201 protein-coding genes, 13 tRNA genes, 3 rRNA genes and 9 pseudogenes (2 of these 226 running past the window's edge) are annotated in these 230,686 nt (G+C 56.8%); 102 read left to right on the plus strand and 124 right to left on the minus strand.

All coding sequences use genetic code 11. The annotated features are described in order from the left end of the window. The 9 genes from RHM68_RS14950 to RHM68_RS14990 all read left to right on the plus strand — a co-directional run. Window positions 1-178: the 3' portion of a lipopolysaccharide biosynthesis protein gene (locus tag RHM68_RS14950; RefSeq protein ID WP_322216016.1), read on the plus strand. The gene continues 1,127 nt to the left of window position 1, outside the view; only the last 178 of its 1,305 coding nucleotides appear in the window; its start codon lies off the left edge, out of view; it ends in the stop codon at window positions 176-178. Next, a complete protein-coding gene (locus RHM68_RS14955; RefSeq protein ID WP_322216017.1) occupies window positions 175-2,094 on the plus strand; it encodes a hypothetical protein in 1,920 nt (639 codons plus the stop codon). The genes RHM68_RS14950 and RHM68_RS14955 overlap by 4 nt, the downstream gene beginning before the upstream one ends. A 70-nt stretch (window positions 2,095-2,164) precedes the next feature. Further along, on the plus strand, window positions 2,165-2,854 hold the full coding sequence (locus RHM68_RS14960) for an N-acetyltransferase (RefSeq protein WP_322216019.1): 690 nt from the start codon (window positions 2,165-2,167) through the stop codon (window positions 2,852-2,854). A gap of 4 nt (window positions 2,855-2,858) precedes the next feature. Further along, the gene (locus tag RHM68_RS14965) at window positions 2,859-4,067 is read left to right on the plus strand and encodes a GNAT family N-acetyltransferase (RefSeq protein WP_322216022.1); all 1,209 of its coding nucleotides are present in this window, start codon (window positions 2,859-2,861) and stop codon (window positions 4,065-4,067) included. Next, window positions 4,039-4,830: a ChbG/HpnK family deacetylase gene (locus RHM68_RS14970; protein ID WP_322216024.1), complete on the plus strand. Its 792-nt coding sequence runs from the start codon at window positions 4,039-4,041 to the stop codon at window positions 4,828-4,830. Before RHM68_RS14965 ends, RHM68_RS14970 begins: the two co-directional genes overlap by 29 nt. Before the next feature lie 78 nt (window positions 4,831-4,908). Next, entirely contained in the window at window positions 4,909-5,604 is a 696-nt protein-coding gene (locus RHM68_RS14975; RefSeq protein WP_322216027.1) for an N-acetyltransferase, read from the plus strand. Between the two features lie 108 nt (window positions 5,605-5,712). Next, the gene (locus RHM68_RS14980; protein WP_322216029.1) at window positions 5,713-6,711 is read left to right on the plus strand and encodes an NAD(P)H-quinone oxidoreductase; all 999 of its coding nucleotides are present in this window, start codon (window positions 5,713-5,715) and stop codon (window positions 6,709-6,711) included. Between the two features lie 291 nt (window positions 6,712-7,002). Continuing rightward, window positions 7,003-8,868, plus strand: a complete 1,866-nt coding sequence (locus RHM68_RS14985) for a sensor domain-containing phosphodiesterase (protein ID WP_322216031.1) — start codon at window positions 7,003-7,005, stop codon at window positions 8,866-8,868. Between the two features lie 89 nt (window positions 8,869-8,957). Next, window positions 8,958-9,917: an alpha/beta hydrolase gene (locus tag RHM68_RS14990; protein ID WP_322216033.1), complete on the plus strand. Its 960-nt coding sequence runs from the start codon at window positions 8,958-8,960 to the stop codon at window positions 9,915-9,917. A 4-nt stretch (window positions 9,918-9,921) separates the two neighbouring features. On the opposite strand, the gene RHM68_RS14995 is transcribed toward RHM68_RS14990, so the two are convergent. Then, window positions 9,922-11,736: an ABC transporter ATP-binding protein gene (locus RHM68_RS14995; protein WP_322216035.1), complete on the minus strand. Its 1,815-nt coding sequence runs from the start codon at window positions 11,734-11,736 to the stop codon at window positions 9,922-9,924. Window positions 11,737-12,180: 444 nt separating this feature from the next. Between RHM68_RS14995 and RHM68_RS15000 the strand changes: the two genes are divergently transcribed. Then, complete coding sequence (locus RHM68_RS15000) at window positions 12,181-12,576, plus strand: hypothetical protein (protein WP_322216037.1); 396 nt, start codon at window positions 12,181-12,183, stop codon at window positions 12,574-12,576. On the opposite strand, the gene RHM68_RS15005 is transcribed toward RHM68_RS15000, so the two are convergent. Continuing rightward, window positions 12,548-13,764, minus strand: a protein-coding gene (locus RHM68_RS15005) for an IS3 family transposase (protein WP_322216042.1) whose coding sequence is annotated in 2 segments (ribosomal slippage) — window positions 12,548-13,419 and window positions 13,419-13,764 — 1,218 coding nt in all. Because the reading frame shifts where the segments join, the coding sequence is not laid out codon by codon here. The genes RHM68_RS15000 and RHM68_RS15005 overlap by 29 nt on opposite strands. 72 nt (window positions 13,765-13,836) lie before the next feature. Between RHM68_RS15005 and RHM68_RS15010 the strand changes: the two genes are divergently transcribed. Beyond that, on the plus strand, window positions 13,837-14,271 hold the full coding sequence (locus tag RHM68_RS15010; RefSeq protein ID WP_322216044.1) for a hypothetical protein: 435 nt from the start codon (window positions 13,837-13,839) through the stop codon (window positions 14,269-14,271). A gap of 101 nt (window positions 14,272-14,372) precedes the next feature. On the opposite strand, the gene rrf is transcribed toward RHM68_RS15010, so the two are convergent. The 5 genes from rrf to RHM68_RS15035 all read right to left on the minus strand — a co-directional run bounded on the left by rrf (window position 14,373) and on the right by RHM68_RS15035 (window position 19,589). Continuing rightward, window positions 14,373-14,488 (minus strand): 5S ribosomal RNA (rrf, locus tag RHM68_RS15015). A gap of 168 nt (window positions 14,489-14,656) precedes the next feature. After that, window positions 14,657-17,548: ribosomal RNA gene (locus RHM68_RS15020) — 23S ribosomal RNA — on the minus strand. 236 nt (window positions 17,549-17,784) lie between these two features. Beyond that, window positions 17,785-17,860: transfer RNA gene (locus tag RHM68_RS15025), tRNA-Ala, on the minus strand. 30 nt (window positions 17,861-17,890) lie between these two features. After that, window positions 17,891-17,967, minus strand: a tRNA-Ile gene (locus RHM68_RS15030). Window positions 17,968-18,050: 83 nt separating this feature from the next. Further along, window positions 18,051-19,589: ribosomal RNA gene (locus RHM68_RS15035) — 16S ribosomal RNA — on the minus strand. Together the 16S, 23S and 5S rRNA genes with 2 tRNA genes alongside form the textbook arrangement of a ribosomal RNA operon. Before the next feature lie 754 nt (window positions 19,590-20,343). Here RHM68_RS15035 and RHM68_RS15040 point away from each other — a divergent pair. The 14 genes from RHM68_RS15040 (at window position 20,344) to RHM68_RS15105 (ending at window position 33,772) form a co-directional block, all read left to right on the plus strand. Then, window positions 20,344-21,015, plus strand: a complete 672-nt coding sequence (locus RHM68_RS15040) for a GntR family transcriptional regulator (protein ID WP_322216047.1) — start codon at window positions 20,344-20,346, stop codon at window positions 21,013-21,015. 121 nt (window positions 21,016-21,136) lie between these two features. After that, window positions 21,137-22,069 carry a 4-hydroxyproline epimerase gene (locus RHM68_RS15045; protein ID WP_322216049.1) on the plus strand — a complete coding sequence of 311 codons (933 nt, stop codon included), beginning with the start codon at window positions 21,137-21,139 and terminating at the stop codon, window positions 22,067-22,069. Next, a complete protein-coding gene (locus RHM68_RS15050) occupies window positions 22,066-23,181 on the plus strand; it encodes an FAD-dependent oxidoreductase (RefSeq protein WP_322223809.1) in 1,116 nt (371 codons plus the stop codon). Before RHM68_RS15045 ends, RHM68_RS15050 begins: the two co-directional genes overlap by 4 nt. Continuing rightward, window positions 23,174-23,410: a 2Fe-2S iron-sulfur cluster-binding protein gene (locus tag RHM68_RS15055; RefSeq protein ID WP_322216051.1), complete on the plus strand. Its 237-nt coding sequence runs from the start codon at window positions 23,174-23,176 to the stop codon at window positions 23,408-23,410. The genes RHM68_RS15050 and RHM68_RS15055 overlap by 8 nt, the downstream gene beginning before the upstream one ends. Further along, window positions 23,407-24,666, plus strand: coding sequence for an FAD/NAD(P)-binding oxidoreductase (locus RHM68_RS15060; protein ID WP_322216053.1), 1,260 nt, complete (start codon window positions 23,407-23,409; stop codon window positions 24,664-24,666). The genes RHM68_RS15055 and RHM68_RS15060 overlap by 4 nt, the downstream gene beginning before the upstream one ends. A 70-nt stretch (window positions 24,667-24,736) precedes the next feature. Next, window positions 24,737-25,486 carry an AraC family transcriptional regulator gene (locus RHM68_RS15065; RefSeq protein ID WP_322216055.1) on the plus strand — a complete coding sequence of 250 codons (750 nt, stop codon included), beginning with the start codon at window positions 24,737-24,739 and terminating at the stop codon, window positions 25,484-25,486. Between the two features lie 254 nt (window positions 25,487-25,740). Further along, window positions 25,741-26,559 carry a transporter substrate-binding domain-containing protein gene (locus tag RHM68_RS15070; protein WP_322216056.1) on the plus strand — a complete coding sequence of 273 codons (819 nt, stop codon included), beginning with the start codon at window positions 25,741-25,743 and terminating at the stop codon, window positions 26,557-26,559. Window positions 26,560-26,569: 10 nt separating this feature from the next. Then, window positions 26,570-28,348, plus strand: a complete 1,779-nt coding sequence (locus RHM68_RS15075) for an aconitase family protein (protein ID WP_322216058.1) — start codon at window positions 26,570-26,572, stop codon at window positions 28,346-28,348. Beyond that, window positions 28,341-29,006 carry an amino acid ABC transporter permease gene (locus tag RHM68_RS15080; protein ID WP_322216060.1) on the plus strand — a complete coding sequence of 222 codons (666 nt, stop codon included), beginning with the start codon at window positions 28,341-28,343 and terminating at the stop codon, window positions 29,004-29,006. Before RHM68_RS15075 ends, RHM68_RS15080 begins: the two co-directional genes overlap by 8 nt. Window positions 29,007-29,016: 10 nt before the next feature. Beyond that, the gene (locus RHM68_RS15085) at window positions 29,017-29,667 is read left to right on the plus strand and encodes an amino acid ABC transporter permease (protein ID WP_322216064.1); all 651 of its coding nucleotides are present in this window, start codon (window positions 29,017-29,019) and stop codon (window positions 29,665-29,667) included. After that, window positions 29,660-30,382 (plus strand): amino acid ABC transporter ATP-binding protein, encoded by a 723-nt coding sequence (locus RHM68_RS15090; RefSeq protein ID WP_322216066.1) that lies wholly within the window; start codon window positions 29,660-29,662, stop codon window positions 30,380-30,382. The genes RHM68_RS15085 and RHM68_RS15090 overlap by 8 nt, the downstream gene beginning before the upstream one ends. A 9-nt stretch (window positions 30,383-30,391) precedes the next feature. Beyond that, on the plus strand, window positions 30,392-31,420 hold the full coding sequence (locus RHM68_RS15095) for a trans-3-hydroxy-L-proline dehydratase (protein WP_322216068.1): 1,029 nt from the start codon (window positions 30,392-30,394) through the stop codon (window positions 31,418-31,420). 116 nt (window positions 31,421-31,536) lie between these two features. Further along, window positions 31,537-32,454 carry a dihydrodipicolinate synthase family protein gene (locus RHM68_RS15100; RefSeq protein WP_322216069.1) on the plus strand — a complete coding sequence of 306 codons (918 nt, stop codon included), beginning with the start codon at window positions 31,537-31,539 and terminating at the stop codon, window positions 32,452-32,454. A 124-nt stretch (window positions 32,455-32,578) separates the two neighbouring features. After that, a complete protein-coding gene (locus RHM68_RS15105; protein WP_322216071.1) occupies window positions 32,579-33,772 on the plus strand; it encodes a DUF2252 domain-containing protein in 1,194 nt (397 codons plus the stop codon). 40 nt (window positions 33,773-33,812) lie between these two features. On the opposite strand, the gene RHM68_RS15110 is transcribed toward RHM68_RS15105, so the two are convergent. The 5 genes from RHM68_RS15110 to RHM68_RS15130 all read right to left on the minus strand — a co-directional run bounded on the left by RHM68_RS15110 (window position 33,813) and on the right by RHM68_RS15130 (window position 41,558). Beyond that, window positions 33,813-35,084, minus strand: a complete 1,272-nt coding sequence (locus RHM68_RS15110; RefSeq protein ID WP_322216073.1) for a HAMP domain-containing sensor histidine kinase — start codon at window positions 35,082-35,084, stop codon at window positions 33,813-33,815. A 26-nt stretch (window positions 35,085-35,110) separates the two neighbouring features. Further along, window positions 35,111-38,188 carry an efflux RND transporter permease subunit gene (locus RHM68_RS15115; RefSeq protein WP_322216075.1) on the minus strand — a complete coding sequence of 1,026 codons (3,078 nt, stop codon included), beginning with the start codon at window positions 38,186-38,188 and terminating at the stop codon, window positions 35,111-35,113. Continuing rightward, entirely contained in the window at window positions 38,185-39,351 is a 1,167-nt protein-coding gene (locus tag RHM68_RS15120) for an efflux RND transporter periplasmic adaptor subunit (protein WP_322216077.1), read from the minus strand. Before RHM68_RS15120 ends, RHM68_RS15115 begins: the two co-directional genes overlap by 4 nt. After that, entirely contained in the window at window positions 39,348-40,766 is a 1,419-nt protein-coding gene (locus RHM68_RS15125; RefSeq protein ID WP_322216080.1) for an efflux transporter outer membrane subunit, read from the minus strand. Before RHM68_RS15125 ends, RHM68_RS15120 begins: the two co-directional genes overlap by 4 nt. A gap of 102 nt (window positions 40,767-40,868) precedes the next feature. Then, entirely contained in the window at window positions 40,869-41,558 is a 690-nt protein-coding gene (locus tag RHM68_RS15130) for a response regulator transcription factor (RefSeq protein ID WP_322216082.1), read from the minus strand. A 119-nt stretch (window positions 41,559-41,677) separates the two neighbouring features. Here RHM68_RS15130 and RHM68_RS15135 point away from each other — a divergent pair, with 119 nt between their 5' ends. Next, the gene (locus RHM68_RS15135; protein WP_322216085.1) at window positions 41,678-42,370 is read left to right on the plus strand and encodes a response regulator transcription factor; all 693 of its coding nucleotides are present in this window, start codon (window positions 41,678-41,680) and stop codon (window positions 42,368-42,370) included. Continuing rightward, window positions 42,348-43,721, plus strand: coding sequence for a sensor histidine kinase (locus RHM68_RS15140; RefSeq protein ID WP_322216088.1), 1,374 nt, complete (start codon window positions 42,348-42,350; stop codon window positions 43,719-43,721). Before RHM68_RS15135 ends, RHM68_RS15140 begins: the two co-directional genes overlap by 23 nt. 17 nt (window positions 43,722-43,738) lie before the next feature. On the opposite strand, the gene RHM68_RS15145 is transcribed toward RHM68_RS15140, so the two are convergent. From RHM68_RS15145 to RHM68_RS15190, 10 genes are all read right to left on the minus strand, one after another. Then, complete coding sequence (locus RHM68_RS15145; protein WP_322216090.1) at window positions 43,739-44,878, minus strand: nickel/cobalt efflux transporter; 1,140 nt, start codon at window positions 44,876-44,878, stop codon at window positions 43,739-43,741. Window positions 44,879-44,886: 8 nt separating this feature from the next. Then, window positions 44,887-45,162, minus strand: coding sequence for a metal/formaldehyde-sensitive transcriptional repressor (locus RHM68_RS15150; RefSeq protein WP_322216092.1), 276 nt, complete (start codon window positions 45,160-45,162; stop codon window positions 44,887-44,889). A gap of 126 nt (window positions 45,163-45,288) precedes the next feature. After that, a complete protein-coding gene (locus RHM68_RS15155) occupies window positions 45,289-46,062 on the minus strand; it encodes a 1,6-dihydroxycyclohexa-2,4-diene-1-carboxylate dehydrogenase (protein ID WP_322216096.1) in 774 nt (257 codons plus the stop codon). Window positions 46,063-46,069: 7 nt separating this feature from the next. Then, entirely contained in the window at window positions 46,070-47,083 is a 1,014-nt protein-coding gene (gene benC / locus RHM68_RS15160; protein WP_322216097.1) for a benzoate 1,2-dioxygenase electron transfer component BenC, read from the minus strand. Window positions 47,084-47,093: 10 nt separating this feature from the next. Further along, window positions 47,094-47,582, minus strand: coding sequence for a benzoate 1,2-dioxygenase small subunit (benB, locus tag RHM68_RS15165; RefSeq protein WP_322216101.1), 489 nt, complete (start codon window positions 47,580-47,582; stop codon window positions 47,094-47,096). Continuing rightward, complete coding sequence (benA, locus tag RHM68_RS15170) at window positions 47,579-48,943, minus strand: benzoate 1,2-dioxygenase large subunit (protein WP_322216104.1); 1,365 nt, start codon at window positions 48,941-48,943, stop codon at window positions 47,579-47,581. The genes benB and benA overlap by 4 nt, the downstream gene beginning before the upstream one ends. Before the next feature lie 103 nt (window positions 48,944-49,046). Next, window positions 49,047-50,009, minus strand: a complete 963-nt coding sequence (locus tag RHM68_RS15175; protein ID WP_322216106.1) for an AraC family transcriptional regulator — start codon at window positions 50,007-50,009, stop codon at window positions 49,047-49,049. Between the two features lie 120 nt (window positions 50,010-50,129). Further along, window positions 50,130-51,059 (minus strand): catechol 1,2-dioxygenase, encoded by a 930-nt coding sequence (catA, locus tag RHM68_RS15180; RefSeq protein ID WP_322216107.1) that lies wholly within the window; start codon window positions 51,057-51,059, stop codon window positions 50,130-50,132. A 51-nt stretch (window positions 51,060-51,110) separates the two neighbouring features. Next, window positions 51,111-51,401: a muconolactone Delta-isomerase gene (gene catC / locus RHM68_RS15185; RefSeq protein WP_322216109.1), complete on the minus strand. Its 291-nt coding sequence runs from the start codon at window positions 51,399-51,401 to the stop codon at window positions 51,111-51,113. A 10-nt stretch (window positions 51,402-51,411) separates the two neighbouring features. After that, window positions 51,412-52,560 carry a muconate cycloisomerase family protein gene (locus RHM68_RS15190; RefSeq protein WP_322216111.1) on the minus strand — a complete coding sequence of 383 codons (1,149 nt, stop codon included), beginning with the start codon at window positions 52,558-52,560 and terminating at the stop codon, window positions 51,412-51,414. Between the two features lie 123 nt (window positions 52,561-52,683). Between RHM68_RS15190 and RHM68_RS15195 the strand changes: the two genes are divergently transcribed. Further along, complete coding sequence (locus RHM68_RS15195; protein WP_322216114.1) at window positions 52,684-53,568, plus strand: LysR family transcriptional regulator; 885 nt, start codon at window positions 52,684-52,686, stop codon at window positions 53,566-53,568. A gap of 197 nt (window positions 53,569-53,765) precedes the next feature. Here RHM68_RS15195 and RHM68_RS15200 read toward each other — a convergent pair whose 3' ends face one another. Genes RHM68_RS15200 through RHM68_RS15210 form a run of 3 tightly spaced genes read right to left on the minus strand, consistent with a single transcriptional unit; the run spans window position 53,766 to window position 57,997 of the window. Beyond that, window positions 53,766-55,883: an EAL domain-containing protein gene (locus tag RHM68_RS15200; protein WP_322216116.1), complete on the minus strand. Its 2,118-nt coding sequence runs from the start codon at window positions 55,881-55,883 to the stop codon at window positions 53,766-53,768. A 9-nt stretch (window positions 55,884-55,892) separates the two neighbouring features. After that, window positions 55,893-56,282, minus strand: coding sequence for a response regulator (locus RHM68_RS15205; protein WP_322216118.1), 390 nt, complete (start codon window positions 56,280-56,282; stop codon window positions 55,893-55,895). Next, complete coding sequence (locus RHM68_RS15210; RefSeq protein WP_322216120.1) at window positions 56,267-57,997, minus strand: PAS domain-containing sensor histidine kinase; 1,731 nt, start codon at window positions 57,995-57,997, stop codon at window positions 56,267-56,269. The genes RHM68_RS15205 and RHM68_RS15210 overlap by 16 nt, the downstream gene beginning before the upstream one ends. 624 nt (window positions 57,998-58,621) lie before the next feature. On the opposite strand from RHM68_RS15210, the gene arcD reads away from it, so the two are divergent. Beyond that, the gene (arcD, locus tag RHM68_RS15215) at window positions 58,622-60,115 is read left to right on the plus strand and encodes an arginine-ornithine antiporter (protein ID WP_322216122.1); all 1,494 of its coding nucleotides are present in this window, start codon (window positions 58,622-58,624) and stop codon (window positions 60,113-60,115) included. A gap of 120 nt (window positions 60,116-60,235) precedes the next feature. Here the strand turns inward: arcD and RHM68_RS15220 are convergent, their stop codons facing one another. Further along, a complete protein-coding gene (locus RHM68_RS15220) occupies window positions 60,236-61,147 on the minus strand; it encodes a universal stress protein (protein ID WP_322223811.1) in 912 nt (303 codons plus the stop codon). A 206-nt stretch (window positions 61,148-61,353) separates the two neighbouring features. Between RHM68_RS15220 and fnr the strand changes: the two genes are divergently transcribed. Then, a complete protein-coding gene (fnr, locus tag RHM68_RS15225; RefSeq protein ID WP_322216124.1) occupies window positions 61,354-62,097 on the plus strand; it encodes a fumarate/nitrate reduction transcriptional regulator Fnr in 744 nt (247 codons plus the stop codon). Window positions 62,098-62,227: 130 nt separating this feature from the next. Further along, window positions 62,228-62,791 carry a GNAT family N-acetyltransferase gene (locus tag RHM68_RS15230; protein ID WP_322216126.1) on the plus strand — a complete coding sequence of 188 codons (564 nt, stop codon included), beginning with the start codon at window positions 62,228-62,230 and terminating at the stop codon, window positions 62,789-62,791. Window positions 62,792-62,847: 56 nt separating this feature from the next. On the opposite strand, the gene RHM68_RS15235 is transcribed toward RHM68_RS15230, so the two are convergent. Then, entirely contained in the window at window positions 62,848-63,771 is a 924-nt protein-coding gene (locus RHM68_RS15235) for a universal stress protein (RefSeq protein WP_322216128.1), read from the minus strand. A 186-nt stretch (window positions 63,772-63,957) separates the two neighbouring features. Here RHM68_RS15235 and RHM68_RS15240 point away from each other — a divergent pair. Further along, window positions 63,958-64,968: pseudogene (locus RHM68_RS15240) on the plus strand (tyrosine-type recombinase/integrase); the annotation flags it as partial. A gap of 687 nt (window positions 64,969-65,655) precedes the next feature. Here the strand turns inward: RHM68_RS15240 and RHM68_RS15250 are convergent. The 4 genes from RHM68_RS15250 to RHM68_RS15265 form a co-directional block, all read right to left on the minus strand. Further along, window positions 65,656-66,087 carry an organic hydroperoxide resistance protein gene (locus RHM68_RS15250; protein WP_322216131.1) on the minus strand — a complete coding sequence of 144 codons (432 nt, stop codon included), beginning with the start codon at window positions 66,085-66,087 and terminating at the stop codon, window positions 65,656-65,658. Between the two features lie 88 nt (window positions 66,088-66,175). Continuing rightward, on the minus strand, window positions 66,176-66,802 hold the full coding sequence (locus RHM68_RS15255; RefSeq protein ID WP_322216134.1) for a glutathione S-transferase: 627 nt from the start codon (window positions 66,800-66,802) through the stop codon (window positions 66,176-66,178). A gap of 71 nt (window positions 66,803-66,873) precedes the next feature. Next, window positions 66,874-67,551, minus strand: a complete 678-nt coding sequence (locus RHM68_RS15260) for a type 1 glutamine amidotransferase domain-containing protein (protein WP_322216136.1) — start codon at window positions 67,549-67,551, stop codon at window positions 66,874-66,876. 94 nt (window positions 67,552-67,645) lie between these two features. Next, the gene (locus tag RHM68_RS15265) at window positions 67,646-69,064 is read right to left on the minus strand and encodes a coniferyl aldehyde dehydrogenase (protein ID WP_322216138.1); all 1,419 of its coding nucleotides are present in this window, start codon (window positions 69,062-69,064) and stop codon (window positions 67,646-67,648) included. Window positions 69,065-69,231: 167 nt separating this feature from the next. Between RHM68_RS15265 and RHM68_RS15270 the strand changes: the two genes are divergently transcribed. Together RHM68_RS15270 and RHM68_RS15275 are read left to right on the plus strand one after the other, a co-directional pair. Beyond that, window positions 69,232-70,131, plus strand: a complete 900-nt coding sequence (locus RHM68_RS15270) for a LysR family transcriptional regulator (protein ID WP_322216140.1) — start codon at window positions 69,232-69,234, stop codon at window positions 70,129-70,131. A gap of 23 nt (window positions 70,132-70,154) precedes the next feature. After that, window positions 70,155-71,374 (plus strand): IS3 family transposase gene (locus tag RHM68_RS15275; RefSeq protein WP_416195199.1). Its coding sequence is split into 2 segments (ribosomal slippage): window positions 70,155-70,494 and window positions 70,494-71,374, totalling 1,221 coding nucleotides; the frame shifts between segments, so codons are not numbered across the junction. Here RHM68_RS15275 and RHM68_RS15280 read toward each other — a convergent pair. Then, window positions 71,346-71,546, minus strand: a pseudogene (locus RHM68_RS15280) (transposase); the annotation flags it as partial. The gene RHM68_RS15275 and the pseudogene RHM68_RS15280 overlap by 29 nt on opposite strands. A gap of 598 nt (window positions 71,547-72,144) precedes the next feature. On the opposite strand from RHM68_RS15280, the gene RHM68_RS15285 reads away from it, so the two are divergent. After that, the gene (locus RHM68_RS15285; protein WP_322216143.1) at window positions 72,145-72,867 is read left to right on the plus strand and encodes a hypothetical protein; all 723 of its coding nucleotides are present in this window, start codon (window positions 72,145-72,147) and stop codon (window positions 72,865-72,867) included. Window positions 72,868-73,276: 409 nt separating this feature from the next. Here the strand turns inward: RHM68_RS15285 and RHM68_RS15290 are convergent. From RHM68_RS15290 to thrS (RHM68_RS15330), 9 genes are all read right to left on the minus strand, one after another. Beyond that, window positions 73,277-73,353: transfer RNA gene (locus tag RHM68_RS15290), tRNA-Pro, on the minus strand. Between the two features lie 89 nt (window positions 73,354-73,442). Then, window positions 73,443-73,799 carry a MerR family transcriptional regulator gene (locus RHM68_RS15295; protein ID WP_093218077.1) on the minus strand — a complete coding sequence of 119 codons (357 nt, stop codon included), beginning with the start codon at window positions 73,797-73,799 and terminating at the stop codon, window positions 73,443-73,445. Next, window positions 73,780-74,082, minus strand: a complete 303-nt coding sequence (gene ihfA, locus RHM68_RS15300; RefSeq protein WP_002553164.1) for an integration host factor subunit alpha — start codon at window positions 74,080-74,082, stop codon at window positions 73,780-73,782. Before ihfA ends, RHM68_RS15295 begins: the two co-directional genes overlap by 20 nt. 3 nt (window positions 74,083-74,085) lie before the next feature. Continuing rightward, window positions 74,086-76,467 (minus strand): phenylalanine--tRNA ligase subunit beta, encoded by a 2,382-nt coding sequence (gene pheT / locus RHM68_RS15305; RefSeq protein WP_322216147.1) that lies wholly within the window; start codon window positions 76,465-76,467, stop codon window positions 74,086-74,088. A gap of 35 nt (window positions 76,468-76,502) precedes the next feature. Then, complete coding sequence (pheS, locus tag RHM68_RS15310; RefSeq protein ID WP_322216150.1) at window positions 76,503-77,519, minus strand: phenylalanine--tRNA ligase subunit alpha; 1,017 nt, start codon at window positions 77,517-77,519, stop codon at window positions 76,503-76,505. A 109-nt stretch (window positions 77,520-77,628) separates the two neighbouring features. Next, window positions 77,629-77,985 carry a 50S ribosomal protein L20 gene (gene rplT / locus RHM68_RS15315; RefSeq protein ID WP_007905879.1) on the minus strand — a complete coding sequence of 119 codons (357 nt, stop codon included), beginning with the start codon at window positions 77,983-77,985 and terminating at the stop codon, window positions 77,629-77,631. A 27-nt stretch (window positions 77,986-78,012) separates the two neighbouring features. Next, window positions 78,013-78,207, minus strand: a complete 195-nt coding sequence (gene rpmI / locus RHM68_RS15320; RefSeq protein WP_008145659.1) for a 50S ribosomal protein L35 — start codon at window positions 78,205-78,207, stop codon at window positions 78,013-78,015. 60 nt (window positions 78,208-78,267) lie between these two features. Continuing rightward, window positions 78,268-78,819, minus strand: a complete 552-nt coding sequence (gene infC / locus RHM68_RS15325; RefSeq protein ID WP_176469887.1) for a translation initiation factor IF-3 — start codon at window positions 78,817-78,819, stop codon at window positions 78,268-78,270. Beyond that, window positions 78,819-80,741, minus strand: coding sequence for a threonine--tRNA ligase (thrS, locus tag RHM68_RS15330; RefSeq protein ID WP_322216154.1), 1,923 nt, complete (start codon window positions 80,739-80,741; stop codon window positions 78,819-78,821). Before thrS (RHM68_RS15330) ends, infC begins: the two co-directional genes overlap by 1 nt. Window positions 80,742-81,123: 382 nt before the next feature. Between thrS (RHM68_RS15330) and RHM68_RS15335 the strand changes: the two genes are divergently transcribed. Together RHM68_RS15335 and RHM68_RS15340 are read left to right on the plus strand one after the other, a co-directional pair. Further along, window positions 81,124-81,426: a hypothetical protein gene (locus RHM68_RS15335; RefSeq protein WP_322216156.1), complete on the plus strand. Its 303-nt coding sequence runs from the start codon at window positions 81,124-81,126 to the stop codon at window positions 81,424-81,426. A gap of 293 nt (window positions 81,427-81,719) precedes the next feature. Beyond that, window positions 81,720-81,932 (plus strand): cold-shock protein, encoded by a 213-nt coding sequence (locus RHM68_RS15340; protein ID WP_007905882.1) that lies wholly within the window; start codon window positions 81,720-81,722, stop codon window positions 81,930-81,932. 71 nt (window positions 81,933-82,003) lie between these two features. Here RHM68_RS15340 and RHM68_RS15345 read toward each other — a convergent pair whose 3' ends face one another. Both RHM68_RS15345 and RHM68_RS15350 read right to left on the minus strand, forming a co-directional pair. Further along, window positions 82,004-82,321 (minus strand): I78 family peptidase inhibitor, encoded by a 318-nt coding sequence (locus tag RHM68_RS15345; RefSeq protein ID WP_322216159.1) that lies wholly within the window; start codon window positions 82,319-82,321, stop codon window positions 82,004-82,006. 162 nt (window positions 82,322-82,483) lie between these two features. Continuing rightward, a complete protein-coding gene (locus RHM68_RS15350; RefSeq protein WP_322216161.1) occupies window positions 82,484-82,789 on the minus strand; it encodes a hypothetical protein in 306 nt (101 codons plus the stop codon). A 133-nt stretch (window positions 82,790-82,922) separates the two neighbouring features. On the opposite strand from RHM68_RS15350, the gene RHM68_RS15355 reads away from it, so the two are divergent. Then, a complete protein-coding gene (locus RHM68_RS15355; RefSeq protein WP_322216162.1) occupies window positions 82,923-83,135 on the plus strand; it encodes a hypothetical protein in 213 nt (70 codons plus the stop codon). A 31-nt stretch (window positions 83,136-83,166) separates the two neighbouring features. Here RHM68_RS15355 and RHM68_RS15360 read toward each other — a convergent pair whose 3' ends face one another. From RHM68_RS15360 to RHM68_RS15395, 8 genes are all read right to left on the minus strand, one after another. Then, window positions 83,167-84,195, minus strand: coding sequence for a nucleoside hydrolase (locus RHM68_RS15360; RefSeq protein WP_322216165.1), 1,029 nt, complete (start codon window positions 84,193-84,195; stop codon window positions 83,167-83,169). Between the two features lie 45 nt (window positions 84,196-84,240). Next, a complete protein-coding gene (rbsD, locus tag RHM68_RS15365) occupies window positions 84,241-84,645 on the minus strand; it encodes a D-ribose pyranase (RefSeq protein ID WP_322216168.1) in 405 nt (134 codons plus the stop codon). Continuing rightward, window positions 84,642-85,559, minus strand: a complete 918-nt coding sequence (gene rbsK / locus RHM68_RS15370; RefSeq protein WP_322216171.1) for a ribokinase — start codon at window positions 85,557-85,559, stop codon at window positions 84,642-84,644. Before rbsK ends, rbsD begins: the two co-directional genes overlap by 4 nt. 24 nt (window positions 85,560-85,583) lie before the next feature. Next, complete coding sequence (locus RHM68_RS15375; RefSeq protein WP_322216174.1) at window positions 85,584-86,603, minus strand: LacI family DNA-binding transcriptional regulator; 1,020 nt, start codon at window positions 86,601-86,603, stop codon at window positions 85,584-85,586. Between the two features lie 3 nt (window positions 86,604-86,606). Beyond that, entirely contained in the window at window positions 86,607-87,584 is a 978-nt protein-coding gene (locus RHM68_RS15380) for an ABC transporter permease (protein ID WP_322216177.1), read from the minus strand. Then, entirely contained in the window at window positions 87,581-89,134 is a 1,554-nt protein-coding gene (locus RHM68_RS15385) for a sugar ABC transporter ATP-binding protein (protein ID WP_322216179.1), read from the minus strand. Before RHM68_RS15385 ends, RHM68_RS15380 begins: the two co-directional genes overlap by 4 nt. A gap of 57 nt (window positions 89,135-89,191) precedes the next feature. Further along, window positions 89,192-90,148 (minus strand): sugar ABC transporter substrate-binding protein, encoded by a 957-nt coding sequence (locus RHM68_RS15390; RefSeq protein ID WP_322216182.1) that lies wholly within the window; start codon window positions 90,146-90,148, stop codon window positions 89,192-89,194. Between the two features lie 166 nt (window positions 90,149-90,314). Further along, window positions 90,315-90,782: a hypothetical protein gene (locus RHM68_RS15395; protein ID WP_322216184.1), complete on the minus strand. Its 468-nt coding sequence runs from the start codon at window positions 90,780-90,782 to the stop codon at window positions 90,315-90,317. Between the two features lie 98 nt (window positions 90,783-90,880). On the opposite strand from RHM68_RS15395, the gene RHM68_RS15400 reads away from it, so the two are divergent. The 4 genes from RHM68_RS15400 (at window position 90,881) to RHM68_RS15415 (ending at window position 94,558) form a co-directional block, all read left to right on the plus strand. Beyond that, window positions 90,881-91,858: an IS5 family transposase gene (locus RHM68_RS15400; protein WP_322216185.1), complete on the plus strand. Its 978-nt coding sequence runs from the start codon at window positions 90,881-90,883 to the stop codon at window positions 91,856-91,858. A gap of 465 nt (window positions 91,859-92,323) precedes the next feature. Next, a complete protein-coding gene (locus tag RHM68_RS15405; RefSeq protein ID WP_322216187.1) occupies window positions 92,324-93,418 on the plus strand; it encodes an asparaginase in 1,095 nt (364 codons plus the stop codon). A gap of 176 nt (window positions 93,419-93,594) precedes the next feature. Then, entirely contained in the window at window positions 93,595-93,864 is a 270-nt protein-coding gene (locus tag RHM68_RS15410; protein WP_416195200.1) for a DUF1654 domain-containing protein, read from the plus strand. 4 nt (window positions 93,865-93,868) lie between these two features. Beyond that, window positions 93,869-94,558: an endonuclease I family protein gene (locus tag RHM68_RS15415; protein WP_322216193.1), complete on the plus strand. Its 690-nt coding sequence runs from the start codon at window positions 93,869-93,871 to the stop codon at window positions 94,556-94,558. A 119-nt stretch (window positions 94,559-94,677) separates the two neighbouring features. On the opposite strand, the gene RHM68_RS15420 is transcribed toward RHM68_RS15415, so the two are convergent. Continuing rightward, window positions 94,678-95,055, minus strand: coding sequence for an SPOR domain-containing protein (locus RHM68_RS15420; protein WP_322216195.1), 378 nt, complete (start codon window positions 95,053-95,055; stop codon window positions 94,678-94,680). A gap of 250 nt (window positions 95,056-95,305) precedes the next feature. Here RHM68_RS15420 and csrA point away from each other — a divergent pair, with 250 nt between their 5' ends. The 5 genes from csrA to RHM68_RS15445 all read left to right on the plus strand — a co-directional run bounded on the left by csrA (window position 95,306) and on the right by RHM68_RS15445 (window position 103,507). Next, a complete protein-coding gene (csrA, locus tag RHM68_RS15425; RefSeq protein ID WP_007938114.1) occupies window positions 95,306-95,500 on the plus strand; it encodes a carbon storage regulator CsrA in 195 nt (64 codons plus the stop codon). A gap of 518 nt (window positions 95,501-96,018) precedes the next feature. Then, window positions 96,019-96,267, plus strand: coding sequence for a DUF2790 domain-containing protein (locus tag RHM68_RS15430; protein WP_322216210.1), 249 nt, complete (start codon window positions 96,019-96,021; stop codon window positions 96,265-96,267). Window positions 96,268-96,390: 123 nt separating this feature from the next. Next, window positions 96,391-97,062 (plus strand): heavy metal response regulator transcription factor, encoded by a 672-nt coding sequence (locus tag RHM68_RS15435; RefSeq protein WP_322216212.1) that lies wholly within the window; start codon window positions 96,391-96,393, stop codon window positions 97,060-97,062. After that, entirely contained in the window at window positions 97,059-98,504 is a 1,446-nt protein-coding gene (locus RHM68_RS15440) for a heavy metal sensor histidine kinase (RefSeq protein ID WP_322216214.1), read from the plus strand. Before RHM68_RS15435 ends, RHM68_RS15440 begins: the two co-directional genes overlap by 4 nt. 164 nt (window positions 98,505-98,668) lie before the next feature. Beyond that, window positions 98,669-103,507 carry a dermonecrotic toxin domain-containing protein gene (locus RHM68_RS15445; protein ID WP_322216216.1) on the plus strand — a complete coding sequence of 1,613 codons (4,839 nt, stop codon included), beginning with the start codon at window positions 98,669-98,671 and terminating at the stop codon, window positions 103,505-103,507. 317 nt (window positions 103,508-103,824) lie between these two features. Here the strand turns inward: RHM68_RS15445 and RHM68_RS15450 are convergent, their stop codons facing one another. The 8 genes and pseudogenes from RHM68_RS15450 to RHM68_RS15485 all read right to left on the minus strand — a co-directional run bounded on the left by RHM68_RS15450 (window position 103,825) and on the right by RHM68_RS15485 (window position 107,365). Next, complete coding sequence (locus RHM68_RS15450) at window positions 103,825-104,085, minus strand: hypothetical protein (RefSeq protein ID WP_322216218.1); 261 nt, start codon at window positions 104,083-104,085, stop codon at window positions 103,825-103,827. 108 nt (window positions 104,086-104,193) lie between these two features. Continuing rightward, window positions 104,194-104,826 carry a hypothetical protein gene (locus RHM68_RS15455; protein ID WP_322216220.1) on the minus strand — a complete coding sequence of 211 codons (633 nt, stop codon included), beginning with the start codon at window positions 104,824-104,826 and terminating at the stop codon, window positions 104,194-104,196. A gap of 128 nt (window positions 104,827-104,954) precedes the next feature. After that, window positions 104,955-105,019 (minus strand) — tRNA-OTHER (locus tag RHM68_RS15460). Window positions 105,020-105,183: 164 nt separating this feature from the next. Beyond that, on the minus strand, window positions 105,184-105,555 hold the full coding sequence (locus RHM68_RS15465) for a hypothetical protein (protein ID WP_322216222.1): 372 nt from the start codon (window positions 105,553-105,555) through the stop codon (window positions 105,184-105,186). A gap of 82 nt (window positions 105,556-105,637) precedes the next feature. After that, a pseudogene (locus RHM68_RS15470) lies at window positions 105,638-105,937 on the minus strand (putative metallopeptidase); the annotation flags it as partial. Between the two features lie 67 nt (window positions 105,938-106,004). Continuing rightward, entirely contained in the window at window positions 106,005-106,394 is a 390-nt protein-coding gene (locus RHM68_RS15475) for a hypothetical protein (protein ID WP_322216224.1), read from the minus strand. Window positions 106,395-106,682: 288 nt separating this feature from the next. Next, window positions 106,683-107,030 carry a hypothetical protein gene (locus tag RHM68_RS15480; RefSeq protein WP_322216226.1) on the minus strand — a complete coding sequence of 116 codons (348 nt, stop codon included), beginning with the start codon at window positions 107,028-107,030 and terminating at the stop codon, window positions 106,683-106,685. Continuing rightward, entirely contained in the window at window positions 107,027-107,365 is a 339-nt protein-coding gene (locus tag RHM68_RS15485; protein WP_322216228.1) for an MFS transporter, read from the minus strand. The genes RHM68_RS15480 and RHM68_RS15485 overlap by 4 nt, the downstream gene beginning before the upstream one ends. A gap of 199 nt (window positions 107,366-107,564) precedes the next feature. Between RHM68_RS15485 and RHM68_RS15490 the strand changes: the two genes are divergently transcribed. Beyond that, entirely contained in the window at window positions 107,565-108,326 is a 762-nt protein-coding gene (locus RHM68_RS15490; RefSeq protein ID WP_322216230.1) for a hypothetical protein, read from the plus strand. Window positions 108,327-108,493: 167 nt separating this feature from the next. Here RHM68_RS15490 and RHM68_RS15495 read toward each other — a convergent pair whose 3' ends face one another. Next, window positions 108,494-108,862: a hypothetical protein gene (locus tag RHM68_RS15495; RefSeq protein WP_322216232.1), complete on the minus strand. Its 369-nt coding sequence runs from the start codon at window positions 108,860-108,862 to the stop codon at window positions 108,494-108,496. A 99-nt stretch (window positions 108,863-108,961) separates the two neighbouring features. On the opposite strand from RHM68_RS15495, the gene RHM68_RS15500 reads away from it, so the two are divergent. Continuing rightward, a complete protein-coding gene (locus RHM68_RS15500; RefSeq protein WP_322216235.1) occupies window positions 108,962-109,339 on the plus strand; it encodes a hypothetical protein in 378 nt (125 codons plus the stop codon). Between the two features lie 1,317 nt (window positions 109,340-110,656). Here the strand turns inward: RHM68_RS15500 and RHM68_RS15505 are convergent. After that, a pseudogene (locus RHM68_RS15505) lies at window positions 110,657-110,953 on the minus strand (phage tail tip fiber protein); the annotation flags it as partial. On the opposite strand from RHM68_RS15505, the gene RHM68_RS15510 reads away from it, so the two are divergent. Continuing rightward, window positions 110,915-111,196 (plus strand): tyrosine-type recombinase/integrase, encoded by a 282-nt coding sequence (locus tag RHM68_RS15510; RefSeq protein WP_322216237.1) that lies wholly within the window; start codon window positions 110,915-110,917, stop codon window positions 111,194-111,196. The pseudogene RHM68_RS15505 and the gene RHM68_RS15510 overlap by 39 nt on opposite strands. Window positions 111,197-111,204: 8 nt before the next feature. Here the strand turns inward: RHM68_RS15510 and RHM68_RS15515 are convergent, their stop codons facing one another. Further along, a complete protein-coding gene (locus RHM68_RS15515; RefSeq protein ID WP_322216239.1) occupies window positions 111,205-111,594 on the minus strand; it encodes a Rap1a/Tai family immunity protein in 390 nt (129 codons plus the stop codon). A 182-nt stretch (window positions 111,595-111,776) separates the two neighbouring features. Further along, window positions 111,777-111,853, minus strand: a tRNA-Val gene (locus RHM68_RS15520). Window positions 111,854-112,036: 183 nt separating this feature from the next. Here RHM68_RS15520 and RHM68_RS15525 point away from each other — a divergent pair. Continuing rightward, complete coding sequence (locus RHM68_RS15525; protein WP_322216242.1) at window positions 112,037-113,320, plus strand: FAD-binding oxidoreductase; 1,284 nt, start codon at window positions 112,037-112,039, stop codon at window positions 113,318-113,320. A 44-nt stretch (window positions 113,321-113,364) separates the two neighbouring features. Here the strand turns inward: RHM68_RS15525 and RHM68_RS15530 are convergent, their stop codons facing one another. Further along, on the minus strand, window positions 113,365-114,213 hold the full coding sequence (locus tag RHM68_RS15530; RefSeq protein WP_322216244.1) for an oxidoreductase: 849 nt from the start codon (window positions 114,211-114,213) through the stop codon (window positions 113,365-113,367). Window positions 114,214-114,329: 116 nt separating this feature from the next. Between RHM68_RS15530 and RHM68_RS15535 the strand changes: the two genes are divergently transcribed. Next, complete coding sequence (locus RHM68_RS15535) at window positions 114,330-115,229, plus strand: LysR family transcriptional regulator (protein ID WP_322216246.1); 900 nt, start codon at window positions 114,330-114,332, stop codon at window positions 115,227-115,229. A gap of 24 nt (window positions 115,230-115,253) precedes the next feature. Here RHM68_RS15535 and RHM68_RS15540 read toward each other — a convergent pair. The 16 genes and pseudogenes from RHM68_RS15540 to truA all read right to left on the minus strand — a co-directional run. Then, window positions 115,254-115,475 (minus strand): annotated as a pseudogene (locus RHM68_RS15540) (XdhC family protein); the annotation flags it as partial. Between the two features lie 71 nt (window positions 115,476-115,546). After that, window positions 115,547-116,782: a c-type cytochrome gene (locus RHM68_RS15545; RefSeq protein WP_322216249.1), complete on the minus strand. Its 1,236-nt coding sequence runs from the start codon at window positions 116,780-116,782 to the stop codon at window positions 115,547-115,549. A gap of 2 nt (window positions 116,783-116,784) precedes the next feature. After that, complete coding sequence (locus RHM68_RS15550) at window positions 116,785-117,324, minus strand: (2Fe-2S)-binding protein (protein ID WP_322216252.1); 540 nt, start codon at window positions 117,322-117,324, stop codon at window positions 116,785-116,787. Next, the gene (locus RHM68_RS15555; RefSeq protein WP_322216254.1) at window positions 117,317-120,148 is read right to left on the minus strand and encodes a xanthine dehydrogenase family protein molybdopterin-binding subunit; all 2,832 of its coding nucleotides are present in this window, start codon (window positions 120,146-120,148) and stop codon (window positions 117,317-117,319) included. Before RHM68_RS15555 ends, RHM68_RS15550 begins: the two co-directional genes overlap by 8 nt. A gap of 416 nt (window positions 120,149-120,564) precedes the next feature. Next, a tRNA-Asp gene (locus RHM68_RS15560) sits at window positions 120,565-120,641 on the minus strand. Between the two features lie 90 nt (window positions 120,642-120,731). Beyond that, window positions 120,732-120,808, minus strand: a tRNA-Asp gene (locus tag RHM68_RS15565). 56 nt (window positions 120,809-120,864) lie between these two features. Beyond that, a tRNA-Val gene (locus RHM68_RS15570) sits at window positions 120,865-120,940 on the minus strand. A 257-nt stretch (window positions 120,941-121,197) separates the two neighbouring features. Further along, entirely contained in the window at window positions 121,198-121,974 is a 777-nt protein-coding gene (locus tag RHM68_RS15575) for an SDR family oxidoreductase (protein WP_322216257.1), read from the minus strand. Further along, window positions 121,971-123,182 carry an O-succinylhomoserine sulfhydrylase gene (locus RHM68_RS15580; RefSeq protein ID WP_322216260.1) on the minus strand — a complete coding sequence of 404 codons (1,212 nt, stop codon included), beginning with the start codon at window positions 123,180-123,182 and terminating at the stop codon, window positions 121,971-121,973. Before RHM68_RS15580 ends, RHM68_RS15575 begins: the two co-directional genes overlap by 4 nt. Before the next feature lie 78 nt (window positions 123,183-123,260). After that, window positions 123,261-124,766, minus strand: a complete 1,506-nt coding sequence (purF, locus tag RHM68_RS15585; protein ID WP_322216262.1) for an amidophosphoribosyltransferase — start codon at window positions 124,764-124,766, stop codon at window positions 123,261-123,263. 41 nt (window positions 124,767-124,807) lie between these two features. Next, on the minus strand, window positions 124,808-125,368 hold the full coding sequence (locus RHM68_RS15590; RefSeq protein ID WP_322216264.1) for a CvpA family protein: 561 nt from the start codon (window positions 125,366-125,368) through the stop codon (window positions 124,808-124,810). A gap of 98 nt (window positions 125,369-125,466) precedes the next feature. After that, entirely contained in the window at window positions 125,467-126,108 is a 642-nt protein-coding gene (locus RHM68_RS15595; RefSeq protein WP_322216266.1) for an SPOR domain-containing protein, read from the minus strand. Next, window positions 126,092-127,399: a bifunctional tetrahydrofolate synthase/dihydrofolate synthase gene (gene folC / locus RHM68_RS15600; protein ID WP_322216268.1), complete on the minus strand. Its 1,308-nt coding sequence runs from the start codon at window positions 127,397-127,399 to the stop codon at window positions 126,092-126,094. Before folC ends, RHM68_RS15595 begins: the two co-directional genes overlap by 17 nt. Next, window positions 127,396-128,316, minus strand: a complete 921-nt coding sequence (gene accD, locus RHM68_RS15605; protein ID WP_322216271.1) for an acetyl-CoA carboxylase, carboxyltransferase subunit beta — start codon at window positions 128,314-128,316, stop codon at window positions 127,396-127,398. The genes folC and accD overlap by 4 nt, the downstream gene beginning before the upstream one ends. A 220-nt stretch (window positions 128,317-128,536) precedes the next feature. Further along, window positions 128,537-129,160 carry a phosphoribosylanthranilate isomerase gene (locus tag RHM68_RS15610; RefSeq protein WP_322216273.1) on the minus strand — a complete coding sequence of 208 codons (624 nt, stop codon included), beginning with the start codon at window positions 129,158-129,160 and terminating at the stop codon, window positions 128,537-128,539. Window positions 129,161-129,223: 63 nt separating this feature from the next. Continuing rightward, window positions 129,224-130,048: a tRNA pseudouridine(38-40) synthase TruA gene (gene truA / locus RHM68_RS15615; RefSeq protein WP_322223813.1), complete on the minus strand. Its 825-nt coding sequence runs from the start codon at window positions 130,046-130,048 to the stop codon at window positions 129,224-129,226. A gap of 204 nt (window positions 130,049-130,252) precedes the next feature. On the opposite strand from truA, the gene RHM68_RS15620 reads away from it, so the two are divergent. Continuing rightward, window positions 130,253-130,912, plus strand: a complete 660-nt coding sequence (locus tag RHM68_RS15620) for a M24 family metallopeptidase (RefSeq protein WP_322223814.1) — start codon at window positions 130,253-130,255, stop codon at window positions 130,910-130,912. A 95-nt stretch (window positions 130,913-131,007) separates the two neighbouring features. Here RHM68_RS15620 and RHM68_RS15625 read toward each other — a convergent pair whose 3' ends face one another. The 7 genes from RHM68_RS15625 to leuC form a co-directional block, all read right to left on the minus strand. Further along, a complete protein-coding gene (locus RHM68_RS15625; RefSeq protein ID WP_322216275.1) occupies window positions 131,008-133,611 on the minus strand; it encodes a FimV/HubP family polar landmark protein in 2,604 nt (867 codons plus the stop codon). Window positions 133,612-133,820: 209 nt separating this feature from the next. Continuing rightward, complete coding sequence (locus RHM68_RS15630) at window positions 133,821-134,831, minus strand: aspartate-semialdehyde dehydrogenase (RefSeq protein WP_322216277.1); 1,011 nt, start codon at window positions 134,829-134,831, stop codon at window positions 133,821-133,823. Window positions 134,832-135,028: 197 nt separating this feature from the next. Continuing rightward, a complete protein-coding gene (gene asd, locus RHM68_RS15635) occupies window positions 135,029-136,141 on the minus strand; it encodes an aspartate-semialdehyde dehydrogenase (RefSeq protein ID WP_322216280.1) in 1,113 nt (370 codons plus the stop codon). 69 nt (window positions 136,142-136,210) lie between these two features. After that, the gene (gene leuB, locus RHM68_RS15640) at window positions 136,211-137,293 is read right to left on the minus strand and encodes a 3-isopropylmalate dehydrogenase (RefSeq protein WP_322216283.1); all 1,083 of its coding nucleotides are present in this window, start codon (window positions 137,291-137,293) and stop codon (window positions 136,211-136,213) included. A gap of 65 nt (window positions 137,294-137,358) precedes the next feature. Beyond that, the gene (locus RHM68_RS15645; protein WP_322216285.1) at window positions 137,359-138,117 is read right to left on the minus strand and encodes a class I SAM-dependent methyltransferase; all 759 of its coding nucleotides are present in this window, start codon (window positions 138,115-138,117) and stop codon (window positions 137,359-137,361) included. Window positions 138,118-138,202: 85 nt separating this feature from the next. Further along, window positions 138,203-138,847 (minus strand): 3-isopropylmalate dehydratase small subunit, encoded by a 645-nt coding sequence (gene leuD / locus RHM68_RS15650; RefSeq protein WP_322216288.1) that lies wholly within the window; start codon window positions 138,845-138,847, stop codon window positions 138,203-138,205. Between the two features lie 10 nt (window positions 138,848-138,857). Continuing rightward, window positions 138,858-140,276: a 3-isopropylmalate dehydratase large subunit gene (gene leuC, locus RHM68_RS15655; protein ID WP_322216291.1), complete on the minus strand. Its 1,419-nt coding sequence runs from the start codon at window positions 140,274-140,276 to the stop codon at window positions 138,858-138,860. Between the two features lie 146 nt (window positions 140,277-140,422). Between leuC and RHM68_RS15660 the strand changes: the two genes are divergently transcribed. Both RHM68_RS15660 and RHM68_RS15665 read left to right on the plus strand, forming a co-directional pair. Continuing rightward, window positions 140,423-141,313 (plus strand): LysR family transcriptional regulator, encoded by an 891-nt coding sequence (locus tag RHM68_RS15660; RefSeq protein WP_322216294.1) that lies wholly within the window; start codon window positions 140,423-140,425, stop codon window positions 141,311-141,313. A gap of 69 nt (window positions 141,314-141,382) precedes the next feature. Further along, window positions 141,383-144,661 carry a PAS domain S-box protein gene (locus RHM68_RS15665; RefSeq protein ID WP_322216297.1) on the plus strand — a complete coding sequence of 1,093 codons (3,279 nt, stop codon included), beginning with the start codon at window positions 141,383-141,385 and terminating at the stop codon, window positions 144,659-144,661. A gap of 46 nt (window positions 144,662-144,707) precedes the next feature. Here RHM68_RS15665 and RHM68_RS15670 read toward each other — a convergent pair whose 3' ends face one another. The 10 genes from RHM68_RS15670 to gltX all read right to left on the minus strand — a co-directional run bounded on the left by RHM68_RS15670 (window position 144,708) and on the right by gltX (window position 150,648). Continuing rightward, window positions 144,708-145,154, minus strand: coding sequence for an Hsp20 family protein (locus RHM68_RS15670; RefSeq protein WP_322216300.1), 447 nt, complete (start codon window positions 145,152-145,154; stop codon window positions 144,708-144,710). Window positions 145,155-145,275: 121 nt separating this feature from the next. Next, window positions 145,276-146,235, minus strand: a complete 960-nt coding sequence (locus RHM68_RS15675; protein WP_322216303.1) for a tRNA dihydrouridine synthase — start codon at window positions 146,233-146,235, stop codon at window positions 145,276-145,278. 145 nt (window positions 146,236-146,380) lie between these two features. After that, entirely contained in the window at window positions 146,381-146,830 is a 450-nt protein-coding gene (locus RHM68_RS15680) for a thioesterase family protein (protein ID WP_322216307.1), read from the minus strand. Window positions 146,831-146,878: 48 nt separating this feature from the next. Beyond that, on the minus strand, window positions 146,879-147,712 hold the full coding sequence (locus RHM68_RS15685; protein ID WP_322216310.1) for an alpha/beta fold hydrolase: 834 nt from the start codon (window positions 147,710-147,712) through the stop codon (window positions 146,879-146,881). Window positions 147,713-147,742: 30 nt separating this feature from the next. After that, window positions 147,743-148,282: a TetR/AcrR family transcriptional regulator gene (locus RHM68_RS15690; RefSeq protein WP_322216314.1), complete on the minus strand. Its 540-nt coding sequence runs from the start codon at window positions 148,280-148,282 to the stop codon at window positions 147,743-147,745. A 181-nt stretch (window positions 148,283-148,463) separates the two neighbouring features. After that, window positions 148,464-148,539, minus strand: a tRNA-Glu gene (locus tag RHM68_RS15695). A 78-nt stretch (window positions 148,540-148,617) separates the two neighbouring features. After that, window positions 148,618-148,693: transfer RNA gene (locus RHM68_RS15700), tRNA-Ala, on the minus strand. 52 nt (window positions 148,694-148,745) lie between these two features. Then, window positions 148,746-148,821, minus strand: a tRNA-Glu gene (locus RHM68_RS15705). A gap of 79 nt (window positions 148,822-148,900) precedes the next feature. After that, a tRNA-Ala gene (locus tag RHM68_RS15710) sits at window positions 148,901-148,976 on the minus strand. Between the two features lie 190 nt (window positions 148,977-149,166). Then, window positions 149,167-150,648 (minus strand): glutamate--tRNA ligase, encoded by a 1,482-nt coding sequence (gltX, locus tag RHM68_RS15715; RefSeq protein WP_322216317.1) that lies wholly within the window; start codon window positions 150,646-150,648, stop codon window positions 149,167-149,169. Window positions 150,649-150,867: 219 nt separating this feature from the next. Between gltX and RHM68_RS15720 the strand changes: the two genes are divergently transcribed. After that, window positions 150,868-151,917: an HlyD family secretion protein gene (locus RHM68_RS15720; protein ID WP_322216320.1), complete on the plus strand. Its 1,050-nt coding sequence runs from the start codon at window positions 150,868-150,870 to the stop codon at window positions 151,915-151,917. Then, complete coding sequence (locus tag RHM68_RS15725; protein WP_322216323.1) at window positions 151,907-153,457, plus strand: MDR family MFS transporter; 1,551 nt, start codon at window positions 151,907-151,909, stop codon at window positions 153,455-153,457. Before RHM68_RS15720 ends, RHM68_RS15725 begins: the two co-directional genes overlap by 11 nt. Window positions 153,458-153,531: 74 nt before the next feature. Here RHM68_RS15725 and uvrB read toward each other — a convergent pair whose 3' ends face one another. Then, window positions 153,532-155,547, minus strand: a complete 2,016-nt coding sequence (uvrB, locus tag RHM68_RS15730; RefSeq protein ID WP_322216325.1) for an excinuclease ABC subunit UvrB — start codon at window positions 155,545-155,547, stop codon at window positions 153,532-153,534. A 339-nt stretch (window positions 155,548-155,886) separates the two neighbouring features. Between uvrB and RHM68_RS15735 the strand changes: the two genes are divergently transcribed. Both RHM68_RS15735 and RHM68_RS15740 read left to right on the plus strand, forming a co-directional pair. Then, complete coding sequence (locus RHM68_RS15735; protein WP_322216328.1) at window positions 155,887-157,083, plus strand: amino acid aminotransferase; 1,197 nt, start codon at window positions 155,887-155,889, stop codon at window positions 157,081-157,083. 149 nt (window positions 157,084-157,232) lie between these two features. Beyond that, window positions 157,233-157,433: a hypothetical protein gene (locus RHM68_RS15740; protein ID WP_322216331.1), complete on the plus strand. Its 201-nt coding sequence runs from the start codon at window positions 157,233-157,235 to the stop codon at window positions 157,431-157,433. Here the strand turns inward: RHM68_RS15740 and RHM68_RS15745 are convergent. Continuing rightward, window positions 157,430-157,660: a hypothetical protein gene (locus RHM68_RS15745; RefSeq protein ID WP_322216334.1), complete on the minus strand. Its 231-nt coding sequence runs from the start codon at window positions 157,658-157,660 to the stop codon at window positions 157,430-157,432. The two genes, RHM68_RS15740 and RHM68_RS15745, sit on opposite strands and share 4 nt — an antisense overlap. A gap of 233 nt (window positions 157,661-157,893) precedes the next feature. On the opposite strand from RHM68_RS15745, the gene RHM68_RS15750 reads away from it, so the two are divergent. The 19 genes and pseudogenes from RHM68_RS15750 to RHM68_RS15840 form a co-directional block, all read left to right on the plus strand. Continuing rightward, window positions 157,894-157,969, plus strand: a tRNA-Asn gene (locus RHM68_RS15750). Between the two features lie 162 nt (window positions 157,970-158,131). Then, window positions 158,132-159,454 carry a tyrosine-type recombinase/integrase gene (locus tag RHM68_RS15755; RefSeq protein WP_322216337.1) on the plus strand — a complete coding sequence of 441 codons (1,323 nt, stop codon included), beginning with the start codon at window positions 158,132-158,134 and terminating at the stop codon, window positions 159,452-159,454. A 911-nt stretch (window positions 159,455-160,365) separates the two neighbouring features. Continuing rightward, window positions 160,366-161,031 (plus strand): annotated as a pseudogene (locus RHM68_RS15760) (integrase domain-containing protein); the annotation flags it as partial. Window positions 161,032-161,351: 320 nt separating this feature from the next. After that, window positions 161,352-162,065: an autoinducer binding domain-containing protein gene (locus RHM68_RS15765; protein ID WP_322216340.1), complete on the plus strand. Its 714-nt coding sequence runs from the start codon at window positions 161,352-161,354 to the stop codon at window positions 162,063-162,065. 226 nt (window positions 162,066-162,291) lie between these two features. Next, window positions 162,292-162,846, plus strand: coding sequence for an acyl-homoserine-lactone synthase (locus RHM68_RS15770; RefSeq protein WP_322216342.1), 555 nt, complete (start codon window positions 162,292-162,294; stop codon window positions 162,844-162,846). A 93-nt stretch (window positions 162,847-162,939) separates the two neighbouring features. After that, window positions 162,940-163,890: a diiron oxygenase gene (locus RHM68_RS15775; protein WP_322216345.1), complete on the plus strand. Its 951-nt coding sequence runs from the start codon at window positions 162,940-162,942 to the stop codon at window positions 163,888-163,890. Window positions 163,891-163,915: 25 nt separating this feature from the next. Next, complete coding sequence (locus tag RHM68_RS15780) at window positions 163,916-164,515, plus strand: aminodeoxychorismate/anthranilate synthase component II (RefSeq protein WP_322216348.1); 600 nt, start codon at window positions 163,916-163,918, stop codon at window positions 164,513-164,515. Between the two features lie 40 nt (window positions 164,516-164,555). After that, entirely contained in the window at window positions 164,556-166,016 is a 1,461-nt protein-coding gene (gene pabB / locus RHM68_RS15785; protein ID WP_322216350.1) for an aminodeoxychorismate synthase component I, read from the plus strand. After that, entirely contained in the window at window positions 166,013-167,287 is a 1,275-nt protein-coding gene (locus RHM68_RS15790; protein WP_322216353.1) for a prephenate dehydrogenase/arogenate dehydrogenase family protein, read from the plus strand. The genes pabB and RHM68_RS15790 overlap by 4 nt, the downstream gene beginning before the upstream one ends. Further along, a complete protein-coding gene (locus tag RHM68_RS15795) occupies window positions 167,284-168,606 on the plus strand; it encodes a hypothetical protein (RefSeq protein ID WP_322216355.1) in 1,323 nt (440 codons plus the stop codon). Before RHM68_RS15790 ends, RHM68_RS15795 begins: the two co-directional genes overlap by 4 nt. Further along, window positions 168,603-170,306 (plus strand): thiamine pyrophosphate-binding protein, encoded by a 1,704-nt coding sequence (locus RHM68_RS15800; RefSeq protein WP_322216357.1) that lies wholly within the window; start codon window positions 168,603-168,605, stop codon window positions 170,304-170,306. Before RHM68_RS15795 ends, RHM68_RS15800 begins: the two co-directional genes overlap by 4 nt. A gap of 42 nt (window positions 170,307-170,348) precedes the next feature. Then, on the plus strand, window positions 170,349-176,099 hold the full coding sequence (locus tag RHM68_RS15805; RefSeq protein WP_322216360.1) for a non-ribosomal peptide synthetase: 5,751 nt from the start codon (window positions 170,349-170,351) through the stop codon (window positions 176,097-176,099). A gap of 43 nt (window positions 176,100-176,142) precedes the next feature. Continuing rightward, window positions 176,143-176,787 carry an isochorismatase family protein gene (locus RHM68_RS15810; RefSeq protein ID WP_322216362.1) on the plus strand — a complete coding sequence of 215 codons (645 nt, stop codon included), beginning with the start codon at window positions 176,143-176,145 and terminating at the stop codon, window positions 176,785-176,787. Beyond that, entirely contained in the window at window positions 176,784-177,050 is a 267-nt protein-coding gene (locus tag RHM68_RS15815) for a hypothetical protein (protein ID WP_322216365.1), read from the plus strand. Before RHM68_RS15810 ends, RHM68_RS15815 begins: the two co-directional genes overlap by 4 nt. Then, entirely contained in the window at window positions 177,047-177,817 is a 771-nt protein-coding gene (locus tag RHM68_RS15820) for an SDR family oxidoreductase (RefSeq protein WP_322216367.1), read from the plus strand. Before RHM68_RS15815 ends, RHM68_RS15820 begins: the two co-directional genes overlap by 4 nt. Window positions 177,818-177,859: 42 nt before the next feature. Beyond that, the gene (locus tag RHM68_RS15825; protein WP_322216369.1) at window positions 177,860-179,008 is read left to right on the plus strand and encodes a 3-deoxy-7-phosphoheptulonate synthase; all 1,149 of its coding nucleotides are present in this window, start codon (window positions 177,860-177,862) and stop codon (window positions 179,006-179,008) included. After that, entirely contained in the window at window positions 179,005-180,423 is a 1,419-nt protein-coding gene (locus tag RHM68_RS15830; protein WP_322216371.1) for a chorismate-binding protein, read from the plus strand. The genes RHM68_RS15825 and RHM68_RS15830 overlap by 4 nt, the downstream gene beginning before the upstream one ends. 124 nt (window positions 180,424-180,547) lie before the next feature. Then, window positions 180,548-182,461, plus strand: coding sequence for a threonine--tRNA ligase (gene thrS, locus RHM68_RS15835; RefSeq protein WP_322216374.1), 1,914 nt, complete (start codon window positions 180,548-180,550; stop codon window positions 182,459-182,461). A 117-nt stretch (window positions 182,462-182,578) separates the two neighbouring features. Further along, window positions 182,579-183,510 (plus strand): annotated as a pseudogene (locus RHM68_RS15840) (IS3 family transposase); the annotation flags it as partial. A 357-nt stretch (window positions 183,511-183,867) separates the two neighbouring features. Here the strand turns inward: RHM68_RS15840 and RHM68_RS15845 are convergent. Then, entirely contained in the window at window positions 183,868-185,385 is a 1,518-nt protein-coding gene (locus RHM68_RS15845; RefSeq protein ID WP_322216376.1) for a nucleobase:cation symporter-2 family protein, read from the minus strand. A 255-nt stretch (window positions 185,386-185,640) separates the two neighbouring features. On the opposite strand from RHM68_RS15845, the pseudogene RHM68_RS15850 reads away from it, so the two are divergent. After that, window positions 185,641-185,830, plus strand: a pseudogene (locus RHM68_RS15850) (BrnT family toxin); the annotation flags it as partial. Window positions 185,831-186,063: 233 nt separating this feature from the next. On the opposite strand, the gene RHM68_RS15855 reads toward RHM68_RS15850, so the two are convergent. The 3 genes from RHM68_RS15855 to RHM68_RS15865 form a co-directional block, all read right to left on the minus strand. Then, on the minus strand, window positions 186,064-186,723 hold the full coding sequence (locus tag RHM68_RS15855; protein WP_322216378.1) for a DUF2931 family protein: 660 nt from the start codon (window positions 186,721-186,723) through the stop codon (window positions 186,064-186,066). Continuing rightward, the gene (locus RHM68_RS15860) at window positions 186,723-188,285 is read right to left on the minus strand and encodes a phospholipase effector Tle1 domain-containing protein (protein WP_322216380.1); all 1,563 of its coding nucleotides are present in this window, start codon (window positions 188,283-188,285) and stop codon (window positions 186,723-186,725) included. The genes RHM68_RS15855 and RHM68_RS15860 overlap by 1 nt, the downstream gene beginning before the upstream one ends. Before the next feature lie 233 nt (window positions 188,286-188,518). After that, the gene (locus RHM68_RS15865) at window positions 188,519-188,950 is read right to left on the minus strand and encodes a phage virion morphogenesis protein (RefSeq protein ID WP_322216383.1); all 432 of its coding nucleotides are present in this window, start codon (window positions 188,948-188,950) and stop codon (window positions 188,519-188,521) included. Between RHM68_RS15865 and RHM68_RS15870 the strand changes: the two genes are divergently transcribed. From RHM68_RS15870 to RHM68_RS15885, 4 genes are read left to right on the plus strand one after another with little or no spacing between them, the layout of a single operon-like run. Then, window positions 188,945-189,175, plus strand: a complete 231-nt coding sequence (locus RHM68_RS15870) for a hypothetical protein (protein ID WP_322216385.1) — start codon at window positions 188,945-188,947, stop codon at window positions 189,173-189,175. The two genes, RHM68_RS15865 and RHM68_RS15870, sit on opposite strands and share 6 nt — an antisense overlap. 1 nt (window position 189,176) lies before the next feature. Further along, window positions 189,177-189,434, plus strand: a complete 258-nt coding sequence (locus RHM68_RS15875) for a hypothetical protein (RefSeq protein WP_322216389.1) — start codon at window positions 189,177-189,179, stop codon at window positions 189,432-189,434. After that, window positions 189,431-189,898: a regulatory protein GemA gene (locus tag RHM68_RS15880; protein WP_322216391.1), complete on the plus strand. Its 468-nt coding sequence runs from the start codon at window positions 189,431-189,433 to the stop codon at window positions 189,896-189,898. The genes RHM68_RS15875 and RHM68_RS15880 overlap by 4 nt, the downstream gene beginning before the upstream one ends. Continuing rightward, complete coding sequence (locus RHM68_RS15885) at window positions 189,895-190,041, plus strand: Mor transcription activator family protein (RefSeq protein ID WP_322216393.1); 147 nt, start codon at window positions 189,895-189,897, stop codon at window positions 190,039-190,041. Before RHM68_RS15880 ends, RHM68_RS15885 begins: the two co-directional genes overlap by 4 nt. Before the next feature lie 76 nt (window positions 190,042-190,117). Here the strand turns inward: RHM68_RS15885 and RHM68_RS15890 are convergent, their stop codons facing one another. Continuing rightward, window positions 190,118-191,689 (minus strand): diguanylate cyclase, encoded by a 1,572-nt coding sequence (locus RHM68_RS15890; RefSeq protein ID WP_322216395.1) that lies wholly within the window; start codon window positions 191,687-191,689, stop codon window positions 190,118-190,120. A 161-nt stretch (window positions 191,690-191,850) separates the two neighbouring features. On the opposite strand from RHM68_RS15890, the gene RHM68_RS15895 reads away from it, so the two are divergent. Further along, window positions 191,851-192,492 (plus strand): HAD family phosphatase, encoded by a 642-nt coding sequence (locus RHM68_RS15895; protein WP_322216398.1) that lies wholly within the window; start codon window positions 191,851-191,853, stop codon window positions 192,490-192,492. A gap of 54 nt (window positions 192,493-192,546) precedes the next feature. On the opposite strand, the gene RHM68_RS15900 is transcribed toward RHM68_RS15895, so the two are convergent. Then, window positions 192,547-193,212, minus strand: coding sequence for a ribonuclease T2 (locus RHM68_RS15900; RefSeq protein WP_322216400.1), 666 nt, complete (start codon window positions 193,210-193,212; stop codon window positions 192,547-192,549). A 149-nt stretch (window positions 193,213-193,361) separates the two neighbouring features. Between RHM68_RS15900 and RHM68_RS15905 the strand changes: the two genes are divergently transcribed. Continuing rightward, the gene (locus tag RHM68_RS15905; protein ID WP_322216402.1) at window positions 193,362-193,847 is read left to right on the plus strand and encodes a hypothetical protein; all 486 of its coding nucleotides are present in this window, start codon (window positions 193,362-193,364) and stop codon (window positions 193,845-193,847) included. 89 nt (window positions 193,848-193,936) lie between these two features. On the opposite strand, the gene RHM68_RS15910 is transcribed toward RHM68_RS15905, so the two are convergent. Both RHM68_RS15910 and RHM68_RS15915 read right to left on the minus strand, forming a co-directional pair. Further along, complete coding sequence (locus tag RHM68_RS15910) at window positions 193,937-194,245, minus strand: plastocyanin/azurin family copper-binding protein (protein ID WP_322216404.1); 309 nt, start codon at window positions 194,243-194,245, stop codon at window positions 193,937-193,939. Window positions 194,246-194,259: 14 nt separating this feature from the next. Then, window positions 194,260-195,228, minus strand: a complete 969-nt coding sequence (locus RHM68_RS15915; RefSeq protein ID WP_322216407.1) for a metallophosphoesterase family protein — start codon at window positions 195,226-195,228, stop codon at window positions 194,260-194,262. Between the two features lie 153 nt (window positions 195,229-195,381). On the opposite strand from RHM68_RS15915, the gene RHM68_RS15920 reads away from it, so the two are divergent. Both RHM68_RS15920 and RHM68_RS15925 read left to right on the plus strand, forming a co-directional pair. Continuing rightward, window positions 195,382-195,894 (plus strand): sigma-70 family RNA polymerase sigma factor, encoded by a 513-nt coding sequence (locus tag RHM68_RS15920; protein ID WP_322216410.1) that lies wholly within the window; start codon window positions 195,382-195,384, stop codon window positions 195,892-195,894. Beyond that, window positions 195,887-196,630, plus strand: coding sequence for an anti-sigma factor (locus tag RHM68_RS15925; RefSeq protein WP_322216413.1), 744 nt, complete (start codon window positions 195,887-195,889; stop codon window positions 196,628-196,630). Before RHM68_RS15920 ends, RHM68_RS15925 begins: the two co-directional genes overlap by 8 nt. Window positions 196,631-196,642: 12 nt before the next feature. Here RHM68_RS15925 and RHM68_RS15930 read toward each other — a convergent pair whose 3' ends face one another. Further along, on the minus strand, window positions 196,643-197,497 hold the full coding sequence (locus tag RHM68_RS15930) for a LysR substrate-binding domain-containing protein (protein WP_322223816.1): 855 nt from the start codon (window positions 197,495-197,497) through the stop codon (window positions 196,643-196,645). Window positions 197,498-197,594: 97 nt separating this feature from the next. On the opposite strand from RHM68_RS15930, the gene RHM68_RS15935 reads away from it, so the two are divergent. Next, window positions 197,595-198,248 (plus strand): FMN-dependent NADH-azoreductase, encoded by a 654-nt coding sequence (locus RHM68_RS15935; RefSeq protein ID WP_322216415.1) that lies wholly within the window; start codon window positions 197,595-197,597, stop codon window positions 198,246-198,248. A gap of 20 nt (window positions 198,249-198,268) precedes the next feature. On the opposite strand, the gene RHM68_RS15940 is transcribed toward RHM68_RS15935, so the two are convergent. After that, window positions 198,269-200,017: a L,D-transpeptidase family protein gene (locus RHM68_RS15940; protein ID WP_322216417.1), complete on the minus strand. Its 1,749-nt coding sequence runs from the start codon at window positions 200,015-200,017 to the stop codon at window positions 198,269-198,271. A gap of 80 nt (window positions 200,018-200,097) precedes the next feature. On the opposite strand from RHM68_RS15940, the gene RHM68_RS15945 reads away from it, so the two are divergent. The 5 genes from RHM68_RS15945 to RHM68_RS15965 all read left to right on the plus strand — a co-directional run bounded on the left by RHM68_RS15945 (window position 200,098) and on the right by RHM68_RS15965 (window position 206,069). Continuing rightward, on the plus strand, window positions 200,098-200,805 hold the full coding sequence (locus RHM68_RS15945; protein ID WP_322216419.1) for a murein L,D-transpeptidase catalytic domain family protein: 708 nt from the start codon (window positions 200,098-200,100) through the stop codon (window positions 200,803-200,805). Window positions 200,806-200,962: 157 nt separating this feature from the next. Beyond that, window positions 200,963-201,751 (plus strand): transporter substrate-binding domain-containing protein, encoded by a 789-nt coding sequence (locus RHM68_RS15950; protein WP_322216422.1) that lies wholly within the window; start codon window positions 200,963-200,965, stop codon window positions 201,749-201,751. A gap of 293 nt (window positions 201,752-202,044) precedes the next feature. Then, window positions 202,045-202,713, plus strand: coding sequence for a hypothetical protein (locus RHM68_RS15955; RefSeq protein WP_322216424.1), 669 nt, complete (start codon window positions 202,045-202,047; stop codon window positions 202,711-202,713). Between the two features lie 655 nt (window positions 202,714-203,368). Continuing rightward, a complete protein-coding gene (locus RHM68_RS15960) occupies window positions 203,369-204,166 on the plus strand; it encodes a hypothetical protein (RefSeq protein ID WP_322216426.1) in 798 nt (265 codons plus the stop codon). 1 nt (window position 204,167) lies between these two features. Beyond that, window positions 204,168-206,069 carry a putative Ig domain-containing protein gene (locus tag RHM68_RS15965; protein WP_322216428.1) on the plus strand — a complete coding sequence of 634 codons (1,902 nt, stop codon included), beginning with the start codon at window positions 204,168-204,170 and terminating at the stop codon, window positions 206,067-206,069. A gap of 253 nt (window positions 206,070-206,322) precedes the next feature. On the opposite strand, the pseudogene RHM68_RS15970 reads toward RHM68_RS15965, so the two are convergent. The 5 genes and pseudogenes from RHM68_RS15970 to RHM68_RS15990 form a co-directional block, all read right to left on the minus strand. Beyond that, a pseudogene (locus RHM68_RS15970) lies at window positions 206,323-206,793 on the minus strand (IS66 family transposase); the annotation flags it as partial. Between the two features lie 2,317 nt (window positions 206,794-209,110). Continuing rightward, the gene (locus RHM68_RS15975; RefSeq protein WP_322216430.1) at window positions 209,111-210,190 is read right to left on the minus strand and encodes a PP_RS20740 family protein; all 1,080 of its coding nucleotides are present in this window, start codon (window positions 210,188-210,190) and stop codon (window positions 209,111-209,113) included. After that, the gene (locus RHM68_RS15980) at window positions 210,187-212,163 is read right to left on the minus strand and encodes an ATP-binding protein (protein ID WP_322216433.1); all 1,977 of its coding nucleotides are present in this window, start codon (window positions 212,161-212,163) and stop codon (window positions 210,187-210,189) included. Before RHM68_RS15980 ends, RHM68_RS15975 begins: the two co-directional genes overlap by 4 nt. A 12-nt stretch (window positions 212,164-212,175) precedes the next feature. Continuing rightward, a complete protein-coding gene (locus RHM68_RS15985; protein ID WP_322216435.1) occupies window positions 212,176-213,228 on the minus strand; it encodes a DNA cytosine methyltransferase in 1,053 nt (350 codons plus the stop codon). Between the two features lie 86 nt (window positions 213,229-213,314). Continuing rightward, the gene (locus RHM68_RS15990) at window positions 213,315-214,409 is read right to left on the minus strand and encodes a site-specific integrase (protein ID WP_322216438.1); all 1,095 of its coding nucleotides are present in this window, start codon (window positions 214,407-214,409) and stop codon (window positions 213,315-213,317) included. A gap of 102 nt (window positions 214,410-214,511) precedes the next feature. Between RHM68_RS15990 and dusA the strand changes: the two genes are divergently transcribed. Together dusA and tal are read left to right on the plus strand one after the other, a co-directional pair. Continuing rightward, window positions 214,512-215,531 (plus strand): tRNA dihydrouridine(20/20a) synthase DusA, encoded by a 1,020-nt coding sequence (gene dusA, locus RHM68_RS15995; RefSeq protein ID WP_322216442.1) that lies wholly within the window; start codon window positions 214,512-214,514, stop codon window positions 215,529-215,531. A 460-nt stretch (window positions 215,532-215,991) separates the two neighbouring features. Continuing rightward, window positions 215,992-216,918: a transaldolase gene (gene tal, locus RHM68_RS16000; protein WP_322216445.1), complete on the plus strand. Its 927-nt coding sequence runs from the start codon at window positions 215,992-215,994 to the stop codon at window positions 216,916-216,918. Between the two features lie 186 nt (window positions 216,919-217,104). Here the strand turns inward: tal and rssC are convergent, their stop codons facing one another. Next, entirely contained in the window at window positions 217,105-217,587 is a 483-nt protein-coding gene (rssC, locus tag RHM68_RS16005; protein ID WP_007935262.1) for an anti-sigma factor antagonist RssC, read from the minus strand. Further along, a complete protein-coding gene (gene rssB, locus RHM68_RS16010; RefSeq protein WP_322216455.1) occupies window positions 217,587-218,768 on the minus strand; it encodes a two-component system response regulator RssB in 1,182 nt (393 codons plus the stop codon). Before rssB ends, rssC begins: the two co-directional genes overlap by 1 nt. 276 nt (window positions 218,769-219,044) lie before the next feature. On the opposite strand from rssB, the gene RHM68_RS16015 reads away from it, so the two are divergent. Then, complete coding sequence (locus RHM68_RS16015; RefSeq protein ID WP_322216458.1) at window positions 219,045-219,344, plus strand: PilZ domain-containing protein; 300 nt, start codon at window positions 219,045-219,047, stop codon at window positions 219,342-219,344. 61 nt (window positions 219,345-219,405) lie between these two features. Here RHM68_RS16015 and RHM68_RS16020 read toward each other — a convergent pair whose 3' ends face one another. Next, window positions 219,406-220,095: a VacJ family lipoprotein gene (locus RHM68_RS16020; RefSeq protein ID WP_322216460.1), complete on the minus strand. Its 690-nt coding sequence runs from the start codon at window positions 220,093-220,095 to the stop codon at window positions 219,406-219,408. 196 nt (window positions 220,096-220,291) lie between these two features. On the opposite strand from RHM68_RS16020, the gene RHM68_RS16025 reads away from it, so the two are divergent. Together RHM68_RS16025 and RHM68_RS16030 are read left to right on the plus strand one after the other, a co-directional pair. Further along, a complete protein-coding gene (locus tag RHM68_RS16025; RefSeq protein ID WP_322216462.1) occupies window positions 220,292-220,912 on the plus strand; it encodes an HAD family phosphatase in 621 nt (206 codons plus the stop codon). Window positions 220,913-221,021: 109 nt separating this feature from the next. Continuing rightward, complete coding sequence (locus tag RHM68_RS16030; RefSeq protein ID WP_322216465.1) at window positions 221,022-221,285, plus strand: DUF4404 family protein; 264 nt, start codon at window positions 221,022-221,024, stop codon at window positions 221,283-221,285. A 97-nt stretch (window positions 221,286-221,382) separates the two neighbouring features. Here the strand turns inward: RHM68_RS16030 and queF are convergent, their stop codons facing one another. Next, entirely contained in the window at window positions 221,383-222,213 is an 831-nt protein-coding gene (gene queF / locus RHM68_RS16035) for an NADPH-dependent 7-cyano-7-deazaguanine reductase QueF (RefSeq protein WP_322216467.1), read from the minus strand. 61 nt (window positions 222,214-222,274) lie between these two features. After that, on the minus strand, window positions 222,275-222,811 hold the full coding sequence (locus RHM68_RS16040; RefSeq protein ID WP_322216470.1) for a cupredoxin family protein: 537 nt from the start codon (window positions 222,809-222,811) through the stop codon (window positions 222,275-222,277). 154 nt (window positions 222,812-222,965) lie between these two features. Here RHM68_RS16040 and RHM68_RS16045 point away from each other — a divergent pair, with 154 nt between their 5' ends. Both RHM68_RS16045 and RHM68_RS16050 read left to right on the plus strand, forming a co-directional pair. After that, window positions 222,966-223,646, plus strand: coding sequence for a heavy metal response regulator transcription factor (locus tag RHM68_RS16045; RefSeq protein ID WP_322216473.1), 681 nt, complete (start codon window positions 222,966-222,968; stop codon window positions 223,644-223,646). Further along, window positions 223,646-224,995 carry a heavy metal sensor histidine kinase gene (locus RHM68_RS16050; protein ID WP_322216475.1) on the plus strand — a complete coding sequence of 450 codons (1,350 nt, stop codon included), beginning with the start codon at window positions 223,646-223,648 and terminating at the stop codon, window positions 224,993-224,995. Before RHM68_RS16045 ends, RHM68_RS16050 begins: the two co-directional genes overlap by 1 nt. Window positions 224,996-225,121: 126 nt before the next feature. On the opposite strand, the gene RHM68_RS16055 is transcribed toward RHM68_RS16050, so the two are convergent. The 3 genes from RHM68_RS16055 to RHM68_RS16065 form a co-directional block, all read right to left on the minus strand. Beyond that, complete coding sequence (locus RHM68_RS16055) at window positions 225,122-226,366, minus strand: lipoprotein-releasing ABC transporter permease subunit (protein WP_322216477.1); 1,245 nt, start codon at window positions 226,364-226,366, stop codon at window positions 225,122-225,124. Between the two features lie 65 nt (window positions 226,367-226,431). After that, entirely contained in the window at window positions 226,432-227,115 is a 684-nt protein-coding gene (lolD, locus tag RHM68_RS16060; protein WP_322216479.1) for a lipoprotein-releasing ABC transporter ATP-binding protein LolD, read from the minus strand. A gap of 7 nt (window positions 227,116-227,122) precedes the next feature. Continuing rightward, window positions 227,123-228,373, minus strand: a complete 1,251-nt coding sequence (locus RHM68_RS16065) for a lipoprotein-releasing ABC transporter permease subunit (protein WP_322216481.1) — start codon at window positions 228,371-228,373, stop codon at window positions 227,123-227,125. 94 nt (window positions 228,374-228,467) lie between these two features. Between RHM68_RS16065 and RHM68_RS16070 the strand changes: the two genes are divergently transcribed. Further along, window positions 228,468-229,049 (plus strand): PilZ domain-containing protein, encoded by a 582-nt coding sequence (locus RHM68_RS16070; protein WP_322216483.1) that lies wholly within the window; start codon window positions 228,468-228,470, stop codon window positions 229,047-229,049. A gap of 14 nt (window positions 229,050-229,063) precedes the next feature. Beyond that, window positions 229,064-229,786, plus strand: coding sequence for a glycerophosphodiester phosphodiesterase (locus RHM68_RS16075; RefSeq protein ID WP_322216485.1), 723 nt, complete (start codon window positions 229,064-229,066; stop codon window positions 229,784-229,786). Between the two features lie 42 nt (window positions 229,787-229,828). Here RHM68_RS16075 and sthA read toward each other — a convergent pair whose 3' ends face one another. Then, a protein-coding gene (gene sthA, locus RHM68_RS16080; protein ID WP_322216487.1) for a Si-specific NAD(P)(+) transhydrogenase crosses the window boundary here: on the minus strand, window positions 229,829-230,686 show its 3' portion. It continues 537 nt past the right edge of the window; the window shows 858 of its 1,395 coding nt (coding positions 538-1,395); its start codon lies off the right edge, out of view — the gene reads right to left on this strand; it ends in the stop codon at window positions 229,829-229,831.

Consider the following 230,686-nt stretch of genomic DNA (forward strand, 5'->3'; position numbering starts at 1 on the left):
TCCGGCTTACGGCATCGTCGGCGCCGCTGCCGCTTCATCCATCGCCTACCTGGCCGTGACCGTTGCGCTGCTGCTGATGTATTGCCGCTTGAGCGGCGTACCGGTCTGGCAAACCCTGATTATTCTGCCCAGCGACGTCGCACCGATGTTGCAGATGCTGCACCGGAAGTCGGCATGAAACGCCTGGCGCTGCTGTTGAGCCTGGGCTTTGCCCTCGATGCTCACGCGGCGTCCATGCGCTGGGCCGATATCCGCGATGGCAGCCTGTATTTGCAAACGGATCGCCCCGATACCCTGAGCATCCGTTGGGTCCCGGCGTGGCAAGCGCAGGCCAACGAAGAACACCTCTATCTGCTCGATGGCCAAGGCAAACTCCAGGGCGAGCGTTTGATTGAGGCCAACGAAACCCAAGGCAGTCAGCGCTGGCCTTTAGCGCCAGGGGCCGCCAGTGTCCAGTTGGACATTCCCGGCTACAGCTTCCGCCGCTACACCGTCGAACACGACGAACAGACCGTGGCGTTGTTCGCTCCGGCCAAAGTACATTTCAGCGCCGAAACCCGAGACGGCGATACGCTGTTTTTTAAGGTGGCGCCGGGAGAACACGCGGTACTCGCCGGTAAATTCCACGGCGGCGTCAGTGCCCTGCAAGCGGAGCGAGTGGGCGACGGTCAACAAGTGTCTCTGAACCTCAATCCTTACCGTGCCTATTGGCAGTTCGATCAGCTCGCGTTGCCCGTTAGTCAGGGCGAACAAGTGTGGCGCCTACGCCTGCAAGGCAACGGCAAAGTGGCGTTTTGGCTCGACGGCACGGCCAACCTGTTCGCACAGAATCAGCAACAACTTAAACCGCTACGCAAAGACGACGGCCAGACCCAGTTGATTCTGCACCAGGATGTCCTCGGCAGAACGCCGAACCTGGGCGTAGCGTTGCCCTACGTCATGCCACCGCCCACCAGTTTCGCCGTGCTCGATGCGCTCAACCCAAGGGCGGCCAGCTATTACAGTTTCGTCGACGTCACTGCGAAGAACCCGCACTTCGAAGACGCGTTCCGCCAGGTGTATCAAGACCGCTTCGGCATCAATCAGGACATCACCTTGTTGGCGGGCAGTCAGCGTCAGGCCGATCTAAGGGCCGACACGATGAGCACTGCCGGACTCGACGCCTGGCTCGCCGCGACCCGAAAACTGGGCGGTAAAGGCACGCACTACATCGGTTTTGCTGACGAGCCGAACCTCAATTACCCCAGCTATGCCGACTATCAGGCGATTTTCAACAGCATGGCCCGGCAGGTGCGCAGCAATCCGGCTAACGCCAAAGCGGGCATTCGCATCGCCATGCCCGCCAGTTCACGGCTGGTCAACGGCCCGTTCGCCGACAATGCCGCCGACAAGCGCGGCATCGACTGGGCCCGGCGCTTGCTGGCGGAATCTGGCGATCAGGTGGATGCGCTAGCCTGGCACGAGTGGATGATCCGCGACCTGCTGGCGACTCGGGTCTACCGCGACAGCGTGCGGCGCGCGGCAGAACTGGTGGGCCTCGACGCCCGAGGTCGGCCGCGCAAAGCGTTGCTATTGGACCAAACTAACCTGTCCAGTGGTTCGAGCCTGAGCCCTTACGACCAGGACACTCACTATGCCTCGCTGTGGTGGGCCTCGGTCGCAATCAACTCGGCTCAGGACGGTCTGCTGGAGATGCTCAACTGGTTCCAGGCCGCCGATGAACCGAACTACCCTAAAGGTATGATTCAGGTGCTGGCGGGGGATCGCTTTGAACTCAAACCCGTGGGCCTGGCCCAGCAATTTATTCAACAGCATTGGCTGGGCAATGTACTGCGGCTAGACAACGACGCCTTTGAAGTCGACGTGCTGGCGATGGCTACCGATCTGCAACGCAGTCTGCTGGGTGTCAACAAAGGTACGCGGTTGCAGCACGTGGAGCTGACCGGGGCGGCGTGCCCACTGACCCAAGGTTCTTTGCGCTATTTCGGCGCCGACAACCGCAGTCGCGACGCGCCCTATCACTGCCAGAACGGGCGAATACATTTCGAGTTACCGGGGGAAACCCTGTTCGCCCTGAGCTGGAACGCTTCATAAATGGCCATCAAATACTTGGCCTCGCGTTATGTCACTCCATCCACGGCCAGCGCCGTCAGGAGAAAACGTCATGAATGGGTTACTGAAACTTCGCGATCACATCAGACAAAAAGGCCTGCGCGCCACTGTTCATAACCTGTGGAAGCACTATGTGTTTTATCACTGGGAGCTGTTATGGATGGAGCGCGACCTGGTCAGCCCGGTGCCGCCGCACAACCTTAAGCCCTACCCCCCGTTGCGCCGGCAAACCATCACCGAGCAAAACGCCGGGGCGTTCGCTCGCTACTTCGGCGACCGCGTCGAAACCATGGCCGAGTTAGCCCGCGAGGGTTACACCGGGCACATGCACCTGGACGATCAGGGCGATGCCGTCGCCTTCATCTGGGGCGCCGCCCGCAACTACCACGACAAGCACTACTACGGCTGCTGGTTCCCGGTGAAAGTCGGCGAGTTCTTCGAGTTCGGCGGCGAACTGACCCGGGCCTACTGGGGCACCACGCTCTCGGTGGACCTGCAACTGGAACTGTGGAAAGCCATGCAAGCCCAAGGCTGCAACAAAGTGGTGGACGTCTGCGAGTTCCACAATGTCCCGGCGCTCAAACTGCACCTGCGCATGGGGTATACCGAACAGGGAAGGATCATGAATGTGTACGGGTTGTTCGGACGCTGGCGTTTCTACCGTGAAACCCGTTACAGCGGCTCGCGTCTGGATGCTTTGCGCAAACCGTCGCGGCCAGCCGTGCCAGCATCGGCGACCTGACTTAATGGTGACCCGATTCGAATGGCGCACCTCGCTGTGCGCCCCGGACTTTGCGGCGCAGGCCTATGAAACCCTGCGCCTGCGGGTGACGGATGCTACGCCGTTCAACACCCTGGCCTGGCTACGCGCCAGCGAACAGGCGCTGACACCCGAGCAACACTTGCACGTGCTACTCGGTTGGCAAGGCGACGAACTGGTGCTATGCCTGCCGCTGGTAACGGCAGTGGAGCGCTTCGCCAAATGGCCATTTCGGGTCGTGCGTCACCTCGGTTATCCCTTGGCCGATCGCTTGGCCTTGCTTGCGCGTCTCGACCCCGGCGAGGTCCGCAAAGCACTGGGGTTGATCCGTCATCGACTGCCCCACGCGTTGCTCCAACTCAACGAACTGTGCGAGCCGGCTGGCGAAAAAAGTGCCCTGAGCGCATGGATGAGCCACAGTTCTACCGGCGAACGGCGCCTGAGTTGTAAGGTGCCGGTACACCTGATCAGCGACGCCGATCGTCAGGAAGTCTCGGGTGACCCACGCTATAAGCTGCGCCGCGCACGCAAACGGATCGACGCCTGTGGGGCACGGATTCGGCGGATCACGCCGGACGCCACCACCATGGGCCCATTGTTAAAAATCCTTGGCGACGTTGAGGCCGTCAGTTGGAAAGGTGATGAAGGCGTCGGAATTTTCGCCGACGAGCGCCACCGAGAATGGATGGATCACGCCTTCACCGCCCTCGCCGCTCAAGGGTGGGTGCGCGCAGTGGTATTGGAACTCGACGGTCGCTGCATCAGCTATCGTCTGGGACTGCTGGAACAGGGCCGGCTGTACGACTACAACCTGGCGTTCCTCCCGCAATACGCCGATCTGGGCAGCGGTCGGGTGCTGCTCGACGAGTGGATTCGCTGGGGCCTGGATGACAACTGGCGCTGGATCGATGCGTCGCGTGTCAGCCTGAAAAACTCCAGCCATCAACTCAACGAGCGCATGACCGGGCAGTTGGAGCACTGGCGCTGGAGTTTCTATTCCTGGCGATTCAGTGGCTTGGTGCTGGGGTTGGCGCTGCGTCTCTGGCAAACGCTCAAACCCACGCTGCAAAAACACAGGGACCAGCGTGCAGCGGCGACCATCGCTACTGCGCGCGAGCCTGGGGTCAAGGCCACTGCGCACATCGAAAAAACCATGGAGGGCAAACATGCCTCACCACGTCATAGTCAACGCTGACGATTTTGGTCTCAGTGCCAATGAAAACGCCGTGATCTTTGGCGCATTTCAGGCCGGGGTCATCAGTTCCGCCACTGCCATGGCTAACATGCCCGCGTTCGAAGCGGCCTGCGTGATGGCCCGGCACCCGCTGCTCGAAGGACGTATCGGCCTGCATTTCAACCTCACGTATGGACGGCCGTTGAGTCAGGGCATTCTCGGGCGCGCGACGTTTTGCGACAGCCTCGGCGAATTTGACCTCAACCTGCCGCGATACAGTCTTTGGCTCAACCGCCTCGATCGGGAGGCGGTGCTGGACGAACTCCAAGCGCAATGGCAACGCTGTCTGAACCATGGCGTGCGCCCCAGCCACATTGATTCCCACCAGCACGTACACAATATCTGGCCCATCGGCGAAATCGTTGCGCGCTTCGCCGCGCGCCAAGGGGTGGCGGTGCGATTGGCACGTAACCTGGGGCATAACCTGAACCTGCCCAAGCGCGTATTCAAGGGCTTACTCAATCATCGCTTGCATCAGTTGGCCGGGGCCTCGGCGGACTATGTTTGCACACCGGTGGATCTTCGTAGCGTGTCAATACCGACCGATGGCCTGCTGGAAATCGTCGCCCACCCCTATCAGCTTGGCGCCGATTTCGGCGACGCCTATCTCAACCCCGGCGAGTCCCTCACGCAGTTGCTTGCGCAACGTCTTGAAGGCGTAGCGCGCGTGTCTTACACCGTGGTGAGCAGGGGTGCGCCGACGGGTGCCACCGCACGCCAATAAGTGACCCGCGTCGCAAACTTAATGCTTATTTCCCAACAGCAGCACTCACCACACCCTGGCGTTGGCTAAGGAGGTTTCATGAGCGTCATCGGTAAACTGCGCGAGCGAATCAGGCAAAGGGGCGTGAGCAGCCTGTTCAAGGCGTTCTGGAAGCGTTATGTGTTCTTCCACTGGGAACTGTTGTGGATGGAGCGCGACCTCGTCAGCCCGGTGCCACCGCACAAGCTTCGGCCTTACAGCGGCGTTCGTCAGGTGACCATCACCGCGGACAACGCCGGCGCTTTCGGCAAACACTTCGGTGATCGCGTCGCCACCATGGCCGAACTCGCCGCCGAGGGTCACACCGGGCACATGTACCTGAACGCAGAAGGCCACGCCGTCGCGTTCATCTGGGGCAGCGTGCGTGACTACCACGACCGGCACTATTTCGGTTGTTGGTTCCCGGTCAAGCCGGGGCAGTTTTTCGAGTTCGGTGGCGAAATGGCCCGGCCCTACTTTGGCACCAGCCTGTCGGTAGACGTGCAGGTTAATCTCTGGCAAGCCATGCAGGCACAGGGTTGCAACACCGTAGTGGACGTGTGCGATACCCGTAACATCCCGGCAATGAAACTGCACATTCGCATGGGGTACCACGAGCAGGGGCGCGTGACTCACGTCTATGGCCTGCTTGGGCGCTGGCGCTTCTACCGCGACACCCATTACCAAGGGTCGCGCTTGGACGCCCTGCGAAAACCAGGGAGAACGGTGCCCGCTTCGGCGGCGGCAGAGGCCTAGGCATCAAGTTGGCTATCAGGCGCATGTGGCTCGAGGCAGCATCGAACTGAATCATTCCTACATTGATGCGATCCTACTGACTGATCCCCTTCATAACAGGTAGCCGAAATGAATCTGCCCCACACCATGACACTGATCGAAATCACCGAACCCGGTGGCCCGGAGGTACTAAAACCGCGTCAGGTGCCAGTGCCCACCCCAGGCCCCGGTGAAGTGTTGATTCGCGTGCAGGCGGCCGGGGTCAACCGTCCGGACGTAATACAACGCGCCGGCAACTACCCAATGAAACCCGGCATGAGTCCCATCCCTGGGCTTGAAGTCGCGGGTGAAGTGGTAGCGGTGGGAGCTGGACCCTGCGACTTTGCCGTGGGCGACAAGGTTTGTGCGCTGACCAACGGCGGCGGATACGCGCAATATTGCGTTGCACCCGCCGGCCAGACACTGTCGATTCCCGAGGGCATGGATTACGTGCAGGCGGCGGCGGTTCCGGAAACTTTCTTCACCGTCTGGGCCAACCTGTTCGACATCGGAGGCGCCAGCAAGGGCCAGCGGGCGTTAATCCATGGCGGAACCAGCGGCATCGGCACCACCGCACTGATGTTGTGCCGCGAGTTCGGCATCAAGGCGTTCGCGACGGCGGGCAGCGAGGAAAAGTGCGCGGCGATCCGCAACCTCGGCGCGGAAGCGATCAACTACCGCGATCAGGACTTCGCACAGGTCATCCAGGAAAAAACCGCTGGCAAAGGTGTCAATGTCATTCTTGACATCATGGGCGGTTCGTACCTGAACCCGAACATCGCAGCCCTTGGCATGGAAGGTCGGCTGGTCATGCTGGGGTTTCTGGGCGGCGCTCACGCCAAAGACGTTGACTTGTTGGCGATCCTGGGCAAACGCGCGACGATTACCGGCTCACTGATGCGTTCGCGTACTGCCGCTGAAAAAACCGCGATCGCTGAGCAGTTGCACGAATACGTGTGGCCGGTGCTCGCCGCGGGGCGCTGCCTGCCGATAATCGACAAGGTTTACCCATTCACCGATGCGTCGCAGGCTCATGCCCGAATGGAAGGCGGCGACCATATCGGCAAAATCGTGCTGCGCATGGACTGAGAGTCATCACCGCGCCGTTGATCGGGTTTTCAAGACGAGAACCCGACCATTTCCTCAGTGGAGGCTGGTGCAAACCGTCCCCAATAGAAATAAATTTTCTTGTACATAGAATTTTTTATGTATAGGAACACTCATAGCACGTAACATCATCTATATCATTACGCCATCATCCAGCCCAACTGTATTACCTGGATCTGAACGGACACGCCAGGCCAATTCGGCGCAGCACATTGAACATCCAGCCCGTGCGTCTCAGGCTATGAACTGCCGCATCCGCTCCAGGAGAACACCATGCAAAGCCATCCTTCAGAAAAACATCGTCTGGACGCGGTACAAGCCCTGGAATGGCTCAAAACAGCAGAGTCAGAGAACTTTGATCGCATCTGCCGGTTGGCGGCTGCCTATTTTAAAGTACCGACGGTGCTGATTTCGCTGGTGGAGCGTGACCGACAGTGGTTCAAGGTAAAAATTGGCTTCGACAAGGATGAAACGCCTATCGATCAGTCTTTCTGCGCTTACACCATCTGCAATAAGGGTGTCTTCCAGGTCTATGACGCTTCTCTGGACTTGCGTTTTTTTGCCAACCCCCTGGTGACAGCGCAGGACGGCATTCGCTTTTACGCAGGCGCGCCACTTCGAACCCGGGCCGGACACGCCATCGGTAGCTTGTGCATCATCGACAAGGAACCCAAGCAACTGAGCGAAGATCAACGCCTGGTGTTGCTGGACCTGGCAGAGATGGTGATGGCACAAATCGAACAACGGCAACTCACCGATTGCCATGATGCCGTCAGTGGCCTGCCTAACCAGCGACAGTTTTTTGCCGACCTCAATGACTTGGGTATTCAAACCGACACCGAGCAACGGGTGCTGGTATTAATCGATGCGCTCGACTCTCATCGCGGGCATGACCTGACCCTGGCGGTAGGCACTGGCGCGACGCAATCGATCATCCTCGACATCGCCAAGCTCTTAAAAAAAAGCCTCTCAGGGATCAGCCGCGCCTACCACGTCAACGAACGACAGTTCTGTTTCATGCTGCCCGCCGCCATGCCTGACTACGAGCTGTTCGTTCATCAGCTCATCGATCGACTGCGACGCACGACTCAATCGGACGGCACCTCGACCAGCCCTTCTCCACGGGCCGGCATGGTGATTTTTGAACACGACCCACTGTCACATGCCGACCTGCTGCGTAAAGCCATGCACGCCGTTGAATCAGCCTGCGAAGCCAATACGCATTGGGCACTGTACGACGCCGCCCGGGATTTCGCCTGGCGTCGTGCGTTCACTTTGGCCCAAGACGTCGACCGCGCATTGGCGACGGGGCAGATGTACCTGGTGTTTCAACCGCGCTTTAACCTGCTCGATGGTCGCCAAGTCAGCGCCGAAGCGTTGCTGCGCTGGAATCATCCGGAACTGGGTCAGGTGTCACCCGCGGAGTTCATTCCCGTGTTGGAGCGCAACGGGCTGATCCAACGCGTGACGCACTGGGTGATTGACCAGACCCTGAGCGCGATGGCGCTCTGGGAAGAAATCGATTGCCGGGTTTCGCTCAACCTGTCACCCAAGGATTTCAACGATCAGGACATTGGCGAAATCCTCAAACTGGCCTGCAAGCGTTTTGGTGTAGCGCCAGAGCGCCTGGAAATCGAGATTACCGAAGGCGAATGGATACGCGCTAATCCTCAAGTGATCAAGCAACTCAAAGGGTTGCGGGATCTGGGTATGGACGTGGCCATCGATGATTTCGGAACCGGTTACAGCAACTTTGCCTACCTGCACGAAATTCCTGCAAACGTGATCAAACTCGATAAATCGATCGTTACCGACCTGCCACGCAGCCCGCGCAACCAGATCATCGCGCGGTCTATTCTGCAATTGGCCAAGGACTTGGGTTATCGAACAGTGGCTGAGGGCATCGAGGACTATCAGTGCTTGGCGCTGATTACCCAATATGGAAGTCACGAAGCACAAGGCTACTTTTTCGCTAAGCCGATGACGCAGGCCGAATTCGCGGCACGAGGTAGGAACGGACGCTTTCTACTGCCTGGTATGTCCGACACGAAGCCGGTGGAGGCTGAGTCGTTGGCTCTCATTCTGGCAGAGTCGTCAACAGCCTTGCTGGGAGACGAGCGGCACCGAGTGGCCGGGTGAGCCAACACCGCACTCCGTCGAAATAATCACCAAGCACGGGACGTATCTGTTAAAACCCGTGCTTTATCGCTGACTGTCTGGACCGCCGCATGTTGCCTATTTTGCTGAACCGCGTGGGCCGACGCTGGGTGGCGTTGCTGTGCATGGCGGCGCTATTGATCGGCTTACCGGTGGGTTGTGCAGAGCTCAAATACAAAGAGCGCCAATTGCTGTTTCGTATCGAACCGGGCACAGCGGGCTGGTATCACGGTTTACCTCAGGACGTTGAAGAGTTCGACATCAAACCTGCCGGCTTCAAGGCCGGGCAAACCCTGCATGCCTGGTGGTGGCCGGCCACACGCGTGGATGCCCCGTCAATCCTCTACCTCCACGGTGTGCGTTGGAACCTGACCGGCCAAGCATTCCGCATCGAACAATTGCGGGCCATGGGCTATTCGGTGCTGGCCATCGACTACCGGGGGTTTGGCCAAAGCAAAGGGGAGCTGCCATCGGAAGCCAGTGTCTACGAAGATGCCCGAGCCGCCTGGGAGCGTTTCACGGTCATGCAACCGAATGCCAACAAACGTCTCATCTATGGACACTCCCTTGGTGGCGCCGTAGCCATCGACCTCGCGGCAGACCTGGCCACGCAGGCGAAAAAGGAACACACCGCGATACCCGTTCGCGGTCTGATCATCGAGTCTACGTTTACCTCGTTGGCCGATGCCGTAGCGGCTGTGGCCGACGACAACCTTCCGGTGAACGGGCTGCCGGTTCGCTGGCTGCTGTCGCAGAAATTCGACTCCATCGACAAGATCATCGACATCGACATGCCGCTGCTGGTGGTCCACGGTCTGGCTGATACGTTCATGCCTGCGCGTTTCAGCGAGCAGTTATTCAATGCCGCCAGCGAACCCAAACGTCTGCTATTGGTGCCCGGCGGCACACACAACAACAGCATGAGCCTAGGGGGCACGCAGTATCGTCAAGCGCTGGAGGCGTTGATGAGGTCCAAACCGCCCGCGCGGATTGCCGGTCCTACCTTGGTTCACGGGGCTCAGGACTCATAACACTTTAGCGATAACCGCGAGCCTGTAAATCGAACAACTGCGCATAACGCCCGCCTGCTGCCACCAAACTGTCGTGACTTCCCCGCTCCAGAATCGAACCCTGGTCCAGCACAATGATGTGATCAGCATTGCGCACGCTGGAAAAACGATGGGAAATCAGCAACGTCATGCGTCCTTGTGTGTGCTGACTGAAGTGTTCGAACACCGCAGCTTCCGCAGCAGGGTCAAGGGCCGAAGTCGGCTCGTCCAGAATCAGGATATCGGCGTTACGGCGCATGTAGGCGCGCGATAAAGCGATCTTCTGCCATTGCCCACCCGACAGCTCTTGGCCACCGGCAAACCATCGTCCCAACTGCGTGGCATAACCACGGTCGAGTCCTTCGATGAACGACGCAGCCATGCCTTCTGCAGCAGCTTCCTTCCAGCGCTGTTCATCGTCGAAAGCCAAGGTATCGCCGACGCCTATGTTCTCGCCGACCGAGAATTGGTAACGGATGTAATCCTGAAAAATCACGCCAATACGCCGTCTCAGCGCATCGTCTTCCCACGCTTGCAGATCGCTGCCATCTAGTAAAATGCGCCCGTGATCGGGACGGTAAAGTCGTGTCAATAATTTGATCAACGTCGTTTTGCCCGAACCATTCTCACCCACCAGCGCGACACTCTGGCCGGGCACCAGGTGCAGGTCGATGCCCTGCAGCGCGGCGCGACTTGCCCCCGGATAACGAAAACCGACGTTCTCGAAACGCAGACCATCACCTGGCAGCACGCCCACTGTCAGGTGGCCGGTGTCGGTCACCACAGGTTCGGCCAGGTATTCATAGAGACTCGACAGGTAAAGGCCATCCTCGTAAAGACCGCTGATCGCGCTAAGGCTACTGCTCACGGCGGTCTGGCCCTGTTTGAACAGCACCAGGTACATGGTCATCTGCCCCAAGCTAATGCTGCCGTGAACGGTATCAACTACCACCCAAGCGTATGCCAGATAAAACGCACCGGTGCCCAGCAGGCCTAGCAGGAACCCCCAACCATCGCGGCGTAACGTCAGTCGGCGATCTTCGGCGTAGAGACGGGCAAATGTCTCGCGGTAACGCCTCAACAGCAACGGTGCGAAGCCGAACAGTTTGACCTCCTTGATATAGCCCTCATGCGACAGCAGCGTCTCAATGTAACTTTGCTGTCGACTCTCCGGAGCCCGGCGGGTAAACAGTCGGAAAGCATCCCCGGAAAAATGCGCTTCGGCGAAAAATACCGGCAAGGCTCCGACCACCAACAGCAACAGTGCCCATGGCGAAAAATGCACCAGCAGCACGCCGAAACTGATCAATACGATCAGGTTCTGGATCAGTCCGAGTGACTTCATCACCAACGCCAGCGGGCGGGTCGAGGCTTCGCGTCGCACTCGTACCAGTTTGTCGTAAAATTCGGAGTTTTCGAACTGCACCAGCGACAACGTCTGGGCCTTCTCCAGAATCATCGTGTTTACTTTCTGCCCCAGTTGCACCCGCAACAACGACTGCTGGACCGACAACGCCCGCTGAGTCCCCGACAGCAAGGCAAGTACGCCAGCCTCAAACAAAACGTAACGTACAACCGGCCACAAGGGCGCACTGCCCTGCTGAGCGTGGAGTTGCATGGCAGCGACAACTGCATCGACAATCCGCTGTCCCAGCCATGCCGCCAGCGCCGGCAGTACCCCGGCAATCAGCGTCGCCAGCACCAACCCCAGAAATAGCCCACGGGACGTTCCCCAAACCAATAGCAGGGCGCGTCGAGCCTGGTCGAGCAACGAGGCGAAACGATTTAGTGCCGGACTCATTCAACACGCTCTTTGCAGTAGGCAATCGCTGAACCCATTTCCCGCATATGAACGTGTCTCCTCATCGTTCGAATAGTAAAAAACAACAATGCCATTACCCGTTGCGGCAGAGGAAAAAGGCCCGGCCGGCTGCAGACTCGCGGCCAATAGTACGCTTTCGACCAGCACGGCGACCACGGTATCCACGTTCGTTAGTAGATTAAGATCAGCATCATCGACACACCGAGATCGGGCTCAAAAGTCCAAGCGATCTGGCAACTCTCGGACCCTCTGCTACTGTCAACAAACACACTACAGTCGCCTGTTTTTTCGGAGGAAATTACGATGCTCGCACAAGACATTTGGACCCACGACATACACACCATCGACGGCTGAACCCCTAAAGGCATCGTCATCAAGTGCCCGTAAAGGTCGTCCCCCGAAGACAGCGTCAACGGAGGTTGAATGAATCACTTGGTGATCGCACTGATCGTATTTCTCTGTCTTTCCGGCAGCGCGCTACTGGGCTCCTATGTACGTCAGCGTTTACCTTCGCAACACTTGAGCGATGAGTCTGTCGCCGTCCTGAAGCTCGCCACCGGCCTGATAGCAACGTTGTCAGCTCTGGTCCTGGGGCTTCTTGTGTCTTCAGCCAAAGGTACATTCGACACGACCAATGCCGAGGTACAGGGAGCCGCCGCCAAGGTAGTCGAGTTCGACCGTCTGCTGGCGCGCTACGGCATGGAAACACAAGAAATTCGCACACAGCTCAAACACAATTACGCTGAAGTCGTGTGGACTGGCCCCTATCAAACCGGACACCTGCACCCCGTTAAATTGATGCCGCTGCCAAACGCCTAAACTCCCGTGGTGAACGGTATTTCAGCGCGCTGTGCGGATGCTCCTCGTTGTAATGCTCAAAGGCAATCGTCAGGTTACGCAAGGCTGTTTCCCGGTCAGGTTTGGGCATGTGCGCGACGTAGTCGCGTTTCATCGTTTTGACGAAGCTCTCGGCCATGCCGTTGCTCTGCGGGCTACGCACCGGTGTGGTCACCGGTTGCAAACCGATCTGTCGGGCAAACTGGCGTGTCTGTTCAGCGATGTAGGCCGAGCCATTGTCGCTCAGCCATTGCACCGGGGTGGCAGGCGCCTCTTCACCGAAGCGTTTTTCCACCGCCTCCAGCATCAGATCACGGATATCGTCGCCGCTGTACCCGGTCGGGCTGGCCACCCAACCGATGGCTTCGCGGTCGCAGCAGTCCAGGGCAAAGGTCACGCTCAGCTTGGCGTTATCATCACAGCGAAACTCAAACCCGTCCGAGCACCACCGGGTATCGCTGGTGGCCACGGCAATTCGGCCTTCGTGACGGCGTGCCACACCCGGTTGTTTAATCCGTCGCTCCAGCAGCAACTGATGATCGCGCATGACGCGATAAACCCGCTTGACGTTGATCGGCGCCTGACTCTGCTTTTCACGCCGACGACGCAGCAACCCCCACACACGGCGGTACCCGTAGCTGGGCAGTTCACTCACTTCAGCCTGAATTTCTTCGACCAGTGCGGCATCGTCCAGCGCAGGGCGACGCCGCTCGACCTGAGCATTTGGGTTGAGTCGAACCGTCAATTGCGAGCGCGCTACACCGAGACTTTCACTGATCAGCTTCACTGGTCGTCCCCCGGCAACAAGGGTGAGTGCGCAATCCATTTTCGCGACCGAGCAATCTCCACAGCTTCCTGAAGGATCTCGACCTGCATGGTTTTCTTGCCAAGCATGCGCTGTAGCTCGCGGATCTGCTTGAGCGCATCGGCCAGCTCGGAAGCGGGCACCACGCTCTCCCCAGCACTGACAGCCGAGAGACTGCCGCTCTGATAGAGCTTGCGCCACTGAAACAACTGGTTGGCATTCACGCCATTCTGTCGAGCCACCACCGAGACGCTTTGCCCCGGTTGCAGGCTCTCGCGAACCATGGCCAGTTTTTGCTCCGGGCTCCAGCGGCGACGCCGCTCCTGACCCAAAAGCTCCCCACCCTTATCGTTTCTATTAGTCATATACACAGTCGTTTGCCTATCCCTTATGTTAAGGGGGAAACGGTGTCCTGTCTTTCAGGGGGCTCGTCCATCGTGCAACTACTTGCCTCTCACGATGAAAGCAGATTGCAAACGCTTGATAGCCCAGAGGCAATCGGTCGTTCTGAAGCGCTGCAACATCAGGTGTCAGCGCTGGTCCCCACTACGGATAGCCAAAGTGTACTCAAAGCTTCTGCGTTACAGATGATGGACACTGTATTCGCTGCACGCTGGTTGACACTACTGCAGGCCAACCAGTCGATACCACCCGTGATGCTGGTGATTGTGGTGAGCTGGTTGGCAATTATCTTTGGATCGTTTGGTTTGTTCGCACCCCGCAACGGCACGATTGTGGTGGTATTAATGATGTGTGCGTTATCGACAGCCGCGACAATTCTGTTGGTTGAGGAGCTAAATCGGCCGCTGGATGGGTTTATCAGCGTGTCGCTTGAGCCAATGCGACATACGTTGATGCGACTTGGGCAGTAAATCGCGTATCGGGACTTTAACAACAGCCTGCCATTGGAACTTTCCTGGGCGCAAAAACAAAACCCCTACCTGCATAAGCAGATAGGGGTTTCGGAATTTAATCTTGACGATGACCTACTCTCACATGGGGAAACCCCACACTACCATCGGCGATGCATCGTTTCACTACTGAGTTCGGGATGGGATCAGGTGGTTCCAATGCTCTATGGTCGTCAAGAAATTCGGTAGCCAGTGCGTCAGCCCTTACGGGTAACACGCCAGCGAATGGGTATGTAATAGATTTGTGTGTTTGATCGCAAACTTTCGACTTGTGTCGTCTTCACACACCGCAATCTGGTGCTCTTTCGCCCTTGGGCTCAAAGCCTGCAAATTGCTTGGGTGTTATATGGTCAAGCCTCACGGGCAATTAGTATTGGTTAGCTCAACGCCTCACAGCGCTTACACACCCAACCTATCAACGTCGTAGTCTTCGACGGCCCTTCAGGGGACTCAAGGTCCCAGTGAGATCTCATCTTGAGGCTAGTTTCCCGCTTAGATGCTTTCAGCGGTTATCTATTCCGAACATAGCTACCCGGCAATGCCACTGGCGTGACAACCGGAACACCAGAGGTTCGTCCACTCCGGTCCTCTCGTACTAGGAGCAGCCCCTCTCAAATCTCAAACGTCCACGGCAGATAGGGACCGAACTGTCTCACGACGTTCTAAACCCAGCTCGCGTACCACTTTAAATGGCGAACAGCCATACCCTTGGGACCGGCTTCAGCCCCAGGATGTGATGAGCCGACATCGAGGTGCCAAACACCGCCGTCGATATGAACTCTTGGGCGGTATCAGCCTGTTATCCCCGGAGTACCTTTTATCCGTTGAGCGATGGCCCTTCCATACAGAACCACCGGATCACTAAGACCTACTTTCGTACCTGCTCGACGTGTCTGTCTCGCAGTCAAGCGCGCTTTTGCCTTTATACTCTACGACCGATTTCCGACCGGTCTGAGCGCACCTTCGTACTCCTCCGTTACTCTTTAGGAGGAGACCGCCCCAGTCAAACTACCCACCATACACTGTCCTCGATCCGGATAACGGACCTGAGTTAGAACCTCAAAGTTGCCAGGGTGGTATTTCAAGGTTGGCTCCACGCGAACTGGCGTCCACGCTTCAAAGCCTCCCACCTATCCTACACAAGCAAATTCAAAGTCCAGTGCAAAGCTATAGTAAAGGTTCACGGGGTCTTTCCGTCTAGCCGCGGATACACTGCATCTTCACAGCGATTTCAATTTCACTGAGTCTCGGGTGGAGACAGCGCCGCCATCGTTACGCCATTCGTGCAGGTCGGAACTTACCCGACAAGGAATTTCGCTACCTTAGGACCGTTATAGTTACGGCCGCCGTTTACCGGGGCTTCGATCAAGAGCTTCGCGTTAGCTAACCCCATCAATTAACCTTCCGGCACCGGGCAGGCGTCACACCCTATACGTCCACTTTCGTGTTTGCAGAGTGCTGTGTTTTTAATAAACAGTCGCAGCGGCCTGGTATCTTCGACCGGCATGGGCTTACGCAGTAAATGCTTCACCCTCACCGGCGCACCTTCTCCCGAAGTTACGGTGCCATTTTGCCTAGTTCCTTCACCCGAGTTCTCTCAAGCGCCTTGGTATTCTCTACCCAACCACCTGTGTCGGTTTGGGGTACGGTTCCTGGTTACCTGAAGCTTAGAAGCTTTTCTTGGAAGCATGGCATCAACCACTTCGTCGTCTAAAAGACAACTCGTCATCAGCTCTCGGCCTTAGAATCCCGGATTTACCTAAGATTCCAGCCTACCACCTTAAACTTGGACAACCAACGCCAAGCTGGCCTAGCCTTCTCCGTCCCTCCATCGCAATAACCAGAAGTACAGGAATATTAACCTGTTTTCCATCGACTACGCTTTTCAGCCTCGCCTTAGGGACCGACTAACCCTGCGTCGATTAACGTTGCGCAGGAAACCTTGGTCTTTCGGCGTGGGTGTTTTTCACACCCATTGTCGTTACTCATGTCAGCATTCGCACTTCTGATACCTCCAGCAAGCTTCTCAACTCACCTTCACAGGCTTACAGAACGCTCCTCTACCGCATCACCTAAGTGATACCCGTAGCTTCGGTGTATGGTTTGAGCCCCGTTACATCTTCCGCGCAGGCCGACTCGACTAGTGAGCTATTACGCTTTCTTTAAAGGGTGGCTGCTTCTAAGCCAACCTCCTAGCTGTCTAAGCCTTCCCACATCGTTTCCCACTTAACCATAACTTTGGGACCTTAGCTGACGGTCTGGGTTGTTTCCCTTTTCACGACGGACGTTAGCACCCGCCGTGTGTCTCCCATGCTCGGCACTTGTAGGTATTCGGAGTTTGCATCGGTTTGGTAAGTCGGGATGACCCCCTAGCCGAAACAGTGCTCTACCCCCTACAGTGATACATGAGGCGCTACCTAAATAGCTTTCGAGGAGAACCAGCTATCTCCGAGCTTGATTAGCCTTTCACTCCGATCCACAGGTCATCCGCTAACTTTTCAACGGTAGTCGGTTCGGTCCTCCAGTTAGTGTTACCCAACCTTCAACCTGCCCATGGATAGATCGCCCGGTTTCGGGTCTATTCCCAGCGACTAGACGCCCTATTAAGACTCGCTTTCGCTACGCCTCCCCTATTCGGTTAAGCTCGCCACTGAAAATAAGTCGCTGACCCATTATACAAAAGGTACGCAGTCACCCAACAAAGTGGGCTCCCACTGCTTGTACGCATACGGTTTCAGGATCTATTTCACTCCCCTCTCCGGGGTTCTTTTCGCCTTTCCCTCACGGTACTAGTTCACTATCGGTCAGTCAGTAGTATTTAGCCTTGGAGGATGGTCCCCCCATATTCAGACAAAGTTTCTCGTGCTCCGTCCTACTCGATTTCATGACTAAGAGATTTTCGCGTACAGGGCTATCACCCACTATGGCCGTACTTTCCAGAACGTTCCGCTAATCTCAAAGCCACTTAAGGGCTAGTGCCCGTTCGCTCGCCACTACTAAGGGAATCTCGGTTGATTTCTTTTCCTCAGGGTACTTAGATGTTTCAGTTCCCCTGGTTCGCCTCTTAAGCCTATGTATTCAGCTTAAGATAACCATCTTATGATGGCTGGGTTCCCCCATTCAGACATCTCCGGATCAAAGTCTGTTTGCCGACTCCCCGAAGCTTTTCGCAGGCTACCACGTCTTTCATCGCCTCTGACTGCCAAGGCATCCACCGTATGCGCTTCTTCACTTGACCATATAACCCCAAGCAATCTGGTTATACTGTGAAGACGACATTCGCCGAAAATTCGCAATTTAACTCACAAATTTTACCTTAGCCTGATCCGTTACCAGTGAAAGTAACGTCCAGTCTATCTTTCTATCACATACCCAAATTTTTAAAGAACGATCTAATCAAAGACTAGAAATCAACATTCACCATCTTAACAATGGAATGCTCATTTCTAAGCTTTACAATACAGAAGCAGTAAGTGGTGGAGCCAAACGGGATCGAACCGTTGACCTCCTGCGTGCAAGGCAGGCGCTCTCCCAGCTGAGCTATGGCCCCGTATCTCTACAGGCGTTTCCCACACAAAATTGGTGGGTCTGGGCAGATTCGAACTGCCGACCTCACCCTTATCAGGGGTGCGCTCTAACCAACTGAGCTACAGACCCAATTTCGGGCTGCTTCTAAATCGTCTTCTTCAATGAATCAAGCAATTCGTGTGGGAACTTATGGAGCAGCTGATGTCGTCGATTAAGGAGGTGATCCAGCCGCAGGTTCCCCTACGGCTACCTTGTTACGACTTCACCCCAGTCATGAATCACACCGTGGTAACCGTCCTCCCGAAGGTTAGACTAGCTACTTCTGGTGCAACCCACTCCCATGGTGTGACGGGCGGTGTGTACAAGGCCCGGGAACGTATTCACCGCGACATTCTGATTCGCGATTACTAGCGATTCCGACTTCACGCAGTCGAGTTGCAGACTGCGATCCGGACTACGATCGGTTTTCTGGGATTAGCTCCACCTCGCGGCTTGGCAACCCTCTGTACCGACCATTGTAGCACGTGTGTAGCCCAGGCCGTAAGGGCCATGATGACTTGACGTCATCCCCACCTTCCTCCGGTTTGTCACCGGCAGTCTCCTTAGAGTGCCCACCATTACGTGCTGGTAACTAAGGACAAGGGTTGCGCTCGTTACGGGACTTAACCCAACATCTCACGACACGAGCTGACGACAGCCATGCAGCACCTGTCTCAATGTTCCCGAAGGCACCAATCTATCTCTAGAAAGTTCATTGGATGTCAAGGCCTGGTAAGGTTCTTCGCGTTGCTTCGAATTAAACCACATGCTCCACCGCTTGTGCGGGCCCCCGTCAATTCATTTGAGTTTTAACCTTGCGGCCGTACTCCCCAGGCGGTCAACTTAATGCGTTAGCTGCGCCACTAAGAGCTCAAGGCTCCCAACGGCTAGTTGACATCGTTTACGGCGTGGACTACCAGGGTATCTAATCCTGTTTGCTCCCCACGCTTTCGCACCTCAGTGTCAGTATTAGTCCAGGTGGTCGCCTTCGCCACTGGTGTTCCTTCCTATATCTACGCATTTCACCGCTACACAGGAAATTCCACCACCCTCTACCATACTCTAGCTCGACAGTTTTGAATGCAGTTCCCAGGTTGAGCCCGGGGATTTCACATCCAACTTAACGAACCACCTACGCGCGCTTTACGCCCAGTAATTCCGATTAACGCTTGCACCCTCTGTATTACCGCGGCTGCTGGCACAGAGTTAGCCGGTGCTTATTCTGTCGGTAACGTCAAAACACTAACGTATTAGGTTAATGCCCTTCCTCCCAACTTAAAGTGCTTTACAATCCGAAGACCTTCTTCACACACGCGGCATGGCTGGATCAGGCTTTCGCCCATTGTCCAATATTCCCCACTGCTGCCTCCCGTAGGAGTCTGGACCGTGTCTCAGTTCCAGTGTGACTGATCATCCTCTCAGACCAGTTACGGATCGTCGCCTTGGTGAGCCGTTACCTCACCAACTAGCTAATCCGACCTAGGCTCATCTGATAGCGCAAGGCCCGAAGGTCCCCTGCTTTCTCCCGTAGGACGTATGCGGTATTAGCGTCCGTTTCCGAGCGTTATCCCCCACTACCAGGCAGATTCCTAGGCATTACTCACCCGTCCGCCGCTCGCCACCAGGTACAAGTACCCGTGCTGCCGCTCGACTTGCATGTGTTAGGCCTGCCGCCAGCGTTCAATCTGAGCCATGATCAAACTCTTCAGTTCAAACATCTTTGGGTTTTTAAGAAACCCTAAACTTGGCTCAGCAATCGTTGGTTACATCTTTGATTTCTCGCGGAGTAACTTGTGATGCTGATAATCTTGTTGACTATCAGTCTGACTCCACAAGCACCCACACGAATTGCTTGATTCAGTTGTTAAAGAGCGGGTGGTTAAGATCTTTCGTCTCAACCGAGGCGCGCATTCTACAGCAGCCCCTGTTACTGTCAAGCGGTTATTTTAAGAAGTTTCAAAGTTTCCTCTGCAACTTCAACCACTTGCGCTTTCGATCTCTCGTTAGCGGGAGGCGAATTCTACAGCGTTACTCGCTGCTGTCAACACCTCTTTTTCTCCGCTTTCGATCGAGAAGATCGAATCGTTTATAAGGCTAAAACACACTGCCTTATCAACTCCTTCTGGGCTTCGATAATCTGAAGCAGCTCGCTGTCGAAACCTACATAACTCTTTGTTTACCAAGGAGTTTTCCGTTTCGACTGCGCCGGAAGTGGGGCGAATTATAGACTTCCAGAATCTGCCGTCAACACCTAATTACGCTTTTCTATCAATAACGTGCAGAAGGCCGGAAAACGGCCTCACTGGCTCTATATATAAGAACAAAACCGTGTCTTCTATTATAGAAGGCATCGCAACGGCATATTCACAGCGGCTCCTATCGTAGAGTGACCGCAATTTATAGCCGAAGGAACACCAAGGCAAAATCGTATACCATCTCCCCAACTCATTCCGAACGACTGCCATCGTGACTCAACGAAAACTCAACGCCCCAGATTTAGGCAATACACCTTCGACTTCGGAAATCATCACTCGCCATCTACGCGACGCTATCGTCGCCGGACATTTCGCAGAGGATGAACCGATTCGACAGGACGACATCGCTCGCCAATTCAACGTCAGCAAGATTCCAGTGCGCGAAGCCCTCAAGCGTCTGGAGGCTGAGGGGCTGGTGATGTTCCAGCGTAATCGCGGAGCGATGGTCACACGCGTGTCCGATGCCGAACTGGCACAGATGTTTGAAGTTCGGATGCTGCTCGAAGATAAAGTGTTGCGCTTGGCCATTCCCAACATGACCGAAGAAACCTTCGCTCGCGCTGAGCGCATCTGCCAGGAATTTATTGGCGAAGATGACGTGGGTCGCTGGGCCGAGCTCAACTGGGAACTGCACGCCTGTCTCTACGAGCCGGCACAACGGCCGTTTTTAGTCAGCCTGATCCGTTCGGTCAACGACAAGCTGGAGCGTTACTTGCGTATGCAGATGAGCCTCTCGGCTGGCAAAGAGCGCGCAGATCACGAACACAGAGAGATTCTGGCTGCGTGTCGTACCGGTGACGTTGACGTTGCCGTGAAGTTGCTCGACTCCCATATCGCCGGCGTCTGCAAGACTTTGTTCGAACACCTTCCCCACAGCCACTGAAGATTGACGGAATGACACGCTGTGCTGATTTCGTCATCAGCGCTGGATAAAACCCTCAAGCCGGAACGTCCTTGCGCGGTCCACTCTTTCGTTTACTCATCTGAACGGACGTGGCCCTTCCATGAAACGCATCACCGTGATTGATTCCCACACTGGCGGCGAACCCACCCGCCTCGTCACTGCCGGATTTCCCGATCTGGGCATAGGCAACATGGCCGAACGTCGACAGCAACTGGCCGAGCATCATGACCAATGGCGCGCCACCTGTGTGCTCGAACCACGCGGCAGTGATGTGCTGGTCGGTGCGCTACTGTGCGAGCCAGTTGACCCCAGTGCCTGTGCTGGCGTCATTTTCTTCAACAATAGCGGTTACCTCGGCATGTGCGGCCACGGCACCATCGGCTTGGTCGCGTCGCTGGCCCATCTGGGCAGGATTGGCCCCGGCGTGCATAACATCGAAACGCCGGTAGGCACGGTGCAGGCTACTTTGCACGAAGACCATTCGGTCAGCGTGCGCAACGTGCCGGCTTACCGTTACCGCAAGGCGCTAAAGCTGCAAGTACACAACGTCGGGCAAGTGGTCGGTGATATCGCTTGGGGGGGTAACTGGTTCTTCCTGGTCGCCGACCACGGCCTGCAAATTAACAACGACAATCTCGAAGCATTGACTGCCTATGCCTACGCGGTGCAGCAGGCTCTGGACACCCAAGGTGTTCGCGGTGAAGACGGCGGGCTGATCGATCATGTCGAATTGTTCGCCGATGACGAACACGCTGACAGCCGCAACTTTGTCCTCTGCCCCGGCAAAGCCTACGACCGCTCCCCCTGCGGCACGGGCACCAGTGCCAAGCTGGCCTGCCTGGCGGCCGACGATAAATTGCAGCCGGGACAGATCTGGCGTCAAGCCAGTGTCATCGGCAGCGAGTTCGAGGGCTCTTATGAGGTACAGGGCGAGCGCATCGTGCCGACAATTCGCGGCCGAGCCTTTATCAGCGCGGAAGCCACGCTGATCATCGAACAGGACGATCCCTTCGCTTGGGGCATTCGACCTTGACCGAAGGCCTGGCAGCCGATGTGATCGTCATTGGCGCCGGCATCATCGGGGCTGCCTGTGCCCGGTCGCTGGCCCGGCGCGGCATGCGCGTTCTCGTCCTGGACGCCGGCCTGCCCGGCGCGACGGCCGCCGGCATGGGTCACCTGTTGGTTCTCGACGACAACCCGGCAGAACTGGCCCTGAGTCAATACTCTCTGCAGCGCTGGCGCGAACTGGCACCGGCCTTGCCCGAGGGTTGCGCCTACCGCAGCAACGGTACGCTGTGGCTAGCGGCTAACGCCGAAGAAATGGCCGTCGCCCACCATAAATATATAAATTTGCAAGCCCAAGGCGTGGCCTGCGAGTTGATAGCCAGCCGCGCGCTACGTGAACGTGAACCCGAGCTGCGCGAGGGTCTGGAGGGCGGGCTCTTGATCAATGGCGACGGCATTCTCTATGCGCCGGCAACGGCCCGCTGGATGCTCGACATACCCAACATCCACCAGCGTCGTGCGCGGGTCAGTGAGGTCGATGGTCACCGCGTGCGGCTAGACGACGGTCAATGGTTGAACGCCGAAGCGGTGGTGCTGGCCAACGGAATTCAGGCCAACGAGCTGTGCCCTGAATTGCCGATAGAACCCAAAAAGGGCCACTTGCTGATCACCGACCGTTATCCGGGGAAAGTCACCCACACGCTCGTGGAACTCGGGTACGTCACCAGCGCCCACAACGCGAGCGGCCCTTCGACGGCGTGCAACATCCAGCCTCGGCCGACCGGGCAACTGTTCATCGGCGCCTCACGGCAATTCGGCACCCTCGACCCGCAAGTCGAAGGCTGGATGCTTGCCAAAATGCTCAGGCGCGCGACGTCCTATATGCCGGGCCTGGCGCAGCTCAATGGTATCCGCGCCTGGACCGGTTTTCGCGCCGCGAGCCCCGATGGGCTACCGCTGGTGGGTCAGCACCCACAGTGCAAAGGCTTATGGCTTGCGGTCGGACACGAGGGACTGGGGGTCACCACCGCCACCGGCACCGCCGACCTGTTGGTCGCGCAACTGTTCAACGAAACGCCACCGCTAGCCCCCCAACCTTATCTGCCACAACGCTTTTTGGGAGCGCCTGCTTATGCCTGAATTGATGCTGGACGGCCGCTCTTTGAGTGTTATCGAAGGTACCAGTGTCGCGGCGGCACTGGCATTGGCCGGTGACGGTTGCAGTCGGACCTCGGTCAGCGGCCAGCGTCGGGCGCCGCTGTGCGGAATGGGCATTTGCCAGGAGTGCCGGGTGACCATCAACGGCCAGCGACGCTTGGCCTGCCAAACCCTGTGCCGTGATGGCATGCAGGTGGAGACCCACACATGAGTGAATATGCCGACCTGCTGATCATCGGTGCCGGCCCCGCCGGCATGGCCGCGGCACTTGCCGCAGCACCAAGCGGTGCCCGTATCATCCTGCTCGACGATAACCCGTTGCCGGGTGGACAAATCTGGCGCGCCGGGCCACGGGCCAGCCTGCCGCATCAGGCCCATCATCTGCGAGAGCGACTGGCGGCCTGCCGCAACGTCCAGCACCATGCCGTCACACGAGTGATCGCCTGCGCCGGACCGAAACAACTGCTGGTCGAAGACACTGATCGTGGCTGGGTGATCGGTTACGAGAAACTGATTCTATGCACCGGAGCCCGTGAGTTGCTGCTGCCCTTTCCCGGCTGGACGCTGCCCGGAGTGACCGGCGTCGGCGGCCTGCAAGCGCTGATCAAAGGTGGTGTGCCGGTGCAGAACGAACGAGTGGTGATCGCCGGCAGCGGGCCGTTGCTCCTGGCCAGCGCCGCTACTGCGAAACACAACGGCGCACGTGTGCTGCGCATTGCCGAACAGGCGCCAGCCACCGCCGTCGCCAAATTCGCCGCGAACCTGCTGCGCTGGCCCGACAAGCTGAGGCAGTCTTTCACGCTATTCGACCGCCAGTATCGAACCGGCAGCCACGTAGTGGCCGCGCTGGGTAATAAACACCTGGAGGGCGTGCGCCTGCAACAGCAGGGAAAAATTGTCGAACTGGCTTGTGATCGCCTGGCTTGCGGCTTCGGTCTGATACCCAACACAGAGTTGGGCCAGGCCTTGGGCTACGATCTCGATGGCTTGGCACTGGCGGTCGACGCCTGGCAGGCCAGCAGCATTGCCGATCACTACGCGGCAGGCGAATGTACCGGCTTCGGTGGCAGTGAACTGGCGCTGATCGAAGGGGAGATTGCCGGGCATGCCGCCATCGGTAAAACTCAAGCCGCACGCGCGCTGTGGTCTCGACGAGAACGTTGGCAGCGTTTCGCCAAAGCATTGAATCAGGCGTTCATCCTCGATCCGCGACTAAAGCGCCTGGCTCAGGCCGACACCCTCGTGTGCCGTTGCGAAGACGTACCCTATGCGGCACTGGCCAGCCAAACCGACTGGCGTGAGGCCAAACTGGCCAGTCGCTGCGGCATGGGAGCCTGTCAGGGACGGGTGTGCGGCGGAGCCTTGCAACATTTATTCGGCTGGCAACCGTCGGCCCCCCGTCCGCCCTTCAGCCCGGCACGCATCGAGACCTTGTTGTGCCTGGAGGAGACCCATCAGGCTGAATGATTGCCAGGGGCTTCCGGGGCCGCCACCGAGTCTTTATGATCCTGGAGATCACCTCCAGAGTCCCAGCGCCATGTATGCCTCGCTGACTCATTTCAAACCCTGTGACCTGCCGACGCTGCTGAACAGCCTGCAACCGATCGCAGCGCTGCTCGATACCTTGTCGGACGTGGTGTTTTTCATTAAAGACAGCGAGGCGCGCTACGCCTTCGTCAACCAGACTCTGGCCCGGCGCTGTGGCTGCAAGCACAGTGACGAGCTGTTGGGACGCACCGCAGAAATGGTTTTTCCGCAACGTTTCGGCCCGCTGTACACCGAACAGGATCGCCGTGTGCTGTCCAGCGGTCGCGAGTTGGCTGACCAGCTTGAGTTGCACCTTTATTACGGTAATCAGCCCATCTGGTGCCTGACCCACAAACTCGCGCTACAGGACCAACAGGGTCATATCGTCGGCCTCGCCGGTATCTCGCGCGATCTGCAATTACCTCAGTCAAGCCATCCCGCGTTCCCGAAACTCGCCGCGGTGGATGCGCATATCCGCATTCACTTCGGGCGCCCCATCAGCCTTGCCGAGTTAACAGCGATTGCCGGGGTTTCCGTCGCGCAACTGGAGCGTCACTGCAAACGCGTATTCCAGCTCACCCCCCGCCAAATGATTCACAAAGCACGCCTGGAAGAATCTTCAAGATTGCTGTTGCACACAGACCTGCCAATCACCGAGATTGCCCTGCGCTGCGGTTACACCGACCACAGCGCCTTTAGCCGGCAGTTTCGCGCCTTGACCAGCCTGGCACCCAGCCAGTACCGCGACAGCCGCCGCTGATCCCGCGGGTGCGAATGTTCCTTTAGGGGGCGCCTCGCTCAATCTTGCTCCCTTCTGTAACACCCAACTGATACGCGTCGCGCAAGATTAGGCGCCACCTGCGTGCGCCCTTCGCCATTGCAGCCCCCACGCTCAACGGCTCAGAAGTGATTCTGGCTGTCACTGAAGAACAGGCACGCTCATTGCTAATAAAATATCGTATACGAAATTCTTAATACGCTAGCCAACAGCTGTTCATCGACAACGAGGCCTCTATGAAAAACCCTGCATTTGCCGTAGCCCTCAGCGCTGTTCTCAGTACGTCCTTCATCGCCACCGCCCAGGCCGACAAGCTCGACGACATCATCGGCTCGGGCAAGCTGCGCTGCGCCGTCACCCTGGATTTCCCGCCCATGGGGTTTCGCGATGAAAGCAACAACCCGGCAGGTTTTGACGTGGACTATTGCCACGATCTGGCAAAAATCCTGGGTGTCGATGCCGAAGTGGTTGAAACGCCCTTCCCTGATCGCATTCCGGCACTGGTTTCAGGGCGCGCTGACGTGATTGTCGCGTCCACCTCCGACACCCTAGAACGCGCTAAAACCGTCGGCCTCACCGTGCCGTACTTCGCCTTCCAGATGGTGGTGCTGACCCGCGACAACACCGGCATCAACAGTTACGACGATATGAAGGGCAAAGCTCTGGGCAACACCAGCGGCACTTATGAAGCCATTGCCCTGGAGAAAGACGTGAAAAGTTGGGGCACCGGCAGTTTCCGCGCCTACCAGTCGCAGAACGACACGCTTCTGGCAGTCGCCCAGGGTCACATCGATGCCACCGTGGTCACCAATACCGTCGCCGCCGCCACCCTCAAATCAGGCAAATACAAGAACCTGAAAATCGCCGGTAACGCGCCCTACGTGATCGACTACGTTTCGCTGGGCGCCAAACGCAGCGAATATGGCCTGCTCAACTACCTCAACCTGTTCGTCAATCAACAGGTACGCACCGGCCGCTATAAAGAGTTGTTCGTCAAATGGGTCGGCACCGAGATCCCGCCAGCCAACCTGACCGTGCCACAGGTCTACTACTGAGGTGTCCGGCATGCCTAGGCCCACTGCTCTGATCGGTCGTAGCCTGGTCGCCGGCGCCGCCCAGGGCGAACTGTTGTTTGCCGATGTCGGGCTGAGTTTCTGGGGCGGGGTTGACCCCGTCAGTGGCGAGGTCATCGACCGCCACCACCCGCTCAGCGGCCAACATCTGGGCGGTCGGGTGCTGGCCATTCCCAGCGGACGCGGCTCGTGTACCGGCAGCAGCGTGTTGATGGAACTGATCAGCAACGGTCACGCACCGGCGGCTCTGGTGCTGGCTGAACCCGATGAGATCCTGACCCTGGGCGTGCTCGTGGCACAGACTATTTTCGAGCGTTCCCTGCCGGTGCTGTGCATCGGGCGGGAGCGCTTCGACACCGTGCGCGCAAAGGTCTTCGCCCGGCTCGAAGGAACCTCGCTGACCCTCTTCGATTACGTGCCCGAAGATACGTGGCGGGCACCGCCTGACCCATTGACGACAGCCGACACCCACCCTTCGATTGAACTCACGGAACACGATCAGGCGCTGCTTGCCGGCCACCATGGCAAAGCCGCTCAAGTGGCCATGCAGATCGTTCTGCGCATGGCTCAATTGCAAGGTGCGCGCTGCTTGCTGGACGTCACCCAGGCACACATCGATGGCTGCATTTATACCGGTCCGGCGAGCCTGCGTTTCGCCGAACAATTAGTGCAGTGGGGGGCGACAGTGCGGGTGCCGACCACCCTTAATTCAATTTCCGTCGACCAGCGTCGCTGGCGCGAGTTGGGCATCGATCCAGCCCTGGGCATCCCCGCCAGTGCCTTGGGCGATGCCTATATGGCGATGGGTGCGCAACTCAGCTTCACCTGTGCGCCCTACCTTCTCGACAGCGCGCCCAAAGCCGGCGATCAAATTGTCTGGGCTGAATCCAACGCGGTGGTCTACGCCAATAGCGTGCTCGGTGCCCGCACCTTGAAATACCCGGACTACCTGGACATTTGCATCGCTTTGACTGGACGAGCGCCGCAGGTTGGCTGTCATTTGGAGGCTCATCGCAAAGCCCAGCTGTCCATCGCGTTGCCGCCGTTGCACGTGTTGGACGACGCCTTCTACCCGCTGCTCGGATACCACGTTGGGACACTGTCCGGGAGCCGGATTCCACTGGTGCTGGGGCTGGAACAGCACACGCCAAGCCTGGACGATCTGAAAGCTTTCGGTGCCGCTTTCGCGACGACCTCCGCCGCGCCGCTGTTCCATATTGCCGGGGTGACACCGGAAGCGGTCGATCGGGCTCGGGTGCTGGAAGCAGGCAGCACCGTGCCAATGGAAACCATTAGCCTGGAAGACCTGCTGCGCAGTTGGCGTGAACTCAATAGTGCCCGCGACAGCCGAGTGGATGTGGTCTCGCTGGGCAATCCGCATTTTTCCCTCAGCGAATTCGCCCATTTGGCGCGGCTGTGCAAGGGCCGGTACAAGCACCCCGACGTTGTCATTGCCATCACCTGCGGCCGTGCGGTGTTGGAGCAGGCGCGCGAAGCCGGGCACATCGCGGTGATCGAAGCCTTCGGCGCGACGCTGGTCACCGACACATGCTGGTGCATGCTCGGCGAGCCGGTGATACCGCCGACCGCGACCACCTTGATGACCAATTCGGGCAAGTACGCCCATTACGCACCCGGCCTTGTGGGACGCAAGGTGCATTTTTCCAGCCTTGCCGACTGCGTCGATAGCGCTTGCAGCGCCACAGCCAGCGGTCGCCTGCCGGTGTGGCTGCAACCCGCCGCGGTGCTGGAGGGCCGCGCGCATGTTTGATTACACGTTCCAGTGGCACTCGGCCCTGCGCGCGTTGCCGGACATGCTGGCAGGTGCCGTGGTCACGTTCGAGACCGCGGCGCTATCGATGATCTTCGGTGTGTTGATCGCCCTGGCCCTGACGGTTATGCGCGAAACCAAACAACCGTGGCTGCGCGGCGTCGGCAACGGCTGGGTGTCGATTGCCCGTAACACCCCATCGCTGTTCCAGATCTACATCCTCTACTTCGGCCTCGGCTCGCTCGGCTTACATGTCAGTTCGTGGTTCGCGCTATTAGCCGGCATCACCTTCAACAATGCCGGCTACCTGGCGGAAAACTTTCGTGGCGGGCTTAAGGCAGTGCCCGACACACAAGTTCGGGCCGCGCGCTCGCTGGGCATGAGTGCCTTTCAGGCTTATCGAATGATCATCGTCCCGCAGTTACTGCGCATCGTCTTCTATCCCTTGAGCAATCAGATGGTATGGGCCGTGTTGATGACGTCGCTGGGAGTGATCGTCGGACTGAATAATGACCTCACCGGCGTGACTCAGGATTACAACGTCAAGACGTTCCGCACGTTCGAATATTTCGCCATCGCAGCGGTGCTCTATTACTTGATTGCCAAAGCGATCGTCGCAACGGCCCGGCTGCTGGCCTGGCGGCTGTTTCGCTATTGAGGAGGTGCCCATGTTGACCACTGGCTTTTCCTGGAATGACCTGCTGTTCCTGCTCAATGGTGCCTGGGTCACGCTGCAACTGACCTGTTGGGCAATCCTCCTCGGCACCTTCGCGGGACTGTTGTTTGGCCTGTTGCGGGCGCTGTTGCCACGCGCCAGCCTGCCACTGGCCTGGGTGCTGGACGTGTTTCGGAGCGTGCCACTGCTGATCCAGTTCGTATTGTTCAACTCGCTAAAAAGCATCATCGGTCTGAACATCAGTGCCTTCAGCGTCGGCTGCATCGTGCTGGGGGTATACGCCGCCGCGTACTTCACCGAGATCGTGCGCGGTGGCGTGCTCTCGGTCCCCTTGACCGTGCGCCGCGCCAGCCGCTCGTTGGGACTCGGCTATTTGCAGGACCTGCGCTGGATCGTTCTGCCGATGGCCACACGAGTGGCGTTCCCCGGCTGGCTGAACCTGGTGCTCGGCGTGATGAAAGACTCTGCACTGGTGATGTGGATCGGCATTGTCGAACTACTGCGCGCCTCGCAAATCATCGTGACCCGCATTCAGGAGCCGCTACTGGTGCTGTGCATCGCGGGCCTCATCTACTACGTCATGAGCCTGGTGGTTGCTCGCCTGGGCGCTCGTCTGGAAAGAAGGTGGCAAGACAATGATTGAGATCGACAACGTGCATAAATCCTTCGGCAACCTCGAAGTGGTCAAAGGCGTCAACCTGACCGTGAACAAAGGCGAGGTGGTGTCGATCATCGGCGGCTCCGGCTCCGGAAAATCGACGCTGCTGATGTGTATCAACGGTCTGGAGCCGATCCAGAAAGGCAACATCCGCGTCGATGGCGTCGAGGTTCATCACCGCGCCACCAACCTCAACCATCTGCGGCAGAAGATCGGTATCGTCTTTCAGCAATGGAACGCTTTTCCGCACCTGACCGTGCTCGAAAACGTCATGCTCGCGCCGCGCAAAGTGCTCGGTAAAAGCAAGGCTGAAGCCGAAGCGCTGGCGGTCGAGCAACTGACTCATGTCGGTCTGAGCGACAAGCTCAAGGCATTCCCCGGCAAGCTGTCTGGCGGCCAACAACAGCGTATGGCTATCGCCCGGGCGCTGGCCATGTCACCGGACTACATGCTGTTCGACGAAGCCACTTCGGCCCTCGACCCGCAGTTGGTCGGTGAGGTGCTGGACACCATGCGCATGCTGGCCGAAGACGGCATGACCATGGTCCTGGTAACGCATGAGATCCGCTTCGCCCGTGACGTATCCGACCGCGTGGCATTTTTTCGCAACGGCCTGGTACACGAGATAGGCACGCCCGACCAGGTGATCGGCAGCCCGCTGCACGCGGAGACGGCGGCCTTTCTGAAATCGGTCAAGTAGGAGCAAGTCATGCGCTCATCGAAAGTGATTCATGTGGTCAGCTGTCATGCCGAAGGCGAAGTCGGCGACGTGATTGTCGGGGGCGTCGCCCCACCGCCCGGCGCCACGGTGTGGGAGCAGTCGCGCTGGATCGCTCGAGACCAGAACCTGCGCAACTTCGTGCTCAACGAACCTCGGGGCGGCGTGTTCCGCCACGTCAACCTGCTGGTGCCCGCCAAGGATCCGCGGGCGCAAATGGCCTGGATCATCATGGAGCCGGCCGACACCCCGCCGATGTCCGGGTCCAACTCGCTGTGCGTCGCCACCGTCTTACTCGACACCGGCATCCTGCCAATGACCGAACCGCAAACCCGACTGGTGCTCGAAGCGCCTGGCGGGCTGATCGAGGTGGTGGCTGATTGCTGCGATGGCAAAGTCCAACGGGTGGAAATCAAGAACGTGCCCTCCTTCGCTGATCGCCTCGATGCCTGGATCGAAGTCGAAGGCCTCGGCTCGTTGCAGGTTGATACCGCTTATGGCGGCGACAGTTTCGTCATCGTCGATGCCCAGCGTCTGGGCTTTTCCATCAGCCCCGACGAGGCCGCCGAACTGGTCGAGGTCGGTCTGAAGATCACCCGTGCGGCCAACGAACAATTGGGCTTCGTGCATCCGCTTAATCCAGAGTGGTCACACATTTCGTTCTGTCAGATCGCCGCGCCAATCGTTCACGAGAATGGCATCGCCGTAGGCGCCAACGCGGTGGTGATTCAACCCGGCAAGATCGACCGCTCCCCCACCGGTACAGGCTGTTCGGCGCGAATGGCCGTGCTGCAAGCCAAGGGATTGATGCAGGTGGGCGAGCGTTTTATCGGCCGCTCGATCATCGGCTCCGAGTTTCATTGCAGGATTGATTCGCTGACAGATGTGGGGGGACACCCAGCCATCTATCCGTGCATTTCCGGCAGGGCCTGGATCACCGGCACCCACCAATTGCTGCTCGACCCCAGCGATCCCTGGCCACAAGGGTATCGACTGTCAGACACCTGGCCGGGGGCGTAAACGCCGACGCACTGACCCATTACTAAAAAACGCCCCGTCATTTGAAAAAGCAGTAGCCGAACACATGCACTTACAATATCGTATACGAAATACAATCAGCACAACCGGAGGCAACAATGAGCAAGCGCATTAACTGGAGTGGTGTCTTTCCCGCAGTGACCACTCAATTCAACGATGACTTCTCGATCAATCTGGAAAAAACCCATCAGGTGATTTCCAACGTGATCCGTGATGGCGTATCGGGCCTGGTGGTATGCGGTTCGGTGGGAGAAAACACTTCGCTGAGCGCCGAAGAAAAAATCGCCGTGACAGAAGTGGCTGTCGACGCCTCGCGCGGCCGCGTACCGGTGATCTGCGGCGTGGCCGAGTTCACCAGCGTGCAAGCGGCCAAGGTCGCCAACGCCGTGCGCAGAGTCGGTGTCGATGGGGTCATGCTGATGCCTGCTTTGGTTTACGGCTCCAAGCCCTTCGAAACCGCCGAGCACTTTCGTTACGTGGCGAAAAATGCGGACGTACCACTGATGGTCTACAACAACCCGCCGATCTATAAAAACGACGTCACCCCCGACATCCTGATTTCCCTGGCCGATTGCGACAACGTGGTGTGCTTCAAGGATTCCTCCGGCGACACCCGGCGTTTTATCGACGTGCGCAACGAAGTCGGCGACCGCTTCGTGCTATTCGCAGGTCTTGATGACGTGGTCTTGGAAAGCATCGCGGTGGGTGCCGAAGGTTGGGTCTCCGGAATGTCCAACGTGTTCCCCAAAGAAGGCGAAACCATTTTCCGCCTGGCCAAGGCCGGTCGCTTCGCCGAGGCCATGCCGATCTACGAATGGTTGATGCCGATCCTGCACCTTGATGCACGTGCCGACCTCGTGCAGTGCATCAAACTGTGCGAAGCCATCGCCGGCCGCGGCAGTGCCCTGACCCGTCCGCCGCGCCTCGCGTTGCCAGACGCCGACCGGGAATACGTTGAGCAGATCATGGCCAAAGCCCTGGCCAACCGCCCGCTGCTGCCAGACGTGGGTCTGTGAATAATTGCCGGACCGGGCCTCGCGACAATGGCCCGGCTGGCGTACCGACCACGATTAATACAGAATCATTTTGAAACATTCGGCTCGACCAGGCGTCAACCGTAGCCCCTTCCGAGCGATTGCTATGACCCCTCCTCGCCCATCGGCGCGCCTCCCGCATTTGACGCGTCTACGCAATCTCAAGATGGCGCGCTCGGCCCACGCCTATGTTCGGGGCAGTACGGTGCAGTTTTACGAATGGCTGCACAGTCAACCGGGCCGTCGCTTGCCGCAAGGTCCCGCGATCTGGATATGCGGTGATTGCCATGCCGGTAATCTTGGGCCTACCGCGAGCGCCAAAGGCCAGATTGATATGCATATTCGCGACCTGGATCAAGCCGTCATCGGCAACCCTGCGCATGACCTGGTCCGCTTGGCCTTGTCGTTAGCGACAGCCGCCAGAGGTTCCGATTTACCCGGCGTGACAACCGCCCGAATGCTTGAAGAAATGATGCGCGGTTACGAACAAGCGTTCGACGATCAACCCGATGCGGCGCCGCCGCGGCCGGCCCAGGTCAAGTCGGGCATGCGCAGTGCGGTCAAAAGGACGTGGAAAAACCTGGCGCGCGAACGTATCGAAAATGCACGCCCCACCATTCCGTTGGGCAAACATTTTTGGCCCTTGTCCCGACAAGAAAAAACCGCTATCCGAACAGTGTGCGCGTCCGCTGAAATCCAGCAGCTCGTCACCTCCCTCAAAGGACGCTCGAAAGACGCCGAGGTAGAGCTTTTGGATGCGGCTTACTGGGTCAAAGGTTGCAGTTCGCTCGGACTGTTGCGCTACGCCGTGCTTCTGGGCGTGGGTGACAAGTCTGACCAGGAGTATTGCTTGATCGATATTAAAGAAGCCGTCGGTGCCGCCGCGCCCCGGGCTGCTCGCGCTCATATGCCTCGCGATAACGGTAAAAGAGTGCTGGAGGGTGCCCGTCAACTTTCACCGGCGCTCGGTGAGCGCATGATCTCGACGCGTTTTCTGGATCACGGCTTCTTTATCCGCGAACTGCTGCCGCAAGACATGAAGCTGGAGCTGGATGAACTCAGCGAAACGGACGCTATGCACGCAGCGGGCTACCTCGCTCGCGTCGTCGGCATCGCCCATGCGCGGCAAATGGATCGTGCTACACGAAAACAATGGATCGCTGATCTGCACGTTAATCGATCAAAAGAGCTGGAAGCGCCGTCCTGGCTATGGACCAGCGTCGTGCAACTGGTAGGCAAACACGAAGAGGGATACCTCAATCACTGCCGACGCTACGCCTTGGAAAACTCAAAGAGTTAAGCCGTCACGCTGCACCGTGCCGGCCTGAAACGCCGCGCCATCAAGCGTCCGTCAGCTCAACGGTGAAACAGCAGCCGTTAGGCTGAAGGCTGTTGAGTTCTACCCGCCACTGCTGTTTGTCACAGATCCGTTGCACCAGTGACAGGCCCAACCCCAGGCCTTCTCCGCGGCTTTCGTCACCCCGCACGAATGGCTGAAACATCGCATGACGCTTTTCTTCGGAAATGCCAATGCCGCTGTCTTCGACACAGAAACCATGCTCACGCAAGGTCAAACGAACGTAGCCACGATCGGTGTAGTGCCAAGCGTTGCGCAGCAAATTGCCCATGACCGATTGCAGAAACGTCAGATTGTAGCGAGTCGGCGAGGTGTGCTCGACGTCATAGATGAACTCGATCCCCTTCTCACGGATCAACCGACCCCAGACCTCGGCCAGCGCATCAGCCACTTCTTTCAAGGTGGCACTCGCACCTGAACCCGAGTCCTCTCGGGCACGAGCCAACATCAAAAAGGTTTCAACCAACTGCCGCATTTCGTCACTGGCCCGCGCAATACGGCTGACCTGAGCCGACGAGCGCGGGTCTAACGAAGCATTGCTGAGCAGCAGCTCACAGGAACTGGCCAGCACCATCAACGGTGTGCGCAGTTCGTGGCTGACGTCGCTGGTGAACAGCTTTTCCCGGATCAGCGCGGCACGTAACCGCCCCAGGGTTTGATCGAAGGACAACGCCAGTTCCCCAACTTCGTCCACGGCATAGTCGCGATGCAGTGGCGGTGCCAGTTCCAGCAGTTGATCGCGATGCCGGACTTGGTGCGCCAGACGAATCACCGGCGCCATCACCCGCCGCGCCAGCAGCCAGCCCAGAAGAATCGCTAGCAGAATGCTCAAGACAAAACCGACAATCACGACGGCGAACAGCACGTGCTCGCGTTGTTCGAGACTGAGCTGGTTACGCAACAACACATACCGGCGCCCATCCACCGTCTCGGCCATGGCGTAAAAATCTTCTCCCTGATATTGAATCTCCTGAAAACCCGGGGCCAGTGCCTCCAGCTCGGGGTCCATGGCCAACGCACCTTGCCCACCCTCGACAAAAAACAGCTCATCTTTTTCTGGTTGATGGTGCCACTCGCTGGTGTCGTCCATCTGTAGCAAACGGTTCAGTCCGCCGCCCAGGCTGGTCGTCGTGAGCTTGCGCTCAACCACGTGTACGGTGGCAATAATCCCCACGGCAAAAACACCCGCGACCAAGGCGCTCATGAGCGCAAATACAATGACAATCCGTTTCGTCAGGCTCTGTCTGAAATCCATTCCCATCTTTGGCTCCACGGCCGGTTTCAAACTGCGCTACCTGCGGCGTCGGGCTGCGTTTTGCGGCGCCGACGTTCGAACCAAAGATAGACCACCGGCGTGGTGTAGAGCGTCAGAATTTGCGACACCGCCAAACCACCGACAATCGCGATCCCCAAAGGCTGACGCAACTCGGAGCCGGCGCCATGACCGAACGCCAGCGGAACAGCCCCGAGCAATGCCGCCAGCGAAGTCATCAGGATGGGTCGCAAACGCAACAGGCACCCTTCGCGCACGGCGTCATGGGGTGACATACCGCGCTGCTGAGCCTGCAAAGTGAAGTCGACGATCATGATCGCGTTTTTCTTGACGATACCAATCAGCAAAATGATGCCGATCATTCCCAGCACTGACAGGTCCTGGCCGCAAATGATCAACGCCAGCAGCGCACCAAAACCGGCAGAGGGCAAAGTCGAGATGATCGTCAGCGGGTGTATCGCGTTTTCGTACAACACCCCAAGCACGATATAGACCGTAAGAATTGCCGCCAGAATCAGCCACGGTTGCGATTTCAGCGAATCCTGAAACGCCTGCGCAGTGCCCTGGAAACTGCCGACCACCGTGTCGGGCATCGCCACGGCCAGTGAGGCCTGGTTAATAGCATCGACCGCCGCGCTCAACGCCTGGCCGGGCGCCAGGTCGAATGACAGGGTAATGGCCGGGAACACGCCCTGATGGTTGATGATGATGGGTACTTGTTCGGTCTTGATGTTCGCCAACAGGCTCAGCGGCACCAGGCCGCCGGAGCTGGCGCGAACGAACAAATGTTCCAGGGTCGCGGTGGACGTTTGCCAGCGGGGGTCGAGTTCCAGAATCACGTGATTCTGGTCCAGTTGGGTGAACATCGTCGCGATCTGCCGCTGGCCAAACGCATCGTAAAGCACGTCGTCGATAGCCTGCACCGTCACCCCGAGGCGAGCGGCCGTAGGACGGTCGATAACCAGAGTCGATTGGGCAATGGCCTGCTGCTGATCAGATGTCACATGCTGCAACTGCGGCAACGTCTTGAGTTTTTCCAGCAACACGCCGGCCCAGTGGTCCAGCTCGACGCTGTCGGGGTCCTGCAAGGTGTACTGATACTGGGTTTTACTGGCTCGGCCGCCAATCTGGATATCCTGGTTTGCCTGCATGTACACCTTAATCCCGGACAACGCGTCGAGCGACGGTTGCAGGCGACGGATCACCTCTGCCGCACTGGCAGTGCGCTCGCTGAAGGGTTTGAGGTTGATCATCACCTTGCCTTGGCTGACGGTCGGGTTGGGGCCAATCCAGAAATACACCCGGGCCACTGCCGGGTCCTGGCCGATCACTTCAGCGACGCGGTTGACCTGCGCACGCATGGCAATCGGCGAGATGTCCGCAGACGCCTCGGCCACGCCCTGGATCAGGCCGTTGTCCTGCTGCGGAAAAAACCCCTTGGGGATGGCCACATACAGGACTGCGGTCGCCGCCAAGGTGGCAACCGCCACAGCCAGCGTCACGCGTTGGTGATCGAGCACCCAATCCAGACTGCGTCGATAACTGTTATGCAAACCAGTGAACGCGCGCTCGCAAGCCTGGGCAAAACGCCCATCCTCACTGTCAACATGAGGTTTGAGTAGCCAGGCACAGAGCATCGGCGTGATGGTCAGCGACACAATGCAGGACATGATGATCGCCACGCTCACGGTCACCGCAAACTCGCGCATCAGTCGGCCGACAATGCCGGACATCAACAGAATCGGCAGGAACACCGCGATCAGCGACACCGTCATCGAGACAATGGTGAACGCCACCTCCCGCAAGCCATCGACCGCCGATTGCAGGCGCGTCTTGCCCATCTCCAGGTGGCGCACGATGTTCTCCATGACCACGATGGCGTCATCCACCACAAAACCGACCGCAATCGCCAGGCCCATGATCGATAGGTTATCGAGGCTATACCCCAGCAAGTACATCACCCCGAATGTCGCCACCAGAGACAACGGAATGGTCAGGCTGGGAATCAGCGTCGCCGTGGCTTTGCGCAAGAACACGAAGATCACCACAACCACCAGCGCAATGGACAGCAGCAAGGTGAATTGCATGTCATTGACCGAGGCTTCGATGGTCTGGGTACGGTCGCCCACTACCTGAACCTGCACATCTCGCGGCAACGATGCGGTCAGCTCGGGCAGTTTTGCCTTGATCGCGGCAATCGTCGACAACAGGTTAAAGCCGGGCTGCTTATGGATGTCGACAATCACCGTCGGCTCGCTGCCCAACTGCGCGGCTTGCTGGGTGTCTTCAGCCCCGGCGATGACCCGGCCCAAATCACCGAGTTTGATCGGCATTCCGTTTTTGTAGGCAATGACCTGGTCGCGGTAATGCTGCGGGTCAAGGAGCTGGTCGGTGGCGCCGAGGGTAATCGAACGACTGGGCCCGTCGAGGGTGCCCTTGGGCTGGTCCAGAGTGCTGACGCCAATCACGCTGCGTACATCTTCCAGCGTCAGGCCACGTGCGGCCAGCGCGTCGGGATCAATTTGCACTCGCACGGCAGGTTTTTGCTCGCCGTGAAAATCCACCAGGCCCACACCGGGCATCTGTGACAGACGTTGCGCAATGTAGTTGTCGGCATAACGATCAAGCTCTGGCAGCGTGCGGATCGGCGAGGTCACCGCCAAGGACAGCACGGTGCCTTCGGCCGGGTTGACCTTGTTGAAGGTCGGCGCGCTGGACATGGTCTTGGGCAAGTTTGGAGTGGCGGTGTTGATGGCCGTTTGCACATCCTGAGCCGCGCCGTCGATGTCCCGCGACAGATCGAATTGAAGAACAATCTGGGTTTTACCCGCCGCACTCGACGAGGTCATCGAGGTGACCTGCGGTACAGCGGCAAAGGCGCGTTCCAGCGGCGTGGCCACCGAGGATGCCATGGTTTCGGCACTCGCACCGGAGAGTTTGGCGGTCACCTGAATGGTCGGAAAATCCACGGTGGGAAGCGGCGCCACCGGCAGTTGGAAGTACGCGAAGGTTCCCAGCAACATAACCCCGAGGGCCAACAGACTCAGGCCGACGCGTCGTTGAATCAAACCGGCCAGGGCATTCATTGAGCAGCCTCCACCAGATCGGCGGCGGTGTCGGTTTTCACCGGCGTGACTTTCAACCCAGGCGCGATGCGGGACTGACCCTGCACCACCACGGTTTCGCCCGCCTTCAGCCCTTGGCGAATCCACTGCTTGCCATCAACGACTGTCGCGGCATCGACCAGCCGCGGTTGCACGTGCTGATCGGCATCGACGACATACACGAAATTACCCTGACGCCCCAATTGCACGGCATCGCTCGGCACAACGGCCACGGCGCGGCGCGTCTGTACCAACAGTCGCGCACTCACCAATTGGCCCGGCCAGAGTTTTGCGGCGCCGTTGTCGAACTGCGCTTTGAGCTGGATCTGCCCGCTCGCGGCGGTCACCTGACTGTCGATAAAACTCAGTTGGCCGCGAGCAATTTCCTGACGGCCATCGCGAGTCATCGCCACGACCTGTAACGCGCCTTTGGCGTTCTCTTCGAGAATTTGCGCCAGATCGTCCTGCGAAACCGCGAACGCCACGGAAATAGGGTTCATCTGAGTAATCGTCACCAGGCCAGTGGCCTCGGCGCCATGGACAATAGAACCGACGTCCAGCAGGCGTTGGCCAGTGCGACCGGTCAACGGCGCCTTGACCTGGGTGAACTCCAGTTGCAACCGCGCCGTATCCAGTGCCGCCTGATCCGCTTGCACAGTGGCTTGCTGCGCGGCCAGTTGCGCGCGGAAGGTATCGACGTCCTGAGTGGGGCCAGCCTTGGCGGCGGCCAGTTTACTGGCGCGGTCCAAATTGACCCGCAGATTGGCCAACTGCGCCTGATCCTTGCTGACCAGCGCTTGAGCCTGAGCAACCTGGGCCTGATAGACCCGCGGATCAATCACCGCCAGCAAACTGCCTGCGGTGACGGTTTGCCCCTCGTTGAACAGGACTTTTTGCAACTCGCCATCGACCCGTACCCGCACATTGACGCTGTTGAGGGCCTGTACGTTACCGATGGCACTGATCCAGATCGGCAAGTCCTGAAGACTGACTTGCGTCATCTGCACCGGCACCGCACTCGCTTCAGCTTTGACCGGCACGGCCTGAGCGCGCTTGATCCATTGAAAACCGCTGACGGCAGCGGCGAGCGAGAGCATCACCAGAACCCAGAAAACAACGCGACGACGAGGGTGAGAAACATTCATGGCTGGGCCACCTGGGCGGAAGAATTAGAAGCGATGGCGGCGGCTGAAAAGTCACCGCCCAGAGCACGAAACAGACCGACCGCGGCTTGCAGGTGTTGCAGGCGCACCTGCAACAGCGTGTCCTCGGCCTGGTATTGGGTGCGTTCGACGATCAACAACGTTTGGAAATCAGTCGAACCCAGGCGGTAACGGACCTGTGCCAAACGCGCGGCTTCACGGGCCGAATCCACCGCCGACTGGTTCAGCGTGTAGCTCTTGTCCAGCTCGCGGGCGGCACTGAGTTGGGTTTCAACGTCTTGCAGCGCCTCGATGATTGACTCGCGATAACTGGCCGTCAGTTCCTGGACATGCGCTTGATCGAAGTGCAACTGCCCCTTGAGTTGACCGCCGGCGAAGACCGGCTGGCTGAGCGTACCGATAGCGCTCCAGATGTTGCCGCCGGCCAGAGTATCGACACCACCAATCAGGTCCAGCGACAGATTGGGCAGGAACGCTGCGCGCGCGACACCGACGTCGAAATTGGCCGACATCAACCGCGCTTCAGCCGCCTGGATGTCCGGGCGTTGACGCAATAGGCCAATTGGCAGGCCAGTCGCCGGTTGCGGTACTTTCAGGGTGTCGAGTCCAGTGCCTTGCAGGTGGAAACCTTGGGGTGGCACGCCGACCAGCACGGCCAATTGGTACAGCGCCAGATCACGCTGCTGACGCAAGGGTGGCATCGCCGCTTCGAAAGTCTGCATTGCATTACGCTGCTGGGCGACTTCAAGGTTGGACACGGCCCCCTGACTCGCCTGAATTTCCACAAGGTCGAGCACTTGCCGGGCGTCATCGGCAATCGACTGGGCCAGGCGCAGACGCTCCTCCAACGACAGCACCTGGAAGTAACTGTCGGCGATGCTCGCACCCAGGCTCATGCGTAGCGTATGGGCGTCAAACACACTGGCATTGGCCAGCGCGTCAGCGGAATCGGCAGCCGCGCGCTGTTTGCCCCAGAAATCCACCTCGTAGGTGGCCTCAGCAAACACGCTGCGCTTTGGCGTCGTCCCATAATTATTCTGACGCTGGAAATTACCGCCCACATTCAGCGCCGGGTATTGCGCGGCGCCTACTACCTGAGCCGAAGAGCGCGCCTCATCAATCCGGCTGACCGCTGCTTTGAGGGTGTAATTGGACGCCAGTCCACGGGCGATCAGTTGATCCAGTTCAGCGCTATGAAACTCGCGCCACCACTGTCCACCGCCCGCTGCCTGGCTGTTTTGCGTGCCATTCCAATGGTCTGCCAACGGCAATTCGGGCTGCCGGTAATCAGGCACCATCGAGCAACCGCCGAGCATCAGCACGCCGAGCAATATCAAAGACACAGGTGAATGACACGTAGAACGCAGCGTGCGCGCCGCCAAAGTTGCAACTGACATGGGCAAGCTATCCCCGCTTAAGCCACCGTGGACCAGTCCACGAATGAGGCGAGGATAGCGAGTGGTGCCTGCCAGAGCGTTCGCCGGCAGATAAACTTTTATTTAATCTGTGTGCGTGGTGACCTGGAAGCTATAACCAACCCCGGCAACAGTCTTGATCAGCGAGTGCTCAAACCCTTCATCGAGTTTGCGCCGCAAGCGATGGATGTGTTTGTCGATCACATTGTCGTTAGGGTCAAACGCGTAATCCCAGGCGCTGTCGAGCAGCATGTCGCGGGTCACTACCTGACCACTGTGTCGCATGAGCTTTTCCAGCAACAACGTTTCGCGATGCTGCAAGGCAATGACTCGGCCCTGGCGCACGGCGGTACGGGTTGCGCAATCGAGTTGCAATTCACCGACCTCGATCTGACGCGTCGGCCCGCTCGGTTGATCGCATCCGCGCAACAGAGCGTCGAGCCGGGCGAGGACTTCAGCGAATGCGTAAGGTTTGGCCAGGTAGTCATCGCAACCGGCCTGTAGCCCTTCGACCTTTTGCGCCGTGGACGCCTGAGCGCTGAGCATCAGGATCGGAACCCGCAGTTTCTGCGCCCGAACAGCCTTGATCAGACCGATGCCGTCGAGCCCAGGCAAACGGCGATCGACAATTAACGCATCGTGGATTTCTTCAAGGGCCATGCCCAGGCCACTCTTGCCATCGCTGGCGATATCGACGACGTGACCGCTCTCCGTCAACCCGCGCAGCAGGTATGCGGCGGTTTGAGCGTCGTCTTCAACCACTAGAATCCGCAAGGAGTCGTCTCCGTAAAAACCAACCTAAACTTTTATTTATCCAGCGGGAACGTGACGCCCCCGCAAGCTTTGCCACACTATGCCACCTCTGCCCCGATTAAGTGACCGGTTCAATTGCCATGACCCATGTTCTGGTTGTCGAAGACGACCCATCCACCGCGCTGGAAATCGAGGCGGCCCTGTGTGATCACGGCTTCACGGTAAGCCGTGTCGACAATGGTCGCGAAGGCCTGTTGAAAGCCTTGAGCGAACCGTTTGACTTGATCGTTCTGGACCGCATGTTGCCAGGCGGCCTCGATGGCCTGGGCATGCTCACCGCGTTGCGCGCAGCGAGCGTGACCACCCCGGTGTTAATTCTCAGTGCCTTGAGCGCCCTCGACGAAAGGGTTCGTGGCTTACGCGCCGGCGGTGACGATTACCTGACCAAGCCGTTTGAGTTCATCGAACTGACGGCACGCCTCGATGCCTTGAGTCGACGCCGCGCCGAGCCGCTCGCCCCGACACAGGAGACCCGGATGCGGGTTGGCAACCTGGAAGTCGACCTGCTGCGCCGAACGGTGCGGCGCGGTGATCGTGTCATCGACCTGGTGCCCCGAGAATACGCCTTGCTTGAACACCTGATGCGCAATGTCGGGCAGGTCATCACCCGCACCATGTTGTTCGAAGCGGTGTGGAGCTATAGCTACGACGAGCGCACCAATGTGATCGAAGTCCATATCAGTCGCTTGCGACGCAAGATCGATGGCGAAGGTGATGCACCGATGATTCATACCATTCGTGGAGCAGGCTATGTCCTCCGTTCGCCTGAGTGAAATACCGCGCACGATCAGTTTCCGCACCGGCCTGCTGTTTCTCGGACTGTTCGGCTGTTCGTTCCTGGCGTTGTTTGGCTACATCTACTGGCAAACAGCGTTTTATCTGAAAACCGAAACCGACACCGCGCTGTATCGACAGGTAGAGAACCGCAGCCTGCAACCGCCCGAATTGCAGTTGCAGGAGATCCGCAAGCACGCCATTCAGGACGTTGAAGGTCGATTGCCCCATAGTTTGTTCGATGCCCAAGGCCAGTTTATGGCCGGAGCGATTAGTCGTCTCCCGGCGTTCACCGCCTATGACACACCGCAAGAATTCCTCTGGCACAAGGACAACGGCCGCAAACGCCCGGTACGTTTCATCGTGCATCGACTGGCCGATGGCAAAACCTTGATGGTCGCCCAGGATGTACACGACATCAGCGAGTTCGATGAGCTGCTGATCAACGCGCTGATTTCCGGTGGTGTGCTATTGCTGGTGGTCGGCCTGTTCGGTGCGGTGGTGCTGGGGTATTCGGCCCACCGACGCCTCGATAAACTGAGTCGTTCAATCAAGGGCATCATCGAAGGCGACTTGACCGGCCGCTTGCCCATCCTGGGCAGCAACGATGACATCGACCGCCTCGCCTCGGTGGTCAACGGCATGCTGGATGAGCTGGAACGTTTGATGAGCGAGGTCAAAGGTGTCTGCGACGACATCGCCCACGACCTGCGGACCCCGCTGACTCGACTGATCGCAGGCCTTGAGCGCTCCCAACGGCGCGGGCTGGATGAAGTTCAATACGCCGCCAGCATTGACGCGGCACTGAAAGAAGCCAAGGGACTGCTGCTGACCTTCAAGGCCTTGCTGCGGATTTCGGAAATTGAAAACAGCGCACGCCGCAGTCACTTCGACCAACTGGACCTGAACCTGATCTGTGCCGATGCGACGGAACTCTATGAACCGCTGGCCGAGGAGCGAAGTATCACCCTGACGTTCGAGGCCAGCCATACACCCGCCATCATCGCCGGGGATGCACAGCTATTGTTTGATGCCGTCTGCAACTTGCTGGACAACGCCATCAAATTCTCCCCCGATCATAGCCATGTACGCCTGAGCGTAATCGCTGATCAAACCGCTGTCGGAATTCGAGTAACGGACAACGGTCCGGGAATTGCGCCCGAGGAGCACGAGGCCGTATTGCGCAGGCTCTACCGAGCAGAATCGAGCCGGCACACACCGGGCAACGGCCTTGGCCTGAGCATGGTCTCGGCCGTGGCGCGACTGCATGAGATGACCCTGTCGGTCAGCGATGCGGCACCGGGTTGCACGATCGATTTGCTCGGCAAACCTCCAGTGCCGCTTCATTAACTGTCAGCGCACTTGGCCTACGCAGCGCTCAGGCCCATCCAGCCATGAATGCCCACGTAGAGCCCGACGCCGATGATCAGCACGCTAGACAGGTAAGGTGCGCGTCGCGCAACCGCACCAAGCCAGGGCCAGCGATTGGACGCTTGCTTGGCGCCAATGGCCGCCGCCGCACCGACGGAGACCAGCGTAATGGCCAGGCCGATACTGAAGCACAGGACCAGCACACCACCCAAGGCCACTTCCTTGACCTGAAGGCAAAGCAGCAAGACGGTGATGGCCGCAGGGCAAGGTATCAGGCCCCCGGTCAAACCAAACAGGATGATCTGGCCCGTGGTGACTTCGCGGTTGGTGAAACGCTTACGGATATCGTTGGCATGGGCGCGCTCATGTGCATCCTGATAACCGTCGACAGACAGCTCCAACCCCTCCAGTTCGGAATGCGCATGCTCGTGATCATGTTCCTGGAATGCCAAGTCGTAATCGTGGGAATGACCCGCATGCCCAAGACTCACACGAGCGCTGAATTCATGAGGCTCGGGGATGTCAGCGGTCGACTCCAGAAAACCCTCTCGCTCGACAAATGAAAACGCTTGAGTGCTGCCATCCGCGCGAGTCGTCACCAACCGCACGTCGGCGGCGCTCCAGGCCTGCCCGCTCAATGTTTTCAGGCGCCAATGAGGTGGCATCCCCGCTTCGAAAATCGACAATTCGACGCGGCCGTGGCCGGTATCGATACGGTGGGTCTCATCGTGGTGGCCGTGGTCATGCTCGCCGTGGTGGTGATCATCGGCTTGCTCGAAGTTGAACATCTGCTCGCCACGCCAGGTCCGCCACAGCATCCATAGCGCTATCACGATGATCAGCGCCGAAGACGCGAGTTGGAAGTAAGGCTCAGTGGTATGAGCGTCCAGCCCTTTGCCCAGGTACATCCCGCCAATAGCCACCAGCCATACCACAGCAGTGTGCGACAGCGTCGCGGCCAGGCCCAACAACACCGCCTGTTTTACCGAGCCTCGGATGGCAACGATGAACGCCGCCATCATGGTTTTTGAGTGACCGGGCTCAAGTCCGTGCAACGCGCCCAGCAGTATCGCGCTGGGGAAGTAGAACCAGGCGTGACTGCCACCTTGTTGAAGTAATTCTGCAAAATTTGCCATGACTGGGCCTATTTCGAATATCGACGGATGGCTTCGAGCAGCTCTTCGACGCCTTTGGCGCGCTCTTCATCGCTCAGCGCCGGGTTGGCGACATGTGCGTGAGCATGGGCTTCGATAATTTCATCCATCAGGCCATTCATCGCGCCCCGTGTAGCCGCAACAAGGTGCAAGGTTTTTGCACAGTCAGCGTCTGAATCCAGCGCACGCTCTATCGCCTGGACCTGTCCGGCAATGCGCCGAACCCGCTTTAGCAATTCTTCTTTTTGCCCATGAACGTGTGACATACCATACCCCCCCTACCTATGCAGGCGGGCATAGTTACCCAGATCCAGGGGATTGGCAAGGCCTCGTTCTCCCTTCGTTTGAGAATCAGGGGGGTGAAACTGAACAGCGGCGGTTGCCAGTTCCCGTCAGCCTGGGTCGCCGCCGCCCACGGGCATGATCATGCCGGTGATGTAAGACGCCTCGTCGCTCGCCAGAAACAGAATCGCGCCCGCCTGCTCATCCAGCGTGCCGTAGCGCTTCATCAAACTGCTGTCGAGGGTCTGGTCAACAATCTGCTGATACCACACCTTTTCTTGCGCGCTTTGTTCGGTGCTATTGCGTGGAATGATCCGGGGCGGCGCTTCAGTGCCGCCGGGCGCGGTGGCGTTGACCCGCACTCCACGGCCGGCAGTTTCGAACGCCAGGCAGGCAGTCAGCGCGTTGACCCCGCCCTTGGCCGCGCCATACGGCACCCGATTGATGCTGCGGGTGGCGACGGATGACACGTTGACGATCGCGCCCTTGCCTTGCGCCAACATGAACGGCAGTGCGGCATGGCAACACCACAGCGTCGGGAACAGCGAGCGGCGAACTTCGGCCTCGATTTGCTGCTCGCCGTAGCGCTCGAACGGTTTGGCCCAGATCGTCCCGCCGACGTTATTGACCAACACGTCCAGACGACCGAAGCGCTCGACAGCCGCGTGCATCACGCGACTGCATTCGGCGTAGTGCTCCAGATCCGCGGTCAGGGCCAGTACCTCGCTAACCCGCTCCAACTGCGCCTGCAACTCAAACACTCGGTCAGAACGATCGACCAACACCAGACGGGCGCCCTCTGCGGCCATGCGCTCCGCGACGCGCCGGCCGATGCCTTGGGCAGCACCGGTAATCAGTGCGACTTTTTCGTCAAATCTGTTCATGAACACCTCATGCCGCGCTGGCAGCAAATTTCTCGTAGTAGAAATTCGCCGCAGCGATGCCTTGATCGCGAAGGAACTGGCTGACGGCATCGACCATCGGCGGCGGTCCGCACAGATAGACATCGACATCACCATCGTTCAGATGCCGAGGTTCGATGTGCTGGGTCACATAGCCCTTGAGGCGATGCTGACTGTCGGGGTTGGCCACGCAAGTGCTGAAACTGAAGTTAGGGATTTGCGCGGCGAGCGCTTCCAGTCGATCGAGCTGCACCAGATCAACGTCATTGCTCACCCCGTAAATCAAATGCAGCGGGTGCTCACTGCCTTGCCCTGCAATTTTCTCGAGCATGGCGGTGAACGGCGCCAGGCCCGTGCCGCCAGCCAGCAGCAACAGCGGACGGCGGATATCGCGCAGATAGAAACTGCCCAACGGCCCGGCCAGCGTCATGCTGTCGCCGACCTTGGCGATACCGGTAAGAAAACGGCTCATCAAGCCGCCAGGCACGTTGCGAATCAGAAAACTGACCTCGCCATTACGCTGCAACGCGCTAAACGAATACGCCCGAGTCTGCGCGCTGCCGGGAACCCCGAGGTTCACATATTGCCCCGGCAGGAACGCCAGTTTGTTCAGGGTTTCGCCCTTGAGCGACAACAAAAAGGTGCTGGCGGACAACTGCCTCACAGCGCTGATCGTCGCGTCGTAGCGGGCCTGATGGGTGCGGCAGACCTGCGACGATGCCGGCACCCGCACCACGCAATCGCTCAGGGCGCGCATCTGGCAAGTCAGGACAAAACCCTGCTGCGCTTCGTCGGCGCTGAGGGCGTCTTCGAGGTACTCCTCGCCCAAGTCGTAACGACCGGCCTCGGCGAAACATTTACAGGTGCCGCAAGCACCGTCGCGGCAGTCCAGGGGAATATTGATGCCTTGGCGATACGCGGCATCGGCCACCGTTTCACCGGTACTGGCGTCGATGAAACGAGTAACGCCGTCCTCAAAATTGAACGCAATGGAATGAGTCATGACAGGCGCCTCACAGGTGGTAAACATCGATGACCTGACGAACGTAGTCGTTCTTCAGGATCACTTTCTTGGCCTTGATCAGCGGGTTTTCACCGCGCACATCGAGGGTGTAGAAACTGCTGCCGAAATAGCTGTCGACGGTTTTGTAGCGAAAGCTCAGCGTGTGCCAGTTGAAACGCACCTTGCACAGGCCATCAGCCTGCTCGGTCAGCTCGATGTTGCTGATGTTGTGGGAGGTGCGTGTGTCCGGCACGCTGGCGCTGGAACGCTCGGTCTTGATGCGGAAAATGCGGTCTTCCAGGCCTGTGCGATTGCCGTACCAGATCAGCGAAATCTCCCGCTGCGGGTCCTCGGTAAGCTGACCATGGTCATCCCAGGCGGGCATCCAAAATGTCGCGTCGGGGGCGTACAGCTCCAGCCATTGGTTCCATTGCCGGTCGTCGAGGTAGCGCGCTTCGCGGTATAGAAAATCGCGCACGGCATCAAAGGTGAGGGTCACTGCACGTCCTCCACCGCAATCCGCGCCGACTGTTCAGCGGCCAACGCCTTAAGCATCGTTTGCTGCCAATACCTGTGTTGCAGCACAAACAGTCCTTCGTCTTCGGTGCGTACACCGCTGAGCAGCGGGTGCAGATCGATTTCCTTGGCCGCTTCATCGGCACCTTCAACCCAGTGTTCGGCGCCTCGGGACATGTCGTTCCACGTCGGTGTGCTGCCTTGATAGCCCATCTGGCAGGAACGAAACTCTTCAAGATCGTCCGGGGTGGCCATGCCGCTGACGTTGAAGAAATCCTCGTACTGACGAATCCGGCTCGAACGTGCGCTGTCGCTTTCACCTTTGGGGGCGATGCAGTAAATGGTGATTTCAGTGCGATTAACCGAAATCGGGCGGGCAATGCGAATCTGCGAGCTGAACTGATCCATCAGGTACACGTTCGGGTACAGGCACAAGTTGCGCGAGTTCTCGATCATCCAATCGGCGCGCGCCTGACCGAAATCCTGCGCCAGCTCATCGCGACGCTCGTACAACGGCCGGTCCTCGGGGTTAGCCCAACGCGTCCAGAGCAGCATATGGCCCTTGTCGAAGGAGTAAAAACCACCGCCCTGCTTGGCCCAACTACCGGCGCTCATGGTCGGGTTGCTGTCGCCCGCTTCACGCTGTTTACGCTGGTTCTGGGTGGCCGCGTAGTTCCAGTGGACCGAGCTGACGTGGTAGCCGTCGGCCCCATTTTCGGCGGTGAGTTTCCAGTTACCTTCGTAGACGTAGCTGGAGCTACCGCGCAACACTTCCAGGCCATCGGCCGATTGATCGACAATCATGTCGATGATTTTCGACGACTCGCCGAGGTGCTCCACCAGCGGTACCACATCGGCATTGAGGCTGGCGAACAGAAAGCCACGGTAGGACTCGAAACGCGCCACTTTGGTCAGGTCATGCGAGCCTTCGCAGTTGAAACTCGCCGGGTAGCCGGCCGCTGCGGGGTCCTTGACCTTGAGCAACTTGCCAGAGTTGTTGAACGTCCAGCCATGAAATGGGCACGTGTAGGAACTCTTGTTGCCGGACGTGTGCCGGCACAGCATCGCACCACGGTGACTGCACGCATTGATGAAGGCGTTCAACTCGCCCTCCTTATTGCGTGCGATGAAGATCGACTGGCGCCCCATGGTGGTGGTGTAGAAATCGTTTTTATTGGGAATCTGGCTTTCGTGAGCCAGGTACAGCCAGTTGCCTTCAAAGATGTGTTTCATCTCGAGATCGAACAGCCGTGGATCAGTGAACATCTCGCGCTTGCAGCGATAGAGGCCCTGTTCTGGATTTTCTTCAAGCAGGGAGTGAAGGTATTCGGGTCGCAGGGACATAGCCGCCGCCTCCATTATTTTTATTCAGGCAGGGCCATGCTAGGACGGTGAGATGGAACGGACTATCCGCCAGGTGCAGACCTGTAGCCGTTTTGTGCAGCGTTCAGCAGCACCGGCGCTTGAGGGTCTGCGAGGGCAATTCACCGAATTGCTTGCGGTAGCTGTCGGAGAACCGGCCAAGGTGTAAAAAACCGTAATCCATGGCCACTTCAGTCACGTTGCGCACGTTGCACGTCGGGTCGCTCAGGCAGGCGTTGACGCGCTCCAGACGTTTCTGGCGAATGTAGTTTTTCGGTGTATTTCCCGCGTTGCGCTCGAACAATCCATACAACGAACGCAGGCTCATTCGCGCCTGACGCGCCAAGTCTGCGCTGTCGATGTCTTGCTTGAGGTGACGTGCGATGTAATCGGCAATCGCCTCGAATGTCGCCGAAGGCGAGCCGGCATTATCGCGGCTGACGTTGGTTCGCATCAGGCAAAGCATCTTGCTGACGACGATCTGCGCGTAGTGTTCCTGCACCCTGGGCAGTTGTTCGGTGGCCTCGGCTTCCTGGCAAATCATCGCCAACAGGCTGACGAAACCTTCCAGTTGCTCCAACTGATAACGGTTCTGCAGAAACCGCACGCCCAGGTGCGGGTATTGCCAGTGCTGCTCTTCACACACTCGCTCGAGCAGCCGGGCAGGCACTTTAAGGATGAATTTTTCGCAATCGTTGGAATAGGTCAGGTCCACCGGATCATCCGGGTTAATCAATAACAACTCGCCCGGAGCGAAGTAATGTTCCTCACCTAGCCCCCGCCACAAGCAGTGTCCGCGCAGCAGGATTTGCAGGTGGTAGACGCTGTCGAGCGCGCCGCAGGTTACGCGCACGCTGGCGCCGTAGCTGATACGGCAGAGGTCCAGACCGGCGAATTTTCGATGATCGAGGCGGGCCAGCGGTTGGCCGGCGCGGGGCATCAGAATGCAATGGTTGCCGACATGCTGATTGACATAACCAGACACCGCGTAGGGGTCGGCATGGTCGAACACTCTGCTGCGCGCGCTCAACAGTTGCACGTCCATCATCGGGTCACTCTTATGGTTGTTATCGGGTACGTCGAATCATGCTTGGGCCGTCGTCGAAAACCTACAGCCACGCGATAAGCAATGGCTTATCGCGTGGCTCGGTTTAGCCGTTCGCGGTGATCAGCCTTCGAGTGCGCGAACCCGCTCCTGACGCTGCTGCTCGTCAGGCTGGGCCGACGTCTGCAAAGTGAAATCAAACTCGATTTCGGCGAAACGACCGCTGACCCCGTGCGCCGCTGCGCGTTGCGGGTCTTCGCTGAAGGTAATTTGAGCAATCAATTCATCACGGGTGGCATAGGCGAAATCATCGTGCAGGTATCGATCGCCGTCGAGGTTGATCTGAGTGGTCAGGTGACGATGGTCCGGCGCGGAGATGAAGAAGTGGATATGCGCCGGACGCTGGCCATGACGACCCAGTTGATCGAGCAGTTGCTGAGTCGGACCGTCCGGCGGGCAGCCATAGCCCGACGGCACGATGCTGCGAAAACGGTAAAAACCGTCGGCATCGGTCACGATCCGGCGACGCAGATTGAATTCCGATTGGGTGCTGTCGAAATAGGAGTAAGTGCCGCCCGTATTGGCGTGCCAGACGTCCACCACGGCACCGGCCAACGGTTCGCCGGCCGTGTTCTTGATTTGGCCCCGCATGAACAGCGTCACACCCGGGTCGGCGCCGTCATCAAGTCGTGCTTCGACATTCGACAGCGGCGCACCCGCCACGTACAGCGGCCCTTCGATGGTGCGCGGCGTGCCTGCGGACTTGCCGGCTTTCTCGTCTTCGGCATCCATCAGCAGGTCGAGGTAATGCTCAAGGCCGAGGCCGGCCACCAGCAGACCCGCCTCCTGGCGCGCACCCAACACGTTGAGGTAATTGACCGCTTTCCAGAACTCTTCCGGGGTCACGGCCAAGTCTTCGATGATATTCACCGAGTCACGCAGGATCCGGTAGACCAGCGCTTTGACCCTTGGGTTACCCGCCTCGTTGAGCAGACCGCTGGCCTCTTCAAGAAATTTCTGGGCGCTGGCAGTGTGGGAAATCTTGACGTTCATACGAGTTCCTCATCTTGTAATTATGGGCATTACGAACTGAACAGGCTGGGTTCAGCGGTCATCCTCACGGATGGAAGACGGATGCCGACACAGGGCGGTGACTTCGATGGCCATGTACGGATACAGCGGCAATTGCATCAATACGTCGTGCAGTTCCTGAACGCTGTCGACATCAAAGACGCTGAAATTGGCGTAGAGACCGGCAATACGCCACAGGTGACGCCATTTGCCTTGCGCTTGCAGACGCTGAGCCAGGGCTTTCTCGTCAGCCTTCAGCTTGGCAGCCGCTTCTGGGTTCATGTCGACCGGCAAATTCACGGTCATTTTTACGTGGAACAGCATACGGCTCTCCTCAGGCTTGGTGAATGGCGGTGGAGGTCTTGTCCCGGCGGAAAAATGCCAGGCGCTCTTCATCGAGGGTCAGACCCAGGCCGGGGGTGTTGGGAACGTGAAGTTCGAAATCGCGATAGACCAGGGGCTCACTGAGGACATCTTCGGTCAGCAGCAACGGGCCAAACAGCTCGGTGTCCCACGCCAATTTATTCAGCGTGACAAAAGCATGCGCCGACGCCAAGGTGCCGATTCCACCTTCGAGCATGGTGCCGCCATACAGACCAATGCCGGCCGCCTCGGCAATCGCCGCCGTGCGCAGCACCGCACGCGGGCCACCGTTTTTAGCGATCTTCAGGGCGAACACGGAGGCCGCGCCTTCGCGCGCCAGATTGAACGCATCCTCGACACATTCGATGGACTCGTCGGCCATGATGGGCGCCGGGCTCATGGCGTTCAAACGCACCATACCCGAGCGGTTATTACGTGAGATGGGCTGTTCGATCAGGTCGATGCCGTTGGCGCCCAGAATCCGGCACGCGCGCAAAGCGACTGCTTCGTCCCAGGCCTGATTGACATCGACTCGCACGCTCGCGCGCTCACCCAGGGCTTTTTTGATCGCAATCACATGAGCCAGGTCGCGGTTGACGTCGCCAGCACCAATTTTTAGTTTGAAGATCCGATGACGGCGCAGGTCGAGCATTTTTTCTGCTTCAGCGATGTCCTTGGCGGTGTCGCCACTGGCCAGGGTCCACGCCACCGTCAGTGCATCACGCACCCGCCCGCCCAGCAGTTCGCTGACCGGCAGACCGAGGCGCTTGCCTTGAGCATCGAGCAGTGCGGTTTCGATACCTGATTTGGCGAAAGTATTGCCACGAATACTGCGCTCCAGGCGCAACATCGCGGCATTCACATTGGCACTGTCCTGACCCACCAGCAGCGGCGCGAAGTGTTTGTCGATGTTGGTTTTGATGCTGTCAGGACTCTCGTTGCCGTAGGCCAGGCCACCGATGGTGGTGGATTCGCCGATACCTTCAATGCCATCGGCACAGCGCACACGAATGATCACCAGCGTCTGGTTCTGCATGGTGTGCATCGCCAGCTTGTGCGGGCGGAGGGTCGGCAGGTCGACGATGATCGTCTCGATCGATGTAACGGCTGTTACAAGCATGGCGATACCCGTCAGGTTCTTGAAGTTCTGGCACCGATTCTGGTACGGCTTTTTTGGCGAGGCCAATATAGAATTGGTCTGGCTTGATACCTTTAAGGTATGCACGAATTTTCTGGAGGTTTCATGGAACTGCGTCATCTGCGGTATTTTCAGGTGCTGGCTCACACCCTCAACTTCACCCGCGCCGCCGAGCTGCTGCACATCGCCCAGCCACCGCTGAGCCGGCAGATCCAACAACTGGAGGATGAGCTCGGGGTGTTGCTGCTGGAGCGTGGACGGCCGTTGAAATTGACCGATGCAGGACGGTTTTTCCATGAGCATTCAACGGCATTGCTGGAGCAACTGGGCAAGGTTTGCGATAACACACGACGGATCGGCTTGGGCGAAAAGACGTGGCTGGGCATCGGCTTTGCGCCGTCAACGCTCTATGGCGTGCTGCCGGAACTGATTCGCCGTTTGCGCAGCGCTGAACCCCTGGCGCTGGAGCTGGGACTTTCGGAAATGACCACGCTGCAACAGACGCAAGCACTCAAGGCTGGACGTATCGACATCGGGTTCGGCCGCATCCGCATCGACGACCCGGCCATCATTCAGACCGTCTTGACCGAGGATCGACTGGTCGCCGCCCTTCCCGCCGGCCACCCCTTGCTGGCTAAACCGATCAGCCTGCGCGAACTGGCGAACGAACCCTTCGTTTTGTACCCGTTCAACCCACGGCCGAGCTACGCCGATCATGTGATTGGCTTGTTCCAATCCTACGGCGTGAGTATCCATGTGGCGCAGTGGACCAACGAGCTGCAAACGGCCATTGGCTTAGTGGGAGCAGGCATCGGGGTCACGCTGGTGCCGGCTTCGGTGCAGTTGCTGCACCGCGATGACATTGGCTTCACCGACCTGTTGGAAGACGATGCGACGTCGCCGATTATCCTCAGCCGGCGGGTGGGCGACGTTTCGCCGGGGTTGAATCATTGCTTGCAGATGATTGATGAGCTGCTGCCGCGACATTGATCCGCTTCCGCCGGCAAGCACACGGCACTGGCGCGGGTAAAAAGGTGTCCGCCCAGTCGGCCCAATCCCCTGGACCCCAAACATTCCCCCTGTGGGCGGACTTGGCCATCATCAACACTTATGGCGCGTTCGGCTTTAAGACAATTCTGAAAGATCCCCGTCGCCTTGAAAGACGCATGAGAATCAGGGGCATGGATCTATAACGTGAAACGCCGCTGCTCACGCAACAGCACCTCCAACTCACCTACCGGCAGTGGCTTGCTAAAAAAATAGCCTTGCACCTGATCACAACCGTTTTCTCTGAGAAATGCCAACTGCTCAAGCGTTTCAACCCCCTCGGCAATCACGTGCAGGTTAAGGCTGTGCGCCAACTCAATAATCGTTCGGGCGATGGCTGCGTCCTGCGGGTTGCTGGTCACTTCGCGGATGAACGCGATGTCAATTTTCAGCTTGTCGATAGGGAACCGACGCAGGTAGGCAAGGCTTGAGTAACCCGTGCCGAAGTCGTCAATCGAGATTTTGACTCCCAGTTCCCGGAGCGCTTGCAGGCGGGAAATAGTGTGTGAGGTATTTTCCATCAGGGAGCTTTCCGTCAACTCGACTTCGAGCCATTGCGGATCAACCTGATGGTCGCTGAGCGCCTGTTGGATATCGGCGAGCAGATCGCCCTCGATCATCTGATCACCGGAAACGTTTACCGCAACTTCAAATGAGCCCACCCCCGCACGTTGCCACTCGCCAATTTGACGACACACGCGCGCAATCACCCAGCGCCCAACCTGAGTAATCAGCCCAAGGTTTTCCAGAATCGGCACAAACACCGCTGGCGAGATATTGGGTTGCCCTGGTCTCTGCCAGCGCAATAGCGCCTCAAGCCCGCAAATACGGCCGCTTTCCAGACAGATCTTGGGCTGATAGAACAACTCGAACGCCTGCTGTTGCACCGCTTCGTGCAAGGCCGTTTCCATATCGAGCTGCGCCGAAACTTCAACGTTCATTTGTGCGGTGTAGAAACGATAAGTGTCTCTGCCAACCTTCTTCGCGCGGTTCATCGCGGTGTTGGCGTGTTTGATCAAACTGACGGCCTCGTCACCATCGCCTGGGTAAAGCGCAATTCCGATACTGGCGGTCATCGAGGTCACCTGACTACCCAGTTGGAAAGGCGCACGCAACACCTCACGAATGCGCTCGACCATTTTCAAGGTGTCCGCCTGCCCCTCGCGAATCATCAGAATCATCGCAAACTCGTCACCGTCCATGCGCCCCAGCGTGTCAGTGACGTTGAGGCAATTGGACAGACGTTGACCGAGTTCGGCCAACATCTGGTCCCCCATCAAATGGCCCCAGGTTTCGTTGACGTTTTTGAAATCATCCATGTCAACCGTGACCACCGCCAACTGCCATCCGCTCAGCGATGCTTGAGTCAGGCCCATTTGCAAGGTGGTGTAAAACAGGTTTCGATTGGGCAGGCCCGTCAACGAGTCGTAATGGGCCATTTTCAGCATGCGCTGATCGGACTCCTTGCGATGAGTGATGTCGCGCACGATGCCGACAATGATCCAGTCATCGCCGGTCTTGTAAGCTTGACGGTGAACCTCCACCGGAACATAGCTACCGTTTTTGCAAAGGATGCGCGTTTCAGTCGGCTCGCTGGGCCCCCGGCCGGCGATGATTTGATCGTAGAGGACCTCCAGTTGTTCGAGGGAGGTATCGCCCAAATCGGCAGGATTTTTGCGCAGCAGTTCATCAGGGGTGTAGCCCATCACCTTGCACGCGGTTCTGTTGAACTCGATCAACTTCATGGTGCCGCGGTTGATTAGAAAAATCGCGTCGCCCGAGGCGTCCATCGCTGAGCGGAAGCGCTCCAGATCGATGGTGCGCTGCTGCAATTGCTCCTCAAGCATCAGGCTGTGGCTTTTCAAGTAATCGCCAAAGACCTTGAGCCTCAAAAGGTTACGCACCCGCAACCATAGCTCAGCGCTTTCCACCGGTTTGCTGAGGAAGTCCTCAGCGCCCGCTTCCAGGCCAGAGAGACGCGCACTGTGCTCGCCCAACGCCGACAGCATGATGATGGGGATATTGAGTGTGTTTTTACTGGCTTTGAGCTGGCGGGCGACTTCGTAGCCATCCATGCCCGGCATCATAATGTCGAGCAGAATCAGGTCAGGCGGTTGTTGTTCGACCATGGCCAGCGCCTCCTCGCCAGAACTGGCGGTCAGCGTCGTATACCCCTGGTTTTGCAACAACACTTCCAGCAGTTTGCGGACATGGACTTCATCATCGACGATCAACAGTGTGGCGGGCGTATTGGACATGACCAGTGCTCAAATAAGAGGCTGTTGAGGCAGGTTGTTTTCCAGCAACGTATCAATCACCCGATACAGTTCTTTGTAGCGCAGGGGCTTGATGATGTAGGCATTACAGCCGGCCAGGCGAGTTTTTTCCTCGTCTTCTTTCATGGCCATGGCAGTCAATGCGATCACCGGGATAGCGGCCGTCTGAGCGTCCTGCTTGAGCAACGAGGTCGCGGCCAGCCCATCCATTCCCGGTAACTGAATATCCATCAGGATCAGTTCAGGCTTACGCTCACGCGCCAGGGTCAAACCCGTTTCTGCGTCTGTCGCACACAGCACGCTGTGACCCGCATTGGTTAGCAGCAAGCAGGCCAATCGCATGTTGGCGGCGTTATCTTCAACAATCAGGATGTTAGCCACGGCGCCTCCACAGTGGTTGAGCGACGGATCGGCAACCACACCAAAAAGCGCGCCCCCACACCTTCAAGGCTGGCCACGGCAACACTGCCACCGTGCAATTCGGCCAGTTGTTTGACCATCGCCAGGCCCAGGCCCGTGCCTTCAAATTTACGTGCCAGGCTGCTGTCGATTTGACTAAACGCCTTGAATAGCTTGCACATGCTGTCTTGCGCAATGCCAATCCCGGTGTCGCTGACGCTCAGCTCCAGAAACTGCCCGTATTCGCCGTCCGGCACTTCGAAACCGTAGATCGGCCAGTCGCCGTCGATGGTGCCCACTTGCTCGCGCGTGACCTGGCGCACCGCCAGCGTCACCGACCCACCTTGCTCGCTGAATTTCACGGCATTGGCGAGCAAGTTGTAAACAATTTGCTTGGTCTTGCGCAGGTCAAGTTCAATCACCCCAAAGTCAGTATCGGCGGCCAGCTTCAACTGAATGCGTTGCAGCGCAGCTTTCTCGCGGACGATGAGCAAGCTATTGCTCAGAAGGCTTTCCAGCTCGACCGGCTCCAGCTCCAATTCCATCATCCCGGCTTCAACCTTGGACAGGTCGAGAATGTCATTGATCAACGACAGCAGGTGCTGGCCACTGGTAAAAATATCGCTGATGTATTCACGCTGGGTATCTGTCATGTCGCCCACCATTCCATCCTTGAGCGCCTCGGAAAAACCGATCACGGCATTCAGTGGCGTTCGAAGCTCATGGGACATCGTGGCCAGGAACTCGGACTTCATGTGGCTGGCGTGCTCCAGCTCGATGTTCTTTTCTTCGAGGGTGCGTTCGAAGCGTTTACGCTCCGTGACATCGCGGGCGGCGGCGAACACCCCCTGCAACTTTCGGTCACGGTCATGGAAAGTGGCCGCGTTGTAAGAGACGACGGTTTCACTGCCGTTGTACGCGCGCACGGTGAGTTCATAATCGCTGACTTTATGTTCACTGAGCACTCGCTTGATGGCAGCCTCGGCGCGCGCGGGGTCAGTGAAAAAGTTTTTACACGGGGCACCGATCAACTCGTCACGAGTACGCCCGGTCAGCGCCATCATTTGTTTGTTAACGTCGGAAATGATGCCTTGAGGGTCGGTCATCATTAACGCATCGATGTTGGATTCGATCAGGGAGCGGGTGTAGAACTGCTGATCACGCAGACGCTGATCAAGCAACGCTTGGGTTGCCTCTTCCTGCTTGCGCGCGGTGTTGTCGGTGCCAATCAGCAAGTAACCGATGATGGTCTCGGCGCTGTCGCGTAATGAAGTGACAGACACCATCGCCGACAAGCGGCTGCCGTCCTTGCGGATGTAGGTCAGCTCATAAATGTCTTCAATACCTCGCGAGGCCTTAAACACCAACGCTTCAAAACCCGGCGTAATCGGCGTATCCAGCTCAAGGCTGAGCGCGGCGGCTCGGGTGATCAGTTCTTTAGGATCGGAGATATCAGCCGGCGTAATCAGGTTGACCACATCCTCGGCCTGGTAGCCAAGCATGCGTTCGGCACCGACGTTGAAAATCTGGATAACGCCTTTTTCGTCGGTCGCAATGCTGGAGAAATAGGCGCTGTTGAAGATGGCGTCCTGCAGCGCGCCGGTCTTGAGCAGGGTTTTCTGTCGACGAAACTCGACGATCTTTTCGGCGCGAGACTGAGGTTCAGCGGGCGGGCTGTCTGTTGGCTGCTTGTCCATGTTTCATATCCCATTAACTCGCGAACCTACCAATGACAGCAGGACCGTAAAACCAGCTTACGGATGATCAAACGGTGCCGCGCAGTGAGTTCAATAGACGATAGCAGATGGCATTTGATGCTGATCGACCCGTCTACACCAATGACCCAGTGCAGAACTCGGAGATTAGGCTCATGTTCACTTGACCCAGCCTTGTCCAGCAAGGTTCCATCGGCCAGCAAGCCAAACCTGAAAAAACAAGAAAGGGGTACAGACTGATCGTCAACGGCCAGGCCCAGCGGCATCCTCGCGTTGACACCCAGCACCGTGGTTTTGGCGATTGCCAACCCGCCCTGGAACCACTGACCTCTCTGCTGCCCCGCACAACGCGCTCTTGCCCGCAGCGGTGGTTCCACTCAACAAGCACAGGCGCCAGCAACGTGCGCAATTCATGGGCGCCGTTGGCGGTGACGCTGCGTTCGGCCTCCAAACCGCTGCGCAAATGCTCCCCCTCTCAAAAAAATGATCATCCAGCGTCTGACTTAAATCAAATACGGGCCACTCATTCACGCCGACATTGAGCATCAGCGTTCGCGCCATCGCATCCGCGGTGAGCACAGAGCGCTCGTCTCATGGAGGCTTCCCATGGCTACGCAGTTACAAGGCATCCAACCGATTATTCCGGCCACCACCACGCACCCCGTTGCAGGCAGCTTGCGAAAGGTGGAACCCAAACGGCTGTCCTTGAGCCTGCTGATTGCCTTGGTGGTCGGTTCGATGATCGGCAGCGGTATTTTCAGCCTGCCGCAAAACATGGCGGCCAGCGCAGGCGCCGGGGCGATTCTGATTGGCTGGCTGGTGACTGGTGTCGGCATGCTGTCGTTGGCGTTGGTCTATCAAACCTTGTCCAATCGCCAACCGACACTGGACAACGGCGTATTTGCCTATGCCCGCGCTTTAGGTGGTGAATTCCTCGGGTTCAACTCAGCCTGGGGCTACTGGATCAGCGCCTGGATCGGCAACGTCAGCTATCTGGTGATTTTGTTTGCGGCGCTGAGTTACTTCTTCCCGCTGTTTGGTGAAGGCAACAACAAAGCGGCGATTGCCGGGGCGTCCGTCGTGCTCTGGGCATTGCACTGGATGATTCTCAGAGGCATGCGCACTGCGGCGCGCGCCAACGCGCTGACGACCGTGGCCAAAATCGTCCCGTTGTTGCTGTTTATAGGCTTGGTGATAGCGGCGTTCCAGCCTGCAACCTTTAGTGTCGATTTATGGGGTTCGCCCGCGCTCGGCAGCACCCTCGATCAAGTCAAAAGCACCATGCTGGTAACGGTCTGGGTGTTCATCGGCATCGAGGGGGCCAACGTATTCTCTGCCCGCGCAGCGGAGCGGGCCAATGTCGGCCGCGCCACGGTCATCGGTTTTGCCATCACCCTGTTGCTGCTGATTGCGGTGTCTCTGCTATCGCTCGGCATTCTTAAACAACCGGAACTGGCCGCCCTGAAAAACCCTTCGATGGCCGGTGTGCTTCAAGCCGCGGCCGGACCATGGGGCGCAGTGCTGATTAGCATTGGCTTGATTATTTCGGTGGGCGGCGCCCTGCTCGCCTGGACCTTGCTGGCGGCCGAATCAGTATTTACCCCGGCCAGGGAAAAGGTCATGCCGCAGTTACTGGCCGTGGAAAACACCGAGGGCGTGCCAGCCAATGCGTTGTGGGTCACTAACGGCTGTATTCAACTGTTCCTCTTGCTGACGTTGTATTCGAACGCGAGCTACCTGGCGCTGATCTCCCTGGCGACCTCGATGATTCTGCTGCCCTATCTGTTCAGCGGCCTGTATGCGTTGAAATTGTCCTGGCAGGGCCAGACCTACGCCGGCCACCGCGCCCTGCAACTGCGCGACATGGCCATCGCCTCGGTCGCTACGCTGTATTGCCTGTGGTTGCTGTATGCCGCCGGGCCTAAATACATGTTGCTCAGCGCCTTGCTCTACGCCCCCGGTTCGTTGATTTACATGAGCACCCTAAAGGCGCGTCAGGGACAACCCCTCAGGGTTGCTGAAACAGGGCTGCTGATCATTATCTGGACCGCGGCAGCCTTCGCCGGCTGGATGCTGTGGTCTGGAACTCTGGCCCTGTAAGCACGGTGTTGTAACAGCCAACGTCACCTCACTAGCGGGCAAACCTGTCCCCTGACATGAAATCGGCAGGGGACATTGAATCCGACGTTACTTATCGCCGTGTCACCAGCCGCAGCGCAATCAGCAGCCTGGCTTGACGATCATCAAACTGCACGGCGCATGATTCAACACGCTCTCGGCAGTACTGCCGGTGAGCCAGTCGGCCCCAGGGTGATAGGCCGTGCCCAACACCACCATGTCGAATGCATTCTGTTGGGCGAAATGCTCAATCACTTGGTGAGGAATACCGACCAGTTGATGCCTGTATTTTTTCTCAATGCCATACCGTTCCGCGAGTACATCAAAGGCCTCGTCCTGGGCATCGTTGACCGCGTCTCTCAAACTATCGGCCAGTGTCAGCGTCGGAAGACTCCGCTGTGTGTCGCCGACCACCGACCAGTTGCGCACATTGAGCACGTGCAAAACGGCGCCACAAGACGCAGCCAGCGTTGAGGCGAGATCAAGAATCCGTTCATTGAGCCCTTGGGTCAGGTCTTCCAGATGCGAGAGATCGAGGGTGGCGAGAATACGCAATGGTTTTGCATGCCGGGCGCCAGTGACCCAGTGCCAAGGGGCCGGGCAATCACGCAGCAACAGCCAGTCCAGCGGGCGGTGGAAAGCACGGTCGAGCGCCGGCACGTGGAGGAGGTCCTTGATCACCAGATCCGCATGGAAGTTGTTCACGTACTCAAGCACGTGCGCCAGGCTCGATTGCTCCCAGACCACTTCAGTGGTGACCTGCAACCCAGAGCACCTTTGAAACCGGGCTTGCTGCTCCAACCAGTGGCGGTGCATCTGCACGTAGCCCTCTAGCGCCTGGGCTATCGCGCCCGGTGCAAACAGGCCGGTCAACGTCAGCGCCTGGGCATCATCAAACGCGACGATGTGCAGCATTGCTCCCGTTGCGCGGGCCAATGCCTGCGCCCGATCAAACGCCGGGCTGCGGGTCTTTTCGATGGGAGCAATCAATAGGATCCGCTTGAGCTTCAGCATCATGGACCTCGTCCTCGTTGCTCAAGTATCTGGCGTTATCCAAACAGGGCCCTGATCTTTGTCAACGAATAGCCCGAGCACTCACCCAAGACAAAGACCAGAGCTCTTTCCCCGTTCGTCGATTACCCAGGCAAACACCTGAATGAACGGCGCGTCCGCACGCTTGCCACCTATGCTTGAAACACCCTCCAATGGCGTCATATCCCATGCCGGAAACCCGACCACTTCAAATTCACTACCTCAAGGCTGCGTGCTCCAACTGCAGCGTCTTGGAGTTGTGCCTGCCCATTGGTCTTACAGGCCCTGAGGTCGAACGTCTGGACACGCTGATCGTGCAACGCGTCAAGGTCAAAAAAGGCGCAAGCCTCTACCGCCCAGGCGACCCACTGCGTTCGCTGTACGCGGTGCGTATCGGCTCGTTCAAGACCAGCGTGCTTTCGGTCGATGGACGCGAACAGGTCACCGGGTTCCAGATGCCTGGCGAAATACTCGGTCTGGACGCCATCAGTACCGACCTGCATGCCTGCAATGCCTGTGCTCTGGAGGACAGCGAAGTCTGCCCCCTCCACTTCGCTCATCTGGAGAAACTCGCTCAAGAACTGCCCTCACTGCAACACAACCTGAACAAAATAATGAGCCGTGAAATCGTGCGAGATCACGACATGTTGATGATGCTTGGCAAGATGAATTCCGATGAGCGCCTGGGTGCCTTTCTGCTGAATCTGTCGCAACGTTTGAATATGCGGGGGTACTCATCCCGGGATTTCGTACTAAAAATGCGGCGGGATGAAATTGGCTCCTATCTGGGGCTGCGCCTGGAAACCATCTGCCGTGGCATTGCGCACTTGCGGGATCAGGGGTTAGTGCAAATCACTGGCCGAAACGTCAACATCCAGGACATGGAAGGCCTCAAGCAACTGGTCGTGGGCTGCCATCGCCCTCTCTGCTAACCCCGCACTTCCGGACGCCATGGGTATCTGATCCAGATCAGATTGAAGCGCCGCCAACGGCGTAGAAAGGAATGCATCGTGTGGTTCGTCGCCACGCGTCAACCTTTCAAACCGGGTGGAGGATCACACCATGCTCACCGTCAAAGACCACAACGATCGTGCAGCCGCAGCTTACTTGGCAGTTAACGGCCAATACTGGATCGAAACACTCAAGGATGGCCGCCACATCTTGATTCGGCCCCTGGAGGAAAAAGATCGCGACCGCGAGTACGCCTTTATCAAGCGCCTGTCTGCGGAGTCCCGGCACATGCGTTTTCTCGCGCAGGTCAACGAACCCGGCACGGCGTTACTCAACCAGTTGATGGACACCGATAACAAGCAGCGCACGGCCTACATTGCGCTGGTCCATGAAAACGGCCAACTGATCGAGATCGGTATCAGCCGCTACGCCGCCACAGGCGAACATGAGTGTGAGTGCGCCGTAACCGTCGCCGATGACTGGAACCACTTGGGCCTTGGCACTGCATTAATGGAGCATTTGATCAAAGCCGCTCGCCAGAACGGTTTTCGCCAGATGTACTCCGTAGACGCCTCCAGCAATGGCCCCATGCGAGAACTGGCCAAAGCCTTGGGTTTCGAGACGCACAATGACCCCGACGACAGCCGTCAGGTGATTCACCGGTTTTTCTTGTAAACAACGCCCCGCGATATTCCAGCTAACGGTTTATCGCAAGGCGATCCAGCACGCTATCAGGAGTGCAGTGTCTGGCCCGGCTTGATCGCCAGTACACTGCAAGGCGCCCGCTGCAAGAGTTGTTCGGCCGTGGTGCCCAGGAGTTTGTTCAACCCCTTGTGCTGCACCGTCCCCATGACAATGACGTCGGTGCGGTGCTCCATCGCAAAATCACAGATACCCGACAACGGCACACCCTCGATAAAGTGGCGACGATCCAGCGGTACGCCATGCCGCTCGGCCAGCGCGACAAACGTCTCGCGTTGCGCCACACCCAGCGCTTCATAAATCCCGGTGGCCAGCGGTAATGCGCCAATCCCCATGTCTTGGGCATACACGGCTGTCCAGTCATACACATGCAACAGTTCAAGCCGTGCATCACATTGCTCAGCCAGCTTCACCGCAGCATCGATAATCTGATCATTGAACACCATGTCTTGCTCTTCACTACGCAGGACATCGACAATCGCCAGCACACTGTGCGGCCTTGGGTTAAGGGGATTCGTCACCAGATGCACCGGCACCGGACAATCACGCAGCAGTTGCCAGTCTAACGGCGTGAAAAAAACCCGCTTCAACGCTGACTCTTCCTGAGCATCCTTGATAATCAGCGCCAGCGACATCTCGTTGACGAAGTGCAGGATCTCCTCATAAGGATGCTGTACCCACACCACTTCGCTGGTGACCTCGACCCCGCGTTTGCTCATCATCCCGGCTTGTTCCGCGAGCCATTGCCGATGAATTTGCAGGTAGCCCTCCCGGGCCAGGCTGACTTGTTCAGGGGCGAACAGACCGGCCACCGCCAACGCCTGTAAATAATCAAACGCCACAATGTGTAACGGCAGTTGCATCGACAGCGCCAACGCGCCAGCCCGGTCGAACGCCGGTGTGCGGGTCATGGCTGGAGGGGCGATCAACAGTAAACGTTGAGTTTTCGACATGGGACACCTCGGCACGCGGACATCTGAACGATGGGAGTAGAACGTCAGATTGAGCGTTCCAGGTTCGGGCGACTTGATCTTTGTCAGCAAGAGGGTGCGAAACGTTTCCAGTGCCGCAAGGTGCCGGCCAAGATCGCCAGCGGCGACACGTCAAGCGGCCATGTCGAGCCGGCGTCCGTGTGATACCCGGCAATTGGCAAGACCTCGGTGAGCAGTGTGTCCGAACACGATGTTCGGGCGCTGATTCGGGCCGTGGTCAACCGCGGCGCTCACCGGCAAGCCATCAGTTTCTTCGCCGACCTCACCCAGATGTTCAACTGGGCTAGAAAGCGCCAACCTTGGCGGGCCTTACTGGTTGAGGGTGATCCGACTGAACTGGTCGACATCTCCCCCTTGATCCCTGCCGACTACGAAGCGGAAAGAAGCCACATCCTTTCACGGGCTGAGCTGTTGGAGTTGCACAACCGCTTCCAGCAGATGACCGCCGATTACAACGCCCTCCCCGCTGGTCAAAAGTACGAGGGCATTCGTCCATTGAAGAAGACTCAACTCGCGCTCTGGATTAGCTTGGGCACCTTATGCCGCATTGGCGAGTTGCTGCAGGCCGAATGGAAGAATGTCGATCTGGACCGGCAAACGTGGTTCCTCCCCAGTGAAAACGTCAAAGGCACCCGGGGCAAGAAACAGGACCACCATGTCTTCCTCTCGCCCTTCGCTCTGCATTTCTTTCAGGAGTTCAAGACCCTCACGGGCGACTCTCAGTGGTGCGTTCCCAACAAGCTGGATGATCAGCATGTTGATGTGAAAGTGGTGAGCAAGCAGGTGGGCGATCGTCAGACTAGGTTCAAAAACCGTAAGGTTCTCTCCAGGCGGCGTCATGACGACACCCTGGTCCTTGCCGACGGCCAGAACGGTGACTGGACGCCGCATGACCTGCGCCGCACCGGCGCGACCATGATGCAGGCCTTAGGTGTCAGCCTGGACGTTATCGATCGCTGTCAAAATCATGTACTGGCCGGCTCTCGGGTGAGACGCCACTACCTGCATCACGATTATGCCGAAGAGAAGAAGCGCGCTTGGAACCTGTTGGATGATCGACTCAGCGCCGTGTTGTCCTCAACCTACGAGCACCCGCCTACGGAGTCTATGATGTCTTTTCCAGCTTACGCCGCCGCTGAATCAGCGTCGCCTCCATAGGCCAGACTCATTGTTTCATGGGCATTGCTGAGCACCTGCTTCGGATCAACTCCGCTCCACCGTAATCAACAGAAATCGACCAAGAGCTGCCGTTGATGACAGCTGTTTGGGGCGCCGTCAGACACGAAACCCTGTCGCGAACGAAATCACTTTCTCAATGCTATTGCAACCAACGTCGCAAAAGACATGGAACAGGGCCGTGCTCTTTTCTCAGTCGGCAGCGCGCCCTTCCTGAGCCTGGAGAACAGGCGCCTCATCAAGTCGAAAGTTGGCCTAGGTTGGCGCGCCATGTGGACGAGAGGCCAGGACAATACGACGATTGATATGAGGTTGTTGTGACACGTGCAGACTCTTCGACAAAACCTTTAAGTAAGTTTGTTTCTCATCCGGTCTTCGGAACAATAAAGAGCAACTAACCTTAGAGACCCTGTTCGACACCTAATTTTTATTGCACTTCGCCACCGAGCCGCATACACATCCGCCTATGAACTGCGCTTACAGGACGTCGAATGAACAGCTGATATAATATCCTGCATGATGCCCAATGGCACGATGCTTTAAGTTAAGACTGAGTAACACTCACCTGAAAAATCAATCAATATGGCCAGTCGAAAAGACGCCTTTGTCAAACCGGCACCCCTTCGACTGAGCACACGCCCGTCAGCAAATAACGCAGTTGCTAAGAATTTATCCGGCTACAACTTCGAGTTTTACGTCGATATTGCCGCGCACCGAGTTGGAGTAGGGACAAGCCTGATGCGCGTCCTCTACCAGAGCTTCAGCGGCAGCTTGAACGATCCCAGGAAGAGAAATGCGCAAAGTTACCGCCAGCCCGAACGCTCGCTCATTGATAGGGCCGATGCCAACCTGTGCTCTAACGGTCGCGGTCTCAGGAATACTAGGGTGTTTGCCATTTCGAGCTACGTTTTTCATGGCGCTCAAAAAACACGCGGCGTAGCCTGCAGCAAATAGCTGTTCAGGGTTGTTGCCAAAACCGTTTCCGCCTAACTCTTTCGGCATACCGAGCCAGACGTTGAGGCTTCCATCACTCGCACGAGCGTGGCCGTCTCGACCACCGACAGCAGTTGCTTCAGTCTGATACAGAGTTTTAGTGATCATGGACAATCTCCTTGCTTATTGAATTGCCTAGCTTCCCAGACTGGGTGATCGAAAGAATTGGAATTCCGCGCTTTGGGGGTAACGATTTTTAGGTGCCTACATGTTCTAGTTTTAACGCCCGCTTCCAGCTATCTAGGGCAGTTAGACGCTGCAAGTAAGCCTGCAAATGGAGATATTGCGCACCGGCCCCGAGCTGTTCAACCACAGTAATGGCGACGAACGCCAGCATGAAATCTGCCCCCGACAATTTTTCGCCTACGATGAAGGTCTTATCTGCGAGCACGCTATCCAGAAAGCTTAATACCTTGTCAAACTCGGTCTGCGTGTATCCGTCCAGGAATTTCAGTTGGGTGCCTGCATCGGCCTCGAACTGTGTGAATACCTTCAGCAGAACCGGCACCATTGCAGAACTTTCCGCAAAATGAATCCATTGCAGATACTGAAGATAGTCGGGCGAACTGAACGCAGGTGCCAGGTCGGACGCGAACCGACGGATTAGGTACTCGACAATGGCGCCAGACTCAACCATCACCTGCCCCTCGACCTCAATGACCGGCGATTTACCCAACGGATGAATATTCTTTAAGGATTCCGGCGCGAGGTGGGTAACAGGATCACGCTGATAGCGAATCAGTTCGTAGCGCGCGCTCATCTCTTCCAAAAGCCAGAGAATACGCAGGGAACGAGAGTCGTTGAGATGATGAAGTGTGATCATGGCGGTTCTCATTAGTCGATGTTTTTCTCGCTGCGCCTGAACCCTGGAGGGGCTCAGGTCAACACAGTGGCTTACTTCAGTAGGGCAACAAGTGCCTTGGCAACACCTTCAGAGCTCGCGGGATTCTGGCCAGTGATCAACTTGCCATCTTCGATGACGAACGGAACCCAGTCCGGCCCTTTCTCATATCGGCCACCCAGACTCTGAAACTCATCTTCGATCAAAAAAGGCACGACATCGGTCAGTTCCACAGCAGCTTCTTCACCGTTAGTGAAACCAGTGACTCTGCGCCCTTTAATCAGCGGCGCGCCGTCAGCGGCCTTTACATGTCGAAGTGCTCCTGGTGCATGGCAAACAAAGCCAATAGGTTTGCCGGCACGCTCAAAGGACTCAATCAAACTGATGGATGTCTTCGACTCGGCCAGATCCCATAGTGGGCCATGACCGCCAGGGTAGAACACAGTGTCAAAATCTTTCTCGCTCACCGTATCGAGCTTAACCGTGCTGGCCAAGGCCTTCTGAGCTGCAGTGTCAGCGTTGAAGCGGTGAGTCATTTCGGTTTGAAAATCTGGAAGCTCACTCTTGGGATCCAGCGGAGGCTGACCACCGGCAGGTGAAGACAGGACTACTTCTGCGCCGGCATCTTTGAAGACGTAATAAGGAGCAGCGAACTCCTCAAGCCAAAATCCTGTTTTCAAGCCGGTGTCACCCAGCTGGTCGTGAGACGTCAGAACCATTAAAACTTTCATTTCATATCCCTCATTGCTGCGGTTAGGCCTTCGGCTACAGGATCTGCCTTGGGCATTTCATGAGCGTCAACAAGTGCCGCTGACCAGCTAAAATTTAGCTGTTGAAAAACGCTTCAAGTGTTTGTGCCTTGTCCGCATAAGGAGCTCGCAGGCGAAGATTTGACGCGCCATCCTGGCTTTGCACAACCACCGGTTTAGCATGCGTAAAGCGACGAAATCCATGGATGCCGTGATAAGCACCCATTCCCGAGGCTCCGACCCCACCGAACGGCAGACTGTCTATCGAGGCGTGCGTCATAACATCGTTGATGACTAAGCCGCCAGACGTCGTTTGGTGTGTGAACTGAGCCTGAAGATCGGGGTTGTTGCCGAAGTAGTAAGCAGCTAGAGGACGTGGATTAGCATTGATGTATGCGATAGGTTCTTCCGCGTTGCGATAGGTTTTTACTGGAAGCAGCGGCCCGAAGATCTCTTCTTGCATGATGGCCATGTCGTCGGTCACATCGAGTAAAAGGTGTGGGGCTATCTTGCGGGATGCCGAATCGAACGCTGGCTCACTGCCCGGTGCAAGATTGATAAGGGTCGCGCCCTTCTGCTCTGCATCTGACAACAGGCCCACCAGCCGCTCAAAATGACGCTCACTGATGATCGACGTGTATTCATCATTGGAAATGAGGCTGGCAAAGCTTGCGGCGATGAATTCTTTGCTGCGTCTGACCAGTTGTTCCAGAGCACCATGCGGAACCATCATGTAATCGGGAGATAGGCAGATCTGCCCTGCATTAAAGGTTTTGATAGTCAGTGTGCGCTCGACCGCCGTGCACATGTCAAAGTCCTCTGCCACTACCACAGGGGATTTTCCGCCCAGTTCCAGTGTCACTGGAACCAAGTTCTCCGCAGCTGCACGCATTACGTGGCGACCGACACTTGTGCTACCAGTGAACACCAGGTGATCGAATGGCAGACCGCTGAATGCAGCGCCTACACTCGCATCACCCAAAACGACAGTTAGCTCGATGGGATCGAAATAACCGGCGATGAGCTCAGCCAGCAACTCAGACGTTTTTGGGGTCAGCTCTGACGGTTTGATCATGGCGGTGTTGCCGGCTGCAAACACACCAGCTAGAGGGCCGAATGCCAAATTAATTGGGAAATTCCAAGGGCTGATAATCCCAACTACGCCAAGCGGCTGCTGCTCAATCCAAGCCTGCATGCCGGTGGCCGGGTTTTCAACCACTTCAGGCTTCATCCACTGCGATACATGCTCGGCAGAGTCCTCCAGCATATTCACCGTGGTGGCCATATCCGCAATCATCGACTGGTACACACTGCGGTTGCCGAAGTCGGCACTGATGGCGACGCTGATGGCCGTATGGTTTTCGCGAATCAAACGTGCGGCGCGGAGCAGCCTATCTTTCCGAAGCGCTGCATCGGCAGGGCCAGCAGCCAGATGTGCACGCTTCATAGTGCGCAGGATGACCTGCAGATCGTCGGTGGTGGGCTGGTAACTCATATCTCAAATCCTCAGCATTGCGCATGGTGGAATGAGTGCAGCATCTGTGTCCTATGGGGGCCACCGACGACTGCGTTCAAACTGTGAGCAGCCATCTTAGGGGGCTAGCCCTAATGGGAGTAGACAGCGTATTTTAGGGCTCATATAAATAATTTTATGGGAAAAATATGTCATTAATACGACTTAGGACGTTTGTTGAGGTATATCGACAGAGGTCGATAAGTGGTGCCGCCCGCACGCTCAACCTCACGCAACCTGCAGTTTCTCAACACATTTCAGGGCTCGAAGCAGCTATTGGCAGAAGCCTGTTTGACAGACAGGCTCGTGGCGTCGAACCTACCTCGGCGGCAAAAGAACTGGCAGCAGATATAGGCGACAAACTGGACGACGCTGAAAGCGCGCTTGCATCTGCTAGAGCTCGATCAATTGAACTGACAGGAGCACTTCAGATAATTGGACACGCCGACTTCCTCGCTGAAGTCGTCTCAAGACAACTGAAGCCACTACTGGAAGAAGGCATTCGCATTCGAATGCAGAGTGGAAACCACGAATCGATTTGCCGTTTACTCATCGAAGGAGAATGCGACCTAGGTGTTTCAGGTATGGCCCCTGACAACCCAAGGCTTCGCAGTGAGCTTTTGTTCACGGATGACGTCATTGCAGTTGCTGCCCCGGCGGTGGTGAAGCGTCTAGTCGCAGCAAAAGATTTTGTCACCGCGCTGGAGGCTGAACCGATACTGGCGTACAGCCTCGCCCTCCCACTTATCGATGCCTGGTTAGCGCTGAACCGTATTGAAATAACGACCTCTATGCCCGCCATGGTCGGTCAAGATTTGCGGACGTTGCGGACGCTCCTTATAGACGGGTTTGGTTGGAGCACCCTTCCTGCCTACCTTTGCAGGCCACATATTGAGAGGGGCGAGCTCCGGGAAGTTCCAGCGCCAGTAGGCCATTCAAGTCGTGACTACCATTTAATTTGGACGCCCAGCGCGTTACGCCAACCTCGAGTCGCTCATGCCCGGCAGGCTCTACTATGGCGACTAAGAGGAAGTCGGCGCGTGGAGTAAGGGATAGGCAAACGGTTATGTTTATGACTAACAGCAACGATAAGAGTGGGGAGCTTTTGGGCCAGGAGCTGCGTCGCCGCTGGAGCCCAGAGCAAAAACTGGCCATGGTTCGCGAGAGTCTTGAGCCAGGGCAAAGCGTTTCGGTGGTGGCTCGGCGTAACGGCATCAATGCCAACCAGCTGTTCCTGTGGCGCAAGCTTTACCAAGACGGAAGCCTGTCGGCGGTCAGTGCTGGCGAAGCCGTGGTGCCTGCCTCCGAGCTGAGCGATGCGCTCAAGCAGATCCGTGAACTGCAACGGATGCTGGGCAAGAAAACGATGGAAGCGGAAATCCTCAAAGAGACCGTGGAGATCGCGCGGTCGCGAAAATGGATTGCGCACTCACCCTTGTTGCCGGGGGACGACCAGTGAAGCTGGTCAGCGAATGTCTCGGTGTGGCGCGCTCGCAATTAACGGTTCGAATCAAGCAATCGGTGTCGCCTAAAGTACGGCGACGTCGACTCGTGAACGACACGGAATTGGTCGCCGAGATCAAGCAGCAAGTCAGCGAACTGCCCAGCTATGGCTACCGTCGTGTCTGGGGATTACTGCGTCGCGCCCGTGAAACCCAGTTGTTGCCCGCGATCAACGTGAAGCGGGTTTACCGGGTGATGCGTGATCACAACTTGCTGCTTGAACGCCGGATCAAACAGCCCGGCGTACCGCGTCGGCATGAAGGCCGTATTGCGGTGCAAACCAGCGATACGCGTTGGTGCTCGGACGGCTTCGAGTTTCGTTGCGAGGACGGCGCCAAACTGAGCGTGACCTTCGCCCTGGACTGCTGTGATCGCGAAGCCATCGGCTGGGTCGCGAGCCCGACCGGGTACAGCGGCGATGATATCCGCGACTTGATGCTGGAAAGTGTGGAGAAGCGCTTCGGTGATCAACTGCCTGCAACACCGGTGCAGTGGCTCAGCGATAACGGCTCGGCGTACACCGCTGAACAGACGCGCTTGTTTGCTCGACAGATAGGTTTGCAGCCGTTGACCACACCGGTGCGCAGCCCACAGAGCAACGGCATGGCCGAGAGCTTCGTGAAGACGATCAAGCGTGATTACGTGGCGCACATGCCCAAGCCGGATCGAGAAACGGCACTGCGTAACCTGGCAATTGCCTTTGAACATTACAACGAGCAGCATCCGCACAGCGCTTTGAACTACCGTTCGCCGAAAGAGTTCAGGCGCTTGGCGGCAGCATCAATTTAACGGGGAGTTGGTGTCCGGTTTTGTAGGGGCAAGTCCACGCCTGTATTTCTTGGGCACTCCAACGAGAGAGGTCAGTGCCTTTCGGGAAGTATTGCCGTAGAAGGCCGTTCGTATTTTCGTTTGTGCCGCGCTGCCATGGACTATGTGGATCAGCAAAGAAAACCTTAAAACCGTGTCCGGGATTAGTTGACCACTACACCCTTATCGTAAGGGGGAAACGGTGTCCTGTCTTTCATGGGGCTCGTTCACACCCCATTAAACATCTCTCAAATACTAATGTCTGCGTACTCAGCCCTATCAGTCCAACTAAGAGTCTTGTTGGCTGTTTTCCGAGCAACTATAAGCTGATCAAGAACGGTCGGATCCGCGGCTACATAAAGGTAAAGCTTATGAAGCGTTTGCTCTCTGGGTTTCTGGTTGGGCGGCAGATGCCGAGGACCGATAAGGTAGACCGTCTGCAGCTCAGACTGCCTGTCGATCCGCCACGCAGCCACGTAGACGCTGTTTAACCACTGAAGCAAAGCTTATCGATCCCACCGAAAACTCTCCTTACGGCGGCTGACACCGTGATGCTGGTGTTCTGAGTCATTTTCGCCCTTTTCGGTGACGTCGCTAAGGCTGGACGGACTCACTTTTCCATTCAATGAATCCAGCTCTATGCCGATAAACTCCCAAGCGCTGCAGGATGCGTCGGAGCTACTCTACTAGCCCGTGGATTCACGTTTCCCATTATCGGCACTGCCCGTAAATACCAAACAGGAAGTTTTTGTATGACTGACGAAACGAAGCCAGAAAACGAGTCACGCCTGCTCAAGGCGGTAGAGTCGATCGCCATCAGCCCAAAGGATGCCCGGGCATTAGTCTCGCAATACCAAAGTCAAGTGAAGGCATCTAAACCTAATGCTTCAGAGCATGAAGTTCGGGCACTGGTCGCGAAGAAAATCATTAGTCGCTACTCAAAAATGTCAGCAACGAGCGGTGGAGTTACGGCTTTGGCCGGCGTCATACCGGGTCTGGGCACTGCCGTGGCAATGGTAGGCGGCGGACTGACCGACGCTACAATTGGTATGAAATTTCAAGTCGATATGTGCATGTGCCTGGCTGATGCCTTTGGCTGGGATCTCACAAGTGAGGATGCGCGGCAACTGGCATTCATGATTGCGGCAGGAGGATCGCTGGAGAAGTTTGGCGTGGAAGTTGGTACCGCATTCGCCTCTAAGGCTGGTGTAAATATGGTACGCCAATATCTGAAGGGAGCAGCATTGCAGGCAATCAAGGAAATGTTCAAACGCATAGGCATCACCTTCACTCGAAAAGCATTGGAAAAGGCAATTCCATTCGGCATTGGGGTGGTGATCGGCTCCTCTGCCAACTATGCCCTAACGAAATACGTCGGAAATACTGCTTTGGGCTGGTTCACAACTGATCGTGATATGGGTAACGAGCCAATCGTCGTCAAGGATGATCTGATAGTGGATTCTGAGCCGGCATGAACCTACCTGGCCTTGTCTCAGCGTGACCAATCTTCAAAGCAACGCTTTCGTAGCGCACAATCGGAAGTTCGACCGAAAGGTGCATTTGCTGCTTTCGTTTGTCTTCAAAGGCACGACCCGCTTGATGTACAGTCGGTTTCGCTGATCACGGGTGGTGATCTAATGGTCTTTTGGCAAGGCTATCTGACATGCGGAAAAGCTGAGAAAGGACGAGAAATATCAGGCAGAATTGGCACTAAAGGCAGCGTGTAAAAGCGCCAAAAGCGGCGTGAACTCACAGCCCACGAGACAAACTCCAACCTCGGTATCAGCTGAGAATTCCACCTAGAGCCAATCGTTTTGTAGGGGTAAAAACGCCTAAAAACAAAAAGGGGTTGCGAGATAAAATCTCGCAACCCCTTGAATTATATGGTCGGGACGGAGTGATTCGAACACTCGACCCCTAGCACCCCATGCTAGTGCGCTACCGGACTGCGCTACGCCCCGACTAGGCGTTAAGTTTGCTTCTCATCTCGAGGAGCGATCAAGAATATATCGCAAGCTTTTGAAAACTGGAAGTATTTAAAAGCAGGATTTTATTTCTTGAGAACAATCAGCACATCTTCCAACTCAGCAATCATCTGCCGAATCATCTGCTTGTACTGAGTGGTGTCGTCTTTGGCTTCGTCGCCGGACAAACGAAGACGCGCGCCACCGATGGTGAATCCCTGATCGTAAAGAAGAGCGCGAATTTGCCGGATCATCAACACGTCCTGGCGCTGATAATACCGGCGGTTTCCGCGACGTTTGACAGGGTTGAGTTGAGGAAACTCCTGCTCCCAATAGCGCAGCACGTGTGGTTTTACCGCACACAGCTCGCTAACTTCACCAATAGTGAAGTAGCGTTTACCTGGGATGACGGGCAGCTCGTCGTTATGACTTGGTTCCAGCATAAGCCTCAACTCGGGCCTTCAACTTCTGCCCTGGACGAAAGGTGACAACACGGCGAGCCGTGATCGGGATCTCTTCACCCGTTTTCGGATTGCGGCCAGGCCGCTGGCGCTTGTCCCGAAGGTCGAAATTGCCGAAACCGGACAATTTGACTTGTTCGTTGTCTTCAAGAGCGTGCCTGATTTCTTCAAAAAACAGTTCGACCAATTCCTTAGCCTCCCGTTTATTCAGGCCCAATTCTTCATACAGACGTTCCGCCATCTCAGCTTTCGTCAGAGCCCCCATACGTCACTTCCTTAACGTGGCGTTCAACCTTTGTTCGAGCGAGGTGAGGATATTTTGCGTCGTAGTATTCACCTCATCGTCATTAAGAGTGCGCGATGGATGCTGCCAGGTCAAGCCGACTGCAAGGCTTTTTCTATCAGGATCAATGCCTTTACCTTGATAGACGTCAAATAGCCTGAGGTCTGTCAGCCATTCCCCTGCATTTTCACGGATTACGTCCAAAACAGCACTGGCTGCAACGTCTTTTTCGGCAATCAGCGCAAGGTCACGACGCACCTCAGGAAAACGCGACAACTCCTGGAATTTAGGCATTTTACCCAACGCCACTTCCGCCAAAACCAGCTCGAAAACGAAGACCGGACGGTCGAGACCGAGAGTTTTCGACAATTCAGGATGGATAGCACCGACGTAACCGACCAGACGACCTTCACGCTCAATGCGTGCAGTTTGACCAGGATGCAGCGCGGGGTGTTTACCCGGCACGAAAGTGAACGAATCCATTGCGCCGGCAAAGCCCAGTACAGCTTCCACGTCAGCCTTGACGTCGAAGAAATCGACGACATCGCGACCTTGTGCCCAGCCTTCTGGCAGACGGCTACCGCAAACAACACCGGCCAGCATCGGCTCTTGCTTCAAGCCTTCCAGCTGCCCAACGAAGCGCAAGCCGCTTTCGAACAGGCGGACACGATCCTGTTGACGATTCAGGTTGTGCTGAAGCGCTTTGACCAGACCCGGCCACAGGGACGAACGCATGGCGGCCATATCGTTGGAAATCGGATTCGCCAGCAACAGTGGTTCAACGCCCGGATTAAACAGCTCGAACTGTTTCGGATCGATGAAACTGTAAGTGATCGCTTCCTGATAACCACGAGCAACCAGCAGACGACGCAGTTCTGGCAGATCGCTACGGGCTTCAGCCTTGGCTTGCGGTGCCAGACGGGCTTGCGGGTAGCGAACCGGCAGACGGTTGTAACCGTACAGACGGGCCAACTCTTCAATCAGATCGACTTCGAGGCTGATGTCGAAGCGATGACTTGGCACCTCTACGCGCCACTGCCCTGCTCCATCGGCCGAAACGGTCAAACCCAAGCCATTGAGCAAGCGCTCGACCTCGGATGAATCCATTTCCATACCCAGCATTTGGGTGATGCGCTGAGCTCGCAACGTAACCGGAGCGATTTTTGGCAGGTACTCCTCACTCACGGTTTCGGTGATTGGGCCGGCTTCGCCACCAGTGATTTCCAGCAGCAGGCCAGTGGCGCGCTCCATGGCTTCACGGGCGAGCTGCCAGTCCACGCCGCGCTCATAGCGGTGCGAGGCGTCGGTGTGCAGGCCGTAGGAGCGGGCCTTGCCAGCAACAGCGATTTGATCGAAGAACGCGCTTTCCAGGAAGATATCGCGCGTGGTCGCCGTGTTGACACCACTGTGTTCACCACCCATGACGCCAGCAATTGCCAGCGCTCGGGTGTGATCGGCAATCACCAGCGTATCGCTACGCAGAATAACTTCCTGACCGTCGAGCAGCACAAGCTTCTCGCCTTCTTCCGCCATGCGAATGCGGATGCCGCCATTGATTTCGGCAAGATCAAATGCATGCAGCGGCTGCCCCAACTCCAGCATCACGTAGTTAGTGATATCGACGGCCGCGTCGATGCTGCGCACATCGCCACGACGCAGGCGTTCGACCATCCACAGCGGCGTAGGCCTGGATAGGTCGACGTTACGGATCACACGACCCAGATAACGCGGGCAGGCGGCAGGCGCCAAGACTTCAACCGAACGTACTTCGTCATGCACAGCAGGCACGACAGCAACAACCGGACGGGTAACTTCAGCGGCGTACAGGGCACCGACTTCACGTGCAAGGCCGGCAAGGGATAGGCAGTCACCGCGGTTCGGGGTTAGATCGACCTCGATGCTGGCGTCGTCCAGGCTAAGGTATTGACGAATATCCTGACCGACCAGAGCATCGGCTGGCAGCTCCATCAAGCCATCGCTACCTTCGCCGACTTGAAGCTCAGCTTGCGAGCACAACATGCCGTTGGACTCGACGCCACGCAACTTGGCTTTCTTGATCTTGAAATCGCCTGGCAGTTCAGCACCGATCATGGCGAACGGGATCTTCAAGCCAGGGCGCACGTTTGGCGCACCGCACACTACTTGGAAGATCTCCGAGCCATTGCTGACCTGACAAACGCGTAACTTGTCCGCATCCGGGTGCTGCTCGGTGCTCAGAACCTCGCCCACGACCACACCACTGAATTCGCCGGCGGCCGGCGTGACGCTATCGACCTCAAGACCGGCCATCGACAGACGAGCAACCAGCTCGTCGCGACTTACCTGCGGGCTTACCCAGCCGCGCAGCCATTGTTCACTGAATTTCATCCTGCTCTCCTAAAGATTCGTTACGGACGTGCGACCTAGCGGAATTGCGCGAGGAACCGCAAGTCGTTGTCGAAGAACAGACGCAAGTCGTTCACGCCGTAACGCAGCATGGCCAGACGCTCAACGCCCATGCCGAAGGCAAAGCCCGAGAACTCTTCGGGGTCGATTCCAGACATGCGCAACACGTTAGGGTGAACCATGCCGCAGCCCATCACCTCCAGCCAACCAGTCTGTTTGCAGACACGGCAGCCTTTACCACTACACATCACACATTCCATGTCGACTTCAGCGGATGGCTCGGTGAAAGGGAAGTACGAGGGGCGGAAACGCACGGCCAGTTCTTTTTCGAAGAACACGCGCAGAAACTCTTCGATGGTGCCTTTCAGGTCGGCGAAATTGATATCGCGATCAACCAATAGACCCTCGACCTGGTGGAACATCGGCGAGTGGGTGATATCGGAATCACTGCGATAAACACGGCCCGGGCAGACGATGCGGATAGGCGGTTGTTTCGATTCCATGGTGCGGACCTGTACCGGGGAGGTATGGGTGCGCAACAACATGTTGGCATTAAAATAGAAGGTGTCATGCATCGACCGGGCCGGGTGATGGCCTGGGATGTTGAGCGCTTCGAAGTTGTGGTAGTCGTCTTCGACCTCAGGGCCTTCAGCAATGCCGTAGCCGATGTGGGTGAAGAACTGCTCAATACGTTCCAGAGTGCGGGTAACCGGATGCAGACCACCCGAGACTTGGCCGCGGCCAGGCAGGGTCACGTCAATGGACTCGGCAGACAGTTTGGTGGCAAGATCGGCCTCTTCAAACAGTGCCTTGCGTGCATTGAGAACCTCTGTAACACGCTCCTTGGCAACGTTGATGAGTGCGCCAACTTGAGGACGCTCCTCTACCGGCAAATTCCCCAGGGTCTTCATCACCTGAGTCAATTCGCCCTTTTTGCCAAGGTAGTGAACCCGGATTTGCTCCAGGGCATTGATATCTTCAGCGCTTTGCACAGCCTCTAGAGCTTGAGAGACCAGCGCGTCCAGGTTTTCCATGTACAGACTCCAGATACAAAATAGGGGAAGAGCTTGAAGGCTCTTCCCCTATTTATGACGTTTAACACCTGGCCCCACAAAGGTGAGACCGGGTGACTGTCGGGGGTACTTAAGCCAAAGTGGCTTTAGCTTTCTCGACAATCGCAGCAAACGCCGCTTTTTCGTTCACTGCCAGATCAGCCAGAACCTTACGGTCGATCTCGATGGACGCTTTTTTCAGGCCAGCGATGAAACGGCTGTAGGACAGACCGTTAATACGTGCACCAGCGTTGATACGAGCGATCCACAGAGCGCGGAACTGACGTTTTTTCTGACGACGGTCACGGTAGGCGTATTGGCCTGCCTTGATTACCGCTTGCTTGGCAACACGGAATACGCGCGAGCGAGCGCCGTAGTAGCCTTTAGCAAGTTTCAGAATTTTTTTGTGACGTTTACGGGCAATGACGCCACGCTTTACACGAGCCATGAGTTACTTCCTCTATTCTTGACTAAATTAACGAAGGCGCAGCATGCGCTCGACTTTTGCCACGTCACACGGTGCCAGCAAGCTGCTACCGCGCAATTGACGCTTACGCTTGGTCGACATTTTAGTCAGGATGTGGCTCTTGAAAGCGTGCTTGTGCTTGATACCGTTAGCAGTTTTCAGAAACCGCTTAGCAGCACCACTTTTAGTTTTCATTTTTGGCATGTTCGGATACTCCGCATTCAGTTGATAAACATAATCAGAAGGCCTGCCGTGCCCTATTGATTATTTCTTCTTTTTCGGGGCGATGACCATGATCAGCTGGCGTCCTTCCATCTTAGGATGCTGTTCGACCGAACCGTACTCGAGCAAGTCACCTTCAACTCGCTTGAGGAGTTCCATCCCCAGCTCCTGGTGGGCCATCTCACGGCCGCGGAATCGCAATGATACCTTGGCCCTGTCCCCATCACTCAGGAAACGTACCAGGTTGCGCAGTTTTACCTGGTAATCCCCTTCCTCCGTCCCTGGACGAAACTTGATTTCTTTAACCTGAATCTGCTTCTGGTTTTTCTTGGCTGCGGCAACCTGCTTCTTCTTTTCGAAGATAGATTTGCCGTAGTCCATCAGCTTGCAAACAGGGGGTACTGCATCGGCGGAAATCTCCACCAAATCCAGCTTGGCTTCTTCAGCCTTAAGAAGCGCGTCTTCAATTGACACAATCCCAAGCTGCTCACCCTCAGCCCCAATTAACCGAACCTCGCGTGCCGAGATATTCTCGTTGATCGGGGCTTTCGGTGCAGCTCGTTTATCTTGTCTCATTTCACGCTTAATAGTAATTACTCCGAATCTGGGCGACCACGCCGGGAAACCGCTTGCGCGAGAAACTCAGCGAACTGGGCGACGGGCATCGAGCCCAGGTCAGCACCTTCACGAGTACGCACAGCGACAGTCTGCATCTCGACTTCCCGATCTCCGATAACCAAGAGAAAAGGAACCTTGAGCAAAGTATGCTCGCGGATTTTAAAGCCGATCTTTTCATTTCTCAAGTCAGACTTGGCACGAAATCCGCTTTCGTTGAGAGTTTTTTCAACTTCAGAGGCAAAATCAGCCTGTTTATCAGTGATATTCATAATCACTGCCTGGGTCGGAGCCAGCCACGCAGGGAATGCACCCTCGTAGTGTTCAATCAAAATTCCGACAAAACGCTCGAAGGAACCCAGTATCGCCCGGTGCAACATCACCGGATGCTTGCGACTGTTGTCTTCGGAGACGTATTCGGCTCCCAAACGGACAGGCAGGTTAAAATCGAGCTGCAAGGTACCACATTGCCAGACACGGCCGAGGCAATCTTTCAGCGAGAACTCGATTTTCGGACCGTAGAACGCACCTTCGCCTGGCTGTAAATCATACGGCAGGCCAGCGCTATCAAGGGCTGCAGCCAAGGCAGCTTCTGCGCGATCCCATAATTCATCAGAACCCACGCGTTTTTCCGGACGAGTGGACAGCTTCATCTCGACGTCTTTAAAGCCGAAATCGGCATAAACGTCCATGGTCAGCTTGATAAACGCAGCAGATTCAGCCTGCATTTGCTCTTCTGTGCAGAAGATATGGGCATCGTCCTGCGTAAACGCACGCACCCGCATGATGCCGTGCAACGCACCCGACGGTTCATTGCGGTGGCAAGCACCGAATTCGGCCAAGCGCATTGGCAGCTCGCGATAACTTTTCAGGCCTTGATTGAACACTTGCACGTGACAAGGGCAGTTCATTGGCTTGATGGCGTAGTCGCGATTTTCCGACTGCGTGGTGAACATGTTGTCGGCATAGTTGGCCCAGTGCCCGGATTTCTCCCAAAGGCTGCGGTCAACGACTTGCGGAGTTTTGATCTCCAGATAGCCATTGTCTCGCTGAACCTTACGCATATATTGCTCAAGCACTTGATACAGAGTCCAGCCGTTAGGGTGCCAGAACACCATACCCGGCGCCTCTTCCTGGGTATGAAACAGGCCCAGTCGTTTGCCAATTTTGCGGTGATCACGCTTTTCAGCTTCTTCAATGCGCTGAACGTAAGCCGCCAACTGCTTCTTGTCTGCCCAAGCGGTGCCGTAAACGCGCTGCAATTGCTCGTTCTTGGCATCGCCACGCCAGTAGGCTCCAGACAGCTTCGTCAGTTTGAAGGATTTCAGGAAGCGAGTGTTCGGCACGTGCGGACCGCGGCACATGTCGACGTATTCTTCGTGATAGTAAAGGCCCATGGCCTGCTCATTTGGCATGTCATCGACCAGGCGTAACTTGTAGTCTTCGCCTCGCGCCTTGAACACTTCAATTACTTCCGCGCGCGGTGTGATCTTCTTGATCACGTCGTAGTCTTTTTCGATCAGCTGCTGCATGCGCTGTTCGATAGCGGCCATGTCGTCCGGAGTAAACGGACGTTCGAAGGCGATGTCGTAATAGAAACCTTCGTCGATAACCGGACCAATGACCATCCTAGCAGTCGGATACAGTTGTTTGACCGCATGACCGACCAGGTGAGCGCAAGAGTGGCGAATGATCTCCAGCCCCTCTTCATCCTTTGGCGTAATAATTTGCAGCGTGGAATCACTGTCAATAAGGTCGCTGGCGTCCACCAGCTTACCATTGACCTTGCCTGCTACAGTGGCCTTGGCCAGGCCTGCACCAATGGATGCGGCGACCTCGGCTACGGAAACCGGGTGATCGAATGTACGTTGACTGCCGTCGGGAAGAGTAATAGTTGGCATGGCGCCTCCTCTCCTAGTGGTGACCCCTACCAAAGGTCACGTGGGTTGGGATGAGCCAGTACAAGATCCGATTCAGGCCATTCAATAACGAACGCCTGCCTTACAGCGGCAGGAGCCTTGCGGCCAACCGGAAACCGAATCAGAGTGACTGGGATTCAAATCAGGGTTATTCGTGCCTTTGCCATCACCGGTGGCCGAAGCTCATCCGGAGTCCGCAAAGGCCGAGCTGGCATGCTAGCACAGATGAACGGTCATCAACGTGCATGCCAATTGGTCAGTGGAGATTTCTCTGTTTTTGCGTCACAAAGTGAACTTGAGATATACGCGCCACCTCAAATAGTCTGAAAATCGCTACAGATTATCGACCCTAGGAGTTTCATTCATGCGCCTTATCCGCCTTTTAGCCCTCGCCTCCCCACTGGTAATGCTGCTGCCATTGAGCGCACAAGCGGCCTGGCCTACAGGAGCTCGCGAAAGCTATATGAAGGACTGTGTCGCCGCTGCAAGCCAGAACATCGACCAAAAATCCGCTGAGCAACATTGCGCATGCGGCGCCGACAAGCTCAACGAAAAATTCACCAGCACGGAAATTGCTGAACTCATGAGCAAGCAAAAGCAACCTAGCGTCGAGCTTCGAACCAAGGCTCTGGATGCCATTCAAGCGTGTCGGGCAACAGCAAAATAAATTACTGCCAAGTGAAAATCATCACTCCTGACGACTGAAACACGGCTTAAAAAACAGCTTTTCAGACAAATTACGTAGGTTTTACAGCTTTTTTTACGGTCATCACTTTTAGCTGAAAGCCTTTTAAAACGCGGCTTTCAGCTACATCAAGCGGCAAAGAAAACACGACTGACAGGCAAACAGCACGTCCAGGGGGCTCCCAAAGCGAACATTTCGACTATGATAGTCCGGTGTGCCCAGTTGGCCTGAGCAGCACAGCACTACTGAAAATATATGTTTCTTGGAGATACACCATGTCTAATCGCCAAACCGGCACCGTTAAATGGTTCAACGATGAAAAAGGCTTCGGCTTCATCACTCCTCAAGGTGGCGGTGACGACCTGTTCGTACACTTCAAAGCTATCGAAAGCGACGGTTTCAAAAGCCTGAAAGAAGGCCAAACCGTTTCCTTCGTGGCTGAGAAAGGCCAAAAGGGTATGCAAGCTGCACAAGTTCGCGCAGAGTAATTTTCTGGCGCACTAAAAAAACCCCGTCCTTGTGACGGGGTTTTTTATGCGTGAAAAAAACAGCAGAGCTTTCAGCCGCAGTTGATGTGCATGACCACCAGGTTGTTATCGGTATTCAGGTTCAGGCGGTCGGAGCGGTACTCCAGCGTTACCATATCGTTGGGCTTGAGGAATCGAGCATTCTGCGCACCTGCGCGAGCACGGGCCTGTTCAAGCAGTTCAGACGAAGCCTTTTGACCAATGGCGAACTCTGCAGCCTTTGCTTCACAACGGCTGTGACCGGTATCAGTCACGCCAGCATCCTTCGTGGTCTCGGTGGAGGATGTACTGCAACCGGCTAGCGTGGCAACGGCCAACAAAGTACCCAATGACGCGAGCTTCCAAGGCATGAAGCCTCCTTCTTTCAATAGTTAAGCTGAGATCGTGCGACCGCTAATCGGGTGCTTGGTTTCAATTGGCTTGCTATAAGCCATCAATCCGGACAGTCGGCTAGTTTGCCTGAGCAGTCCCGCATAGCTCACTTCGCAATCGTGACTGAATATGAACAGCGCTCAATAAACGTCGATGTAATCAAAAGGCGGATTCGGCCAATTTTCCTTTAAAGCATTAAAAATCTGCATGACCCACACCTCATCGCTGGCCGCGACCCGTCCGACATAACCAGAGCCCTTGGCCCAAGTCTCCAGACGAAACAGTAGGCCATCAATGTCAGTGCCTCCCACAAGGCCCGATGAAATGTAAGCGATGCCACCCTTGCTCACCCGCAACTGAGTGTGTTCATCGTCGCTGGCAGAGGCCAGCAGCTGACGCACCGACTCGAGGGTCAAGCTGTTTGGTGTATTCAAATCGATCTGCACAGCGCTGTCCTTCAACAATCGAGAAAGACCAAGTGTCGCATGGCGCAACGTTGATGCCTAAGTCGCAGTGCCAAACGCCGCGCAAAAATGGTTAACTCGACACTCAGACTATCCTTACTTCACGAGCGCCCTCATGACCACCGTAAGCATCGACGCCGACATCAAAGCCAAGTGGCCACAAGGCCACAGCTCTTATAGCCCCGGCAGCCCGGAAGAGTTGGCAATTATTGGTATCGATCTGCTGGTCAAGGAATTGGGCACGCAAGCCGCCCAATCCTTTATCGCGCAAATATTCGAGAAGTACCCAACCGACCATATGGGCACGCCGCATACCGAGAGAGTGTAAAACCCGCAGGAAGGCACCTGCGGGAACAGGCTTACTTCAGACGGGCCAGACGCTGGGTCAGTAAGTCGAAGAAGCCCTGAGCATCGCCATTTTCAACCCAGAAAGCATTTTTTGGTGCCTTAAGGCCGTCATACCAGTCGACTACGGTCTGACCGAAGGTAGGACCTTCGCGACTGTCGATGACCACGTTTACGGAGCGCCCCGTAAACAGTTCAGGCTTAAGCAAATAAGCGACAACCGTTGCATCATGCACAGGGCCGCCCGTTATGCCGTAGTGCTCCATATCGCCTTTGACATATTCATTGAGAATGTCGCCCACGATCTTGCCTGCGTTGTTATTAATCGCCGCAATCTGCTTCAGACGCGCCTCGCTGGTGAGGATTTTGTGGGTCACGTCCAGCGGCAGATAAGTCAGTTTTACACCACTTTTTAACACTACTTCCGCCGCCTGCGGATCGGCGAACAGATTGAACTCAGCCACAGGGGTGATGTTGCCGCCATTAAAATGCGCCCCCCCCATCACAACCACCTCCTTGATACCCTCAGTGATTTCGGGAGCCTGTATCAGTGCCAGCGCCAAATTAGTCTGTGGACCGAGCATGGCGATAGTGATGCTGTGCGGCTTGGCACCTCTCAGGGTATCGATCAAGTAATTGACCGCATTGCCCTTAGCCAGGCCTTCCTTCGGCTCATGTACCGTCACACCCGACAGACCTTCCTTGCCATGGATGTTCTCGGCGTAGATTGGCGTTCGCATCAACGGTTTCGGAGCACCGGCATAGACCGGTACTTCCTCACGCCCTGCCCACTCTCGAGCCAGACGCGCGTTACGCGAAGTCTTGTCCAGACGCACGTTACCGGCCACGGTGGTCAACGCCCGGATGCTCAGTTCCTCCGGCGATGCCAGAGCAAACAGCAAGGCGACAACATCGTCGGCACCCGGGTCGGTGTCGATGATCAGGTCGATCTTTTCCGCCGCATGGGCGCTTGTTGCAGTAATCAGGGACAAGAGCAGCAGACTCCGGAGCAGATGGTGCAGTTTCTGAGCATAGCGGTGCATAGCGCACTCCTTGTGCGTGGGAAAACAAAAAAGGGGGTAACCGACTTAGAACGTGACTCCCGACACCAGCACGATGTTGCAGTACGGCTGACACTCACCGGTACGAACAATCGCCCGCGCCTGCCGACTAAGGACTTTGAACTGATCATGGCTGAGCAGCTCTCGCTGGCCCAGCGCACCTTCGATATTCAGTTGATCCAATACCACTAAGGAAGTCGGTTGCTTGTCGAGGGTCTCATGCGCCAGCACATGCTTTTCAACCTGCATCTCACTCAATACCACGCTCAAAGTGCTGATAAAGTCAGGAATACCATGGGTCAATGCCAGATCGATCAGTTCGACACCAGGCGGCACCGGTAAGCCGGCATCACCGATAACCACCATATCGCCATGACCAAGGGAGGCGATAAGCCGCGACAGCGCTATGTTAAGCAAAGGAGTTTTTTTCATGGTGCTTTAAAAGCCTGTACATCGCGTAGGGTAGGAATCGAAGGTTGCGCCCCCGCACGGGTGACCGACAGGGCCGCAGCGACCTGACCGAAACGAATCGCTTCGGCTTCGCTTTTTCCGGCCGACAGAGCAGCGGCGAAACCGCCAACAAAGGTGTCGCCGGCAGCCGTCGTATCAACGGCCTTAACTTTAGGCGCAGCAAAATGCTCGATGCCTGCGCTGCTGGCAAACAGCGAACCCTGAGCACCAAGGGTGATAATTACCTTGTGCACCCCCATGGTGATCAACCGGAGCGCTGCGATTTTCGCGGTTTCCAGGGAATCCACCGACACACCGCTGAGCGCCGAGGCTTCGCTTTCGTTAGGAATCAGATAGTCAATGGACGCGTACCAATCCACCGGTAGCGGTCGACTGGCCGGTGCCGGATTAAGAATCACGGTCTTACCAAGCTCTCGGCCGCGTTTGAGCGCATGCCCCACCGTTGCATCCGGTACTTCCAACTGACAAATGATCACATCCGCCGCTTGCAAGACAGCATCGAAACGATCAACGACTTCTGAAGTCAGCGCACCATTAGCGCCGGCAACGATGACGATCGCGTTCTGACTATTGTCATCAACCACGATTAACGCAACGCCACTGGAGCCGTCAACGGTACTGACCGCCTGACAATCGATATGCTCGGCCATCAACGCAGCGCGCAACTCATCACCGTAAGCGTCACAGCCCACGCAACCGACCATAGAGACCTTCGCGCCCAACCGTGACGCGGCAACTGCCTGATTCGCACCCTTGCCACCTGAAACGGTGGCAAACGATTGACCAATCAGCGTTTCACCTCCACGGGGCAAACGGGGCGCGCGAGTCACCAAATCCATGTTCAGACTGCCTATTACCACTACTTTTGCTGGCATGCATCACTACTCGTTAAGTCGATTTCAGCGGTATTCAGCGAATGCACCGGCCAGCGGCGCAGTCGACTCTCGCAGGACAATACTGGGCGTCACGATTCGCTGATCGATGGCCAAATCCGGTGTAGCGATCCGGCGTAATAAAACTTCGGCGGCCATTTCTCCAAGCTGCAGAATCGACTGACCGACGGTGGTTAACGCCGGATAGACATAACGGCTCATCTGGATATCGTCGAAGCCAATCACTGACAACTCGGCAGGTACGCGAACATTGCGCTCGGCGGCGGCACGCAGCACACCGATACCGATCATGTCGTTACCGGCAAAAATTGCGCTGGGAGGATTTTTCTCCAGCAATCTCGCCGCCGCGTTATAACCCCCGGTGCTGGTAAAGTCGCTTTCGAGCATTCGCTCGCGCGGCACGTCAATACCCGCCTCTTTCAGCGCGCGGCAATACCCGGCCAGACGCATCTGAGCCACGCTGGTGGTCGCCGGACCGCCAATCGTAGCGATATCTCGATGCCCTAACTCCAGAAGGTGCCGAGTCGCCAGATAGGCGCCGTATTCATGGTCGATGCGCACCAGATCTGCTTCGACGCCGTCCAGCCCTCGGTCGACGATCACCATCGGTGTGCGCACGTTCGCCAGGCCTTGCGCCAGCCCACTGTCACCGCCGGCCGACGCCACAATCAACCCGTCGATGCGCTTTTCCAATAGCACGCGTAGATAGCTGCGCTGTTTGTCCGGGTTATCATCGGAGTTACAAAGGATCACGCAGTAACCATTACGCTCGCAGTAGTCTTCAATGCCGCGAGCCAACTCAGCGAAGTACGGGTTAAGGCTGTTCGGCACCAAGAGACCAATGGTAGCCGTGGTCTTGGCCTTCAAAGACCGAGCCACGGCACTGGGCACATAGTCGAGGCTTTTGATCGCCGCCTCGACCTTGACTCGCACTTCCTCGCTGACCGGACGCGTCTTGTTCACCACGTGGGAAACGGTGGTGTAGGAAATGCCTGCGAGTGCTGCTACATCCTTGATGGTTGCCATGTATCAAGTCCGCCGGCTTGCGCGCTGACTGCGATAAGTGTCAAGGACCACTGCCACCACAATAACCGCACCGGTGATGATGCGCTTGGTCGGTTCGGTCGCGCCAATTTGCGCAAGACCGGCAGCCAGTACAGAGATGATCAGAACGCCAAAAAACGTACTGATGACCGAACCCCGGCCGCCCATTAGGCTAGTACCACCAATGACCACTGCGGCGATTACTTGCAGCTCCAGGCCGGAACCCGCATTTGGGTCCGCCGCTTCGAGACGGGAAATCTGAAACAGCGCTGCGACGCCGGCCAACAGGCCCATCAGACTGAACACCAGGATCTTGTAGGGCTTTGGATTGATCCCCGCAAGACGCACCGCTTCTTCGTTGGTGCCGATACCGATCAGGTAGCGACCAAACACGGTACGGGTCAGCACAGCCTGGGCGGCGATGATGATCAAAAAGGCAATGATGAACGACGGCGAAATACCGAAAGCAATCGGGTCAGACAACCAGGCAAACGAATCACCAATGTAAGCCGTGCGCGAGCCGGTCATCTGGTAAGCGAGGCCTCGGGCCATTTCCAGCACACCCAGGGACACGATGAACGACGGGATACGCCAGGCCACGGTGATCGAACCGGTGACCGTCCCCGCCAGCGCCGCAACTGCCATGCCCAGCAAAGCGGACGGCAAGACGCTCCAGCCCCAGCCGAGAATCGCCACGCTGACCGCCGAAGCTGCTAGCGCCAATACCGAACCGACCGACAGGTCGATACCGCCGATAATCAACACGAACGTCATGCCGACCGCCAGCACCATCAAATCTGGAATCTGGTTGGCCAGGGTACTGAAAGTGTCATACGACAGAAAATGGCTGCTCAGAACCGAGAACAGCGCGACCATCGCCAGTAATGCACCGGCCAGGCCCAGGTAGGTGCCCAGCCCGTAAAAATTGCCACTACGTTTACCGGCAGATGCTGCAGTTTTCATGGGAGATCCCTAGGCGCTGCTTCGTTGAGCAACGCATCACGTTTTTGGTAGCCGGCAAAAGCGGCAGCAAGCAAATCATCCTGGGTCCAGCTATTGCGCTCGAAAGTGTCAATCAGGCGCCCTGCCGACAACACACCGATCCGGTCGCAGATCAGCATCAGTTCCCGCAGGTCACTCGACACCACCACCAGCGCTTTGCCCTGACGAGTCAATTCGCCCAGCAAGGCATAGATGTCGAACTTGGCGCCGACGTCGATACCGCGAGTCGGTTCATCAAATAACATCACCGAACAATCGCGCTCCAGCCAACGGCCAATCACGACTTTCTGCTGGTTGCCACCGGACAATTCGGACACCAGTTGTGTCGGGCTGGAACTGCGGATACGCATCGCATCGATCTGACGCTGAGCCAAAGCCCTCTCTTCGTCGTTGTTGACAACACCGACACTGGAAATCACCGGCAGGTTACCCAAGGCGATGTTGGCGCTAATCGATTGAGTCAACAGCAGGCCTTCGCCCTTGCGGTCTTCGGTGATCAGGGCGATACCATGACTGACCGCATCAGCCGGGGACCGAATGCTGACGACTTTCGCCGGAGAACCCAGCGCGACCGTGCCGCTGTCCGCCATATCGGCGCCGAAAATCAGCCTCAGCAACTCGGTGCGCCCGGCCCCGATCAGCCCGGAAATACCGTAGATCTCACCGGCACGCACTTCGAAGGATACGTCGCGAACCTTGTCGGAACGAGTCAGGCCGGTGACCGTCAAGGCCGGTGCGCCGATATTGCGCACGCCCATATCCATGTGTTCGCCCAACTCGCGGCCCACCATCAGGGTGACCAGTTGCTCGCTGTTGTAATTGGCCATTGGCTCGACGCAGACCAGATTGCCGTCGCGCAGCACAGCGATGCGCTGGGCCACTCGCGCCAGCTCTTCGAGGCGGTGGGAAATGTAGATGATCGACACGCCGCGGGCTTGCAGGCGGGTAATTTGCTCGAACAGCATCTCGACTTCGCGGGCCGTCAGCATCGCGGTCGGTTCGTCGAGGATCAGCACATGGCAGTCGCCGATCAGGTTGCGAGCGATCTCAACCATTTGCTGGTGACCGATGCCCAACTCGCCGACCAGGGTATCGGGGTCGATGGCATCAAGGCCGACCTGGGCCATAGCCTCGATCGCCGCCTTGCGCAGTTGCTTGCGGCTGATCCAGCCACCGTTACTGGGCAGGTTGTCGAGGAAGAGGTTTTCCGCAACCGACAGCGTCGGCAACAGATTGAGTTCTTGCATGACCATGCGGATGCCCAAATCTTCGGCCTGGGTCCGGCTGCCGGGGCGGTAGTCCTGCCCCTGAAATTGCATCTGGCCTGTGGTCGGCGTGACCAACCCACCGATGATTTTCGACAGGGTGCTTTTGCCCGCGCCGTTCTCACCGGTCAGCGCCAGCACTTCACCGCGCATCAACGTCAGGTCAATGCCGGTCAGGACCGGTTGGGCATAGGTCTTGCCGATACCGCTGACCGAGAGGACAGCGTTCGGGGAGCAAACTGGCATAAAAAACTCTCCATGCGCTCGCCCCGAAGGGCGAGCACCGTTGTGCCGTCAGAAGGATTACTTGGTAACCAGCTCTACCGGAGTTTCGATCACGCCGTTGGTGCCGGTGTCGACTTTCTCACCCTTAAGGATTTTCAACGCAGTCTCGATACCGAACACGGCCTGCTTAGCAGCAAACTGGTCGGCGGTGGCGAGGACGCGACCGTCCTTGAGCATAGGTTTGATGGCGTTGATATTGTCGTAACCGACGACTTGCACTTTGCCTGCTTTACCCGCTGCACGCACAGCGGATACCGCGCCGACAGCCATGCTGTCGTTGCCGGCCAGCAGGGCTTTGACTTGCGGATACTCACTGAGTATCGACGCTGCGACCTTGTTGCCTTTGTCTATTTCCCAGTCGCCAGATTGCAACGAGACAACCTTGATCTGCGCCGCCTCCATCGCATCCTTGAAGCCAGCGGTACGCTGCTGAGCGTTGGTAGTAGTAGAAACGCCTTCGATAATGCCGACCTCATCACCGGCCTTCAGTTGCTTGGCCAAGTACTCTCCCACAAGGCGCGCGCCTTTACGGTTATCCGGGCCTACAAACGGTACGGTGATGTTCTTGCTCTTAACGACAGCCGGATCGAGTTGATTGTCGATGTTGATCACGGTGATACCGGCATCGATGGCTTTCTTGATCACCGGGACCATAGCCTTGGAGTCCGCAGGCGCAATGACCAACGCATTAACCTTGGCCAAAATCATTTGTTCAACGATGCGCGTCTGGCCGGCGGTATCCGTCTCATCCTTGATGCCATTGGAGATCAGATCGAAATCGGCGGAATGGTCTTTCTGATAAGCCTTGGCGCCGTCTTCCATGGTCAGGAAGAACTCGTTGGCCAGCGACTTCATGACCAAGGCGACTTTAGGTTTCTCAGGAGTGTCGGCGAACGCCGAAGAGAGGGGCAAAGCGGCTGACACGGCAGCCAGCATAGCGACAGCGAGAAAACGTCCAGCGAATGGCAGCTTCATGGGTTCACTCCGATCTTATGATTATTGTGAGCAACGCTTGCGCTGGTGTGGGACTTTTCCCATTGTCGATGGTTCAAGCTATCGGCAGCGCCGCGCAAACGTTTGCGTAGACCGAACTATGCGAACCCTTCCACGATTTGTCAACGATCAGAAACAGCTGACAGCGTCACGCTGTCGTATTGACCATCGAACCGGTATTGGAGCCTTTGGCCATTTCCTTGAACAGAGCCCCGGCCACTTGCAGCAGCGCGCCATTGGTGTCGGCTATTTGCCCTTGAATCGCCATCACCGCACTGGCCTTGGCTTCCGGCGTCGGATAGGACGCCGCCTGGACTGCCGCCAGTTGCTGCTGTTGCTGACGAAGTTGCTCTTGCAGCTCCTTCATGCGCTGCAGCAAAACTTTCACGGCAACGCTGGTGTTGTCATTGGAAGAGTTTTCGGCCTGCGCCGTCGAACTGGTATCCAACCCTAGCGCACCGGTTTTGACTTCTTTGCCCTTGCCGTCGCCTTTTTTCGTGCCTAACGCTTGGGCCGCGGCCTCCTCTGTCGCGGCGCTCAACTCGCGGATAGTCGCAGCGGACTTGCCACCGATAGTGACGCCCAATGCATTTGGTATACCCACCGATAACGACATGTTGATTCCTGAAAAAAAGGTCCTTTAAGGAAACTCTGAAGAAGACTTCCAAATCTGGTGAAATACCCGCCTGACACGAACACGACGGTTGAGTCCCGATGAAACAGATGTCCTTCGCCGATGCCGAGTACGCTGGCAAACGTAAGCAGACCCGCCGCGAGCGCTTCCTGATCGAGATGGATCAGGTCGTGCCCTGGAAGGGCTTGGTTACTTTGATCGAGCCGTATTATCCAAAGGGCGAAGGGGGCCGTGCGGCGTATCTGTTGATGGTCATGTTGCGCGTTCATTTGATGCAGAACTGGTTCGGCTACAGCGATCCGGCGATGGAAGAATCACTATATGAAACGACGATTCTGCGCCAGTTCGCGGGCTTGAATCTGGATCGGATTCCCGATGAAACCACGATCCTCAATTTCCGCCGACTGCTGGAGAAGCATGAGCTGGCCGGTGGGATTTTGCAGGTGATCAATGGCTATTTGGGCGACCGTGGTTTGTTGCTGCGCCAAGGCACCGTGGTCGATGCGACGATCATTCATGCGCCGAGTTCGACCAAGAACAAAGACGGAAAACGTGACCCTGAGATGCACCAGACGAAGAAGGGAATTCAATATTTTTTCGGGATGAAAGCGCACATCGGTGTCGATGCCGAATCCGGTTTGGTACATAGCGTGGTGGGCACGGCAGCGAATGTGGCGGACGTAACCCAAGTCGATAAGTTACTGCACGGAGAAGAAACTTACGTCTGTGGCGATGCCGGTTACACCGGCGTCGAAAAGCGTCCCGAGCATCAAAATCGCCAAATGATCTGGTCGATTGCCGCTCGGCCCAGCCGTTATAAACAGCATGCAAAGAAGAGCCTGATTGGGCGCATGCGTCGCAAAATCGAATACGCGAAAGCGCAGGTGCGGGCCAAGGTTGAGCATCCGTTTCGAGTAATCAAGCGCCAGTTTGGTTATACGAAAGTACGCTTCCGGGGCCAGCTGAAAAACACTGCGCAACAGACCACGCTGTTTGCTCTGTCGAACCTGTGGATGATGCGAAAACGATTGCTGAATGCAGGAGAGGTGCGTCTGTAATGCGGAGAATTAGCTCTGAAAAGCGCTTGTTCGCAGAAAAAAGAGAAGCTGAGAAAGAGAAAGGACTGATTTTCGCTTGAGTCGACATTTTTTGAGCCTCAAGCAAAAGGGCCGTTAAAAACGCCTGCCTACTTCAGACCTTCCTTAAAGGACCATCGACCTCAGAGCCGATTTCTTTAATGCTGTTTCTGCACATGACAAGACGGCTAAACAGCAGATGCTGTAGTCCTTTTCGGATAGCCGAACAAAAATCCTACACGCATTCGGAAAACCGGATAGACAAGGGACAAACACATTCGAGTATTAAAATAATATTGATATAAATCATAGTTTTAAAAGTTATCCCTGGAGAAAGTGCGACTGGTACAAATCCTGCTCTTCTCGTGTACCCCAAGCATTCAGATCTGCTTGGGGCGTATCTAGATGAACTTGCATCAGCACCGTCTCACTACTAGAGAGAAAATAATGAAATCTGCATTCAACACTTTTATTCCGGGCGCCTTGGCCCTCCTTCTGCTTCTGCCTACCGCCCTTCAAGCTAATGAAGTCGACACCCCACAAAAACAAAAACTGGCGAACGTGGTGATCCTTGCCACCGGCGGCACGATCGCCGGCGCAGGCGCCAGTGCGGCCAACAGCGCCACCTATCAGGCAGCCAAAGTCGGTATCGAGCAACTGATCGCTGGCGTACCGGAATTGAGCCAACTGGCCAATGTGCGTGGCGAACAGGTCATGCAGATCGCCTCTGAAAGCATCACCAACGACAATCTGCTGCTGCTCGGTCGGCGCGTCGCCGAACTGGCGGACAACAAAGACGTCGATGGCATCGTTATCACCCACGGCACCGACACACTCGAAGAGACCGCCTACTTCCTGAACCTTGTGGAAAAAACCGACAAGCCGATCATCGTTGTCGGCTCGATGCGTCCAGGCACCGCGATGTCGGCCGACGGCATGCTAAACCTGTACAACGCAGTCGCCGTCGCCAGCAGCAAAGAAGCACGTGGCAAAGGCGTACTGGTGACCATGAACGATGAGATTCAATCGGGTCGTGACGTCAGCAAAATGATCAACATTAAGACCGAAGCCTTCAAAAGCGCCTGGGGCCCACTCGGCATGGTGGTCGAAGGCAAATCTTACTGGTTCCGCCTGCCAGCCAAGCGTCACACGATGGACTCCGAATTCGACATCAAAACCATCAAGAGCCTGCCTGACGTCGAAATCGCCTACTCCTACGGCAATGTTAGTGACACGGCTTACAAGGCGCTGGCTCAGTCCGGCGCCAAAGCCATCATCCATGCGGGCACTGGCAACGGTTCGGTGGCTTCACGGGTCGTTCCAACCCTGCAAGCACTACGCAAGGATGGCGTGCAAATCATTCGCTCATCCCACGTCAATGCCGGCGGTTTCGTACTGCGCAACGCCGAACAGCCTGACGACAAGTACGACTGGGTCGTGGCCCATGATCTGAACCCACAAAAGGCTCGCATCCTGGCCATGGTCGCGCTGACCAAAACCAACGACAGCAAAGAGCTGCAACGGATGTTCTGGGAATACTGATTTGTCCTCGCCCGACCGGACCCGGTCGGGCACTGCACTGACCGCTCACTAGACTGGGGTGAGTGGCCTTCTTCCGATAAAAACTACCGCCGCCTTACACCAAACCGAAAAAACTGCTGTCAGAGGATTTTCTTGAATTTTAAGCAGTTGCGAAATTGCTTACAGTTAAATACTGTATGCACGTACAGCTCAATAAGGATAACTCTGTGACTAGCACCTCCGCCTCTCCTGACGTCTATGAACGCATGGGCATGCGCGTTCAAAAAATCATTAACTCCCCCACTGCCCAAAAAGCCAAATCCGCGCTGCTTTTCCGCCTTCCGGACGAGCCCGCGAATGAATGGGAACGCCTGCTCGAAGAAATTGACGAGAACGACAATGTCACCCTCGCCTATCGCGACGATGGCGGCGTGCAGATTTTCTGGGTTGTGCCGAAGGAAGATTGAGTCAATGAGTGTCCGTTGTTTCGCTTTGCTGTTTCTCTTCATTGCCGTGGGCGCGCAGGCAGGCGCCCCACGCACCTTCAACGAAGCCAAGAAAGCCGCCTGGAAGTTGTATGCCCCGCAATCCACTGAATTTTATTGCGGCTGCAAATACACCGGTAACAAGGTTGACCTTGCTGCCTGCGGGTATGTGCCGCGCAAAAGCGCCAAACGGGCCGCGCGGATCGAGTGGGAACACATTGTCCCGGCGTGGCAGATCGGCCATCAGCGTCAGTGCTGGCAACAAGGCGGACGCAAGAACTGCACGCGGTACGATCCTACCTATCAAAAAGCTGAAGCTGATCTGCACAACCTGGTGCCGAGCATTGGTGAGGTGAATGGCGACCGTAGTAACTTCAGTTTTGGCTGGCTGCCGGTGCAGTCGGGGCAATACGGCTCATGCCTGACGCAGGTCGATTTCAAGGCGAAGAAGGTCATGCCTCGCCCTTCGATTCGCGGCATGATTGCCCGCACGTATTTCTACATGAGCAAGCAATACGGCTTGCAACTGTCTAAGCAGGATCGCCAACTGTTTGAAGCGTGGGACAAAACGTATCCAGTACAGGCTTGGGAACGGCAGCGCAATCAGAGCGTGGCGTGTGTCATGGGTCGCGGCAACGAGTTTGTGGGACCGGTGAATATGAAAGCCTGCGGCTGATCGACGTCGAAACACAACAAGCTCGCGAGATCGCCCCAGGAAATCGACAGTGACTACACGTTAATGCGAGCCACTGTTGAAGCTCTTTAAGAGGTCCTGAAACGCCTGCAGGAGAGCCGTTATTGAGCCGACGGTTGCTCGACAACCAGCGATTCGATATTCATTTTTTTCGCCCGCGCCAATGCCGCAGTCAAGTCAGCCTGCCTGGCTTGAGCCTCGGCTTTAGAATTGAATGGACCGACCAGAATACGAGCCTTGCCGTTTTCCATGACCACGTTGGAAACGAAACCATGCTCGATCAACCAACCACTCAGGTCGCTGACTGCCTGGGTGGTTTCGCCCCGCACCTCAAGATGCCACTGCGGAGCTGCCGCAAGAGCAGACGCTGTTGCCGGCACGGAAATAGCCGGGGTTGACGCCTTGCGGGCGCTCACTTCTTTGCCCTCGCCACATCCCGCCAGCACCAATACTGCGATTACCAAAGCCATTTTCCGCACAACGTTTTCCTCTGAATGCTTAAAGTGACAACTTTAACATTCATGAATACTTCCCGAGTGCCGCAAAATGGGCTCAAAACAACGAGAATGATGGTTGCTGCCTCTGTATAGTCACGCCTTGGGAATTAATGCAGCATCTGCGCGTCAGAAAGAGGCACCCAAACCGTGAGACTTCGCACTAATCTATACGTACCACCGACCTCTGCACTGTCTGAATCAGGTGCCCTACAAAGCAATCAAGGAGAACACCATGCTGATACTCACCCGCAAAGTCGGTGAAAGCATAAACATCGGTGATGACATTACGATCACCATTCTGGGCGTTAGCGGCCAGCAAGTCAGGATTGGCATCAACGCTCCAAAAGACGTCGCGGTGCATCGCGAAGAGATTTATCAACGTATTCAGGCTGGCCTGACCGCCCCGGACAAGCCGCAAACACCCTGAATCCTGTTGCAGTCTGTAGCCAGCCGTTCCCCGTGAACAATGGCTGGCTCAAGATTCACTCGCTACTCTTCTATAAAGATCCGCCTTCTCTGCTCCCCATTACGTAAAGCTGATACTACCGGCATCTGTCACGCCATGGCTGTCAGACGATTCTCTTTACGCCTGCGAATCCGGCTATCTAACGCCTAGGCAAATTCCTACCGCGCGCCATGTCTGTGAACGCGATCATGATGAGCCCCCACAACAGCGCTTCGCCATGGCTAATGCTCGCAAAGAGCGTCGCCCGACAGACTTCAATACGCTAAGAGTCTGTTCGCCTTGCGCCGTCATACGGTGTAACGCCGCACCTGAAGTGAACACAAGCCAAGGACCGCTCCGGTGCGATTCGCATTACAGGTTTGTCATTCAACTGTTGGTCGGCTGTCTGGATCGGCTGGTTAATCTTGGCTCAAGGCCCAGCCACCACCTCGGTAGCCGCCGCAGATTGATCACTGTTCACGCCTTCAGAGAGCCCCATAATGAAACTACTTATCCTCGGTTTTGCCGCCCTCCTCGCTACCGGTTCAGCGTTCGCCACCGCGGCGCCCGTCATTCATGACAAGAGCGACTACTTGGTCCACCTCGACGTCAATAAAGTCTTGAGTAGCACCGACATCTCGCAACAGTGCGGCATTATCCCCGCTCGGCTGGACTACCTCGACCACCTGGGTCAGGAACATGTTCTGGATTATCAGGTTGAGGGTATTGGCTGCACCAACGATCACTGATTGCGAATTACCACCGGCGTGTCGCCCAGAGCGCAGTATGCCGATCAGGCTAAACTGAGTAGCCACGCTGGCGTGCCGAACGGCGCAATAATTTTTCACCGACACTGAGTCAGGCCCATCACCATGAACATTCTCGTCGTTGAAGACGAACCCAAGGCAGGCAATTACTTGCTCAATGGCCTGCAGGAACTCGGCTACTCGGTCAGCCTTGCGCGCAATGGCGCAGACGGTCTGCACCTGGCGCTCGAAAACGTCTTCGACGTCATTGTGCTCGACGTGATGATGCCGAAAATGGACGGCTGGGAAGTGCTCCGGCGCTTGCGCAAGGAAGCCGATACGCCGGTACTGTTCCTCAGTGCCCGCGACGACATTGCCGACCGCATCAAAGGCCTCGAACTGGGTGCGGACGACTACCTGGTCAAACCGTTTTCTTTCGCCGAACTGGTGGCGCGCCTGCGGACCCTGACCCGACGCGGCCCGTCCCGGGAAGAAGAGCAGTTGCACGTGGCCGACCTGCAAATCGACGTGCTCAAGCGGCGTATCACCCGAGCCGGCGTGCGCATTGCCCTTACCAACAAGGAGTTCGCCCTGCTGCATCTGTTCGCCACGCATCTGGGCCAAGTGTTATCACGCTCGCTGATTGCGTCGCGGGTCTGGGACATGAATTTCGACAGCGACACCAATGTGGTGGATGTGGCCGTGCGTCGTCTGCGCCTAAAAATAGATGATCCGTTCCAGCTCAAGCTGATCCACAGCGTACGCGGCATCGGCTATCGCTTTGATACACAGTCATGAACATCAATGGCCACCCGCATTCCCTGACCTTGCGGCTGGCGCTGCTCTTTGCCTTGCTGGCGTTTGTCTCATTGACAACCCTGGGTGTAGCGCTTTATCACGGCCTTGAGCGTGAACTGATACGGCGGGACGACATTGCATTGGTAAGCCGCGTTGATCAGTTGCGGACCTTCCTCAACGACAGCAATACCCTGGATTTGATCAAGACCAAACCGGCGTTGTTCCAGAACATGCTCGGCAACCGCGAATCCCTACTGACCGTTGTCGCCCCTGGGCAAAAACCGTTGCTGGTGGTCAACCCCGGCAACCTCGAAATGCCGACCTTGTCGCCAGTGCCCACCGACCACCCGCTAACCCTGGAAGACGTGCAGCATTTTCCCGGAGTCAATGGTGTGCCCTTCGCTGCGTTGGCCGCGACCATCGATTCGGGCGATCAGGGCAGCCTGCAAGTGGTGGCCGGTCGGATGATGACAGAGCGTACCTCCGTGCTGGCCAACTACCGCCTGAGCGTTTATATCCTGGCCAGCATCGCCGCAGTGCTGCTAGCCCTCTGCGGCTATATTTTGGTGTATCGCGGGTTACGTCCATTACGTCGCCTCGCGCTTCAGGCGAAGGGCATTGGCGTTGGAAACCTCGCGGAACGTCTGAATAGCGAGGGCGCACCTCGGGAAGTGCTGCCGATGATCAACGCGTTCAACGCCATGCTGGATCGCCTGGGTAAAGGCTTCGCCCAACTAGGCCAGGTGTCTACCGACATGGCACACGAGCTGCGCACCCCGATCAATAATCTCCTGGGCGAAACCCAGGTTGCTCTCCAGCAAAATCGCAGCGTCGAAGCCTATCAACAATTACTCGCCTCTAACGTCGAAGAACTGGAGCGCCTGACCCGCATGCTCGACAACATGCTGTTTCTGGCGCGGACTGACCCGGCCAGCGCGCTGCGCCAGCGTCAGGAGCTGGACGCGGCCGACGAAATGCAACGCATGGCGGATTATTTTGAAGGGCTGGCCGCGGACGTCGGCATGCGTATCAACGTACAAGGCGCCGGGGTGATATGGGCTGAGCCGATGCTGTTGCGCCGAGCCTTGGCAAACCTGTGTGCCAATGCGATCAAATATGGCGCGCGGGACTCAGAACTGAGCATCAGTGCAACGCCCTCGCCCGGCGGGATCAGCCTGCGGGTGAGCAACCACGGCGCGACCATTGCGGCCGAACACCTGCCCAAACTGTTTGAACGCTTCTATCGAGCGCAAGAGTCTCGAGCACGGTCGGCAACATCCAACGGGTTGGGGCTCTCGATTGTGGCCACGATCATGCAGTTACACAGCGGACGTTACAGTGTCAGCAGCGACGACGGGGTAACGTTTTTCGAGCTGTTTTTCCCGGAACGAGTACTGGAAGAATTAAACACCGACAAAAAATCGAAGCCTGCGCTTTTTTGATTTTCAGGTCCTGAGCACCTGACAAGCATTTATCAAATACCGGTAGGTGGTATTGGGCTACCGCACAGATGTGGCCGGCAGGTTCTATTGTGGAAAAAACGGGGAGACTTTCCATCAGCCGCCCCCGATGCCAACCAATTCTCCTGTTGCCATGGAGTTCCACAATGCAAGACCGCTCACTTTCTTCATCGACCTATGTCGATATCCAGGCTCGCGCCGTCAATGCCCAGTTTTCCGATCGACCGACCTTACGCCAGGTCGTCGCCAAGAGGCTGGAAGATTTCATCACTGAAAGCGTTGCCGCACTGGACACCCCCATCACTCAGATAAACGTCGCATCGCCTAACGTGCTAGGAGGTTACGACACCACTCCACTGCTGGAAGTAGCCCTTCACTATCTGGCCCGAGGGGAACTGCCAGACTTGTCGAACAAAATCGACGACCGCGAATGCTACCTCATCACCCCGCGCGCAACCCGCGTCCGCTACCGTGCAATTTCAGGCGATTACCCTGCAACCGCACCGGACATGCCACTCATTGAGCGCGCGCTGCGCCAGTTACCTAGCACTGTTCATATCGGTTTCCAGCAAGCCCTGACGGACTATTGGAATGCACAGGCCGATACCGGCACCAGCCGTTGGCAGTGGCTGGGAGATCAGTTGCGTAATTCATTGCGAAGTACAGCCATCCGGCAGCCGGGCCTCGACAACGAGCAGCGGGCGCTTCTCAATCGATTGGCCGATAATCCCGACAGTCAGGAGCACGCTGCCGCGAGCAACATCATCGATCAAATCCATGCCTACTGCATCGAAACCACCGTAACCAAAGCTATGTCCAGCACCACATTGCTAGCTACCGCAATATTGCTGGTGCAGGGTGAGCGCGTACTGTTATGGAATACCTCCGGCGTCGCGGAACCCTTCCGCTCTATAGACGCTTTCGGCGCGGCATGGGGCAAGAACCTGGCCGCCACACTCGACATCGATACCCTCGTCTGGAAACGTTATGAACCTGCCGGTGACATCTTCGATATTCAGGCGGCCTTGCTGCTAAACCAACAACTTGAGGACCTGGAAATCGTCAAGTTACCCGCGCAGATGAGCAAGAGCCAGTTGCAGCAGCGTTTCCATGAAATCACCGATATCACACCACTTTTCCATGGTCCGTCGTTTTCAAATCCCGCCCCACTTCGACTAATGCAATCAGCGCTGCCTGGCTGGCTGCGTCATGCGGAAGTGATCGATCAACTGGCGTATCGCACCCACAGCCTTGAACTGACGAGCCTCAATCAGGCCGCAACCGGCAAATCATGGACGGACGGAATTAACGATATACGCGTGTTCGCGGCCAAGGCGTTGCAACAACAAATGCACCAGGACCACCCCCTGGCACCGCTGTACGAGCCCGGTGAACTGGAATTAACGTTTCATGTACCTGTCGGCGACTTGGGCAGCGGCTACATCCAGCCCGTGGTCATGTCACTGACAGAGCTGACACTAAAAAATCTCGCGGGCAGACCGAAAGGCCGCATGACCTTTCGTTATACGGGCGAAGGGGCGACGCAGGAATGGATGACACCCGACTACCTGTTAAGCCTGGTGACCGTGGTAGATGTCGGCAAAACCTACCCGCAATTGATCAGAGACCTGTTGTTGAGCGGGACCCCTGATGCCCAGAAGCGTCAAGATTTGTTCGCAGCCGAACTTAAAGTCGCCTTGCCCATGAAGGCGCTTGAGCATTCGATCAAGCACGAAAACGGCGTCACCCGACGCGGCTATCAATGTATCTGCGCGGTGTTGCGCCCCTCTTATGCCGATCGCGTCATCGACGGACAGGAAGTGGTGATCCGCCCGTTGGCCTTTTCAAGAAAAGCCGATGGTTACGACGTGGTCGACAACATGTTCATCATTGAGCCTAAAGACACTAATATCGGGCCACATCTGTTGTACCGCCCAATCTACAGCGCCTCGCTGTTCGAATACCCAACCCGTGAGGCCTTGATGGCCGACATTGCCAAACACGGAGATTTGCAGCAAAGCGTTCTGGCATGGTTACCAGAGCGCGCACGGCCGATTTATGACAACGGAGGATTCAACGAACCACACATTCATCAATTTTCACAAATCGACCCTTTTGGCATCCCGGAAAAACCCGAGCCTGCCAGCCTGGCTCCTGATGACGACAGCTCTGAGTTATTACAGTCACTGCACAACGGCACCCTGATGCAGTACCTGTTCGGCAGCGAAGCCAGAGCACTGGTCAACCTGGGAGACCGCGACTCGGTTTCCAATGCCGAAAGTCGATGGGCCATCCTGCTGGAGGGCGGCTGGACCTTGTTCAACACCTTGCTGGCCCTCCCCCTCAGCGGCCCGATTATGCTCGCTGGGTGGATGATGTCGATGACCGCCAGCTTGATCAAAGATATTCCCCAGCTTGACAGTGAAGACCCGACCACCCGTGAAGTCGCGTGGGTCGATTTCCTGATGAACATCGCTATGTTGCTGCTGCACGGCGCCCACAAGCTAGAATCACCCGCTCAATCAGTGTCCGAAGAGGGGCTGGCGAAATCTCGAATTGCCCTGGATTCAGTGCGTCGCCCGCCCAATCAATCGGTCAATGATCGCCCAAGCGCCACCATCACCTCAGGCGCAATAGGCCTGCCAGCCGAGCCGCCAGGCGGTGGCAATACGCTCCTGGATTTCGACAAATCACGGGGGCGCGACTCATCCACAACGCGCCTGCTAGAGCAGTTGCGAGAGGTCAGAGTCAATTGGCCAACCGGAACGTTTGAACCACTTCAAACAGGTGTATTCAGAGGGCTGTATAAAATCAACTATCAGTGGCATGCAACCGTCGCTGGGCTGTTTTTCCGGGTCCATATCGTTCCAGGGCTCGGTGAGGTTTACATCATTCACCCTGAGAAACCCGATCACCCAGGAATCAAACTGAAGAGCGACGGGCGCGGCCACTGGACTCTTGAGCAAGGGCTTAAGTTAACCGGTGGCGGTCCCAAAAACAGGATGGCTGCCAAACAACGAGAGAATCTGGAAAAACTTGAGAATCTCGCGTTGGAGAAACAGCCCACCCATACAGCACAAATCGACGGTATCGAAAATTTCAAGCAGGCGGCAGAGCAACTCGACATTGCACAGGCCGCCTATGCGCAGCAGGTCAAAAAACTGCACCTGATCTGGATGCTCATAGAAAATGCCAACGAGTACCAAAAACCAGCCTTGCTAACCCGACACGCCACAGAGCTGGAAAAAACCCAAAACATCTGGCTGAACACCCTTGAAAAGTTGCAGGCACTGCAGGCGAATGCCATGAGCTTGGAACAGATACGGCGTCAACTGATCGACTTCAGCCGCAGGGAAAATGAGTTCGATAGAACGGATGCGCCAACCCAGCAACGAGCCAAACTTTTTTCGGCTATTGCTTCATCACAACTTGTCGTACAGAACCATGCTGTCAGTCTCAGCTCTGACTTTCTTCAGGGGAGTACCGCCGGAGAACCGCTAACAACGCTGGCAAATCGAGTACAAGCCACACTGGATGCAGGCGACCCTCTTCCTTATCGCAAGTACATTCAAGCACTGGGGAGCACCTATCAGTTTGACCAACATATTTATGAATGGACACGTCGCTTTGAGTCGACCATCGATGAAATGCAAGCCGATTCGACGCAAGCTGCGCGAGAACGCAACAACCTGCTGAAAGCGGTTGATGGCTCAGCCGTGCTCAACGAACTCAACATCAAACTGCAGGACCTGGAGATCCTGCGCGAACTCAGTGTCGATCGCAGCGTGGTGTCTCCCACCCCATTCCAGGACCTCTACACGACGCTACCTCCGCTGAAGACATTCAAAGACGCGATCATCTCTCATATTGCTATACGCTCTACGGCAGGCTTTACGTTCGAAGAGCGCCAAGCCGTATACGAGACCCTCATTAATCAGTATCAAGCGACCGAAGACGCCAGTCTGCTGCTGAATGAATACGGTCCACAATTCAGTCGTGCACCTTACAATCAGCGTTTTATCGATGACATAAGGGCCGCTAGACAGAGCGCAGAGTCTGATCTTGCCCAGTTGATTCTGGAACAGGAAAACCTACCCGCCACAGCCTCTCAGAGCAAATCGGCGAAAGAGCGCTCAGCAAACAGGCGAGTATTCAGGACACGGAACCAACGCACCCTGGTCGGCGAACTCCAGGAACCGGCTGCCGGCAACGAGGGAGAGGTCATTGAAATCCGCGATCCACTGACTAAACAGACGATTTCGCGCTACCACAAACACGCCGAGGAAAATGAATATGTTCTGGAGGTTGAGCAAACGCCGACTCCCCCTCCGGTAACCCGATCCGTGAAAGCTATTATCGATGCCGGCAATAAGTTACTGATGGAAGGCAAAAAGCTGGAAACGCTGATTGATCGGGAAATGTCACAGATGATCCGAGATCCGGTGCTGCGCGAAGAAAAGACCCCGGCTGACTGGGATACCTTGTTGACGCAAAGGGCTGGAGACCTGGAAGGTTTGGCGACCGAACTCCAGAAGGCGCCACACCTCTCACCCCAGAAGACAGCAATGCTGAGCGAGCTTTCCGCTGCGGCCCAAGCCCTGCGAACAAAAGGCACGGGGTACCGGATAGCGGGGTACAAATTACAGTCTCCAACGCCCGATAAAATCGATTTCCTCTGGACTCACCACGCCGTCGACATCGAACCGATAAGTACACGCAAACCGACCCAAGCCGCCGACTTTCTCACTGAGTTCGTCATCAAGGACAAACACTCAAGAGAACCACTGTGGTATGCGCACTTTCACTACGCGCGCCTCGATGCCAAAGCTGACGCCTTCACCGCCGGGCACCTGAAAACATCCGCACAGCGCTTTCTCGGTTTCAAAACGCAATTGAGTCAGGCAAAAAACGACCGTGAAATCACCCGAATCTGGCGAAGCAAAGTTTCGCCGGCCATGGCCAGGAAGTTATTTTTCTACAATTGAAAATATTGCCCAGGGACCAATATGGTTCTTTCAAGCGCGGTTTTTCATGTCGAGTAGAAACGCCTTGGACAGAACTCGACCTAGCGGGAAAGGACGTTCCTCAACGCGCAGGATACAACGAGGAAATCGCGCGCTGCCGGGGCATTAAACGATGACGTGATGTCACCGACAGGTCTTGGCGACAGGGCCGGGCGGGAGAAACCAACACCTCCGAAACAACTCAGCCACAGCCCTCTTGAGTGTATTGAGGCGCTGCGGCTGAGCAAATTCAAGCGATGAGTATTCAGTAATCATTGACGCGCATTGAACTGGATTGCTCAACCGAATTTTATTTCGCAGACGTCACAGAATTCGCGACCTACGAATGCCGGACGTGTACAGGATTTGATTGAGCACCCCTCTTCAAAAAGCGGATCAATGTTATTTGCAAAAACCCAAGCTTGCCTTGGGGTTAAGCCTTCCAACCCTCGGTCAAGAACTTGCCGAATAACTCCGGCCTCGCGATCTTGAGCATTCTCAAGAATTTCGTTAAGCCCCTCTTCGCGTTGCTCGTCAGAAAGCCGCTCATAAATCAACATACCAAAACTCCTGAAAACACCTCGACTCGTAATGAGTCATTCGGATGCAGTCCAAATCCATTTTTGAATTCTGAATCTAACAAACCACACGGGCAGGTGCCAGATGAGTCATACGGCTTGGCGCAAGCCACAGAGCATCAGCAGTGCGGCGACTATGATGGCGAATCCAACACTGATAAATCCCGCCGTCACCAAACTCTCCTGCCATGGGATGGCCGCGCGCCCTGCGCCAGTAAATGGTGACATGGCCGTCGTCCCCAGAATGGCGGCAAGTGTTGTTACCCCCCAGTTTGCATAAGTGCCGTATAGCGCGGCCCAGTAGGCAATTGCCTTATTGCGTGGAGAGAGGTGTATCTCCATCCAAATAGCGCCTATCGCGAGGAGACAGATCCCGTTCATTACCCCTTCAAGATGTGCGGCAAGGCCCATTCGAGGATTGTTGAAGTGCTGCTCGATGAGGCCAGTGCATAGGCCGAGGAAGAACAAAAACATGCCATGCCAGAGCAGTTTGCGACGAGTGTCGACCATAGCCTTGCACCTCCCGCGATTGACTGAAAGCTGATCATTCAAGCCATCTGATATCAACTTTAGATGGTTCCGCAAAAGAACGTGACGGCGCAGGTCAAACGCAGCCAACTTTATAACCGACACCACCCGCATGCACGCCCCTGCACGCCCAGCGCCAACCAGCGAAGATGACGGCAGACCTGAGGATTTGAACTGGGTGATTCGTTTTTCCAACGTTTTGCGAATCACTCCTGAAAATAGATCAGAAGGTGTAAACCTTACTCAGGACGGGACACAGACAACAAAAAAGGGCCCACCTTTCGGTGGGCCCTTCTAGACCGCCCAGCAGAGCGGATTTTGTTTGGTAGGCGCGATTGGACTCGAACCAACGACCCCCACCATGTCAAGGTGACTGCAAAGCACACCTAACCTAATGATCTATAAGGAAAAAAAGGTGGTTTTAGGCCTGCGAAAAACCAACATACCACCCTATAAGAATCAATAACTTAGCGTTGTATATTCCTACAGTAGTCCTCCCTTCCCCGGCGTCCTGCCGACCGATAGCCGTCTCAAACACCTACTGCTCGTCGCCTAGCCCTCGTCCATCCGCCGCGCCTCGATTACTGTATGCATGAACAGTATAAATAAGGCATGACCGTGGACCCTCTCGAAATAGAAGACACCAGCGACTGGCTTGGATGTCCGACCGAACTGGAAACCATCACCCATTACAAATTGATGCTGGAAAACGAAGTCCAGGAACTGACCCTGCAACTGCGCAAAGCACGAGAGGACATCTTCTGCCTGGTGCGGATGCATGGCGAAGCCTCCACCGAGCGCGACATCCTGCGCGCCGAACTGGCACAGGTTAGAACTGCGTTGTTGGCTGCCAACCGCATGGCTACAGATGCAGAGACAAAATTCAACTGGGAGATGATGGCCAAAGGCAAGCTGGTCACTCACCTTTATGACCGGATCGAAGGATTTGCCGAAGAAATAAAGCGGCTTGAGCGTCTTGGATTAAAGTTTGCGATCTTCCGTAGAAGAACCAATCACGCATCTGTTGTTCCATTCGGGCTTTCTGCCAACCACCAGCGCGGAACGCTACCTGCTCGGCCTGACCCAGGACTGTGCGGCCCTGCTTCTCGAAGTGCGAGGACGCCCACATGATCCGGATGTCTGCATCCAGTAGGTGGGCATGATCTTCGTTGTGAATGCTGCCGGTGTCGGAAAGGATCTCGGCCTGGAGCCACTCCCAAACCTCTGGGGCTGGAGTCAGGCGGATACCGAAGTCGGAAAGCTCAGACAGTTCGATTAGTGACGCTGGAGGGCGCGGCCTGTCCATGCCATCCCCCAATCGGGTTGCTTTGTTGTCATGGTTAAGGGGGAGAGTTCTGAATGGCGCTAGGGAGCTACTTGGCGCGGTAGTAGTGATATAGGCCGCGCAGCTTGTTCCAGGCTAGCCATATGATCACCATCAATATCCAAAACAAAGTTAACAGTTGGCCTAGGGCTACGGCCTGCGGCAGTTGTAGGCAGAGCAGGAAGCCGATAATCAACGCGCCGTAGGCCGTCAGGCGATAGTTGAAAAGCAATAACAAGGCCGGAATCAGCGCACTGGCCAAGGTGATACCGAGGACTTCCTGCATCTGATGAAGCAGTATGTCGCGGCCCAGCGAAGTGCTCGAATCAATGGGAGTCAAAATGAACGTGAGGCGCAGGTAGAGACGGACTAACGCATTGAGTAACAGACTCACCAGTAACAACAATGCCAAACTTTTTATCTTGGGCCACGCTTTCATTGATTCGACCTTGAACAAGATAGAGAAAAGCCGCCGATCATATCAGGAGCAAAACTCGACTGTAATTGATGGGCACAGCACCTTCATGGAGGTAGCGCGTCAGCGCTATCCAGCGCTATCCAGCGCTTGAGGCTGTAATCTAACACCTTGTCTATGGCACCATCCAGATCGGCGACGGCCTTATTGATGTCCGGCTCAGCGGTAGAGCGTGGCGCAGCCGGGTGACGTTGCTCATGCCCTTCTCCAATGTCGCGACACAATTTGATGATTCGCGAAACGTGTCGCGGATTAGGTTTTCCTGCGGTCGTTCTTGCCCGGCCCATGCTTGTCGCACGACAGGCAGTGCTCACAGTTCAGCGTCCGGCAGATCCAGGCTTTCACCGGCTGCCAGTACGTGACCATGAAGATGTGGCGGGCGCCGGCTAGGGCCAGGGACACATGCAGCGTCAGGCCGGCAGAGGTCGGGCCGAAGAAGATGTTCTGGCTACGCGCCATAACGACAAAACCGCTGATGGCGATAGTCGAATAGATCAGCTTGCCGAGGATCCCATCGCGCACCTTGCCGCTCAGTACGCACCAGGTCGCCCAGAGCGAGATCAGGCCGCAGGCCATCGAGTTGATAAGTTCAAGGTTCATGGTGGATTGCCTCCCCCGAACCGCTGGCGGATGAAAGCCCAGATGTCAGCGGATTTAATGGCTCGATTGATGGCTGTCATGAGCGAGCCGCCGAATGACCCCAGTAGGAAGCCGATACCTACAACGATATTTGGCTCGGTCACGCCCAGGTAGGCGCTGACCATGCTCGTCAGATAGAACGAGCAAGCCAACCCGGTGATCAGGAAGACCAGCCAAGACCGCCAATCGGTCAGGTCGTCCTTGTGCCACCAACTGGCAACGACGGCGCCGACCAATCCCGCGATCAGCAATTCAAACCTGTCGATCTTGTCGAGCAGGCGCTGCAATAACTCCATGCGCTCGACTCCGTTGGCATGACTTGATTTGAATCAGCCCCAGCAGCACTCCCAGCCATAGCGATGGGTGTGGTGGGGCCGAAAACGAAAAGGCCCTGATTGATTCCAAGACCCTGAACATGAAAAAGTTAGCCCGCAAATCGGCATACTGCGTTGTGGCATTGGCTCGATCCAGACAGGTAATTACAAGGATGACGCTATGACGAAAAGAAACATCAAACTTCTATCATTAACCTTATTGGTTTGCGTCGCGACAATCGCAAACGCGGAGTCGCCAGATGCCTCACCCGAGGCCGAAACGCTTTACTTCAAGGCACTCCCTTACCTTGATAAAATTGACGACATTGATAACGAAATTTTTAATATTCAGCGTCAGTTACCCAGTGAGGAAAAGTTTCCCGAAAAGAAAAAAGAAGAACTCATAAATAAACTACGCACTCTAGTGGCGGAGGCAGCCCCACTACTCAAGCGCTCAGCCGCTGACGGAAATCCAGCCGCACAATACCGGCTCGCTCGGCTCGCTATAGGCATTGAACCCAGAGAGCAAGCTGTAGATCAGGTCTGCTCTTTATTGAAATCTAGCCTGACAAAAGGGTTCGCCCCAGCAGGTATACAGATGATCAGCTACTGCTTCGACGATGTAAAAACAGCCGAGTTTCGATCATTGATTGACGCCTTACCTGAAAATACAACTTCGCAAAGCAAGTACTATCCGCAGCCAATGCTTCTGCCTAGCTGCGACAGGAATAGTGGTTCTAGGAGCAAAAATGCAATCGCATCTCTCAATGAAAAAGCTATTCGAGCCGAGCTCTACATGAGTCTATCAACTCAAATTTCAGGGCAGAACCTTAAGCAGGAAAAGATCCGTTATCTCCAAAAGGCAGCTAACTATGGATGCAGACGCGCTATAGAGCGCCTAAAACTGATAGATGACGTTCGGGACGTCAATGTTCTTCCGTAGCGCTGCGCTACCGTGCTTATCAGCGTCCAGGCTTTCCCGAGGGCTGCCCTGGATGCAGTGGAATCTTTTCTTTGGGGTGATAAAAACCCCGCTCGGTGGCGGGGTCTTTTCCCCTGTTCAGTGAACAGGGTTAGATGGAGTCTTGAGGTCACTACATCAGCTAGATATCAGGGGTTACCTGCGGCCCGGCTGTGATGATAATAGAGGTACGCCAGTCCGATTGGCGCAATGAAAATCGCCATACTCCAGCAAATAGCCATCGTGAACAACTTCGTCATCAGTAGCGAAAACGCATTCACGAAGAAAACATTGCTGCCAAAAATGTAGTCCATGATGCTTTCGTAGACGAATCGCGCATATGGGTAAAGCGCGCTGTTTAGGAAGCAATAAAAGAACGTTCCCAGCGTGAACACTCCGGTGCTTGAGTGGGTTAAAGCGGTATAAATTAGCACCGGAAAAATCAGCCCAAAAAGAAAATTACGGATGTAGTACTGGGCGGAAAGGCCGCCGAACGTTTTAGCTAGCACCGGGTGCATTTAGATCCCTCTGAATGGCTTGTGTGAAAGGCGGCGACCAGATTTCACTGGCTGGCCTTGGCAACAGGGCCAGACGGGAAATCAACCGGAGACAGCAGCATGCAAATCAATCAGCAGAAAACGGTGCAGGTCGATGTGACTGAGCTGCACCTCTACATCAAAGTCCGCGACGGGTTCGCCGCCGGCCTGAAAGATGCTCAGGGCGAAGAAGTGGGCAGCTACGAAGGCTATGTGCCGGACTTCTTCCCCGGACAGCATTACGGCGACTACCTGATCCTCAACATCGACTTGGAAACAGGCCAGATCAAAAACTGGCAGAAGCCAGGCGCCGACGACATCGAAAAGATGCTCGCTCAGGGGGCGACGACTGAACAACCAGCGCCACGGCAGCCTGCCGTTAACTGCCCTATACCGGTGATGGTTGAGGAAGTGGGTGGTCACTTCGAATCCGGTTTACCCACCCGATCCTCTCTGTGAGAGCGCATCGGAGTGTGATCTGAACAGCATGCAAATGACTGCGGCGCATGCAAACAGCCGAAAATGAGAGGGTTAACGACCTCGGGAAGACAGTTTGTTCACGTCTGGCGGCAAGCGATTGCGACGGCGTGGCGGGGAGACACACCCGTTGGTGTCAACCGGAATTGGCCGCCCGGACAGATCACACCCCGATGCGGATGCACGCCCAGGCTGATGGGCAGGTTTGAAAACTAACAGTTCCGAGAGTGAGCGCTGACCGGCTAAGTACTATTTTATGCCCTCGTGGTACCGGCTCGTAATAACTGATATTGCGGTAGCCGATAGGCGCTGACCGCGGCATGACTCTCAACCCGGAGATCAGCACCGGGCATCTGCATCACCCATTCTCGTAGGTGGCCACTGCCTTCCCAGTGAGCGAACAACAGGAGATACGGCCATGAAGTAAATCAACGATTCACCTGCGTGGCGTCGCAAGCCTGAAGGCTGCGCCCATCACCCTGACAGGCAGCGGAAAGCAGGGCCGACGATGTCACCGCGCATCAACCGAAAGGGAGGCCCACCCCAAATGAAGAAGAACACTGCAGGCGAGTCCGAGGGCGTAGCTGGCCAGACTCGACACATCCCGGGTAGTGCCAGGCGCCTGCACCCTTCCTCAACATAGGCTGTATCGGAGTACGTTACCGCGAGTCTTCGGGAACACGCTTGAACTCCTTCAATGGGCGCACAGTCTTTTCTGCCCTGCCCCCAATAGTAGGCTTGTGATCTTCTTTGATGTTTGCAAAACACCCCTTCATCAGTCGACTACTCCTGTAATCGCTCGGCAGCTCAGCATAGTGTCCAAATGTGCAGTTTTCTTCGTTAACGATATAGGCGGGATCTTCCGACCAAAACGAAAAAAACATCATAAGTAGAAACATTGATTGCAGTCCTTTGCGCATTTTGCGACCGGCTTTGTAACAGTCGCCGAACCCAACAGCAACCCCCTTCCGCGCCTTTATCCGCCAGCACTCACCCCGCGCCCATCGGCAACTAGCGGGAGGCATGAGTGTTGACGAATACAGGTGAACCAACCACTGAGGTAGCAGAAATGGAGTACATGGCAGCGCAAATGGATCGCCAGATTGAAGGCGCTCAGCTCGCATATGACGCAGCGATTGAGGATGGGTTGCAGCCAGCCTTCCCGGTCGCGGATTACGACCACCAGACATTTCAGCCAGCAACCGTCGAAGAGTCGAAGCGGCAGCTGTCGGGTATGACCTTGCGTGACTACTTCGCGGCGAAGGCGATGCAGGCACTGATTGCGAATGCTGGTTTCGACACCAGTCGCCCCTGACCCGGAACGACGCCGTTGATCTCCAGCGTTCCGTCTTTGTTGAGAATCCACCCCTGCTGCCCGGCGATGTAGTTGATCGAACTGATATAGCTGCCGATCTTGGCGTTGGTGATCGTGCCGTCAGCAATAAACGCCGAGTTCATGAACACCTGGCCGCCCTGTACCGCGAACGGAACCGAGATGGCGCCGCCAGCGATGGTATTGACGATGGCGAAACGGTCAGCGCTTACCAAAAACTGGCTTTGAAACACACCGTTCACGTTTTCGATGCCCAGGCCAATCTTGGTGTTGCCCAGGTGCGGGACGACTCGAAGGCCTACGAAGAGGTGCCGGCCGGCGAGCGCCCCACTTTCCACGAGATCCGCGCACTCGGCGCCTGGCTGTACGAGCAACAGGGTTTTGAGCAGGAATACATTCAGGGCTTGATGGGTCACGCAGACGTGAAGATGACCGAGCACTACCAGGCGGGGCACGGTGATGACGCGGTGGTTTACATGAAGGTGAACGCGGATCTGAAGGTATAACGTCGCGATTACTTACATGGATATGCGGAGCGGAGCGCGAACATAACTATGAACCCTTCCTTAAACGTCAACTTATCGGGGTTCTCCTCGATGTATTTAACGACTGCTCTAACCCCATCCGCCTCAACGTAATCGTCAGGCAGGCACAATCGTGGGTATCCGTCTTTTAATTCACGACTCAATACCTGCAACGAGATACGGACACCGTGTATCACTCCCGCGCAGTAACCCATAGCTCCTGCATCGTAGTTAGCCTCTACCGGCTTTCCATCCCAGTAATTAAGCAGACCTTTGCAGGAGCTAAAAAATTTAGATCCGTCTCCACCATCAGCGGCGGGAATCGGTCCACTCGCAATTAAGCCTCCCAGCGCTGCCGCTGCTGCGATCCATGCCTTCATAATTGCTTCCTAGGTGAGTGACCGGCGGATGTTATAGAAAGCCTGACCGGTACTTGTAAACGCTCCGAACACGGTGGTCGTTTGCCCAAAATATTCCCAAAGTTTGCCCAAAGGCAGAAAGCAAAAAGGGGTCACCGTTTCCGGTGACCCCTTCTAGACCGCCCAGCAGAGCGGATTTTGTTTGGTAGGCGCGATTGGACTCGAACCAACGACCCCCACCATGTCAAGGTGGTGCTCTAACCAACTGAGCTACGTGCCTGCTGTGTGGCGGCATTCTACGGAATTGCGAAGGGCTGTCAACACCTTTTTTCGCTCTAACCCTATGAATATGCAAAATATTTAATTTCGCCGCTGCAAAGAAGATTTTACGGTGGCTGGCGGCCGATTTTTAACTCGGGTAGGATCGACGCACTCGTAAAATATATTAAACAGAGGCTGCAGGATGGCGAACACCCCTTACCCAGAGTCCTATTACGCCGCATCGGCCAATGCGGTTAAGCCGCGTCCGGCCTTGCAGGGTGATGTAGAGGCTGATGTCTGTGTGATCGGCGCCGGTTATACCGGCCTGTCCTCTGCCCTGTTTTTACTGGAAAACGGTTTTCGGGTGACGGTGCTCGAAGCCGCGAAGGTGGGGTTTGGTGCATCGGGTCGCAATGGCGGCCAGATCGTCAACAGCTATAGCCGTGACATTGATGTGATCGAGCGCAGTGTCGGCCCCAAGCAGGCACAGTTGCTGGGCGAGATGGCGTTTGAGGGCAGCCGGATCATTCGGCAGCGGATCGCTAAATATAATATCCAGTGTGACCTGAAAGACGGCGGCGTCTTCGCCGCCATTACTGCCAAGCAGATGGATCACCTGGAAGCCCAGAAGCGTCTGTGGGAGCGTTTTGGCCACACACAGCTTGAGCTGATGGACCAAAGTCGGATGCGCGAAGTCGTAGGTTGCGATCAATACATCGGCGGTATGCTTGACCTCAGTGGCGGCCATATTCATCCGCTAAACCTGGCGCTGGGTGAAGCTGCTGCGGTCGAATCACTGGGCGGTATCGTCTATGAACAATCGCCAGCGGTGCGTATTGAGCGCGGTGCGAATCCTGTCGTGCATACGCCGCAGGGCAAGGTCAGGGCCAAGTTCATCATCGTTGCGGGTAATGCCTACCTCGGTAATCTAGTGCCTGAGCTGGCAGCCAAGTCGATGCCATGCGGGACGCAGGTGATTACCACTGAGCCGTTGGCCGATGCGTTGGCCAAGAGCCTGTTGCCGCAGGATTACTGCGTAGAGGACTGCAACTATTTGCTGGACTACTATCGCCTGACCGGCGACAAGCGCTTGGTCTTTGGCGGAGGCGTAGTGTATGGCGCCAGGGATCCGGCGAACATCGAGGCGATCATACGACCGAAGATGCTCAAGGCCTTCCCACAACTCAAGGATGTAAAGATCGACTATGCGTGGACCGGAAACTTCCTACTGACCTTGTCGCGCCTTCCACAGGTCGGACGGCTGGGGGACAACATTTACTACTCCCAGGGCTGCAGCGGTCATGGCGTGACCTACACTCACTTGGCGGGCAAGGTGCTGGCTGAGGCCTTACGCGGCCAGGCTGAGCGGTTTGACGCCTTCGCCGATCTGCCCCACTATCCGTTCCCCGGGGGACAATTGTTGCGTACACCGTTTGCTGCACTTGGTGCCTGGTATTACGGCCTGCGCGACAAACTCGGATTCTGATCAAACGACGTGAAAGGGGCCGCCTGATGCGGCCCCTCTTTGCATCAACCTGGAAAGTCTGCACCTTCACTGACTGCAGCCCAACCTTCAAAATCCCTACGCAACGATTCGATCTTGCCGCGCCCGCCTGCCAGCGCCGCTTTACCCAGCAACAGACGTAACGGCGGATTCGGAGCTTCCACCGCGTCGACGATAGCAATCGCCGCCCGCACCGGATCACCCGGCTGATTGCCGCTATAGCCACGTATCATTTCCATGCGCTTGCCAGCTGTTTCACGGTAATCATCGATGGTCTGGCTTGCTTCGTTGGCCGAGCGACCGGCCCAATCGGTACGAAAGGCGCTTGGCTCAACGATCAATACTTTGATCCCCAGCGGCGCAACTTCCTGAGCCAGGGATTCTGATATCCCTTCAACGGCAAATTTGGTGGCGTGATAGAAACTCACCGCCGGGAACGCAACGATTCCGCCCACAGAGGAAATATTGACGACGGTGCCGCTGCGCTGCTGACGCATGCCCGGCAACACCGCACGGGTCATCCGCGCCAAGCCCCAGACGTTGATTTCCATCATGTTGCGCGCCTGGTCCAGATCACTTTCTTCGAAAGAGCCGAAGTAACCAATCCCTGCGTTATTCACCAGGACATCAATGCGACCAAAACGTAGGTGGGCAGCTTCGACCGCGGCGTTGACCTGAGCTGGGTCGGTGACGTCCAGCGTCAGCACCAAAGCAATATCTTCGTAACCTTTGACGATGTCCTCAACCTGTGCGGGATTACGCGCCGTGACCACGGTGGGGTAGCCCAGACTCAGGGTATGCAAGGCTAGTTGACGGCCGAAACCCGTTGAACAGCCGGTGATAAACCAGACCGGTTTTGCTGTCGATGCAGTCATGCTGATCTTCCTCCAGGGAGCTGCCCGCCAGTGCGAGCAGTGCGTTGCAGTATGGACACACGGCTCTATCCTAAAAAGAGCCATAATCTGCAAACCCTTTTCGGAAAAACAAGACAATGAAAGATCCGGACTTTCAGCAACTGCGCTTGTTCATGCAGGTGGCACAAACTAAAAGCTTTACCAGCGCCGCCGATGCCACGGGACTGTCGGTTTCCACGGTCAGCCATGCGGTGAAAGAACTGGAGAAACAGCTGGGGCTGAGGTTGCTGAACCGAACCACCCGCAGCGTTAACGTCACCGAGGCCGGCGCGCAGTTGATCAACAAAATCGCGCCATTGATGGAAGACTTGGGGCTGGCCTTACGCAGTGCTTCGGCGGCAGGCGACGAAGTCGCTGGAACCCTGCGTTTGAGCGTGCCTTCAAGCGCTAGCAAACTGATCCTGCAACCTTTACTGCGGCGTTTTCTGCTGGAGCACCCTGGCATCAATCTCGAAGTAGCAGTGGACAACAGCCTGATCGATATCGTTACGCAAGGCTTCGATGCAGGCATTCGTTACGACGATGTGCTGGCCCAAGACATGGTTGTAGTGCCAATCCTCAAGGACATGCGCTTTGTGGTGGTGGCGTCGCCTGAATACCTGGCAGGCCGGACACTTGTGCAACACCCGCAGGACCTGCTGCAACATCAATGCCTGAACTATCGCAGCGCCGCATCAGGCGCTCTGCCGCGCTGGGAGTTCGAAAACGCCGGCAAACATATGCGGATTGCGGTCAAGGGGCGCCTGGCGACCAACGACAGTGACTTGCTGTTGCAGGCGGCGCTGGATGGTTTTGGGTTTGCGTATCTGTCCCATGCACCGCTGGCGGCGTACCTGGAAAGCGGTGAGTTGGTCTCAGTGCTGGAAGACTGGGTGCCGACCAGCACGCTGTACCTGTACTACTTCGAACGTAGCAACACCCCCAAAAAGCTTCGGGCGTTTATTGATTTCGTGAAGGCCAACACTGAAGAACATTGAGCACGCCCCTCATAGCGAATGCCGTCAAAGCCGATCGCGCGATATACCGCTACAGATTCGCAGGATGTCCGCGAGTACGACCAAGGCGATTTCGGTGGGCGTCTTGCTGCCCAAATTCAGACCTATAGGGGCATGAATCCGAGCACGCTCAATGTCGCCAAAACCGCCAAAACCGCCAATCCTGCGTAACCGCTCAAAGCGCTTTTACGACGGTTGCATCAAACCCGTCACTCCGATGTAAAACGCTTAGAACCGCCAGAGGCGCTGACCCGCCGCCGACCATCACAACGCCCGACGGCAGGCCAAGAAGCTGCATGTCAGTGCGCCTTGTGCTCGGCCGGTGGCGCTTCAGTTTGCAGCTTCTGCACATCACTGACCGCCAGATCACCCGACTGACCACCCCAGCCTTGGCGCAGGTAGTTGAGTAGGTCCGTCAGTTGTTCGTGGCTGAGCTTGCCAGCAAATCCCGGCATCGGTTGCAGGCGTTCGAAGCCGGTAAACTGCTGTTCGCCGATACCGTCCTCAATCACCCGCAACACATTGCGCGGATCTTCCAGGCGCAAGGTGGTGTTACCACGCATGGCCACCGCGATGTGCGGCTTACCCTCACCGCCCACGGCGTGACAACCGGCACAGACGTTCAGGTAGTCCTGACGACCGCGTTGAGCGCTAGCGCTCATCTTGTCCAAAGGTACTTCGGTCAGGGCTTTCGCGGCTGGCGGTTGATCGCCAAGCAGGAAGGTCGCCATGGCCGCCAGGTCAGGGTCGCTGAGGCCCTGGGTGCTGTTGTGAAATACCGGAAACATTTCGTTGAACATCGTGCCTTGAGCACTCATGCCGTGCTTGAGAAACGAACTCAAATCCTGAGGATTCCAGCCGCGAGCCGCTAAATCATTCGCCAACAAACTCGGAGCCAGATAGCCATTGAGCAGGCCGCCGGTCAGGCGCTTATTCTGCTGCATCGCACCGGGCAAACCTCGCGGCGTGTGGCATTCGCCACAGTGACCAAGCACATCGACCATGTATTGACCGCGCTTGAAGGCGTCGCTTTTACCCTCGGTGGGCGCGAGCTGCATGTCCTTGCCGTAAAGCATGTTCCAGCCCATCAGCCCCAGACGCACGTTGAACGGAAAGCTCAGCCGGGTGACCGGTGCCGCACGCTCGATGGGCTCGACAGTTTTCAGGTACGCGTGAATAGCGTCCGAATCTTCACGCGGCATGAGGTGATACGAGGTGTAAGGCATCGCCGGATAAAGGTTGGCGCCATCCCGGCGCTTGCCTTCGGTGAGCGCGGCGAAAAACTCTTCGTCGCTATACAAACCGATGCCGTGCTCTTTGCTCGGAGTGATGTTGGTGCCATAAATCGTACCGAACGGCGAAACAATCGGCAGACCGCCTGCATAAGGCGCACCACGCGGCGCAGTATGACAGGCCATGCAGTCTGCGGCGCGGGCTAGGTATTCGCCGCGCTTCACCTGATCATCCGCGTGCGCCAGCAACACCGGCGCAGCCAGGCCAACCGTCAACGCCAGGCGGGAAAGTAGAGACTTCATGCTTAACCCTCCTTCACCAGGCCGAGATCGGTGAGTACATTGCGCGTGGCGCTGTAATAGCGCACGTAACCGGTGCAGCGGCAGACGTGGTGACCGAGGCTGTCTTCAATGACCTGTTCCAGCTGACTTTTAACAATCGGCTGACGCTGTAGCTTTTCCACCAGCACCGTCGCGGCATTCACAAAACCCGGTGCGCAATAACTGCACTGGAAAGCAAACTCATCGACGAAGCGCTGCTGAATCGGATTCAGCCCAGTGACCCTACCTTGCTCATCGCGGATCGCGTGACCTTCGATGGTTCGTACTGTCTTGCCTTCGAAAAAATGCGCACCAGTGATGCAGGTGCGCACTTCTTCACTGGTGCCGTCAGGGTTGTCGACGATAACCACGCACGCATGGCAAATGCCTTGGCCACAGCCCAGACGTGAGCCGGTAAGATTTTTGTATTCGTGCAGGTAGTCGATCATCGGCAGGTCATCAGGGATGTCCACCGGGCCGACGGATTGACCGTTGAGGGTCAGTTGAAGCGGACGGTTAGCCATTGAGGGCCTCCTTGATGCGCGCAGAAGTGATGGGCAGGTCGCGGATACGTTTACCGATGGCGTGAGCCACGGCGTTCGCAATGGCGCCGACCACCGGGATCATCACCACCTCGGCAATCCCCTTGGACGGGTCACTGGGCGAAAGCGCCGGCAGGATTTCCGCCGTCTGATTCCAGACTGCAACGTGCCGGGCCATCGGCAAACGGTAACGGTTGAAGTTCCAGTCCCCCTCCCCCGGCCCACCTTCATACAGCGGCATCTCTTCCAGCAACGCATGGCCTATGCCCATGGCGATGCCACCTTCGAGCTGGCCCTTGACCAGTTCCTCCACCAGCACCCGACCGCATTCCACCCACGAGTGGTGGTTGAGCACCTGCACTTCGGCGGACCCCTTGTTCACTTTCACTTCCACCAGCGTCGCGACGGGGCTGTAGTAAGTCACCGCCGCGTTGTTCAACTGGGTGTCAGGGTAGTGAGCGTTCTGGCGATCCAGCAGGTGGAAACCAGCGCTAGTCATCTGTGCTTTCTTCGCGCCTGGCGCACCGTCACCGTACTTCACGGCCAAGCCATCGAGCGGCAAACGCTCGCGCACGCCGTCAATACTGTACTCGGCCTCGGCCCAGCTCCAACGGTTGAAGCCATGCACGGTGGCGCCGGTGACCAGGCCTTTTTCATGGGCGTGTTGCGCCAACTGTTCAAAACTCAGCGGTTGCATACCGTTGGCGGTCAGTTTGCCGTCAACCCAATGCGCATCTTCGCGGCGTACCACGTAAGGGTTAGCCTGGCCACCGTAGGGGCCTTGGCCCCATATCTGCAAAGCCGCCGGCCACAAACCGTGGTTGAACAACACGCGGGCCGCTTCACGGGTGGCGTGGCTGAAGTAATAGGCCGAGTTGGTCGCCGAGGAGGCCGACGCAATTTTGCCGACCCAGCGCGGGTTGCGCAGAAAACCGTCCTGCTCGGCCTGGCTCATGATGTACGGATTGCCACCGCTGATCAGTTGCAACTCTTTCCATTCGGTTTCGCCTGTCTTCACTTCAGTCGCCGGAACGCCGAGAAAATCAGCGACCACCAACGCTTGCGAAGTGGACATGCCAGTACCGATTTCAATCCCGATATGGCGCAGGGTCACATGCCCTTGTGCGGTGTATTCGATGCTGGCCATCGGTGCTTCAGAACCGGTGCCGAAGTCTTTCTGGCAGATCGCAAAACCTACGCCATACCAGTTATCCGGGTCTGCGGCTTCACGCTGCTGCTTGATAGCGGCGCGGTTTTTCCAGACGTCGTGGACGGCAGCCTTGTCGAGAATTTCGTGCAACCGTAATGCACCCGCCGGGATAGCACCCTGAGTGTTTTTCATCCCCGAGCGCATGGCATTTTTCTTACGCAGGTCGATGGCGTCGATGCCCAGGCGACCGGCAATTTCATCGATCATCATCTCGGTGGAGGCCATGCTCTGCAGGGTGCCGTAACCACGCATCGAGCCAGCCTCAACGCCGCGGGAATGATACGCCGTGACCTGCAAATCGTTCTGCGGCATGTAGTAGATGGACTGCGCCGCCGTGGCGCCAACCGCCGCCACCGAAGGGCTGTAGTTGATCCGCCCGCCGCCGTCGACGTTCATCTCTGCGCGAAAGATCTGGAAACTGTGATCGGTCTTGTCCACGGCCAACTGATAGTGGATGTCGAAGGGGTGACGCTTGATACCGCTCTGAAACTGCTCGTAACGGTCGTTGGCCAGACGTATCGGTACGCCTGCGCCATACAACGCCGCCAAGGCTGCGTAGTAGACGAATATGTTGTGATCCTTGGAACCGTAACCCACGGTGTAACCCGGATGCATATTGAGGCTGGAAAGGCCGAAACGCGACGGCGCGATCATCTTCGCGGTTTCCGTGGCAACCTCCAGCGGGCATTGGGTAGCCACCACAAAATGCAGGGTCTTGGTCGCCGGGTCGTACCAGCCGTTGCCGTTGTCCGGCTCCATGGCGGCCGGCTCAATCGATGGCGTTTTGTAGCGCTCATCGAACACCAGCCAGTTGTCGGACGGGTTTTCGATTTGCTGCTTCATGCGCTCGGCGTAAAACAAACCACGCTCGGTCAGATTGCCGTGCAGATCGGGCTGGGAGTCCCACACCGGTCGACGGTTGCGCAGCATCGGAAACAGGATCGAATCCTTGAGGCTGGCAAACTCGTCTTCATCCGCCGATGTCGCGCCACCCACCCGCACATAGCGGAAACTGCCGTAGGGATCACGCTCATAAAACGGCACCGTGGCGCCGTAACGAATCGCCTTGTCATTGAATTTGAGTTTGGCCTTGGCCTGACGAAAACGCTCGAAGTCATTCCAGATCAGGATCGCCACCGGGTGCCCGATAAACATCGGCACCTTGCCTTCCGGCAGCAGTGGATCGGGAGCGTGGTCTTCGGGAAAGACGATACCGTCCTTGTCCAGGTCCGCAGCAGTGACGATGCGATCAGGCTGCAAGTCGGCACCGAGCCACGACAGGTCGTAACCCTCGTAGAGACGGTCGGCCTTGATAGTTTTCAGCAACAGAGCGTGGCCCTGCTGCTGAGGCCAGCCAGGCATGTCCTTGGCACGAATATCGCGTGCAAATACCTTGCTGCCGCAGACTTTGGATAACGCATCGTTACGCATCCGCGCCTTGCCGTTGTTGCCGAGCCATTGTTCGGACGGCACGGTCACGCTGTTTTCCATCAAGGCCGCCAGCGCCTGGGTACTGAGCGGTGTAAGCGTCACGCTCACACCCGCCACCAGTCCGCCCTGAAGAAACGAGCGCCGGGATATATCACGGTTGGACATGAATCATCCTCTGGACGGTTATGGATCCGCCCTTTTGGTTATGTTCTGGGGATTTCGAGTCTTGCAGCAGCCTTTTTTTGCACGAAGCAAAGGCCGTATTGACAGCGCAAAGCTGACCGAGCGGTTAACTTTATAGGTTTATGCACCGCCGGCAAACAAGCGATTACAAAAAAGGCATGAATGGCAGTAGCAGAGCGCCCGTTAAGGACGGAAGTCAAAAGAAATGAGCAGAAGGTCTCGACTGCCGAATAGGACGATCGACGGGAAGGGTATGCAGGAGAGGAGAAACTTGAATTTCAGACACAAAAAACCCCGGCCTTTCGACCAGGGTCTTTGCTATCGACTCAAAGTAGCCACCGGCTTACCCGTGGCTTTCTTTGTAGCTTCAAGGCGTTCAGCGGGCCTTGAAGCAGATATGGCGCAGCGGACGGGACTCGAACCCGCGACCCCCGGCGTGACAGGCCGGTATTCTAACCGACTGAACTACCGCTGCGTATCGCTTTGGACTTGCGTCCAAGTAACTCGTCTGATTGAAAGCTTCGAGGCTTGCAATCTCGAATCAGAAAAACCGATTCGGAAAATATGGCGCAGCGGACGGGACTCGAACCCGCGACCCCCGGCGTGACAGGCCGGTATTCTAACCGACTGAACTACCGCTGCGCGTCGGTGGAGGCTTTTAAAAGCTTCCATCTTGCTTTCGCAAGACTCTCAAGAAGTGGTGGGTGATGACGGGATCGAACCGCCGACCCTCTGCTTGTAAGGCAGATGCTCTCCCAGCTGAGCTAATCACCCTTTGCTTCGTTGAGGCCGCGAAATTTACGCAGATACCGAAGCTAAGTCAATACCCCACTTGAAGTTTTTCTAAAAAAGACAAATCCATGTCATTCAGGGCAAGGCCGGTAACAATCAGACCGCTATCGCAAGCAGGCTCGATCCCACGGTAGATTGCGCTTCTTCAGGCACCCGGCTTTCGAGGGCGGCAGCGAGCCAGCTCGCGAAGAGCGCAGCGCCGTCAACAGCGTTGCCGAACACAGCGCACCCCACCTGAATTACTCGCTGTAAATCATCTTCTTGGTCATCCCGCCATCAACCACAAACTCCTGGCCCGTGACGAACCCCGCGTTCTTCGACAGCAGCCATGCCACCATCGCCGCGACGTCCTCAACCGTACCTACCCGCCCCGCGGGATGCTGAGCATGATCGGCATCGGTCAACGGCTCTGCACGCCGCACCGCTGGATCTCGTGCATCGATCCAGCCGGGGCTGACCGCATTGACGCGAATCTCCGGCCCCAGGCTGATGGCCAAGGCGTGAGTCAGGGCCAACAGACCGCCCTTGCTCGCCGCATAAGCCTCTGTGTCAGGCTCCGACTGCGCAGCGCGGGTCGAGGCCAGATTGACGATCGCCCCGCCGTGAGCGCGCAGATAGGGCGCACAGTGCTTAGCCAACAACATCGGCCCGCTGAGGTTCACCGCCAACACGCGATTCCAGTAAGCCAGATCGAGGCTTTCCAGGGTGGTGTTGTGAGGGTCGGTCACCGCCGCGTTGCACACCAGCGCATCGAGTCGTCCAAACTGACCCAACACCTCAGCCACCGCCAAGGCCACTTGAGCTTCGTTTGCCACGTCCATGGCGATAAACCAAGCGTGTTCGCCGAGCACTTTCGCCACTCTCGACCCGCGCAACCGATCCAGGTCCGTCAACACCACTTGCCAGCCTTCGCTGATCAGCCAGGCGGCGATCCCCAGGCCGATGCCGCGCGCAGCACCGGTGACCAGAGCAACACGACCATGAGTGCCGGTGGTCGGGGCTGCCAGCTCAATCACAATGCCGCCAACCCGCGCGCCAGATCGGCTTGCAAGTCCGCCACGTCTTCGAGGCCGACCGCGACGCGGATCAGACTGTCACGAATGCCCGCTGCTTCACGCTCTTGCGGCGCCAGACGGCCATGGGAGGTGGTGCTCGGGTGCGTAATAGTGGTTTTACTGTCACCCAGGTTGGCGGTGATGGAAATCAGCCGCGTCGCATCGATAAAGCGCCAGGCGCCTTCTTTGCCGCCACGAACCTCAAAGCTCACCACCGCCCCAAATCCCTTCTGCTGGCGCTGCGCCAACGCGTGCTGCGGATGGCTCTTGAGGCCGGCGTAATGGACTTTCTCGATGCCATCCTGCTGCTCCAGCCACTCGGCCAGCTCCTGAGCGCTGGCACAATGCGCCTTCATCCGCAGACTCAGGGTTTCCAGCCCCTTGAGAAATACCCAGGCATTGAATGGACTCAAGGTCGGCCCGGCAGTACGCAGGAAGCCAACGACTTCTTTCATCTGCTCGCCACGACCCGCCACAACGCCGCCCATGCAACGGCCCTGGCCGTCGATAAACTTGGTCGCCGAGTGTACGACAACGTCTGCGCCCATCTTCAGCGGCTGCTGCAACGCCGGGGTGCAGAAGCAGTTGTCGACCACCAGCATGGCGCCCTTCGCGTGAGCGATTTGTGACAAAGCGGCGATGTCGACCAACTCGGCCAGCGGATTGGAGGGCGACTCGACAAACAGCAATTTGGTGTTGGCCTTGATAGCCGCATCCCAGCCAGACAAGTCAGCCAGCGGCACGTAATCGACTTCAATACCGAAGCGTTTGAAGTATTTTTCGAACAGGCTGATGGTCGAGCCGAACACGCTGCGCGACACCAGCACATGATCGCCAGCACTGCACAGACTCATTACCACCGCCATGATGGCGGCCATACCAGTGGCGGTGGCCACGGCCTGCTCAGCGCCTTCCAGTGCGGCAATACGCTCTTCGAACGAGCGCACGGTCGGATTGGTGTAGCGCGAATAAACGTTGCCCGGCACTTCACCGGCAAAGCGCGCGGCCGCGTCGGCCGCGGTGCGAAATACGTAGCTGGAAGTGAAGAACATCGGATCACCATGCTCGCCTTCCGGCGTGCGGTGCTGACCGGCGCGTACGGCCAGGGTATCGAACGCTACGCCTTCGAGGTCGCTGTCCAGCCGACCGGCATCCCAATCCTGACTCATGCTGTCACTCCTTGCCCTGCTCTCGCTATAAAGAGCCTTTGGTAGATACAAAACCGGCCCCTCAGGGCCGGTAGTTACTCAGTTGTTATACAGATCAATGATCGCACTGACTGCCTGGGTTTTAACCTTGGAGGCATCATTGCGAGCCTGTTCGATCTTATTCAGGTAAGCATCGTCAATGTCGCCGGTCACGTACTTGCCGTCGAACACCGCGCAATCAAAGTTCTCGATTTTGATCTTGCCGCCACCGACTGCTTCAATCAAGTCAGGCAAATCCTGATAGATCAGCCAGTCAGCACCGATCAAGTCGGCGACGTCCTGGGTTGACCGGTTGTGGGCGATCAGTTCGTGGGCGCTCGGCATATCGATGCCATAGACGTTCGGGTAGCGAACGGCCGGCGCCGCAGAGCAGAAGTAGACGTTCTTGGCACCCGCTTCGCGGGCCATCTGAATGATCTGCTTGCAGGTGGTGCCGCGAACGATCGAATCGTCTACCAACATCACGTTCTTGCCGCGAAACTCCAGCTCGATGGCATTGAGCTTCTGGCGCACGGATTTTTTCCGCGCCGCCTGACCCGGCATGATGAAGGTCCGGCCAATGTAGCGGTTCTTCACGAAACCTTCGCGAAACTTGACGCCCAAGTGGTTCGCCAGCTCCAGGGCCGCGGTGCGGCTGGTGTCCGGGATCGGGATGACCACGTCAATGTCGTGCTCAGGGCGTTCGCGCAAGATCTTCTCGGCGAGCTTCTCGCCCATACGCAGACGGGCCTTGTACACCGACACGCCATCGATGATCGAATCAGGACGCGCCAGGTAAACGTGCTCGAAGATGCAGGGCGTCAGGGACGGGTTGGTCGCGCACTGACGGGTGTGCAGTTTGCCATCCTCAGTGATGTAGACCGCTTCGCCTGGCGCCAGGTCGCGAATCAGGGTGAACCCGAGCACGTCCAGGGACACGCTTTCGGAGGCAATCATGTACTCGACGCCCTCGTCGGTGTGACGCTGACCGAAGACGATCGGGCGGATGCCATGCGGGTCGCGGAAACCGACGATGCCGTAGCCGGTGACCATTGCCACCACGGCGTAACCACCGACACAACGCTTGTGGACATCGGTGACGGCTGCAAACACATCTTCTTCGGTCGGCTGCAACTGGCCACGCTGGGCCAACTCGTGCGCAAACACGTTGAGCAGTACTTCCGAATCGGAGTTGGTGTTGACGTGACGCAGGTCAGATTCGTAAATCTCCTTGGCCAGTTGTTCAACGTTGGTCAGGTTACCGTTGTGCGCCAGGGTAATGCCGTAAGGCGAGTTGACGTAAAACGGTTGAGCTTCGGCCGAAGTCGAGCTGCCTGCGGTCGGGTAACGCACATGGCCAATACCCATGTGGCCGACGAGGCGCTGCATGTGACGCTGATGAAACACATCACGCACCAACCCATTGTCCTTGCGCAGGAATAGCCGGCCACCATGGCTGGTTACGATACCGGCAGCGTCCTGGCCGCGGTGCTGGAGGACGGTTAGCGCGTCATACAGCGCCTGATTGACGTTCGACTTACCGACGATACCGACGATGCCACACATGCGACGCAACCCCTACTTAATAGATCTGAACTGAGCACCACTCACTGAGGCGTTTTGGCCGTCGGCAAGAGGTGCTCCTTGAACGGAAGATCAGCGGGTACGCTGATACCGCTGGCCAGCCACTGACTGCTCCACCCCAGAATCAGGTTTTTGGACCAGTCTGCGACCAATAAAAATTTTGGTACGAGTTGTGATTCTTTCCACCACCCGTCTTGCTGTACCGGCCCCAGGCTCAACAGCCCGACCGCCACAACCACCAGCAACCCGCCACGCGCGGCGCCGAAAGCCATGCCGAGGAATCGATCGGTCCCGGAAAGCCCGGTGACTCGAATCAGTTCGCCGATAAGAAAATTGATCATTGCGCCTACCAGCAAGGTGGCGACAAACATGATGGCGCAGCCCGCAATGACACGGGCCGAAGGCGTTTCGATGTACCCGGCAAGGTACTCGGACAATGAGCCACCGAACATCCAGGCGACGACTCCTGCGATGATCCACGTCAGCAGCGAAAGTGCTTCTTTGACGAAGCCGCGGCTCAGACTGATCAATGCGGAGATGGCGACAATTGCAACGATCGCCCAATCAACCCAGGTAAATGGCACAGTGCAGCCTACAGACGGATAAGGCGGCGCATTTTAGCAGAGCCCATGCTGATCGGTAAGCTGCGATTGTCAGTGCATTTCAAATCAAAGCGATAGTTTCAGCCACGCTCAGGCTGGAAACGCACAACAAAACCCTTGAGGTTCTGCTGACGACCTAACAAGTCACGCAAACGATCGGCTTCTGCACGTTCGATCAGCGGCCCAACGAACACCCGATTCTTGCCATCTGCAGACCTGATATAAGCGTTGTAGCCTTGGCTGCGCAGGTTTTTTTGCAGGTTTTCGGCACCTTCACGACTCGCCAGGCTGGCCAGTTGCACCGACCAACTGACCGAAAGGCCGTTGGCATCGACGCGACTTGCCGTGGTGTCGGGCCTGCCTGGTGCGGCGGCAATCGGCTGTGTGGGAGCAGGCACTGGTTTGGCAACAGCTGCCGAAGCGGATTTGGCCGCTGGAGCCGCAACCGCAGGCGCCATAGGTTTTACCGGTGCTTGCTGCTCCGCAATATCTTCATCGCTCGGCACAGGCTCCTGTGGCAGCGCTTGCGGCTCAGGCACCACCACCGGCTCGATCTGCACTTGCGGCATGGCAGGCGCTTTTGGCGCAGCCGGCGCTTCGACCGTCACTTGACGTTGTTCGTCCTGACGGGAAAACAACATCGGCAGGAAAATCACCGCCAGGGCAATCAGCACCAGAGCGCCAACCATGCGCTGTTTGTACGCCTTATCCAGCAAAGCCATTTGCCGCTTCCTCCGTGGAGCGCCGGGCCAGCCATTGAAGGGCCTCGGCGACACAATAAAATGATCCGAACAACAGAATCTCGTCGTCGCTCGTCGCTACCGCACATTGCACATCGAGGGCGGCCGACACGCTGTCATAGGACGTTACGGACGCACCAAGGTTCTGCAACGCCACGTGTAAATCGCCAACCTGACGCGCCCTCGGCGAATCCAGCGGCGCAACGGCCCAGTGCTGGACACTAGCATTCAATTCGCCGACAACACCATCCAGATCCTTGTCCGCGAGCAACCCAAACACCGCCAGACGTTTGCCGACCGGAGGACGACTGGCCAGACGCCGAGCCAGAAACTCTGCGGCGTGCGGGTTATGCCCCACATCCAGCAGCATATTCAGGCGCTTACCGTGCCAATAGAACTGCCGACGATCAAGCCGACCGACCATCCGGGTGGCTTTCAGCGCTTCTACAATCTGCGCGTCTACCCACGGCAAACCGAGCAGCCGATAAGCCTGCAACGCCAATGCGGCGTTTTCCATCGGCAGATCCAGCAACGGCAAATCATGCAGCTCGACGACGCGCCCTTGCGCATCGAGGCCACGCCATTGCCAATGGTCGTCGGTGACACCGAGATCGAAATCGCGCCCACGCAGAAAAAATGGGCAAGCCAGCTCGCGCGCCTTGTCCAGCAGAGGCTGGGGAGGATTCAGATCGCCGCAAAGCGCAGGTGCGCCCTGGCGCAAGATGCCGGCCTTCTCGTAGGCCACGGATTCACGGGTGTCGCCCAGGTAATCGGCGTGATCGACGCCAATGCTGGTGACCAGCGCCATGTCCGCGTCGACCACGTTGACCGTGTCCAGACGCCCGCCCAGGCCGACCTCCAGCACCACCGCATCAAGACGGGCTTGTTGAAACAGCCAGAATGCCGCCAGGGTGCCCATTTCGAAGTAAGTCAGGGACGTTTCACCGCGCCCAGCCTCGACCGCTGCAAAGGCTTCGCACAGTTGGGCGTCAGTCGCTTCGACACCATTGACCTGGACCCGCTCGTTGTAACGCAGCAAGTGCGGAGAACTGTAGACACCGACACTCAGGCCTTGCGCGCGCAATAGCGACGCCACGAACGCACACGTAGAACCTTTGCCGTTGGTACCGGTAACCGTAATCACCCGAGGCGCCGGCTTGCCCAGCCCCATGCGGGACGCTACCTGTTGCGAGCGCTCCAGGCCCATGTCGATGGCCGAAGGGTGCAACTGCTCGAGGTAGGCGAGCCACTCGCCAAGGGTACGTTGGGTCATAGGTTGGCAGGCACCGGCGGAACCACGATCGGTTCAATCGGCGCGGCGACGAATGTCGGCGTCGGCAGGCCCATCATTTGTGCCAGCAGGTTGCCCAGACGCGGACGCAATTCCTGACGATGAATGATCATGTCGATTGCGCCGTGTTCCAGCAGGAATTCGCTGCGCTGGAAGCCTTCCGGCAGTTTTTCGCGCACGGTTTGCTCGATGACGCGCGGACCGGCGAAGCCGATCAGGGCTTTCGGCTCGCCGACGATCACATCGCCCAGCATCGCCAGACTGGCGGAAACGCCACCGTAGACCGGGTCGGTCAATACGGAGATGAACGGAATACCTTCTTCACGCAGACGCGCCAGTACCGCCGAAGTCTTGGCCATTTGCATCAGGGAAATCAGAGCTTCCTGCATCCGCGCGCCACCTGAAGCGGCGAAGCAGATCATCGGGCATTTGTTTTCCAGCGCGTAGTTGGCGGCACGCACGAAGCGCTCACCAACGATAGCGCCCATCGAGCCGCCCATGAATGAGAACTCAAACGCCGACACAACAACTGGCATGCCCAGCAGCGTACCGCTCATGGAGATCAGTGCGTCTTTTTCACCGGTCGCCTTTTGCGCAGCAACCAGACGATCCTTGTACTTCTTGCCGTCGCGGAACTTCAGACGGTCAACCGGCTCCAGGTCCGCGCCCAGTTCGGAGCGGCCTTCAGCGTCGAGGAAAATGTCAATGCGGGCGCGGGCGCCGATGCGCATGTGGTGGTTGCACTTGGGGCAAACATCCAGAGTCTTTTCCAGCTCCGGACGATACAGCACAGCCTCGCAAGACGGGCATTTGTGCCAAAGACCTTCAGGCACCGAGCTCTTCTTGACCTCGGAACGCATGATCGAAGGGATCAGTTTGTCTACTAACCAGTTGCTCATGCTTTCTTTCTCCAGTACCGGCGGCCCGAACGCTTTGGTTCGCAGCCCCGTGTATGCCCTTGAGCTAAATTCATATGGGTGGCGATGATCGCTGAATTGCCGGGCCAGCAAGACTGACCTTCGTACAACCCAGAAAACCCTCAGCCCTGCCTACTTTGTGCAAATGCACCTGTTTTACACAGAGCTGTGGACGGCGGCAGTCTGCCAGCCGTCACATCAACTACGTGCTACTGCGTACCGCACTGATAAATGCCTGAATCTTGGCGTGATCCTTGATACCCCGGCTCACCTCTACCCCGCCACTAACGTCCACTGCGTATGGCCGAACCCGGGCAATCGCCTCGGCGACGTTATCAGCGCTCAGGCCACCGGCCAGGATAATCGGCTTGCTCAAGCCTTGCGGTATCAGTGACCAGTCAAAGGCTTCGCCGGTTCCGCCCGGCACGCCTTCAACATAGGCGTCGAGCAGAATACCGCGGGCACTGGGGAATGCATCACACGCTGCGGCAATATCATCGCCAGCCTTGACCCGCAGTGCCTTGATGTACGGGCGGTTCCAGCCCTCACACTCTGTGGCAGTTTCATCACCGTGAAACTGCAAGAGGTCCAGCGGCACGGCATCGAGAATTTCCCCCAGCTCGCAGCGGCTGGCGTTGACGAACAAACCCACGGTGGTCACAAACGGCGGCAAAGCCTTGATGATTGCCCTGACCTGCTGGAAGGTCACTGCCCGCGGACTTTTGGCGTAAAACACAAACCCAATGGCATCCGCCCCCGCCTCGACTGCTGCCAACGCATCTTCTATGCGGGTAATCCCACAAATCTTGCTGCGAACGGCTGACATGTCGATAAAACCCCAAGGCAAATCCGAGAAAGTCCCGGATGGTAACAAATGCGTTCGAGGGCGTCAGCCGTCAAGTTCCGTGAAACCCGTCAGGAAGTGTGGGCCGATGTAACGCTCGGGCAATGGGAACTCGTCGCGATACTCGACTTGCACCAAATACAGACCGAACGGGTGGGCCGTGACTCCACCCGAGCGACGCACGCGACTTTCCAACACTTCTTTCATCCACTCTACCGGCCGTTCACCCGTACCGATGGTCATCAACACACCGGCGATGTTACGCACCATGTGGTGCAGGAAAGCGCTGGCGCGGATATCCAGCACGATCATTTTTCCGTGCCGAGTCACCCGTAGGTGGTGCAGCTCTTTGACCGGAGATTTGGCCTGACACTGTCCGGCGCGAAACGCGCTGAAATCGTGAATACCGATCAAGAACCGAGCCGCTTCAGCCATGCGCTCGACGTCGAGCGGGCGGTGATTCCAGGTGACTTCTTCGTTGAGGTGCGCCGGGCGGATCTGATCGTTGTAGATGACGTAACGATAACGCCGGGCAATAGCCTTGAACCGCGCGTGAAAATGCGCCGGCATGACTTTGGCCCAACTCACACTGATGTCGTGGGGCAAATTGATGTTGGCGCCCATGACCCAGGCCTTCAGCGAGCGATCGACCGGGGTATCAAAATGCACCACCTGGCCACAGGCGTGTACGCCAGCATCAGTGCGCCCGGCACAATGCAACGACACCGGTGAGTCGGCGACTTTGGACAGGGCTTTTTCGAGGGTTTCCTGAACCGTCAGCACACCAGAGGCCTGTCGCTGCCAGCCGCGATAACGCGAGCCTTTGTATTCAACGCCCAGCGCGATCCGGAAAAAGCCGTCGGCCGCCATTTCGGCGGCAGGATTATCTATATTTGCCAAGGGGTGACAGCCTGCTGATGTTCGCAAAGGCGGGCATTATAAGGCGCCGAGTCAGGGACGCCAGAGCCATGTGTTTTTTGTCAAAGACCTTGCAGACAACCATTGCGCGCCTGCAAAGCATTTCGCTATATAGATACCTACATAACGAGTACACCCACTCAGCGAGACCTGATGATGAATGCAACCCTCAAAGAAGCCGTCGGCCCCAGCTATAGCCTGGAAGGCATGTGCCACGCCAAACGCAAAACGTGGGAAGCGATCGAAGAAATAGCCCGACGGATCAAGCCGGGCATGCACGAATCCAAGGCGCTGGCGATGAGCCTGGAGGTGCTGAACGAACAAGGCATGGACCGCCTCTGGCATCCATCGAAAATCCGCATTGGCGAAAACACCCTCAAGACCTTCAAACAACATTCCGAGGGCGACCCGGTGCTGGCTGAAAACGATATTTTCTTTATCGACCTCGGCGTGGTCTGGGACCGTCATGAAGGCGACTCTGGCGCGACATTCACCGTAGGCAACGATCCCGAAATGTTGGCGTGTGCAGTCGCGGCAAAAAACCTGTTCAACCTGGTACACGATCACTGGCGCACTCGGCAAGTCGCCGGCCCCGAGCTCTACCGCTATGCCGAAGAACAGGCGACAGCGATGGGCTGGAAGCTCAACCTTGAGATCAAGGGCCACCGGGTCAGTGATTTCCCGCATGCAATCTATCGTGCAGGCGACTTGGGGAACTTTGAGGAATGCCCAAACGTGGGGTTGTGGATTCTGGAAATCCAGATTGCCCACCCTACCCGGCCATTTGGTGCCTTTTACGAAGACTTGCTGGACTGAAAGACTCAACATCACCGTTGAGTGCCAACGCGTTCTCGCCAAAACAAAACGGCAGCCTCAAAGGGCTGCCGTTTTGTTTTGGCTTTACCGATCCGTCACACCAGTCGCGAGAGCATTTCCTTGGCTTCGCTCTTCTGACCGTCGTCACCCTCCGTCACGACTTCATTGAGGATGTCCCGCGCACCGTCTTTATCCCCCATGTCGATGTAGGCCTGAGCCAGATCGAGCTTGGTGGCGACTTCGTCGGTGCCGGACAGGAAATCGAACTCAGGTTCGTCATCCGCAGATGCCAACGCATCCTCGGCGGTGAAGCTCGGTTCACCTATGCCCTGGGACAGGCTGTCCAACTCGGCGTTGACATCGTCCAGTTCGGCAGTAAACGCATTTGGCGTTTCAGGGGCGTCCATTTCGTCAGCCAGGGACAGGTCAAAGTCCGCCGGCAGCTCCAGGTCATCCAGCGCGGGCTCAGTTACTGTCGGCACATCGGCAGGCGACAGGTCCTTGCCATCTTCGCCCAAGCCCAGCAGGAAGTCGTCTTCGGCCAAAGTCGCCGCAGAAGCGTCGCCACCCAAGTCGAGGTCCAGATCGAAATCCGAGAGGTCATCAAGGTTTTCCGTGAGATCCGTCTGCTGCTGCAACACCGACTCAAAGCTCAAATCGTCATCCAGCGGAAAATCGTCCAGCTCTGCCGCAGAGGCCGGTGCCGGCGCTGGTGTAACCACTGCTGGAGACACCGCTTCCAGGTCATCCAGGCTCAGATCGAAGGCACTGTCGAGGTCATCGTCGGCCGGAGCCGGTGCCTCCGGCTCGTCAAGCAGCAAATCCTTGACGTACTGTGCATCCAGCTCTGCCGCCACGGCTGCCGCCGCAATACCGCCTGCTGCCACCAGCGCCATGGTCGGGAATCGGCTTTTCAGGTGTTCGACCTGGGCGAAGTTCTCCCCGTTGGCCACCAACTGACGCTCTTGGGCAACGAACGCATCACGGTCGCCTTGCTGGCCGTAGACTTCCATCAGCTTGAGGCGCAGGTCACTGCGTTGTGGCTCTTGCTTGATACCGTCCTCCAGCAAGGCTGCGGCCTGATTCAAGCGACCGGCGGCAATGTGCGACTGCGCCTGGGTCAGCACGTCGTCAGAACGCTCGGCGGCCGGCGCCACCAGCGGCGCGGCAATCGGTGGCGTAACCACGACGGGCGCAATCACTGGAGCCGGCGCTGGAGCAGGCGCGGGTACGTTAGCGAGCTTCACGCTGGGCGGCGCAACATCCAGACCTTCAAAGCTGCTTTGCGGCAAGTCATGCTCCGAGGAGAATTCTTGATCCTCGGCCAGCGCACGCGCCATACGCAGGTGCTTTTCGGCTTCCTGCTGGGCTTTGCGGCGACGCGCCAGCAATAGCAGCAACAGCAACAGCACCACCGCACCGCCACCCACCAACCCCAACAGAATCGGGTTGGTCAGCAGCTCATTGAATGTTTGCTCAGAGGCCGCTGGCTTGGGCTCGACAGGCGTTTGGGCAGGAGCCGGAGTCACCTCTGGCGCCGTCACCACCGCCGCAGGCACTGCCGGCGCGGTAGAAGGATTGGCGGCCAACGCAGCGGACATCGCCGGGGCAGTGGCTGCATTGGCAGCAGGCGCACCAGCGGCACCGTCGGCTTGCAACTTCGCCAGTTGATTGTTCTTCAGCTCGATCAGACGCTGCAATTTGTCCAACTGACTTTGCAGATCGGTCATACGGCTTTTCAGTTCAGCATTGTCACGACGAGTCGTGTCGAGGCTTTCCTGGGTTACCGCCAGTTTGTTGCTCAGATTCTTGGCATCGCCAGCCGCGCCTTTGCGGCCTTTGCCACTGCCGGCAGAGACCAGACTCAGATTATCTTTGGCTGCCTGCGACGACGCTGCATCACCGCCCCCGCGCTTGGTGGCATCGAGTTGCTGCTGCCTTGCTCCAGACTTCGCGGCAGTGCGACGCCCCTGACGCCAAGCGGTGTTCTGTGCAGCCACTTCAGCAATGGCTTTGGGTTGCGCCAGGCTGGTGCTTTGCACCGGGTCCGGCAGGCGCAGTACCTGGCCGGTTTTCAGTCGATTGATGTTGCCATCGATAAAAGCATCCGGGTTCAGCGCCTGGATCGCCAGCATGGTTTGCTGAACCGAGCCGCCATTACGCGCTTTCGCCGCGATTTCCCACAGGGTGTCGCGTGGCGTCGTGGTGTATTGGGACGGTTTGGTAGCGCCGGTAACGGGCGCACTGACCGCCTTGGCCGGCGCAGGTTGCGCAGCGGCGTCAGCGGTTTGCGGCGAGAACTTCGACGGGTCGAGCAGAACGCTGTAATCACGCAGCAAACGACCGTTAGGCCACATGACCTGAACCAGGAATTTCACCATCGGCTCGGACAGCGGCTTGCTGGAGGTCACGCGAAGGATGCTTTTGCCACTGGCGTTAAGCACCGGAGTGAAGCTCAGGTCATTGAGAAACGCCTGGCGATCAACTCCAGCCTTGGCGAAATCATCGGCCGAAGCCAGGCTCGGCACCACTTCGGCAGCGGTGAGGTCCTTAACATCAAGCAACTCGATTTCCGCCACCAAGGGCTGGTTCAGCGTCGATTTCAGGGTCAGCTCCCCGAGCCCGAGCGCATGCGCCATACCGGAGGACAGCGCCGAGGCGGCCGCTATTGCTAACACCAGTTTGCGAACTTGAACCATAGCCTCATCCTTTGTTTGAACATTCCTCGGCCAGCGAGAAGGTGTTGATAGCCGCTGCCGTAAGGCATTGCGCGCGGCGGCGAAGGGTCGTCGCGCGCGATCATTTCTTTGATGCCCCGGAAAGCCCCGCAGGGTGGCTCGCCTTCAAGCACTCCGGCCAAGCATAGCGCTCAGCTAGAATCATTCGACAAATTGTTGCCAAGTATCTTTTACAGCAGGTCTTTTATCAACAATTCAGCCACCTGCACAGCATTGAGCGCGGCACCTTTGCGTACGTTATCTGACGTCAGCCACAAATTAAGTTCCGACGGGTCATCAATACCGCTGCGAACCCGACCGACGTAGACCACATCCTGCCCTACCGCATCACCCACTGGGGTCGGGTAATCGCCGGCCTCGACCAGCTCAATGCCGGGAGCGTCTTCCAACGCCGCGTTCACTTTGGCCAGGTCCACAGCGCTCCCTGACTGCAGGGTCACACTAAAGCTATCGCCAAAAAACACCGGGGCTTGAATGCAAGTCGCGGAAATCTTTAACAAAGGCAGCGCCATGACCTGACGCAGCTCACGCACCAGGCGTTTTTCCAGCAGCGTATGGCCCTGCTCATCAGGTTTGCCCACTTGCGCCAACAGGTTAAACGCCATCTGCCGATCAAAAAAAGTCGGCTCCAGTGGCCGCACGTTGAGCAGCTCGGCCGTTTGCCGGGCTAACTCGGTGACAGCTTCGCGGCCTTGCGCGGAGACGGCGAGGCTGGCGGTGACATGCACCCGCTGCAAGTCGATCAGCCCAAGCAACGGCGCCAGCACCACGGCCAACGTGGTAGCCGACGGGCTTGGGCTGCTGACCTGAAACGGCGTCTTCAACCCGGCCAGCACCTGGGCATTGGCTTCCGGCACCACTTGCGGCGCCTCCTCCGCCGGCAACGCACCGGACAGGTCGATCAACGAGCAACCCGCCGCACGGGCACGGGAAGCGAAACTCAGGGTCACCGCCGGGCCAGCCGCGAAGAACACCAGTTGAACCTTGCTGAAATCGAACTCGTCGACCTCACGCACACGCACGTTTTTGCCGCGAAACGGCACGGAATGCCCGGCGGATTCGCTGCTGGCCAGCAGGTGCAGGTTGCCGACCGGGAAGTCCCGTTCTTCGAGAATCTGGACGAGTGTTTCGCCGACAGTACCGGTGGCGCCGATCACGGCAATATCGAAGGACTGGCTCATGGTTCTACCTCTGGCGAAACGGGGGAGCGGCACTTTACCGGGTGGTTGGCATGCAGGCAATTTCTGCCGGGGATTTGTCGCGTCAGGGCCGGACTCTTCGCGAGCAGGCTCGCTGACGACACACCGTCAAAAAAAAACCCGCACCTCTTTCAAGGCACGGGTTCTTTCACAGTTTCAACCAATACAGCTACAACCGATCAACGCTCAAGCAGGATCCGCAGCATACGACGCAGCGGTTCGGCCGCGCCCCACAACAGTTGGTCGCCGACGGTGAAGGCGCCCAGGTATTGAGTGCCCATGTTCAGCTTGCGCAGACGACCGACCGGCACATTCAGAGTACCGGTGACTTTCGTCGGGCTCAGCTCCTGCATGCTGATTTCGCGCTGGTTCGGCACCAGCTTGACCCAAGGGTTGTGCTGGCTTATCAGCCCTTCGATATCGGCGATTGGCACGTCTTTGTTCAGTTTGATGGTGAGCGCCTGGCTGTGGCACCGCATGGCGCCGATGCGCACGCAAATGCCGTCCACCGGAATCGGGCTCTTGAAGCGACCCAGAATCTTGTTGGTTTCGGCCTGAGCTTTCCACTCTTCACGGCTCTGGCCGTTTGGCAACTCCTTGTCGATCCAAGGGATCAAACTGCCTGCCAGCGGTACACCGAAGTTTTCGGTCGGGTAAGCGTCGCTGCGCATGGCTTCGGCGACTTTACGGTCGATGTCGAGGATCGCGCTGGCCGGGTTGGCCAGTTCATCGGCGACAGCAGCGTGGGTCGCGCCCATTTGTTTGATCAGTTCACGCATGTTCTGCGCGCCAGCACCGGAGGCCGCCTGATACGTCATGGCGCTCATCCACTCCACCAGACCGGCTTCAAACAGACCGCCCAGGCCCATCAGCATCAGACTGACGGTGCAGTTGCCACCAATGTAGTTCTTGGTGCCCGCATCGAGCTGCTGGTCGATGACCTTACGGTTCACCGGGTCCAACACGATCACCGCATCATCCTGCATACGCAGGCTGGAAGCTGCGTCGATCCAGTAACCCTGCCAACCGGCTTCGCGCAGCTTAGGGAAAACTTCGCTGGTGTAGTCGCCACCCTGGCAGGTCAGAATCACGTCGAGGGTTTTCAGCTCTTCAATGCTGTAAGCGTCCTTGAGCGCACCGGTATCCTTGCCCACGGACGGGGCTTGACCACCGACATTTGAAGTAGTGAAAAACACCGGCTCGATCAGATCGAAATCCTGCTCTTCCAGCATCCGCTGCATGAGCACGGAACCGACCATACCGCGCCAACCGATCAGACCTACACGTTTCATCGCAACTACACCTTCTTTAAAAAGTGGGCCGCTGCTTTCGAAGTTGAAAAGGGCAGCGGGCCCGAGAGATTACAGATTCCGCAGCGCGGCGACTACTGCATCGCCCATTTGCTGTGTACCCACCTTGGTGCAACCGGCCGACCAGATGTCGCCTGTGCGCAGGCCCTGGTCCAATACCAGGCTCACCGCCTTCTCGATGGCCTCTGCCGCACCCTGCTGATTGAAGCTGTAACGCAACATCATCGACACCGACAAAATCGTCGCCAGCGGGTTGGCAATGCCTTTGCCCGCGATGTCCGGAGCCGAACCGTGGCACGGCTCGTACATGCCTTTGTTGTGGGCGTCCAGCGAGGCCGACGGCAGCATGCCGATGGAGCCGGTGAGCATCGACGCTTCGTCAGACAAAATGTCGCCGAACAGGTTGTCGGTGACGATCACGTCGAACTGCTTGGGCGCACGCACCAATTGCATGGCCGCGTTATCGACATACATGTGGCTCAGTTCGACTTCCGGGTAATCCTTGGCCACTTGCTCAACGACTTCACGCCACAGTTGACTGGACGCCAACACGTTGGCCTTGTCCACCGAGCACAGCTTTTTGCCACGGACCATGGCCATGTCAAAACCGACACGAGCGATACGACGAATTTCGCTTTCGCTGTACGGCAGCGTGTCGTAAGCCTGACGCTCGCCGTTTTCCAGCTCGCGCACGCCACGTGGCGCGCCGAAATAGATGCCCCCAGTTAGTTCACGGACGATCAGGATATCCAGGCCGGCAACGATCTCTGCCTTCAGGCTCGAAGCCTCGGCCAGTTGCGGGTACAGGATCGCCGGACGCAGGTTGCCAAACAGACCGAGTTGCGCACGAATTTTCAGCAGGCCGCGCTCAGGACGGATGTCACGCTCGATGGTGTCCCATTTCGGGCCGCCCACGGCGCCCAGCAGCACAGCGTCGGCAGCGCGAGCACGATCCAGGGTTTCGTCAGCCAGCGGCACGCCGTGCTTGTCGATGGCGGCGCCACCGATCACGTCGTGGCTCAGCTCGAAGCCCAGGCTGTACTTGTCGTTCGCCAGCTCCAGCACCTTGACCGCTTCGGCCATGATTTCCGGGCCAATACCGTCGCCTGGGAGAATCAGAATCTGCTTGCTCATGCTTTCCTCATGTCATCAGTCGGTGTGCCTGCGGGCACCCCCGGAAAAAGTCTATCGGTCGGTGCTTATCGTTCAGCCATCAGTACCAGCACATCGGTACTGAACGAACCGTCGGCCTCAATCTCAAAATAATCGCGCACTTCATTGCCCATCGACTGCTGCAACTCGAGGATCGCGGCGCGCATTACCTGCGGCGTGCGCATGCGTTCAACCCACGAGGAGTATTCCAGGCGCAGCCTTTGACGCGTGGTGCTGCGCGTGTGCAATCCGGCCTCGCTGGCGTGACGCAGCCACTCACCGGCAGAATAATCACGCACATGACTGGTGTCGCGCAGAACTTCGACACTTTGCAAGTACGTGTCGAACAGCGGACTGCCAGGCGACAACACGTCGATGAACGCCGCCACGCCACCCGGCTTCAGTACCCGGCGTACTTCGCGCAGCGCCGCGCCGAGGTCGCTCCAATGGTGCGCCGAATAACGGCTGAAGACGAAATCGAATTCGCCATCGCCGAACGGCAGGGATTCGGCGGCGCCGTTGACCGTGGTGACATTGCTGAAACCACGATCAATCGCGGCGGCAGCCACCACGTCGAGCATTTGCTGAGACAGGTCGTAGGCCACCACTTCTTTCACCCGCTCCGCCACGTGAAAGCTCACGTGACCGGCGCCGCAACCCAAGTCCAACACGCGAGCATTGCCCTGCCCTGCCAGCTCAGCCTGTAGCAGTGCGAATTCAGTGCCTTGAGCGTGTACCGCGCTGCTCAGATAGGCCGAGGCCTGTTCACCGAATTGCTTTTGTACGACTTGGCTGTGCTGGGTCATGGCAACTTCCTTTTTGGGGCGTAGTCTTGCGGTGTCTGGGCTGCTCGCGAAGAGAGCGGCCCTCTGTGCATCAATCCCGGATCAATCAAACGTCGCGAAACAACCAAGGCTGGCTCGCCCGGTGCTTGCTTTCAAACGACGCTATTGCCTCGTGATCCATCAGTGTCAGACCAATATCGTCGAGGCCGTTGACCAGACAATGTTTGCGAAACTCATCAAGCTCGAAGCGGTAAACCTTGCCGTCAGGCCGGGTCACGGTCTGGGCTTGCAGATCGACCGTCAACTCGTAGCCTGGATTCGCTTCGACCTGCTGGAACAGTTCATCAACTTCAGCGTCGCTCAAGATGATCGGCAGCAAGCCGTTTTTGAAACTGTTGTTGTAGAAAATGTCGGCGTAGCTGGGTGCGATGATGCTGCGGAAACCGTACTCTTCGAGCGCCCACGGCGCGTGTTCACGGCTGGAACCGCAACCAAAGTTCTCGCGGGCCAGCAATACACTGGCACCTTGGTAACGCTCGGCATTCAGCACAAAGTCTTTGTTCAAAGGACGCTTGGAGTTGTCCTGGTAGGCGTAGCCCACGTCCAGATAGCGCCACTCGTCAAACAGGTTAGGGCCAAAACCGGTGCGTTTGATCGACTTCAGAAACTGCTTCGGAATGATCTGGTCGGTGTCGACGTTGGCTCGGTCCAATGGCGCGACCAAACCGGTGTGCTGGGTAAAAGCTCTCATGTGCGGTTCCTCAGATCAATTCGCGAACGTCGATGAAACGACCATTGACGGCCGCCGCTGCGGCCATGGCAGGGCTAACCAGGTGAGTACGACCACCGGCACCCTGACGACCTTCGAAGTTGCGGTTGGAGGTCGAGGCGCAATGCTCGCCCGACTCCAAACGGTCCGGGTTCATCGCCAGGCACATTGAGCAACCCGGTTCGCGCCATTCGAAACCCGCTTCGAGGAAAATCTTGTCCAGGCCTTCAGCCTCGGCTTGCGCCTTCACCAGACCCGAGCCCGGCACCACGATGGCTTGTTTGATGGTCGAAGCGACTTTGCGGCCCTTGGCGATGACCGCTGCCGCGCGCAGGTCTTCGATCCGCGAGTTGGTGCAGGAGCCAATGAACACGCGATCCAATTGGATATCCGTGATCGCTTGATTGGCGCTCAACCCCATGTATTTCAGGGCACGCTCAATGGAACCGCGCTTGACCAGGTCCATTTCCTTCGCAGGGTCCGGCACATTCTGGTCAACCGCCAAGACCATCTCAGGCGAGGTGCCCCAGCTGACTTGCGGCTTGATCTGGGTGGCGTCGAGCTTGACCACGGTGTCGAACACTGCATCGGTATCGGAGACCAGATCTTTCCAGGCTTCAACCGCCTTGTCCCAATCTGCGCCTTTCGGAGCAAACGGGCGACCTTTGACATAGGCCACGGTTTTTTCGTCGGCGGCGACCAAACCAACCCGCGCGCCAGCCTCGATCGACATATTGCAAATGGTCATGCGGCCTTCAACCGACAGATCGCGAATCGCGCTGCCAGCGAACTCGATGGCGTGGCCGTTACCACCGGCGGTGCCAATTTTGCCGATCACCGCGAGCACGATGTCCTTGGCAGTGACGCCGAACGGCAACTGGCCTTCGACGGACACCAACATGTTCTTCATTTTCTTCGCGACCAGGCACTGCGTGGCGAACACGTGTTCGACCTCGGACGTGCCGATACCGTGAGCCAGCGCGCCGAATGCGCCGTGAGTCGAGGTGTGCGAGTCGCCGCAAACCACGGTCATGCCTGGCAAGGTGGCGCCCTGCTCCGGGCCGATCACGTGAACGATGCCTTGCCGCACGTCATTCATTTTGAATTCAGTGATGCCATATTCGTCACAGTAGTCATCGAGGGTCTGAACCTGCAAACGCGAGACCTGATCGGTAATCGCTTCAATGCCGCCCTTGCGATCCGGCGTAGTCGGCACGTTGTGGTCCGGGGTCGCGATGATCGAGTCAACACGCCACGGCTTGCGCCCGGCCAGACGCAGGCCTTCGAAAGCTTGGGGCGAGGTCACTTCATGGATGATGTGGCGGTCGATATAGATCAGCGACGACCCATCGTCGCGCCGTTTCACTTCATGGGAGTCCCAGAGCTTGTCGTAAAGCGTTTTGCCGGCCATCAGACGTTCCTCATCAGCTTGTTTCTATGCCGTAGGTTATGAGCAGTTCAATAACCCCTTGGCTTGTGAGGTCGATCCTAGGGGGTTACATTAAATAACTCAAATTCATATTTTTTATGCTTTGGATAACCAACTGGAATACCGCAATGGATCTTGCCAACCTCAACGCTTTTATCGCCATCGCCGAGACGGGCAGTTTCTCCGGCGCCGGCGAGCGACTCCACCTGACGCAACCGGCTATCAGCAAGCGCATCGCCGGGCTGGAGCAACAATTGAAGGTGCGCCTGTTTGATCGGCTGGGCCGGGAAGTCGGCTTAACCGAGGCCGGTCGCGCACTATTGCCGCGGGCCTATCAGATTCTGAATGTGCTGGACGATACCCGCCGCGCCCTGACCAACCTGAACGGCGAAGTGACCGGCCGTCTGACGCTGGCCACCAGTCACCACATCGGCCTGCACCGTTTACCCCCCTTATTAAGAGAGTTCACCCGGCGCTACCCAAAGGTGGCGCTGGATATACAGTTTCTCGACTCGGAAGTGGCCTACGAGGAAATTCTCCACGGCCGTGCCGAACTGGCCGTCATCACCCTGGCGCCGGAGCCACACACGCTGGTCAAAGCCACGCCAGTGTGGGACGACCCGCTGGACTTCGTGGTCGCCCCAGAGCACTCACTGATCAGCAATGGCCCTGTCAGCCTGGCCGATATCGCTCTGCACCCGGCGGTGTTTCCCGGTGGCAACACGTTTACCCACCACATCGTCCAGCGCCTGTTCGAAGCCCAGGGCCTGACGCCGAACATCGCCATGAGCACCAATTATCTGGAAACCATCAAAATGATGGTTTCCATTGGCCTGGCCTGGAGCGTTCTGCCCCGCACCATGCTTGATGATCAAGTGGCACGAATACCTTTACCGGGCATACAACTGACTCGCCAGCTAGGCTATATCCTGCACACCGAACGGACGCTGTCGAACGCGGCGCGCGCCTTTATGGCTCTTCTGGATGCACAACTCGATACACCCGAGCACCCCGGCTAAGTTGTGCTACTCCTATAAAGCCGCAAAACCCCGTGCCTAACGCCTCACTCAGCCCAAGGCCTGTTGCCAATGCCAAAACCTGCTGACCGTATTCCGCCGATGCCACGCATACAAGCCGTCGACCCGCGCCGCTCCGAGCAGAGCTGGGAGAGTGCTCCGCAGTTGTTGGCAGCATTGAACGGCGCCCGGCTGGGCGCCTGGTATTGGGACATCGAGAGCGGACAGATCAGTTGGTCTCGAGGCACTCAGGCGTTGTTTGGCTTTGACCCAAAGCAACCACTGCCGGCCGACCTCGAATACCTCGATCTGCTGCCTCAGGAGGACCGGGCAAAAACTATCCGCGCCTTCAACGCGGTCATTGCCGGCGCGCCCCTGGAACAGGCGATGCACCACCGCATTCGCTGGCCCGACGGCAGCCTGCATTGGCTAGAGGTCAACGGCAGCCTTCTGCCGGATCAGCACGGTCGGCCAAGGATGATCGGAGTTATTCGCGAGATCACTCATCAGCGCCAGCGCGAACAAGCCCTGAGCAGCTCGGAAAAACGCTTTGCCACGCTGTTTCACCTGAGCCCGAACATGGTGCTCCTGACCCGCCAGGAAGACGGTCTGATCAGCGAGGCCAATCAATATTTCGAAAGTCTGTTCGGCTGGCCGGTGCAAAACGCGATTGGTCGTACCACCCTGGAGCTGGGTCTCTGGGTTCATCCTGAGCAGCGTAAAACACTGATCAAAGCCACTAAAGCCAAGGGCGAGGTGGTTAGCATGGAAGTGCAGTTTCGCGCCAGCAATGGCCAGGTTCACGATGGCATCCTCAGCGCGCAAAAAGTCGAGCTGGAGGGCCAGCCTTACTTGCTGAGTACGTTCCTCGACACCACCGAACGCAAAGCCGCCGAACACGCCCTGAAAGACAGCCAGGAGCGCCTTGACCTGGCGCTGGACTCGGCGCAATTAGGCACTTGGGACTGGCACATTCCCAGCGGCATGCTCTACGGCTCAGCGCGCGCGGCACAACTGCACGGGCTGGAGCCCAAACCCTTCCATGAGTCGTTTGATGAGTTTTTTGAAGGGGTGCCGGGCGAAGAACGGGACAACATGCGCAATGCCTACCGCAGCCTGCGCGAAGGGCCGGCCGGCAATTACCAACTGACCTATCGCGTCCAACTGCCGGATGGCAGCTCACGCTACTTGGAAAGCCGCGCCCGGCTCTACCGCGACGAACAAGGCAACCCCCTGCGCATGGCCGGCACCTTGCTCGACATCACCGATCAGGTGGAGCGCGAGCAACGGCTGGTGGCCTCGGAAGAAAAATTCGCCACACTGTTCCAGGTCAGCCCCGACCCCATCTGTGTAACGCGCCAGGACACCGGTCGATTCATCGAAATCAACTCAGCCTTCACCCAGACCTTCGGCTGGAGCATCGCCGACGTGAGTGGCCGCAGCGCCGATGAAATCGGCTTGTGGGAGGCGTCGGCAAAAAGTCTGCAACGGATCGAACAGGTCATTCGCGAACAGGGCCTGAACAATGTGGCCATTCTTGTCCAGCACAAAAACGGCCAGCCCCTGACCTGCGTGATCTCCAGCCACCAGATCAAGGTCGGCAACCAGCCCTGCGTCGTCACCACCCTGCGCGACATCACGCAACAGCAACGTTCGGAAGCGGCGCTCAAGGCCAGCGAAGAGAAGTTCGCCAAGGCGTTTCACTCCAGTCCTGATGCCATCACCATTACCGAGCGCGATACCGGGCGTTATCTGGAGGTCAACGATGGTTTCTGTCGTTTGACCGGCCATCGCGCCGAAGATGTGCTCGGTAAAACGGTGTACCAGGTCGGCATCTGGGCCGAGGAGAAACAGCGCTCGGCGCTGCTGGCCGAGATACAGATCAAAGGCCGGGTGCATCACCTGGAAATGCTCGGACGCAATAAACGTGGTGACCTGCTGACCGTTGAAGTCTCGGTGGAGCCCATCACCCTGAACGAAACCGCCTGCCTGCTGATGACTGCCCGAGACGTCAGCTTGCTGAAAAATGCCGAGGCACAAATCCGCCACCTGGCTTACCACGACCCGCTGACCAACCTGCCCAATCGCGCACTGTTGATGGATCGCCTGAGCCAGCAAATTGCGCTGCTCAAGCGCCACAACCTGCGCGGCGCCCTACTGTTTCTTGACCTTGATCACTTCAAACACATCAACGACTCCCTCGGCCACCCGGTGGGCGATACGGTATTGAAAATCATCACTGCGCGGCTCGAGGCCAGCGTGCGCATGGAAGACACTGTCGCGCGGCTGGGTGGCGATGAGTTCGTGGTGCTGCTCAGTGGCCTGGAAGGCTCACGCGTTGAAGTCAGCAATCAGGTCCGAGAGTTGGCCGACACGTTGCGTGAACTGCTCTCCGAGCCGATGTTCCTCGACGGCCAGCGCCTGCAAGTGACCCCAAGCATCGGCATCGCCCTGATCCCCGACCACGGTTCGACCCCAACCGATCTGCTCAAACGCGCGGACATTGCACTTTATCGAGCCAAGGATTCGGGGCGTAACACCACACAGATGTATCACAACACCATGCAGAAGGCGGCGAGCGAACGCCTGCGCATGGAGAACGACTTGCGCCTGGCGCTTGCCAGGGGTGAGTTCAGCGTCCACTACCAGCCTCAAGTGGATGCGCGCGGCAACCGGATCATCGGCGCCGAGGCGCTGGTGCGCTGGAACCACCCGGAGCTGGGGGCGCAATCGCCCACCGAGTTCATCAAGGTACTGGAAGACAGCGGGCTGATTCTGGAAGTGGGCACCTGGATCCTCGATGAAGCCTGCAAGGCTTTCAAGCACCTGATCGCCAACCACCGGATCGATCCGCTTACGTTCAGCCTGTGCGTCAACATCAGTCCACGGCAGTTCCGGCAAAATGACTTCGTTGAACGCATCGAACACAGCCTCAGCAGCCATGGCCTGCCCTACTCGTTACTCAAGCTGGAAATTACCGAGGGCATCGTGATCCAGAACCTGGAAGACACCATCAACAAAATGCGTCGCCTGAAAAAACTCGGCATCAGCTTTGCGATGGACGACTTCGGCACCGGGTACTCCTCGCTGACCTACCTCAAGCGCCTGCCCGTGGACACGCTGAAAATCGACCAGTCGTTCATCCGCGACGCCACCACAGACCCGAACGACGCCGAAATCATCCGCGCTATCGTGGCCATGGCGCGCAGCTTGGCACTGGTGGTGATTGCCGAGGGTGTCGAGACGCCGGAGCAACTGGCATTTTTGCAAGGGCTCGGTTGCCATTTGTATCAAGGGTACCTGCACAGCCGTCCGTTGCCGCTGGAGGCGTTTGAGCAGTTGTTCAAATAACTCGCACAAAAAAGGGCGCCTGTGGCGCCCTTCTGACTGCGTTGACTCAGTGCTGTAAAGCCGGCTTTTGCGCACCATTGATCGGAATGCGTTTGGCTTTCGCCTCTTCCGGCACAACCCGCAGCAAATCGATACTCAGCAGGCCGTTACGCAGATCAGCGGCCTTGATCTCGATGTGATCGGCCAGACGGAACGACAGCTTAAAGCCCCGCTGGGCAATACCTTGGTGCAGGAAAGTCACGTCTTCGTTGACGTCACGCTTGCCACCACTGACGGTCAGTACCCCCTTCTCAACTTGCAGCTCCAGGTCCTCCTCCTGAAAACCCGCAGCGGCGACGACAATGCGGTACTGGTCATCGCCGTGTTTTTCGACGTTATAGGGTGGGTAGCTGCTGCCAGGCTCGTTGCGCAGAGCGGTTTCGAACAGGTCGTTGAAACGGTCGAAACCTACCGAGGAACGGAACAGTGGCGCGAGGGAAAATGCGGTGCTCATGGTTCAAATCTCCTGAAAAAAATCAGCAAGGTTTTGTGTCTCCGCGACCCGAATTCGGCATCGCGCAATCCCTAGATAGGGACCTCTGATTACTTTTCAAGGGATTATTTCGAGATTTTTTTCAGGCTGCCTCAACCACCGGCAAACCCAACAAACGCGAGACCTGATCCAGTTCGGTCTCGCGCCTTAGAACGGTAAACAACGCAACTGCTTCGGGATAATTACGGGTCAGCATCGCCAGCCACTGCTTCAATCGACCCGGCGATTGGCGTGGTGTCATCTGCGCCTTGGCTTGCAGCCAGAAGTCTTGAATCAGCGGCAACAACTCAGCCCACGTCATTTCCACGACGTCGTGACCGGCCCGCGCCGCCGCGATTTGCCGCGCTAGATCAGGACGCGATACCAATCCACGACCGAGCATGATGTCTTCCACGCCACTGATTTCACGGCAGCGGCGCCAGTCTTCAACGCTCCAGATGTCGCCATTGGCGAACACCGGGACCTTGACTACCTCCTGCACCCGTGGAATCCACTCCCAATGCGCCGGCGGTTTATAACCATCGGTCTTGGTTCGGGCATGCACCACGATATGTGCAGCGCCGCCCTCGGCCAATGCAGTAGCGCAGACCAGTGCGCCGTCCGGACTGTCGAAACCCAGGCGCATTTTGGCCGTCACCGGAATGTGCGCAGGGACAGCCCGTCGCACGTGCTCAACGATTTCATTGAGCAGCTCAGGCTCTTTGAGCAGGACCGCGCCGCCGCGAGACTTATTGACGGTCTTCGCCGGGCATCCGAAGTTCAGGTCGATGACTTCAGAACCCAATTCGCAGGCCAGCGCGGCGTTTTCCGCCAGGCACACGGGGTCTGAGCCGAGCAATTGCACGCGCAGCGGCACGCCGGAGGCGGTACGGGCGCCGTGCAGCAGTTCAGGACCGAATTTGTGGAAATAGGCCGGAGTGAGCAACTGATCGTTGATACGAATGAACTCAGTCACGCACCAATCAATCCCGCCAACACGGGTCAGCACGTCGCGCAGGATGTTGTCGACCAACCCCTCCATGGGCGCCAAGGCAATTTGCATGAAAAACACACTCAACGAAAAACGTGCGGCAGTTTACTGGATTGCGCAGCAAACCGCAGATCCCTTGTGAGAGCGAGCGTGCTGGTGGACACGACTGGTGAAGAACAGCGCGCTGTCATTCATCGCGAGCAGACGCGCGCCGACCTTAAATTTCGGTGGTATCGGAGGCTCTTAACGCCGGGCCATAGCCCTCGATAAACTCCGCTGGCATGCGCTTGGGCTTGCCGCTGGACAATTCGATGCAGACGAAGGTGGTTTGGGCTCGCAACAACGTGGTGTTGTCACTGGGGCGGATCAGTTGAAAATGCCGGGTCATTTTCAAGCGCTGGTCCCAATCGACGATCCAGGTCGCCAATTGCAACTCGTCGCCCTCATAAGCCGCGGCCAGGTAATCGATTTCGTGCCGCACCACCGCCATCGCTCGGTCCAGCCGCCGGTACTCGACCAGGTCCAGCCCCAGCCGTTGCGAGTGGCGCCAGGCACAGCGTTCGAGCCAGGCGACATACACGGCATTATTGGCGTGGCCCAGCCCGTCGATGTCCTCGGCGCCGACTTCCAGATCAATGATAAATGGCGTTGCCCGATCCCAGCCCATGCCTCACTCCCGGTCAGATAAATTCAACCGGCGCAGTGTAACGGATGCTCAGGCCGATTGGTGCGCGTGGAGACTGCGGGCGGACAGCAGCGATAACACACCGTCAATCACCCGCGGGTCCGCAAGCACACGCTGATGTCCACCCTCATCCACACGCAGCAGACGGCTGTCGAACCAGGCCTCATGAATGGCCTGCGACTCCTTGACCGAGACGAAAGTATCGTCTTCGGCATGCACGACCAAGCCTGGTATATCGAGCTGATAGTGCGCGACATCAAGGGCTGAGGCACGCATGCCGACGTCGTGCTCGACCAGACGGATAAACGCCGATCGCGCTCTGGGCGGCAACCCCATGTAGCGTGCAAAACCGCGCAGCACCCCGAGAATCCGGGCCGGGGCGGCGATTGTGACCAGGGTTTCCGTGCGTAGCCCTAACTGAACCGCGAGCATGGCGCTGGCGCCACCCATGGAGTGACCGATAACCGATTGCAGTGGCGGCAGCTCGGCCGCGGCTTCCAGCATGGCCCGAGCAAATAACACGACATTTGCCTCGCGACCCGGAGAACGACCGTGTGCCGGGCCGTCTAGCGCAACCACGGTATAACCGGCCTCGATCAGCGCCTGGATCAGTGCGGCAAACTGCGTGGGCCGGCCTTCCCATCCGTGCATCAGTAACACAGCCGGCCCCTGCCCCCAGCGCAGGGCAGACAGGCCGAAGCGCAGGGTAATTCGCTCGGATGACGCCAGCAGCGGCAGCTCCCAGTCCCTTGGGGGCAACTCACGGGGCGTCATGAACAGCACGCGCATGTTGCTCGCCACCCGTTTCGGTGCGAGCCAGCCCAAAGTGCCATTCACGCCACGAACCCAGCTCAACGCGTTCATTGCTCATCTCCCAAGGCTGATACCTTCAGATCACAACACTGCCGACTTGGCAGCACGCAGCAGTCGATCGGACAACTCACCCGTTCCCAGAGCTCGCGCCAGCGCCAAACCACCGATCATCAAGGCCAGATCGGCCAGCGCTTTATCGGTATCTTCAGGGCTCGCAGCCAACTGCGCGACCATCAATTCCACGTGCTCATTCAAGGCCTCGCGAAACGTCTCGGGCAGACGCCCAAGCTCACCGATCGACGCCGGGATCGGGCACGCGTGCTCGGAGGAATCGCGGTGCTTGCGCGACAAGTAGAACGCAGCCACCAAGGCCCGACGCTCTTCGCCGGCCAGCTCGGCGTCCATGTCGGCGATCATGCCGCGGCGCTGACTGAGCAATTGCTTGAACGCTTCCAGCATCAACGCATCCTTGCTGTCGAAGTGGGCATAAAAACCGCCGACGGTCAGGCCGGCGGCGCCCATGACTTCGCCCACGCTCGGATCGGCCGGGCCGCGCTGGATCAGGGCAGCGCTGGCAGCCTTGAGGATGCGTTCGCGGGTTTGGGCTTTTTTATCGTTCATCGTCACCTCCGAATATTACGACTGGAATATTATTCGCATAATAATTTTCCGCAAGCGGGGGTTATGACCGCCGGTCAGAAGAACAGCTACGAGAAAAAGGAGGATTGGCTGAACGCCAGACAAACAAAAGGGCCATTCAATAATTGAATGACCCTTATAAATCCCGCAGAGCGGGTAATCGTGGCGTCCCCTAGGGGACTCGAACCCCTGTTACCGCCGTGAAAGGGCGGTGTCCTAGGCCACTAGACGAAGGGGACACAAACCTTCTATACAACTGACCAACATTAAATGTTGATCGCTTCAAGGCCGGTGTGGCCAGACCTTGAACTGTAAATTGGTGGAGCTAAACGGGATCGAACCGTTGACCTCCTGCATGCCATGCAGGCGCTCTCCCAGCTGAGCTATAGCCCCGATTTATCGCCTGGCGGCGGAGCAGCATCTTGCGACACGACTTCTGTAAAACTGGCGTCCCCTAGGGGACTCGAACCCCTGTTACCGCCGTGAAAGGGCGGTGTCCTAGGCCACTAGACGAAGGGGACGCAAAACCTTCTATACACCTGACCGCCACTGATTGGTGGTCGCTTCAAGGCCGGTGTGGCCAAGCCTTGAAGTGTAAATTGGTGGAGCTAAACGGGATCGAACCGTTGACCTCCTGCATGCCATGCAGGCGCTCTCCCAGCTGAGCTATAGCCCCTCATCGCTGAGGACGGGGCGAATCTTAATGGCGGATTGAAAAGGTGTCAAATTTATTTTTAACAATTTCCAAAGTTTTTTGCCGACATAACAATCACTTACCACCAAACCCCGTAAATCCGGGGTCACGCTGACCACCGTGCGCCCTACCCTGCGCCTGCTCAGTGGACATCAAGCGTTCAACGGGATGCTCAGACGATAGCGCCCAACAGTTTTTCCCACTCCTTGTTTTCCTTCTTCGACACACCGCCCAGCAAGTCGAGCGCCTGACGCAGACGGAAACGGGTCAGGTCCGGACCAAGGATTTCCATCGCATCCAGCACCGAGACCGAACTGGCCTGGCCGGTAATTGCAGCGAACATCAGCGGCATAGCGTCACGCAGCTTGAGTTCCAGAGATTCCACCACTGCTTGAATAGTCGCGGTGATGCTGTCTTTTTCCCACTGACGCAGGCTTTCCAGCTTCCACAAAATCAACTGCATCAACTGACGCACCTGATCGCCGGACAGCTTCTTGGACTCGAACAACTTGGCGTCCGGGTTCACGCCACCAGCGAAGAAGAAACCCGCCAGCGGAGCGACCTGGCTGAACGTTTCAACCCGGCCCTGCACATGCGGGGCGATCTTCATCATGTACTCAGGGTTCAATGCCCACGTCTGCAAGCGGGACGCGAATTCCTCCACCGGCAAATCACGCAGCCACTGGCCGTTGAGCCATGACAGCTTCTCGATATCGAAAATCGGCCCGCCGAGGGACACACGCTTGAGGTCGAAGTGTTCGACCATTTCCTGCAGCGAGAACTTCTCGCGCTCGTCCGGCATCGACCATCCCATACGACCAAGGTAGTTGAGCATCGCTTCCGGCATGAAACCCATACGCTCGTAAAAGGTCACCGAGGTCGGGTTCTTGCGCTTGGACAGCTTGCTCTTGTCCGGATTACGCAACAGCGGCATGTAGCACAGCTCCGGCTGCTCCCAGCCGAAGTATTCGTAGAGCAAGATCAGTTTCGGTGCCGAGGGCAGCCACTCTTCGCCGCGCAGCACGTGAGTAATGCCCATCAGGTGGTCATCAACAACGTTGGCCAGGAAGTAAGTCGGCAAACCGTCCGTTTTCATCAGCACTTGCATGTCCATACGATCCCACGGGATCTCGACATCGCCGCGCAGCATGTCCGGCACCACGCAAACACCTTCGCTCGGTACTTTCATACGAATCACATGCGGCTCGCCAGCGGCCAGGCGGGAGGCCACCTCCTCCTTGGAGAGCAGCAGCGCACGGCCGTCATAACGAGGGGTTTCACCGCGCGCCATTTGCTCGGCACGCATCTGATCCAGTTCTTCACTGGTGCAGAAGCACGGGAAAGCGTGGCCCATTTCCACGAGTTGCTGGCAGTATTTCTGATAGATCTCACCGCGCTCGCTTTGACGGTAAGGGCCGTGCGGACCGCCGACATCCGGGCCTTCGCTCCACTCGATACCCAACCAGCGCAAGGCGTCGAAGATCTGCTGTTCAGACTCGCGGGTCGAGCGCACTTGATCGGTGTCTTCGATCCGCAGGATGAACTCACCGCCGTGCTGCTTGGCAAAGCAGTAGTTGAACAATGCGATGTAAGCAGTACCTACATGGGGGTCCCCGGTAGGCGATGGCGCGATGCGAGTGCGGACGGTGGTCATGGCAAGTCTCGAAATGAAGATAAAACAAAGCGCGAATGGTAACAGGCGATACCTGCCTGGCTCCAGTCAGCAGGGCATTTAAGCCAACGTTGCGCCTACAACGCCCGTAAGCCTGGATGGATAGCCGAATATCAACCGATGGCATTTACCGTTTATCGGCTGTGTGCCAGATTCTGCTGCTGATAACTTCCCTTACAATTTCTCGACTACAGTCTGCCCATGCCTGCCCAACTCAAGCGTCGCCTGTTCATTTTCCTGCTGATGGTCCTGCTGATCGCCGGGGGTTTTTTTGCCCATTGGTTTTTCAAGGGGCGCTTTTATGAAAGCACCGACAATGCCTACGTCCAGGGCGAAATCACCCGCGTCTCCAGCCAATTGGGCGCACGCATCGATCAGGTAGTGGTCCAGGACAACCAGCACGTCGAAAAAGGTCAGTTGCTGGTCAAGCTTGAAAGCGACGATTTCCACCTCGCCGTCGACCGCGCCAACGCCGCCCTTGCCACTCGCGAAGCCGAGCGCTTGCAAGCCCAGAGCAAACTGACCCAGCAAGCCAGCCTGATCGCTGCCAGCGACGCGCAAGTCGCTTCCAGCCAAGCCAGTCTCGGCAGATCACAGATCGACCTGTCCCGCGCCGAAGCCCTGCGCAAACCCGGTTATGTCTCGGAGGAACGGGTGACCACCCTCTCCGCCGACAACCATATCGCCCGCTCGCAGGTGAGCAAGGCCCAGGCTGATGCTCAGGGCCAGCGCCAGCAAGTCAACGCCTTGGGCGCCGAGATCAAACGCCTCGACGCCATGATCGCCAACGCCAAAACCGACCTGGCCCAGGCCCAGTTGAACCTGACCCGCAGCGAAATACACGCGCCCATCACCGGCCTCATCGGCCAGCGTGCCGCCCGCAATGGTCAATACGTGCAGGCCGGCGCTTATCTATTGTCGATCGTCCCCGATCAAGACATCTGGATTCAGGCCAACTTCAAGGAAACCCAGATCGGCCACATGCAAACTGGGCAGAAAGCTCAATTGACCTTCGACGCCTACAGCGGTACGCCCATCGAGGCTCGGGTCGAGAGCCTGTTCGCCGCGTCCGGCGCTCAGTTCAGTCTCTTGCCACCGGACAATGCCACCGGTAATTTCACCAAAGTCGTGCAACGGATTCCGGTCAAACTGACCTTCGCGGCGGACAACCCACTGCAAGGCAAGATCCGTCCTGGCATGTCGGTCACCGTCACGGTGAACATCAAAGACGCCCCTGAAGATGGCCGGTGATCAACTGATCCGCCCCGTCGGCGAACCGAGCCGACGGGACTGGATCGCCGTCATGAGTGTGATGCTCGGGGCCTTCATGGCCGTGCTCGATATCCAGATCACTAACTCCTCGCTCAAAGACATTCAGGGCGCCTTATCGGCAACACTCGAAGAGGGCTCATGGATTTCCACCTCGTACCTGGTGGCGGAAATCATCATGATTCCACTGACCGCGTGGCTGGTGCAGTTGCTCTCGGCGCGTCGGCTGGCGGTGTGGGTATCGCTGGGGTTTCTTGCCGCCTCGCTGCTCTGCTCGATGGCTTGGAGCCTGGAAAGCATGATCGTCTTCCGCGCATTGCAGGGCTTCACCGGCGGAGCGCTGATCCCGCTGGCGTTCACCCTGACACTGATCAAACTCCCCGACCACCACCGCGCCAAAGGCATGGCCATGTTCGCCATGACCGCGACCTTCGCCCCCTCAATCGGCCCGACCATTGGTGGCTGGCTGACAGAAAACTGGGGCTGGCAGTACATTTTCTACATCAATATTCCGCCGGGCCTGATCATGATCGCCGGCCTCCTGTATGGCCTGGAGAAGAAGGAAGCGCATTGGGAACTGCTCAAGAGCACCGACTACATCGGGATTCTCACCCTCGGTGTCGGCCTGGGGTGTTTGCAGGTCTTTCTCGAAGAAGGTCATCGCAAGGACTGGCTGGAATCGAACCTGATCGTGACCTTGGGCAGCATTGCGCTGGTGAGCCTGATCACCTTTGTCATCGTGCAGACATCCAAGCCTAACCCGCTGATCAACCTCGGCATCCTGCGCAATCGCAACTTCGGGTTATCGAGTATCTCCAGCCTGGGGATGGGCGTCGGGCTGTACGGCTCGATTTATCTGTTACCGCTGTACCTGGCGCAGGTCCAGAACTACAACGCCTTGCAGATCGGCGAAGTGATCATGTGGATGGGCGTACCGCAGCTTTTCCTGATTCCGCTGGTGCCCAAACTGATGAAGTACATTTCGCCAAAATGGCTGTGTGCGTTCGGGTTTGGACTGTTTGGGCTGGCGAGCTTTTCATCGGGCGTGCTGAACCCCGATTTTGCCGGGCCGCAGTTCAATCAAATACAGATTATCCGGGCGCTCGGCCAGCCGCTGATCATGGTCACCATATCGCTGATCGCCACGGCCTACATCTTGCCCCAGGACGCAGGATCGGCGTCGAGCCTGTTCAACATCTTACGCAACCTGGGCGGCGCAATCGGCATCGCCCTCCTCGCCACGTTGCTGGATGCGCGGACCAAGACCTACTTTGATTATTTGCGTGAATCCATCTCGCCGGGCAACCCGCAAGTGGCCGAGCGCATGGCGTCGATGGCGGACCGGTTTGGCAGCGACACGGCAGCGCTGGGCAAAATGAGTGAAATCGTGCACCAGCAAGCCTCGATCATGGCCTACAACGATGCGTTCCACTTTGTCGGGATTGCACTGGGGATCAGCATGATTGCAGTGTTATTGACCAAGGCGTTGCCAGCCGGAGTAAAAACGGGGGACGCGCACTAGCCGAGAGCTGCACGGCCTCGGCGACCGTCATCGCGAGCACGCTCGCGAAGAGGCCATGACCGACGCGGTCGATATCAAACCGCGATCAAACGGTCGCGCAACTTGCCGATCTCGTCGCGCATCTGCGCCGCTGCTTCAAACTCAAGATCACGCGCCAACGCGTACATTTTCTCTTCCAGCGCCTTGATACGCTTGGCGATCTCGCCCGGCGAACGCAGCTCCGCTTCGTACTTGGCGTTTTCTTCGGCAGCCTTGGCCATGCCTTTGCGCTTCTTGCTGCGCGAGCCAGGAACGGTGGCGCCTTCCATAATGTCTGCCACGTCCTTGAACACACCCTTGGGCGTAATGCCGTGTTCCAGGTTATGGGCAATTTGTTTGTCGCGACGACGCTCGGTCTCACCGATCGCGCGCTCCATGGAACCGGTTATCCGGTCCGCATACAAGATCGCCCGTCCATTGAGGTTACGGGCCGCACGGCCGATGGTCTGGATCAACGAGCGTTCGGAACGCAGGAAGCCTTCCTTGTCCGCATCGAGAATCGCGACCAGCGACACTTCCGGCATGTCCAAGCCTTCGCGCAGCAGGTTGATCCCCACCAGCACGTCAAACGTCCCGAGACGCAAGTCACGGATAATTTCCACGCGCTCCACGGTATCGATGTCCGAGTGCAGGTAACGCACCCGCACGCCATGGTCAGCCAGGTAATCGGTCAGGTCTTCGGACATGCGCTTGGTCAACGTAGTGACCAGCACCCGCTCCTCCAGGGCCACACGCTTGCCAATTTCCGAGAGCAGGTCGTCGACCTGCGTCAGCGCCGGACGTATTTCGATTTGCGGGTCCACCAGACCGGTCGGACGCACCAGCTGCTCGATCACACGACCCGCGTGTTCCGCCTCGTAGTTACCCGGCGTGGCCGAGACAAAAATTGTCTGCGGGCTGATGTGTTCGAACTCGTCGAAACGCATCGGCCGGTTATCCAGCGCCGACGGTAGCCGGAAGCCGTACTCCACCAGCGTTTCCTTGCGAGAGCGGTCGCCCTTATACATCGCGCCGACCTGCGGCACGCTGACGTGGGACTCGTCGATCACCAGCAAGGCGTCGGCCGGCAGGTAATCAAACAAGGTGGGCGGCGCCTGACCGGAATCACGGCCCGACAGGTAGCGCGAATAGTTTTCGATGCCGTTGCAGTAACCCAACTCGAGAATCATCTCCAGGTCGAAACGCGTGCGCTGCTCAAGCCGCTGAGCCTCCACCAATTTGTTGTGCGTGCGCAGGTAGTCCAGGCGTTCCTGCAACTCGACCTTGATCCCTTCGATGGCGCCCAGCAGGGTTTCTCGGGGGGTGACGTAGTGGCTTTTGGGGTAGAACGTGAAACGCGGTAACTGACGGGTGACTTCGCCGGTCAACGGATCGAAGGCAGAGATTTTCTCGACTTCGTCATCGAAGAGCTCGATACGGATCGCTTCGAAATCGGATTCCGCAGGGTGAATATCAATCACATCGCCACGCACACGGAAGGTCGCACGGGCAAAATCCATGTCATTACGGGTGTACTGCAGGTCCGCAAGACGGCGCAGCAACGCACGCTGATCAAGCTTATCGCCGCGATCCACATGCAGCACCATCTTCAAATAGGTTTCCGGACTGCCCAAACCATAAATGCACGACACCGTGGTGACGATGATCGCGTCCCTGCGCTCCAGCAGGGCTTTGGTCGCCGACAAGCGCATCTGCTCAATGTGGTCGTTGATCGACGCATCCTTCTCGATGAAAGTGTCCGAGGATGGCACGTAAGCTTCAGGCTGGTAGTAGTCGTAGTAGGAAACGAAGTATTCCACGGCATTGTTTGGAAAGAACGCCTTGAATTCACCGTACAACTGCGCGGCCAGGGTCTTGTTCGGCGCCAGCACCAGCGTCGGGCGCTGTACCTGAGCAATCACGTTGGCGATGCTGAAGGTCTTGCCCGAGCCGGTTACACCGAGCAACGTCTGGTGTGCCAGCCCGGCTTCAATGCCCTCAACCATCAGGCGGATGGCTTCCGGCTGATCGCCAGCGGGCTCGAAGCGGGTGACTAGCTGGAATTCGGACATGCATTACCTCTGGGTTCGCGCCTTGCCCAGCAACATCGGACAGCAACGAAAAAGACCACAAACGACTGACGTCGCCCGAGGAAAAAACTGGATTGCTCTCAATGTGGAGCCGATTGCCCTCTCTTTCAAGGCAAACGTCCTACATCCCTCAAAGTCTTTGACGGCGCCATTCGGCTAACGGTCGAAAAATAATCGGAAAAACTTAAGCTAAAAGCCGAATCGGCTGTCGCCATCGATCAACGATGGCCTCTATACTTGCTCCCCGTTTGTGCACCGCTCTAGTGCATTCGGCTGGAGCGCGACACGTCCCTCCACACTCCATTCAGAGCCGCCGCAAAAATGAGCCTGTTCTCCGCTGTCGAAATGGCACCACGCGATCCAATCCTGGGCCTCAACGAAGCATTTAACGCCGATACCCGAACCGATAAGGTCAACCTGGGAGTCGGCGTTTACTGCAACGAGGAGGGGCGAATTCCACTCCTGCGCGCCGTTGTCGAAGCCGAGACGATTCGCGTCGCTCAACACGCTTCCCGTGGCTACCTGCCAATCGACGGCATTGTGGCCTACGACCAGGCGGTGCAAAAACTGCTGTTTGGCAATGATTCGCCACTGATCGCTGCTGGCCGCGTCATCACCACCCAAGCCGTGGGCGGCACTGGCGCATTGAAAATCGGGGCTGACTTCCTCAAACAACTGCTGCCGAACGCCGTTGTCGCCATCAGCGATCCAAGCTGGGAAAACCACCGCGCGCTGTTTGAAACCGCGGGCTTCCCGGTGCAGAACTATCGCTACTACGACGCCGCAACCCACGACGTTAACCGTACCGGCCTGCTGGAAGACCTGAACGCCCTGCCGTCCGGCTCTATCGTTGTCTTGCACGCGTGCTGCCACAACCCGACGGGCGTAGACCTGAGCCCGGCAGACTGGAACAACGTGCTGGACGTAGTAAAAGCCAAAGGTCACGTGCCGTTCCTCGATATGGCGTACCAGGGCTTTGGCGATGGCATCGACGAAGACGCCGCGGCAGTGCGACTGTTCGCAGAGTCGGGCCTGACGTTCTTCGTCTCCAGCTCGTTCTCGAAATCTTTTTCGCTGTACGGCGAGCGCGTTGGCGCCCTGTCGATCGTGACCGAATCGAAAGAAGAAAGCGCGCGCGTACTTTCGCAAGTCAAACGCGTGATCCGCACCAACTACTCCAACCCACCGACCCACGGCGCTACCCTCGTCGCCGCCGTGCTCAACAACCCGCAGCTTCGCGCCCAGTGGGAAGAAGAGCTGGCCGAAATGCGCCTGCGGATTCGCGGCATGCGGACTCAGATGGTCGACTTGCTGGCGAAAAACGCCCCGCAGCGCGATTTCAGCTTCGTCGGTCGTCAACGCGGCATGTTCTCCTACTCCGGCCTGACGGTTGAACAAGTCACCCGCCTGCGCAGCGAGTTCGGTATCTACGCCCTGGACACCGGCCGTATCTGCGTCGCCGCGCTGAACCAGCGCAACATCGGCGCCGTGACCCAAGCCATCGTCGCGGTAATCTGAGTCGTTGCGTGAAACGAAAAACGGGAAGCCTCATGGCTTCCCGTTTTTTTGTCTCAGATAATTTCAGCAATGAGACCAACAGCTCTAGACTCCACACAGATCAAAAATGGGAGTGAGCATGCTCGTTCCCGATACTTCAGAGAACCCACATGAAAAATGATGACCTACGCGCTGACCGGGACGAACTGGACGACTTCGTCCCCCGCCCCACGGCCAAACGCGGCAATAATCTGGTGCTGCAAGTGGCGGCAGGCGTGTTTCTCGGTGGCCTGGCCTTGTGGCTAGTGCAACTGGCTGCGACATCGCTGTATGCCAAGCTGATGCTTGGCACCTTTACCTTCGGCGGTTAAGCCAGTTCGGTTGCGCGCTGGCTGGCAGCGTCGTCATAAGCCACGTAAAGCGCCTCTGCAACCTGGCTTTTGATCGCTTTAGCGCTTTCCAGGCCCAAGACAAAACCTTCAGCTTTGCCGCCGGCGCGATTCAGATCGTCTGCGGTGCTGGCCTGGGTGATGGCGTCGAACAATTTCTCGGCGTGGGGGCCGACGCCCTTGGGCAGGCTGATCTGAGCGATGCTCATAGGAACACCTCATTGCGTTGAGGCAGGGTGAGGACTGCTGGGTGATTCATGGCGCTTACCTTTTCGGCGAATGGCCGGTAGCGCGTGACACCACTTCCGGGCGGCCATGGTAGACCTCCAAGGCGATTCTGGTAACCGCCAATGCCCGGTAAAGCGCCAACTTTCCTCATGAATACATCAAGTTGCCAACAGATGCTTGACTTCTCTTTTTGAATCAGTAACATACACGCCATTCCGCGATAGCTCAGTTGGTAGAGCAAGTGACTGTTAATCACTGGGTCCCTGGTTCGAGTCCAGGTCGTGGAGCCATACAAGGTTCCAGAGAAGGCTTCAAAAGTCTCTGAAACCCCCGAAAAACCCGCCTTCTGGCGGGTTTTTTCGTTTTGGCGTTCCGTCGGATTCCGGTAGGTACCAGCCGTTTTAAGGGTAGAGTTTGGGATAAAGGTCAGTTCGATAAAAGGGAGTACCCTTATGTCGCGCACCACTGCTCCACTCTCCGATTCCGCTTGCCGTTCGGCCAAGCCCACAGACCGCGCCTACAAGCTTTTCGACGGCGATGGCCTTTACCTTCTAGTCCAACCCAATGGCCGTAAAGGCTGGCGGCTCCGTTACGTCAAACCTGACGGACGGGAAGGATTGACCTCATTCGGCAACTACCCCGTCATTGGCCTCGCCGATGCGCGCCGCAAGCGCCTGGAGGTCAAGCGAATGCTGGCGGATGGCATTGATCCCATAGGAGCCAAGAACCAAGCCAAGGCGGAAGCTGTGATCAAAGGCCGCACCTTTGAAAACGTCGCGCTGGACTGGCACGCGGAAATGTCAGCCAAGTGGGCACCAGACTATTCCAAGACAGTGATGAGTCGCCTCAAAACCCACCTCTTCCCGCTGATCGGCGCCCGCGCCATTGTCGACCTGGACACCCACGACCTTATGCGGCCCCTGGAAGCGATCAAGAAGCGCGGAACGATAGACGTTGCTTTAAGGGTACAAAACTACCTGCAGAGCATCATGCGCGAGGCAAAGCGCCTCCGGCTTATCACCGTAAATCCTGCTTACGACCTCGTAGGCTCGATCAAAGCCTCGCGAGTCATCCACCGCCCCGCTTTATCCTTATCGCGCTTGCCTGAATTGCAGGAACGGATCGACACCTATAAAGGCCGCGCACTTACCCGGCTGACGGTCTTGCTCTCGCTGCACGTGTTTGTACGCTCCAGCGAACTGCGCTTCGCCCGCTGGAGCGAATTCGACCTCAAGCGCGGCACCTGGGAGATACCGGACACTCGGCCAGCATTGGACGGCGTACCCTTTTCCACAAGGGGTACGAAGATGGCAGGCGATATCCATCTTGTCCCCTTATCGCCGCAAGCGGTCGCACTGCTCGAGCAGATCCACACTCTCACAGGCAAATTTGACTTGGTATTCGCAGGCGATACCAAATCCTGGAAGCCCATGTCCGAAAACACTGTGAACAGCGCGCTTCGGAAGATGGGGTACGACACCAAAACCGAGATCTGCGGCCATGGCTTTCGTTCGATGGCCTGCAGCGCACTGATCGAGTCGGGCTTGTGGACGGACACAGCCATCGAGCGGCAGATGAGCCACAAGGAACGCAACAACGTCCGCGCCGCTTACATCCACAAGGCTGAGTTCATCGAGGAGCGCAGGCTGATCATGAACTGGTGGAGTCGCTACCTTGAGGGTAATCAGCAGAAGCATGTCAGCCCACGCGAATTCGCCAATCAGACGGGTGCGAACGTCTCTCGACTAAAAGCAAAACGTGGCGCAACTGAGTAAGCGCTCAGTTCTTTTATCTCAGTGATCCGCTTGTCCACGCGGGTCCATCCAAACAGGGCTGCAAAGCCGCCCTGTTTGGATGGACCTCACTTAAAAAATCTAAAGCCCACGCAATTGTCTGTGGAAAACCACTGATTTCCATTAGTGGATAATTTCATCCAAAGCCGCAGAACTCCCGAAAATTCGAGCCTTGACCCGAATTCTCCACAGGCGTAGAAAAGGTCGGGCAAAGCGCTGTCGTTGACAGCAACCCAGGTAGCCAGAACCTTTAAGGCTACGCCACACCGTGGCGGTTCTCCCAAAGTGCGATTAGCGTCCGGCGGCTCGCACGGTCACAGCGATGTGATGGATGCCTACTTCTAGCAGAGTGCCCACTGCGGCAATCCACACCCCTTCCTAGCTGTTCTGCAGCAACCTATCCGCCTGGCCATTTCCTTGCGCCAACCTGCGCCCGTCTCTTTCTTCTGGAAAGAGACGGGCGCTCCTACCACTGCTGCAGCCCAACTCGTAGAAGGCTTTACGACATTCCCCCTCGTGACAATCGGCGTGACAAACACCGAAGTCACCAGCAACAGCGATGCAGATGATGGTGCCGCAGTCCAAGGAATGGACTGCACCTGACTGACAGTCAGGCATGCCCCGGTCATCGCATCACTGCCTTCACCCGACTCAGGATCTCGCGGCGCCGATCTCGTCAGCCAGTGCAGCCTCCACCCGCCCACTTCTTCGGAAGTGTTCAGGAGGCCAGATCATGAGATGCCCAAGCTCCCGGTCGTAAGGAGTCGTCAGTCCCGCGTTAGTGGACAACCCTCACAGGTCGCAGGGGCCTTGATCCCTGATAACACTCAACATCCATGGCGGCATGACGTGGGGAAGGTTTTAAAAGTTTTGGCTCCGAGAGGAGTTTGATCATGGCATTGGTAGGTAGACGGGATGGCCGCAATTTTGGATGGGGTCGGCAATTGAGCTATGCCGGGCCGCAAGCGCTGAAAGTTCTATTTGGCAGCGGGCATTACGGCACGGTCAAAGCGCACAGTGATCGCTGGCAGGCGTTTGTACGCTGGTGTCGGTCAGAGGATGGACCTGGGTTTAACGATGCGCGACAAATTGATCGGCAGACCTTGCTGGACTACGCCGGACATCTGCGTCAGTACGTTGAACAAGGCGCTATAGGCATCGCCACCGCGCAAAACCGGTTGTCCAGCGTGAACCGGACCATGGCTGCGCTTCGCGGTGATCAGTATGTGAAGGTCGTGAGTCCGAGCAAGGCGTTGGGAATGCGGCGCACCAGTGTTCGTCGCTCGGCGCCGCAAGGCCAAGACCGCGAACACGTGAAGCGGGTCGTAGACGTGCTCTGCGGACATCAGCAGTCGCGCGCCGCCGCCATCGCGCAGTTGGCACGAGCAACCGGCATGCGCTTACGCGAGGCGATTTTGGCCGACCTTCCTCGACTGCAACGGGAAGCCGAGCAACTCGGGAGGATCAACATCCAGGACGGCACCAAAGGTGGCCGCTCGGGAGCCTCGGCCCCTCTCGGTGGATAACGGTGGATGAGCACATCCGCGACGCACTACAGGTTTGGGTGAGTTGCGAGCGTGAAGGGAAAAAACGGGCCGAGAAACCCGATTATCCACCCATTGATGGCCTCGACGCACTGAAAACGGAGATTTTGTAGTTTGCGACCACTGAACGCTGGTGCAGCGCAAGTTCATCAGAGTTTCCTAAAAGCGCCGGCCAAGCTTAAAAAAAATTCATCGGGCAAATTTGGATCCAATCAGTAAGCATGCTAGATTGCGCCTCGTTCAGCGGCAGCCGGCATGAAAAACCTAAGCGGCGCCCTATAATGATGCGCACAGGGCTGTAGCGTCGACACTCAGTAAAATACAGGGAAGTCTCGATGAACAAATGGCAGAGTGACATGTGGCATATTGTCGAATGCGCTACATGTGAAAAAAGTATATTCGAGCAAATAACAATAGCGGCTAAACGACTAGGATTTGAATATTGCGCTTATGGCTTGCAATTACCACTTCCCTTATCTGCCCCCAATGTAGTTATGCTCGATAACTACCCTGATGCCTGGAAGGCGCGGTATGCTTCTGCTCAGTATTTAAAAGTCGACCCGACGGTCTTGTATGGCCGGCACACACAGAAACCGCTCACTTGGACCGAGGCCCTCTTCTCCAAAACGCCTGAACTCTGGGAAGAAGCCCAATCATTCGGTATCCATGTCGGCTGGTCGCAATCGCATCTGGACACACTGGGAGTCGGAGGCATGCTTAGTGTCTCTCGCTCCAGCGAGGCACTGACTTCAGCAGAACTAACTCTGCATGAAAAAGAGCTGATGTGGCTGGTGTGCGTGGCCCATGTTTTACTGTCAAGAGCGCTCAACAATCGCCACAAAGAACGCTACGCCGCCGACCTTACCGAACGTGAGCGAGAAGTTCTGAAATGGACCGCTGACGGTAAATCGGCGTCTGAGATATCCGATATTCTGATCGTCTCAAAAAACACCATAGACTTTCATATAAAGAATGCCATCCTGAAACTTAAAACCAGCAATAAAACGGCCGCCGTTGTCCGTGCCGTCATGCTCGGATTATTATTTTGACTTATTAGTCACGCCTTCGGAAAAACCTCAAATAGCTGAATACGCCTGTGTACGTCCATGATTACCCTGCACAGGCCAAACGCAGAGCCAAACTACTAACTTCTCAAGAGCGAGCAAAATTACCACGCCAGGAAAAGCATGGTCAACCTACGATTTATAGTAGGTTACAGCACCGCCTTCTTTTATATATAATTACTCGGCAGCCTTCCCTGCCAGGTGATTACAATTGCATTTTACTTCTGGAACATCGTCAACACTTTCTCCGACTGTAATGACCGCAATAGGACGTTATCGCCACAAGGTTTTCGTAGAACATTTAGGATGGAAACTGAATTGTTCCGAAGGCCTGGAATACGATCAGTTCGACCGTGAGGACACCGTCTACATTGTTGCTCAAAATGATGACGAACAAATCATCGGCACCGCCCGCCTTCTGAGCACCACCCGCCCCTACCTGCTGAGCGAGGTGTTTCCAGAGCTGATGAGCGGGCAAGCCCCTCCCCAATCAAAACATATCCTGGAGTTGTCGCGCTTTGCGGCGATGAACTTCAAGACCCATGACAAAAAAGTCAGCGGTCAATTTTCCTCCGATGCCGCCATTGACCTCATGCGCGCGACCCTCGCCAGCGCAGCCGAACAAGGCGCCAACAAGTTAATTACCGTTTCCCCCTTGGGGATTGAACGACTGCTACGCCATGTCGGCATCAATGCTTCCCGCGCGGGAAAAGTAACGGGTTGCGAGGGGAAAAAGTTATTTGCTTCGTGGATTACCGTGGAGTGACCCACCCCTCTTTTCATTCACCCACCGATGGGCGCAAACAAGACTGTCAGCTTAAGTTGGCCACGGTAAACCTCGACAACTTGGAGGGCTGCAATGCCTGCAACTGAATCATTGAATAAAATTACTGATACGTGGTATGCCAAGGCGACCGTACGCTCGACACCTCGCATCTGTGTTCCGGACTACAGTAGTGATCAACTGATTTACCCTGTTGCCCGCTGTTCCATTTGCGAGCATCCGCTTATAACGGTGCTGGGGTCCGAGGCCCGCTCTTACATCCTGACGCAAGCCGCCTATCAATTTCTTTACGGCGTGGGCCTGCTCGAAACCAAGTTTGTCATTCAATGCTGCCTGGACATGCTTCATAACCATATCCAGGGCATCAGTGACGCGGCAAAACTACAAGCACTGACCGTTATCATCGATGAGGGTTATCACGCTCATGTCGCACTTGACTACATCGTCCAGATGAAGAAAAAGAGTGCGATTGAACCGCTGGAAGTTCCTCAAACCAACCGTAAGCTTGATGCCACCGCACGCGCTTATGCGTCATTACCGCCCGAAATGCGCATAGACTTCCAACTTCTGGCCGTCACTATTGCCGAAAATGTGCTGACCGATGAAGTGGCGAACCTGGGCCGTGAGCGCGAACTGGCTCAATCCTTTACCACGCTAATGATGGACCATGTTCGTGATGAGGGCAGGCACTCGCGTTTCTTTGCCGATCTTATGAAGGAACGCTGGCCGCAACTGCCTCGTGCCACACAAGAGCGATTTGGCACGATGCTCCCAGCTTATCTGGATGACTTCCTTGGGGCCGATTTGAGCCGGCGCTTCGAGCGAATGATTCTGGCGAACTGCGGTCTTTCCGATGTTCAGGCAGAACAGGTAATTACTGAATCCGATCCGCACTTCTCAACGGATCAGGAACGTATGAAAAAGTCCATCTTGCAGCGTATTTACCGACTGCTTAAACAGATTGGCATATTGGAACTGGACACGGTTAAAGATGCCTTCTCGGATCGTAACTACGTCACGACTTGAGCATTCAGAATCGAGAGCCCGCCCCATGTTCAAGACCTTGATAATAGATAACTTCGATTCTTTCACTTACAACCTCTATCAATACATGGGGCAAGTGTCTGGCGAAGAACCTGATGTCATCACCAATGATGCTTCACCCAACGATATTGAATTGGCTCGCTACGACTGCATCATTGTTTCGCCAGGCCCCGGCACACCCACGCGCCGGGTCGATGTCGGCATCAGTGAAGACGTGATTCGTGATGCCCATGTTCCTTTGCTGGGGGTTTGCCTTGGCCATCAATGCATCGCGCACGTGCATGGCATGGAAGTGAGCCACGCACCGGAACCCATGCACGGCCGGGTTCGGCGTATACGCCACAACAATGAAGGGGTCTTCAAGGGCTTACCCCTCGACATGCCGGTGGTTCGCTATCACTCGCTGGTGGTCCAGTCGCTCAAAGGTCCTTTTGAGCTCAGCGCCTGGGACGAGAACGGCATGATTCATGGCATTCGCCATAAAGAGCGCCCGCTCTATGGCATCCAGTTCCACCCCGAATCCATCTGCACTGACTCCGGACTTGACCTGTTGCGCAACTTTCGAGACATCGCGCATCGGCACAAGCTCGACCGTCTACCCCGCTAAACCTGCCGTTATCCGGCATCACAATTATCAGGAGTGGGCAATGACGACCTTTCAAGTCGAAGTCAGAGCGCTCGAATGCAATCCCGATCCGTTGCGTGTGTTTCGCAGCGAATTTCTCGCCTCATCACGCCATTTCTTTTTAGAAAGCAGTGTCGTCAAACCCGGCTTTTCCCGCTTTTCATTCATGGGCGACTCCCATGGCCGCTGGGCGGAAACGATCACCTATGACAAGTCCTCGCGCAGCGCTTGTATTGAACGCAGCGACGGCGTCACCCGGGAAGCCACGTCTGACTTCTTTCAACTGATAGCGTCCCGGCTGACCCGATACCGCTGCGAACACCAGCACCTTCTGCCGTTCGATTTCAACCTGGGGTATGTCGGCCTGCTGGGCTACGAGCTCAAGAGTGAAACGATCGGTGCCGATGCCTATGCATCCCACTCCCACGACGCGGCGTTCATCCTGGCCACGCGCATGATTGCGTTCGATCATGCCGAACAGCGCTGCTATCTGTTGTACCTCGTCCAGGACGATCTAGACCGCCAGCATGCGGCGCTTTGGTTCGATGAGGTGCAGGAGCGGCTACAGAACCAACCGGCGGCGTCTGAACCGACACCGCGCCAGCGCAGGCTGTCGCTGCCTCAGGTCGAGGAGTGGATTGAGCAGCACGCCACCATGCGCCACTCGAAGCAGCGTTACATTGCCAAGATCGATGAAGCCCAACGAGAGATCATCGACGGCGAGACCTATGAGGTCTGCCTGACCAATTTGATTGAGTTTCCTTTCTGCGACTCGCCGTTCGAACTCTACTGCGTGATGCGCGAGCTGACCCCCGCCCCCCACGCGGGCTACTTCGCGATCCCGGACTTTCATCTCGTCAGTTCGTCGCCTGAGCGGTTTCTCAAAATTGACAACCAGCGGCAGGTGCAGGCCAAACCGATCAAGGGCACCCGACCTCGCGGTCGCTCGCCGCAAGAAGATGCCCAGTTGATAGAGCAGATGCGTGGCGATGAAAAGGATCGGGCGGAAAACCTGATGATCGTCGATCTGTTGCGCAACGACCTGGGCCAGGTCTGCACCATCGGTTCGGTCCATGTGCCGGCATTGTTCGACGTGGAAACCTACTCCCACGTCCATCAACTCGTTTCCACCATCAGCGGGCAGTTGAAGGCGTCGGTCAGTTCGATTGACTGCGTACGTGCCACGTTCCCGGGTGGCTCGATGACCGGGGCGCCGAAGAAACGCACGATGGAGATCATCGACCGCCTCGAAGAAGGTCCACGCGGCGCCTACTCCGGCTCGCTCGGCTGGTTTGGCCTGGGCGGGGCATGCGACCTCAACATCATGATCCGCTCGATCACCGTAGATGCCCAAATCGCCCGCTTCGGCGTGGGGGGAGCGATCACATCGCTCTCCGACCCGTTGGGCGAGTACATCGAAACCATCGTCAAGGCCAGCGGCGTTGTCGAGGCCGTCACGCAACTGAGGAGCACACCACTATGAGTTCAGTTACCTCGCAACAGCCGCGCCGTGCCGTCGTGGTCGGCGTACTGGGATCAATCGGCCAACTACTCGCTCGCCAATTGGCGATCGCAGGTTATGCCGTCACTGGCCTCGATATCGCGGCGCCCAGCGACAGCCTGGCGGACAACGCCCACTCCCTCAGAGTGCTTCAAGCCGACGTCCTGTCCCCTTCAAACCAGGTCAAAGCCGAGCTCGGCACCGCCGACATTCTGGTCTTGGCGCTGGCACAAAACGTACTGATAAAAGCCCTGCCCGTACTGGCGCCCCACCTGCGTTCCGACTGCCTGATCGTTGACACCCTGTCGATCAAAAGCGAGTTCTCGGCATTAGTGGACCAGTCCAATCTCAAGCAGCCCATGGTCGGCATCAATCCGATGTTTTCCGGGGACCTGGCCCCGGCCGGCAGACCGGTGGCACTGGTGACTTACCGTGGCGGTGACGCCGTGGTCGGCTTACTTGAGTGGCTTCGAGCCTGGCCGGTCAGCGTGTTCGAGATGACGCCCTCCGAACATGACCGGACCATGGCGCTGTTGCAGACACTGGGACACGCACTGGTCACCGGATTCGGCTTGACGCTGGACGAGTCCAGCGCCCCGCTGGCGGACCTGCTTGAACTCGCACCGCCACCGTTCAAGGTCATGCTCTCGCTGCTGGCGCGCATGACGCAAAACCATCCTGACGTCTACTGGGAAATCCAATCGCACAACCCGTACTCCCAGGAAATACGGACCCGGATGCTGGCTCAGTTGAGCCGGCTGGATGTGATGGTCAATACCGGCTCGCGCCTGGACTACCACCTGTCGATGGCGGTGTTGAGAAATGCCTTGGCCCCCCTGAATCCGGGCCTGGGAGACACCAGCCGCAAGATCTTCGAACAGATCAACGAGCGGCCCGTAAGCACCGAGGCATCCCGGCAGAACCTGGGGGATTTTCGTAGCCGCATCGACCGTATCGACGATCAGTTGGTGGACCTGCTCGGCCAGCGACTGCAGCTCATTCGGGAAGTGGCCCAGAGCAAGAAAGATAACCAGACCGCCGTCATGCAACCCGATCGTGTGCTGCAAGTGATTGAGCGTTGCAAGGCTCGCGGCCGAGCGCTGCACATCCGCGAAGAGCTTATCGAGCAGCTTTACGGGCTGATCATCGGTGAAGCCTGCCAGATCGAATATGACGTCGTCGGCGGCCCCCGTGAGTCGCTTTTCGAAGCCAGCCCCTCAGCCTTCACCTCAACCGCAGAGAGCCTCCAATGAGCAATGTAAAACAACAAACTGTCCAGATCGTCGACTGGTTGAGCTCCACGCTGGAAAAAGATCACCAATACCGGGAAGACAGCCTGAGCCTGACCGCGAACGAAAACTACCCCAGCGCCCTGGTCCGCCTGACGTCCGGCTCCACCGCCGGGGCGTTCTACCACTGCTCCTTTCCCTTTGCAGTGCCGGCAGGCGAATGGCACTTCCCGGAACCTGGGCATATGAATGAGATCGCCGATCAAGTACGCGCCCTGGGCAAATCCCTGATCGGTGCACAGGCATTTGACTGGCGCCCCAACGGTGGCTCCACGGCTGAGCAAGCATTGATGCTGGCCGCCTGCAAGCCCGGCGAAGGATTCGTCCACTTTGCCCACCGAGACGGCGGTCACTTTGCACTCGAAAGCCTCGCCCAGAAAATGGGCATCGATATCTTTCACCTCCCCGTGGACCCGACCAGCCTGCTGATTGACGTAGCGAAGCTTGATCACTTGGTAAGGCGCAACCCCCACATCCGGATCGTCATTCTCGATCAGTCGTTCAAACTGCGCTGGCAGCCACTGGATGAGATCCGCAGTGTCCTGCCGGATTCATGCACCCTGACGTACGACATGAGCCACGACGGCGGCCTGATCATGGGCGGCGTCTTTGATTCACCGCTCAACTGCGGTGCCGACGTGGTCCACGGCAACACGCACAAGACGATTCCTGGCCCGCAAAAAGGCTACATCGGCTTCAAGTCCGACCAGCATCCGTTGCTGGTCGATACTTCGCTGTGGGTCTGTCCTCACCTGCAGAGCAACTGTCACGCCGAACAGTTGCCACCGATGTGGGTAGCGTTCAAAGAGATGGAAGTGTTCGGTCGCGACTACGCCGCCCAAATCGTCAGTAACTCCAAGACGCTGGCCCGTCATCTGCACGAATTGGGGCTGGATGTGACTGGGGAATCGTTCGGTTTCACCCAGACCCACCAAGTTCATTTCGCGGTGGGTGACCTGCAAAAAGCCCTCGACCTGTGCGTCAACAGCCTGCACGCCGGCGGCATTCGCTCCACCAACATCGAGATTCCGGGCAAGCCCGGTGTACACGGTATCCGCCTGGGTGTTCAGGCCATGACCCGACGCGGCATGAAAGAGAAAGACTTCGAAGTGGTCGCTCGCTTTATCGCGGACTTGTACTTCAAAAAGACCGAGCCTGCCCGGGTAGCCTTGCAGATCAAAGAGTTCCTGCAAGCCTTCCCGCTCGCCCCCCTGGCTTACTCCTTCGACAATTATCTGGACGAGGAACTGCTCGCAACGGTCTACCGGGGGACTCAGCGATGACGAACCTTCCGACCGCCAACATTAACCTGACCTCCCTGGAGGTCAGCCTGGGGGATCTGGTTGGCCGGGTGTTGGTGGAGAGCGGCATCGTCGATCTCTTTTGCATTCCCGGCGATTTCACCATGCAGCTTTCGCGCGAACTGCTCACCACTCCCGGGCTTGCACTGCGGACCATGTCCCATGAGTACGGCACCACCCTGGCCGCACTGGGTTATGCCGTCGGAAAGGGCGTTCCCGGCGCCGTGTGCTTCACCTATGGGGTCGGCGTGCTGAATGCGACCAATGCGATCGCCCAGGCTTATGTGGAACGGGTTCCGCTGCTGGTGTTGTCAGGCTCGCCGGGCGCCCGTGAACGCCAGGCGCCGATTTTTCTGCACCACACGATCGTCGACCATCAAACCCAGTACCGCATCATGAAGGAGATCACGGTGCATCAGGTCTGTGTGACAGACCCCCATCAGGCCCTGGAGCAAATTCGCGAGGCCGTCACCCTGGCCATCGCGCACTCAAGGCCGGTGTACATCGAAATCCCAAGGGATCTTTTTCAGACGCGAGTACGCTACACCCCCGCCCGCCGGGCGTCCCTCGAACCCGCGATACGCTACAGCCATGCCGCCCGCCAGGCCGCAGAACAGGCCTATGCCCTGGTTCGCAAGGCCCGCGAACCCGTCTTCGTTCCCGGACTTGAGCTCAAGCGCCGTGGGTTGACGGATTTGGCCATGCGGGTGTGCGAACGGCTGGCCATGCCCTGGGTTGCAACGCCGATGTCCCGCGGCGGCATCCCCATCTCGCATCCCAATTACCGCGGTATTTACGCAGGCCCTGCGTCACCTTCGCGGGTGACCCGAGACCTGCTGGCCAGGTGCGACGTACTGATGTTGATCGGCGAGCCCAACTCGGACGTCAACATGGGCATCGCGAGCCATATTGCCCGTGGCCGTTTGATTCATGCCGATGACGGCAAAATCATCGTCGGCCGTCAGCGCTTCAATGCGTCCACGGCCGAGTTCCTTATTGCTTTCGCCGAACTGATCAGCACTGTCAAACCTTCTCTGGCGCCGCTGTCCGAGGAGCAAAAAGCCTTCGTAGTGCCGGCACCCGATGCCCACTATCCGCTGGAAGAAGGCCCGCTGACGCCATTCGACATCATCAATGAGCTCAACCGTCATTTCGCGGCCAGCCCCGACACCCAATTGGTGGTCGATTGCGGGGATGTATTTTTCATGTCACTGGGCATGTTCCCTGCCGATGTCCTGACCTCGCCGCTGTACATGAGCATGGGCATCGCCGTCCCTGGCGCGATGGGTTACCAGTTGGGAACCGGCAAGCGCCCCATCGTGCTGGTGGGCGACGGCGCCTTCCACATGACCGGCAATGAGTTGATGCGCGCCGCCAAATTCGGCCTGAGCCCCATCGTGATCGTCCTGAACAATCAACGGTGGACTTCGCTGTCCTCGGACGCCGATGACATTGCACTCACCGAGCAACTACCGATGAGCTTTTCGGCCGCCGGCCTGTTCCTGCAAGTCCAGGCCTTCACCGCGACAACCGGTGGCGAATTGCGCCTGCACCTGGCCGAAGCGCTGGGCATGGATAAGCCCGTGCTCATCGATGCGCAGGTCGACCCGGCCATGCGTTCCTATCTGTGTGAGCGCTTTTTTGACGCGGTAAAGAGCCAGCAGCACCTGCCCAAGGCATGACCCCTCTCGCACCCACCGTTTTCTACCGGAGTTAAAACTGGCATGTCAGCCTCCTTCACCACGTCTTTGACATCTGCCCAGCAGTCGATCTGGATGGGACATCAATTCGATCCGCTGAGCCCCGCCTATAACGTTGCCAGCTATATCGAAATTAGCGGCAGCATTGATCAACAGCGCCTCCAGCGCGCCTTGCAAAAGGCCGTGGACGAGATAGAGGCCTTGCGCGCTCGATTTCATGAACATGACGACGCAGGCATCAGCGGCTTGACACAAACCGTGATGGCCGAGGCGACCGTCGATCTCACCCTGTTCGACCTGACCGGCAACGGCGCCCCCCAAACCGCCGCGCGGGCCTGGATGGACAACGATGTCGCCCAACCCACCGACCTGGTGAACGGCCCTCTTTTCACCAGCGCATTGCTGCAAGTAGCGCCACAGGTCAGCTACTGGTATTTCAAGACCCACCACATCGCCATGGACGGTGTCGCGCTGTCCATGCTCTTCAAGCGGGTGGCCGAACTGTACGGACAAACCCCGGGGCAATCATCGCCTTCGCCCTTTGGCAGCCTGCGCCAAGTGCTTGAGAATGAGCAGGCCTGGTGCGCCTCCCCGGCCTTTGAAGTGGACCGTGAATTCTGGCGCCAGCACTGTCAGGACATGGGTGAAGTCACCAGTTTCAGCAGTGAAGTGGTACAGCCTTCGCACCAGGCCATTCACTATCGGCAATCACTGAACGATCAGGTCCTGGCTCGCCTGCGCGAACGGGCAGATGCCCTGGGTTCCCATTGGGTCAACCTACTGCTCAGCGCCTTCGGGGCGTTTGTCGGGCGCAGCACCGGCTACCGCCAGGTGGTGGTCGGCCTGCCCATGATGAACCGCTTCGACACCGGCGCGGCCAACGTTCCCTGCACGCTGGCAAACGTACTGCCGCTGCGTCTGGACATCAAACCGGGCGAGAGCGTCGAACAATTGCTGGCGGCTGTCGAAGCGCAATTGACCGGCCTGCGCGCTCATCAGCGTTACCGGGCCGAGGACATTCGCCGCGACTGCAATTTACTGGGGGAGAACCGGCGCCTGACCGGCCCGCAGATCAACATTGATTTTTTCTCCGCAGCCCTCTCGTTTGGCGGTATCCCGGGCCAGGTCCACGTCCTGAGTGCAGGCCCAGCGGACGATTTCTCGCTGCTGATCCAGACCCGCCCCGACGGCAACGCGCTGAACATCATTGCGATGGCCAACCCTGCCCTTTACAGCCATGAAACCCTGCAACGGCACGTGCAACGTTTTGTCCGGTTTGTCGAGCGTTTTGCCGCAGCCAGCGACACCGCCCTCGGCTTGCTGGATGCCTACGATGAAGAAGATCCGGGTTTCGCTCAAGGCAACGCCTGTTTCGGACCTGAAGGTGATTCAAAAACGCCATCGGTCACTTTGGTCGAGCGATTCGAACAGGCCGTGCAAGCAACACCGGACGCCCTTGCCCTGACACTCAACGGCGAACACCTGTCTTATCGGGTGCTGAACGAGCGCGCCAATCGTCTCGCGCATTTGATCCGCAGCGAGGCCGGGCAGGTCGGTTCACAACCGATCGCCCTGTTGCTGGCCCGATCCGTCGACACCATCGTCTGCATCCTGGGCGTCTTGAAGACAGGCGCCTATTACGTACCGCTGGATCCCGACGCGCCTGCCGAGCGTATCGAGACCATCCTCGACGACACGCGTCCCGCACTGGTGATCTGCGATCAGTCCAGCCGCGACCTGCTCGCCACGGCCTGTTCCCCTGTGTTGTCCATCGACGGGCCATCAACCCTGAATCGATTGCAGGAACAAGCTGCCAGCAACCTGGACCACGGACCTCGCGCAGAGGACCTGGCCTATGTCATCTACACTTCAGGCTCGACCGGCAAACCCAAAGGGGTGTGCATCACGCACCACAACGTGGTCCGGCTGTTCTCCAGCACGCACCACTGGTTCGACTATCGCAACACCGACGTCTGGTCAGGCTGCCACGGATACATCTTCGATGCGTCGGTCTGGGAGATGTGGGGGGCCTTGCTCCATGGTGCCCGCCTGGTCCTGGTTCCGGTAGAAACGACCCGCGAGCCGGAAAAACTGCTCGAATTGGTGGTCCGGGAACAGGTGACTGTCTTTGGCCAGATCCCCTCTGCGTTCTATCGCTTCATGGAAGCTGAAGCCGACCGTCCCGACCTGTCTGGTCAATTGAACCTGCGCTACCAGTGCTTCGGCGGCGAGGCACTGGATTTGAGCCGACTCAAGCCTTGGTTTGAACGGCACGCCGACAGCCGGACGACGTTGCTGAACCTGTACGGCATTACCGAAACCACCATCAATGCAACCTATCAGTTCATCACCCGCGAACAGGTACTAGCCAACAACGGCAGCCTGATCGGCACGGTTTATGACGACCTCGACATCAAAGTCCTGGACGATGCACTGCGCCCTGTGCCCGTGGGCAGTTATGGCGAGATGTACGTGCGCGGGGCCGGCCTCGCCCGTGGCTACCTGAATCGTCGCGACCTCGACGCAACACGGTTCGTCGCCGATCCCTTCGGCGCCCCCGGAGCACGCATGTACCGCAGCGGAGACGTCGCGGCACTGCTTGACGGTGGTGTGCTGGAATACATCGGCCGGGCCGACCAACAGGTCAAAGTCCGCGGTTACCGCATTGAGCTGGGCGAAATAGAAACCCACCTGCGCGGCCATCCGGCGCTTTCCGATGCCATCGCACTGGTGGTCACCGATGCATCGGACGACCCTAAACTCGTCGTCCACGTCGTGCCCAATGCCTCCAGCACCTGCGAGGACATTGACACCTCGGCGTTGCGCGACTACCTGCGTGATCGCCTCCCGTCCTATATGGTGCCCAGCGCCATCGGCGTGCTGGAACGCCTGCCGGTGACGCTCAGCGGCAAGGTCGATCGCAAGGCCTTGCCCGCGATTGCGCTGTCGAGCTCGCGTCAGATCGAACCGGCCCGGGACGAACTGGACGAGCGTGTATTGGCGAACTGGAGCGCTCAACTGGAGATAGAGACGCTCGGTATCGACGATAACTTTTTCGACATCGGCGGCGACTCGATCAAAGCCATCCGCATCTGCCGCGACCTGGGTCTGCCAGTGACGGAACTGTTCGAACGCCCGACGCCTCGCGCTTGCGCCGACTATCTGCGTGATCACGCCGACCGTGACGGCCCCGATGTTACCCGTTGGCTGCATGAGTTCGACAAGGCCGCGGGCAAAGACCGGCTCAACCTGGTCTGTGTCCCATTCGCCGGCGGAAACGCTTTTGCTTACCGCAACCTGGTCAACCAACTCTCGAACGTGTTCACGTGCGTGTCGGTCAACCTGCCGGGGCACGACATCATGCGCCCCGATGAAGCCATGCAAGACCTGGAAGCGGTGGCGGCCGGTGCGGTTCAGGAGATCCTCTCCAGGCTGAGCGGCCCGATCGTCGTCTACGGCCATTGCGCCGGCAACGCCATCGCCATCGAAATCGCCCGCCGCCTCGAACAAGGCGGGGCCGACCTGAAAGCCCTGGTCATCGGCGGCATGCTGCTGGATCAGGACCCTGTGGAAGTCCGCGCCAATGTTTCCGGCCAAAGCGGTGAAAACATCATTGATTTCCTGCGCCAGATTGGCGGGTTCAAAGAAGCCCTCGACGATGCCAGCATGGCAAGCATCGCGCGCATGACCAAACACGATGCCACGCAGACCGCTCACTTCTTTGCTGAAGAATTGCAGGATCGACAACGCTTGCAGGCACCGATTCACGTCATCGTCGGCAACGAGGATCCACTCACGCCAGACTTCGACACGCGCTACAAGGACTGGGCGATTTACAACCCGAATGTGACGCTGTCGGTGATCGAGGGTGGCGGGCATTACTTCGTGACGGATCTGGCGGCGCCATTGGCAGACGTGCTGCGTGAGCATTACCAACACCTGAACCCTGCCACGCCACAGCGTGCGATTCGGACCCTGCGAGCGTTTCACAACCCGTTCGACGAGCTTCAGGGGAGTTTCCTCCTGCTGGCCAACGACGCCGGCCAGTTGTCGCTATGGCCTGAATTTGCACCTTCCCCAGCAGGCTGGAACAAGGTGTTCGGCCCCGCGAGCCATGCCGAGTGCCTTGGGCAGACGCAAGCCGCAGACGCGGTCATGGCAACCGAGCCGCCGCCACCAACAGAAGGTCTGGACGCTCCTTATTGGCCTCTTGAGTTCGAGGCACGCTATCGCGCCAGTGGCTGGTGGACGGGTGAAACCCTTGGCGCCATCCTTACCCGGCACGCGCTGCTTGACCCGCATCGGGTGGCCGTCACCGAGGGCGAGCGGCATTTGAGTTACTCGCAACTCGATACCAACGCGGATCGCATCGCCGACGGCTTCGCAACACTTGGCCTGAAAGCCGGCGACCGTGTGGTCGTGCAACTGCCTAATACGATTGAGTTCATCGAAACCATTTTCGGGCTGTTTCGCCTCGGCGCGATTCCGGTATTCGCCCTGCCCTCCGACCGCCTGAATGAGATCACTCACATCTTTGAGATTTCGGGAGCGGTCGCTTACGTCATCAAGGACCAGGCGCTGGGGTTCGATTACCGCCGCATCGCCACCGACATTGCAAGCAAGGTCACGTCGCTCAAGCATGTGATCGTTGTCGGCGACGCTGAAGGCTTCATTCCTTTTGCCAAACTCTTCGGGCGCACTGCCGCCTGGCCGCAACGAAGCTCACGCGAGCCGGCGCTGATCACCTTGTCCGGTGGCAGCACTGCACTCCCCAAACTGATCCTGCGCCGACATGACGACTACCTCTACAGCTTCAAGGCCAGTGCCGAGATCTGTCAGTTGGACACCCACAGCGTCTACCTGTGTGCCCTGCCTGCCGGCCACAACTTCACCCTGAGCTCACCCGGTTTCCTCGGTGTGTTGTATGCCGGGGGTCGCGTGGTCATGACGTCCGATCCGAGTGGTTCGGCGGTTTTTGCACTGATAGAGCGTGAACGCGTCACGCTGACCTCTCTGGTCCCCAGCCTTGCCCAATCCTGGTTACACGCACCGCGCCATCACGATCTGTCGAGCCTGCGCTTGCTGCAGGTCGGCGGCGCGCGCCTGAGTGACGATGTGGCCGAGCGCCTGGCGGCCGCGTTCGATTGTCAACTGCAACAGGTCTATGGCATGTCGGAGGGACTGGTCTGCTACACCGGCCTGGGCGACACCGACGAGCACGTATTGCAAACCCAGGGGCTGCCCATCAGCAGCGACGATGAAATCCTCATCGTCGATGAAAACGACGAGCCGGTGGCCGACGGGGTGCCCGGGCAACTGTTGGTCCGCGGCCCTTACACCATCCGTGGCTATCTGAATGCTCCGGAACATAACGTCCGGGCGTTCACCTGCGACGGGTTTTACCGGACGGGCGATGTGGTCATGCGCCGGGCAGATGGCTACCTCGTGGTCACCGGCCGCATCAAGGATCAAGTGAACCGTGGCGGGGAAAAAATCGCCGCCGAAGAAATCGAGGGCTATTTGCTCGCCCACCCCGGCGTTCTGGAAGCCGCGATCGTCGGCATGCCGGATGAGTACCTCGGCGAGGTGTCATGCGCTGTGGTGGTCCTGGCCCCTGGGGCGGACGTTGCGCCCAACACCCTCAAGTCGTTCGTTCGCCAGCAAGGGGTCGCGGCCTTCAAGGTCCCGGATCAGGTTCGGCTCGTCCCGTCACTGCCCAAGACCACCCTGGGCAAGATCGACAAGAACGTACTGCGCACCCTACTCAGCCAGTAGCCCGCTCGCTGCCCCTGGCCCCTGAACCCATAAGGACTGAATCATGGCAATCCCACAGATCATGGAATACCCCGCTCCGAGCGGCATCGCACTGCAACGCAAACCACTGGACTGGACCCTTGAGCCGTCCCGCGCGGCACTGTTGATTCACGACATGCAAAACTATTTTGTGGCGCCCTATGCGTCGAAAGCCTTTGTTGATGCCATGGTGCAACGCATCGCGGCCATCAGGGAATGCTGCCACGCCTTGAACATCCCGGTGTATTACACCGCCCAACCCGGCGATCAACCCAAAGACGAACGCGGTTTGCTGACCGACTTCTGGGGCCCGGGAATGCCTGAAGATGGCAACGCAAAGTCCATCGTGCCTGGGCTTGAGCCTACCCCCGAACTCGATAAAGTGCTGGTCAAGCACCGCTACAGTGCCTTTGCCAAATCCGACTTGCTCAAGCGCATGCAAAATGGCAATCGTGACCAACTGATCATCTGCGGGGTCTACGCCCACATCGGTTGCCTGATTACCGCGACTGAAGCTTTTATGTCCGATATTCAGCCATTCGTGGTGGCTGATGCCTTGGGCGATTTTTCCCTCGACCTGCATGAAATGGCAGTGCGTCACATGGCCTACTGTTCCAGCAAGATCATGTCCTGCGATGAAATGCTGGCAGAACTGGGAAAAGCGCTATGAGCAGTGGACATCCGAACTACCAGGAAGCGGATTTCTACGCCGATATCGCCGCGATTCTGCGAACCACACCCCAGTCACTCGTGGAACTCGACTCGCCTCAGGACGCCGGACTGGATTCGGTTCGCCTGCTGATACTCAGTGAAAAATGGCAGCAACGCGGCATCACCGTGAGCTTTCTGGAACTCGCCGAACGCCAAAGCTTCGCGGCCTGGTGGCGGCTCATCAGTGAGCGCACGCGCGGCCTGGAATGCGAACGCCCATGAACCGTTTCGAAAACCAAGCCATTGTCGTGACCGGTGCTGCCCAAGGTATTGGTGCAGCCGTTACGCGTCTGTTGCTGGCAGAGGGTGCCTGGGTCTATGCCCTGGATTGCAATGCTCAGGCGTTGACCGCTCTGGCCGACGAACAGCGCTCGCCTCGGCTGTCTGCGACAGTCGTCGACATCACTCGGCCGGACGACGTCGAGACCGCCATTGCCAGCATTGATGCCGAACATCCGCTGGACGGTTTGGTCAACAACGCCGGCGTATTGATCCCCAAGGACATTGCGTCGACGACGACGGCCGACTGGCTGAAGACCTTCGAGGTCAACGTTCACGGCACTTTTTTTGTCTCCCGGGCGGTCGCCGTCCGCATGGCCGAACGCGGTCGGGGGGCGATCGTCACGATCGCCTCCAACGCGGGCAGCACACCGCGCGTCAACATGGGCGCCTACTGCTCGTCCAAGGCAGCGGCGGCGATGCTGACTCGTTGCATGGGACTGGAGTTCGCCTCGCGGGGGCTGCGCTGCAACGTTGTATCGCCAGGATCGACACGCACCCCAATGCTCGCGAGCCTGGCGGGGGAAGGTCCAGAAACCGACCAACGCCTGATCGAAGGCGACCCACGGCTTTATCGACTGGGCATTCCGCTGCAAAAGCTCGCTGAGCCAGGGGACATCGCGGCGGCGGTGGCCTTCCTGCTGTCTCGCGACGCGCACCACATCACCCTGCAAAACCTGGTCGTCGATGGCGGAGCCACCTTTGAGTAACCCAGCCCCTTCGCCACGTCGAGCATTGCCTGGAGACTTGAAATGTTGAACCTTGATTCGATATACGCATCGCTATCCTGGCATCCTGGAAGCTGGCGCGACAAAGAACGCCGCCATATGCCCGACTATCAAGGGAAACAGCTCCCGGCCGTGCTCAAGCAACTGTCCCGCCTTCCCGGACTGGTGGATGAAAGCGAGATTCTTCGACTGAAGCGTGCGCTGGCCCGCGCCGCTGAAGGCAAGGAATTCGTGCAGCTCATGGGCCAGCGTGATCAAAGTCTGAACGACGCCAGTGCGGCCAGCCTCGATCAACGCCTGAAGGCACTGGAATCGCTGAGCCGCTACCTGGCATTAATGCTCGGCCAACCCGTGCTTTCGATTGGTTCTGTCGCCGGGAGTTATGGTCGCACCCAGCCGCAAGCCACCGAGATCCTTGGCGGTGCAACGCTGGACCGCTACTTCGGTGAGATGGTCAATTGCCGGGAGGCCACGCCCTGGGCCCGACGCCCCGACCCCAATCGCCTGCTCTGGGCTTATGAGGCTTCGCAGGCGGCGATGCAGGTCCTGCGAAACAAGGCATCCGCTGTCCATACCACCCATGAATGCGCGCACCTGGAATATGAAGAAGCCCTGGTGCGACGTGTACGAAACGCCAAGTTCTATGCCACCAGCGCGTCATTGCTGTGGATTGATGGTTGCAACCTGTTCAACGACAGCTGCTACGTGGAGTTTGCTCGGGGCCTGGAAAACCCTATCGCCCTACGCCTGAGTGAGCCGGTCGACCCCGGTGTGTTGATCGAGGCGGTTGAGCAGCTCAATCCCGAACGGCAAACGGGGAAAATCCTCCTCATCGCCAGTGCGGGGGATGCGCCAGAAGTGTTGGGCGAAACAATCCGTGTCCTGCAGGCCCGGCGCTCACCCGTGATATGGCTGTGCGATCCGTTGAACGCACAAGACTCGCGTCGTCACACGGCAAGCCTGGCACAGAACGTCGCGCGCGAATGGGATCAAACCTTGAGGCTGCACCGCACCGTTGATAGCCGATTGCATGGCATTGCATTGGAAGTGCGCAGCAGCGACTCCAATCGATTGGCCCCTGAGCCAGACGAAAACCCGGGGGCGTTCTTCGATTTTCAAAAAACGTTGCAACTGTGCAGCCACTTGGCCCACGTCTACCGGGAGTCGTCATGAAAAACCTCAAGCATGCGAGCTTTGCCAACCCCTATCCGGCGTTGACCGCGCACGAGCTCGGGGCGGCGTTGTTACCCATCCTGGAGCGACGTTTCCCGCTACTGGCGAGCGAATTCATCGGTCTGTTCAGCCATCACACCGAAGGCGTCAATAGCTCGCTGGTTGGATTGGGCAGCGAGTTTCGCCTGGTTGCACTCAACGATGGCGAACGCCTGAACCTGGAGCTTCAGCACGAGAACAGCGTGTGCCTGTCACGCACCCTCGCGCTGGATCCCTCGACACTGTTCCATGAACAGCTATTCGGGGCAGTGGCCCGCTTCATCAACCAGTTGAGCCCCTGGCTCCAGGAACATCACGGCTTACCACCATCGACCGCTTTTCTGGGGGGTTGGCGCTGTGCAACCCATCCCGAGCGCCTGAACGAGCCGGTGATTTTCACGTTGCCACGGGTAATGTGCCGGATCAGCGATCAGCAACTGGAGTTCAGTTGTTTCCACGAGGACATCTGGTACGCGATCGATGAAAGCCTCATCACCTTTGCGACAGACTTTACCCCGACGGCCAATCCACGGGTTACAGGACGCGAAGACATTCCCTCCTGCACCGACTATGTGGACAACCTGATCGGGCTGTTGAACGAACTGGCACCGACAACCGCCGATAAGGTCGTCATCGGTCGTGAAGTCAAGCTGACGCTGGAGCGGCCCATTGCCCCGGCGCTTTTATTGCGCCTGATAGCACCTCGCCCCAACCCGCATTACGAGTACGTATTTCGTTGGGCGGACGAGGCGGCATGGGTTGGTATTTCACCGGAAACGCTGCTACGCAAGAACGGTCGCAGTTTGGTGGTCGAGCCACTGGCAGGCACTCGCAAAGGTTCCCATGAGCACGACAAAAGTGCCCGCTACCGCCAGGAATTGATGAGCGACCTCAAGGAACTCGAAGAACATGAAACCGCTGCCGGGCTGTTCTTCGAGCAGCTCTCGACCGTCTGCGAAAGCGGGTCTTTGTCGTTGCGCGAATCACGAAGCGTGATCGACCTTGGCTATGTTCAACACCTTAAAAGCCTGATCAGCGGCACGGTAAAAACGGGCTTGAACGTATTTGACGCGCTGGCTGCGGTCTACCCGCCGGCAACGATCTGGGGCAAGCCATTGGCAGCGTGCGGTGAACGGATCCGCCGATACGAACAAATCGAGCGTGGTTTTTTCACCGGCGGACTGGGCTACTTCACCTTGGGCGATGACGCGAATTTTGCACTGGCGATTCGCACGGCCAAGCTCACATCCACCCATATTCACGTCTATGCTGGCAGCGGTATCGTCAAGGCCAGTGACCCGTACAGGGAATGGCTGGAGACCAATAACAAAATGAAGCCCTATTTAGCCAATGAATATGTCTGGAACCTGCCGTAATATGGTTGAATGTACTGTGCAGCTTGCCCACTCAATACACCCATGACGTGGTGTTTCTAGACTAACGCCCACTCACAACGCGTTCATGCGTTAGATTTCATTTAATACTCGAGCATTCTTATATATGGTCACTATCGCTCTACCGGACGGCAATCTTAGAGATTTTCCAGAACCTTTGACTGTTCAACAACTGGCCCAATCCATTGGTACGGGATTAGCTGCCGCGACAATCGGCGGCAAGGTAAATGGAACGCTAGTTGACGCTAGTTATCTTCTGGAAACAGATGCCACCGTAGAGATCATTACCACTAAAAGCGCAGAAGCGCTGGAACTGGTGCGCCACTCCACTGCTCACTTGATGGCACAGGCCGTTCAACGCCTGTACCCCGGCACCCAAGTTACCATAGGGCCGGTTATCGATAACGGTTTCTATTACGACTTCGTCACCACTCGCCCGTTTACGATGGATGACCTGCCGCTGATCGAGGCCGAGATGGCCACTATCGTCAAAGAGCAGCTGCCCGTGGTGCGCTCTGAAATGTCTCGCGATGAAGCGCTGGCGTTTTTCCAGAATATTGGTGAGAGCTACAAGACAGAAATCATCCATTCCATTCCGTCGGATGAGCCTCTGTCGCTTTATACCCAAGGCGAATTTACTGACCTGTGCCGCGGCCCCCATGTACCAAACACCGCCAAACTGGGTGCCTTCAAACTCATGAAGGTGGCCGGAGCCTACTGGCGGGGCGACTCTAACAACATCATGCTCAGTCGTATCTATGGCACTGCCTGGACCAACGAGAAAGAGCTCAAAGCCTATTTGAATCAACTTCAAGAGGCCGAAAAACGCGATCACCGCAAACTGGCAAAACAATTCGACTTGTTCCACCAACAGGAAGAAGCGCCAGGCATGGTGTTTTGGCATCCTAAAGGCTGGTCACTGTGGCAATCGGTGGAGCAATACATGCGCCGGGTTTATCGCGATGGCGGCTACCGCGAAGTAAAGTCGCCGCAAGTGCTGGACAGCGCGCTTTGGAAAAAATCGGGGCATTGGGACAACTATAAGGAAAACATGTTTGTCACCGAGTCCGAAAACCGCCAGTACGCGCTCAAGCCGATGAACTGCCCGGGTCATATCCAGATATTCAAACATGGCTTGCGCAGCCATAGAGAGTTGCCGATTCGTTACGGCGAGTTCGGCGGCTGCCACCGTAATGAGCCGTCCGGCGCGTTGCACGGCATCATGCGCGTGCGGGCATTCACGCAAGACGATGGCCATATCTTCTGCACCGAAGAGCAGATCGCGGCGGAAATCAAGGCGTTCCACTATCAGGCGCTGAAGGTGTATGCCGATTTCGGCTTTACCAATATTGCCGTGAAGATTGCGTTGCGCCCCGAACCGGGCAAACGCCTGGGCAGCGACGAAGTCTGGGACAAAGCCGAAAATCTGCTGCGATCGGCGCTGTCCGAGTGTGATGTCGAATGGGAAGAGCTGCCTGGCGAAGGCGCGTTCTACAGCCCCAAGATCGAATATCACCTGCGCGACGCCATCGGTCGTGAATGGCAAGTGGGGACCATGCAGGTCGACTACCACATGCCTGATCGCCTGGGCGCCGAATACGTTGATGAGAACTCGCAGCGACGCAAGCCGGTCATGCTGCACCGGGCAATCGTCGGATCTCTGGAGCGTTTCCTCGGCATCCTCATCGAACACCATGCTGGTCAGTTCCCTCTATGGCTGGCGCCGGTGCAGGCCATCGTGGTCACCGTCACCGATGCCCAAAATGATTACGCCGAACAGACGCGCAATCATCTGGTTCAGCTGGGCTTCAGGGTTGAGGCTGATCTGCGTAATGAAAAAATCGGCTACAAAATTCGTGAAAGCACCTTGCAGCGCGTTCCGTATTTGCTCGTGGTCGGAGAGAGAGAGAGAGAGAACGGTACCGTCACCGTTCGCTCCCGCTCCGGCGAAGATTTGGGCAGCATGACAATTGACGCCTTGCATACCTACCTGCTGAACGAACAAACCACTCCCGGCTGATTGTCCGGCTCTGCGTTCGACACACCGAAGGCCATTCGCAAGAATGGCCTTTTTTACGGCCCCATGCTGGCCCTTGGTGCACGCCCCTCCTAATGCATGACCAGACGAGCGAACCTGGATAAAGCGCTGACGCCGGAACAGCAGAAAATTCAGGAGCTGGAAGCCCGAATCGCTCGCCTTGAGCGAGAGAATTCCATACTAAAAAGGCTACCTCGCTCTTGATGTCGGAAGATCACGAGCGTTCGCGCTGATTGACCAGTTGAGCGTCCATGAGCCAGTAGATTGGCTGTGCAAGGTGTTTGAAGTTACCCGCTCGTGTTACTACGCCCAGCGTCTCAGGCGCCGGACTTCTGATGTTGAGCGACTTCGGCTGCGCAGTCGGGTCAATGAACTATTCACACAAAGTCGCAGTGCTGCGGGCAGCCGCAGCATCCTGTCGATGATGCGTGAAGACGGAGAGCAAATGGGCCGGTTCAAGGTACGCAGTTTGATGCGCGAGCTTGACCTCGTCAGCAAACAGCCAGGTTCTCATGCCTATAAACGAGCGACGGTTGAACGACTGGATATCCCGAATATATTGAATCGTGAGTTTGATGTACCGGTCCCCAATCAGATCTGGTGCCGCTACATCACCTAAATTAGGCCCAGGGAAAATGGCATTACCTGGCTGTCGTCCTAGACCTTTGCACGCGCCGGATAGTGGGCTGGGCGTTGTCGGAAAAGCCAGACGCCAAGCTGGTTATCAAGGCACTGGACATGGTCTACGAACAACGTGGCAGACCTCAGGGTCCGTTGTTTCACTCGGATCAAGGGGCCCAGTATGCGAGCCGCCTGTTTCGCCAGCGGCTCTGGCGTTATCGCATGCGTCAGAGCATGAGTCGCCGGGGAAATTGCTGGGATACTCAGTTCACTATGCTCAAGAGGCCCAACGTGATATCCGTCATTTCTTGATGCATCGGTACAACTGGATACGTCCCAATCAATTCAACGATGGGTTGGCCCCTGCAAGGGCGGAAGAAAAACTTAACGTCGTGTCCGGGATTAGTTGACCACTACATTGGCGTTCCGTCCTGCCTGAAGTTGGCGGCGAGGTGTGGCAGGAGTTTTTACACACTCTGGGCCAAAAGCTGTCACTCGGATGTGCTTTCCTGATCCAGCACAGAATTGCCTGCGTACGCCACCTTCGGCAGCTTGCTGCTACCGTGCTCATGGGGTATCGAAAGAATTCCAATAAAATACGGGCTTGATTAGGATAATCGTAGGGATATGAATACTAAGAATCAGCATAATTTCATTGTAAAACAGGTGCTTATTTTTCTATTCGAGTCCAGGTCGTGGAGCCAGACAGCAATATCAAAAAAGCCCCTGAATCGAAAGATTCAGGGGCTTTTTTTGTGCGCTAACCTTCAGACAGGTTCGCTGCTTTTCACCGGCAAGCCGCGTGGCTCCGTGACCTCATGGGCCACTTCCGCCACCGGTATTTCATTGCCGTCGCAGTCATGCAATTTGCCTTCGCTGAAGTAATCTCCCTCGCGCAAGGCTGCCAGATCCTGGTAGCGCAGCACCCGCTCAGTGCCCGCGGCAAACACCGACTGCTGATCCGAATTGCCGGTGGTGAAGTGGTTGAAGGTGAGGTTCAGCACAATGGCCATGATCGCCGACGAACTGATGCCCGAATGGAAAATGGTCGCAAACCAGCTCGGAAAGTGGTCGTAAAAATTCGGCGCCGCGATGGGAATCATGCCGAAGCCAATAGAGGTGGCGACGATGATCAAGTTGACGTTGTTGCGGTAATCAACCTTGGACAGCGTGCGGATGCCGCTGGCCGCCACAGTGCCAAACAAGACGATACCGGCGCCGCCGAGTACGGAGGTCGGCACAGCCGCAATGACTCGCCCCATAAATGGCAGTAGACCAAGAATGACCAGGAACACACCACCGGTGGCCACTACGAAGCGGCTCTTGATACCCGTCACCGCCACCAGCCCGACATTCTGGGCGAAGGCGCTTTGAGTGAACGAGCCGAAAATTGGCGCGATCATGCTCGACAGCATGTCCGCACGCAGGCCGTTGCCCAGGCGCTTGGAATCAATCTTGGTGCCAATAATTTCACCCACGGCAAGAATGTCGGCCGAGGTTTCCACCAGGGTCACCATGACCACAATGCACATCGACAGGATGGCCGCGAAGTGGAAGGTTGGCATGCCGAAGTGGAACGGTGTCGGGAAGCCGAACATCGGCCCTTGAGTGACGGATGAGAAGTCCGCCATGCCCAGGAACACAGCGATTACTGTGCCGATAACCATGGCCAACAGGATCGAAAGCCGGGAGATGGTCGCGCTGCCGATCTTGCTGAGCAGTAAAACCAGCACCAGCGTCAGAGCGGCCAGACCGATATTCGACATGCTGCCAAAACTCTCGGCATGGCTGTTGCCGCCCATGGCCCAGCGCGCCGCGACAGGCATCAGTGTCAGGCCAATAGTGGTGATCACGATGCCGGTGACCAGCGGCGGGAAAAACTTGGTAATCCTTGAGAACACGGGCGTGATCAGCAGGCCAATCAACGACGCGGCAATCACCGCCCCGAGAATCGATTGGAACCCCCCCTCCCCGCCACTGCTGACAATCGCCACCATGGTCGCGACACCCGAGAACGACACGCCCTGCACCAACGGCAACTGACAGCCGAAAAACGGTACACCCAGGGTTTGCAAAAGTGTCGCCAAGCCCCCCGCAAACAATGACGCGGCAATCAACAAACCGATGTCGGCCGGCGACAGCCCGGCTGCCTGGCCAATGATCAAAGGTACGGCGACGATACCGCCGTACATGGTCAAAACGTGTTGTAGGCCGTAAGCCATATTCGCGCCGATCCCGAGATTTTCATCCTCGGGGCGTGGGTGTGAAACATGGGGCGTTTTCATGGTTGGGGGGTTCCCTGGTTTTTGTTATGCGCACACTGTATTCAACATCAGAGACAAATGTCCATAGAGTTGTATACAAAATACACTTCAAATTATGGACATATATCCATCTCCGCCTCGGTGTGCTAGCGAAGCTCCCCCTAAAAACCTTGAAATACATCCTTTCTCCGCCAGTCTCCTGGCCCGCTAGTTTTTTTGATTCTTGGTGACCGCTGGCATGGAAGCCCTCTTTTATATACATATAAAGTATGCATAATTGAGCCATTCGACATTCAGTACGACAAGGCAAAAAACTCGGCCAATAAGCTCAAGCATCGAGGCGTCAGCCTCGCAGAGACCGAGCCAGTATTCGATGACGAGCGAGCCCTGACGTTTCAAGACCTCGATCACGATGAACTTCGCTGGATCATCATGGGGCAAGATGCCAAAGGTCGGGGCTTCGTGCAGGGCCGGGTCATACGCCCGCACCGTGGCGGCCAGATCGGACTCGCTAAAGTCGAAGCTGACTCCGCTCATCGCGGTGTGGGTGCCGGGTTTGAAGATGTGCAGTGGTTTCATGGCTGTGCGCTGCGTGGAGGTGATGCGCACAGCCTGGGCCAGAGAGTGGCCCAGGACTTTTAATCGGGTTTAAAGAGTATGTCGTGAGTTTTGGAAATATGAGATAGGCGGTATGGCGACTCACCAACTTCCGTAAGGAATGCCGTATTTTCCAATATAGCGCTTCGACTTTTCACTTACAGGGTAAGCATACCGCCCTTCATTTCTGCCTTGGCTTGGCCCCAATGGCTCTATCTCGGCTTGGGTGCGGGCGACCTTGATTGTTTTCAGGCATTTGTCCTCAACCCACACCTGCACAATACCGCCGGGAGCCACTCCGACATAAACCGCGGCCCTGTAATTGGCAGGCTCCTGCGGTCTGGCGGGACAACGCTCGTTCACCGAGGCGTACATGATCTGCCGCGCCTCTTCGGGTATATCGACCCATGCCCGGTAGGTTTGTGGTTCGACAATCGACTGCCAACGAACATAGATACGTTTCGGCAGATCTGCACCGACTACACCTCGAATGCCGCTGCTGATGTTTTTGCTCCAGCCACGGGCAGATTCGGTGCCATCTTCGGGCTCTCCGCCTCCCGCCGTACCGCCTCCTGTACGGAGAAACAGTTTGCCATTGATATCTTCAACAGCGCTGTCTTCCACCCATACCTTCATGTAGAACGGCTCAACGAAACTGAGGCTCCACCACGGATTCTTCGGGTCGTCCTTACCGGACAGAGGGGCGGAGGCCTGACAGCTCGCGACCAACAATGCGCCCAGTAAAACAATGAGTGTGCGCATCAGAATGTTCTCCAGTTAGAGTCGGGGACGTGAGGGTGCCGCACGCGTACACCGTCGTCAGTCGGCGCATTGGTGTAGCGGACGGTCAGGCCACGCTCGCGACTACTACCAATCGGATTATTCCAATTGGCAGAGGTGTGGATGTATCGCAATTTCAGCAGTTTTTCTTCGGCAGGAGTCGGGTCGTATTGACCGGCGAGAAACTTGTCGCAAAGAGGCTGAAGCTCTGACGGGACGGCGTATTGCGGAGTATCCGGGACATCATCGAACTGCACACCTTTCTCCGTAGCCATCTTGTGCATCAAACGCAAATACACGACCGACAGTTTCCCACTGACCGATCGTTTGAGCTGTAAGCCTGCGTATGCCCTCAGTTTTTTAGCGCCGAAGCGATCCTGTTCTGCATCAGGCAGTAAGGTCGGCTTCGGGGTCACAATCTCTAACATCGTCTCGGGCCAACCACTGGCCACTAGCTTGGCTTTTTGCCGCAGGGCATCCAGGTAGATGGAGGTGGTTTGCACATCGGTGCCCTGCGTCACCGTCAGTGCCTGCATAGGGCTGACCAGCACACATTCGTCCGCCTCTTCGAGGTAACTACCACCAATATCGGAATGCACGCCCGGCAAGGAAATTTCAGAATGCGCGGGGATGACGCTGCTTAATGCGAAATTTGCACGATGTTCGTCACGGGCGACCAGGTGGACAACATCAGTAAAGTATTGGCGGTCCAGATACAGCTTTATTCCGGGAGCGACAGGACTTTGGATATTGCCCAGGTTCGTCAGCCCCGCTACAGAGGGGACAGTATCGAACAAACCGACAAAGCCCATGATGATTTCACTGTTGTACTGGCTGCCGAAGCTGGAGCTAAACTCTTTGGAGTTGCTGTGCAGGACATCACCCAACGGTCCCTGCTTACAGCGCACGACCTCGTTGGCAAAGTGCCGTGCCGCTGCGGCCCCTCGGCTGAACCCAAAGGTATCGAAGGTCAGCGAAGTGATTTCGCTGTCAGGGTTCTTGTCGATGACTCGTTCGATTATGGTCTTGAGGTCGGAAAAAGCCTGTTCGACCTTACCCGCCACACCAGTAGCACCTCGTCCAGAGGCCGCGTTCGACAGTCTATCTTCGCCACCACCTTCTGTACCGATGCCTTCTACGTAAAGGCTCCGTAACACCTGTTTGGCCGCCCCGGCGCTCTCCGCGTCTTTGGCTGCCGGGTAAAGCTCATACAGCTTGAACACGTTGGTAACATCGCTGCCGTAGCTGCTGGCGGGGTCAGCCATATAGGGCTTACAACTGGCATCGATATCTTCGGGTTTGATGGCGTGCTGCGCTCCGCACAGCAGGCCGGATGCTGAGTTGCTGGCGTTGTTGAGCGTGCCGTCGAAGAAAACCCCAATCCGCAACGATACTTTTACTTTTTCCTTCGCAGGTGCTGGCTCTTTACCGTGCTTTTCGTATTCAGCCCAACGCTGTGCGTGAAGATCGACCGGTTCGACCCCCTCATTACGATAGTTTTTAGGTTGGTTGGGTATTGCTGGCTTGGGTACGTATCCACTCATTCCCTGATTCCCACGATCCTTGATCAAACCGTCGCACAGGGTGCCACTCCAGGTCCGGTCAATCAACGCTCAAGGGGGAGTCTTCGTTACCAGGATTCACAATAGAGACGATCCGCACCTGTGCAGATTGCTCGAAGTGCCGCAGAACGGCTTTATAAAGCATTTACAGCGTCAATCACTGGCAATGATCGATGAACCGCAGCCGCAGTGCGGTCCAAGCCCTTCACAGGGCGTCACAGGCGGGCGGCTTTTTCAAGGTGAATTAAGGCCAGTTCCAGGATTGCTTCTTCAGCCTCAGGCTGCAGAACACACTCGGTGTCCATCGGAAGGTAGGGACGACCTGGAATATCACCCCATAGATGCGGGAAATCCGATTTGTCCCCGCCGAAGTGCATCATCGCCGCATAGGGTTTGTTGCTGCCGACCAAGGCCGAACTGTCAGTGGCACGGGAGGTGATCGAGGCGGCCAGTCCAGCGGCGCTGATCTGCAATATTTGGCCGGGCCAGTTGCCGCTTTTTTCCCGGCGCCCGGTGGTGACATCCGATAAATCAGCCCAGTCAGGTCGCCCCGGCGTGAGTACCTGAAAACCCAGAAGCGTTGCAAACGCTCGACGAGAGTTGCTCGCGGTGACGCCTTTGCGAACGCTTGGATTGATGCCGTGCATACCAAGATTGAAGCGTTCGCTGGCGTTGAGGACAACATCGCCGATGCGGTTGAGGCTTATATGAAGAAGAACTACCCGGAGCTGGAAAATTTCGATTTAAAACGCCGCAAACTCAAGCTGCGTGACGAGGTTGCCGCTGACGCCGGTTACGCAGCGGGCAAATCTGCCCAGCTACATCAAGCGGTGAACCATAACCCCCGCGCCCGTTTAACGATGGAGGTCTGATATGAACAACAACCAGTCGCCAGCCCCAAACAACAGCAGTTTTCGTTGGAACTCTGCACTGTTCGACCTTAAAGCACAGGTCGGAAGAAAGCGCATTGCTGAACTGCGTGGATCAGGTGAAATGGCACGGCGTAAAGCCGGCGCTGCGTTACGGGCGGAGCTGGTCGCGTCTGCCAGCTTCATTCGCGCCGTGGTCGAATTGTCGGGGACTGCTCCACATTCGCCGCAGGTGCTTGCGGCCCCTGGAGGCGTCCAGTGAACGCGGCGTCTTCCAATCCCGAGCGGCTCCGCTACATCAAGCTGATACACGTCGCACGCCGTGAGCTGGGCATGGACGACGATACCTACCGCTTGATGTTGGCCGGCATGAAGGGTTTGGAGGGCGCCACCTCGACCGCTGACTTGAGCGTTCCAAACCTGCTGCGGGTTTTGGAACAGCTCAAACTGAAGGGGTTTAAGGTTCGTCCAAACAAGGCACAGACACGGGCCATAGCAGGCGACGGCCAGTCTAAGAAAATTCGCTCAATGTGGTTGTCGCTCCGTGACTTGGGCGCGCTCCAGGACCCTTCGGAAGAGGCGCTGGCAAAGTTCGTCTTGAACATGACCGGCGTTGCGGCCCTGCAATGGCTTAACGGTGCCCAGGCCAGCAAGGTAATCGAGAACTTGAAACAGTGGCAGGGCCGGATAGAGCGTTCTGCCAACGCTGTGCAGGAGGGTGTATGAGTGACTTCAGAAGCAAAGGCCCTGAACTACTGATCGACCTTACCGAACACATTGCCGTTGCGCTCAATGAGCTAGTGTCGATGGATGACGGCACCGCTCGCCACGTTGCCAAGGAAGTTGCCGACCGCATGTCAGCGCATTAGGGCGGCCAGAACATCTATTTCCCAATGGGGCTGTCGGTAAAGCTGAGCCGCCGGGATCGCCAGATCTACGACGAATTCAACGGTCCGAACGTATCAACGCTTCGACGCCACCTTCCATCGACAGTACCGCCGAACGGTTGCGCCCCGAATACTTGGCCTGATACAGCGCCGCATCGGCGCGCTCGATGAACACTTCGATGCTGTCTCGGCCGGTCGGTACAAACGAATAGCAGCCCAGGCTGACTGTGACGAAGCCGGTCGGCGAACCACTGTGGGTGATGTTCTTGTCCATGACGCTGTGCCGTATCTGCTCGGAAATCGCCAGGGCGCCATGAATATCAGTATCAGGAAGCAATACCGCAAACTCTTCACCGCCATAACGCACCGCCAGATCGGCTTTGCGACGACAGCACCCCTTGAGTGCTCGCGCCACTTCGGCCAGGCAGTGATCCCCGGCGACATGGCCATAGGCGTCGTTGTAGCGTTTGAAAAAATCGATATCGAGCATGACCAGGCTTAGCGGGCTGCCTTGGCGGGCTCCCCGCCCAAACTCGATGTCCAGCGCACGCTCGAACAAGCGTCGATTGGCTAAACCGGTGAGGCTGTCGTGAGTAGCAATCAGCTCTAGCGCTTGCTGGGCCAAACGCAAGTCCGCCTCGATCCGCTCACCGTCCCGCACCTGAAGAATGAACACCCAGCCGAACAGCCCCACGCCCATGACCACCAGCGCAACGATGACACTCGATTGAACCGCCGTGGCATACCAGCCCTTGAGAATAGCGTCCTTGGACGATGCGGCAGACACCACCAGCGGGTACTTTTCCAACTGACGGTAGCCATACAAACGAACGACGCCGTCGACCAGCGAACTCATCATTGCGCTGCCGGAAGGCGCATTGGGCAGCAATTTCTGGAAAATCACGCTTTGGGCCAACGACGTGCCAATCTGCGACTCCACAAAAGGTCGTCGCGCCAGGATCGTGCCGTCGGTTAGCCCCAAAAACATTGCTCCGTTGTCATCGATGCTGAAGCTTTTGAAGAACTGATCGAAGTAGGACATCTTGATCCCGGCCAACAAGACGCCTTGAAAGTGACCGTTTTTGTCGTTGATGCGCTTGGAAATCGGAATGATCCACGCGCCGTTCTCCCGACTGCGGATCGCCGGGCCAATGTGGGCGAGGGACGAGGCATTTTGCTGATGGAATTTGAAGTACTCGCGGTCTGCCACACCCGAGCCTCGGGGCAAATCATCGAACGAGGTAATGACCCACTGTCCCTGTCCGTCGAACAGGAATATCCCGTGCAGTTGATCCAGCGCCCGCACTCGACGGGCAAAGGTTCTCTGCAACCGCGCCGTTTGCACCGGCCCAATACCTTCGGCCTGAATCCAGTCCACCAGGCTGGTCAATACCAGATCGGCCTTCATGAACGTGTCTTCAGCTTGCTGTGACATCGCTCGTGTCAGGTTCGACGATGCGACTTGCGCCAACTCCAGGTCGTGGCGGCGCGACTGCTCCAATTGCAGGTACAGCAGACCGCAGAGACACAGGCACACCGCAGCGATAAACAGCACCGCCGCCTTGAGCAGCGGTAAGCGTTTCAAAGCGCCGCCGGGGGCATGAAGCGGATCGTGAGTGGGGATTGGCAAAAGCGCTTCCTGGAAGGGCAAGTCGTGGGCAAAGGACCAAATCCCTTATATTTTGTGAGCGTAGTCTACGGCGTAGTAAGGAGCCAATGCGAACACCGTGTCTGTCAGGATAAAAGTCCCCAGACGCTACTTAGCGCCAAGACCCCCAGGGAGGAAAAATCATGAGTGATAAACACCACGCGGCGCCCATCGACACTGCTGTTTTCGATCTCGGTAATGTACTTATCCGCTGGAACCCCAGAAACCTTTACCGAAAACTGTTCGGTGACGATATTGAGGCAATGGAAACCTTTCTCGCACAGGTCTGCCCTACCGCCTGGAACGAACAGCAGGACCAGGGCCGCACGTGGCAGGAGGCGATTGCAGAGGCCGTTGCCCGGCATCCGGACCAAGAAACCTTGATCCGTGCCTATCGAGAACGCTGGGAAGAAATGCTCGACGGCGCTATAGAGGAAACCGTGACCATCCTCAATGAGCTGCATGCCAACGGTATCCGATTGCTGGCCTTGACCAACTGGTCCGCCGAAACCTTTCCGATTGCACTTCAGCGTTTCGAGTTCTTGCAGCGCTTTGAGGGGATTCTGGTTTCTGGCGCAGAAGGCGTGATCAAACCTTCGCCCGAGATCTTTCAACGGTTTCAGTCACGCTATAACGTAGCCAGTCGTCGCGCCGTGTTCATTGACGATCACCGACCGAATATTGAAGGTGCGCAGCGGATGGGGTTTCACGGGATTCAGTTCTTCAGCGCGCAGCAGTTGCGCAGTGACCTGCTAGCGCTAGGGTTGCCCCTTGACGTGGTTTGAGATCGGCAAGCCGACGAATGGGCGCTTAGGGACGCCCATTCGGACATGCGCGGATTACCGTGACGGCGGAACCCGAATATCCCCTGCCCGGCATTGGGTCTTCACACCTTTGCCGCAGGCGCCGAAGCCCAGATCCTTGCCCATGCACACCCGCACCTCCGACAGTTCAGGACCATTGCAGATCACCGCAATGCCGTCTGCCGGAATCCCGGGGTTGCTCTGGCGGAACATCGTGGCGATTTCCTGAGCTTCGAAGTAATACGACGAACTGAGGGGTTGTAGCTTCTGCGGAATGTTCACCGCACCCACAGCCTTGTCCGCCGCATTCAGGTAACCCATCGCACCGAGGCCGCTGCAAGTACCGTGCTTGGCCCACTCATGGTCGAGCAGCTTTTGGGTCGGGAACAGCGTCAGGCCCTTGGTATTTTCCGCCGGGGACAGGGTCACCAACGGTGGGCACGACTCTGGCCAGCCGCCTTGCGCGTATTGTGGCCAGAGACCGTGCAGCACAAAGCCGTAGCCTTTGGCGGCACATTGCGCATCGTCTTTATGAGTCAGGCAGAAGGTCGGCGACCAGGACAGCGTCAACAGGTAGTAATCAAACTCGCCCGCTACCGACTCTGCCTGAGGCTTGCCGTTTTGCGACTGCCGGGCCGTGCTCAGCCCGATGCTGCCGACTGTCAGCGCGATGAGCGCAACCACTGTGAAGAACTTTTTCATAAACCCACTCCTTGGGGATGATTGGTCTGGCCATCAATTGGCCAAGCGATGGTTTTGTCACGCTTGTGTTGCAAGCACATGACGCAGGACAAAACCTGCATTAACTTGATACAGCTACGATCACGCACGCACCACGATAGGAAATCGACATGAGCAAAGCAGACGAGCTCGCTGCAAAACTGAAAGACATTCAGAAAACCGGCGCTGACGCGACCACGGCAGCCGACCAGGCAATCGACAGTTGGCCGGGCCAAGTTTACGCAATGTATCACCAGATCGAATCCTGGCTACAGCCCCTGACGGAGGCCGGTCTGACACTGCGACGCAACCCCACCCATGTGTTCGAGCGCCACCCGGACGGCGCGACCTACGCCTACGCTATTGACCAACTGCTGATCGAAGGCAATCACCACGGCATCGCCTTCGTTCCTATCGTGCGTTTTACCGCCGATGGGGCAGGACGTGTCGAGATCCATTTGAAAGGCAAAGAAATCCCGCTGTTGCGCACCGTGAACGAACACGGCGAATCACAGTGGTGGTTGCAGTCGATTGAGCAATCAGGCCAGCAGCCAGATGCGGTCGCACTGACGGAGGTCAATCTGCTGTCAGTGGTTCAGGAAGGCTTGGACCTCTGACGCTCAATCGGCACCCTCTCCCTGTGGGCGGTGGCTTGCTCGCAACGCGCGAGCAAATCAACGCCCTGAGGCCTCAGTGCAGACTCCCGTCACTGGTGGACCACAACCTTGCCGATCATCTGCGGATGCAGCACGCAAAAATACTCAAACTCTCCCGGCGTAGTGAATACCCAGGAAAAGCTGTCATTGGTATCCAGCGCCCCGGACCGAAACGCCTTGTGCGTTTCGGCCACCGTGTGGGGGATTTGATCGTCGTTCACCCACGTAACTTTGGTCCCCACCGTCACGGCCAAGTCCTTGGGGCCGAACATGAACTCTTTAATATCGACTTTTACCTCCCCGGCCCACACAGGCATCGATACCATCAGGCCGACAACGACCCACCATCGCGTTTTCATACGAGCGCACTCCCCTAAACCAGTGTCGAGTCAATCAGGGCCAGCGGGTGCTCGCCCTGTGTCGCTTTCACATCGGTAATGCCCAGGTAGTTACGTAATTGATCGGCGGCCACCGTCATCGGCCCGGGTGAAGGTGCAGTGCCTGGTGCCGGCTGCGGGTAAGCCGTGCCGCGAGCGGTGTGGAAGGTGATGTTGCCTTCCACCTTCTGAATGACCTGATGAATGTGCCCGTTCAACACTGTCACCGAGCCGTAATTGCGCAGCATGGCGATGGCCTGATCGCCGTCCTCAGTGCCCCAGCCCCACGGCTGATAAATCGTCCACAACGGAATATGCGTGAACACCACAATCGGCGTGCTGGAGGTGACGGCGCGTAAGTCATCGGCCAGCCAAGCCAGTTGATCGGCCCCCAGGGTTGCCTCATGGCCCGCCTGAAAATTGAACACGTTCACCAAGCCAATGAAATGCACACCATGGTCATCGAAGCTGTACCAGCCATTGCCCTTGGTGCCCTTACCGTAACGCTCCAGGTAGAGCTTGCCGCCGCCCTCATCGAGCGTGTCGTGCTCGCCCGGCACGTAATGCACGGTGGAGGGCAAGCCTTTGAGCAACTGCGCTGCCGTGTCGAACTCTGCGGGTTTGGACAAATGGGTAATGTCACCGGTGTGGAGAATCAGCGATGGCCGCGTTGGCAGCGCGATGACCTTATCGATGGCCACTTGCAACGTCTTCAGCGGTTCGGGATTGGCGTCCTTGTTGAAGCCGATGTGCGAGTCGCTGATCTGCACGAAATGGAACGTGCTGGCCAGCGCTTTGGGATCGGACACGTTGCCATTGGCATCCAGCGCAAACGCCCGGGGAATGCCACCGCTCAGGGCCCAAATTACGCCAGCTCCGGCCCAGGCCGAGCACTTGAGCAGTGTCCGGCGATCGGAGTTCAGCGGGCCATCGGTACGTCGTTGGTGTTTTGAGTGAATGTCCATCGGTATGCCCTCGCGAGCGAACTACAGTGAGGTAGCTGACACGAGATATAACCGCGCGAGTCGGTGCTTTATTCCGCTGCGCAGCGCTATTTTTTTCCGGGAATAAAACACGGCGCATCACAGTTATAGAGGTGGGACGGTGCGGAAATCACTATGAAGCGATTTGAGGAGCTGTTTGCCCCCCACTTGGACGCTGCTTATAACCTTGCGCGCTGGCTCACCGGAAACGACAGTGCCGCGCGCGATGTCGTGCAGGAAAGCGCCCTGCGCGCCTTTCGGTTCTTACACCGTTTTACTGACGGCAATGCCAAGGCGTGGTTTCTGACCATCGTGCGCAACGAGAGCTACACCTGGCTCAAGGCTTGCGCCGGCCATCGCTGGGTCGCCATCGATGATGAACTGCTCGAGGACGACGTTGCGTTGAGTCACGGTCAAACCCCGGAATTACAGGCGATTCACCTAGAAAACACAGCGCTGGTGCAACACGCCTTGCGTGCCCTACCGCCGATTTTTCGTGAGGTGATTGTTCTGAAGGAGCTCGAAGACATGCCCTACAAGGACATCGCTCTCGTCGTTGACATCCCCATCGGCACCGTCATGTCGAGACTGGCTCGGGGCCGCGCCATGCTCAAACTCGAACTGCTGAAGTTGCACGATCATGAATGAACTCGATTGCACGGTTTGCCAGACGTTGATTCACGGCTACCTGGACCAGGAACTGGATTCGCCAAAAGCGACGAAAGTGGCTGAGCACTTGGCAGGGTGTGTCGAGTGCGCGCGACTGCATGACGAGGAGCGGTTGTTGATCGCCGGTGTGAAGCGCCAGGTGCCTTATTACCCCGCACCTACGACATTGACAGCCAGCGTGCTGGAGCAGACGAAGGCGCGCACCCGCCCTTTCGCGCGGGTGCGTAGATGGCTGGCGCCAGCGTTTTCAGCGACCGCCCTGGCCTTCGCGGTGATGCTTTATGTGGCAATGCCACCCGGCGATCAACCGCTGATGGAAGAAGCCGTTTCCAGCCACGTTCGCTCGTTGATGGGTGAGCATCTGAACGATGTCGTCTCGTCAGACCGGCACACGGTAAAACCCTGGTTCACCGGTAAACTCGATTTCTCACCACCGGTATTCGATTATTCGGCGCAGGGATTTCCATTGCTGGGTGGCCGCCTGGACTACCTGCAACACCAAACGACGGCCGCGCTCGCCTACGGGCGGGCGAAGCACATCATTAACGTGTTCATTTTGCCGACAGCCTCCGCGGATAAACCTCGACAAAGTCAGCTGATTCGCGGCTTCAACGTGGTGTCCTGGCAGCAGCATCAGATGCGCTTTGTAGTGGTGTCCGATCTGGAAAAAAGTGAGTTGGAAACGTTCAGTCAGTTACTGGAGAAAGGTGACTGAAAGGGCAGGAATTCAGGTCCTGCGCATAGAGCAATACTCAACGATGACTTGCGTGAGCGCCGTCACAATCGCCGGATCGGCCTGCGTGGAGGCAAACAGCCGAAACTGCGCATCGGGCAACGCCGGCAAACCATGCTCCTCGCCCAGCACAGCCAGTCCCGCCCCCAACTGGCCGACCGCCATCGGCGCGACCGCGAAACCGGCCAGGGCCGCGGCACGCAAAGCGACATTACTGGTGCAGAGCATCGCTGTGCGCTGGGCAATCCCGGCGCGCGCCAAACACGTCAACGCGGCTTCGCGATAAGGACACGGCGCAGGAAACAGCGCCAGCGGCAACGGTGTCGGCAATTGAGTGACCGGTTGCGCCGACCACGCCCATACCAGCGGCTCCTGCCACAACAGCAACCCTGGCGCTTGCGTATCACACAAGGAACCAATGACCAGGTCCAGGTCACCCTGCTTCAGCAGATTCAGCAACGTACCGGGAATACTCACCTGCACATCAATCTCCATACCTGGGTACTGCGCTGCAAAATCCTGCAAGGCCCGCAACAATCGCGCCTCGACAAAATCTTCGGACACACCCAGCCGCACTCGCCCGTGAAATGGCGTGCGCGTCAGTTGTGCCCAGGCATCGCGATTCAACGCCAGGATCGTGCGCGCGTAGGCGATCAGGCGCTCGCCGTCCGGCGTCAGATGCTGGGAGCGAGTTGTACGCTTCAGGAGTGGTTTGCCCGTCTGCTCTTCCAACCGCCGCAGGTGACCGCTGACCGCAGATTGTGTCAGGTGCAGCTTCTCGGCCGCTCGGCTGAAGCCTTCTTCATCGACGACAGTGACGAAGGTTTTAAGTAGCAGGGGATCGAATATAGTTAGATACGTGATCAATGACCTATTTATTTACAATTTATAGTCACTATCAAACTATGTTGCAATGCCTCGCACTTCCCACCGCACGAGGTACGCCATGACCACCCTCCTCCATATCGAATGCTCACCGCGCAAGCAGCGCTCGGCCTCGCTCGAAGTCGCCCGCAGTTTCATCACGCGCTATCAACAAAACGCCCCAGACACCGAAGTCGTCACCCTGGACCTGTGGAACATGGCACTGCCGGAGCTCGACCAACCGGCAATGGACGCCAAGTACGCCGAACTCGCTGGCACGCCCATCACGCCGGATCAACAAACAGCGTGGGACAGCCTGAAAGCCTTGGCCGCTCCGCTGTTGCAGGCAGACGTGCTGGTGTTGTCGGTGCCGCTGTGGAATTTCAGCATTCCGTACAAGCTCAAGCAGTTCATTGACCTGGTCTCCCACCAAGGCATCCTGTTCAGCTTCGACCCGGAACGCGGCCTGGAAGGCCTGCTGCATAACAAAACCGCCGTGGTCGCCTATGCCCGAGGGCTGGACTTTTCCGCGCAGTCGAACACACCGGCGCAGCAATTTGATTTTCAAAAACCTTACGTAGAGGCGTGGTTAAAGTTTGTCGGGATAAGCGATGTGTACTCAGTGATTGTGGAAAAAACCATTCTGGGCAAAGAGCTTGATCAAGCTTCCCGTGAAGCGGCTACTCAGCAGGCAATAGCCTTGGCCGACAGCCTTGATCGTCCGTTTGCGGGGTAAGCATCGAAAGCGGGTTGACGTTACCGAGTACGTTGTTCAGACGACAATAACGGCGCAGCAGCCTGCAAATCCAGAACAGGCACTTTCGATGGCACGTTCAGCGCTTTCAACACCGGAATGTCGTAGCCATAAACGTCAGGTTTAAACGCAACCCGTCCGTTACTGCCCAAGTCCACTGTCCAATACGCTAACAACACTGGCACCTTGACTGGCAACCGGATGTTCTCCGTTCTTCCGTTGGCTAATTGTTTTTGAATACCGGCGCTGTTCCAGCGCACCGGATCGTTGAACAGTAGCTCCACCAACTGCAACGGGTTCTCTACGCGGATGCAGCCCGAACTGGTCGCCCGCACGGACTTGGCAAACAACTCGCGATGCGGTGTGTCGTGCAGATAAATTGCATAGTCATTGGGGAAGCGAATCACTACCTGACCCAGCGAGTTCTCGGGCCCAGCGTCCTGGCGCAAGGTAATGCCTCTGGGGTTACTCCAATCGACAGTCAACGGATCGAGTACCTTGCCTTCCCGATCAATCGCCCGGATACGATTGGCGCTGAGGTAATTGGGATTGCTCAGAATCTTCGGCAGCATGTCTTCCTTGAGAATCGTCGGCGGCACGGTCCAGGTCGGGTTGAACGTGACATAGGTAATCTGGGCTTGAAAGATCGGCGTGCTACGAAACGGCTTACCGACCTGCACCCTGGAACGCCAGATAGGCTGACCGTCTCGATACAGCGTCACTTTGTAGCCGGCAATATCGACAACGACAAAGGTGCCTTGCAGTTTATAAAGCAGCCAGCGGGCACGCTCCATATTGACCCTGACCTGATCGATGCGCGCCTGCACCGGCACGTTCAGCGCAGCAAGTGTTGTCGGCCCAGCCACACCATCTGGCCCAAGGTATTGCTCGGTTTGATACTTCTTCACCGCCGCGATGACCGTCTCGTCGTAATCCGTGCGCTTGCTCTTTTGCGGTTCCAGATACCCCCCCGCCGCCAAGCGAGCACGTAACTGCGCAACGGCCGGGTCGTCCATCTCCGGCCTGAGCGTCTGCCCTTCGGCAACCTTCGGCCAGCCACCTCTGTCACGAACCTTGCGCAACTGCGCCAAAGCCTCACGTAACCCTCCGTAAACCGCCTCTTGCGGAGGCGCTAGCGTAAAAGCGCGGGCCACCTCATGACTGTCCAGTGCAGCGAAAAAGGCATCAACGTCTTCTCGGGGATCGACACCGGAAGCGTCGAAGTTCCAGTGCATATCGAGTCGCGAAGGATCGACCTTGCCGCGACGCAGTTGCAGTAAGGCGGTGATATACGTCCGGGTGGCCGCCATATCGAAGGCCGCTCGTTGAGCCGGGGTGGCCGAGGGGGGCTGAACTGATGCGCGCGCGCTGGCCAATTCATCAATACGAAAATCAGCGGGCTCCAACCCGTCAATCTGAGTGTCGTTCAGACTTTTCAACAGCTGGGCAACATCGCTATCTTCCGTCCACGCAGCCCGAAAGCCACGATGCACATAAAAATCCATGACCACGCGATTGACGTCTAACCGTTGGTGGCGAGGAGAGGTCAGTAAGGGCGGAAAAGCAGAGATCAGGGGCTCAAGCACGGCATGAATGGCCTGACCGACGTTGTCGCCGGGTGCCGCCTCAATCACGCGGCCAGATGGCGTTACCGGCTCAATCGACGAAGTTTCACCGCGCACAGCGCCGCTGATCAGAAAGCCCATAAAAAAAATATGGCTTATGACGAATAACCTTGATAGTTGCCTCATGAATACCCCTTAATTCCCGCACTTGAGGACGGGCAGCTTGCGCATTGCCCGGCCCGGTCAATTCACGATGAGACAACTTTATGGCGCTAGCCCGCTTCGGCTTTTTATTGACGGCACTGCTGCTGACTTCACTATCGATGCCCGCAGCCTACGCCGATTCCCTTGAAACCGCGCTGGTCAAAGCGGCCCCTGACGCCAACGCCAAGGTCATTTCGTTGGCGGTCCGCGCGTCCCAATGCAGATTGGCCCAAGGCGCAGAACCTGTCCAACGCCTCGCCGTCATCGACTACTCCCTGCCTTCCACCGAACAACGCCTATGGGTGTTCGATTTAAAGAAACGAAAACTGTTGTTCCACGAACTGGTGGCTCACGGGCGCAACAGCGGCGAGAACATGGCAAACCAGTTCTCCAACCAGAACGAAAGCAACGCATCAAGCCTTGGGCTGTACCGGACTCAGTCGAGCTACCTGGGACATAACGGCTATTCGTTGCGCATGGAGGGGTTGGAGCCAGGGTTTAATGACAATGCGTTTGACCGGGACATCGTGATTCATGGAGCCCCTTATGTCAGCCCTAAACTGGCGCGGGTGAATGGCCGTATCGGTCGTAGTCTGGGCTGTCCCGCGGTGCGACCGGCGATTGCGCATCGCCTGATTGATTCGATGAAAGATGGGCAACTGTTGTTTTCTTATTATCCGGATCGGCGTTGGTTGAAGTCCTCGGCGTTTATCAATTGCGGTGGTACGGCCATGGCGAATGCAGCGAAGCCGAAAAAAACCATCAACTAATCGTCGCGCGCGCTGTATTGAACGGATGTCGCCGGAGCCGAATCTGGAGCATTATTTGCGCGCAGGGCCGGACCGTCAGCATCGGTATGGGCTTCAACTAGCCAGCTAGAGCGACGTGCTCAGTCGAATTTAACGCCATCCTAAAAGCCCGATCACTATGAACAACATAAAAAACACGATGATGCTCAGTGGCCTGCTCGCGCTATCCCTTGGCGTTCAGGCACAGGAAAGCCCGTCACACCTCGGCAGCGTCATTCAACAAGGCCAATTGCGCGTTTGTACGACCGGCGATTACAAACCCTATACCTACAAAGCCGAGGACGGCGAATACTCAGGCATCGATATCGCGATGGCACGTTCGCTGGCCGACAGCCTCGGCGTGAAGGTTGCCTGGGTGCCGACCACCTGGAAAACCCTGATGCCGGATTTGCTGGCGGGGAAATGCGACATCGGCGTCGGCGGCATTTCCGTCACGCTGGAACGTCAGAAAAAAGCCTTCTTCAGCACCACGCTGGACGTCGACGGCAAAATCCCACTGGTACGCTGCGAAAATCAGACGCTGTACCAGACTGTCGAGCAGATCAACCAGCCCTCGGTTCGCGTGATCGAACCGGCCGGCGGCACAAATGAAGCTTTTGTTCACGCGCTTTTGCCGAATGCACAATTGATCCTTCACGACAACGTGACCCTATTCCAGGAACTGCTGGACAAGAAAGCTGACGTCATGATCACCGATGCTTCCGAGGCGCTCTATCAACAGAAACTCAAACCCGGCCTGTGCGCGGTCAATCCGAGTCAGTTCATGCAGTATGGGGAGAAGGCATATCTACTGCCGCGCGATGACGTTAGCTGGAAGATGTACGTCGATCAGTGGTTGCACCTGAGCAAGGTGACGGGCAATTACCAAAAAGTGTTGGGGCAATGGTTGGCGGTGCCAGAGACGTAATAGGACCAGTTCCTTTACGCAGCGACTGGTTAGTTTGAAATGGATTTGCGGTGTTAGATATTCAGGGAAAATATGATGTTTATGCGTTTGTGTGCCCCGTGGCTTTTGTATCTTGCTATGAGCCAGGTGTGGGCTGTGGAAGCCGAACCCAGGAAGCTGATCACTTCAACCGTCGGCGATACGAGCATCCAAGTGTCCAAGCTGGAGCCGAAGTCTAATTCGGATGACGACAGAAAAATCGTGACCTTGACGAAGGTTCCCAGCCGATAACACTCAGCAACTTCGATTTCGACGTGCTCTATACAAACCCGGACGCCACCCATTCGCCGAACATAATCGTGGGCAGCCACAGTGGCGGCGCTAACTGCTGTTATACGTTACACATCATCAGTTTTGCACCATCGCTGCATAAGCAAGATATCGAGGTCTATAATTCGGATCATATCGATATTCAAGCAGTCGCTGGTGGTGGACCGACATTGAACTTCCTGGATTTCAGTTTCGCTTTTTGGCATAGCTCATTTGCAGACAGTCCTGCACCGCCCATTTCTCTAAGTTGGAATGCCATGCAAGGACGCTATGTACTAAATATCGATGGCATGCGCAAACCTGCGCCGTCGAATGCCACGCTGGAAGAAGATGCGAATCGGCTCCTGAAGGAAGAAATAGATACCCAACACCCATGGCCGCCGACCTTACTATGGGGTGACATGCTTAAGTACATCTATTCGGGCAGCAGTGCATCGGCCCGAACCTTGATGGATACAGCATGGCAGCCAAAATGGGGCGAAAAAGAACTATTTTCTACCTGCTTTAGCCAGAAATTACAGACTGGCTGGCTCTGGGGCCACTTGGATATGGCTAACGTAATGAAGGCTGCTGGTGACTTTCCAAAGCCGATAAGTGTACCTGCATCTTGTGAAAGTTTAGTCCCGAAGCGACACCTGATGAGTCGTACATGACGAAGACCTCGCCGGTTGTAAGTCATATACCCATTTCGTTTTTGGCAAGGATGTGACGGCATGAAAAAAACAATGACAGCACTGATCAATACTTGCTTAATTTTTATAATCCCTTTGTTAGCCTGGTGTTTTGTCGCACCCTTTTTAAGCGGCACTCGCTACTATTATCTAGCCGCTAACATTGCGACTGTTCTACTTTTGTTTTCCATATCACTGTGGGGAGTTTTCAGGACAACGGTCGGGTGGCATCTGGTTGTGCGTTTGTTTTTGGGCAGTATCATTTGGGCGATTCTATTTCTTTTCTTTTTTCTTTGGTCAGCCGCGGTGGCTCTTTCGGGCGCGACAACAATGCCGTAGCTCGTTAGCCAAACTTCAGCTTCTGATTGATGCTCAATTCGTCCTGAGTCATCCGGCCATGAATCGATACACCGGAATCGGCTTATTTCACCAGAAACGGGCGTCCCTCAATGCGCCACGTCTCAGTAAATCCTACCGCTCCAAACCAGCTTTTGGGCTCGCCATCTGCTATCGACCAGACGCTATCCATACGCAAAAAATAAATATTGATGTCACATTGCCATCCCCCAGAATTGTCCTACGCTGCATTTGTTTCAGAAGGCAAATCGCTTATCCACTGCGTTAAAAGGAGCTTCACATGGGATGGTTTGACACTGTTTTGTCGATCGGCACCACCATTGGACGAGTTGCAGGTGCCCTCTCGGGTGTGCCGACGCAAAAATGCATTAGCTTTGGTCCTACAGGTGACATCAACCCTCAGTTTGGCAGCGTCGGTTTTTTCGTCGATGCCAACGGCAACACCCAAGCATTTAATAATTCGATGAGCGCTTCAGTCGGACTTAGCTTTCCGGGCGACCCGCTGCTGGGGGACGGATCAACGGACATCATCCTAGCTCCGACTCAAAAAATTGAAATGGGCCCAGCTTTTAATAGTGCGGCGGCAGCGGGATTTGATAATTTTCAGATCATGCCAACTCTATCGTTGACGGCAGATTCCAATAATGTCGGTGGTTCCGGTGGCTCCAATATACATTCCTCGACCACACAAACTGCTACAACCGGCCTGGCTGTGAAGGTTGGGCCTTATCTCAGTGCGACCTTAAATACTTCAAATCGCACATTACAGATAGCGGTAATTGGAACATTGGCTCTCACTGGAATCGTTCTCCTGAATGTTCGTGGTGCTGGTGACACGGTCGTGAAGATCATTAATGCAGTCAGAAAACCTTCTGACGCAAATTCCGATAATCCGCAAACTATTACCGTGGACATCCCCGTCGGACTAAATATTGATAACGGCTTGACGTTCATCGAGATCGACGCTGCTGTTGAGGGGGCGCTCAGCACCTTTGTGCCAGATCACTATCCGGCAAAATCAGTAAAATTGACCGAAGCTGATCATGCACTGATCGCAGCCATGACCGCAGTCCAATAATATGACTTTCACTATCCTCGACAAGTCCCTTCCAGTGGGCCAGGTAAATCAACCGTATAGCTTCACTTTAGCCGCAACAGGCGGTACGAAGCCGTACATTTGGTCGTGTTTATTACCAGAGGGGCTGTCGATCGATAGTGCAAGCGGTGCGATTCAAGGCACCGTCAAAACGGTGATCGCACAAACAGTCCTGGTAAAAGTTAAAGACAGTGGAAGTCCGCCCATGTCTTCGACGGCCTACTTTCAGCTTACTGTAACGGCAGAAACGCTTGCGATCAAAACAAGCAATCTTCCTGCCGGTGAAGTTAGCCAGGTATATTTCACGAGTATTTTGGCCGTCGGCGGCCAGACGCCTTACACCTTCTCAATTCTAAGTGGCACCCTTCCCCTCGGGCTTATTTTTGATGGTTCAGGAACCATTAGTGGCGTACCGTCGTCCGGTTCTTCGACACTGGTCTTCGGTGTAACCGATTTTCTTGGTGTACAAGCACAAAAAAACCTGACTATTTCCGTCGCATCGCCGGTTGTGATTACATCCAAGAGCCTAATCACCGGGATAACAGGTTCGCCTTATATGGCAACACTTAGTGTCTCAGGCGGACAAGCACCCTTCTTATTTTCAATAGTCAGCGGGGCGTTACCACCGGGGATCACGATGTCCCCCTCCGGAGTTATTTCTGGAGTTTGCACTTCAGTGGCGACTGCAGTTTTTGTTGTTTCGGTAACAGATGCTTTTAGCGCTAGCGCCACAGGTAGTTTGAGCCTGACAGTCGAATCCAAACCGATTATCAGTACAACGTCGCTCCCCCCCGCAGTTATAGACACTGCATATTTCTTTAAAATTACGGCTTCCGGAGGACATGAACCTTATACCTGGTCGCTTCCTGGCGGCGGTCCAGATTTTAGTATCAGCCAATCAGGTGAAATCACAGGAACTCCGAAACAGCTACACGCCTACTCAATGAGTATAAAAATCATCGATGGCTTGGGAGTTATAGCAACCGCCGATCTAATTCTGAATGTGAAACCGCTAGGCCAGTGGACAAGTCTTTACACAGACAAAAACCTCACGCAAAGCACTGCCATGTCACTCATTGACGGAACATTTGTCATGGTGAGTGGACTTCAAATAGGGCTTCCACGAGCATGGTCTTCGGGCGACGGTCGTGTGTGGAAAAACATCGATTGCACCCCACTAAATAAAGTCATCGTTGCATTGGCAATGACCAGTGGGGCAGGAAAGGTGTGGCTTTCTGGGTCAGGATGGAATGACTCACTTGGTTATATTTATAGCTTCGACCCCCCATCAGGGAAATGGTCCTTAGTTACAAATTCAGCACCGTTCGGACGCACCGGAATGTCTGCGCTGGTTTGGTTTAACAACCAACTATGGGCTATTAGCTCTTCGGCAAATCTTGGGCAGTCCTCAAATCAAGTTTGGTCGTCCAGCGACGGCGTCACATGGCATCAGCAGCCATCACCGCCTTGGAGTTCAAGGACATACGTTGGTGCGGCGGCCCTTCACGGGCGACTCTGGATATGTGGAGGTCAGCAAGGATGGCGCTCACCCAATGTTGAAACCGATGACATCTGGTCAACAGCCGATGGGCTCAATTGGAGGCAAGAAGGACCTCCGCCATGGGCAGGGCAAAAAGATGTATGCGGTATAACACTCATTCCCACCGCTACTCATTTCTATGCGATCACAGCAAATGGGGATATTTTGGCGAACCAGTCCTTATTTTTGTGGACTATGCGGCCTGATGGCACTTGGTCCGACATCAATAGCGATACTGGTTTCTGGATTAACAACGGCTATCCAGTTGGTTTTGTTGCGACGGATGAACAAGTAATTGGCGCCAGTGGCTACCAGAGCCAAGTTCGTATGTATACGCCGAACTAGAATCACTTGCTGAGAGCGAACCGGTATTCGGCGTCAGAATTGCCGGTTCGCTCTCAGCAACAATGTTTATCTTTTACCTAGGGAAGGTCTGAAGTAGGCAGGCGTTTTTAACGGCCCTTTTGCTTGAGGCTCAAAAAATGTCGACTCAAGCGAAAATTAGTCCTTTCTCTTTCTCAGCTTCTCTTTTTTCTGCGAACAAGCGCTTTTCGTAAGCGATCCACGAACTACACCTACCTCCAGATGAGGCCGTCGTTTACCGTGGCATCTCTGGCGAGCAGTTCCATGGCAGCAAGGCTTCGTAGTCCCCAACCGATTGTGCCTGCGGCAGTCTTTCCAGTACGTGGCGCAGCCACGTATAAGGCTCCTGGCCGTTGACCTTGGCGGTCTCGACCAAACTGTAGATCTGCGCACTGGCGGTGGCACCCTTGGGCGTGTCGCTGAACAGCCATGCTTTGCGCCCGATTACAAACGGCTTTATCGCGCGCTCCGCCGCGTTGTTATCGATCGGTAAAAAACCGGCCTCCACGTATCGCTCCAGACGGCTCCAGTTGTTGGCCAAATAATTCACGGCTTTACCCAACACACTTTGCGGCGTCACTTGGGACTGTGTTTTATCCAACCAGCTTTTCAACTGCCCCAGGATCGGCAGGCTCTTCTCCTGACGACCGATAAAACGCTGTTCATCGCTAACGTCCTTGAGTTCACGCTCGATGCCGTACAGCGTCCTGCTTTGGTGTCCGCTTTGGTTTGTTTCTGGGCTTTTTCCGCGTCTGGTAAACTTCTGACGCATGGGTCTGCTGTTTTGAACATATTTGTGCATTTCTTTTGTAATCGTCAGTCCATCACATATGCAATCTTTTCATAAAGCCTTAATTTTCCGGCTTAGAATGGTATTGATCCATCCCATTTGGCGATTTTCAGTCTCCAGCACTTCTTCTGCTATCAGGTTGTCTCAGACATTCAGTCCATCAGCTCAGCCCTTTGGACTCCTTGTTTTTATATGTTGATTCACTGGACTTCCAGAAATGCATCAATTGAACTAATTATCTGAGTTTGAGACCTTCCACTTCTGGTGTGGAGTGTTCTTCACTGTGGATGGTATTTCTTCATTTGTTATTTGTCTTAGAATAACTCCGCTTTGGTATCAGCTCAGCACAGATTTCTTCAAAGCAACAGAATTCCATGGTGAATATCAGCATTCACCAATGGTTTCTTTACCTTCCTGCATTTGGGCTTTATTTATCTTTTCAATCATCTGAGCGGGTTTAATCTGCATTGAGAATGATTCTATACTATGTATCGCTTTTATATGAACGACCCCAATCCCGTCATAGAATTAGAACACTGTCTAGACACACACACACACACACACACACACACACACACACACACACACACACACACACACACGGGGGGGGGGGGGGGGGGGGGGGGGGGGGGGGGGGGGGGGGGGGGGGGGGGGGGGGGGGGGGGGGGGGGGGGGGGGGGGGGGGGGGGGGGGGGGGGGGGGGGGGGGGGGGGGGGGGGGGGGGGGGGGGGGGGGGGGGGGGGGGGGGGGGGGGGGGGGGGGGGGGGGGGGGGGGGGGGGGGGGGGGGGGGGGGGGGGGGGGGGGGGGGGGGGGGGGGGGGGGGGGGGGGGGGGGGGGGGGGGGGGGGGGGGGGGGGGGGGGGGGGGGGGGGGGGGGGGGGGGGGGGGGGGGGGGGGGGGGGGGGGGGGGGGGGGGGGGGGGGGGGGGGGGGGGGGGGGGGGGGGGGGGGGGGGGGGGGGGGGGGGGGGGGGGGGGTGTGTGCTGGCAGCCTCAGCAGGTCAGTTCGTCTCAGGCAGACATCATTGGTCCCCACTAGGCACAGTCAGGCCAGCCGTGCAGCTGCCCCTGCAGCATGGCAATCAGCTGTCCTTCTGTCAATCATGGGCACTGAAGCAACAAATAACAGATAATTGAACAGCACCAGTTGCATTGTTCAGGGCTCAATCAGTGCTCAGTTTCAATGAATAACTGACTCTTCTTATAATCCTCCTAAATCATGATGTGAACCACGTTTCACCTCAACCATTCCCATAGCACAGCAATGGTACTCTACTCTGTTAGCATTCAATGGTCTCTGAGAAAGTCTCAGAAATATCAAGTCACAGCAGAAGTTGCATCCATTTTATGATGTGGCATTATACTAATTATACGAAATGAATTCATTTCACGAAATCCTTCAATATGAGTTCTTAATTCTGTTCATTCATTTGATATCCCGTTTCTCAGAGAAGGCCCAAAGCTGTTCAGAACTCCAACGAAACCTTTCATGAAGCATTTTCTAATGTATGGCAGAACAGTTGAATGAATGAACTAAGCATTTAAAAGTCCAATTTTACTGCTTGTCTCAGATTCAACCTATTAAAACATGGCCGTGTCAGAGTTTCAATGCTGACTTGGTAAATGCCTTTCACACTTGTAACCGGACTGCCTCCATGGTGATGAAACTCCTATTAATCAAAGACTTCCAACATCAACAGTCAATATCCACTTACGTCTTCACAAACTACACAGAAGCATTCTCATTGCCACACCACACCAGATACACACACACCCCCCCCCCCCGGTGGACAGAGTCTCCCTTTTTTTTTTTTTTCCTTAAAATTGCCTTAACAATTTAACAATAGTAATATTTTCAGATGCACCAAAAGGAGAACAAAAAAAAAAAATTAAATCCAGTAATTATAGAATGGTGAAAAACTAAAAAATAAAAGTTTGTAAAGGATTTCACACTATCCTAATAATAGTGGCATACTGTAATAACTATACTCCTGCATGTTCAGCCTGGCCACAGAATCTCAAAACATCAAAAAAAAAAAAAAAAAAAAAAAAAAAAAAAAAAAAAAAAAAAAAAAAAAAAAAAAAAAAAAAAAAAAAAAAAAAAAAAAAAAAAAAAAAAAAAAAAAAAAAAAAAAAAAAAAAAAAAGAACATGGGGCTAATTTAATATATCAAATATGACTTATGTATTTGCTATTTCCAGACTTAAAACAACTTCTTCATTCCTATCCAACACTTCAACTGATTTTAGAAATAGAGTCAATAACTGAGACACGACATTTGCTAACAGCCACGTCAACGTCTTCACTATTTAAGTTAACGCCCCCAGCGGCAAGGCCAAAGGCATCCACTGCCTTTGTTGGCATTTTTGTACACCAAAAGCCAAAGGAAATCATATCGCAAGTAGCAGCAGGATCAAGCAAAACATTGTAGCCAAAGAGCTTCAACATCTTCGACTTGTATGCCGGAGTTTCCGCAGTCAAGGCACTCAAAACCCACTTGCCGATACCCGCACTAACTAAATTATTGAAAGAAAATGGATCTACCTTCGTGCGATCTATCCTTCGATCAACCAAAACCTCTTCACTGAAAATCTTCAGCTCATGGCACTTATCGTAAACGGCCTTATCAACATCAAAGATCCCTTCCAGAACCTTCACAAACCGCTCAAAGGTCTCAGCATGAACCATATCCTTATTCGTACGAGTAGTAATAAAAAACAACCAATCCTCAGTACGATTATCAGCTTGATATCTTAAAAGCTCAAATAAAGCCTCATAATAGTTATTCTGTTTCTCCTTAGGAGGCGACTCCAAAAAACTACCACACAAATCAATATTAATCACATCATACGTAGGGGCTTGCTTAATTACTGTCTGATAAGCAATTGAATTCTTATTTGACAAGCGCTCCAAATAATCTGGATGAACATCTGACGAAGGATCGATATATTGAAGCCCACGCAACTCATCCAGAGAGATAAGCTGATCCATGGTAGCGTCTTTATCCTCAGCAGCAATTGCATTCAAGCCTGTAAACCGAATACGAACTTCTTTATCAGCACAAACCGCATAAAGAGATCTAACATCGAGTAAATCTGGACCAGGCAGGCTTAAGTACTCCAGCGATCGCGACTTATTTTTAAGATCAAGGGCATCGACCAAACTGACAATTACACTATTCCATTGATTATTTCTTATGTACTGCTTACGTGGCTTATGCCACGGTAAAAACTTGGTCTTCAATGAAACTGTGCTATGACCAACATCCAAGCCAAGATCTTCTGCCAGGTCTTCCCCGCTATCCCTGCTTATCATTTCTTAATATCCAATAGAAAGATTTTACCGATGGCACTTATAAGCTTTTCTACTTCAGAAGGACTTAGACTAGATAACAGACCATAAGACTCGAGAATATTGGCAACTGCGATGAGTTTCTCCTCATGCAGCCCCATTCGCGCCTTTTCGGTACTAGTAACCGACTTAACCGTTGAAAGAACAACACTCCGGTCGATATTCAATGTACCAGGAGCATCCAAAAGGGATGGCTGCTCGCCTTTTGAAGATGAAAAAAACCGAACAACCTTGCTCTCTGTAAAACTCTCTACAACCAAATTAATATGATCTTTAATTTCGTTAATTTTTTCCTGATTTTTTACGGCAGCACCATCTTTGCTAAGCGCTTTATTCTTGCTCATAAATTGCCGAAGCGCATTATGCATCCACTTTTTTAAATACTGATAGTGTGGATGTGAAATATTAAATGACTCACGATCAATATTTAGAGCTGAGTCCAGCCCCTTTATTGCAAAAACCTCACCTGTGAGTTGCCGCAATCGTGTTTGCTCTGATATCTGATAATCCATAAATGCTGCATCAAATAGAGTACCATTCGCACCATTTATACGTATTAGAGAACCAATATGCTCCAAAGGAACGACTTTATGGTTCCAAAGCATATAATATTCAAATTCAAGCTCACCGCCCCTGTAGCTTTCTGGAACACTATTCAAAGACGGACTAGCGCCACCCACAAACATGAGTTGGCCTTTAGCCCTATCTGCAGATCCTGCGATAGAAATAGGCCTGCGCAGTTCTATATCATCAATAAACACCGAAAAAGGAAGTTCGCTTTCAATGCGTTTTGCGCAGAAGCCTAACTTTGACTCAAGCGTCTCACCCTCATCAAGCTCCACCTTTACAGGAGAACTTCCTCGTCCACCGTTACTAATCAGATATACATCAATATTATCTGAAGCTCGCACATCGAAGGGATGTTTCTCAATATATTGAACTGGCACCGAAAGACTAATAGACCATATCATTCTCAGATACGAGTCCAAGCACTCTTTAAGCTTTACATTACCGCGCTTAGCATCAACTGTTAGAAAAGAAACTTTAGATACCAGCTTCTTGAATTTCTCTAGTGGACTATCTTTTGGCGACCAAGGAAGCTCAGCGACTGTAATAAGTCGTTCAGGGTCTAGGGGATCCACCTCCCCTATGTGAAAGTCAGGAACCCTAGGTAGGTCGGCCAACTCATCTTCAAGGTCGAAATCTACCTCTTCAGCCTCCTCACCGACTTGACGCTGATATTGAATCGCGTTCCAAACCAGTTTGGATTGTAGGCTTTCCCGAACGAATGGTCGAACCTTTAGCAGAGTAATCTCAGTACCGGAAGATTCAGTATCTTCCGCTGGGACATATGTAATTTCGGCCGTACCTGTAACATACGTATCCTCATTTACTTCTGCGACTATTTCAGATTGAGGGCGAAGTATAATATCGCAAACAAGGCGCTTACTCGCCCCCTTCACTTTTGAGACAATTACAATATGGTGAGTTATCTGCGATACAGAAAACAAACCGATCCCCAACTTACCTATAAGACGCCGACCACTTGGGCTTAAATTCTTATCAAGCTCACTGGTGACATCATGATACTTCCCATCCTTGCTGCGCTTTAAACTGCCACCAATATTGCAAATGATATGCGCTAGTGTATTCTCGTCCAGACCATGGCCGTTATCACGAACAACTATCTTAGAAAATCTGGGTGCATCAGTGAAGACTCTAACCTCAGTTGCATCGGCATCATACGAATTCGCAATGAGCTCCCGCAATGCAGAAGCGGGTTCTCTATAGATGCCATCAGTAATTCTAGCGAAAACCCTTTCATTGGTTTTCAGCGTAGCCACTACCGGCGCATCATAAAATTTCGTCTTGGACAGCTGTCCTCGAAGGGCTATTTCCTCTTCAGACAACTTACCGTTTTCACCGATGTCTTCCATAACCCTAAATCCCTAAAGTACTTGATCCATTATAGATTGTGCAATTTTTTCAGCGACTGGTGGAGGGACGGCATTTGAGACTTGTTTAACTTGCTGACTCATGTTTCCTTCCAGAACATACTTGAACGGAAAACCTTGTAACTGCAATGCCTCATAAATGCTCAGACGGCGCTTACCATTTGGGTGCACGTGTATCTCACGATTTCCATACGCCACGGTCCTGCTTGGTTTCTTCCAGTCCAATTGAATAAATGAACGGCCACCGACAGGCATCACTCCCGTTTCAAAGCGCTTTGACTTCGGTCGTGATGTCCAGTGATTCTGGTGATATGGAATCGATTCTGCGACTAAATTGCTCGATAGGTAAACGGGATCAGGCAAATCGCTAATGACATCACTGACGACCTTCTCTTTCAAAGGCGACGGAGCCGGAAATACAAACTCACTGACACTAGAGCTCTTGCATACACCAACTATAAATAAACGCCGACGGGCTTGAGCAACCTGGTAATTACTAGCGTTTAATTCTTTTTCGTATATATTAAAATTCTGCGAAAGCTCTTTACGCAACCCTTCAAGAAAACTTTTATTCTTCTGAGCCTGTATCTCAGGGACATTTTCGAACACGAAAAATTTCAACCCAAACTTGTCATAAAAAGAATTTACTATAGCCGCATATTTTAACGCTAATTGATTCCGTGGATCTTCTGCATGACGCCCTACGTTACCACGAGAAAACCCCTGACAAGGAGGTCCGCCAATGATCCCAGAAATCTCCGGTTTCTCACCACACGTCTCGACAATTGAATCACACAACTGCTCTACAGTTGTAGCCAAAAGATCTACGACGCGCCCCAGACTTCCTGGATGATTTCTATTATATGTTTTTATTGCTGCAGCGTCATAATCTGCGGCGTAGCAAACTTCAAAACCAGCGTTGGTAAACCCTAAATCAAGGCCACCTGCGCCGCAAAATAAGCTAACAACTTTATGCGAGTTAGATGAGAGGCCATTGCCTTCAGTCTTATTTTTTACTATAGCCATATCAGCGACTGAAGCTTCCATTAAAAAAACCTGCTCAAAAATTACAGCCTTATACCACATTCAACAGAGGCGCTCAATCGAACATATTGAGCACCACGCACTTGAAATCATGATTGAATTGTTGCCTTAAGCCACACCCACCCCTTATAAACGTCTCCGCGGCCGCGCAAATGCGTGTACCTTCGAAGCGAATTCCAGTCTCGATGCCCTGACACACTCGAAACCCGGGGAATGTCCCAGTCCATCTCAAACAGCCGGCTTACCCCTTCATGGCGCAAGTCGTGAAAATGCAAATCTTCGATGCCGAGCATCGGGCACGCTCGCGTAAAGGACGCCGACACTGACCTGGCATTGCAGGGAAAGATCTCCCTCTCTACCTTGGGCATGCTTTGCAGGATCGCCCAAGCTTCGTCAGGCAGATGGCACCACACGTCATTGCCGATTTTCTGCCCTGGATTTTTCATATCCCGCACCAGGACAGACTGCCGGGCGCAGTCGAGATCGTCCCAGCGTATCCGCGTGATTTCTTCCTGTCGGCGCGTCGAGAAGATCGCAAAGGCGATCAACTTCGGCATGTTGATTAAGCTTTTTCGGCGCGCCTGCATTTCAAAAAAGTGCTTCAACAGCTTGTCCAGCTCATCAAGCGTTGGCCGTCGGTTACGCTCTTTACTTTTGCTGACCATGCCGAGCTTGCGCAACACCTTGCGCGCATCAGGCATAGCCAGCGGGTCGACCTCATACCCCCAGGCCGGTCGCGCCACAGACAGCACCGCGCCCAGGTGCGACAGATCGTTGCCAACCGTCTGCGCCTGAACGCCACCACCCTCTTTACCCATCCGCCACTGTGCGAATTCCACCAGCTTCTGACTGGTCAGGGCCGAGTCATCGAGTTCACCCAGCCAGGTATCCTTGATCGCCTTTAGCGTCGCGTTCTTGGTCTTGCCCAGTGGACGGATCTTTTCGTACTCGTCCAGGTACTGCTCGATCATCTTCTTGATCGTCACGCCTTTGCGATTCGCACGCTCGATGGCACCGGGCTCGGCCAGTTCCGTCTCCCGGCGCTTGATCCAGGCCTGGGCGACCTGCTTGCGGTCGAAGGTTTGGCTTTCCTGATAAACTGTCTTACCGTCCCGATTGATCCGTATCTGCGCCGTGTAGGCCGTCGAGTTGTCCTTGCGCTTGCGTGATGTGATCGTGCCCATTTCCAGTTGCTACATTGCTGAATTCGATTGCTACATTGTAGCAACCGACTTCAAAAAACAAGGAAAAATGGGTAAAAACCGCTGTATAAAAGACCAGTATTAATGAATTTCGAAAATCCTGAATCGCCCGTAAACACTAGCCATACCCGTTCTCAGCCCTCCCGCCGCTTCAGCGTTGCCCCAATGATGGATTGGACTGATCGTCATTGTCGTTTTTTTCTGCGCCTGCTCTCCAAGCACGCGCTTCTCTATACGGAAATGGTCACCACTGGGGCGCTGCTCAACGGCGATCACGAGCGTTTCTTGCGCCACAACGAAGCCGAACACCCGCTAGCCCTGCAACTCGGAGGCAGCGTACCGATGGACTTGGCGGCGTGTGCGCGAATGGCTCAGGAGCATGGCTACGACGAGGTGAATCTGAATGTGGGCTGCCCGAGCGATCGAGTGCAGAACAATATGATCGGCGCGGTCCTGATGGGGCATCCGCATCTGGTTGCCGATTGCGTGAAGGCGATGCGTGATGCGGTATCAATTCCGGTGACGGTAAAACACCGCATCGGAATTAATGGACGCGACAGTTACGAACAGTTGTGTGATTTCGTGGGTACGGTCCGAGACGCTGGGTGCATGAGTTTTACAGTGCATGCGCGAATTGCGATTCTGGAGGGGTTATCGCCAAAGGAAAACCGCGATATTCCACCTTTGCGCTATGACGTAGCGGCGCGGCTGAAGACGGACTTTCCGGAGCTGGAGATTATTCTCAATGGCGGGATCAAAACGCTGGAAGCCTGTGATCAGCATTTACAGACCTTCGACGGTGTCATGCTGGGTCGTGAGGCTTATCACAATCCCTATGTGATGGCTGAAGTGGATCAGCAGTTGTTTGGCAGCACCGCGCCAATAGTCACTCGCGCTGAGGTGCTGTCGCAGTTACGGCCTTATATAGCCGCGCACATTGAGGCTGGCGGCTCAATGCACCATATCACCCGCCATGTACTAGGGCTGGGCACCGGCTTCCCTGGCGCACGCAAGTTTAGGCAGTTACTGTCAGTGGATATTCACAAGGCGAAAGAGCCCTTGGTGTTGCTGGATCAGGCCGCGGAGTTATTGGAGGGGCGTTGACAGGCAGGTGTATCTGCCAGCCAAAGATGTCAGGAAGGTGCATCGTGTATATGCCGACGATGTCCCTAATCCAAACTGGCTAGCGCCGGGCACATTAGCTTCGGCTAACAAAAAACTGGAGATGACTTGCTGGCGCAGTACCCGTTTATCCTGATCCCGTCAGCCGTATCCAAGCACAGCTGGAACGTGCTTATGAATGCGAATTTGGCTGAAGGCTTGCACGAATTCGTTCGCCAAGAGCAGTTTGCTTTCGATGCCCGCCTGAACCCTCCTCCACGCTAACGGTGATCTGCGTTGAACCTGCGCTCCGATTTGGCATCGAATTTACCAACGCCCTTGCCCGTCATTCAAACACCCGTTTTGCGGATGTTGCTGCCGAGACCATTGATACCCATACGCGCCCTTGAGTGGCTGTCGGCCCTCGGGTAATGTCATCAGATCCATAGGACAGAGCACGCCCATGACTTCCAAGCTGGAACAACTCAAACAAATCACAACCGTAGTTGCCGACACTGGCGACTTCGAAGCTATCGCCCGCGTCAAACCTGTCGACGCTACCACCAACCCCTCCCTGCTGCTTAAAGCAGCGGCCATTCCCGGCTATGCAGAGCTGTTGAATACCTGCGTTCACGACTGCAAGGGCGATGTAGGGCTTGCCAGCGACCGTTTTGGCGTCGCGGTAGGACAAGAGATCTTGAAGGTGGTGCCGGGCCGCATTTCCACTGAGGTGGATGCACGCCTGTCGTTCGACACTGATGCTGTACTGAAGCGCGCACATCGTCTTATTGACCTGTACGACAAGGCCGGCATTGGCCGTGACCGCGTGTTGATCAAAATCGCGTCCACCTGGGAAGGCATCCGCGCTGCCGAGATACTGGAGAAGGAAGGTATCCAGACCAACCTGACCCTGCTGTTCTCCTTCGCCCAGGCCGCCGCGTGTGCGGACGCAGGCGTATTCCTTATTTCGCCGTTCGTGGGCCGCATTTACGACTGGTACAAAAAAGCTAACGGTAACGATTACGCCGGCGCAGATGATCCCGGCGTGCAATCGGTAACGCGTATCTACAACTACTACAAAGCCAATGACTACAAAACCGTCGTCATGGGAGCGAGCTTCAGGAATCTGAATCAGATCGAGCAGTTGGCCGGCTGTGACCGTCTGACTATTAGCCCGGATCTGCTGGAGAAACTGGCGGCAGACACTGGCAAGCTCGAACGCAAGCTGGCGCCAGGCCAAGCCGGTGAGGCTCGCCTGAGCCTGAATGAAGCGCAGTTCCGTTGGCTGTCCAACGAGGACGCAATGGCGACAGAGAAACTGGCTGAGGGGATTCGTCAGTTTGCTCGCGATCAAGAAAAACTTGAGGCGCTGCTGCAAGCCAAGCTTTGATCTAGTTAAAAGCAATACAAAAAGGACGAACCCTCACAGGTTCGTCCTTTTTTATGCCATCGGGAATGGGATTGGCTTCTCAAAAAAACCGGACTTAACCGCGAATTTTATTTGATCGGATCGGAGCGGTCGGCGCAGAGCCTTTGTGGGAACCGGGCTTGCCCGCGAACACGACGCTTTACGGGATCAGTGTCGCTCCAGCGCATTCACCAAATCATGGAACGCTTCACGATTGGAGTCGTTTAGGCCCATAAGAATTTTGTGTGCCTCGAGGACTTTAATCCGCACCACCTCTTCGGACTGATCCTGATCGGGTAGATCAGTCAGGCATTCAGGACATGGGATTGGGCGATCCACGATGTTGAACACTTGCTCGAAGCCCATGGACTGCAAAAGCCGGGTGATGTCTTCGTGGGTGGTGACGACGGTCGGCAAAAGACCGACCTTCTGCCGCGACAGGATCGACAACTTGGCCAGCAGGCCCAACGTAGTGCTGTCGATGCTACGCGTTTCGGTCAGGTCGATCACGATCGCGTTGAAGTTCAACGCCGTGAAGATCCGCTCAATAGTCGCATCCAACGCCGAACACAGGGTCAGGCGAACTTCACCGACGAACTTCAGAACGAAGGTGCCGTCCTGCTCGGCGAACTGGATTCTACCGGTACTCATTAAAGATTCCTGCTCAACACCAACAGGGCGATATCATCCGGCATCTCCCCTAGCGTGGCCAATCCAAAAACCTGCCGCAGCCCATCCAGGGTGCCGCCCGCCGCCTTGACCCGTTGGGGCAACGCCGCTTCTTTCTCTTTGAGTGTGGGCTCCAGCAACAGGTCCAGAATGCCATCGGACATCAGCGTCAAACTGAACGTCGGCGGCAGTTCCAGTATGTGGTCTTCATAGGTGGCCTCGTTGAAAAGGCCCACTGGCAGACCACGCCCGTCCAGATAACGAACACTGTCTGGCGTGTACAACACAGGCAACGGCAAATGACCGCCGATGCTATAGGTCAACAAACCTGTCTCCTCGTCGATGACACCACCGACCATTGTGACGTGTTTGCCCAGCTTACAACTGATCAGGCCTCGGTTGATATGGCCAAGGACCTCTGAAGGCTTGAATTCAGGCAGCGTGCCATTGCGCTTTGACTCGAACAGCAAGCGCGTGGTCATAAACTTCAGCAACACGGTAACGAAGGCTGAGGAGGCGCCATGACCGGAAACATCCGCCAGGTAGAACGCTACACGACGCTCGTCGACCCGAAAGTAATCGACGAAATCACCCGACAGGTACAGCGATGGGATGATCTGATGAGCGAACTGGAACTCGTCGATCGTCCAGGGACTGACCGGCAGCATGTTCATCTGCACTTGACGACCTGCGTTCTGGTCCTCCTGAAGCAGGTTCAGGCTGGCCTCGAGCTCGCGGTTGGCCTTCTCCAGCTTGTCACGGTAACGCTGGTTTTCCAGCAGCAGCCGCGCACGATCAAGAGCCCGGCGCACGGAGTGCTCGAGTACGGCCAGATCTTCTAAAGGCTTGATCAGGTAATCCGCCGCACCAAGACGTAAGGCCTCGACTGCATCGTTCATCACACCAGCACCCGAAACCACGATGACCGGGATTTGTGGTGACAGCTCGGTGACTTGACGAATGAGTTCGAGCCCGCCCATCTGTGGCATACGCAGATCGCAGATGACCAAATCGGGCTTGTCTTGCTCGAATACCTGAATACCCTGCTGGCCGTTGCTGGCCTGCAGGACACTGAAACCACTGTCTTCCAAGTAGGCGGCGAGACTCGCGCGTACTACTTCGTCATCATCGATTATCAGCAGCGTGGCACTGGTTTTTGGCATGTGGGCAAACGGCGCCAGAATTAGGTTGGCGTAGCAGGCAGGTGGTTTGTCCCCGCGCTCACTACTGGATTCGCTTTCTAGCCTCTCTATTGCACCGTTTTCGAGCGTTTGCCCTACACACAGATACAACAGAGGTGCCCTTCTAAGGCGCAGACGGTACTCCCATCCGCGGGGCGTTTCAAGCTCACGCCGATGGTCGCCTGACGTCTTTACTTCTGAAATCACTGAGAGTTATAAGAACAGGCAAAATCGTAACCCTATGGAAGGATGGAGCCCATGAGTCAAACTGATCGAGACTATAGCGAAAAGCGCGATTTCATCCGCATGCGGGTTGATGCCGATGTGTCGCTGATTCACGCAGGCGATGAGGTGTCAGCCGTCTGTATCGACCTTTCCAGCAGTGGTATGCAAGTTGAAGCATCTCGCTTGTTCAAGGTTGGCGACCGATTGAGCGTGCGAATCGATTCCGATCACGTAGCACTTAAAGGACTTGAGGCCGACACCGAAGTGGTGTGGGTGAAGGAGCAGGACGGTGAAAACCAGAAACTCGGACTTACAATCTTGGCGATGAAGTAAGCCGGATACAAAAACCAAAAAGGCGACCTGATGGTCGCCTTTCTGATTTGATCGCTTGGAATCAAAAATCGTCTTCGACGTGGCCGTCTTTGACTTTGAATTCGCGATTCTGCAAATACGCGTTGCGGATGAAGATGTACTTGTCGCCGTTGATCAACTTCTCGGCCGACAACAGGCTGGCACGAGTGTCGACGAGGTTCAGGCCAAACACCGAGTTACGCACAGGAACGTCGTTGATGTACGGATACGGACCGGTGTAACCGTCAACCACCTTGGACGGCGCATCACGCAGCGTGCTAGGGCCGAGCAGCGGCAGCATCACGTAAGGCCCGCTGCCGACGCCCCAACGGCCTAGGGTCTGACCGAAATCTTCGTCACTGCGCTGCAAGCCCATTTTGGTGCCCACATCGAAGAAGCCTGCAACACCCAAAGTGGTATTGAGCAGAATACGAGCGGTGTCGACGCCTGCGGCAGCCGGCTTGGCCTGCAAGATGTTGTTAAACAGGTTCGTCACGTCACCCACGTTGCGAAACATGTTGTGAATACCGTCTTCCAGGAACTGCGGCGTCACGTAGTCATAGCCCTGAGCAATCGGCTTGAGTGCATAGGTGTCGACGAAGTCGTTGAACTGAAAGACCGGACGGTTAACGCTTTCCCAAGGATCGTCTTCCGAGGCCGCTTGAGCGGCGAACGGAACCAGCAACACACCGGCACACACACAAAGCCGAGCGAGATGATTGCTCCAGCGCATATAAAAACTCCTTGGATTGTACTGGCGTGGGTGCAAGGCCCAGGCGGTAAGGACGCTAGTATAAGACGGAAAAGTCGGTTTAGGCACTTCATGGCATGGCACTGTGCAGGATATTTCGAGTGCAGCCCTTTCATGTCCCTGTCACTTAACTGTCATTGTCTACGATTAGCCTAGTCCGTATTTCAAGGACGTCCCTATGTCGCATGCAGAAGCCTTGCCCGTCGCGGCTCCATGCCTGACTGCCGTACTGTTCAGCCTCAGCGGTTGCCTTGTGGATTTCGGCGCTCGCGCCCACCTGCAGAATGTCGCCACTGCCGATGACGCCCACCTCACTCAGGGCGCTCTGGAAAGCCTGCGCAGCCTGCAGCTGCAGCAAATCCCATGCGCCTGGCTCGACGAACTCCCTCCAGCCCTCAGCATTGCCCTGACCGCCAACCTTCCAGAATGGGTAAAGTCTTCTCAGCACTCAGCGACAACCCCTCCATGGCCAGCACCCAACGCCTGCTGGCAAGCCCTGATGGCGTTGAACGTCGAGCGCCTCGATGGCTGCGTGCTGGTCAGCGGTGAGCCTCGCTTACTGCAAGCCGGGCTCAACGCAGGGCTTTGGACTATCGGCCTGGCATCCTGCGGTTCACTGTGCGGGCTGGCGCCAAGTGAATGGCAGGCCTTGAGCCAAAAAGAGCGCGAACACCTGCGCGGCAAAGCCACCGTCGAGTTATTCGGACTGGGCGCACACTCGGTGATTGATCACTTGGGCGAGTTGAACACCTGCCTCGCCGATATCAACCTGCGCCGTCTAAAGGGTGAAAAGCCCTGATTGAGATCATGCAGGTTGCCCGTGAGTGGATTAATCTAATGGCCAGCCATAGACCTTTGGCGCGCCGCTGCGGTCTATGCCAGTGCCTATCGATAAAAGGAAGAACGCCATGCCTGCCCGCGAACTGCAAGAACAGCTCAATACCCTGCGCGAGCAATTGGATCAGAATCCGCCACTGTCCGACGCCGAACGCGACGACCTGCACACCCTGATGCAACAGATCGAACTGGAAATCGAACTCGAGATGAAAACCCAGGACTCCAGCCTCGCCGATGGCGTGAACCTGGCGGTCGAACGCTTCGAACTGGAACACCCCGCCATTGCCGGTACGCTGCGAAATATCGTTCAAACCTTGGGCAATATCGGGATCTGAACCCGCCTGATGCAAAAAAGCCCTGCTAGCGATAGCAGGGCTTTTTAATGTGCGAAATGTAATACCCAGCGAGAGCATGCTTACTCTCGCTGGGTATTTACTGGCGGACCAACCGATGGTTCGGCAGTTGTACGTCTTCAGTACTGCGGTACGGGTTGATGTCCAACCCACCGCGGCGGACATAACGCGCATACACGGTTAATTTTTCAGGCTTAAGCAAACGTTGCAGGTCGAGGAAAATCCGCTCTACGCACTGTTCATGGAAGTCCGAGTGTTGACGGAAGCTCACGATGTATTCGAGCAAACTGGCGTGATCCAGCGCCGAGCCGCGGTATTCAATCGCCACGCTACCCCAGTCGGGTTGACTGGTGACCGGACAATTGGATTTGAGCAAATGGCTATGCACGCTCTCTTCGACAATGCGCGAATCATCGCAACGCAGCAGCTCCGGGCGCGGACGTTCATAGTCGCTGACGCTGATGTCCAGGTCATCAATGCACATACCCGGTAACGCCACGACACCTTCCGACTCGACGTCGTTCAAGCTGCGAATCCGCACACCGATCGGTTTGCCGGCAGCCGACGACAGGTCTTTCACCAGCGTGGCTTCAAGGCTGGCAGTGTCGGTAAACGCCGTCTGATTCAACGAATTGAGGTACAGCTTGAATGACTTGGACTCGATGATGTTCGGCGAGTCCGCAGGGATGCTGAATTCACCGATCGCTACCACAGGCTTGCCCGACGGCAACAGCCAGGACAACTCGAAGCAATTCCAGAAATCCACCCCCTTGTAAGGCAGGGTGGCCGCCGTCAGGCCCAACTCGGCCCACTTCGCAGTGCGCGGAATCGGGAACAGCAAGGACGGCGTGTAAGTGGCGATGTATTCGCTGGATTTGCCCAGCGGCGAGTGTTCGGCTGCGGGATGCATGGCGGAAACCTGACTGAAGAATCAGCGGATTCTATCAGCCTTTGGGCCGTCCTTTGAGTCCTTACTGACTGACAGTCAGCTTGCCAACCATCCCGGCCTGATAATGGCCAGGAATGTTGCAGGCAAATTCAAGGTTGGTGGCCTTGGTGAAGGTCCAGGTCAGCTCTGCGGTCTTGCCCGGCTCCACCAGTACGCTGTTGGGGTCGTCGTGTTTCATCCCTGGTTTCATGGAACCGTGATCCATGCCGATCATGGCGCTGTGGTCCATGCCCTTCATCGTAGTAGGCGTCAGCATGCCACTCTGCTGCATGTTGAGCATTTCCTGCTGGTGCTTAGCATGCATCGCCGCGTCACCAATGTTGAATTCGTGCAACAACTGACCTTTATTCACCAGCACAAAACGAACAGTCTCACCGGCCTTGATATCAATCGCCTTGGGCATGAACGACATATCGCCCATCACCACCTCCACGTTGCGGGTGGCTTTGGCGGCTGGGGCCGGCTGTCCGAAGTCGTAGGTCTGAACAGGCGCCGCCCACACCGTGAAACTCAGAGCCAGCAAGCACACGGCCAGCACCAGACGATTTCGCAAAAACATAGTCGTACTCCAACAAGATAAGATTCAGTCTTTGAAAAACTCTAAACTGGCAAGCCTGCCGGCAACCTGACAGTCAGATTACAACTTTGTCAGTTTGACCAGCGCCAGCGCAGCCCACGGTATAGCGCCTCTGCTCCACCAGCCCGAGCGACCCATGAAACTGCTAATCGTCGAAGACCAGGCCAAAACCGGCCATTATCTGCGCCAAGGCCTGACCGAAGCAGGCTTCAATACCGAATTGGTCGCTGACGGCATCACGGGGCAACACTTGGCACTGACCGGCGATTATGCCTTGCTGATTCTTGATGTGATGCTACCGGGCCGTGACGGCTGGCAGATTTTGCAGGCTGTGCGTAGCGCCGGCCTCGACACGCCGGTACTGTTTCTGACAGCGCGAGACGCCGTGGAAGACAGGGTCCACGGCCTTGAATTGGGCGCTGACGATTACCTGGTCAAACCTTTCGCGTTTTCAGAGCTGGTGGCCCGGGTTCGCAGTCTCTTGCGCCGGGGCAGCGCCCCGCCCCAGGAGACCAACCTGCAATTGGCCGACTTACGCCTGGACCTGATCCGCCGCCGGGTTGAACGTAGCGGTCAACGCATCGACCTGACCGCCAAGGAATTTGCCTTGCTGGAAATGCTTCTGCGCAGGCAAGGCGAAGTGCTACCCAAGTCGCTGATCGCCTCTCAGGTATGGGACATGAACTTCGACAGTGACACCAACGTCATCGAAGTGGCGATCCGTCGCCTGCGCCTGAAGATCGACGATGAGTTCCCTCATAAGCTGATCCATACCGTGCGCGGCATGGGTTACGTGCTTGAAGAGCGTCCAGCCTGATGCGCCGCCTGTCGCTGAGTCATCGATTAGCGCTGCTGTTTGCCGCCTGTACAGCGGTGGTTTCGTTGTTTGCCGGGGTGTTGTTCAGCCGCGCCAGTGAGGCGCACTTCATTGAACTCGATCAACAACTGCTCGACGGCAAGCTGATGGGGGTGCGCCGAGCACTGCACGATATTCCGTCCAGCGAAAGCAAAGCAAAGCTCGCGGATGAACTCAGCCAACAGGCAGATCTGTCGCTGCGCGTCATAGACAGTGATGGCCAGCGTTGGTATGAAAGCTCGACGCGAGTGCCTGAGAATCTCCCACAGCAGCCCGGTTTATCTACCCTGAACGACAACGGGACCGACTATCGCGTCCTCAACGCTCCGCTGTTCATCGATAAACCCGACTCACCGCAACTGACGCTGTTACTGGACATCACGCATCACCAGCATTTTCTGCAACGCATGCAACACCTGATATGGCTGACGGTTAGCCTTTCGGCCCTGGCCACAGCCCTGCTCGGCGCCTGGGCAGCGCGAAGCGGTTTGCGCCCGTTGCGGCGTATGAGCGCAGTGGCCAGCGGCATTGGTGCTCACTCACTTGATGCGCGATTATCGGAAGCGAACATGCCGCCGGAACTCGCAGAAATGGCCCACAACTTCAACGCCATGCTCGGACGCCTCGACGACTCTTTTCAACGGCTCTCAGCCTTCTCTGCCGATATCGCTCACGAACTGCGAACGCCACTGTCAAATCTACTGACCCAAACCCAAGTCACCCTTACCCGCCCCAGACCTATTGAAGACTATCGCGAGGCGCTGCACAGCAACCTCGAAGAACTGCAATGGATGGCACAACTGGTCAACGACATGTTGTACCTGGCCAAGGCTGACCATGGTTTGCTGACACCCAAGCACGAGCCGCTTGAATTGGCAGCGGAAGCGGACCTGCTATTGGAGTTCTTTGCGCCGCTGGCGGAGGACACTCAGGTAACACTGAGCCGCGCCGGCAGCGTAAGCATGAAAGGCGACCGCAGCATGTTGCGCCGGGCGCTGTCCAATCTGCTGGACAATGCGTTGCGATTTACTCCAGCCAATGGAGAGGTTCGTGTGCGCATTGTCGATCAAGCGCAAGGGTTGAGCCTGATCGTTGAAAACAGGGGCGACGGGATACCCAAAGAATTGCTGCCGCGCTTGTTTGATCGCTTCTATCGGGCGGACCCGGCGCGCCGTGAAGGCAGTAGCGAGCATGCGGGTTTAGGTCTGGCGATCACTCAGTCGATCATTCGTGCCCACGGCGGACAGATTCATTGTGAATCGGATAACGGCTGGACGCGGTTTGTCATTGAGTTACCGAAGGGGGATTGAAGCCAGCAGGCTTGACCCCATCGCGGGCGGACCCAACTTCCACACGTGATCGAGTTGAAACACCTTTCGATCAACGACTACGAACCGTGTGGGAGCCGGACTTGTCTGCAATGAACGTCTGACAGCTTACGAATACCGCAACGCGTGGGCCGGCTCGATCTTCGCCGCACGCCAAGCCGGGTACACCGTGGCCAAAAAGCTCAAGATGAAGCCCGCCGAGCAGATCAACAACACATCACCGCCCTGCAGTTGGGACGGCAAGTTGCTGACGAAGTACACATCGGAACTGAAAATGTGCTGACCACTGACGCGTTCCAGCCAGCCCACCATCTCACTGACATTCAAGGCTGCAATCACGCCAAGTACGCCACCGATCAAAGTACCAACGATGCCGATCACCGTGCCCTGGACCATGAAGATTGCCATGATCTGTCGCGGCGTGGCGCCAATGGTGCGCAGGATAGCGATATCTGCTCCCTTGTCGTTCACCACCATGATCAGGGTCGCGATGATGTTGAACGCCGCCACGGCAACGATCATCAACAGCAGCAGGCCGATCATGGTTTTTTCCATCTTCATGGCGCTGAACAGGCTGCCCTGAGTGTGAGTCCAGTCGTCAGCCTTGTAGTCGGCGCCCAAGCCTGAGGCGATGTCACTCGACACCTTCGGCGCGGCGTACAGATCTTTCACCGCCAACCGCACGCTTTGCACCTGATTCGGCTGCCAGTGCTGGATCTGCGCGGCATCGGCCATATGAATCAGCGCCATGGAGCCGTCCAGTTCAGCCCCCACCTTGAACACCCCAACCACGTTCAGTCGCTGCATGCGCGGGGTAATGCCACCGGGAGCGGTACTGATTTCCGGCACGATCAGGGTGATTTTGTCACCGACGTTCAAGCGGAAACGCCGCGCGGTGATTTCGCCGACCACCACGCCAAACTCACCTGGCTTCAGGTCGTCGAGGCGACCTTGCACGATGTGTTGCGCAACAATGGACACTTTGCCTTCCTGAGCCGGATCGACACCACTGATTTGAATCGGCTGCATCGCGCCCTTGTAGGACAGCATGCCTTCCATTTCAGTGAACGGCACCGCAGCCGTCACTTGCGGGTTTTTCATCGCCGCAGCGGCGACAGGCTGCCAATCGTTGATCGGATTGACCCCGACGATGGTGGCATGCGGCACCATGCCGAGAATGCGCGAGCTCATTTCGCGCTGAAAGCCGTTCATCACCGACAGCACCACGATCATCGACAACACGCCCAGGGCGAGGCCAATCATCGACGTCATCGAGATGAAAGAAACAAAGCGATTGCGGCGCTTGGCGCGGGTATAGCGCATGCCGATAAAGATCGATAACGGTCTGAACATTCGCAGGGGCACCGTATAAAAATAAAAAGCCCGACGCTCCTTCTGTCACGCCGGGTTTGGGCCAGTCAGATGGGCGTCAGGCGGCCTTCCTGCAAATGCAGGACGCGATCCATCTGACGCGCCAGGTTCATGTCGTGAGTCACCACCAGAAACGCAGTACGCATCGAGGTGCTGAGTTCCAGCATCAGATCCTGAATGCCTTGAGCGGTGTGGGAATCAAGGTTACCGGTCGGCTCGTCAAGCATAACGAGGCCGGGGTTATTCACCAGGGCGCGGGCGATGGCCACACGCTGGCGCTCGCCACCAGACAACTCCGACGGCTTGTGCTCCAGACGATGCCCCAGCCCTACTCGCTCCAGCAACGCCGTGGCACGCTTTCGCGCTTCGGCAATTGCAGTCTTGCCAATCAGCAGCGGCATGCAGACGTTTTCCAGCGCGGTGAACTCTGGCAGCAAGTGGTGGAACTGGTACACAAAGCCGAGAGAACGGTTACGCAGCAGCCCACGGTTTTTTTCGTTCAGCGCCGAGAGTTCTTCCCCGGCTAGCCAGACGCTGCCCTTGGTCGGCGTATCCAGGCCGCCCAGCAGATTGAGCAAGGTACTTTTGCCCGACCCCGAGGTCCCGACAATCGCCACGCGCTCACCGGGCAGCAGCTCCAGTTGCAGACCGGCCAACACTTGCACCGACTCCGGCCCCTCCTCGTAGGATTTGCCCAGATCACGGCAGCTCAAGATTGCTTTTTCACTCATGCCCGACTCACTCATAACGTAGCGCCTCCGCAGGCTGGGTGCGCGCGGCACGCCAGGCTGGATACAGGGTGGCGAGGAAACTCAGAACCAACGCGGCAGCGCAGACCATCAAGACGTCCTGGCTCTGCACTTGCGACGGCAGGTAATCAATGAAATACACGTCGGCGTTGAGGAATTTATGCCCGATCACGCCTTCGAGAGCCGAAATCGCTGCGCTGACATTCAGCGCGGCAAAGATCCCGACCACCGCACCGATCAGTGTCCCGACAACACCAATGACGGTACCCTGAACCATAAAGATCGCCATGATCGTCCCCGGCGTGGCGCCGAGGGTGCGCAGGATCGCAATGTCGCCCTTCTTGTCGTTCACCACCATCACCAGCGTGGAGATGATGTTGAAAGCTGCGACGGCAACAATCAGCAACAGCAGCAGGCCGATCATGGCTTTTTCCATGCGAATCGCCTGATACAGGTTGCCGTGGGTACGGGTCCAGTCGCGAGCGTAGTAGTGGTCTTCGCCGAGCTGCTGGGCGATGTTCCACGCGGTGCGTGGTGCTTGGAACAAATCATCGAACTTCAAGCGCAACCCCTGAACCTGGTCCGGTTTCCAGCGATGTAGCCGAGACAGATCCTGCAGGTTGGTGACGCCCAGATAGCCGTCCAGCTCACCGGCACCGACATGGAAAATGCCGACCACGGTAAAGCGCTTCATGCGCGGGAACATCCCCGCCGGGGTCACGGTCACTTCCGGCGCGACGAACGTCAGCTTGTCGCCAATGGCCGCACCGAGCTTGGCAGCGGCCTTGTCGCCGATGACGATGCCAAAGCTGCCAGGCGTCAGGTCATCGAGTTTGCCCTGCTGCATGAAGTTATCAATGATCGACACCTGCCGTTCCAGCGCAGGGTCGATGCCATTGAGCAGCACCTTGGACACCTTACCGTTATTGGTCAGCAGGCCCTGCATTTGGGTGAACGGCGCAACCGCCAGCACCTGCGGGTTCTGCTTGACCTTGGAGGCCAGGCTTTGCCAGTCGCTGATGGGTTCGCCGGACTCGATGGTCGCGTGGGGCACCATGCCCAGCACGCGGGTGCGCATCTCATGATCGAAACCGTTCATCACCGACAACACCACGATCATTACGACCACGCCAAGGGCGAGCCCGATCATCGAAGTCAGGGAAATGAACGACACAAAATGATTGCGACGCTTTGCACGGGTATAACGCGTGCCAATAAATACGAAGAGAGGTCTGAACATGTCGGGGCTTGTTCGGAGGGAAAAGGAACGTCCTTGTGGCGGGGGTCGATAACCAGCTTTACACTCAGACCACCGCCGCTACCATGGGTTCGCCATGTCGACATTAGATGAAGAAGATCGCCGCGAATACTACCGTATCGAGGACACGATCGCACTGGAAATTCGGCCCCTTTCCGCTCCCGAAGCCGCAGGCCAGGAAGTGTTACAGGATGCCTCCCCACTGTTCAACCTGCTCAGCGAATTGCACCTGAGCGAATTTGAGTCGCAGCACTTGTTGCGCCAGATCAGCGAGCGGGACCGGGCCATCGCGGCGTTCCTGAAATCCCAGAACAAACGTATCGACTTGCTCAGCCAGGTGGTCGCGCTGACCGTGCTCGGGCAGATTGGCGAACCGCAACCGGTGATCATCTCCGAAGGGGGTATCGACTTTCAGCACCCCGCGGCGATTGCCACCGGCGCACACCTATCGATCAAATTGGTGTTGATGCCGCAAGCGCTCGGCCTCTTGCTACGGGCCAAAGTCACCCATTGCGACCGCAAGGGCGACGGCTATGCCATCGGCACCGAGTTCGAATACCCGACCGATGCGCAACGCCAACTGCTGGCCCGCTACATCCTGCAAAAGCAGGCCCAGGAACGACGTCTGGCCCGCGAACAAAACGAATCAGGCAATTAATTTAAGGAACAACCGTGACCCTTATCTACGGCCACCGCGGCGCCAAAGGCGAAGCACCGGAAAACACCCTGACCAGCTTCCAGGAATGCCTCAAACACGGCGTGCGTCGCTGCGAACTGGACCTGCACCTGTCCAGGGATGGCGAACTGATGGTCATCCACGACCCGACCCTCAAGCGCACCACCGACCGTCGCGGCAAAGTGGTCGAGCAGATGGCGGCGGACCTGGTGACTTACGACGCGCGCAAAGGCGGTCCGGGCTGGATCAAGCCGTGCCCGATCCCAACCCTGGAAGAACTGTTCGAGAAATGCGATTTCGAACACTGGCAGCTCGAAGTCAAAAGCGCTTCACGCACACGCGCATCGACCACCGTGCTGGCGATTCGTGAAATGGCTCAGCGATTTGGCCTGCTCGACAAAGTGACCATCACGTCAAGTTCACGAGAGGTGCTCAAAGCCGCACTGGATTTGGTGCCGGACGTGTCGCGCGGATTGGTGGCCGAGTACGCCTGGCTCGACCCGCTGAAGGTCGCGCAAAGCTACGGCTGTGAGATTCTGGCGCTGAACTGGACCCTGTGTACGCCGGAACGCCTGCAGAAGGCGCAGCGTCAAGGGCTGCATGTGTCGGTGTGGACAGTCAACGAGCCCGCGCTGATGCGCAGACTCGCCGACTTCGGCGTTGACAGCCTGATTACAGACTTTCCCGGTTTGGCCACTGCCACCCTCGAGAATTGCTGAAATCGGTCTCCCCGGCCGGCTCAGGCCACCGGCCGGAGCCGCTCAAAAAAGCCGGTTGAGGCCATCGTATGCCGCTACCCGATAGGCCTCGGCCATGGTCGGGTAGTTGAACGTAGTATTGACGAAATACTTCAGCGTATTGAGTTCGCCCGGCTGGCTCATGATCGCCTGACCGATGTGAACAATCTCCGACGCCTGATAACCGAAGCAATGGACGCCCAACACTTCCAGCGTGTCGCGGTGGAACAGTATCTTCAGCATGCCCTGCGGCTCACCGGCAATCTGCGCTCGCGCCATGCTCTTGAAGAAGGCCTTGCCCACTTCATACGGCACCTTGGCCTGAGTCAGCTCCTGCTCGTTCTTGCCGATCGAGCTGATCTCGGGAATGGTGTAGATACCGGTCGGCACGTCGTTGACGAAGCGCCAGCTACCATTATCGACAATGCTGCCAGCAGCCGAACGCCCTTGGTCATGAGCCGCACTGGCCAGGCTCGGCCAGCCGATCACATCACCGGCACCGTAAATGTTCGGCACACAAGTGCGGTAGGCCTCGTCGACTTCGATCTGGCCGCGACTATTGACCTTCACACCGATGTTTTCAAGACCCAGCGCATCGGTATTACCGGTACGACCGTTGCACCAGAGCAAGGCGTCGGCCTTGATCTTCTTGCCAGACTTGAGGTGCAGGATAACGCCGTTGTCGACGCCTTCGACGCGCTCGTAGTCTTCGTTGTGGCGAACCGTGATGTTGTTATTGCTGAAGTGATAGCTCAGGGCCTGGGAAATTTCCGAGTCCAGGAAGCTCAGTAACTGACCGCGGTTATCCACCAGTTCTACCAATACCCCCAGACCACTGAAGATCGAGGCATATTCGCAACCAATCACACCCGCGCCGTAAAC

This window comes from Pseudomonas sp. DC1.2 (assembly GCF_034351645.1).
Taxonomy (GTDB): Bacteria; Pseudomonadota; Gammaproteobacteria; order Pseudomonadales; family Pseudomonadaceae; genus Aquipseudomonas.

Bases quoted from the DNA above. Each gene is read 5' to 3' on its own strand.
- leuB (WP_322216283.1), bottom strand. From the start codon at position 137,293: ATGAGCAAGCAGATTCTGATTCTCCCAGGCGACGGTATTGGCCCGGAA.
- rssB (WP_322216455.1), bottom strand. From the start codon at position 218,768: ATGCCAAAAACCAGTGCCACGCTGCTGATAATCGATGATGACGAAGTA.
- uvrB (WP_322216325.1), bottom strand. From the start codon at position 155,547: ATGTCCGAATTCCAGCTAGTCACCCGCTTCGAGCCCGCTGGCGATCAG.
- RHM68_RS15825 (WP_322216369.1), top strand. From the start codon at position 177,860: ATGTTGAACCTTGATTCGATATACGCATCGCTATCCTGGCATCCTGGA.
- RHM68_RS15800 (WP_322216357.1), top strand. From the start codon at position 168,603: ATGACGAACCTTCCGACCGCCAACATTAACCTGACCTCCCTGGAGGTC.
- RHM68_RS15055 (WP_322216051.1), top strand. From the start codon at position 23,174: ATGCCTGAATTGATGCTGGACGGCCGCTCTTTGAGTGTTATCGAAGGT.
- RHM68_RS14975 (WP_322216027.1), top strand. From the start codon at position 4,909: ATGAGCGTCATCGGTAAACTGCGCGAGCGAATCAGGCAAAGGGGCGTG.
- RHM68_RS16045 (WP_322216473.1), top strand. From the start codon at position 222,966: ATGAAACTGCTAATCGTCGAAGACCAGGCCAAAACCGGCCATTATCTG.
- RHM68_RS15445 (WP_322216216.1), top strand. From the start codon at position 98,669: ATGCAAGACCGCTCACTTTCTTCATCGACCTATGTCGATATCCAGGCT.
- RHM68_RS15525 (WP_322216242.1), top strand. From the start codon at position 112,037: ATGGCGAACACCCCTTACCCAGAGTCCTATTACGCCGCATCGGCCAAT.
- pheS (WP_322216150.1), bottom strand. From the start codon at position 77,519: ATGGAAAACCTGGACGCGCTGGTCTCTCAAGCTCTAGAGGCTGTGCAA.
- RHM68_RS15220 (WP_322223811.1), bottom strand. From the start codon at position 61,147: ATGCTGAAGCTCAAGCGGATCCTATTGATTGCTCCCATCGAAAAGACC.
- RHM68_RS14965 (WP_322216022.1), top strand. From the start codon at position 2,859: ATGGTGACCCGATTCGAATGGCGCACCTCGCTGTGCGCCCCGGACTTT.
- RHM68_RS16015 (WP_322216458.1), top strand. From the start codon at position 219,045: ATGAGTCAAACTGATCGAGACTATAGCGAAAAGCGCGATTTCATCCGC.
- RHM68_RS15610 (WP_322216273.1), bottom strand. From the start codon at position 129,160: ATGTCAGCCGTTCGCAGCAAGATTTGTGGGATTACCCGCATAGAAGAT.
- RHM68_RS15405 (WP_322216187.1), top strand. From the start codon at position 92,324: ATGAAATCTGCATTCAACACTTTTATTCCGGGCGCCTTGGCCCTCCTT.
- RHM68_RS15475 (WP_322216224.1), bottom strand. From the start codon at position 106,394: ATGAAAGCGTGGCCCAAGATAAAAAGTTTGGCATTGTTGTTACTGGTG.
- RHM68_RS15595 (WP_322216266.1), bottom strand. From the start codon at position 126,108: ATGGCTTTGCTGGATAAGGCGTACAAACAGCGCATGGTTGGCGCTCTG.
- RHM68_RS15805 (WP_322216360.1), top strand. From the start codon at position 170,349: ATGTCAGCCTCCTTCACCACGTCTTTGACATCTGCCCAGCAGTCGATC.
- folC (WP_322216268.1), bottom strand. From the start codon at position 127,399: ATGACCCAACGTACCCTTGGCGAGTGGCTCGCCTACCTCGAGCAGTTG.
- pheT (WP_322216147.1), bottom strand. From the start codon at position 76,467: ATGAAATTCAGTGAACAATGGCTGCGCGGCTGGGTAAGCCCGCAGGTA.
- RHM68_RS15375 (WP_322216174.1), bottom strand. From the start codon at position 86,603: ATGGCAACCATCAAGGATGTAGCAGCACTCGCAGGCATTTCCTACACC.
- RHM68_RS15780 (WP_322216348.1), top strand. From the start codon at position 163,916: ATGTTCAAGACCTTGATAATAGATAACTTCGATTCTTTCACTTACAAC.
- RHM68_RS15975 (WP_322216430.1), bottom strand. From the start codon at position 210,190: ATGATAAGCAGGGATAGCGGGGAAGACCTGGCAGAAGATCTTGGCTTG.
- RHM68_RS15410 (WP_416195200.1), top strand. From the start codon at position 93,595: ATGCACGTACAGCTCAATAAGGATAACTCTGTGACTAGCACCTCCGCC.
- RHM68_RS15430 (WP_322216210.1), top strand. From the start codon at position 96,019: ATGAAACTACTTATCCTCGGTTTTGCCGCCCTCCTCGCTACCGGTTCA.
- RHM68_RS15070 (WP_322216056.1), top strand. From the start codon at position 25,741: ATGAAAAACCCTGCATTTGCCGTAGCCCTCAGCGCTGTTCTCAGTACG.
- RHM68_RS16030 (WP_322216465.1), top strand. From the start codon at position 221,022: ATGCCTGCCCGCGAACTGCAAGAACAGCTCAATACCCTGCGCGAGCAA.
- RHM68_RS15335 (WP_322216156.1), top strand. From the start codon at position 81,124: ATGCGCCTTATCCGCCTTTTAGCCCTCGCCTCCCCACTGGTAATGCTG.
- RHM68_RS15260 (WP_322216136.1), bottom strand. From the start codon at position 67,551: ATGAAAGTTTTAATGGTTCTGACGTCTCACGACCAGCTGGGTGACACC.
- RHM68_RS15090 (WP_322216066.1), top strand. From the start codon at position 29,660: ATGATTGAGATCGACAACGTGCATAAATCCTTCGGCAACCTCGAAGTG.
- RHM68_RS15250 (WP_322216131.1), bottom strand. From the start codon at position 66,087: ATGATCACTAAAACTCTGTATCAGACTGAAGCAACTGCTGTCGGTGGT.
- RHM68_RS15060 (WP_322216053.1), top strand. From the start codon at position 23,407: ATGAGTGAATATGCCGACCTGCTGATCATCGGTGCCGGCCCCGCCGGC.
- RHM68_RS15085 (WP_322216064.1), top strand. From the start codon at position 29,017: ATGTTGACCACTGGCTTTTCCTGGAATGACCTGCTGTTCCTGCTCAAT.
- rbsD (WP_322216168.1), bottom strand. From the start codon at position 84,645: ATGAAAAAAACTCCTTTGCTTAACATAGCGCTGTCGCGGCTTATCGCC.
- RHM68_RS15625 (WP_322216275.1), bottom strand. From the start codon at position 133,611: ATGGTTCAAGTTCGCAAACTGGTGTTAGCAATAGCGGCCGCCTCGGCG.
- RHM68_RS15915 (WP_322216407.1), bottom strand. From the start codon at position 195,228: ATGGACATTCACTCAAAACACCAACGACGTACCGATGGCCCGCTGAAC.
- RHM68_RS16070 (WP_322216483.1), top strand. From the start codon at position 228,468: ATGTCGACATTAGATGAAGAAGATCGCCGCGAATACTACCGTATCGAG.
- RHM68_RS15080 (WP_322216060.1), top strand. From the start codon at position 28,341: ATGTTTGATTACACGTTCCAGTGGCACTCGGCCCTGCGCGCGTTGCCG.
- RHM68_RS16065 (WP_322216481.1), bottom strand. From the start codon at position 228,373: ATGTTCAGACCTCTCTTCGTATTTATTGGCACGCGTTATACCCGTGCA.
- RHM68_RS15645 (WP_322216285.1), bottom strand. From the start codon at position 138,117: ATGACCCAGCACAGCCAAGTCGTACAAAAGCAATTCGGTGAACAGGCC.
- RHM68_RS15910 (WP_322216404.1), bottom strand. From the start codon at position 194,245: ATGAAAACGCGATGGTGGGTCGTTGTCGGCCTGATGGTATCGATGCCT.
- RHM68_RS14980 (WP_322216029.1), top strand. From the start codon at position 5,713: ATGAATCTGCCCCACACCATGACACTGATCGAAATCACCGAACCCGGT.
- RHM68_RS15295 (WP_093218077.1), bottom strand. From the start codon at position 73,799: ATGCTGGAACCAAGTCATAACGACGAGCTGCCCGTCATCCCAGGTAAA.
- RHM68_RS15415 (WP_322216193.1), top strand. From the start codon at position 93,869: ATGAGTGTCCGTTGTTTCGCTTTGCTGTTTCTCTTCATTGCCGTGGGC.
- RHM68_RS15790 (WP_322216353.1), top strand. From the start codon at position 166,013: ATGAGTTCAGTTACCTCGCAACAGCCGCGCCGTGCCGTCGTGGTCGGC.
- gltX (WP_322216317.1), bottom strand. From the start codon at position 150,648: ATGACCACCGTCCGCACTCGCATCGCGCCATCGCCTACCGGGGACCCC.
- RHM68_RS15990 (WP_322216438.1), bottom strand. From the start codon at position 214,409: ATGGGCACGATCACATCACGCAAGCGCAAGGACAACTCGACGGCCTAC.
- RHM68_RS15235 (WP_322216128.1), bottom strand. From the start codon at position 63,771: ATGTCGAAAACTCAACGTTTACTGTTGATCGCCCCTCCAGCCATGACC.
- RHM68_RS15000 (WP_322216037.1), top strand. From the start codon at position 12,181: ATGAATCACTTGGTGATCGCACTGATCGTATTTCTCTGTCTTTCCGGC.
- purF (WP_322216262.1), bottom strand. From the start codon at position 124,766: ATGTGTGGCATCGTCGGTATCGTCGGTAAGTCGAACGTCAATCAGGCG.
- RHM68_RS15810 (WP_322216362.1), top strand. From the start codon at position 176,143: ATGGCAATCCCACAGATCATGGAATACCCCGCTCCGAGCGGCATCGCA.
- RHM68_RS15190 (WP_322216111.1), bottom strand. From the start codon at position 52,560: ATGCTTGTAACAGCCGTTACATCGATCGAGACGATCATCGTCGACCTG.
- RHM68_RS14970 (WP_322216024.1), top strand. From the start codon at position 4,039: ATGCCTCACCACGTCATAGTCAACGCTGACGATTTTGGTCTCAGTGCC.
- RHM68_RS15855 (WP_322216378.1), bottom strand. From the start codon at position 186,723: ATGCGCACACTCATTGTTTTACTGGGCGCATTGTTGGTCGCGAGCTGT.
- arcD (WP_322216122.1), top strand. From the start codon at position 58,622: ATGGCTACGCAGTTACAAGGCATCCAACCGATTATTCCGGCCACCACC.
- RHM68_RS15875 (WP_322216389.1), top strand. From the start codon at position 189,177: ATGAACAACAACCAGTCGCCAGCCCCAAACAACAGCAGTTTTCGTTGG.
- RHM68_RS15775 (WP_322216345.1), top strand. From the start codon at position 162,940: ATGCCTGCAACTGAATCATTGAATAAAATTACTGATACGTGGTATGCC.
- RHM68_RS15150 (WP_322216092.1), bottom strand. From the start codon at position 45,162: ATGTCACACGTTCATGGGCAAAAAGAAGAATTGCTAAAGCGGGTTCGG.
- accD (WP_322216271.1), bottom strand. From the start codon at position 128,316: ATGAGCAACTGGTTAGTAGACAAACTGATCCCTTCGATCATGCGTTCC.
- RHM68_RS15755 (WP_322216337.1), top strand. From the start codon at position 158,132: ATGTCGCGCACCACTGCTCCACTCTCCGATTCCGCTTGCCGTTCGGCC.
- rplT (WP_007905879.1), bottom strand. From the start codon at position 77,985: ATGGCTCGTGTAAAGCGTGGCGTCATTGCCCGTAAACGTCACAAAAAA.
- RHM68_RS15390 (WP_322216182.1), bottom strand. From the start codon at position 90,148: ATGAAGCTGCCATTCGCTGGACGTTTTCTCGCTGTCGCTATGCTGGCT.
- pabB (WP_322216350.1), top strand. From the start codon at position 164,556: ATGACGACCTTTCAAGTCGAAGTCAGAGCGCTCGAATGCAATCCCGAT.
- RHM68_RS15865 (WP_322216383.1), bottom strand. From the start codon at position 188,950: ATGCACGGCATCAATCCAAGCGTTCGCAAAGGCGTCACCGCGAGCAAC.
- RHM68_RS15900 (WP_322216400.1), bottom strand. From the start codon at position 193,212: ATGAAAAAGTTCTTCACAGTGGTTGCGCTCATCGCGCTGACAGTCGGC.
- thrS (WP_322216154.1), bottom strand. From the start codon at position 80,741: ATGCCAACTATTACTCTTCCCGACGGCAGTCAACGTACATTCGATCAC.
- RHM68_RS15100 (WP_322216069.1), top strand. From the start codon at position 31,537: ATGAGCAAGCGCATTAACTGGAGTGGTGTCTTTCCCGCAGTGACCACT.
- RHM68_RS15340 (WP_007905882.1), top strand. From the start codon at position 81,720: ATGTCTAATCGCCAAACCGGCACCGTTAAATGGTTCAACGATGAAAAA.
- RHM68_RS15265 (WP_322216138.1), bottom strand. From the start codon at position 69,064: ATGAGTTACCAGCCCACCACCGACGATCTGCAGGTCATCCTGCGCACT.
- RHM68_RS15230 (WP_322216126.1), top strand. From the start codon at position 62,228: ATGCTCACCGTCAAAGACCACAACGATCGTGCAGCCGCAGCTTACTTG.
- RHM68_RS15745 (WP_322216334.1), bottom strand. From the start codon at position 157,660: ATGAGCATCGCTCAGATCAGCCTGCCCAAGGGCGTCGGCCCCCACGCC.
- RHM68_RS15680 (WP_322216307.1), bottom strand. From the start codon at position 146,830: ATGGGCTGGGATCGGGCAACGCCATTTATCATTGATCTGGAAGTCGGC.
- RHM68_RS15400 (WP_322216185.1), top strand. From the start codon at position 90,881: ATGAAACAGATGTCCTTCGCCGATGCCGAGTACGCTGGCAAACGTAAG.
- RHM68_RS16055 (WP_322216477.1), bottom strand. From the start codon at position 226,366: ATGTTCAGACCGTTATCGATCTTTATCGGCATGCGCTATACCCGCGCC.
- RHM68_RS15075 (WP_322216058.1), top strand. From the start codon at position 26,570: ATGCCTAGGCCCACTGCTCTGATCGGTCGTAGCCTGGTCGCCGGCGCC.
- RHM68_RS15725 (WP_322216323.1), top strand. From the start codon at position 151,907: ATGGCCGGTGATCAACTGATCCGCCCCGTCGGCGAACCGAGCCGACGG.
- ihfA (WP_002553164.1), bottom strand. From the start codon at position 74,082: ATGGGGGCTCTGACGAAAGCTGAGATGGCGGAACGTCTGTATGAAGAA.
- RHM68_RS15895 (WP_322216398.1), top strand. From the start codon at position 191,851: ATGAGTGATAAACACCACGCGGCGCCCATCGACACTGCTGTTTTCGAT.
- RHM68_RS15125 (WP_322216080.1), bottom strand. From the start codon at position 40,766: ATGTCAGTTGCAACTTTGGCGGCGCGCACGCTGCGTTCTACGTGTCAT.
- RHM68_RS15815 (WP_322216365.1), top strand. From the start codon at position 176,784: ATGAGCAGTGGACATCCGAACTACCAGGAAGCGGATTTCTACGCCGAT.
- RHM68_RS15065 (WP_322216055.1), top strand. From the start codon at position 24,737: ATGTATGCCTCGCTGACTCATTTCAAACCCTGTGACCTGCCGACGCTG.
- RHM68_RS15495 (WP_322216232.1), bottom strand. From the start codon at position 108,862: ATGCACCCGGTGCTAGCTAAAACGTTCGGCGGCCTTTCCGCCCAGTAC.
- dusA (WP_322216442.1), top strand. From the start codon at position 214,512: ATGAATTTCGAAAATCCTGAATCGCCCGTAAACACTAGCCATACCCGT.
- benA (WP_322216104.1), bottom strand. From the start codon at position 48,943: ATGTCCCTGCGACCCGAATACCTTCACTCCCTGCTTGAAGAAAATCCA.
- catC (WP_322216109.1), bottom strand. From the start codon at position 51,401: ATGCTGTTCCACGTAAAAATGACCGTGAATTTGCCGGTCGACATGAAC.
- RHM68_RS15690 (WP_322216314.1), bottom strand. From the start codon at position 148,282: ATGAACGATAAAAAAGCCCAAACCCGCGAACGCATCCTCAAGGCTGCC.
- rpmI (WP_008145659.1), bottom strand. From the start codon at position 78,207: ATGCCAAAAATGAAAACTAAAAGTGGTGCTGCTAAGCGGTTTCTGAAA.
- RHM68_RS15630 (WP_322216277.1), bottom strand. From the start codon at position 134,831: ATGAGCCAGTCCTTCGATATTGCCGTGATCGGCGCCACCGGTACTGTC.
- RHM68_RS15345 (WP_322216159.1), bottom strand. From the start codon at position 82,321: ATGCCTTGGAAGCTCGCGTCATTGGGTACTTTGTTGGCCGTTGCCACG.
- RHM68_RS14955 (WP_322216017.1), top strand. From the start codon at position 175: ATGAAACGCCTGGCGCTGCTGTTGAGCCTGGGCTTTGCCCTCGATGCT.
- RHM68_RS15355 (WP_322216162.1), top strand. From the start codon at position 82,923: ATGACCACCGTAAGCATCGACGCCGACATCAAAGCCAAGTGGCCACAA.
- RHM68_RS15935 (WP_322216415.1), top strand. From the start codon at position 197,595: ATGACCACCCTCCTCCATATCGAATGCTCACCGCGCAAGCAGCGCTCG.
- asd (WP_322216280.1), bottom strand. From the start codon at position 136,141: ATGAAACGTGTAGGTCTGATCGGTTGGCGCGGTATGGTCGGTTCCGTG.
- RHM68_RS15545 (WP_322216249.1), bottom strand. From the start codon at position 116,782: ATGAAGTCTCTACTTTCCCGCCTGGCGTTGACGGTTGGCCTGGCTGCG.
- RHM68_RS15860 (WP_322216380.1), bottom strand. From the start codon at position 188,285: ATGAGTGGATACGTACCCAAGCCAGCAATACCCAACCAACCTAAAAAC.
- RHM68_RS14985 (WP_322216031.1), top strand. From the start codon at position 7,003: ATGCAAAGCCATCCTTCAGAAAAACATCGTCTGGACGCGGTACAAGCC.
- RHM68_RS15105 (WP_322216071.1), top strand. From the start codon at position 32,579: ATGACCCCTCCTCGCCCATCGGCGCGCCTCCCGCATTTGACGCGTCTA.
- RHM68_RS15685 (WP_322216310.1), bottom strand. From the start codon at position 147,712: ATGAACGCGTTGAGCTGGGTTCGTGGCGTGAATGGCACTTTGGGCTGG.
- RHM68_RS15530 (WP_322216244.1), bottom strand. From the start codon at position 114,213: ATGACTGCATCGACAGCAAAACCGGTCTGGTTTATCACCGGCTGTTCA.
- RHM68_RS15905 (WP_322216402.1), top strand. From the start codon at position 193,362: ATGAGCAAAGCAGACGAGCTCGCTGCAAAACTGAAAGACATTCAGAAA.
- RHM68_RS15385 (WP_322216179.1), bottom strand. From the start codon at position 89,134: ATGCCAGTTTGCTCCCCGAACGCTGTCCTCTCGGTCAGCGGTATCGGC.
- RHM68_RS15515 (WP_322216239.1), bottom strand. From the start codon at position 111,594: ATGAAGGCATGGATCGCAGCAGCGGCAGCGCTGGGAGGCTTAATTGCG.
- RHM68_RS15670 (WP_322216300.1), bottom strand. From the start codon at position 145,154: ATGAGCACCGCATTTTCCCTCGCGCCACTGTTCCGTTCCTCGGTAGGT.
- RHM68_RS15490 (WP_322216230.1), top strand. From the start codon at position 107,565: ATGACGAAAAGAAACATCAAACTTCTATCATTAACCTTATTGGTTTGC.
- truA (WP_322223813.1), bottom strand. From the start codon at position 130,048: ATGGCGGCCGACGGCTTTTTCCGGATCGCGCTGGGCGTTGAATACAAA.
- fnr (WP_322216124.1), top strand. From the start codon at position 61,354: ATGCCGGAAACCCGACCACTTCAAATTCACTACCTCAAGGCTGCGTGC.
- catA (WP_322216107.1), bottom strand. From the start codon at position 51,059: ATGAACGTCAAGATTTCCCACACTGCCAGCGCCCAGAAATTTCTTGAA.
- RHM68_RS15960 (WP_322216426.1), top strand. From the start codon at position 203,369: ATGGGATGGTTTGACACTGTTTTGTCGATCGGCACCACCATTGGACGA.
- RHM68_RS16020 (WP_322216460.1), bottom strand. From the start codon at position 220,095: ATGCGCTGGAGCAATCATCTCGCTCGGCTTTGTGTGTGTGCCGGTGTG.
- RHM68_RS15820 (WP_322216367.1), top strand. From the start codon at position 177,047: ATGAACCGTTTCGAAAACCAAGCCATTGTCGTGACCGGTGCTGCCCAA.
- RHM68_RS15675 (WP_322216303.1), bottom strand. From the start codon at position 146,235: ATGCAAATTGCCTTGGCGCCCATGGAGGGGTTGGTCGACAACATCCTG.
- RHM68_RS15145 (WP_322216090.1), bottom strand. From the start codon at position 44,878: ATGGCAAATTTTGCAGAATTACTTCAACAAGGTGGCAGTCACGCCTGG.
- RHM68_RS15110 (WP_322216073.1), bottom strand. From the start codon at position 35,084: ATGGATTTCAGACAGAGCCTGACGAAACGGATTGTCATTGTATTTGCG.
- RHM68_RS14960 (WP_322216019.1), top strand. From the start codon at position 2,165: ATGAATGGGTTACTGAAACTTCGCGATCACATCAGACAAAAAGGCCTG.
- RHM68_RS15285 (WP_322216143.1), top strand. From the start codon at position 72,145: ATGACTGACGAAACGAAGCCAGAAAACGAGTCACGCCTGCTCAAGGCG.
- RHM68_RS15950 (WP_322216422.1), top strand. From the start codon at position 200,963: ATGAACAACATAAAAAACACGATGATGCTCAGTGGCCTGCTCGCGCTA.
- RHM68_RS15830 (WP_322216371.1), top strand. From the start codon at position 179,005: ATGAAAAACCTCAAGCATGCGAGCTTTGCCAACCCCTATCCGGCGTTG.
- benC (WP_322216097.1), bottom strand. From the start codon at position 47,083: ATGACTCATTCCATTGCGTTCAATTTTGAGGACGGCGTTACTCGTTTC.
- rbsK (WP_322216171.1), bottom strand. From the start codon at position 85,559: ATGCCAGCAAAAGTAGTGGTAATAGGCAGTCTGAACATGGATTTGGTG.
- RHM68_RS15115 (WP_322216075.1), bottom strand. From the start codon at position 38,188: ATGAATGCCCTGGCCGGTTTGATTCAACGACGCGTCGGCCTGAGTCTG.
- RHM68_RS15985 (WP_322216435.1), bottom strand. From the start codon at position 213,228: ATGGAAGCTTCAGTCGCTGATATGGCTATAGTAAAAAATAAGACTGAA.
- RHM68_RS15175 (WP_322216106.1), bottom strand. From the start codon at position 50,009: ATGATGGACGTGCAACTGTTGAGCGCGCGCAGCAGAGTGTTCGACCAT.
- RHM68_RS15140 (WP_322216088.1), top strand. From the start codon at position 42,348: ATGTCCTCCGTTCGCCTGAGTGAAATACCGCGCACGATCAGTTTCCGC.
- RHM68_RS15270 (WP_322216140.1), top strand. From the start codon at position 69,232: ATGTCATTAATACGACTTAGGACGTTTGTTGAGGTATATCGACAGAGG.
- RHM68_RS15845 (WP_322216376.1), bottom strand. From the start codon at position 185,385: ATGAAAACGCCCCATGTTTCACACCCACGCCCCGAGGATGAAAATCTC.
- RHM68_RS15620 (WP_322223814.1), top strand. From the start codon at position 130,253: ATGAATGCAACCCTCAAAGAAGCCGTCGGCCCCAGCTATAGCCTGGAA.
- RHM68_RS14995 (WP_322216035.1), bottom strand. From the start codon at position 11,736: ATGAGTCCGGCACTAAATCGTTTCGCCTCGTTGCTCGACCAGGCTCGA.
- RHM68_RS15535 (WP_322216246.1), top strand. From the start codon at position 114,330: ATGAAAGATCCGGACTTTCAGCAACTGCGCTTGTTCATGCAGGTGGCA.
- queF (WP_322216467.1), bottom strand. From the start codon at position 222,213: ATGCATCCCGCAGCCGAACACTCGCCGCTGGGCAAATCCAGCGAATAC.
- RHM68_RS15550 (WP_322216252.1), bottom strand. From the start codon at position 117,324: ATGGCTAACCGTCCGCTTCAACTGACCCTCAACGGTCAATCCGTCGGC.
- leuD (WP_322216288.1), bottom strand. From the start codon at position 138,847: ATGAGAGCTTTTACCCAGCACACCGGTTTGGTCGCGCCATTGGACCGA.
- tal (WP_322216445.1), top strand. From the start codon at position 215,992: ATGACTTCCAAGCTGGAACAACTCAAACAAATCACAACCGTAGTTGCC.
- RHM68_RS15920 (WP_322216410.1), top strand. From the start codon at position 195,382: ATGAAGCGATTTGAGGAGCTGTTTGCCCCCCACTTGGACGCTGCTTAT.
- RHM68_RS15195 (WP_322216114.1), top strand. From the start codon at position 52,684: ATGGAACTGCGTCATCTGCGGTATTTTCAGGTGCTGGCTCACACCCTC.
- RHM68_RS15740 (WP_322216331.1), top strand. From the start codon at position 157,233: ATGAAAAATGATGACCTACGCGCTGACCGGGACGAACTGGACGACTTC.
- RHM68_RS15965 (WP_322216428.1), top strand. From the start codon at position 204,168: ATGACTTTCACTATCCTCGACAAGTCCCTTCCAGTGGGCCAGGTAAAT.
- RHM68_RS15735 (WP_322216328.1), top strand. From the start codon at position 155,887: ATGAGCCTGTTCTCCGCTGTCGAAATGGCACCACGCGATCCAATCCTG.
- RHM68_RS14990 (WP_322216033.1), top strand. From the start codon at position 8,958: ATGTTGCCTATTTTGCTGAACCGCGTGGGCCGACGCTGGGTGGCGTTG.
- RHM68_RS15435 (WP_322216212.1), top strand. From the start codon at position 96,391: ATGAACATTCTCGTCGTTGAAGACGAACCCAAGGCAGGCAATTACTTG.
- RHM68_RS15580 (WP_322216260.1), bottom strand. From the start codon at position 123,182: ATGAGTCAGGATTGGGATGCCGGTCGGCTGGACAGCGACCTCGAAGGC.
- RHM68_RS15380 (WP_322216177.1), bottom strand. From the start codon at position 87,584: ATGAAAACTGCAGCATCTGCCGGTAAACGTAGTGGCAATTTTTACGGG.
- RHM68_RS15135 (WP_322216085.1), top strand. From the start codon at position 41,678: ATGACCCATGTTCTGGTTGTCGAAGACGACCCATCCACCGCGCTGGAA.
- leuC (WP_322216291.1), bottom strand. From the start codon at position 140,276: ATGGCCGGCAAAACGCTTTACGACAAGCTCTGGGACTCCCATGAAGTG.
- lolD (WP_322216479.1), bottom strand. From the start codon at position 227,115: ATGAGTGAAAAAGCAATCTTGAGCTGCCGTGATCTGGGCAAATCCTAC.
- RHM68_RS15255 (WP_322216134.1), bottom strand. From the start codon at position 66,802: ATGATCACACTTCATCATCTCAACGACTCTCGTTCCCTGCGTATTCTC.
- RHM68_RS15795 (WP_322216355.1), top strand. From the start codon at position 167,284: ATGAGCAATGTAAAACAACAAACTGTCCAGATCGTCGACTGGTTGAGC.
- RHM68_RS16025 (WP_322216462.1), top strand. From the start codon at position 220,292: ATGTCGCATGCAGAAGCCTTGCCCGTCGCGGCTCCATGCCTGACTGCC.
- RHM68_RS15155 (WP_322216096.1), bottom strand. From the start codon at position 46,062: ATGAACAGATTTGACGAAAAAGTCGCACTGATTACCGGTGCTGCCCAA.
- RHM68_RS15720 (WP_322216320.1), top strand. From the start codon at position 150,868: ATGCCTGCCCAACTCAAGCGTCGCCTGTTCATTTTCCTGCTGATGGTC.
- RHM68_RS15360 (WP_322216165.1), bottom strand. From the start codon at position 84,195: ATGCACCGCTATGCTCAGAAACTGCACCATCTGCTCCGGAGTCTGCTG.
- RHM68_RS15480 (WP_322216226.1), bottom strand. From the start codon at position 107,030: ATGAACCTTGAACTTATCAACTCGATGGCCTGCGGCCTGATCTCGCTC.
- RHM68_RS15500 (WP_322216235.1), top strand. From the start codon at position 108,962: ATGCAAATCAATCAGCAGAAAACGGTGCAGGTCGATGTGACTGAGCTG.
- RHM68_RS15945 (WP_322216419.1), top strand. From the start codon at position 200,098: ATGGCGCTAGCCCGCTTCGGCTTTTTATTGACGGCACTGCTGCTGACT.
- RHM68_RS15045 (WP_322216049.1), top strand. From the start codon at position 21,137: ATGAAACGCATCACCGTGATTGATTCCCACACTGGCGGCGAACCCACC.
- RHM68_RS15665 (WP_322216297.1), top strand. From the start codon at position 141,383: ATGCCAAAACCTGCTGACCGTATTCCGCCGATGCCACGCATACAAGCC.
- RHM68_RS15120 (WP_322216077.1), bottom strand. From the start codon at position 39,351: ATGAATGTTTCTCACCCTCGTCGTCGCGTTGTTTTCTGGGTTCTGGTG.
- thrS (WP_322216374.1), top strand. From the start codon at position 180,548: ATGGTCACTATCGCTCTACCGGACGGCAATCTTAGAGATTTTCCAGAA.
- csrA (WP_007938114.1), top strand. From the start codon at position 95,306: ATGCTGATACTCACCCGCAAAGTCGGTGAAAGCATAAACATCGGTGAT.
- RHM68_RS15395 (WP_322216184.1), bottom strand. From the start codon at position 90,782: ATGTCGTTATCGGTGGGTATACCAAATGCATTGGGCGTCACTATCGGT.
- rssC (WP_007935262.1), bottom strand. From the start codon at position 217,587: ATGAGTACCGGTAGAATCCAGTTCGCCGAGCAGGACGGCACCTTCGTT.
- RHM68_RS16040 (WP_322216470.1), bottom strand. From the start codon at position 222,811: ATGTTTTTGCGAAATCGTCTGGTGCTGGCCGTGTGCTTGCTGGCTCTG.
- RHM68_RS15440 (WP_322216214.1), top strand. From the start codon at position 97,059: ATGAACATCAATGGCCACCCGCATTCCCTGACCTTGCGGCTGGCGCTG.
- RHM68_RS15980 (WP_322216433.1), bottom strand. From the start codon at position 212,163: ATGGAAGACATCGGTGAAAACGGTAAGTTGTCTGAAGAGGAAATAGCC.
- RHM68_RS15450 (WP_322216218.1), bottom strand. From the start codon at position 104,085: ATGTTGATTTATGAGCGGCTTTCTGACGAGCAACGCGAAGAGGGGCTT.
- RHM68_RS15200 (WP_322216116.1), bottom strand. From the start codon at position 55,883: ATGTCCAATACGCCCGCCACACTGTTGATCGTCGATGATGAAGTCCAT.
- RHM68_RS15660 (WP_322216294.1), top strand. From the start codon at position 140,423: ATGGATCTTGCCAACCTCAACGCTTTTATCGCCATCGCCGAGACGGGC.
- RHM68_RS15885 (WP_322216393.1), top strand. From the start codon at position 189,895: ATGAGTGACTTCAGAAGCAAAGGCCCTGAACTACTGATCGACCTTACC.
- RHM68_RS15925 (WP_322216413.1), top strand. From the start codon at position 195,887: ATGAATGAACTCGATTGCACGGTTTGCCAGACGTTGATTCACGGCTAC.
- RHM68_RS16050 (WP_322216475.1), top strand. From the start codon at position 223,646: ATGCGCCGCCTGTCGCTGAGTCATCGATTAGCGCTGCTGTTTGCCGCC.
- RHM68_RS15765 (WP_322216340.1), top strand. From the start codon at position 161,352: ATGAACAAATGGCAGAGTGACATGTGGCATATTGTCGAATGCGCTACA.
- RHM68_RS15485 (WP_322216228.1), bottom strand. From the start codon at position 107,365: ATGGAGTTATTGCAGCGCCTGCTCGACAAGATCGACAGGTTTGAATTG.
- RHM68_RS15555 (WP_322216254.1), bottom strand. From the start codon at position 120,148: ATGTCCAACCGTGATATATCCCGGCGCTCGTTTCTTCAGGGCGGACTG.
- RHM68_RS15940 (WP_322216417.1), bottom strand. From the start codon at position 200,017: ATGAGGCAACTATCAAGGTTATTCGTCATAAGCCATATTTTTTTTATG.
- RHM68_RS15210 (WP_322216120.1), bottom strand. From the start codon at position 57,997: ATGGACAAGCAGCCAACAGACAGCCCGCCCGCTGAACCTCAGTCTCGC.
- RHM68_RS15095 (WP_322216068.1), top strand. From the start codon at position 30,392: ATGCGCTCATCGAAAGTGATTCATGTGGTCAGCTGTCATGCCGAAGGC.